Origin of the sequence: Bacteroides sp. AM44-19 (genome assembly GCF_003603395.1) — a bacterium.
GTDB classification, from domain to species: domain Bacteria; phylum Bacteroidota; class Bacteroidia; order Bacteroidales; family Bacteroidaceae; genus Bacteroides; species Bacteroides uniformis.
On the sequence record NZ_QTNB01000005.1, the window covers coordinates 1 to 230,686 of the forward strand.

At 44.9% G+C, this 230,686-nt stretch carries 205 protein-coding genes, 9 tRNA genes, 1 other RNA gene and 4 pseudogenes; 79 read left to right on the top strand and 140 right to left on the bottom strand.

The window, feature by feature from the left end; genetic code table 11:
* Positions 1-481: 481 nt before the first annotated feature.
* Positions 482-760, bottom strand: a pseudogene (locus tag DW947_RS09310) (N-acetylmuramoyl-L-alanine amidase); the annotation flags it as partial.
* Between the two features lie 72 nt (positions 761-832).
* Here DW947_RS09310 and DW947_RS09315 point away from each other — a divergent pair.
* Positions 833-2,491 (top strand): recombinase family protein, encoded by a 1,659-nt coding sequence (locus DW947_RS09315; RefSeq protein WP_117963111.1) that lies wholly within the window; start codon positions 833-835, stop codon positions 2,489-2,491.
* A gap of 489 nt (positions 2,492-2,980) precedes the next feature.
* Here DW947_RS09315 and DW947_RS09320 read toward each other — a convergent pair whose 3' ends face one another.
* The 7 genes from DW947_RS09320 to DW947_RS09360 all read right to left on the bottom strand — a co-directional run bounded on the left by DW947_RS09320 (position 2,981) and on the right by DW947_RS09360 (position 11,189).
* Complete coding sequence (locus DW947_RS09320; protein ID WP_220392992.1) at positions 2,981-4,972, bottom strand: PL29 family lyase N-terminal domain-containing protein; 1,992 nt, start codon at positions 4,970-4,972, stop codon at positions 2,981-2,983.
* 37 nt (positions 4,973-5,009) lie between these two features.
* Positions 5,010-5,954 carry a DUF4595 domain-containing protein gene (locus tag DW947_RS09325; protein WP_117963113.1) on the bottom strand — a complete coding sequence of 315 codons (945 nt, stop codon included), beginning with the start codon at positions 5,952-5,954 and terminating at the stop codon, positions 5,010-5,012.
* A gap of 88 nt (positions 5,955-6,042) precedes the next feature.
* Positions 6,043-6,678, bottom strand: coding sequence for a hypothetical protein (locus DW947_RS09330; protein WP_117963115.1), 636 nt, complete (start codon positions 6,676-6,678; stop codon positions 6,043-6,045).
* Between the two features lie 859 nt (positions 6,679-7,537).
* Positions 7,538-8,125, bottom strand: coding sequence for a tyrosine-type recombinase/integrase (locus tag DW947_RS09340; protein WP_117963117.1), 588 nt, complete (start codon positions 8,123-8,125; stop codon positions 7,538-7,540).
* Positions 8,126-8,440: 315 nt separating this feature from the next.
* A complete protein-coding gene (locus DW947_RS09345) occupies positions 8,441-9,454 on the bottom strand; it encodes a DUF3871 family protein (protein WP_117963119.1) in 1,014 nt (337 codons plus the stop codon).
* A 201-nt stretch (positions 9,455-9,655) separates the two neighbouring features.
* On the bottom strand, positions 9,656-10,465 hold the full coding sequence (locus tag DW947_RS09350) for a helix-turn-helix transcriptional regulator (RefSeq protein ID WP_117963197.1): 810 nt from the start codon (positions 10,463-10,465) through the stop codon (positions 9,656-9,658).
* 541 nt (positions 10,466-11,006) lie between these two features.
* Positions 11,007-11,189, bottom strand: coding sequence for a hypothetical protein (locus DW947_RS09360; RefSeq protein WP_117963121.1), 183 nt, complete (start codon positions 11,187-11,189; stop codon positions 11,007-11,009).
* A 735-nt stretch (positions 11,190-11,924) separates the two neighbouring features.
* Here DW947_RS09360 and DW947_RS09365 point away from each other — a divergent pair.
* Both DW947_RS09365 and DW947_RS09370 read left to right on the top strand, forming a co-directional pair.
* Entirely contained in the window at positions 11,925-12,224 is a 300-nt protein-coding gene (locus tag DW947_RS09365; protein ID WP_117963123.1) for a hypothetical protein, read from the top strand.
* 47 nt (positions 12,225-12,271) lie between these two features.
* Entirely contained in the window at positions 12,272-12,853 is a 582-nt protein-coding gene (locus tag DW947_RS09370) for a hypothetical protein (protein WP_117963125.1), read from the top strand.
* A gap of 101 nt (positions 12,854-12,954) precedes the next feature.
* Here the strand turns inward: DW947_RS09370 and DW947_RS09375 are convergent.
* The 7 genes and pseudogenes from DW947_RS09375 to DW947_RS09405 all read right to left on the bottom strand — a co-directional run.
* A pseudogene (locus DW947_RS09375) lies at positions 12,955-13,149 on the bottom strand (N-acetylmuramoyl-L-alanine amidase); the annotation flags it as partial.
* 46 nt (positions 13,150-13,195) lie between these two features.
* On the bottom strand, positions 13,196-13,297 hold the full coding sequence (locus DW947_RS21575; RefSeq protein WP_005837396.1) for a smalltalk protein: 102 nt from the start codon (positions 13,295-13,297) through the stop codon (positions 13,196-13,198).
* Positions 13,298-13,453: 156 nt separating this feature from the next.
* Positions 13,454-13,957, bottom strand: a complete 504-nt coding sequence (locus DW947_RS09380; protein ID WP_055288612.1) for an HU family DNA-binding protein — start codon at positions 13,955-13,957, stop codon at positions 13,454-13,456.
* A gap of 252 nt (positions 13,958-14,209) precedes the next feature.
* Entirely contained in the window at positions 14,210-15,589 is a 1,380-nt protein-coding gene (dnaB, locus tag DW947_RS09385; RefSeq protein ID WP_057097972.1) for a replicative DNA helicase, read from the bottom strand.
* Entirely contained in the window at positions 15,579-16,235 is a 657-nt protein-coding gene (locus DW947_RS09390; RefSeq protein ID WP_008664714.1) for a hypothetical protein, read from the bottom strand. Before DW947_RS09390 ends, dnaB begins: the two co-directional genes overlap by 11 nt.
* A gap of 187 nt (positions 16,236-16,422) precedes the next feature.
* On the bottom strand, positions 16,423-16,725 hold the full coding sequence (locus DW947_RS09395) for a DUF4248 domain-containing protein (RefSeq protein WP_005831107.1): 303 nt from the start codon (positions 16,723-16,725) through the stop codon (positions 16,423-16,425).
* 320 nt (positions 16,726-17,045) lie between these two features.
* Positions 17,046-17,483, bottom strand: coding sequence for a hypothetical protein (locus DW947_RS09405; protein WP_022400566.1), 438 nt, complete (start codon positions 17,481-17,483; stop codon positions 17,046-17,048).
* 536 nt (positions 17,484-18,019) lie between these two features.
* Here DW947_RS09405 and DW947_RS09410 point away from each other — a divergent pair.
* The 8 genes from DW947_RS09410 (at position 18,020) to DW947_RS09450 (ending at position 27,583) form a co-directional block, all read left to right on the top strand.
* Entirely contained in the window at positions 18,020-20,041 is a 2,022-nt protein-coding gene (locus tag DW947_RS09410; protein WP_117963129.1) for an LruC domain-containing protein, read from the top strand.
* Positions 20,042-20,187: 146 nt separating this feature from the next.
* A complete protein-coding gene (locus DW947_RS09420) occupies positions 20,188-20,667 on the top strand; it encodes a hypothetical protein (protein WP_117963131.1) in 480 nt (159 codons plus the stop codon).
* A complete protein-coding gene (gene bioA / locus DW947_RS09425; protein WP_117963133.1) occupies positions 20,664-22,898 on the top strand; it encodes an adenosylmethionine--8-amino-7-oxononanoate transaminase in 2,235 nt (744 codons plus the stop codon). Before DW947_RS09420 ends, bioA begins: the two co-directional genes overlap by 4 nt.
* A gap of 34 nt (positions 22,899-22,932) precedes the next feature.
* Positions 22,933-24,084: an 8-amino-7-oxononanoate synthase gene (locus tag DW947_RS09430; protein WP_035448731.1), complete on the top strand. Its 1,152-nt coding sequence runs from the start codon at positions 22,933-22,935 to the stop codon at positions 24,082-24,084.
* Positions 24,085-24,112: 28 nt separating this feature from the next.
* Positions 24,113-24,898, top strand: coding sequence for a pimeloyl-ACP methyl esterase BioG family protein (locus DW947_RS09435; protein WP_016274411.1), 786 nt, complete (start codon positions 24,113-24,115; stop codon positions 24,896-24,898).
* Between the two features lie 17 nt (positions 24,899-24,915).
* Positions 24,916-25,734 carry a malonyl-ACP O-methyltransferase BioC gene (gene bioC, locus DW947_RS09440; protein ID WP_016274410.1) on the top strand — a complete coding sequence of 273 codons (819 nt, stop codon included), beginning with the start codon at positions 24,916-24,918 and terminating at the stop codon, positions 25,732-25,734.
* Positions 25,734-26,381, top strand: a complete 648-nt coding sequence (gene bioD / locus DW947_RS09445; protein WP_117963135.1) for a dethiobiotin synthase — start codon at positions 25,734-25,736, stop codon at positions 26,379-26,381. Before bioC ends, bioD begins: the two co-directional genes overlap by 1 nt.
* A gap of 29 nt (positions 26,382-26,410) precedes the next feature.
* Positions 26,411-27,583 (top strand): glycosyltransferase, encoded by a 1,173-nt coding sequence (locus tag DW947_RS09450; protein ID WP_022400571.1) that lies wholly within the window; start codon positions 26,411-26,413, stop codon positions 27,581-27,583.
* Between the two features lie 5 nt (positions 27,584-27,588).
* On the opposite strand, the gene DW947_RS09455 is transcribed toward DW947_RS09450, so the two are convergent.
* Both DW947_RS09455 and DW947_RS09460 read right to left on the bottom strand, forming a co-directional pair.
* Positions 27,589-28,833 carry an ABC transporter permease gene (locus DW947_RS09455; protein WP_016274407.1) on the bottom strand — a complete coding sequence of 415 codons (1,245 nt, stop codon included), beginning with the start codon at positions 28,831-28,833 and terminating at the stop codon, positions 27,589-27,591.
* A gap of 108 nt (positions 28,834-28,941) precedes the next feature.
* The gene (locus tag DW947_RS09460; RefSeq protein WP_008664735.1) at positions 28,942-30,141 is read right to left on the bottom strand and encodes a pyridoxal phosphate-dependent aminotransferase; all 1,200 of its coding nucleotides are present in this window, start codon (positions 30,139-30,141) and stop codon (positions 28,942-28,944) included.
* Between the two features lie 262 nt (positions 30,142-30,403).
* Between DW947_RS09460 and DW947_RS09470 the strand changes: the two genes are divergently transcribed.
* Positions 30,404-31,639 carry a fucose isomerase gene (locus DW947_RS09470; protein WP_005831144.1) on the top strand — a complete coding sequence of 412 codons (1,236 nt, stop codon included), beginning with the start codon at positions 30,404-30,406 and terminating at the stop codon, positions 31,637-31,639.
* Here DW947_RS09470 and DW947_RS09475 read toward each other — a convergent pair whose 3' ends face one another.
* From DW947_RS09475 to DW947_RS09535, 13 genes are all read right to left on the bottom strand, one after another.
* A complete protein-coding gene (locus DW947_RS09475) occupies positions 31,640-34,243 on the bottom strand; it encodes a PAS domain-containing sensor histidine kinase (RefSeq protein WP_117963137.1) in 2,604 nt (867 codons plus the stop codon).
* Positions 34,244-34,336: 93 nt separating this feature from the next.
* Entirely contained in the window at positions 34,337-35,584 is a 1,248-nt protein-coding gene (locus DW947_RS09480; protein WP_117681026.1) for an ABC transporter permease, read from the bottom strand.
* Between the two features lie 36 nt (positions 35,585-35,620).
* Positions 35,621-36,853: an ABC transporter permease gene (locus tag DW947_RS09485; RefSeq protein ID WP_016274404.1), complete on the bottom strand. Its 1,233-nt coding sequence runs from the start codon at positions 36,851-36,853 to the stop codon at positions 35,621-35,623.
* Positions 36,854-36,859: 6 nt separating this feature from the next.
* Positions 36,860-38,098: an ABC transporter permease gene (locus DW947_RS09490; protein WP_005831152.1), complete on the bottom strand. Its 1,239-nt coding sequence runs from the start codon at positions 38,096-38,098 to the stop codon at positions 36,860-36,862.
* Positions 38,099-38,129: 31 nt separating this feature from the next.
* Positions 38,130-39,428 (bottom strand): ABC transporter permease, encoded by a 1,299-nt coding sequence (locus DW947_RS09495; RefSeq protein ID WP_005831154.1) that lies wholly within the window; start codon positions 39,426-39,428, stop codon positions 38,130-38,132.
* 1 nt (position 39,429) lies between these two features.
* Positions 39,430-40,044, bottom strand: coding sequence for a GIN domain-containing protein (locus DW947_RS09500; protein ID WP_016274402.1), 615 nt, complete (start codon positions 40,042-40,044; stop codon positions 39,430-39,432).
* Between the two features lie 147 nt (positions 40,045-40,191).
* Positions 40,192-41,454 carry an ABC transporter permease gene (locus DW947_RS09505; RefSeq protein ID WP_016274401.1) on the bottom strand — a complete coding sequence of 421 codons (1,263 nt, stop codon included), beginning with the start codon at positions 41,452-41,454 and terminating at the stop codon, positions 40,192-40,194.
* 13 nt (positions 41,455-41,467) lie between these two features.
* Positions 41,468-42,742 carry an ABC transporter permease gene (locus DW947_RS09510; RefSeq protein WP_117963139.1) on the bottom strand — a complete coding sequence of 425 codons (1,275 nt, stop codon included), beginning with the start codon at positions 42,740-42,742 and terminating at the stop codon, positions 41,468-41,470.
* Between the two features lie 51 nt (positions 42,743-42,793).
* Positions 42,794-43,459, bottom strand: coding sequence for an ABC transporter ATP-binding protein (locus DW947_RS09515; RefSeq protein WP_022400800.1), 666 nt, complete (start codon positions 43,457-43,459; stop codon positions 42,794-42,796).
* 174 nt (positions 43,460-43,633) lie between these two features.
* A complete protein-coding gene (locus tag DW947_RS09520) occupies positions 43,634-44,977 on the bottom strand; it encodes an ABC transporter permease (RefSeq protein WP_016274398.1) in 1,344 nt (447 codons plus the stop codon).
* 35 nt (positions 44,978-45,012) lie between these two features.
* Positions 45,013-46,332 (bottom strand): ABC transporter permease, encoded by a 1,320-nt coding sequence (locus tag DW947_RS09525; RefSeq protein WP_016274397.1) that lies wholly within the window; start codon positions 46,330-46,332, stop codon positions 45,013-45,015.
* Positions 46,329-47,576 carry an efflux RND transporter periplasmic adaptor subunit gene (locus tag DW947_RS09530; protein ID WP_016274396.1) on the bottom strand — a complete coding sequence of 416 codons (1,248 nt, stop codon included), beginning with the start codon at positions 47,574-47,576 and terminating at the stop codon, positions 46,329-46,331. Before DW947_RS09530 ends, DW947_RS09525 begins: the two co-directional genes overlap by 4 nt.
* A 143-nt stretch (positions 47,577-47,719) precedes the next feature.
* Positions 47,720-48,643 carry a glucosaminidase domain-containing protein gene (locus tag DW947_RS09535; protein WP_016274394.1) on the bottom strand — a complete coding sequence of 308 codons (924 nt, stop codon included), beginning with the start codon at positions 48,641-48,643 and terminating at the stop codon, positions 47,720-47,722.
* Between the two features lie 101 nt (positions 48,644-48,744).
* Between DW947_RS09535 and cdd the strand changes: the two genes are divergently transcribed.
* The 7 genes and pseudogenes from cdd (at position 48,745) to DW947_RS09570 (ending at position 57,319) form a co-directional block, all read left to right on the top strand.
* Positions 48,745-49,227: a cytidine deaminase gene (gene cdd, locus DW947_RS09540; protein WP_005837423.1), complete on the top strand. Its 483-nt coding sequence runs from the start codon at positions 48,745-48,747 to the stop codon at positions 49,225-49,227.
* 358 nt (positions 49,228-49,585) lie between these two features.
* Entirely contained in the window at positions 49,586-51,223 is a 1,638-nt protein-coding gene (locus DW947_RS09545) for an ABC-F family ATP-binding cassette domain-containing protein (RefSeq protein ID WP_117963141.1), read from the top strand.
* A 105-nt stretch (positions 51,224-51,328) separates the two neighbouring features.
* A pseudogene (locus tag DW947_RS09550) lies at positions 51,329-51,789 on the top strand (flavodoxin family protein).
* Positions 51,790-51,821: 32 nt separating this feature from the next.
* Positions 51,822-53,318, top strand: a complete 1,497-nt coding sequence (locus DW947_RS09555; protein ID WP_055288604.1) for a 4Fe-4S binding protein — start codon at positions 51,822-51,824, stop codon at positions 53,316-53,318.
* A 48-nt stretch (positions 53,319-53,366) separates the two neighbouring features.
* The gene (locus tag DW947_RS09560) at positions 53,367-54,770 is read left to right on the top strand and encodes an aldo/keto reductase (protein WP_057089525.1); all 1,404 of its coding nucleotides are present in this window, start codon (positions 53,367-53,369) and stop codon (positions 54,768-54,770) included.
* Positions 54,771-54,923: 153 nt separating this feature from the next.
* A complete protein-coding gene (locus tag DW947_RS09565) occupies positions 54,924-56,795 on the top strand; it encodes a TonB-dependent receptor (protein WP_374938689.1) in 1,872 nt (623 codons plus the stop codon).
* 14 nt (positions 56,796-56,809) lie between these two features.
* The gene (locus DW947_RS09570) at positions 56,810-57,319 is read left to right on the top strand and encodes a membrane protein (protein ID WP_035448758.1); all 510 of its coding nucleotides are present in this window, start codon (positions 56,810-56,812) and stop codon (positions 57,317-57,319) included.
* A 25-nt stretch (positions 57,320-57,344) separates the two neighbouring features.
* Here the strand turns inward: DW947_RS09570 and DW947_RS09575 are convergent, their stop codons facing one another.
* Both DW947_RS09575 and DW947_RS09580 read right to left on the bottom strand, forming a co-directional pair.
* Entirely contained in the window at positions 57,345-58,796 is a 1,452-nt protein-coding gene (locus DW947_RS09575; RefSeq protein ID WP_117963199.1) for a vWA domain-containing protein, read from the bottom strand.
* 22 nt (positions 58,797-58,818) lie between these two features.
* Entirely contained in the window at positions 58,819-60,372 is a 1,554-nt protein-coding gene (locus DW947_RS09580) for an AAA family ATPase (RefSeq protein ID WP_009038268.1), read from the bottom strand.
* 528 nt (positions 60,373-60,900) lie between these two features.
* On the opposite strand from DW947_RS09580, the gene DW947_RS09585 reads away from it, so the two are divergent.
* The gene (locus DW947_RS09585; protein WP_022400812.1) at positions 60,901-61,539 is read left to right on the top strand and encodes an HU family DNA-binding protein; all 639 of its coding nucleotides are present in this window, start codon (positions 60,901-60,903) and stop codon (positions 61,537-61,539) included.
* Between the two features lie 116 nt (positions 61,540-61,655).
* On the top strand, positions 61,656-62,462 hold the full coding sequence (gene nudC, locus DW947_RS09590; RefSeq protein ID WP_057282090.1) for an NAD(+) diphosphatase: 807 nt from the start codon (positions 61,656-61,658) through the stop codon (positions 62,460-62,462).
* Between the two features lie 289 nt (positions 62,463-62,751).
* On the opposite strand, the gene DW947_RS09595 is transcribed toward nudC, so the two are convergent.
* From DW947_RS09595 to DW947_RS09605, 3 genes are all read right to left on the bottom strand, one after another.
* A complete protein-coding gene (locus tag DW947_RS09595; protein ID WP_087333053.1) occupies positions 62,752-64,494 on the bottom strand; it encodes a phospho-sugar mutase in 1,743 nt (580 codons plus the stop codon).
* Between the two features lie 81 nt (positions 64,495-64,575).
* On the bottom strand, positions 64,576-66,219 hold the full coding sequence (locus DW947_RS09600) for a C69 family dipeptidase (RefSeq protein ID WP_057089520.1): 1,644 nt from the start codon (positions 66,217-66,219) through the stop codon (positions 64,576-64,578).
* 167 nt (positions 66,220-66,386) lie between these two features.
* Positions 66,387-68,105 carry a M23 family metallopeptidase gene (locus DW947_RS09605; RefSeq protein WP_117963144.1) on the bottom strand — a complete coding sequence of 573 codons (1,719 nt, stop codon included), beginning with the start codon at positions 68,103-68,105 and terminating at the stop codon, positions 66,387-66,389.
* 78 nt (positions 68,106-68,183) lie between these two features.
* On the opposite strand from DW947_RS09605, the gene DW947_RS09610 reads away from it, so the two are divergent.
* From DW947_RS09610 to ald, 7 genes are all read left to right on the top strand, one after another.
* Entirely contained in the window at positions 68,184-69,980 is a 1,797-nt protein-coding gene (locus DW947_RS09610; protein WP_022400816.1) for an AraC family transcriptional regulator, read from the top strand.
* 119 nt (positions 69,981-70,099) lie between these two features.
* Positions 70,100-71,662: an ATP-binding protein gene (locus DW947_RS09615; protein WP_016274383.1), complete on the top strand. Its 1,563-nt coding sequence runs from the start codon at positions 70,100-70,102 to the stop codon at positions 71,660-71,662.
* Between the two features lie 225 nt (positions 71,663-71,887).
* Positions 71,888-73,948, top strand: coding sequence for a leucine-rich repeat protein (locus DW947_RS09620; protein ID WP_165859465.1), 2,061 nt, complete (start codon positions 71,888-71,890; stop codon positions 73,946-73,948).
* 53 nt (positions 73,949-74,001) lie between these two features.
* Positions 74,002-74,178, top strand: coding sequence for a hypothetical protein (locus tag DW947_RS21580; RefSeq protein WP_016274381.1), 177 nt, complete (start codon positions 74,002-74,004; stop codon positions 74,176-74,178).
* Between the two features lie 87 nt (positions 74,179-74,265).
* Positions 74,266-76,545 carry a leucine-rich repeat domain-containing protein gene (locus DW947_RS21990; RefSeq protein WP_117963148.1) on the top strand — a complete coding sequence of 760 codons (2,280 nt, stop codon included), beginning with the start codon at positions 74,266-74,268 and terminating at the stop codon, positions 76,543-76,545.
* Positions 76,546-76,577: 32 nt separating this feature from the next.
* A complete protein-coding gene (locus DW947_RS09630; RefSeq protein WP_057089516.1) occupies positions 76,578-77,579 on the top strand; it encodes a fimbrillin family protein in 1,002 nt (333 codons plus the stop codon).
* Between the two features lie 132 nt (positions 77,580-77,711).
* The gene (gene ald, locus DW947_RS09635) at positions 77,712-78,818 is read left to right on the top strand and encodes an alanine dehydrogenase (RefSeq protein ID WP_117963150.1); all 1,107 of its coding nucleotides are present in this window, start codon (positions 77,712-77,714) and stop codon (positions 78,816-78,818) included.
* 29 nt (positions 78,819-78,847) lie between these two features.
* Here ald and DW947_RS09640 read toward each other — a convergent pair whose 3' ends face one another.
* Entirely contained in the window at positions 78,848-80,065 is a 1,218-nt protein-coding gene (locus DW947_RS09640) for an MFS transporter (RefSeq protein WP_117963152.1), read from the bottom strand.
* Between the two features lie 202 nt (positions 80,066-80,267).
* Between DW947_RS09640 and DW947_RS09645 the strand changes: the two genes are divergently transcribed.
* The 4 genes from DW947_RS09645 to gadC all read left to right on the top strand — a co-directional run bounded on the left by DW947_RS09645 (position 80,268) and on the right by gadC (position 85,335).
* The gene (locus DW947_RS09645; RefSeq protein WP_005831197.1) at positions 80,268-81,704 is read left to right on the top strand and encodes a glutamate decarboxylase; all 1,437 of its coding nucleotides are present in this window, start codon (positions 80,268-80,270) and stop codon (positions 81,702-81,704) included.
* A gap of 122 nt (positions 81,705-81,826) precedes the next feature.
* Positions 81,827-82,792, top strand: a complete 966-nt coding sequence (glsA, locus tag DW947_RS09650) for a glutaminase A (RefSeq protein WP_009038262.1) — start codon at positions 81,827-81,829, stop codon at positions 82,790-82,792.
* Between the two features lie 109 nt (positions 82,793-82,901).
* Complete coding sequence (locus DW947_RS09655; RefSeq protein ID WP_005832258.1) at positions 82,902-83,645, top strand: potassium channel family protein; 744 nt, start codon at positions 82,902-82,904, stop codon at positions 83,643-83,645.
* A 103-nt stretch (positions 83,646-83,748) separates the two neighbouring features.
* Positions 83,749-85,335, top strand: coding sequence for a putative glutamine/gamma-aminobutyrate antiporter GadC (gadC, locus tag DW947_RS09660; RefSeq protein ID WP_005832260.1), 1,587 nt, complete (start codon positions 83,749-83,751; stop codon positions 85,333-85,335).
* A gap of 92 nt (positions 85,336-85,427) precedes the next feature.
* On the opposite strand, the gene DW947_RS09665 is transcribed toward gadC, so the two are convergent.
* From DW947_RS09665 to DW947_RS09705, 9 genes are all read right to left on the bottom strand, one after another.
* A complete protein-coding gene (locus tag DW947_RS09665) occupies positions 85,428-86,378 on the bottom strand; it encodes an NAD(P)H-dependent flavin oxidoreductase (protein ID WP_117963154.1) in 951 nt (316 codons plus the stop codon).
* An 84-nt stretch (positions 86,379-86,462) separates the two neighbouring features.
* Positions 86,463-87,146, bottom strand: a complete 684-nt coding sequence (locus tag DW947_RS09670) for a DUF4858 domain-containing protein (RefSeq protein WP_117963156.1) — start codon at positions 87,144-87,146, stop codon at positions 86,463-86,465.
* Between the two features lie 49 nt (positions 87,147-87,195).
* A complete protein-coding gene (locus DW947_RS09675; protein WP_009038260.1) occupies positions 87,196-87,753 on the bottom strand; it encodes a DUF4943 family protein in 558 nt (185 codons plus the stop codon).
* A gap of 19 nt (positions 87,754-87,772) precedes the next feature.
* Positions 87,773-88,870, bottom strand: a complete 1,098-nt coding sequence (locus tag DW947_RS09680; RefSeq protein ID WP_117963158.1) for an outer membrane beta-barrel protein — start codon at positions 88,868-88,870, stop codon at positions 87,773-87,775.
* A complete protein-coding gene (locus DW947_RS09685) occupies positions 88,857-89,465 on the bottom strand; it encodes an RNA polymerase sigma factor (RefSeq protein WP_057089514.1) in 609 nt (202 codons plus the stop codon). Before DW947_RS09685 ends, DW947_RS09680 begins: the two co-directional genes overlap by 14 nt.
* 50 nt (positions 89,466-89,515) lie before the next feature.
* Positions 89,516-90,220: a hypothetical protein gene (locus tag DW947_RS09690; RefSeq protein WP_016274373.1), complete on the bottom strand. Its 705-nt coding sequence runs from the start codon at positions 90,218-90,220 to the stop codon at positions 89,516-89,518.
* A gap of 6 nt (positions 90,221-90,226) precedes the next feature.
* Positions 90,227-90,937, bottom strand: coding sequence for a hypothetical protein (locus tag DW947_RS09695; protein ID WP_005832272.1), 711 nt, complete (start codon positions 90,935-90,937; stop codon positions 90,227-90,229).
* Positions 90,938-91,167: 230 nt separating this feature from the next.
* A complete protein-coding gene (gene nadC / locus DW947_RS09700; RefSeq protein WP_005832274.1) occupies positions 91,168-92,016 on the bottom strand; it encodes a carboxylating nicotinate-nucleotide diphosphorylase in 849 nt (282 codons plus the stop codon).
* A complete protein-coding gene (locus DW947_RS09705) occupies positions 92,009-92,401 on the bottom strand; it encodes a DUF4783 domain-containing protein (protein ID WP_005832276.1) in 393 nt (130 codons plus the stop codon). Before DW947_RS09705 ends, nadC begins: the two co-directional genes overlap by 8 nt.
* 94 nt (positions 92,402-92,495) lie before the next feature.
* On the opposite strand from DW947_RS09705, the gene rlmH reads away from it, so the two are divergent.
* On the top strand, positions 92,496-92,969 hold the full coding sequence (gene rlmH, locus DW947_RS09710; RefSeq protein ID WP_005831223.1) for a 23S rRNA (pseudouridine(1915)-N(3))-methyltransferase RlmH: 474 nt from the start codon (positions 92,496-92,498) through the stop codon (positions 92,967-92,969).
* 6 nt (positions 92,970-92,975) lie between these two features.
* Here the strand turns inward: rlmH and DW947_RS09715 are convergent, their stop codons facing one another.
* The 29 genes from DW947_RS09715 to DW947_RS09860 form a co-directional block, all read right to left on the bottom strand.
* The gene (locus tag DW947_RS09715; protein WP_243635081.1) at positions 92,976-95,885 is read right to left on the bottom strand and encodes a bifunctional fucokinase/fucose-1-phosphate guanylyltransferase; all 2,910 of its coding nucleotides are present in this window, start codon (positions 95,883-95,885) and stop codon (positions 92,976-92,978) included.
* Positions 95,886-96,044: 159 nt separating this feature from the next.
* Positions 96,045-96,632, bottom strand: coding sequence for a sugar transferase (locus DW947_RS09720; RefSeq protein WP_005831225.1), 588 nt, complete (start codon positions 96,630-96,632; stop codon positions 96,045-96,047).
* Entirely contained in the window at positions 96,632-97,852 is a 1,221-nt protein-coding gene (locus tag DW947_RS09725) for a DegT/DnrJ/EryC1/StrS family aminotransferase (protein WP_022400826.1), read from the bottom strand. Before DW947_RS09725 ends, DW947_RS09720 begins: the two co-directional genes overlap by 1 nt.
* Before the next feature lie 30 nt (positions 97,853-97,882).
* Positions 97,883-100,783 (bottom strand): FAD-binding and (Fe-S)-binding domain-containing protein, encoded by a 2,901-nt coding sequence (locus DW947_RS09730; RefSeq protein ID WP_061411555.1) that lies wholly within the window; start codon positions 100,781-100,783, stop codon positions 97,883-97,885.
* Positions 100,784-100,808: 25 nt separating this feature from the next.
* Positions 100,809-101,879, bottom strand: coding sequence for a non-hydrolyzing UDP-N-acetylglucosamine 2-epimerase (gene wecB / locus DW947_RS09735; RefSeq protein ID WP_022400828.1), 1,071 nt, complete (start codon positions 101,877-101,879; stop codon positions 100,809-100,811).
* Positions 101,876-103,102, bottom strand: a complete 1,227-nt coding sequence (locus DW947_RS09740; protein ID WP_057252786.1) for a glycosyltransferase family 4 protein — start codon at positions 103,100-103,102, stop codon at positions 101,876-101,878. Before DW947_RS09740 ends, wecB begins: the two co-directional genes overlap by 4 nt.
* 2 nt (positions 103,103-103,104) lie before the next feature.
* Complete coding sequence (locus DW947_RS09745; RefSeq protein ID WP_022400830.1) at positions 103,105-104,214, bottom strand: glycosyltransferase family 4 protein; 1,110 nt, start codon at positions 104,212-104,214, stop codon at positions 103,105-103,107.
* A 2-nt stretch (positions 104,215-104,216) separates the two neighbouring features.
* On the bottom strand, positions 104,217-105,104 hold the full coding sequence (locus DW947_RS09750; protein WP_165859466.1) for an ATP-grasp fold amidoligase family protein: 888 nt from the start codon (positions 105,102-105,104) through the stop codon (positions 104,217-104,219).
* A gap of 86 nt (positions 105,105-105,190) precedes the next feature.
* Entirely contained in the window at positions 105,191-106,459 is a 1,269-nt protein-coding gene (locus DW947_RS09755) for an oligosaccharide flippase family protein (protein ID WP_117963162.1), read from the bottom strand.
* A 2-nt stretch (positions 106,460-106,461) separates the two neighbouring features.
* A complete protein-coding gene (locus tag DW947_RS09760) occupies positions 106,462-107,535 on the bottom strand; it encodes a glycosyltransferase (protein WP_022400833.1) in 1,074 nt (357 codons plus the stop codon).
* 508 nt (positions 107,536-108,043) lie between these two features.
* Positions 108,044-109,129 carry a hypothetical protein gene (locus DW947_RS09770; RefSeq protein ID WP_133303606.1) on the bottom strand — a complete coding sequence of 362 codons (1,086 nt, stop codon included), beginning with the start codon at positions 109,127-109,129 and terminating at the stop codon, positions 108,044-108,046.
* A gap of 241 nt (positions 109,130-109,370) precedes the next feature.
* Positions 109,371-110,498, bottom strand: a complete 1,128-nt coding sequence (locus DW947_RS09775) for a glycosyltransferase (RefSeq protein ID WP_022400836.1) — start codon at positions 110,496-110,498, stop codon at positions 109,371-109,373.
* A gap of 212 nt (positions 110,499-110,710) precedes the next feature.
* Positions 110,711-111,193, bottom strand: coding sequence for a hypothetical protein (locus DW947_RS09780; protein ID WP_022400837.1), 483 nt, complete (start codon positions 111,191-111,193; stop codon positions 110,711-110,713).
* Complete coding sequence (locus tag DW947_RS09785) at positions 111,190-111,759, bottom strand: Panacea domain-containing protein (protein WP_022400838.1); 570 nt, start codon at positions 111,757-111,759, stop codon at positions 111,190-111,192. The genes DW947_RS09780 and DW947_RS09785 overlap by 4 nt, the downstream gene beginning before the upstream one ends.
* Positions 111,760-111,839: 80 nt before the next feature.
* Positions 111,840-113,129 carry a nucleotide sugar dehydrogenase gene (locus DW947_RS09790; RefSeq protein ID WP_022400839.1) on the bottom strand — a complete coding sequence of 430 codons (1,290 nt, stop codon included), beginning with the start codon at positions 113,127-113,129 and terminating at the stop codon, positions 111,840-111,842.
* Between the two features lie 37 nt (positions 113,130-113,166).
* Positions 113,167-113,739 (bottom strand): acyltransferase, encoded by a 573-nt coding sequence (locus DW947_RS09795; RefSeq protein ID WP_005831263.1) that lies wholly within the window; start codon positions 113,737-113,739, stop codon positions 113,167-113,169.
* A gap of 8 nt (positions 113,740-113,747) precedes the next feature.
* A complete protein-coding gene (locus DW947_RS09800) occupies positions 113,748-114,884 on the bottom strand; it encodes a DegT/DnrJ/EryC1/StrS family aminotransferase (RefSeq protein WP_005831265.1) in 1,137 nt (378 codons plus the stop codon).
* Positions 114,885-114,902: 18 nt separating this feature from the next.
* Entirely contained in the window at positions 114,903-115,868 is a 966-nt protein-coding gene (locus DW947_RS09805; RefSeq protein WP_005831267.1) for a Gfo/Idh/MocA family oxidoreductase, read from the bottom strand.
* Positions 115,869-115,912: 44 nt separating this feature from the next.
* Complete coding sequence (locus DW947_RS09810; RefSeq protein WP_005831269.1) at positions 115,913-116,398, bottom strand: UpxZ family transcription anti-terminator antagonist; 486 nt, start codon at positions 116,396-116,398, stop codon at positions 115,913-115,915.
* Positions 116,399-116,472: 74 nt separating this feature from the next.
* The gene (locus tag DW947_RS09815) at positions 116,473-117,009 is read right to left on the bottom strand and encodes a UpxY family transcription antiterminator (protein WP_022400843.1); all 537 of its coding nucleotides are present in this window, start codon (positions 117,007-117,009) and stop codon (positions 116,473-116,475) included.
* Between the two features lie 560 nt (positions 117,010-117,569).
* The gene (locus DW947_RS09820) at positions 117,570-117,926 is read right to left on the bottom strand and encodes a MarR family transcriptional regulator (RefSeq protein WP_005831273.1); all 357 of its coding nucleotides are present in this window, start codon (positions 117,924-117,926) and stop codon (positions 117,570-117,572) included.
* An 11-nt stretch (positions 117,927-117,937) separates the two neighbouring features.
* Entirely contained in the window at positions 117,938-120,409 is a 2,472-nt protein-coding gene (locus DW947_RS09825) for an FAD-dependent oxidoreductase (protein WP_087333046.1), read from the bottom strand.
* Between the two features lie 178 nt (positions 120,410-120,587).
* Entirely contained in the window at positions 120,588-121,802 is a 1,215-nt protein-coding gene (locus tag DW947_RS09830) for a clostripain-related cysteine peptidase (RefSeq protein ID WP_117963164.1), read from the bottom strand.
* Positions 121,803-121,812: 10 nt separating this feature from the next.
* Positions 121,813-122,211 (bottom strand): hypothetical protein, encoded by a 399-nt coding sequence (locus DW947_RS09835; protein WP_117963166.1) that lies wholly within the window; start codon positions 122,209-122,211, stop codon positions 121,813-121,815.
* Between the two features lie 122 nt (positions 122,212-122,333).
* Positions 122,334-123,194 carry an RNA polymerase sigma factor RpoD/SigA gene (locus DW947_RS09840; protein ID WP_002561589.1) on the bottom strand — a complete coding sequence of 287 codons (861 nt, stop codon included), beginning with the start codon at positions 123,192-123,194 and terminating at the stop codon, positions 122,334-122,336.
* Positions 123,195-123,386: 192 nt separating this feature from the next.
* On the bottom strand, positions 123,387-124,916 hold the full coding sequence (locus tag DW947_RS09845) for a Do family serine endopeptidase (RefSeq protein WP_005831283.1): 1,530 nt from the start codon (positions 124,914-124,916) through the stop codon (positions 123,387-123,389).
* 347 nt (positions 124,917-125,263) lie between these two features.
* Positions 125,264-126,598 (bottom strand): transglutaminase-like domain-containing protein, encoded by a 1,335-nt coding sequence (locus DW947_RS09850; protein WP_117963168.1) that lies wholly within the window; start codon positions 126,596-126,598, stop codon positions 125,264-125,266.
* Positions 126,595-127,767, bottom strand: a complete 1,173-nt coding sequence (locus DW947_RS09855) for a dipeptide epimerase (RefSeq protein WP_009038253.1) — start codon at positions 127,765-127,767, stop codon at positions 126,595-126,597. Before DW947_RS09855 ends, DW947_RS09850 begins: the two co-directional genes overlap by 4 nt.
* Positions 127,768-127,881: 114 nt before the next feature.
* Entirely contained in the window at positions 127,882-129,087 is a 1,206-nt protein-coding gene (locus DW947_RS09860; protein ID WP_044468207.1) for an NlpC/P60 family protein, read from the bottom strand.
* Positions 129,088-129,287: 200 nt separating this feature from the next.
* Here DW947_RS09860 and rnpB point away from each other — a divergent pair.
* Together rnpB and DW947_RS09870 are read left to right on the top strand one after the other, a co-directional pair.
* An RNA gene (gene rnpB / locus DW947_RS09865) (RNase P RNA component class A) lies at positions 129,288-129,701 on the top strand.
* A 30-nt stretch (positions 129,702-129,731) separates the two neighbouring features.
* Positions 129,732-131,051 carry a YihY/virulence factor BrkB family protein gene (locus DW947_RS09870; protein WP_005832288.1) on the top strand — a complete coding sequence of 440 codons (1,320 nt, stop codon included), beginning with the start codon at positions 129,732-129,734 and terminating at the stop codon, positions 131,049-131,051.
* A 136-nt stretch (positions 131,052-131,187) separates the two neighbouring features.
* On the opposite strand, the pseudogene DW947_RS09875 reads toward DW947_RS09870, so the two are convergent.
* The 6 genes and pseudogenes from DW947_RS09875 to pstC all read right to left on the bottom strand — a co-directional run.
* Positions 131,188-131,268: pseudogene (locus DW947_RS09875) on the bottom strand (NAD(P)H nitroreductase); the annotation flags it as partial.
* Between the two features lie 12 nt (positions 131,269-131,280).
* Entirely contained in the window at positions 131,281-131,883 is a 603-nt protein-coding gene (locus DW947_RS09880) for a riboflavin synthase (protein ID WP_005832292.1), read from the bottom strand.
* A gap of 353 nt (positions 131,884-132,236) precedes the next feature.
* Positions 132,237-132,932, bottom strand: coding sequence for a phosphate signaling complex protein PhoU (gene phoU / locus DW947_RS09885; protein ID WP_005832294.1), 696 nt, complete (start codon positions 132,930-132,932; stop codon positions 132,237-132,239).
* A 60-nt stretch (positions 132,933-132,992) separates the two neighbouring features.
* Entirely contained in the window at positions 132,993-133,748 is a 756-nt protein-coding gene (gene pstB / locus DW947_RS09890) for a phosphate ABC transporter ATP-binding protein PstB (protein WP_016274364.1), read from the bottom strand.
* A 17-nt stretch (positions 133,749-133,765) separates the two neighbouring features.
* Positions 133,766-134,626 (bottom strand): phosphate ABC transporter permease PstA, encoded by an 861-nt coding sequence (gene pstA, locus DW947_RS09895; protein WP_022401248.1) that lies wholly within the window; start codon positions 134,624-134,626, stop codon positions 133,766-133,768.
* A 12-nt stretch (positions 134,627-134,638) separates the two neighbouring features.
* Positions 134,639-135,823, bottom strand: coding sequence for a phosphate ABC transporter permease subunit PstC (pstC, locus tag DW947_RS09900; RefSeq protein WP_044467405.1), 1,185 nt, complete (start codon positions 135,821-135,823; stop codon positions 134,639-134,641).
* Positions 135,824-136,080: 257 nt separating this feature from the next.
* Between pstC and DW947_RS09905 the strand changes: the two genes are divergently transcribed.
* The 4 genes from DW947_RS09905 to DW947_RS09920 all read left to right on the top strand — a co-directional run bounded on the left by DW947_RS09905 (position 136,081) and on the right by DW947_RS09920 (position 140,797).
* Positions 136,081-136,899: a PstS family phosphate ABC transporter substrate-binding protein gene (locus DW947_RS09905; protein ID WP_117963170.1), complete on the top strand. Its 819-nt coding sequence runs from the start codon at positions 136,081-136,083 to the stop codon at positions 136,897-136,899.
* 74 nt (positions 136,900-136,973) lie between these two features.
* The gene (locus DW947_RS09910; RefSeq protein ID WP_005832304.1) at positions 136,974-138,713 is read left to right on the top strand and encodes a glutamine--tRNA ligase/YqeY domain fusion protein; all 1,740 of its coding nucleotides are present in this window, start codon (positions 136,974-136,976) and stop codon (positions 138,711-138,713) included.
* Positions 138,714-138,717: 4 nt separating this feature from the next.
* Positions 138,718-140,130, top strand: a complete 1,413-nt coding sequence (locus DW947_RS09915) for a tetratricopeptide repeat protein (RefSeq protein ID WP_117689179.1) — start codon at positions 138,718-138,720, stop codon at positions 140,128-140,130.
* Positions 140,131-140,158: 28 nt separating this feature from the next.
* Positions 140,159-140,797 (top strand): DedA family protein, encoded by a 639-nt coding sequence (locus tag DW947_RS09920; protein WP_005831315.1) that lies wholly within the window; start codon positions 140,159-140,161, stop codon positions 140,795-140,797.
* Positions 140,798-140,887: 90 nt separating this feature from the next.
* On the opposite strand, the gene tpx is transcribed toward DW947_RS09920, so the two are convergent.
* Positions 140,888-141,388 (bottom strand): thiol peroxidase, encoded by a 501-nt coding sequence (tpx, locus tag DW947_RS09925; protein ID WP_005831317.1) that lies wholly within the window; start codon positions 141,386-141,388, stop codon positions 140,888-140,890.
* 126 nt (positions 141,389-141,514) lie between these two features.
* Between tpx and DW947_RS09930 the strand changes: the two genes are divergently transcribed.
* On the top strand, positions 141,515-142,084 hold the full coding sequence (locus DW947_RS09930) for an HdeD family acid-resistance protein (RefSeq protein WP_098032750.1): 570 nt from the start codon (positions 141,515-141,517) through the stop codon (positions 142,082-142,084).
* A 99-nt stretch (positions 142,085-142,183) separates the two neighbouring features.
* On the opposite strand, the gene DW947_RS09935 is transcribed toward DW947_RS09930, so the two are convergent.
* From DW947_RS09935 to DW947_RS10050, 21 genes are all read right to left on the bottom strand, one after another.
* A complete protein-coding gene (locus tag DW947_RS09935; RefSeq protein WP_005831322.1) occupies positions 142,184-142,777 on the bottom strand; it encodes a master DNA invertase Mpi family serine-type recombinase in 594 nt (197 codons plus the stop codon).
* Between the two features lie 229 nt (positions 142,778-143,006).
* Entirely contained in the window at positions 143,007-144,248 is a 1,242-nt protein-coding gene (locus tag DW947_RS09940) for a DegT/DnrJ/EryC1/StrS family aminotransferase (RefSeq protein WP_117963172.1), read from the bottom strand.
* 69 nt (positions 144,249-144,317) lie between these two features.
* Positions 144,318-144,908, bottom strand: a complete 591-nt coding sequence (locus DW947_RS09945; RefSeq protein WP_117963174.1) for a sugar transferase — start codon at positions 144,906-144,908, stop codon at positions 144,318-144,320.
* A 453-nt stretch (positions 144,909-145,361) separates the two neighbouring features.
* On the bottom strand, positions 145,362-146,114 hold the full coding sequence (locus tag DW947_RS09955; protein ID WP_117963176.1) for a glycosyltransferase family 2 protein: 753 nt from the start codon (positions 146,112-146,114) through the stop codon (positions 145,362-145,364).
* A 5-nt stretch (positions 146,115-146,119) separates the two neighbouring features.
* Positions 146,120-147,427, bottom strand: coding sequence for a UDP-glucose dehydrogenase family protein (locus DW947_RS09960; RefSeq protein ID WP_117963178.1), 1,308 nt, complete (start codon positions 147,425-147,427; stop codon positions 146,120-146,122).
* A 41-nt stretch (positions 147,428-147,468) separates the two neighbouring features.
* Positions 147,469-148,377, bottom strand: a complete 909-nt coding sequence (locus DW947_RS09965) for a glycosyltransferase family A protein (protein WP_117963180.1) — start codon at positions 148,375-148,377, stop codon at positions 147,469-147,471.
* Positions 148,378-148,390: 13 nt separating this feature from the next.
* Complete coding sequence (locus DW947_RS09970) at positions 148,391-149,455, bottom strand: glycosyltransferase family 4 protein (RefSeq protein WP_117963182.1); 1,065 nt, start codon at positions 149,453-149,455, stop codon at positions 148,391-148,393.
* Positions 149,456-149,516: 61 nt separating this feature from the next.
* A complete protein-coding gene (locus DW947_RS09975) occupies positions 149,517-150,755 on the bottom strand; it encodes a hypothetical protein (RefSeq protein ID WP_117963184.1) in 1,239 nt (412 codons plus the stop codon).
* On the bottom strand, positions 150,752-151,702 hold the full coding sequence (locus DW947_RS09980; RefSeq protein WP_117963186.1) for a glycosyltransferase: 951 nt from the start codon (positions 151,700-151,702) through the stop codon (positions 150,752-150,754). Before DW947_RS09980 ends, DW947_RS09975 begins: the two co-directional genes overlap by 4 nt.
* 146 nt (positions 151,703-151,848) lie before the next feature.
* On the bottom strand, positions 151,849-153,378 hold the full coding sequence (locus tag DW947_RS09985; protein ID WP_117963188.1) for a lipopolysaccharide biosynthesis protein: 1,530 nt from the start codon (positions 153,376-153,378) through the stop codon (positions 151,849-151,851).
* Between the two features lie 15 nt (positions 153,379-153,393).
* Positions 153,394-154,221, bottom strand: coding sequence for an SDR family NAD(P)-dependent oxidoreductase (locus DW947_RS09990; protein WP_117963190.1), 828 nt, complete (start codon positions 154,219-154,221; stop codon positions 153,394-153,396).
* Positions 154,221-155,966: a thiamine pyrophosphate-binding protein gene (locus DW947_RS09995; RefSeq protein ID WP_117963192.1), complete on the bottom strand. Its 1,746-nt coding sequence runs from the start codon at positions 155,964-155,966 to the stop codon at positions 154,221-154,223. The genes DW947_RS09990 and DW947_RS09995 overlap by 1 nt, the downstream gene beginning before the upstream one ends.
* An 84-nt stretch (positions 155,967-156,050) precedes the next feature.
* A complete protein-coding gene (locus tag DW947_RS10000) occupies positions 156,051-157,475 on the bottom strand; it encodes a polysaccharide pyruvyl transferase family protein (RefSeq protein ID WP_117963194.1) in 1,425 nt (474 codons plus the stop codon).
* 18 nt (positions 157,476-157,493) lie between these two features.
* Complete coding sequence (locus tag DW947_RS10005; RefSeq protein ID WP_133303607.1) at positions 157,494-158,525, bottom strand: acyltransferase family protein; 1,032 nt, start codon at positions 158,523-158,525, stop codon at positions 157,494-157,496.
* Positions 158,526-158,536: 11 nt separating this feature from the next.
* Positions 158,537-158,848 carry a hypothetical protein gene (locus tag DW947_RS10010; RefSeq protein WP_117963257.1) on the bottom strand — a complete coding sequence of 104 codons (312 nt, stop codon included), beginning with the start codon at positions 158,846-158,848 and terminating at the stop codon, positions 158,537-158,539.
* Between the two features lie 24 nt (positions 158,849-158,872).
* Positions 158,873-159,652 (bottom strand): glycosyltransferase family 32 protein, encoded by a 780-nt coding sequence (locus DW947_RS10015; protein ID WP_117963259.1) that lies wholly within the window; start codon positions 159,650-159,652, stop codon positions 158,873-158,875.
* Positions 159,642-160,535 carry a phosphorylcholine transferase LicD gene (locus DW947_RS10020; RefSeq protein WP_117963261.1) on the bottom strand — a complete coding sequence of 298 codons (894 nt, stop codon included), beginning with the start codon at positions 160,533-160,535 and terminating at the stop codon, positions 159,642-159,644. Before DW947_RS10020 ends, DW947_RS10015 begins: the two co-directional genes overlap by 11 nt.
* Positions 160,536-160,546: 11 nt before the next feature.
* On the bottom strand, positions 160,547-162,358 hold the full coding sequence (locus tag DW947_RS10025) for an aminotransferase class I/II-fold pyridoxal phosphate-dependent enzyme (protein WP_117963263.1): 1,812 nt from the start codon (positions 162,356-162,358) through the stop codon (positions 160,547-160,549).
* 622 nt (positions 162,359-162,980) lie between these two features.
* Positions 162,981-163,274: a nucleotidyltransferase family protein gene (locus DW947_RS10040; RefSeq protein ID WP_117963267.1), complete on the bottom strand. Its 294-nt coding sequence runs from the start codon at positions 163,272-163,274 to the stop codon at positions 162,981-162,983.
* Between the two features lie 67 nt (positions 163,275-163,341).
* Positions 163,342-163,827, bottom strand: coding sequence for a UpxZ family transcription anti-terminator antagonist (locus DW947_RS10045; RefSeq protein ID WP_117963269.1), 486 nt, complete (start codon positions 163,825-163,827; stop codon positions 163,342-163,344).
* Positions 163,828-163,895: 68 nt separating this feature from the next.
* On the bottom strand, positions 163,896-164,435 hold the full coding sequence (locus DW947_RS10050) for a UpxY family transcription antiterminator (RefSeq protein ID WP_117963271.1): 540 nt from the start codon (positions 164,433-164,435) through the stop codon (positions 163,896-163,898).
* Positions 164,436-165,834: 1,399 nt separating this feature from the next.
* On the opposite strand from DW947_RS10050, the gene DW947_RS10060 reads away from it, so the two are divergent.
* The 3 genes from DW947_RS10060 (at position 165,835) to DW947_RS10070 (ending at position 168,040) form a co-directional block, all read left to right on the top strand.
* Complete coding sequence (locus DW947_RS10060) at positions 165,835-166,299, top strand: DUF4494 domain-containing protein (protein WP_005831367.1); 465 nt, start codon at positions 165,835-165,837, stop codon at positions 166,297-166,299.
* A 79-nt stretch (positions 166,300-166,378) separates the two neighbouring features.
* Positions 166,379-167,044 carry a YggS family pyridoxal phosphate-dependent enzyme gene (locus DW947_RS10065; RefSeq protein ID WP_022402042.1) on the top strand — a complete coding sequence of 222 codons (666 nt, stop codon included), beginning with the start codon at positions 166,379-166,381 and terminating at the stop codon, positions 167,042-167,044.
* Between the two features lie 18 nt (positions 167,045-167,062).
* The gene (locus DW947_RS10070; protein ID WP_117652580.1) at positions 167,063-168,040 is read left to right on the top strand and encodes a dihydroorotate dehydrogenase-like protein; all 978 of its coding nucleotides are present in this window, start codon (positions 167,063-167,065) and stop codon (positions 168,038-168,040) included.
* Between the two features lie 94 nt (positions 168,041-168,134).
* Here the strand turns inward: DW947_RS10070 and DW947_RS10075 are convergent, their stop codons facing one another.
* Both DW947_RS10075 and DW947_RS10080 read right to left on the bottom strand, forming a co-directional pair.
* A complete protein-coding gene (locus DW947_RS10075; protein ID WP_005831372.1) occupies positions 168,135-170,039 on the bottom strand; it encodes a polysaccharide biosynthesis protein in 1,905 nt (634 codons plus the stop codon).
* Between the two features lie 184 nt (positions 170,040-170,223).
* On the bottom strand, positions 170,224-171,549 hold the full coding sequence (locus tag DW947_RS10080) for a PhoH family protein (protein ID WP_005832353.1): 1,326 nt from the start codon (positions 171,547-171,549) through the stop codon (positions 170,224-170,226).
* Between the two features lie 168 nt (positions 171,550-171,717).
* Here DW947_RS10080 and DW947_RS10085 point away from each other — a divergent pair, with 168 nt between their 5' ends.
* A complete protein-coding gene (locus tag DW947_RS10085; protein WP_117963274.1) occupies positions 171,718-172,971 on the top strand; it encodes a bifunctional folylpolyglutamate synthase/dihydrofolate synthase in 1,254 nt (417 codons plus the stop codon).
* Here the strand turns inward: DW947_RS10085 and DW947_RS10090 are convergent.
* The 7 genes from DW947_RS10090 to dnaN all read right to left on the bottom strand — a co-directional run bounded on the left by DW947_RS10090 (position 172,939) and on the right by dnaN (position 180,975).
* Positions 172,939-173,313, bottom strand: a complete 375-nt coding sequence (locus DW947_RS10090) for a RidA family protein (RefSeq protein WP_005831379.1) — start codon at positions 173,311-173,313, stop codon at positions 172,939-172,941. The two genes, DW947_RS10085 and DW947_RS10090, sit on opposite strands and share 33 nt — an antisense overlap.
* Positions 173,314-173,538: 225 nt before the next feature.
* The gene (locus DW947_RS10095) at positions 173,539-175,242 is read right to left on the bottom strand and encodes a tetratricopeptide repeat protein (protein ID WP_117963276.1); all 1,704 of its coding nucleotides are present in this window, start codon (positions 175,240-175,242) and stop codon (positions 173,539-173,541) included.
* Positions 175,243-175,245: 3 nt separating this feature from the next.
* Positions 175,246-175,986 (bottom strand): 23S rRNA (guanosine(2251)-2'-O)-methyltransferase RlmB, encoded by a 741-nt coding sequence (gene rlmB / locus DW947_RS10100; RefSeq protein WP_005831382.1) that lies wholly within the window; start codon positions 175,984-175,986, stop codon positions 175,246-175,248.
* A gap of 28 nt (positions 175,987-176,014) precedes the next feature.
* Complete coding sequence (gene recN / locus DW947_RS10105; RefSeq protein ID WP_044467987.1) at positions 176,015-177,685, bottom strand: DNA repair protein RecN; 1,671 nt, start codon at positions 177,683-177,685, stop codon at positions 176,015-176,017.
* Positions 177,686-177,711: 26 nt separating this feature from the next.
* Entirely contained in the window at positions 177,712-178,941 is a 1,230-nt protein-coding gene (gene coaBC / locus DW947_RS10110; RefSeq protein WP_061412197.1) for a bifunctional phosphopantothenoylcysteine decarboxylase/phosphopantothenate--cysteine ligase CoaBC, read from the bottom strand.
* A complete protein-coding gene (locus DW947_RS10115) occupies positions 178,942-179,712 on the bottom strand; it encodes a 3'-5' exonuclease (protein ID WP_005831385.1) in 771 nt (256 codons plus the stop codon).
* A 138-nt stretch (positions 179,713-179,850) separates the two neighbouring features.
* On the bottom strand, positions 179,851-180,975 hold the full coding sequence (dnaN, locus tag DW947_RS10120) for a DNA polymerase III subunit beta (RefSeq protein WP_016274344.1): 1,125 nt from the start codon (positions 180,973-180,975) through the stop codon (positions 179,851-179,853).
* A 187-nt stretch (positions 180,976-181,162) separates the two neighbouring features.
* Between dnaN and DW947_RS10125 the strand changes: the two genes are divergently transcribed.
* Positions 181,163-181,531, top strand: a complete 369-nt coding sequence (locus DW947_RS10125) for a DUF3127 domain-containing protein (protein ID WP_005831391.1) — start codon at positions 181,163-181,165, stop codon at positions 181,529-181,531.
* Positions 181,532-181,698: 167 nt separating this feature from the next.
* Here the strand turns inward: DW947_RS10125 and DW947_RS10130 are convergent, their stop codons facing one another.
* From DW947_RS10130 to DW947_RS10150, 5 genes are all read right to left on the bottom strand, one after another.
* Positions 181,699-183,333 carry a DUF3352 domain-containing protein gene (locus tag DW947_RS10130; protein WP_005831393.1) on the bottom strand — a complete coding sequence of 545 codons (1,635 nt, stop codon included), beginning with the start codon at positions 183,331-183,333 and terminating at the stop codon, positions 181,699-181,701.
* A gap of 72 nt (positions 183,334-183,405) precedes the next feature.
* Complete coding sequence (locus tag DW947_RS10135; RefSeq protein ID WP_005832365.1) at positions 183,406-184,173, bottom strand: MBL fold metallo-hydrolase; 768 nt, start codon at positions 184,171-184,173, stop codon at positions 183,406-183,408.
* A gap of 70 nt (positions 184,174-184,243) precedes the next feature.
* Complete coding sequence (gene murB / locus DW947_RS10140; RefSeq protein WP_117963278.1) at positions 184,244-185,230, bottom strand: UDP-N-acetylmuramate dehydrogenase; 987 nt, start codon at positions 185,228-185,230, stop codon at positions 184,244-184,246.
* A gap of 17 nt (positions 185,231-185,247) precedes the next feature.
* Entirely contained in the window at positions 185,248-186,096 is an 849-nt protein-coding gene (locus tag DW947_RS10145; RefSeq protein ID WP_044467695.1) for a DUF4348 domain-containing protein, read from the bottom strand.
* 20 nt (positions 186,097-186,116) lie between these two features.
* On the bottom strand, positions 186,117-187,073 hold the full coding sequence (locus DW947_RS10150) for an NAD-dependent epimerase/dehydratase family protein (protein WP_005831407.1): 957 nt from the start codon (positions 187,071-187,073) through the stop codon (positions 186,117-186,119).
* Positions 187,074-187,226: 153 nt separating this feature from the next.
* Between DW947_RS10150 and kbl the strand changes: the two genes are divergently transcribed.
* Positions 187,227-188,414, top strand: a complete 1,188-nt coding sequence (kbl, locus tag DW947_RS10155) for a glycine C-acetyltransferase (RefSeq protein ID WP_005831412.1) — start codon at positions 187,227-187,229, stop codon at positions 188,412-188,414.
* Positions 188,415-188,562: 148 nt separating this feature from the next.
* On the opposite strand, the gene DW947_RS10160 is transcribed toward kbl, so the two are convergent.
* From DW947_RS10160 to purU, 9 genes are all read right to left on the bottom strand, one after another.
* The gene (locus tag DW947_RS10160) at positions 188,563-189,045 is read right to left on the bottom strand and encodes a ferritin (RefSeq protein WP_005831414.1); all 483 of its coding nucleotides are present in this window, start codon (positions 189,043-189,045) and stop codon (positions 188,563-188,565) included.
* 142 nt (positions 189,046-189,187) lie between these two features.
* Positions 189,188-190,348, bottom strand: a complete 1,161-nt coding sequence (lysA, locus tag DW947_RS10165; RefSeq protein WP_057089477.1) for a diaminopimelate decarboxylase — start codon at positions 190,346-190,348, stop codon at positions 189,188-189,190.
* A 153-nt stretch (positions 190,349-190,501) separates the two neighbouring features.
* A complete protein-coding gene (locus DW947_RS10170; protein ID WP_005831418.1) occupies positions 190,502-191,821 on the bottom strand; it encodes an aspartate kinase in 1,320 nt (439 codons plus the stop codon).
* 123 nt (positions 191,822-191,944) lie between these two features.
* On the bottom strand, positions 191,945-192,652 hold the full coding sequence (locus DW947_RS10175; protein WP_005831420.1) for a cell division ATP-binding protein FtsE: 708 nt from the start codon (positions 192,650-192,652) through the stop codon (positions 191,945-191,947).
* A 23-nt stretch (positions 192,653-192,675) separates the two neighbouring features.
* Positions 192,676-193,281, bottom strand: coding sequence for a bifunctional phosphoribosyl-AMP cyclohydrolase/phosphoribosyl-ATP diphosphatase HisIE (hisIE, locus tag DW947_RS10180; protein WP_009038209.1), 606 nt, complete (start codon positions 193,279-193,281; stop codon positions 192,676-192,678).
* 121 nt (positions 193,282-193,402) lie between these two features.
* Positions 193,403-194,158, bottom strand: a complete 756-nt coding sequence (gene hisF, locus DW947_RS10185) for an imidazole glycerol phosphate synthase subunit HisF (RefSeq protein WP_005831425.1) — start codon at positions 194,156-194,158, stop codon at positions 193,403-193,405.
* Positions 194,159-194,207: 49 nt separating this feature from the next.
* Positions 194,208-194,930: a 1-(5-phosphoribosyl)-5-[(5-phosphoribosylamino)methylideneamino]imidazole-4-carboxamide isomerase gene (gene hisA, locus DW947_RS10190; RefSeq protein WP_005831427.1), complete on the bottom strand. Its 723-nt coding sequence runs from the start codon at positions 194,928-194,930 to the stop codon at positions 194,208-194,210.
* A 20-nt stretch (positions 194,931-194,950) separates the two neighbouring features.
* Positions 194,951-195,541, bottom strand: a complete 591-nt coding sequence (hisH, locus tag DW947_RS10195) for an imidazole glycerol phosphate synthase subunit HisH (protein ID WP_008664882.1) — start codon at positions 195,539-195,541, stop codon at positions 194,951-194,953.
* 89 nt (positions 195,542-195,630) lie between these two features.
* Positions 195,631-196,488 carry a formyltetrahydrofolate deformylase gene (gene purU, locus DW947_RS10200; protein ID WP_005831431.1) on the bottom strand — a complete coding sequence of 286 codons (858 nt, stop codon included), beginning with the start codon at positions 196,486-196,488 and terminating at the stop codon, positions 195,631-195,633.
* 359 nt (positions 196,489-196,847) lie between these two features.
* Here purU and DW947_RS10205 point away from each other — a divergent pair.
* Positions 196,848-196,921: transfer RNA gene (locus tag DW947_RS10205), tRNA-Asp, on the top strand.
* A 217-nt stretch (positions 196,922-197,138) separates the two neighbouring features.
* Positions 197,139-198,278: a site-specific integrase gene (locus DW947_RS10210; RefSeq protein WP_005794463.1), complete on the top strand. Its 1,140-nt coding sequence runs from the start codon at positions 197,139-197,141 to the stop codon at positions 198,276-198,278.
* A 51-nt stretch (positions 198,279-198,329) separates the two neighbouring features.
* Here DW947_RS10210 and DW947_RS10215 read toward each other — a convergent pair whose 3' ends face one another.
* The 11 genes from DW947_RS10215 to DW947_RS10270 form a co-directional block, all read right to left on the bottom strand.
* Positions 198,330-199,148 carry a site-specific integrase gene (locus tag DW947_RS10215; RefSeq protein WP_005794462.1) on the bottom strand — a complete coding sequence of 273 codons (819 nt, stop codon included), beginning with the start codon at positions 199,146-199,148 and terminating at the stop codon, positions 198,330-198,332.
* 2 nt (positions 199,149-199,150) lie between these two features.
* Positions 199,151-200,407: a P-loop NTPase gene (locus DW947_RS10220; protein WP_005794459.1), complete on the bottom strand. Its 1,257-nt coding sequence runs from the start codon at positions 200,405-200,407 to the stop codon at positions 199,151-199,153.
* A gap of 5 nt (positions 200,408-200,412) precedes the next feature.
* Positions 200,413-200,682, bottom strand: a complete 270-nt coding sequence (locus DW947_RS10225) for a hypothetical protein (RefSeq protein WP_005794458.1) — start codon at positions 200,680-200,682, stop codon at positions 200,413-200,415.
* Positions 200,666-201,064, bottom strand: a complete 399-nt coding sequence (locus DW947_RS10230; RefSeq protein ID WP_005794456.1) for a YopX family protein — start codon at positions 201,062-201,064, stop codon at positions 200,666-200,668. The genes DW947_RS10225 and DW947_RS10230 overlap by 17 nt, the downstream gene beginning before the upstream one ends.
* Positions 201,065-201,069: 5 nt before the next feature.
* Complete coding sequence (locus tag DW947_RS10235; protein ID WP_004326977.1) at positions 201,070-201,327, bottom strand: hypothetical protein; 258 nt, start codon at positions 201,325-201,327, stop codon at positions 201,070-201,072.
* The gene (locus tag DW947_RS10240; protein ID WP_005794455.1) at positions 201,293-201,502 is read right to left on the bottom strand and encodes a hypothetical protein; all 210 of its coding nucleotides are present in this window, start codon (positions 201,500-201,502) and stop codon (positions 201,293-201,295) included. Before DW947_RS10240 ends, DW947_RS10235 begins: the two co-directional genes overlap by 35 nt.
* 6 nt (positions 201,503-201,508) lie before the next feature.
* Positions 201,509-203,239, bottom strand: coding sequence for a hypothetical protein (locus tag DW947_RS10245; protein WP_009132264.1), 1,731 nt, complete (start codon positions 203,237-203,239; stop codon positions 201,509-201,511).
* 649 nt (positions 203,240-203,888) lie between these two features.
* On the bottom strand, positions 203,889-204,101 hold the full coding sequence (locus DW947_RS10255) for a hypothetical protein (RefSeq protein WP_005794446.1): 213 nt from the start codon (positions 204,099-204,101) through the stop codon (positions 203,889-203,891).
* A gap of 2 nt (positions 204,102-204,103) precedes the next feature.
* Positions 204,104-204,997 (bottom strand): hypothetical protein, encoded by an 894-nt coding sequence (locus DW947_RS10260; RefSeq protein WP_005794444.1) that lies wholly within the window; start codon positions 204,995-204,997, stop codon positions 204,104-204,106.
* 79 nt (positions 204,998-205,076) lie between these two features.
* Positions 205,077-205,358 carry a hypothetical protein gene (locus tag DW947_RS10265; protein ID WP_004327399.1) on the bottom strand — a complete coding sequence of 94 codons (282 nt, stop codon included), beginning with the start codon at positions 205,356-205,358 and terminating at the stop codon, positions 205,077-205,079.
* 139 nt (positions 205,359-205,497) lie between these two features.
* Complete coding sequence (locus DW947_RS10270; protein ID WP_004327398.1) at positions 205,498-205,737, bottom strand: hypothetical protein; 240 nt, start codon at positions 205,735-205,737, stop codon at positions 205,498-205,500.
* Positions 205,738-206,111: 374 nt separating this feature from the next.
* On the opposite strand from DW947_RS10270, the gene DW947_RS10275 reads away from it, so the two are divergent.
* The 9 genes from DW947_RS10275 (at position 206,112) to DW947_RS10315 (ending at position 211,598) form a co-directional block, all read left to right on the top strand.
* Positions 206,112-206,678 carry a hypothetical protein gene (locus tag DW947_RS10275; protein ID WP_004327397.1) on the top strand — a complete coding sequence of 189 codons (567 nt, stop codon included), beginning with the start codon at positions 206,112-206,114 and terminating at the stop codon, positions 206,676-206,678.
* Between the two features lie 759 nt (positions 206,679-207,437).
* Positions 207,438-207,701: a hypothetical protein gene (locus DW947_RS10280; protein ID WP_119958491.1), complete on the top strand. Its 264-nt coding sequence runs from the start codon at positions 207,438-207,440 to the stop codon at positions 207,699-207,701.
* A 7-nt stretch (positions 207,702-207,708) separates the two neighbouring features.
* Positions 207,709-209,346 carry a phage/plasmid primase, P4 family gene (locus DW947_RS10285; RefSeq protein ID WP_182427138.1) on the top strand — a complete coding sequence of 546 codons (1,638 nt, stop codon included), beginning with the start codon at positions 207,709-207,711 and terminating at the stop codon, positions 209,344-209,346.
* Between the two features lie 2 nt (positions 209,347-209,348).
* A complete protein-coding gene (locus DW947_RS10290; RefSeq protein WP_118417656.1) occupies positions 209,349-209,531 on the top strand; it encodes a hypothetical protein in 183 nt (60 codons plus the stop codon).
* Positions 209,519-209,755 (top strand): hypothetical protein, encoded by a 237-nt coding sequence (locus DW947_RS10295; RefSeq protein WP_004327392.1) that lies wholly within the window; start codon positions 209,519-209,521, stop codon positions 209,753-209,755. Before DW947_RS10290 ends, DW947_RS10295 begins: the two co-directional genes overlap by 13 nt.
* A gap of 5 nt (positions 209,756-209,760) precedes the next feature.
* Complete coding sequence (locus DW947_RS10300; RefSeq protein ID WP_118417679.1) at positions 209,761-210,138, top strand: hypothetical protein; 378 nt, start codon at positions 209,761-209,763, stop codon at positions 210,136-210,138.
* Complete coding sequence (locus DW947_RS10305; RefSeq protein ID WP_008775841.1) at positions 210,135-210,542, top strand: hypothetical protein; 408 nt, start codon at positions 210,135-210,137, stop codon at positions 210,540-210,542. Before DW947_RS10300 ends, DW947_RS10305 begins: the two co-directional genes overlap by 4 nt.
* Positions 210,526-211,314, top strand: coding sequence for a hypothetical protein (locus tag DW947_RS10310; RefSeq protein WP_119958492.1), 789 nt, complete (start codon positions 210,526-210,528; stop codon positions 211,312-211,314). Before DW947_RS10305 ends, DW947_RS10310 begins: the two co-directional genes overlap by 17 nt.
* Before the next feature lie 29 nt (positions 211,315-211,343).
* Entirely contained in the window at positions 211,344-211,598 is a 255-nt protein-coding gene (locus DW947_RS10315; RefSeq protein ID WP_005794429.1) for a hypothetical protein, read from the top strand.
* A 198-nt stretch (positions 211,599-211,796) separates the two neighbouring features.
* Here the strand turns inward: DW947_RS10315 and DW947_RS10320 are convergent, their stop codons facing one another.
* Both DW947_RS10320 and DW947_RS10325 read right to left on the bottom strand, forming a co-directional pair.
* A complete protein-coding gene (locus tag DW947_RS10320; RefSeq protein ID WP_119958493.1) occupies positions 211,797-213,293 on the bottom strand; it encodes a phage portal protein in 1,497 nt (498 codons plus the stop codon).
* Positions 213,290-214,924, bottom strand: coding sequence for a terminase large subunit domain-containing protein (locus tag DW947_RS10325; RefSeq protein WP_117928582.1), 1,635 nt, complete (start codon positions 214,922-214,924; stop codon positions 213,290-213,292). The genes DW947_RS10320 and DW947_RS10325 overlap by 4 nt, the downstream gene beginning before the upstream one ends.
* A 348-nt stretch (positions 214,925-215,272) precedes the next feature.
* Between DW947_RS10325 and DW947_RS10335 the strand changes: the two genes are divergently transcribed.
* The 22 genes from DW947_RS10335 (at position 215,273) to DW947_RS10425 (ending at position 229,329) form a co-directional block, all read left to right on the top strand.
* A tRNA-Met gene (locus DW947_RS10335) sits at positions 215,273-215,345 on the top strand.
* Positions 215,346-215,410: 65 nt separating this feature from the next.
* A tRNA-Phe gene (locus DW947_RS21585) sits at positions 215,411-215,483 on the top strand.
* Between the two features lie 79 nt (positions 215,484-215,562).
* Positions 215,563-215,635, top strand: a tRNA-Asn gene (locus DW947_RS10340).
* Between the two features lie 7 nt (positions 215,636-215,642).
* Positions 215,643-215,715, top strand: a tRNA-Trp gene (locus DW947_RS10345).
* Positions 215,716-215,720: 5 nt separating this feature from the next.
* Positions 215,721-215,791: transfer RNA gene (locus DW947_RS10350), tRNA-Gln, on the top strand.
* Between the two features lie 5 nt (positions 215,792-215,796).
* Positions 215,797-215,868 (top strand) — tRNA-Glu (locus DW947_RS10355).
* A gap of 73 nt (positions 215,869-215,941) precedes the next feature.
* Positions 215,942-216,026 (top strand) — tRNA-Ser (locus tag DW947_RS21590).
* A 6-nt stretch (positions 216,027-216,032) separates the two neighbouring features.
* A tRNA-Tyr gene (locus tag DW947_RS10360) sits at positions 216,033-216,114 on the top strand.
* A 93-nt stretch (positions 216,115-216,207) separates the two neighbouring features.
* Entirely contained in the window at positions 216,208-216,831 is a 624-nt protein-coding gene (locus tag DW947_RS10365) for a hypothetical protein (RefSeq protein WP_005794419.1), read from the top strand.
* A gap of 27 nt (positions 216,832-216,858) precedes the next feature.
* Positions 216,859-217,266 (top strand): hypothetical protein, encoded by a 408-nt coding sequence (locus DW947_RS10370; RefSeq protein ID WP_004327383.1) that lies wholly within the window; start codon positions 216,859-216,861, stop codon positions 217,264-217,266.
* A gap of 37 nt (positions 217,267-217,303) precedes the next feature.
* A complete protein-coding gene (locus DW947_RS10375) occupies positions 217,304-218,497 on the top strand; it encodes a hypothetical protein (RefSeq protein WP_005794414.1) in 1,194 nt (397 codons plus the stop codon).
* 19 nt (positions 218,498-218,516) lie between these two features.
* Positions 218,517-218,891 (top strand): hypothetical protein, encoded by a 375-nt coding sequence (locus DW947_RS10380; protein WP_005794411.1) that lies wholly within the window; start codon positions 218,517-218,519, stop codon positions 218,889-218,891.
* Between the two features lie 2 nt (positions 218,892-218,893).
* Positions 218,894-219,217 carry a hypothetical protein gene (locus DW947_RS10385; RefSeq protein ID WP_004326777.1) on the top strand — a complete coding sequence of 108 codons (324 nt, stop codon included), beginning with the start codon at positions 218,894-218,896 and terminating at the stop codon, positions 219,215-219,217.
* Positions 219,218-219,220: 3 nt separating this feature from the next.
* Positions 219,221-219,751 carry a hypothetical protein gene (locus DW947_RS10390; protein ID WP_004326776.1) on the top strand — a complete coding sequence of 177 codons (531 nt, stop codon included), beginning with the start codon at positions 219,221-219,223 and terminating at the stop codon, positions 219,749-219,751.
* A complete protein-coding gene (locus tag DW947_RS10395) occupies positions 219,748-220,143 on the top strand; it encodes a hypothetical protein (RefSeq protein WP_008775834.1) in 396 nt (131 codons plus the stop codon). The genes DW947_RS10390 and DW947_RS10395 overlap by 4 nt, the downstream gene beginning before the upstream one ends.
* A gap of 23 nt (positions 220,144-220,166) precedes the next feature.
* Complete coding sequence (locus tag DW947_RS10400; protein WP_118422667.1) at positions 220,167-220,730, top strand: hypothetical protein; 564 nt, start codon at positions 220,167-220,169, stop codon at positions 220,728-220,730.
* 101 nt (positions 220,731-220,831) lie between these two features.
* Positions 220,832-221,290: a hypothetical protein gene (locus DW947_RS10405; protein WP_004326772.1), complete on the top strand. Its 459-nt coding sequence runs from the start codon at positions 220,832-220,834 to the stop codon at positions 221,288-221,290.
* A gap of 113 nt (positions 221,291-221,403) precedes the next feature.
* Positions 221,404-221,574, top strand: coding sequence for a hypothetical protein (locus DW947_RS21595; RefSeq protein WP_007854272.1), 171 nt, complete (start codon positions 221,404-221,406; stop codon positions 221,572-221,574).
* A gap of 17 nt (positions 221,575-221,591) precedes the next feature.
* Positions 221,592-227,069, top strand: coding sequence for a tape measure protein (locus DW947_RS10410; RefSeq protein ID WP_119958494.1), 5,478 nt, complete (start codon positions 221,592-221,594; stop codon positions 227,067-227,069).
* Positions 227,066-227,578 (top strand): hypothetical protein, encoded by a 513-nt coding sequence (locus tag DW947_RS10415; RefSeq protein WP_057087837.1) that lies wholly within the window; start codon positions 227,066-227,068, stop codon positions 227,576-227,578. The genes DW947_RS10410 and DW947_RS10415 overlap by 4 nt, the downstream gene beginning before the upstream one ends.
* A gap of 596 nt (positions 227,579-228,174) precedes the next feature.
* On the top strand, positions 228,175-228,489 hold the full coding sequence (locus tag DW947_RS10420) for a Rha family transcriptional regulator (protein WP_005794398.1): 315 nt from the start codon (positions 228,175-228,177) through the stop codon (positions 228,487-228,489).
* 9 nt (positions 228,490-228,498) lie between these two features.
* Complete coding sequence (locus DW947_RS10425) at positions 228,499-229,329, top strand: phage antirepressor KilAC domain-containing protein (RefSeq protein WP_057087835.1); 831 nt, start codon at positions 228,499-228,501, stop codon at positions 229,327-229,329.
* A 325-nt stretch (positions 229,330-229,654) separates the two neighbouring features.
* Here DW947_RS10425 and DW947_RS10430 read toward each other — a convergent pair whose 3' ends face one another.
* Positions 229,655-230,122 (bottom strand): hypothetical protein, encoded by a 468-nt coding sequence (locus DW947_RS10430; protein ID WP_057087833.1) that lies wholly within the window; start codon positions 230,120-230,122, stop codon positions 229,655-229,657.
* Positions 230,122-230,343 (bottom strand): hypothetical protein, encoded by a 222-nt coding sequence (locus DW947_RS10435; RefSeq protein ID WP_008673420.1) that lies wholly within the window; start codon positions 230,341-230,343, stop codon positions 230,122-230,124. Before DW947_RS10435 ends, DW947_RS10430 begins: the two co-directional genes overlap by 1 nt.
* Between the last annotated feature and the right edge of the window lie 343 nt (positions 230,344-230,686).

Sequence of the window (230,686 nt, forward strand, 5' to 3'; positions counted from 1 at the left end):
CAAAGGTAAGAACTTTAAAGCATATCTTCCAAATATTTTCGGAAGTTTTTTTTTATTTTTTCTCTTTTCTGTATTTTCAAATCCTTTAAACAAGGATAAGAAAAGCAAAACAAGAAAAGTTCTTTTTCTTTGCGAGTCGGACTGCAAAAATAAGGAGAATTATTAATAAGTTCCAAATGTTTTTCGAAAAATATTTTTATCTCTTTTTATTTCTCTGTGTCACCTTCCACACTTCTGTTTCAGTATTTCAATCTTACCACTTTCCTTCTCTTGGAAAGCGGGTGCAAAGGTATAGGATTTAACAATACAAGCCAAACATATCTATCATTTTTTTTAATAAAAATGAAACTTTTTTGTAACTTACTGATTCATAAATGCATTTCGCATGAACAATTTTGAAGAAAGGAAAAAGAGAGAAAATAACTATACATTATATATATACGTGCGCGCGAAGAGCACGAAGAAAGAGAATAAAAACATTTTATAAGCATGCCGGATTGGGTGGTGGCGGTTCTGTCAGTATAGTCGCCGCATCAAAGCAGGGACATTGTTTCACCCACTCTTCCGGCTCTATCTCCCCGTTATGGTTCAGGTCGGGGCTCAGGTCGCGGTGACCGCAAAGCCGGGAACCGGGATAATCCTTCAGCAGCAGCAACACAAGCACACGCAGGGAGTGCTTTTGAAAAAGGGTGCGTGTATCGGCAGGGCGACCGCACTCGTCAAGACCGCCTTCGTAGCAGACACCGATGCTACCTGCATTCTATTCTTTACCTATATTTAAACATCTTGTTACTTATATTACTATATTTGCATCTGATTAGTAAATGATAGTATGAAAGCAATATTATTAGTAAGAGTATCTACCAAGGTGCAGGACTTTGACGAACAAGAAAAGGAGATTTATCGGATGGCTGTCAAGGACGGTTACAAGCCAGAAGATATTATTTCTATTTGCGAGAAAGAATCTGGTATTAAACTGCCAGAAGAAGAGCGTGCCGGACTTAACAGAATGAAAGAACTGATAGAATCAGACAATACTATAAATTGTGTCTATTGTTGGGAAGTATCACGTATCGCCAGAAAGAAGAAGATAAATTTTAGTGTCTTGGATTATCTGGTAGAAAGAAAGGTACAGCTTATAGTAAAGAACCCATCAATCAGACTGTTAAAAGATGATGGAACTGTAGATGAGGCGGCAGATATGGTGTTTACCTTGTTCAGCCAGATGGCAGAAAGTGAAATGAGAACCAAGCTAGCCAGATGGAAACGTACCAAGGATGCTAACCGTAAACAGTCTATCTATACTGGTGGATGGTTGCTATATGGCTATAAGGTGGATAATGGTAAGATAGTGGAAGACGAGAAAGAAGCCAGTGTGGTACGTAAAATATTTAATATGTATCTTACTGGTAATTACAGCTATAATTCATTGGCTAAAGAATTGACAGAACAAGGTATCATTAGAAAAGGCAGTAGAACCTATGCTTGTAAGTTTGTTAGTTTGACGCTTAGAAATATAGCCTATGCAGGTGAACCCTCCAGTTTTAGCGGTTTGAACAAATTAAAAACAGAAGGTAATGTTTATCCTCCGATAGTTACCATAGAAATGATAAACAAGTGTAAGGAGATTGCCAAGGGCAATATATTGCTTCCCAAAAAGAAATATGATAATTATTACTTTGGTAAAGGTTTGCTTAGATGTCCTTATTGTGGCAGTATTATGGTAGCCAAGAAAAATAACAACACCTATCACTGCCAGAATTGCGATAAAGGGATATGGGTGCAAATAAATATTGTGGATAGTATATTGTGGCGTGTCGCTTCGGGACTTTACCTTAGTAAGCTAATCACTGGTAATACTAAAGATAGAATTACCTACCAGAAGAAACTGAAAGAATACGATAATAAGATTGCCACTTCCGAAAAAAACTTGAAAGATATTGAGAACAGAATAACCAAGGTGGAAGACAGTGCTTATCTGGACGGAACTATGAGTATTGACAGAGCCAAAGGGATTATCAAGCAACTAGGTGGCAAATTGGCTGATGAAAGAAAAATGCTGTCACAGTATTATATGGAAAGGGAACAGATTCAAGGTCTGCTGATTAAAGTGGACGAACCTAAAGAACTGGACGTTTCTAATATTACGGATGATAAATTGAGATTTGAGATTATACACGAAACTATAGAATACGCATTTATTGATAGAATTAATACTATCAAGTGTAATATTTCTATCTATATACCATATAATAATGAACCGCTTAGATTTGAACTGCATACTAAAGCCAACAAAGTGTTTTCACTGATAGACGGATATTCCAAAGGGGAAGAAATAAAATGCTATGAAAGGCGGTTTATAACTCCTAGAAACGTGGAAAAAAGTTCGGAGTATAATAAAAGATATTGTCAGGAACACAAGGAAGAAAATGCCAGAAGACAAAGGGAGTATAGAGCCAGAAAGAAAGCATTGAAAGAAAATGGATTGTAGCCTACTACTATATACGGTACTATACTACCTAGGTGGGTAGTATATTTAAATGGTAGTATATAATAGTTCATATTGTATTCTTGTTATTATCTCATTGCTAGTATTAGTTATAAAAGTACTCCTATTTGTAGTTCATTGAAAGTTTCGTATTTATGACTTGGTAATGTTCTAGAAGCTAAATATGCTTGTATATGTGAAACTCAAAATTTTATAGCTATGAAAAATTAGATAAGAAAAGATGCAGGGGTATATCTTATCCCCGATTATATGGAAACGCACACTATTACCACTTATAGTTTAGCGAATAAAGCATTTCTCCGCACTTATTTTCCAGAGTGCGTGTACGGACTTACCCCATCCATGAAGTTCAAAAGGAGAAAAAGTTAATAATATGTTATTTGTTCAGAACTGAAAAAGCCAACTTATCCATTTGTTTATAATGGGTAGGTTGGCTTTTGGGCTTAATAGTGTTGTTTGGCTATAAACAAATTAGGGTATAAAATAAATCTCTCTACCACCATCAATTGTTACTCCATTGCTGCTCCATGTATAATTGTAATTCTCGGTTTGACTAAAACCATTATAGTCTATAGTACTACCATTCAATGATTTTGTCTGGTTTTTAGGAGCGATACCTAAATAGCCAGCCCAATAAAGACAATCCACCTCGTCAATGTCTATACTATAAATGTCATAGTAGAACAACATGTATTTACTATTGGGAGTAGTATAGTAATCGAAGTCGTGAAGTCTTTCCCATTCCAATTTGTTATCATTGTCAAAGAAACGTTTTGTTTGAACTTTAATAATATTTCCATCTTCCCATGTGATAGTGTATTCTCTATTCTCTCTACTGTCTTTCATAAAGATGAGATGTCCTTCGGAATCATATTTACATGTTTTTGTATTGGAATAAGTATAACCACTGGATTCAGTAATCGTCTGATGGATTTCTTCTGCAAATCCTTGTGAGTTCACCCATACCTCAATCGTATAGTTTGGGGCTTTATTACTACCATCATACTCTACTATAACATCAGGTACGCCAACAGCTTTAGTCTTTGCAGGATAATTGTAGGTAAATGTAGCCGTTCCATAGTCATCCTCCATTTTAGTAAGAAAACCATTTGAATAAGTGAATTTCATATCATCCACTTGTTGTGGAAACTTGTTCTTGAATACCTTTTCCGCTTGGGTCTGGGCTTGTGAACGCTGCTGGATTCTGATTTTAGCCAATGCTTTCGTCCCATTCTTTGGCAAAAGAGAAATGACACAACCGCGGGCATTGGGCGTCATATTAGGCTCTATATCCAATGATATTTTTTCATTGCGTATCACTGCACGACTTTTTATTGTCGCACTCACCCAATCGGCTGCATCTTCGGGAATGAGCACTTCGTAATCGAAGTTTACGTCTAATGGTATGGTTACTTTTCCTCCGTCTGTAGGTATGCTGTAGGTAAGCGGCTGTCCTTCTTCTGAACTGCTGATATTCATTTCCCATTCGTAGAAGTTAATCACGTTCAGAGATGTATATCCGTTTCCGTCAGAAACCAACACATTGACATACCCATCAACATAAGAATCGGGAGCGGTCACTGTTATAATGCCACCGTCTGTAGTCTGATTTTCCAATCTTACTTTATAATTTCCGTCTGACGAGGCTGATACTATAGTCTTATCTGTAGTCCTTTTCAGTGTATATGGAATCTGAACAGTCTGCCCTGCTGAAATGCCTTGTTCTTGCACATTAAAAGTTATACTTACAGCTTTATATCGGGGAAGAGTAAAAGTTGTATTGTCTGCCAATGTAAAGGTTACTGTATTGTCATTGACTGTCACATCTTTAAATGTTTCATCAACAGTTGTAGCGGCAGCCCCTAACTTAGTCCAGTTAGCCCCTTTATCATAAGACACATACCAGAAATTATTTTCTATCTTTAATTGTGGAGTGATACCGTCCTTTCCATCCGTACCACTTTCTCCGTCTTTTCCATCAGTGCCTATAGCCTTTATTTTATTTCCGTCACTATCCAAAAGCCATTTTCCATCGAGTGTCCAATAGTAAATTCCATCAGAATCCTTTGACACCCCAATAATAGGCGTGACTCCATCTTTTCCATCAGTACCATTTACTCCATCCTTTCCGTCTGCACCATCTTTCCCATCCTTTCCATGATAGATAGTTATGGGTTGGCTTTTAGTAAATGTAATAGTATAACCCACTTCCTTACCATCCTTGGTAATAGGAGTTACGCTTGTTACATAATCGTTGTTTTCCAACGCTGCCACAATGTTTTGCAGAGAGGAGATATTTGTGTTTATTTGTTTGCAGATTTCTTCCAGTTGCGTAACCCTATTCTCCAAATTGTCTACTCTGTCTATAATAATAGAATCATCATAATTGTCACCGCAAGACGTAAAGCTTATACTAAAGAGGATGGCAATAATTGCCATTCCATTTAATCTGAATGCTTTCATTGTTGTTTTATTTTTAATATGAATCTATTTAATGTATTTATTCCCACTTAAAAGAATAAATTGTAATATCAGTTTCGGTACGAGTTTCTGTTACATTTCTTTCATCGTCAGTAATAACACCGTCACCATTCTTGTCTGTAAATGAACGCTTGGTAGTTTCTACGCTTGTATATGTTACAGTACAACTTTCCAAATACCCGTCTTTATTTAAAGTATAGTCAAATTTAGTTGTTTCTTCATCAGTATATTCATATTTGCAAGTCTCTTTATAATATTCATCGTAATATTCGCTTTTATCAGTGTACTTATTGAATATCTGTTCGGGCAGTTGGTTAGTACGCATACCTATCAGTTCGGGATGTGCGAAGAAAATATAATCATCATCTAAAGGAGTCCAACTTTCATCTTCTATGTTTGGGAACCATCCCTTACAAGTCTTTCCATTGTAGGTATATTCATAAACATAAGAATTTTCACTATTATTCTCTTTGTAGATATATTTTGTCATTTTCCCATTATCCCAAGTATAAGTATAGCTGCAATCGTCACTACTATGTCTTTCATCCATTTCATCTACCTTAATTAATTGGTTGGATGAATTATAAGTGAATATTTTGCTATATTCTCCATCTCCTTGTTGTTTTCTTACCAAATTGTCAGTAAGCGTGTATGTATTTGCATCATCATCATCAGAAGTTGCTATAATGGTATTATTCCCCCAAGTAAAACGAGTAGTATAATATTCTTTATCGTTCCAACTGTCAGTAACAGATATTAATCGCCCTTTGCTATCGTATGAGAATGTATATATTTCAATACTACCCTCTGCGTTAGTTTCTTTAATCTCCATTAGTCGTTTTTGATTGGTAATAATACCATCATCGTTTTTGATAGGTTCTTCATCATCATCACTGCAAGACGTGAAGTTAATGCTCATAACTACGGCTAATAAAGCCATTCTAATTAATCTAAAAGTTTTCATCTTTGTTTGATATTTAAGTTGTTAATGTTTGCTGATAATATATTATCGCTAGCACTTCTATTGAAGTAGAAATCACATATACGCCACTTTATCCCCAGTGGAAGTTGCATAAATATAAGTGTCGTGCTAAGAGGTCGAACACCAAATTTTTAAATTCTATATGATTTTGGTGTCTATATAATTCTTGGGCTATTTTACATGCTTCGGCAAAACTGCTTATTCCCTTTCGTACTTTGTTTAACGTGACAGATTGCTCTGTTACTATCCATACAATACTATATAGTTCTGATTCTTTTATATCATACTTAATCAGTTTGCTTAATTGGGGATATAGAGAACAATCACAATACATGAAAAATGTGTATGTGTTATTATCTGGAGAAAAATTAACTGGACCAAATTTTACATGGTTTCCCACATCTATAAAATTAAGAAATGGTAACTCCAAAATTGTGTCATGAGTACATAAATAAGACTTTACATAATAAAAGAATGTGATTCGTTCAAATCTTTTATTCATGTCTTTTATATCCTTACCCTCAATTATCAAAGGCTTTTCATCATATCTAATGCCATTTTCTATTTTTATATAGAAAGGTGAACGAGGTGCTAAAAGGTAATCTCTTAGTCCTAATTCTCTTTTATGCAATGAAATTTTGGCTGTTACCTCTATATTATCTCTCTTGTATTTATAGGAAGCAAATTTTAGTCTGTCATCGCTCATATAAAACTTTGTTTATAGTTGCCTCCCAATTCCCCGAAGAAGCGGATAAAAAATAAGGTGTGGGAACTATATTTGCTTTATCCGTAGTATGGCTTCTCGCATTGCCTTGGCATGGATAAAACAATAGCAACCCACACCAATATTGACAATATCTAAAAACCCTTATAAGTTCATATAAGGTAGGTATATATCAAATGGTGTGGTGCTATTGCTATCATCTTCATGCCGTATAAAATTTTGCGAGAATTTTACTACGAAGATAATTTCAATAACACCTTTCGTTAAATATGTCCTTTCAGTGTCTTAACGCATTAAGACCTCTGAAATTGCTGCAAAGTTAGCGAAAGGTTTTGAATAGCTAAAGATAAAACGCTGATAAATGCAGTCCCAAGTGTTCCAAAACATATTTGTAGTAAGTAATTAGCTAGTATCAGTTTCTTTTAGTTGTAACTTCATAGCGGTATAAAAATTAGAAGTGGGCATATAAGACGATAATTTTTAAAACTCATACCTACTATCAGTTATAAACATTATAGCTGTTTTTCTGATATTGCAGATTAGTACGGCTGTTCGATACTTATAAATACTCCCGAAAAATCAACATACTATAGGTTACAAGCTGCATCATGCCTTTTTTAAAAGATAATTTTCTTACGCTTGCACCAATGCGGAACTAATTACATTATCGCTATCTGTTTGGCTTGGAATCATGTCCCATCAGATTTATATATAACCATTATTTACAGTTCTTCTTACATTGCAGTTTTTGAAAGTTACTGTATATTAGAGAACGGGACAAAGTTCTTTATTTCTGAGAATGGCATGATAACAACAGAAATTTCAAACTTTGTCCCACTAATTAGAAACTCAAACAATCATAAGTATTTAACAGTTCTTCTTGTCTTAGTCCCAAGTATCTTTTAGTTATGGTTACAGAACTATGATTAAACAGTTCCATAAGTTTAACTAGGGCAAGTTCTGAATTGTCACTGTTCATATTATAAACTTGTCTGCCAAAAGTCTTTCTAAGTGAATGACAACTAAAGTTTTTCACTTTTAAGTGATATTTCTTCTTTATCTCTTTTAGTATTACATTGATTCTCTGAACAGTGAAAACAGTTCCTTTTTGACTTACTAAGATAGGTGCATTAATTCCTATAGGCTTTATCTGTTCATAGCATTCTTTAATGTGCTGCCCAAGTTGGGCATTTATCCTAATAGTTCTCACCTTATTTGTCTTTTTCTCTATTACTGTAAACTCACTGGTATTTAATATCTGTTTCCATCTCAAAGCTAGAATATCTGATATTCTTAAACCAGTGAAACACCCCAAAGCTATAAGAAGTGAAATTTTGTAATTTCCATCTTTAGCCAATTTCCTTATTAAATTCATTGCATCAGACCAAACTAGATAATCTGCTGTAGTGCTTGAATATTTTAAACTCATAATGTTCTGTTTTATATGTAAATAAATAAAAGTGAATGTTTCACCATTACCAACATACTAGCCAATTAGTTAATATATTGATTTATAGCAAAACATTCACTTTGTATATTAGTGAATATTCTATGATTGTATATAAATAAAGATAGATATAATCAGTATCAATAAAAAAGGATTGATAACACCAATTATTATTAGTAGCAATACTACTAGTATGCTCCATAGTACTAGTTTTTCATTATCATTCATTCTGTAGTATTTTTAAGTTATTAAAAAAGAAAGGACACCTAATAAATAGATGTCCTCTCATTAATTAGTTTAGCCCAAGAACCAAGAATATTTATTATCCAGTCCTTGTAATACATTGTTCAGCCCAACACTTACCTCTGTAGCATTTACCCCACGTTGTAAATAGCTGTCTATGTAGCTGTTCTTGTTTGACTGTGTGAGTAAATTATGAAAATCAAAAAGAGATATAGCATTATCTTTCACTCCAAATACTTCATTTGTGTAATAATCACGACACACACTATTTATTTGGCTGTCAGTGATTAGTAGCCTTGGTATTGCTTTCTGTCTTGTGGGTGAAAGTGCCTGGTACATTCTCATTCTGCCTACCACTTGTGCAAACTGTGTTTCAGATAGATAAGTATCTGATAATGCCTGCATCAAATGTATTTCTTTGGCAGCATTGAAGCTGTTAAGCAATTCCAGTACATTTCTGTAAAGTTCATTGATATTGGTTACTTCCATGTTGAACCTCACACCCTCACCAGTAAGAATCTGATTGGAACAAATTTTCATTCTCCAGCCAATAAAGACGGAAAACTTTTCTAAGCCTTTGGAAGAACGGTACAGATTCAAGTCACTGTAATTTCTTACCCCACCTATGCACAGTTCAAGTTTTTGCCCTCTTATTGTTTCAAAAATGGTGGGAACAGTAAAAGCAAACGCAAGTCTTTGATAGAATTGTGTCTTTTCACATTCTAACAGTTCATTTGCTTTCTTACCAAGCGCGGACGGTATTCTGCCACGTACTATATGCGAAACTCTTATTTCCGGAAAGCTCACCTTTTCACCTGCATAGAATGAACTTGCAGCCTCATGCACACAAGAAATAAAGTCTTGGTGTGAAATGGTTGATTCCAAGTTAGCCCAAGTAGGCACAACACATTTGTTTGCAAGTTCTTCCAGTGTAATAGAATCTGTATTTGCTTCCAAGAAAGTAATGCTTGGCGTTGCAGTTTCTTCCACAATTATAGTAGCTTCTTCTGCATATTCTCCTAAATTCAAAGTTCTTTTCTCTGTTGGCATGATAACTAAATTATTCATATTGATAAAAGTTTAAATGATTAATAATTCTTTTTTATATCAATATACAGAGGGGGACTAAGTGGGTTGTGAACTCGTAAGGCAGACACTCTTATATATTTAAGGTTACTGGCTGAATGGGGAGGGGGATTCTTATATGAAGTACTTTATATATCTGTTTTCTTGACTTTTAGCTAAACTGAATGTAGGTGATTAGCTAGTTTAGTCAAGCATGACGGAATACTGTATATCTTCTTTCTTCTTTTTAGTTTTTATATTCAGCACTTTAGCTATATACTCCAAAGTTATTTCTTCGGAAGTTATTCTATTAGTTAGCAAACTCCTAATTTCTTCATCTTTCATATAGTCTAGCTTTCCAGCTATTTCAATAAGTAAGCTGTTTCTTCTTCTGACACTGCCATCTTCCATTACTGTTATTTCATCGTTTCTGTCTGGTGGAACAACACCGTTATCAATGCACCAGTCATAAATAATATGATAGATTCTTGTATCTGTATCATCTTTCTTAAAATCTGGAATAATGGACTTGTTCAGTATCAGCAAACCATTAGTTATATATTTTATCTGTCCTGCATTGACTGCTATTTTCAGATATTTGTCTAATGTCTTTGTATCAATGCCCAGTTTTTTAGAAAGTTCCGTTTTGTTAAGCCCATCCAGATACGGATTTTCACTTATATACTTGTTCGTTTCCTTTTTACATATTGCCTTTATTTTAAGCAAGAAGTTCTTTACGTTGATTCTCTCACTGGCTTTTGCTATGTTCATATCATCATTAAAGAAACTGTTATAAATGTAAAAGAAGTTTTCATTGCATTTTTCCACATGATATTTATTGTACGTCTTATAGCTTCCCTCTGCTATCACATTGTTACTTATTACTTTATCAATAAGATTCTTATTATTCTTTAGCCTTGAAACGCTTCTTTTAACTGTGCTTAATGATATGCCTAATTTTTCGGCAATCTCCTTTTCTGTAATATTATCCGCAATGGAAGTTTTATAGTTCATCCTTGATTTTATATAGGCATATACTATGGCATCCTTATTATCTATATTATTAATGTCTTTTGTCAGTGTCGTATATTGTTGTTCCATTGTGCGCAAACGGTTGGTTATTTGATTCTTCTTGGTATATGTTATAAATTTCTCCGTTTTTCAGAGCCTTGTTGTATTTACGTGTTCCACCTAGATACCGCTTCAATTCCTTTCTGGTATTGAACAGTCTGTTGTTGTATATCATCATAATGTTACGTTTTTGTTATTAGTTACTTATCTACGAAAGCTCAAAATCTGATAATGAAGTGCGAAGCACTGAATTATCTATGTTGTAATGTTAGTATTGTAGTAATGTATAGAGTATCATTTTTCCCCTATACTTGGTGTCAAATTTCCCATAGACTACGGTTCATTTTTCCTTAGTACCACTTCACTAAGACTATCTTTAAAAAACATCTGTAATTTACTTCCTTGTGTTATCTGGCTGGCTATGTATGCCGGAACAAGTATTATATGCAATTCTTGATACTGCTTTATAGAGAAGCTCCGGTAGTCATAAATTACGAGACTGCCAATTATCCAGTTTAAAGTAGAATGTAATTCTACGCTTGTTTATCTGCTTCTTTTTCTTTAGAAAGCCGTTCATTTTAGCCCATATACCGACAGCCACCTTATTGCCGGTAATGCCATCCTTGAAAGCCATTTCCTTTAATTGTTCAAACGTGTAATACTCCATAATTGAATTGTTTTAGGTTAGTTTCATTATATACTGTAAAATCTATAGTGCTTGAATTACTCTAGGCAGTTCTGGATATACCCCTGCTCGTGGTAACTCTTTATCTTTTTATCTCTATACGATTATACTCATTTCTGGACGGTGTACCTAATCAAAGGAACACTTTCTATAGATAGCTTGTCTATATCGCCATATTGCCGTTATTCCTTTCTCTGAATAAGCTGGCAGACAAGAATAGTGACTTTATGCACTTCTTTTGTCAATAGTTTATATTTATGGCTATTGACGGATAGGCGATATTCGGAATAGATAGTTAAATAACTGTATATTAGCGATTAATTAACGTATCGAAGTAGGTGCTATATAACTTGGTTAGTAGGTAAAAAACGGCAATAAAAAAAGGCAGTCAGTTATCCGGCTGCCTTTGTATCCCCTAGAGTATCAGATTCATTAGCTAGATAAGTAGTTACAGTAGTACTACTAGTGTTTTAATAGTACATTGATTTTAGTACTGGATTGGAATAGATTACTACTACTAGTTAATAAAAATGTCTTATAGTACTTTTTAGTATGTAGTTCATATTATGCCTAACAAGACGTTTTTGTTAATATATGATAATCGAATGGTGCAAAATTACCACACATATAGATATATTACATACCTTTGTAACGCTGATACGGCGGCATTTGCTTTAGCGGTAATTTTGCCGTATAATATTTTAATACATATTTATTATGAATCAAAATTTAAAGGTATCAGCTAAAACATTTGTACAGGTTATCAATGAAGGTCGCCAAAAGCAAGCCGATTTGTGTGGAAAGTGGTTTTCTGCTAAAGAAACTGGTGAACAGCTAATCCGAAAAGCGCAACAGTATCTGGATGCCTATAGAAAGTATGTTGAATTTTTGGAGAAAGTTGTAGAACTGAATCCTAAAGATTTGGATATGGAACTGAATTTTTCCAAATTTGAAAGCATATTGAAGGAGGCTACACCAGAAGCTAGAGAAGCCCTTCTTTCCAAATACCGCGACTAATGTTTTAGGCTACTACTTCGGTGGTAGCCTTTTTTAATTTATAAGGCATGAATATAACAGAATACGCAGAGAATTTATTTAATCTGGCATATAGCCAAGAAATGATAGATTTCATTACTAATCTAGGCGATACTAGTAGTGATGAATGGCGTATGAAAGTTACTGCCATACGAGAATATTACTTCTTTGTATTCTATAAGAATACTAGTCAGTTCTTTATAGTAGGATATATGAGAAGAGGTAATAATACTACTGACTTTGTTTATATCAATTTGAATAATGCCTTTATTCTATCGCAGCATTTGCTATCCAGATTCCGCAAAAGAGTAGTAGCGGATGGTATGAAGTATGATTTAAGAGGTCGGATGTTCGATATACTGGAACATTCCATACAGACACTTATTAATATCAATGAAGAAATGTATCTATGTAACACTGGCATATCAGATAAATATAACGATAATTATTTTGCTTGGACTAAATTCGGACTAATACCAGTAATAAGATATAGCGATATTGTGTTTTGTGGTACTACGTTCATATCTGTAGATATGTTGAATGAGAAGCAAAAGGAGTTATGGGATAGTGTTCACTCCAAGTTGCTAGAACATAACTTATTGAAAGAATAACCAGTTTATCCTGCCATATTTTCCCACGTATTATGTAATGTATAGTAGATAGTACTTTTGTACACTAAGTAACAAGATGGTTAAATAAATACTAATAATATCCAACCCCGGACATGGGCACCAGGCAGGGACAAGGGACGCAGGGACTTGATGTCACCGTTCTTGCGGATATAAAAATGATAACCTGCGCCGGAGAAGCCCCGGCGCAGGTGGTCTGTCGTCAAGTCGTGCTCCGTATAGCAGCGGTCGCAGCGGGTGGCGGAACAATGGACGACGATAAGATTGATGAATCTCATGAGAATTAAAAATTAGAAATTAAAAATTAAAAGTGAAGGAAACCCGCTACACTGTCATGGCATGGGCGCTCAGGGCACCAATAAGCGCGGAGGCTACAGCGATTATCACTTTCAGAATCTTATCCCAAACAGATGATTTTGTACTCATAAAATTAAGGATTAATGGTTAAGAATTAATGGTTAAGGATTAGTGATTAAGGATTAAGGGCTAATGATTAATGGTTAATCATTAGGGATTGATTAGCGATAAGCGATTTGCTTGTGTTCATTAACCATTAATCACTAACCCTTAATCATTCCTTCTTTATCCCAGCGGATTTTCGCCCTGGTCGCCGTCGCCGCCTCCGGAACCACCGCCTTGATTGCCGCCACCGGAGCCGCCCTCCTCGGGCTTGTCGAGCACAAAGCCCACATTCGCCGGGCTGCGGGTCACGGCGGTACTGCCGTTCACCAGCTTCAGCTCCTTGTCGGGGATAAAGCGGATATTCACCTTCGAGATATTGCGCACCGTACATTTGTCCGAGGCCTCCATGCCGGGACAGCGGAACGTCATGTGGAAAGTGCCCAGCTGGTTCAGCTTCACCTTATCGCCATTGGCAAGGTTGCCTTGAATCTCCTCCACCAGGGCTTCGATGACGTGCTTCACGTCGCCCTTCGTCATGGCACAGTTTTTCTGAATGGAGGCGGCAAGGACATCGATGTCCACGGTGCCGCAGGTCTTGGGTTTCTGACGGAGATAGTACAACATGGGCGAAGCCGGGTTGCTCACGATTTTACGGCGCTGGAAGCGCTCTACAATTACATCCATAAATTTGAAAAGTTAAGGTTTAAGTTAAGAAAAATGAGTTATAAGAGAGAAGTGGGTAAGGGAAGGGATAGGGCGCCCGAATCAATGATTATTCCTTTTCTTAAGCACATTACAAAGATACAACATTAAGAAGCGGAAGTCAAGTGTTTTGCCATTTTTTTTACTACAAAAAACACGGAGACACAGAGTTTTTCAAGCAATAAGAAAAATCTCCGTGTCTTTGTGTCCCTGTATTCTATAAATTTCCATCCATCACTTTGCATTCCTCGTCAGCCACTCCAATGGTGGTATGTAGTCCACCAGTTTTGTCATGCTTTGGTTATGATGGAAATAGACTTCACCGGTTTTGCCATTACGGTGCTTGGCTATGATGACGATGCCCAGGCCATCGGTGGGATAAGTACTCTTCTTATCGACGGTCTTGCCGTAGAGGGCAGGGCGGCAAAGCAGCATTACCATATCCGCATCCTGCTCTATGGCGCCGCTCTCGCGCAGGTTGCTCAAGGTGGGGCGATGGTCTATGGTACCGTCGCTCGCCCGGTTCAGCTGGCTCAGCAGCAGTACGGGGATATCCAGCTCCTTGGCCAGCAGCTTTGCCTTGCGGCTTGCCTGCGCCACTTCCTGCTCGCGGTTACGGTTTTTCTGGTCACTCCTCATGTCACATAGTTGCAGATAGTCCACAATCACCATGTCACAGCGATTCTTGCTCTTCAGCAGGCGGGCGGAAGAACGCACGCGGTCCATGCTCGTCATCGGATGGTCGTCTATCAGTATGGGCAACCGCGACAACTCGGCAGACGCCTCATGCACCTGCCTCACCTCGCCGGGGGTGAGCTGGCCGCTGCGCAGGTGTTGCGGGTCTACCTCCTCCGTAGCTGCAAGCAGCCAGCGGTCGCCCAGGCGCTCGCCTTGCATTTCGAGGCTGAAGACCACCACATGACGCCCCGCCATGGCAGCGGCACGGGCCAGGTGGAGGGCAAAGGCGGTCTTCCCCACCGACGGACGGGCAGCAAGGATGTTCAAGTCGCCGCGCTGCCAGCCCGCCGTAACGTGGTCCAGAGCGTCAAAACCCGTAGGGATACCCGTAATACCGTTGCATCCGTGCTCCATACGCTGCTCCACCTCGGCCAGCGTGTCGTCCATCAGCCGGTCTATGGAGCGAAGGTGGTCGGCTACGCCGCTCTCGTCCTCCAGCCCCTCCAGCAGTCGATGGGCTTCCACCAGAATGTCGTCAATATCCATCGACTCGTCGGCACTGAACGCCAGCAGTTGCTGGAATCCCGTACGCATGATACGCCGCGTGTGCAATTGCCTAAGGATGAGCGCATGATACTCCAGATGAGCACTGGAGCTGACCTTCGAGCTGATGCGTAACAGTTCGTAAGGCCCGCCCACGGCATCGAGTTTGCCACGGGCTGCCAGTTCGTTCTTCAGCGTGATGGTATCTATGGACTTCGCGCTGCGATACATCGATTGCAGGGCGGCAAAAATTTCCAGATTCTTCTCCTCGTAGAACATCTCAGGACGAAGTTTGTCCGCCACCAGAGGCATGGCAGCGCGCTCTATCATGCAGGCACCGATGACAGCTTCTTCGAGGTCACTGTCGTGGGAAAAAGTAGTTTCAGTCATCATATTCATTTTCAAAAGATTTGTCCGCCAGATAGGTGGCGGCTTGTTTACAATATTTTTGGTTGTTCAGATGGTCGTAATATTCGTCGATGTTGTCCAGTGCCCGCTGTTTCTCGCCTGCCGTCAATTTTTTCCATTCGCGACGGGCCCGGCCGATGTTTACCTTGGGATGCTCGGTGATGTCATGAAACTTTTCCCAGAAGATGCAGAAGTCCTCTCCCACCCCAGCCACCGGCGCTGCCTTCTTCTTCCGCGGGGCTGCTTTAGGACGGGCATTGCCAGTAAGGAAATCATAATCGGGGATACGGATGTGCATCACGTAGGGGTTGGCCACCCGCTCCACGATGCCGGCGTCGAACATCTTGTTGAAGAAGTAGCGCGTACGGTTGCGGGGCCACCCCAATATCTCCATCCAGCGGGCCAGGGAAAGTACGGACTCGCCACGTACACAGTCGAAAAGGTGTCCCCTGACGTTGCAGGTCACCGTGCTGTAGTTGACGTGTGTCAGCACAAAGACAAAGGCTTCGAAGGCATCGGCGGCTTTCTCTCCGGTTTTCATATTCATTTGTTCCTCAAACAAGGCTTTGGGGAAGAGGAGATAGCCTTTCTTCAGCATCTCCGTTGTCATGGGGCTCATTTCTTTTTCCATTTTTGTCTATTCTTAATTCGATAATGCGACAAAGGTAAGGGACCAGCCAGGGGGATACAAATAAGCAGTTAGAATCGGCTAAAAATTAATGAAATACATAAGGTGGCGAGAGAGGGGTTCACCTCATCCTCCACCACCCTATATAATAATATACTAAAATAATCAGAATGTATTAGAAATACATTCTCTATTTCGCATATTTTTTAGAGACCAGAAGATACGGATTTTTCACGGTCATATCCTTCACGTGGTCGGGCATCCCCCAGTAGCTCAGGAGGATGCCTATCTGTACGGGGGTGAGGTGGGCAGTCCTGGCGGTATAGCCCTGGTCCGTCAGATCCTTCAGCAGGCAAGCGTGTTCCGCAATGGAACGGCGCAGGGCCTTTACGGCCGAGCAGGCATACGCGTAGTTTGGGTAATAGGCCACTGCCACATCTGCAATGCGATGGCATCCCTCGAGCAGCCATTCAAAACTTTGTTCTTTTATCATTTTGCATATATTTATTAATAAAACATGTTGCAAAGTTAGAATGGGAGGGAAAACTGGGAAAGTTCGAGTGGCAATAAGAAAACTTGCTCAAGAAAAATGAATGTGTCAAAACGGTTGATGACACACCCTCACTGTCTTATTGATAAAAGCAACACTTTCATACTATAATAGGGAAGCACACATTTTGTGTATTTCATGCAACTTATCGGTCAGCGATTTTTCTTTAAGAGAGACAGCCATATTATATCTCGCCTGCCTATTAACGAGAAGTTCCGCACTAATCCCTAAGGCTGCTTCTACCATAAGAGCGAAGTCACTGGTTACATCTCCCTCTCCCTCTTGAAGTACCCCAGCACCGTGGCCGGTGTAAGACAGCAGCGTTCCACGCTTTTCAGGCGGCTCTGAAAAGTATATCGGGAGCATAGCACAAGGCAGAACCAAGTATAGTTCAAGCTACGGTGCAAGCGGTGCTGAAGGTGGTCGAAAAAACGGGAAACACGGGCAAAGAAGCTAGCGATATGCTCGCGGGGAACAAAACGGGAAGGCTGTACGGCAGCATTACGGGAGCGCTTGGCGGTACGTTCCATCTGTGCAAGGGTATACTCCAGTTGCTCGATGTCATTGCGGGTGTTCTCCATGGTTTGTTCCAATTTCTCGCGTCGTACCTGCTGCTTGGCATATCGTTCTTTTCTGTCAGCGATTCGATTTTTGAGGTCTTCTGCGGTGAGGTTTATTCCTTTGTTCTGGATTGATTTCATTATAAATGTATGTTTTATAGTTGTTTGTCTGTATATAAGTTCACGAAAACACATCATCCGTCTGCACCGAATGCATAATGCATAAAAGGCAAACGGATGATATATCAGAAGCAAATGTACGATGAATATTGCAGATAAAGTTCTTAATGACCATTAAGTCTTGTTATAAAACATGATATTATCTACTGCAAATTTGGAGATTATCAGAAAACACGTACATTTGCAATGTGTTTTTCATAGTATTAGATTTAAGGTTAACAAAAGATTGGCTGTCTGGGATAGATAGCCTTTTTTTTATGCCCGCACCATTCGATTCATCCAATTAGTATCAATTCACTTTATACAACTTTTTAACCCACCAAAAGTGTTTTTAAACCCCAAAAGTTGTAGATTATAAATACTATGTTTATATTTGCAACATGAAAAAAGCGCTCGAGAAAATGTAGTATCTACAACTCGTCTGTGAAGTAGGTGGCGGTTGTGATATAGACAGCGTTCATAAGACAAACAAGCAAGCAATCTACAACAATAAAAATATGAAAGTTAGACTTATGACGAAAGTTAGTGCTGCAACCCTCATTTCAGCAATTGCCTGCAGCATATTCACGGGATGTACCGAAAAAGACCTATACAATCCCGAACGTGGAAAAACAGAACTAAAGCCGGAGAGCGAATACTTTGACTTTGCAACAACAGCCCAGGTAGCTTTTGACGTGAATTATGGAAAAATCGCAGGAGGCGCATTAATAGAGGTGTTTACAGAAGACCCCATCACCTATCAGACAAACAACCTCTACTCCATCAACGGCGAAGCGGTTTTTAAAATCTTTGCAGATGCAGACGGACGCTTCACCGGCAACGTAGAACTGCCCAAAGCGACAGAAAAGGTATATATCATCTCACAAAGTTGGGGAGCCCCCATGTATGTGGAAGCGGATGTGGAAAACGGCAAAGTGGTGGTAGATATGACCGAGGACAATGCCAACACTCGCTCAGCTGCCATGACACGTGCAAAATCCAACCTGACTATCGACCTAAAGGACAGGAAGGAACGGGTATACTCCATCGTTGGATGGAGACAAGCTCACGGTGAGATTACTGATAATAATGACATTGTAACTAAGGGAAATTTCAACAACGGAACTTTAAAGCAGTTGCAACGCACGCTGTGGAAAGGCCATGACAGCAAACCCAACAATCTGGACAACAGAGATTTGGTGAGAGACACAAAGCACGTGAACACCACCATTGCCCAAGCATATATCAACAACCAGGGACAACACGTAACGATTACCGATGCAGAACTGTATCTGACCTTCCTGACCGAACGTGCCGGTTACCTGACTTCCATCGGCTATTATTACTACAAGACCAATGAAGTTCCCAACAGCCCTGACAAGGTAGACAAATTCATTATCATTCCCAATGCATCCATTGCAGGGGACGACCCATATACCAAACGGTTTGGAGGTGGTAACAAATATTCCCTATATGACGCTCCCATAGAAAAGAATACAAAAATACAACTTCTGTATCGAGACGAAAACGGTAACGTCTCCACCAAATTCCCGGCAGGATATACCATAGGATATTTCATCATCCCCGATGGATATACCCCCTATGAAGGTATCGACTACTCTATAAATTATATATATTCCAATAAAGAATGGAACAAGATATATGCAGACCAACAAGCCCGCTTTATCTCCCTCTCCGCCAGCAACGGCACGGTAGTCTATGGAGTAGAAGATGGCAATGATACCAGCTACGAAGACATACTGTTCTGTATCGATGCTAACCCCAATGAAGCCATTCAAGACCCGGACCGCCCGGTCATAGACCCGGAAGAGCCTACGGTGACGAGCTCTGAAACAACCTACCGCACGTATGCCTACGAAGACATCTGGCCCAATGGCGGTGACTATGACTTGAACGACGTGATTATCGAACACAAACGGGCCATTTCATTCAACAGCAACAATTATGTGCTGAAGGTGGAAGACACCTTTGTACCCGTACAGAAAAGTGGTGCCGCCACATACTTCAACGCATTTGCCGTGCAATATGTGGCCAGCCAGCGAGGCAGCATAGAACTGCCTGCCGGAGCAGTCGATGAAACAGAGACCTCTTCTGTCATCCTATTCCCCGATGCAAAGTCTGTGCAGGGCAACGAATTTACCGTAACCCGTACATTTGCAGACAACACATTGCCTAAGAAGAATCTGGAAACCGACTTGAATCCGTTCATCATTGCCCAGTATACAGCCGGAGCCGACAACCGGACAGAAGTGCATCTGCCCAAGAAGAAAGCGACCGGCAAAGCCAACGCAGAGCAAATCGGAGCCAAAGACGATGCCTACTACATCAACAAGGACGGCAAATATCCATTCGCCATCATGCTGCCAGCCACAACCGGCACGGAAGGCCCCATCCGGTTCACTCCGGCAAAGGAAACCGTACGCATCGACCTGGAGTATCCCGATTTCGCCAAATGGGTAGAGTCCAATGGTGCCACCAATAATGACTGGTATCTCTACTACCAGTCGTCCAAAGAGTGAAATCCTACGACATTGCTTAAAGAAGAGCCGCGCAAATGCAACTATTGCGCGGCTTTTTCATGCATGACCATTACCGTTATGAAATTATTTTTTCTACATTTGCATCCGCTAAAAGGAAACAAAACCGCATCAGGCTGAAAAAAAACATGAGGAATACATCACCCGCCGCACCTACCATCCGCTTCCGCCGCTGGAGCAGAAAAGCCTACGCTGCATTTGCCAGCATAGGACGGTGTGTCACCATCGGTTGCCTGCGCAAAAGCGTGGCAGACAGCTCTCTGTCCAAACAGAAGACTGCGGGAACCGCCGGACATGCCGGATGCGGGGAAGAGAGTACCTGGAAAGGAGAAACGGAAGGAAGGGAAACCGACACCGGCATTCCGCTGGGTAGCAGCAGCGCCCTGACAAGTATCCTCACGGAGCCGGGAACGAACCGGCACATTCTTTTTGAAACACAATTCATCCGCCCCTGCGGGAATACGGGCGGACAAGACACATATAGCCTGAAACAAAAGAGAACAAGAGGTACGGATTACCGGAAGCCATGCAGCAGAATGACGAGCTGCACCGCCCCGGCAATCCGTACCTCTGTCTTTATCCATGAACATAACCCAAGAAAGATATGACCCTACAGAAATTAAAGGAACAAGTGCTGCGCGGCAGCCACATCAGTAAGGAAGAAGCCGAATGGCTGGCTGTGCAACCCGACAAGGAAGCGCTATACGAAGCTGCCCACGAGATAACCCGGGGCCTGGCCTCGGAGGAGTTTGACATGTGCTCCATCATTAATGCCAAGTCCGGACGATGCCCGGAAAACTGCAAGTGGTGTGCACAGTCGTCGCACTACAAAACCCAGGCAGACGTGTACGACCTGGTGGACAAAGAAGAATGCCTGCGGCATGCCCGGCATAATGAAGCCCAGGGCGTGGCACGTTTCTCGCTGGTGACCAGTGGACGGAAGCCCTCCTCCAGAAACATGGAGAAACTGTGCGAAGCCGCCCGGCACATGCGCCGGCACTCGTCCATCCAGTTGTGCGCATCACTGGGACTGCTCAACGAAGACGAAATGCGGGCACTGCACGACGCAGGCATCACCCGCTATCACTGCAACCTGGAGACAGCCCCCTCCTACTTTCCCCAACTGTGCAGCACGCACACGCAGGAAGAGAAGCTGCGCACCCTGCAAGCCGCCCGCAATGTAGGCATGGACATCTGCAGCGGCGGCATCATCGGCATGGGCGAGAGCATGGAGCAACGCATCGAATTCGCCTTCACACTGCGCGAGCTGGAAGTACAGTCCATCCCCATCAACCTCCTGAGCCCCATCCCCGGCACACCGCTGGAACGGCAGGCACCACTCAGCGAGGAGGAAATACTGACCACCATCGCCCTCTTCCGCTTCATCAACCCGACAGCTTTCCTCCGCTTTGCCGGAGGACGCTCGCAACTGAGCAAGGAGGCCGTAAAGCAAGCGCTACACATCGGCATCAACTCCGCCATCGTGGGCGACCTGCTGACAACGCTCGGCTCGAAAGTGTCGGAAGACAAGGTACTGATAGAAGATGCCGGATACCGGTTCTGCGGCTCGCAGTTCGACAGAGAGCACCTATGGCACCCCTATACCTCCACCACCAACCCGCTACCGGTGTATAAGGTGAAGCATGCCGAAGGCGCCACCATCACCCTGGAAAGCGGAGAAACACTCGTAGAGGGAATGTCGTCGTGGTGGTGCGCCGTCCACGGGTACAACCACCCTACGCTGAACCGGGCGGCAGAGAAACAGCTGGGCAAGATGTCGCATGTGATGTTCGGAGGGCTGACACACGACCCTGCCATTGAACTGGGCCAGTTGCTGCTACCGCTTGTCCCGCCGTCCATGCAGAAGATATTCTATGCCGACTCGGGCTCGGTGGCAGTAGAGGTAGCCTTGAAAATGGCCGTGCAGTACTGGTATGGCAAGGGAAAGGCGAAGAAGAACAATTTTGTGACTATCCGTTCGGGCTATCACGGGGATACATGGAATGCCATGTCTGTCTGCGACCCGGTGACGGGCATGCATTCGCTGTTCGGGGCATCATTGCCGGTGCGCTATTTCGTGCCGCAGCCGCGCTCGCGCTTCCACGGCGAATGGGATGAACGGGATACGGTGGAACTGCGGAAACTGGTAGAGGAGCATCACGAGGAACTGGCAGCGCTTATCCTCGAACCTGTGGTGCAGGGCGCTGGCGGCATGTGGTTCTACCACCCCCAGTACCTGCGCGAAGCGGCACAGATATGCAAGGAACATGGCCTGCTGCTGATATTCGATGAGATAGCCACGGGCTTCGGACGGACGGGAAAACTCTTTGCCTGGGAGCACGCGGGTGTAGAACCGGACATCATGTGCATAGGAAAGGCCATAACGGGCGGATACATGACGTTGTCTGCCGTACTGACGACGAATGAAGTGGCGGATACCATCTCCAACCATACACCGGAGGTGTTTATGCACGGACCCACCTTTATGGGGAATCCACTGGCATGCGCCGTGGCATGCGCTTCGGTGAAGCTGCTGACCTCGCCCGAATACGACTGGCAAGGCAAGGTGACTCGCATCAGCCGGCAACTGCAAGAAGAGCTTGAACCGGCACGCCGATTACCGCAAGTGACGGATGTACGTGTGCTGGGAGCCATCGGGGTGATTGAGACAAAAGAACCCGTAGACATGGCGTGGATGCAAAAACGCTTCGTTGAGGAGGGAATCTGGGTACGCCCGTTCGGAAGATTGGTATACCTGATGCCTCCGTTCATTATAGAGCCGGAACAGTTGAGGAAGCTGACGGGAGGGTTGATGAAAATTATACAGGAAATGAATTGAGAGGATAAAGGGAAAATTATTATATCAAGAATTTATGAACGTAACTAACTATATGCAGCAAGAGCTGCAAACATTGAAAGAACACAGCAACCTGCGCCGCCTGCCGCAACTGACACACGAGGGACGCACGGTTGTAGCCGATGGCCGGCATATGCTGAACCTTTCGTCCAACGACTATCTGGGTCTGGCTGCCGACCGCCAGCTAAAGGAAGAATTCCTGCAGACACTGACACCGGACACCTTCCTGCCGACTTCCTCCTCCTCCCGCCTGCTGACGGGGAACTTCGGAATTTACGAAGAGCTGGAGACGGAACTCGCCACACTTTTCGGCACAGAGACAGCACTGGTGCTCAATAGCGGCTATCATGCCAATATGGGGATTCTACCCGCCGTGAGCGATGCACAAACCCTGATACTGGCAGACAAGCTGGTGCATGCCAGCATCATCGACGGCATCCGCCTATCCACCGCACGCTGCATCCGCTTCCGCCACAACGACCTGGTACAACTGGAACGCCTGCTGGAACAACACCATGCAACATTCCGGCAATTGATTATCGTCACAGAAAGCATCTTCAGCATGGACGGTGACCAAGCCGACCTCACGGCATTGGTGCGTTTGAAAAAAAGATACTCCAACGTACTGCTCTATGTGGACGAAGCCCATGCATTCGGCGTAAGGGGACCGCGCGGTCTGGGCTGCGCCGAAGAAACCGGATGCATCCGGGATATAGATTTCCTCGTGGGCACCTTCGGCAAGGCAGCGGCGTCTGCCGGCGCATACATCGCCTGCTGCCGGACGATACGCGAGTATCTCGTCAACCGGATGCGAACCCTCATCTTCACCACGGCATTGCCTCCGACAAGTATTGCCTGGACACTGTTTATCGTACGGAAACTTGCCAGAATGCAGGACCACCGCGAGCATCTGGCAAGAATCAGCCGGACACTGCGCGAAGCATTACAAGCCAAGGGGTACGGATGCCCCAGCGCAAGCCATATCGTCCCACTGATTATCGGCCCCAGTGCCGACACCGTGCTGTGTGCAGAGCTGCTGCAGAGGCATGGGTTCTATGCACTGCCGGTGCGCCCGCCCACGGTGCCCGAAGGGACATCACGTATCCGCTTCTCGCTGACAGCGGACATTACAGAACAAGAGATAGAAGAAATAATTAAATATATATAGTATAAGAAAATTCATCACATATATTATTATGAAACAAGTTTACATCATCAAAAAAAATAATCCCAAGCTGCTACTGTTCTTCGCAGGATGGGCAGCCGACGAAACACCCTTTAAACAATATTGCCCCCAAGGCATGGACTACATGATTTGCTATGACTACCGCACGCTCGATTTCGATACCTCCATCCTGGAGCAATACCGGCAAGTGAACGTAGTGGCATGGTCCATGGGCGTATGGGCAGCTCCCATCGCACTGGCTTCCGTGCCCAAGGAGAAACTGCTGCTTATAGCTTTCAATGGTACCATTACCCCTATCGGTGACACAGATGGAATTCCCGAAAAGACCTTCCGAGACACCTTGAGCGGACTGACTCCCGCCTCGCTCCAGAAGTTCATGCGCCGCATGTGCAAAGACAGCAATGCCTACAAAGCCTTCCTTGCCATCACTCCCCGCCGGGACTTCAACGAAATTAAGGAAGAGCTGGAACTCATTGAGAAAAAATACACCCAAATGAGAGGGATAACCATCGATGAAAACGGCAATTATATCTACTCCAATGATGACGAGATGGATGCCTATGTAAACGATAAATACCAATACATCGATTATGACTACGCTTTCATAGGCGTCAACGACCGCATCTTCCCTTTAGAAAATATGAAACTAAATTTCGATTACATGTTCGATGACGACAAACTGATTGTTGCAGACTGCGCCCACTATGACGAACCAATGTTCCGCTTCTTGCTGCAAGACATGTGGTCGATGCCCATTGACGATTTTCTAAGCCATCTGAGAGAACTGGATACATAACAAAAGGATTGAAAAAAATGACAGATACCCCTACACACCCCATAGACAAAGAACTTGTAGCAAAACGCTTCTCCTACTCGCGAAGCACCTACGACCGCGAAGCCAGCGTGCAACGGCAAGTAGCCGAAAAAATGATGCGCCTACTGACCGATGCCCTGCTTTCCGCAGGCATACCCCGTCCGCAACTTCCTACACACTTCCGCCACATCGTAGAGCTTGGTTGCGGAACGGGCAGCTACTCGCGCATGTTGCTGAACACCTTGCAACCGGAAACGCTGTTGCTGAACGACCTCTGCCGGGATATGGAGGAATGCGTCAGGGAGCTATGCACTACGCGCACTCCCCGCGTCAGCTTCTTGCCGGGTGATGCCGAAGCTCTCGACTTCCCCAGAGAAACCGACCTGATAACCTCGTGCTCCACCCTGCAATGGTTCAACGACCCAGGTGCTTTCCTCACCCGCTGCCACCAAGCACTGGTGGCAGACGGCCTGCTTGCCTTCAGCACCTTCGGCACCACAAACATGCACGAAATACGCCAACTGACGGGGCATGGGCTGGACTATCTCTCCGTTGAGGAGCTGCAAGCCCTGCTGTCTCCCCACTTCGATATTCTCCATGCCGAGGAAGAGGTAGTAACCCTGCCCTTCCCCACCCCTCAGGCAGTGCTGAAGCATCTGAAGCAAACCGGAGTGACGGGAACGGAAAAAAGGATATGGACGCGCAGCCGCCTGCAATCCTTCTGCAAAGAATACACAACCCGGTTCAGTGATGCCGCAGGCAACGTAAACCTGACCTATCACCCCATTTATATCATCGCACGAAAAAAAACAAAATAATGGAAACAAAAAACATCTACTTCATCAGCGGCATTGATACAGATGCCGGAAAAAGCTATTGCACCGCCTGGTACGCCCGTGAGCTTATGCAACGCGGCCTGCGCGTCATCACCCAAAAATTCATCCAGACCGGCAACACCGGTCATTCCGAGGACATCGACCTGCACCGCCGCCTCACCGGAACCGGCTACCTGCCGGAAGACAAAGAGGGGCTGACCATGCCCGAGATATTCTCCTATCCCTGCTCTCCCCACCTCGCCGCCCGCATAGACAAGCGCCCGATAGACTTCGGAAAAATAGAGCGTGCCACCAGGGAACTTTCCCATCGCTATGATACCGTGCTCGTAGAAGGCGCCGGCGGTCTGATGGTTCCCCTTACCGAAGATTTCCTGACGATAGACTACATTGCGGAGAAGCAGTACCCGCTTATCTTTGTCACCTCCGGAAAGCTGGGCAGCATCAACCACACCCTGCTGAGCTTCGAAGCCATCAAGAACCGGGACATCGCGCTCGATACGGTACTCTACAACCTCTATCCCACGGTAGAGGACAAGACTATCCAGGAAGACACGATGAAATACATCAAGCAGTATTTGTTCAAGCACTTTCCCGGAACAAAGTTTGAGGTAGTGCCGGAAATTGTGTAAATTTGCAGCACATAAACGTCCTACTGCACATGGAAGCATTTACATTAGATTCAACTGAAATTATCGTACTCGCTACGGCGGGTGGTCTGTTCCTTATTCAAATTATCTACTACCTCTGTCTCTACAACCGTATTCATGCGCGCAGCCGTGCCGTGAAGCAGGGAGACACGCACTTCACCCAGGAACTGCCCCCCATATCCGTCATCATCTGCGCCCGCGAGGAATCCGAGAATCTGCGCCGCAACCTGGGCGCCGTGCTGGAGCAGGACTATCCCCAATTTGAAGTCATCGTCATTAACGACGGCAACACCGATGAGAGCGAGGATTACCTGACCATCCTCGAGGAGAAATATCCCCATCTCTACCACAGCTTCGTGCCCGATTCCTCCCGCTACATCAGCCGCAAGAAGCTGGCCGTGACGCTTGGAATCAAGGCCAGCAAATATGAATGGCTGGTGTTTACCAATGCCAACTGCATGCCCCAAAGCAACCAATGGCTGCGACTGATGGCACGCAACTTCACATCACGTACCCAAGTGGTGCTGGGATACAGCGGCTACGAACGCGGCAAAGGCTGGCTGCACAAACGGGCGGCATTCGACAATCTGTTCACTTCCATGCGCTATCTGGGATTTGCCCTGGCAGGCAGCCCCTACATGGGTATCGGGCGTAACCTGGCCTACCGGAAGGAACTCTTCTACCAACAGAAAGGATTCTCCGCACACCTCAACCTGCAACGGGGAGACGACGATTTGTTCATCAACCACGTGGCTACCCCGGAGAACACGCGGGTGGAAACGGATGCCAATGCCATTGTGCGCATGCAGCCGCTTCTGCGTGCCAAGGACTGGAAAGAAGAGAAAATAGGCTACGCCTCCACAGCACGGCTGTATCATGGAATGCAACGCTGGCTGGCCGGTTTTGAGACCTTGACCCGCCTGGCATTCCACGCATCCTGGATAGCCGCGATGGTCATCGGCATTCTGCACTTCCACTGGCTGGCAGCAGGCGTCGCTTTCCTTTTGTTCCTGCTCCGTTTCACCATGCAGGCCGTCATCGTGAACAAGACCGCCCGCGACCTGGAAGAACAGCGCAGATATTACTTCACACTACCGGCTTTCGACCTATTGCAGCCGATACAGTCTTTGCGTTGGAAATGGTACTGTCTGTTCCGCAAGAAAAGCGGTTTTCTGAGAAAGTGACTCTCTTATTCGTAACGGATGGAAGTTGCCGGATGGATGCGTGTAATCAAGAATGAAGGGGCCAGCAACATCAGGACCGAAGCCAGCAATGTGCCGGCATTCAGCAGCAGGAACAGCCAGATATTGAAAGATACCGGAACAGTAGCCATGTAATAGGTTTCAGGGTCGAGCTTGAACAAGCCAAACCAGCGCTGCACGAAATAGAATGCAAGGCCGATTATGTTCCCCCAAAGCATGCCTTTCCCGATGAGGAAGACCGAAAACCAAAGGAAGACTTTACGGATGGTAAAGTTATTGGCTCCCAAAGACTTCAGCACACCTATCATGGAGGTACGCTCTATGATGATAATCAGCAGGCCGGATACCATGGTGAACCCCGCCACTCCAATCATCAGAATGAGAATGACCCAGATGTTGACATCCAAGATGCCCAGCCAGGCAAAGATTTGGGGATTGAGCTGCTCTACATTGCGGACGCAATACTCAGCACCATAGCGGTCGGGATTCTCGTCCGTATCGACAGCTATCTCATAGGTGGTTTCTTCCAGCTTGTCATAATCGCGTATTTCCAGCTCCACACCGCTCACCTGGTCCGGCTCCCAGTTGTTCAGGCGATTCACCAGGTAGAGGTCGGTAAGCAGGAATAGGTTGTCGTATTCGGAGAAGTTGGTTTGGTAGATACCTACAATCTTTAGGCGGCGGGCACGCACATCGTCCTGGATGAAGTAGGTGTCTATCTTGTCACCGAGTTTCAATTGCAGCTTGTTGGCAAGAGACTTTGAGATGACTACGCGGTTGGACGAAGCGGAATCGCTGAATTGCGGAAACTCCCCCTCCAGCAGATGGCGGTGGAAGAAGGTGCTATCATACTCCTGCCCCACACCTTTCAGCACCATTCCCTGAAAAGCATCGGCGGTCTTTATCATCCCCGGCTTGGTGGAGTAGCGTTGTACATGCTTCACTTCGGGATAATCGGAAAGCGCAGCCATCATGCTGTCGCCCACCACCACTGGGCGCGTCTCATAAGAGCGTGCAGCATCCAGGTTGCCTATCTGGATATGGGCACCGAAACCTACGATTTTATCCCTTACCTCGCTCTTGAAGCCGACAATGACGGACACGGCAATAATCATCACCGCCAGTCCGAGAGCAATGCCCACCATGGCAATAAGGACAGCCGGACGGGAAACTTGCTTGCCCGGCTCCGAGTTGCGATAAATGCGCAACGCTATAAAGCGAGATAAGTTCATGGGTCATTATTTTTTAGGCGCAGATTACACGGAAGATTTGAAACAAACGTCTTTATCTTAAGTTTTCCGTGTAATCCGCGTAATCCGCGCCTAATGAATTATTTCATTTTATTCGGTTCGTCCTGGATAGGCTTCCAATGCTTTTTGCAGAACAAACAAGGCGCGGTTCAAGTCGTCTTTCTTCAGTACGTATGCGATACGCACTTCGTTGCGACCGGAACCCGGCGTAGTATAGAATCCGGACGCAGGCGCCATGAATACCGTCTGTCCCTCGTATTCGAACTCCGACAGACACCAGGCACAGAACTTGTCCGAATCATCTACCGGAAGCTTTGCCACCGTATAGAATGCTCCCATCGGGATGGGCGAATATACGCCCGGTATACGGTTCAATCCGTCAATCAAGCATTTACGGCGTTCTACATATTCATCGTATGTGTCGCGCAGATAATCCTCATCGGCATCCAGCGATGCTTCTGCGGCAATCTGGCCTATCAACGGAGGACTGAGACGCGCCTGGCAGAACTTCATGACAGCATCCCGGATTTCCTTGTTCTTCGTTATCAGGGCACCGATGCGGATGCCGCACTCCGAATAGCGCTTGGACACGGAATCAATCAGCACCACATTGTTCTCAATGCCCTCCAGATGGCAGGCAGAGATATAGGGAGAACCCGTATAAATAAATTCACGGTACACCTCGTCCGAGAAGAGGAACAAATCGTACTTCTTCACAAGGTCGCGAATCTGGTTCATTTCACGGCGTGTATAGAGGTAACCCGTAGGATTGTTGGGATTGCAAATCAAAATAGCACGCGTGCGCTCGTTAATCAACTCCTCGAACTTCTCTACCTTGGGCAACGAGAAACCCTCTTCGATGGTCGTGGCAATGGTGCGTATCTTGGCTCCGGCAGAGATGGCAAACGCCATATAATTGGCATAGGCCGGCTCGGGAACAATGATTTCATCCCCCGGATTGAGGCAAGCCAGGAAAGAGAACAACACCGCCTCCGAGCCGCCGGAAGTGATGATGATGTCGTCTGCAGTCAGATTGATATTGTACTTTGCATAGTAACCCACCAACTTCTCGCGGTAACTGCGATATCCCGCACTGGGACTGTATTCCAGAACTTTCCGGTCGATGTTCCGTATCGCTTCAATCGCGACTTCCGGAGTAGGCAGGTCGGGTTGACCGATGTTCAGGTGAAATACATGTATACCCCTCTGCTTGGCAGCATCTGCCAGAGGAGCCAGTTTTCTGATAGGAGATGCGGGCATCTCCATTCCGCGAATAGATATTGTTGGCATGAGGTTTATTTACTATTTGACGATTTATGATTTACTATTTAATAGAGTATTTATAGGTGATATTGCTATCACTTTATCATTAAAGTTGCAAATGTAGCGAATTATTTGAAACCAAAAGGAAGGCAAGACCATAAAAACTTTAAAAAACTTATCTATCGTAAAAACTCTATGATATGTAAACAGAAACTTGTATCTTTGAAAAAGCAAACGAGCCAAGTAGAATCAATTGTAAATAGTAAATAGTCAAATAGTAAATAACACCATGGTCATCAACCTTATAACTTTTGCTTCCATACTGCATAAACAAGCATCAGTCCGTAGCTCCCACGAAGTGATATTGACTGAATTGGAAAAATACTTTACCGTCAACTTCATTGATTACAAAGACATAGACAAGTTATCACCCGATGACTTCAGTATTATATTCATTGCCACCGGAGGTGTGGAACGGCTGGTAATCCAGCATTTCGAATCCCTTCCCCGCCCCGCCATCCTCTTGGCAGACGGCATGCAGAACTCACTGGCCGCCGCTCTCGAAATATCTTCCTGGCTGCGCGGCCGGGGAATGAAAAGCGAGATTCTTCACGGAGAGCTCCCCGAGACCATCAAGCGTATTTTTGTCCTGCACAGCAATTTCGTGGCACAACGCAGCCTTTTCGGCATGCGCATCGGCGTAATGGGCACTCCGTCCAGCTGGCTCGTTGCCAGCAATGTGGATTATCTGCTTGCCAAACGCCGCTGGGGTATCGAGTACACAGACGTCTCATTGGACCGCATTTATGAATACTACGGACAGATAACGGACGACGAGGTGGGCGAAGCATGCGCCGGACTGGCAGGAAAAGCGCTTGCCTGCCGAGAGGCAAGCCCCGAAGACATGATAAAAGCCATGCGGCTGTATCGAGCCATCAAGAGGATTGTAGAGGAAGAGCGACTGAGCGCCATTACCCTCAGCTGCTTCCGCCTGATAGACCAAACGGGAACCACCGGCTGCCTTGCCCTTGCCTTGCTGAACGACGAAGGAATCATTGCCGGATGTGAAGGCGATTTGCAATCCGTCTTCACCATGCTGGCCGTAAAAGTGCTGACGGGGAAAAACTCCTTCATGGCCAATCCTTCCATGATAAATGCCCGTACCAATGAAATCATATTGGCACACTGCACCATCGGCATCGCACAAACGGAGCAGTTCATCATACGCAACCATTTTGAGACGGAAAGCGGCATCGGTATTCAGGGAATCCTGCCGACGGGAGATGTAACCATCGTAAAATGCGGAAGCGAAAGCCTGGACGAATATTACCTGAGCACCGGCACGCTTGTTGAGAATACAAACTACATCAATATGTGCCGCACCCAAGTGCGGATAAAAATGAACTCCCCTGCCGACTATTTCCTCAAGACACCGCTGGGCAACCACCACATCATGCTGTATGGCAATTACGAGGATATATTGGAAGAGTTCCTGCAAGCCAATGCCTGCAAACGGATTGAATGATTACTCGTTCGCATCCGGTATCACCACCTCGAAACGCGTTCCTTTTCCCAACTCTGAGGAGACCGAGATAGAACCATGCAGGCGGTTTACGATGGTCTGGCAAATGCTCAGCCCCAAACCGGCGCCCTGCGTAAAGCTGTCTTCTTTGTAAAAGCGTTCGAAGATATGTTTCTGGGCGTCTTCAGAGATACCGCTTCCCGTGTCTTCGACAAAGATGGTGGTATATCCTTCCCGGTTCGTGACATAGCCGAAGGTGATGCTGCCCGTTACCGTGAATTTCTTGGCATTGTTTATCAAGTTGTTCACGACCTGCTTCAAGCGGACGGAATCGGTGATGACCAATTTGTCTTCCCCTTCCGGAATCTCTATACGCAGCTCTACATCCCGAGGCATACTCAGACGCTGGGATTCATGGACCTCCTGCATGATGAACGCCAGGTTGAATGCTCCGAACTTAAAGTCCATCGTGCCCGATTCTATGCGCGAGAGGTCCAGAATATCGTTTATCAACGCCAGCAGCAACGTACAGTTGATGTTGATTGTTTCGACGAACTGCTTTACCTCTTCCGGAGAAAAAGCGTCCAAGTCCTTCAATAAATCCGAGAAACCGACAATGGCATTCAGAGGGGTACGTATCTCATGGCTCATATTGGCAAGGAACGCAGATTTGAGCTTGTCGGCCTGCAAGGCACGGTCACGTGCGGCAATCAAGGCCTCTTCCGTATCCTTGTAACGCTGGATGCTCTGGCATACTCCCAATACCATGTATGGGGTATCGACCGTCAGTCCGTCATAAGCGGTACTGCGGAACTCCCACCATTCATAGCTCCCATCCGCACTCTTCAACCGGAAACTCATCCGTGAATTGATTTCATTGCCCAACAGAATGGCATCAAAATTCCTGCGCGTATGCAGCAAGTCTTCCGGATGTATAAGGGTGTCCATCTCATCACGTGCCAGCAAGTCCGTATCATCGGTATACCCGAAACGGCGCAGCAATCCACCCGGGAAATGGAAACGGTTCATATGCATGTTGTACTGCCACGGATAAATGGAGCTTTCCTCCACCGCCATATTGAAGAAGCGTCTCTGCATCTCTTCTTCGGAGATATTGCGGCATACAATCGCCATTCCCGTCATCTTTTCATTGGCAAAGATAGGTACTACCTCGCCGGAAACGGGGAAATACGTTCCCTGATGGTTTTCCTGCATGAAGGCTTTCTCCGGAATAGAAATAGGTCTCTTTCCGGTACGTACTTTCTTCAACAAGTCCTGCAGGATGTTTTCTCCATTCATGTAAATCCTGAAAATGGAGCCGGCCATCTGCCCTTCATAGAAACGGGACGTATAGGTTTCGGAAGAAAGTCCCAACATCTGTAACAACGGACGGTTGACAAAATGGATGCGCAGGTCGGTATCATACGTAATCAAGCCGTCGCGAATGGAACAGAAGATATTGTCGAACTCGTCGCGCTGCTCCACCAGGCGGTGCTGTATCAACAAGCGGGTCTGGGCATGTATGCGCTTACGCGACTCCCTGCGGTTGGCACGGAAAAGCCAGGCAACCAGCAGCACCAATGCCCCGACAATCAGCGAATAGAACAGAATGAACCAGACACGGTAACGCTCCATCAACGGTATATTCAAAATGATGCCCTTGCTCTCCGCACGGTTCGTGTCCACACGGAAAAACTGCAACTGTTTGTAATCGAACAGCAACTTGCCCCCAAAGTCCTTTACTTCCAATGAGGCGGGTGACTTGCCCTTCAAAATACTTGCAGCCTGCCGGCCGGCAGCAAAAGCATCCTCTCCGGGAACGGCATCATACACACACAGAACACCGTTCGTCATAGCCAGGTTCTGGCTGGTAAACACGGGGGCCTTCAACTTCAAGGAAAGAAAGGGAATCCATTTGGGAGCAATGACAATATGCTTGTAGGCATTGTAGTCATAGCAAATGGAAGTGATGATAGAGTTCAAGGACTTGGCCTGCACATTCAGCACTTTCAACTCATGCTCCGGATAGTTGCTCTTTATGCGTTCCCAGGATTCCTCCACAGCCTTAACCCCTTTAAGGCTCAGGAAACTGCTGTCGGACAGACAGACCAACTCCCTGCGGGAAGGAAACATGCGGACAGCCGCATCCAGCAAGACATCGAAATCCGTTTTCGAAACATAGCCGGAGACGTTGGGCATTCTTTCAAAGACCCTCTCATCCGGGTATTTGATACCCGAAACCACTACCGGTATCTGATAAGGCAGGGAATCACCGCAATGGGTCAATGTGAAGAAAGCCTCATCGCTGGAGGTCACAATCAAGTCCGTTTTCCGTTGCCTGGCACGCTCGCAGATGCGGCGCATGATGAAGCACTCGGAAGCGAAAGACCAGTAATCGGCATTCAGATATTCAGTAGTGATATTGGCTTTAACTCCCCCCTTGTCCAGTCCGTTCTCCAAATTTTCTGTCAGAAGGCTGTGCCAAGGAGTATTTTTTGTATAGGACTGTATGAAAAGTACATTGTACGTACGTTCCGTAGCCGAAAGTGTTCCCGACATCAACCACAACAAGCCTGCAAGCAATGGAAAGAAAAGGCGTTTCATCATAATATAGATTTTGTATACTCAACGCAAAACTCTTATTCGTCACGCAAATATACAAGTTATATTGAGAATGAGCACAGATTATTCAAAAAAAACTCACTCATCGTGCAATGCTTCGGCAGGCTGTACCTTCATGGCCCGTGAAGCCGGATACCAGATTCCTGCAATCACCATCAATGCCATCAATATCCAGACAATAGAAACGCATATGACAAATCTCCCCCAAGTGGCATCCGTGGCTTCCGTAAAAGTGACATCTGCCATAACCATATTGATACATATCATCAAAGCGGGGATGGAAGCAAGTGCCAACAGCAGCAACCCTTCACCCAGCAATTGCCAGCGTATTCTTCCGCGGCTGCTGCCCATGGCCATGCGCAAAGCAATCTCGCTGCGGCGATGGCGGGTACGGAACCAAAAAGTTCCCATCAGCCCGATGAATACATTGAAAACAAAGAATATCACAATGAGCCTTGCGCTGCGGATATACGGGGTGATTCCTTCGGCAGCATCCCGCTCTATCTTCTGGTCCTTATAGCTCTGTATGTCGAAAAGATAGAATGGAGCGACCTGCAGCTGCGACATCATATCCTGATAAAAACGGGCTGCAAAATTATCCGTATCCGCCTCCGGACGTATCCGTAGGGAGATGAACGGGAGGTACTGGTCCTCATAGAACCAACCGGGGAAAGGAGTCAGGACAAAAGGTCCGTAACGGGCATAGTCATCCGTCTTCTGCAAAGCACAGACTGCAGAGACACGGTAACGGAGACCTCCGCTGTAATAATCCAGAAACTCGCGGCCCACCGCCCTGGCACTTGTCTGAAAAAGACTGTCTGCCAAATCACGGGTCACCACGGCAGGCAGAGGACTGGCAGTGGAATTCCAATCCGAGACATTCCCCTGCAACAGCGGAATGCGCATGACGTCGAAATATTCGGGAGACACATAGCGCACTGTAGTCTCGACAACATGCACGCTGTCCGTCGTATACCCCTGGTAAACACGCCCGCGGGTATAAGTATCGGTACCCAGCCACGTGGCAGCACTTTCCACTGCAGGATATTGCCTGATACGCCGGAGCACTTCCTCCATCGGCTTGAACCAGAAGGTCTGCAGGCTGTCTTCCGACGTGCACGGCACTATCTGTGTGGGATTGCAGGAAATCCTTATCTTATAGACATGCTCCAAATCATACCCCTTAGGCTGCCGTTCTGCATGGGCAAAGCCATAGAGTACATCCACACAATACCACATCAATGTAAATACAATCAACAGCTCGGCAAACAGCCAACCGTTACTGCGGCGCTGGTTCCATATCTGGTGTAAAATAGAATGTATCATACTCGTTACTGTTTTAATTGGGATTCGTTTATCCGCTCATTCTCCGCCAAGAACCTCGGCTATAGGGCGACGGGTGGCATGCCAGGCAGGAATAAACACAGAAAGCAGGTTGAACAACAGACACACCACCAATACAGCCACGAAAACCGCAGGACGGAGGAAGAGCCAGACGCTTACATCAAAATTCGTTCCGGGAGCACCATCGCCAAGCATCCAGTCCTTACCCAGCCATAGGAATATGCACGAAAAGAGAAAACCGAGCAATGCGCCGGCAAATGCCAAGGCCAGGTTCTCGCGGAGCAACTGCACCATCAAGGTAGAACGGCTGGCGCCGTATGCTTTCCTTACCGCAAGCTCAGCCATGCGACGGGACATTTGCGAAGATATAAGTCCGCTGACATTGATAGCGGGCACAATAAGCAATATCAAACCCAGGATGATGCAAGTTACGGCAGGACTCATCGTGTCATTACGGAAGAACTGCCGTTCCGTATAGGTGCTGAGGTCGGGAAGCTCCAGTTCATATTCGACCAGTATCTCGTTGAAGCGGGCAAGCGACTGTTCTATCTGCCGCTTGAGTTCCTCTCTGCCAACACCGGGCTTGACAAGGGCCACAGCCTCGAAATCTCCCCGTAGCCCTTCACTGCCCAGACCGGAATCCCGGGTGGAATAAGGCATCCACAACTCTCCATAGGCAAATGTGAACAGAGAGCTCACATCCTTGGTGACCCCGACAATGCGCTTAGGGCGAAAGTTGACAAAATAATTTTTGCCAATGGCTGCTTCGGCAGACCCGAAAGCTTCGCGAGCAAGCTGTTCGCCTATAACCACGACATCCCGGCAAGCATCGAACTCTTCGGTACTGAAAAGACGGCCCGCCACAAGAGGGATATCGTAGACACGCCAATAGTTCAAATCCACCTGACGAACCGTACGGCGCATTCCCCGCACGGGCGAATCCCCACAGTATCTAAGATAGGTAGGTCCCAGATAGGTGACAAGTTCCGCACCCGGAAGTTCTGCAAAAATAGCGTTGACAGCCCGATAAGACATGCCCGTATTGGAATTGCTGTGGTCGGACTTGCGGTAAGAGTATCCATAAGAAGAATATACCATGCTACTGCGGTGCGACTCGGGAGCCAAGTCAGCCGTCTGGATGTCATACACCATGTAAATGACCATGACAAAGGTTATACTCACTGCCGTACCGATGACGGAAACAGCACTGAAAAAGGGATTCTGGCGGATAAGAGCTAAAATTTGTTCCATAGCTTTCTATTCATCGTGCAATGCTTCGGCAGGCTGCACCTTCATCGCCTTGCGGGCGGGAATACCTATACCGATGACAATCATTAGGGTAATCAGCACAAAGCTGATGGCAGCACAGAGCAGCAGGCGGTCCCACTCCAACGTCGTACCGTTCCTCCAGGAATTCAACTCCAGGTGTGCAAGATTATAATCGATGAGCAATGCAACGGGGGTGACAATTGCCAACAACAATATCCCTTCACTAAGCAGCCGGCTGAAGATGGCACGGTCTGTCGCTCCATGCGCTTTGTGCAGTGCTATCTCCGAACGGCGTTGCTGCGTACGGAACCAGAATGTTCCGAGCAAGCCGAGGAAAATGTTCAGCAGCAGGAATCCCATACCCATCACATAGTTACGGATGTCATTGGTCCATGCCTGCTGGTAGTTGCGACGAATATCCTTGAAAGAACGTATCTCCGAAATGAAGATATTGCCTATGCGGAACTGGCTCTCACTGTCTGCCTTCAGCCTCTCAATGAAGTCATTGTCCTGCCCTTCACGGACGCGGACACAAAGTTCGAGACCGATATAGTAGAAACTCTGCTTCACCATCATGGAATATGAGCTTCGCGCCTGGTCATAATCGTGATAGCGTACATTTTGCAGTGCAGCACCCAGCCGGTAGGTCTTCGTAGTATCACCAAAAAGATAGAACCGCTGGCCTACGAGATCTGTCATCCGGCGGTCGTATTTCCGGTAGAGGTTATCCGAAGCCATAAACTCCCCGCGCTCCAACATTTCAGCCAATTGTTCGGGTGTCTCGCCACGCGTGCCCCGATAGCGGAATACACGGGGAAAGTCCGGTGTCACTAACCTGCGGATGGTCCAACCGGGAGAACGCAAAGTGTCATAGCTTACTTCAGCGCCTGAATTGCTTCCGTTGTAAGGATACGAATTCTGCGAAAGGCTGACCGCTTCTATCTCCGGCCGACGACGCAGACGCTCCAACAACTCGGCTATGTCATCGTGGGTCTGCTGAGAGGTATGCCCGGCTATGTAGTCGGGACTTTTGGGTGTCAGTTCCCCCAACTCTATAAGGTAGCAGTGCTCTATATTAAAGCCTCTCGGCTCCAGATAGGTGGCGGCGCGCGTGTAGAGATAGTCTACCACGTACCACATCACTACACTCACTACCAATAACTCCAACACCAACCATAGGTTTGAGAGCCATTCATTCTTTATCTGTGTAAGAAGTTTCTTAGTCATTTTCTTCAATGATTAATGTTTTGTGATGGAGTTATTTATGCAAACGTCCGCCCAATGCATTTACAATCCCTATTCTTGATGCACGCCATGCGGGAATACCGGAACTTAGTAAGTTCAGCACAAAGCAGAACAACAACGCCCAGCCAAAGGTGGAGCCATGCAGCAATATGCTTGCATCCACTGCCGGAGGACTCAGCGTCTGGCTGAATTCCTGCGCAAACAGCAGTGTATTTCCCAAATAAGCGAATGCTACACTCAGCAACAATCCCATCACCCCTGCCAGCAATGTCACCACCAGATTTTCTGCAATGATTTGCCCCATCAGTTCCAGTCTCGTTGAACCGAATGCCCGGCGCACACCAATCTCTGCCACACGCTGGCGCAGACGGCTCTGCGTCATCGAGCTGAGGTTGATGGCAGGAACAATCAGTAGAATGATGAAGATAATGAGACGCTGCCTGCGTGCCTGGTCCACGTCCGGTTCGATGTTGGCAGCCATTCCTGCGGCATTTTTCTCCTGGTCATAAGGACGGTTACGGTAAATCAACGAATAACCATTCTCGCCAATTACAGTGTCGTACTCCTGACGGCGGCGTTCCGTCTCCTCACGAATAGCGGGAAAATCATCACGGCTTTTCGCCAGAATGGTAACGCTCATCATCCCCATATGCTCATCACTCCATGTGCTTTTCGTTATCTCAGTAGAAGTATAGGGCACCCATACCTGCGCATAGGCAGTGTTGGCCAAAGTAGAAACATCCTTCACTACACCGGACACTGTATAAGGAGCATGGTTCAAAAGGAATTCGCGACCAACAGCCTCCGTTGTCTGGAATAACCTGCGCGCTACACTTTCCGTAATTACCGCTACGGGTAGTCCGGCATCGAATGTAGCCTGGTCATAAGGTTTCCCGGCAACAAAAGAGAAATCAAACACACGCCAGAAAGTATCATCTGTCTGCAACAGGTCGATACCCGTTGCAGGTTGTCCCGGCAGATTCACGGGGGTAGAAATGACCATACAGGTATAAATCGTTACTGCTTCGGGGGTCTTCAGCGATTTGAAGCACTCAAGCGCAGTCTTTATCCCCATCGGTCCGTTGGAACTGTTTCCCTCTCCCCAGCTTTTGTTGGTGATGCTCATATAATGCACATGTAGAAAGCGGTCGCGGTTGCTCTCCGGAGCAAACGGAGCTACCTTCACCTGCTGCATCATCACCACCAGCATGATGAGGAAGATGGCAAGTGCCGTACCGGCTATGCTGACGGCACTAATCATCGGTTGCTGCCGCAACTGTGCCCAGGCTTGTGTGAAGTATTGTTTTATCATCTTAACGGCCTATTTTCAAATTACCAGTATTTACCCCGCCTATGCCTCCTTTAGAAATGTCAGCATGCCCGGCAGTTCCGCTCAGAGTAATTTCGCCGACTCCCCCCACCTTGGCAGAGAGATAATCGCAAACTACATGGATGTCGGCACTACCCACACCCCGCAAAGCCACCCGCAGGTCGCGACAAGTCAAATCCTTCACATGCACATCACCCACACCTTTCACTTCAAACTCCAGCTTATCCAGCTTCAAGGGTTCCTCACAGTTAAATTCACCCACACCGATAAATTCCACCATCTCTAAGTCCGGAGCCGAGAGACGGATGGTGACACCGTCATTTTGGTTGCGCATCTTCTTATTCTTGAAGCCGATGGTGAGATGGCCGTCCTTCACTGTGCTCTCCGTATTCTTCACGTACTTCTCCCGTCCTTCAATCTGTAGGGAGTAGCTGTCGCTCTGTGTGAAGTAAACCGTACCCACAGAAGTTATCCTAATGGATGAGAAAGCCTCCACCTTACGCACTTCACTCACTTTGTTATCTTGTCCCCATGCACAAATTACGCCTGCAAATGCCAATGCCAATGCGATGATAACACCTATAATATTTGTCTTCATATTCTTACTTATTTATTACGATGATTACTTACTCAAAAAAAACAGATAATGTGTTTAGTACGAACGGATGATGTATTTGCCCCAAACAAGTGATGTGTTTGATACAAACAGACGATACGTTCTTTTTTTATCGTTGATATTATTTTCTTATTCTTCATGCAGCGCCTCTGCCGGCTCTATCTTCATGGCTTGCCGTGCCGGATACCAAATGCCCATCATCACCATCAGCGCTATCAACAGCCAAGCTGCCAGCGAGCCTATCAGGAAGCGTATCATGCTCCACTCCACCGGCCAGGTGGCAATCAATGCGGTACGTCCAATGGTGAACTCGCCAATGCCTACGTTGTAACATATCAGCATGGCAGGCAGAGTAACCAACGCCAACAGCAGTAACCCCTCACCCATAAGAAGGGAAAAGACCTGCTGCTTGGTACTGCCCATCGCCAACCGCAAGGCTATTTCCGAGCGACGACGGCGCGTACGAACCCAGAAAGTTCCTATCAGTCCCAAGAAGACATTTCCCAAGAGGAACAGTACCACTATTGTCTGACTGTTCACCTTGTCCGTATCTCCATACAGCACTTCGAACTGTGCCTGCATTTGCGTGTAAGGTTCCGCGTCGGCAACAAATATATTGTCCGTGTCCAGCCTCGGCGCTATCTCGCGGAGAAATTGTTCCCGGTAGTCCGGCCCGTCGGCAGCAGGCTTTACACGGAAAACAATCTGCGCCTGCTGATCACCGAATTCCTCACGCATAAGCTGCTCGCCTAGGCGCATAAAAATCCAATGAGCGTCATCGCCATAGCGATAATCGCGGAAGCTGCCGACAATGCCACCTTGAGTAACCGTATTCACCGTATCTCCACGCCATGTCAACGGTGTGTTGAGCGAAAATTCCGGCAGCCGCTTCTTGAAAGCATCGGCAATAGCCTGGCTCAACATCACATTATTGATACCGATAGGCAAAGCGGCAAAAGTCCGCCCTTGTTCCTCCTGCATATGGAAAACCCGGGTATATCCACCGGTAGCATAAATCATACGCCCGCCCACCCCGATGGTATCTTGTACAGCCAGCGAGTTATAACTATTCGCGCCACTCATAGGCAAGCTCCAATAACTCAACGAGGCAGCCTCTACGGTAGGTTCTTGTTCCAACCTTTTCAGGATATTCAGGTATTTGTCGGCATCGAGCAATGTCGTATCACGACTCTCGCCTCCCCGGACCGTAGTAAGACGATAAACATGGTCGATATCATATCCCAACGGACGATAGAAAGTATATTTCATACATCCCAGAGAATCGCAAAGAAACCACATCACGATGAATACCAAAAAGAGTTCGGCCAAAACCCACCCACTATTGCTCAGGCGTGCCCATATCATGCGTAAGTTGTGTACAATGAATTTCATAATACTTCTTGTTTTATTTATCGTTCAGTGAATCTACAATTGTCCGTCTTGCCGCCATCCATGCAGGCAGTCCGGCACTAAGCGTATTGATGACCACGCAGAAAGTAAAAGCCAGCAGGAATACCCAAGGACTGAACAATGCCTCCATACTCAAGCTAAAGTCACCGGCCGTACCGATATTCTGGCTATTGGTAAAGAGCCAGGTACGCATTCCCCATACAGCTATGTAGCTGAACAACAGCCCTACCACACCTCCAAGCAGTGTCAGCACCAGATTCTCATTCAGAATTTGGCGTATCAGTACACCGCACGTTCCTCCGAAGGCCTTACGTACTCCAAGCTCCGAAGTGCGCTGCTGCATCCGGCTGTTACTCAGTCCGCACAAATTGAGCGACGGCACCAACAGAATGATGAACAATGCAATGGCATATTGCAGGTATAGCATCGTCACATCCGGCCCTACATTGGACCATACATGGTTCACATGCGCCACAATGTCGTCCGGTTGCTCCATGATGTCTATCTGCATGTCTCCCAATCCTGCATTGACAGCCTCTACCCGTTTGGCAATACCTTGACGAATGGTCGGGAAATCGTCGGATGTACGTGCCAGCACAGCAATATGAACACCACCGCCGTAGCTCCATACCGAAGTCACTTCCAACTTATCTGCCGAATACATGCTCCATACCTGTGCGTAAGCATCCTTTGCAGTGACAGAAACATCCTTTACCACTCCTACCACACGTGCCGGTTGGCGGTTCAACAACAACTGCTGCCCCACCGCATCCGTCGTACCAAACAGTTTCCGTGCTACAGAAGCACAAACCACAACAGCCTTTGTACCTCCCGCACGGTCCTCTTCGCCGAAACCATGTCCTGCCATGAACTGCAGGCTGAATACCTTCCAGAAACCCTGATCGGTCTGCATGGCGTCCACTTTCACCCGGTTGCTGCCATCTGTAAGAGACACCAAAGCGGCACCGGCCGGAGCAAAAGCAGTACAAGCTTCCACTTCGGACAGCGGCTGTATACATTCTTTCATAAATGCCGGTGAAGGAGTATTATAGTTTTGTACCCCTTCCTCTGTCTTGCTGCTTATATGCATGGCAGAAAAGTAAAGGCACCGGCTACGGTTCACTTCCGGTTCCAAATCGGCATACTTCGTTTGCCAGATAATCACAATAGCCATAATCATGGTGATGGCAAATGCCGTACCCAGTATGGAAATTGTACTCAGCAGCGGATTCTGCTTCAAGATAGTAAAAGCTTGTCTTACGGTTTGCATTTCATTAATTGATAGTTGATAATTAATAGTTGACAGTTGACTAAGCAGTAATTATTCCACCTGACGTCCGTCGAAGAAGCGGACGGTGCGTGAGGTCTGTTTGGCCTGCTCTTCATTGTGGGTCACCATCACGATGGTACGTCCGTCTTCCTTGTTCAGTTGATGCAACAGTTCCATGACTTCGGCACCCATCTTGGAGTCCAGGTTACCGGTGGGCTCATCGGCGAGGATTATCTCCGGGTTGCCGATAATGGCACGGGCAATGGCTACACGCTGGCACTGACCGCCGGAAAGCTGTGTAGGCATGTGGCGCATGCGGTGGCTCAAACCGACCTTCTTCAATACCTCTTCCGCCAGATGACGACGTTCCTTGGCAGACACCTTTCTATAGAGCAAAGGCAACTCCACATTATCCAGCACATTCAGCGAATTAATCAGATGGAAAGACTGGAACACAAAACCCAACTTCCGGTTACGGAAAGCAGCCAGCTCCTTGTCCTTCATGCCGTCTACTTTCGTACCGGCTATTTCGATAGTGCCGCTGGTGGGTGCATCCAGTAAGCCCATAATGTTCAGCAACGTAGATTTTCCGCAACCGGAAGGTCCCATGATACTGAGAAATTCTCCCTTGTTCACTTCGAGGTTTACATTTTCCAATGCCACGGTTTCAATCTCGTTTGTACGATAAATCTTGTTGATGCCAGTTAACTTAATCATAATGGTAAGTATTTAATTGTTATTATTCTGTTTCTATTCTGCACAATTTCTGTTTCAAGAGGTCAAAAGTTGTGCCAAAACCGTTTATTATTGATTATCTGTCGTTTACATATACTGTAAGGTGTCCGATAATGGACACTCTGTCCGTTTCCGGCTATCGGAGCATGTTGTGTCCTACTCTTCCCGTAGCGCTTCGGTCGGCGGTATGCGGCTGATGCTGCGGGCAGGAATATAAATGCCGACAAGCACTACCGCCAACAATATCAACAGAATGACGAGCGACACGATGAAGAAATGCTGGGTAAAATCACTTACCCAATACGTTTCAAGCGGTTCCACTGCGGCTGTCCCGAAATTTGATGACCAAGCCGTTACCGACGAGTTATGCCAATCGAGCCCGTTGTCCAGTCCCTCTTTCATCGCATATTGCAGATAGGCCAGAAAGCCGGTCAATGAAGCAATCACCGTCAGAACCGTCCCCTCACCCAGCAACTGGCAGACAATGCGCCGCGGCGTGGCACCGAAGGAAAGCATCACCCCTACTTCCTCGCGACGGGCACGTGTCTGCAACCAGAAAGTGCCGATAACACCCAAACAAAGGTTGAGGAGAAAGAACACCGCCATCGCCAGGTTGCGGCGATAAATGGGGGCGGAACTGTCTGCCTCTAAATCTGCAATAAGGTCACTATAAGGACTGATACAGCGGGCAAAAAGATTTCCGCGTCGCATCTCCTTCAGCATCCATGGGCGGAAGTCGTGAATGAAGCGTTTCATGCTGACATTTTCTTTTACCCGTATCAGGATTTGTGCATAATCCGGTATGTCACCCGCATCAATGGACAAGGTAGGAATAAACGCTACGGACGTAGGCCGCCAGTCGCTATACGCCTTGATGGTACCCAAAGTACCGATAACCTGCTTATAGAGCGTGTCGCCACGGCTATAGCTTACGGTACGCTTTCCCTGTGCATCCTTGGTGCCAAAAATCTCGTATGCCGCATTTTCGGTCAAGACGATGTCCTGCTGCGTATAGTCATAATCGGACAGTTGTCGGGGTGTACGCCCCGTGCCCGGACGGAATCCGTAAGTCTCGAAGAACTGCGTATGCGGCAGGAACTGCATCCACATGACTTGATGGGGTACGGTATCACCTTCGGCTGTATATGAGGTATTTCCATTTCCCTGCGAATTGGGATAGCAAAAGCCCAGAAGCGGGGTGGCAAGCTCCACACCCTCAAAGCTTCCGGCATGGCGAACCAGGCTCAGATAGCCGTCCACCAGAGAAACGGAATCCTGTGCCTCGGCATTATACCCCGGTGCATTGGGCTGCAAAGCAGCCAGTGACACCAAGCAAAGGCGGTCGGCATCATATCCCAAGGGGATGTTGCGGTCGTGTGTCACCACAATCACCGGATCCAGTATCACCCAGCTGATGATGCTCACCAATATAAGCTCTGCCAAGAGCCATCCGTTGCGGCGACGGCGTGCCCAAAGATTTTTCAATATCAATTTCCACATAGTATTCTTGTATTTCAGTCCTCTTACATTCTTTCTTATCGTTTTTCATTCAGAGAGTTCACAATGGGATGGCGCAAGGAGTGCCAAGCCGGGACAAGTGCCGACAGCATGTTGAGCACCACGCACAACAACAAGGCGGCAGCAAATACCAGCGGAGCAAACAACATCTCGCCCGACACCTTGACATCGACTCCATCGGGAATCACACTGCTCCATCTGTCGAACACGGTAAATACCCATTCGCGCGCCGCATAGAGCGACAGCCATGCCAGCATCAGTCCTAATGCACCGCCAAGCAACGTCAGCAGCAGATTCTCCCACATCACTTGCCTAAGCAGTGCTCCGCGCCCAGCACCGAAGGACTTGCGCACACCCATCTCTGCCAGACGACTTTCCATGCGGCTCCCTATCATGCCGCTCAAGTTGAGCGCAGGTACCAGCAGCAAGACAAGCAACACCAACAGGAAGTAGCGCACCGTGGCCCATACATCGAACTCCTCGCTGGCAAAGGTCTGGAACACGCGGAGCAGATGGGAAGCGGGCTGCTCCCAAAACTCCACTTTCCATTCATCGGGATGCATCAGGTTCTCTTTACGGGCTATTTCTTTCAGTTCCGCCCGCAAGGCATCGCCCTGCTCGCCGTCCTTCACCTGAAAAGTAACGCTGAAAGCTCCCAGATAGTCCATGTCGTATTTGGGCTCCCGATAGCCGGAAACAACACTATAAGGCAAATAGACTTGCGAATAGGAATTCCGCATCAGATAACTTCCGGAACGAATCACGCCGCACACGCGGTAGTCGGTATAGTCCAACCGGAACGAACGTCCCACCACCCCTTCGGTGGTGCCGAACAAGCGACGCGAAAGTTCATCGGTAATGACAGCCGTGCAGAGGCCGCTTGCCAGGTCGGAGGCAGTGAAAGGACTCCCCTCCAAAAAGTGAAATCTGTAAATACGGAAGAAGTCTGGGTCGGTAAGCTTGACTTTCACCGGAAAATCCCCGCTAAGGTCGGCAGACTGTATATAGCTGTTCTGGAATGCCCTATCATCCAGCTGCGCCGAAACACAAAGTGCATTCTTGGTAGGATAGAACCACTCTTGCAAAGCCTTGTAGGATACCGCCCACTGATATTGAGACTTGTTTCCTTCCGTTCCGCTCTCCATCTTGCAACTTGTCAGATAGAGCGTATTCAAGCGGTTCACCTCCGGATAGACGGGAGCAATCTTGACGTAATAGACCATGGCCATCACCATCGTCATGGCAATGGCCAGCCCCGTACCCACAATGTAGAGCATGCTGAACAGTTTATTCTGCTTCAACAGCTCCCAGGCTTGTTTCAAGTAAACCTTTATCATTTTAGCTTCAACTTATTCTTGTTCTTATAGTTACTCATATCGCTCACCACCACTTCATCACCCGGTTGCAAGCCACTGACCACTTCTACAAACTCAAAGTTGGAATCGCCCAGCTGCACCTTGCGCTTTACAATTTCCTTGTCGGAATTGCGTACAAAAAGTTCATACTCCCCACGTCCCACATAATAGCTGGCATTGGCTATGCGCATCACGTCTTCTTTCACCGCATTCATCACATAGACGTCGGTTTTCAGACCGGAACGCAGTCGGCGGTTGTTGTCCTCATTCAACTGCACGGTAAAGGAGATGACGCCATTCTTTGAAAGCGGAGTAACACTGCTTACGGAACCTTCCAGCTTTTCGCTGCCAATCTTCACAATGGCCTTGCCACCGGCAGCCACACGGTCACCGTAAGTATCGGCAATCTCGCCTTCCACCTTGAAGTGACTCAAGTCGGAGATGACGGCAATCTGTGAGCCTTCGGGAACCTGGGCACCAATCTGATTGTTGATATAAGTAAGGATGGCCTTCCGGGGCGAACGCACCTGCGCATCGTCGAGCGTACGTTTGGTTTCGGCCAGTGTCTTCTGGAACATGCTGAAATCCAGTTCCTGTACTTGGTATTCTGCAGCCAGCACTTCCTTCTCGTTGGCATACTGCTGCTGTAATTGCTCATATTCCAGTTGTGCTACGTTGTAGCTCAGTTCGGCTTGGCGCACTTTGTCGGTGGTGCCGGAACCGAGGCTATCGAGGTACTGCTCGTTACGCAGTTCCACCTTCATGCGGTCCAGCTTCATGGCGGAGACTTTGATTTTCATCTGAAGGTCGGTCAGCTTGGTCTGGTTGTCGAGTTTCAGCTGTTTCAGCTTGTAGCTGCGCATCTGCTCTTCATCCAGCATCTTTTTGTAGTCGGTTTCGGCGCTCTGCAAGTCCAGTTTCAGGATGGGGGTACCTACATCCACGCTGTCGCCACCTTTTCTGTACACTTCCAAAATGCGGGTATTGATGGGCGAGTTGATGATTTCCTCGAATGCCGGGACCACCTTGCCGGAGGCGCTGACGCTGACTTCAATCGTACCTTTGCCCACTTGGGAGAAAACAAGGTCTTTCTCCTTCACTCCCGTACGCATCAATGAAATGAGTACACTGACCACTACGATACCTGCCACGCCGATAGCACCGTAGCGGATGATTTTCTTATTGCGTTCTTTATTACGCACTTCTTTCGGAATTTCTCTATCCATATCTTTTAATTTTATTGTTTGCGAACATAACGCTTAATATATACTAAATCCATGCCAAAATCATAACCCCCTGAAAGTAAGCGAAAAGACAAAAAAGAAGGGTGTCCGTTTTCGGACACCCTGTACATTTTCGGATAGCTTCTTTATCTTAATCTCAATCTGTCGCCAATCTCCGGCACGTATTCCGCATCCTTGCGATTCATCTTATAAAGGTTCTTCAGACGAATGCCGTACTTTTGGGAAATGGAGTGCATGGAATCGCCATCCTTCACTATGTAAACGGTATGGGGTTTGGCGGCCTTCTTGCGCTTTTCTTTCAAGTAAATAATATCTCCCGCCTCCAGTGTATATTCTTTATGGAGGTCGTTGTATTTCACCAGCTTCTTCCAGCTGATGTCAAACTCCTTGCCCAACACCTGGAAGGTGTCTCCGTCGCGTGCCACTACATAAGCTATATCGTTGGCAATGTACACCTGATGCGGATTGGCCAGCCAAGGCTTCTTTTTCAGTTCCTTCTCCCAGCTGCGGGCATCGCGCTTGCTCATGCCACGGCTGTCGTACTTATACAGTTCATAATCCTCGATAATGGTTATCAGTCGGTTGGCATACGACGGGTCGGTAGCATAGCCAGCCTTCTTCAAGCCGCGCGCCCAACCCTTATAGTCCGTAATCTTCAGTTTGAAAAGAAAAGCATAACGTGCTCCCCTTTTCAAGAAATCGGAATGGTCTTCATAAGAGTCTTTCGGATTGCGATAAGCGCGGAAACATTCATTGCGGGCATCGTCATCATGCCTCACTGTCCGTCCGCGCCAGTTGCCTCCGCACTTGATGCCGAAGTGGTTGTTGCTCTTGCGCGCCAGCGCGCTGTATCCGGCACCGCTCTCCAACAGCCCTTGAGCCAGCGTGATGCTGGCAGGTATCTTATGACGCTGCATCTGCTCCACGGCAAGGGGAGCATACTGTTTGATATACTCATTGTAGCGGGCATTCCGGCGTTGTGCCTGCACTGTTGTTATGGAAATAAAAAGAAATGCTATGATAGCAGTCAGTCTGAAAATCCGTTTCATGCTTAAAATGTTGAGTTCTGCACAAAAGTCCGTAAAAGAATTGAAATAACCAATCTCTTTTCTATCTTTGTAACATTAATTACAATATAACCCTTTGCCTTATGAAAGAATTAAATATCGAAATCGCCGTCAAGATATACGACTATGAAGAACTGGATGCCGCCGACCGCGAACTGATGGATGCCGCCCGCGAGGCTACCAACCGCAGCTATGCCCCTTACTCCCACTTCTCGGTAGGAGCTGCAGCCAGACTGGCAAACGGTATTGTAGTGACCGGCACCAACCAGGAAAACGCCGCCTATCCTTCCGGGCTGTGTGCAGAACGCACCACCCTATTCTATGCCAACTCCCAACATCCCGACCAGGCAGTAACCACCCTCGCCATTGCTGCACGCAACGAGCACGACGAGTTCCTGGAGTCTCCCATCCCGCCCTGCGGCGCCTGCCGGCAAGTGATGCTCGAAACGGAGAAGCGCTTCAAGCAGCCAATGCGGGTGTTGCTGTATGGCAAAAAGGGAATCTACGAGCTGAAGAATGTGGGAGAATTACTGCCACTCTCGTTCGATGCTTCGGCCATGAAGTAACAGAACCAATAAAGTATTAACATCGTGTCTGCAGGAAGTTAATTTCTTGCAAACACGATATTAACTTCTTGCCGACACGATATTAATATCGCAAAAAGCCTTTGTTATTCAGTGGAAATCATTACCTTTGCGCCCACTAACCAATTAATTCCACCGATGAGAATATCCGACTAAAGACAACACATTTCGGTAAACATCACTATCAACATGCTTTTTCAGACTGAACGCTGAGCATCACCTATATAGATGTTTAGCCAATACTGTGTTTGTCTGTACCCCTCCCCTTCGAGAATTTCAATTTCGGGGAATGCTTGCATCTCCCCTATCATTCTTACTTCTAAAAACACAGTAGAAACTTATGAGCTTTATCATTAAAGACCTTAGCTATATCCATGCAGATAAGGAAATCTTGTTTTCACACCTCCATTTGAGTATCAACTCCGGAGATAAAATAGCCCTGACCGGAAATAACGGTTGCGGCAAGTCTACCCTCATGCGCATTTTGGCAGGAGACTTGTCACCAAGTTCGGGAACGGTGCTACGCCCCGAACATCTGTACTACGTGCCCCAGCACTTCGGACAATACGACCGGCAGACAATAGCACAAGCTTTGGGAATCAGCCACAAGCTATCTGCCCTGCATGCCATCCTAAGCGGTGACGCTACCGAAAAGCACTTCAATACGCTCAATGATGACTGGAACGTGGAAGAACGCGCCCAGGCTTCTCTCGACAGCTGGGGACTGGACGGTATCACACTCTCCCGTCCGATGGAAGGACTTAGCGGCGGCGAAAAGACCCGCATCTTCCTGGCAGGCATGGAGTTGCACAACCCAACAGCCATCCTGCTGGACGAACCGACCAACTATCTGGACGCGGATGGACGGGAACGTCTGTATAACTTGATACGACGGACATCGGCTACCGTGCTCGTCATCAGTCACGACCGCACGCTACTGAATCAGTTGCCTGCCATCTGCGAACTCTCCTCCCAGGGATTGACGTATTACAGCGGAAACTACGACTTCTACAAAAAACAGAAGACCCTGCAACAAAACGCCCTCACCCAACAACTAGAAGAGAAGCAGAAAGCCCTGCGCCTTGCACGCAAAGTGGCACGCGAAGTAGAAGAACGGAAGGCCAAACAGAATGTGCGGGGAGAAAAAAACTCCATTAAAAAGGGGATTCCCCGCATCATGATGGGAGCACTGAAAAACAATGCGGAAAACAGCAGTAGCAGACTCAGCAGCATACATGCGGAGAAAGCGGAAAAGCTGCAGACGGAAATGGCAGGCATCAAAAGTTTACTGTCGCAGACGGACAAGCTGAAAACAGACTTCAACACCTCCCATCTGCATACGGGCAAGATTCTGATTACGGCAAGGAACGTCAACTTCCATTATCCCGACCATACAGCCTCCCCCGTAGAAACACCCCACACGGAGACGGCTGCAAAGAGTCTCTGGGCTTCTCCCCTCACCTTCCAGCTAAGAAGCGGCGACCGCCTCAGCCTGAAAGGAAAAAACGGCAGTGGAAAAACAACCCTGCTGAAACTCATCATGGGCGAATTGCACCCCACCGACGGAGTGATGGAGCGTGCCGGCTTCACCTCCGTCTATCTGGACCAAGAATACTCCCTCGTCCGTAATGAGCGCAGCGTACTCCAACAAGCAGAAGCTTTCAACCACCGCCACCTGCCGGAACATGAAGTGAAAACCATCCTCAACCGTTACCTCTTTCCCCGCGACGTGTGGAACAAGCCGTGCGGCAAACTGAGTGGCGGCGAAAAGATGCGCCTCTCCTTCTGCTGCCTGATGATTGCCGACAATACCCCGGATATGTTCATTCTGGACGAACCCACCAACAATCTGGACATCGAGAGCATAGAAATAATAACGGCAACGATACGCGACTACGCCGGCACCGTAATTGCCATCAGCCACGACCGGGAGTTTCTGAAAGACACCGGCATCGAACGGGAGATACTTTTGGAATGAATCAGTAATTTAGGTAACAACAACCGTAATTTGTATACTGCCGTTCTCATAAAACCGGCCTATTTTTGTAGCACGTAATCATTTACTAACTAACGAACAACGAATATGAGCAAAAAAGTATTAATCCTCTCCTCCAGTCCCCGTAGGAATGGAAACTCCGACCTCTTGTGCAACGAATTCATGCGCGGTGCCGCAGAAGCCGGACATCAAGTAGAAAAAATTTTCCTGAAAGACAAGCACATCAACTACTGCACGGGATGTAGCGTATGCAGCATGTACGGCAAACCCTGCCCACAAAAGGACGATGCCGCCGAAGTGGTGGAAAAGATGATTGCCGCCGACGTCATCGTCATGGCAACTCCCGTATACTTCTACACCATGAGCGCGCAGATGAAGAAAGTGTCCCCATGATGGAGCGTACCATCGATGGTTTCCGTGGCTTCCTCGACTGCCTGGAAGAGCCCAAAGAATGCGGCACCATTTATGGCGTGGGTGCCTGGAAGGTGGGCGAGATAAACGACAAGCCTTCCATGCACGAAGCCTACGAGATGGGAAAAAAGGTATAAAGAACGAATACTAACCGCTATACAATACATTTATGCTACGTACCATCAGACTGACCCTTGCCGTCATCTTCTTCGCACTCATCACGCTGTTGTTCCTCGACTTCACGGGAACACTGCATGCCTGGTTCGGATGGATGGCGAAGATACAATTCCTGCCGGCCGTGCTGGCACTGAACATCGGTGTAGTACTGTTTCTTGCAGTGCTGACCTTGGTATTCGGACGCATCTACTGCTCCGTCATCTGCCCGTTGGGAGTATTCCAGGACATTGTTTCCTGGCTCTCCGCCAAACGGAAGAAAAACCGTTTCCGCTACTCGTCCGCACTGAAATGGCTACGCTACGGTGTGCTGGGAGTATTCGTACTTGCCATTATCGGCGGACTGAACTCTTTTGTCGTGCTGCTGGCCCCTTACAGCTCATACGGGCGCATCGTTTCCAGCCTTTTCTCCCCACTCTACCAGTGGGCAAACAACGGACTGGCCTACCTGGCCGAACGTGCTGACAGCTATGCCTTCTATGAAACGGATGTATGGATGAAGAGTCTCCCTACCCTGCTGATTGCCACGGTCACTCTGGTGGTCCTCATCGTGCTGGCATGGCGGGGCGGACGTACCTATTGCAACACCATCTGTCCGGTAGGTACAGTGCTTGGTTTCCTCTCGAAGTATTCCTTGCTGAAACCGGTGATTGACACAAAGAAGTGCAACAACTGCGGACTTTGTGCCCGCAACTGCAAGGCATCGTGTATCAACATCAAGGCACACGAAATAGATTACAGCCGTTGCGTGGCATGTATGGACTGTATCAACAAGTGCAGGAAAGGTGCCATCACTTACACACGCCGCAAGCCGGCCTCCGCTGCGGTCTCCCAGGAAACCTCCGTGGCACCGGAGCAGGTAAACGACGCCCGCCGCGCATTTCTCTCTACAACTGCCGTGTTTGCTGCTACGGCAGCCCTCAAGGCGCAGGAGAAGAAAGTGGACGGTGGACTGGCTGTCATCGAGGACAAAAAAATCCCCGAGCGCGCCACTCCCATCACTCCTCCGGGCTCACTGAGCGCCCGCCACTTTGCACAACACTGCACAGCCTGCCAGCTCTGCGTATCGGTATGCCCCAACCAAGTGCTCCGTCCTTCTTCGGACTTGACAAAACTGATGCAGCCGGAAATGTCTTACGAACGCGGTTACTGCCGCCCCGAATGCGCCAAGTGTGCGGAGGTGTGTCCTACCGATGCCATCCATCTGACAAGCCTCGCCGAGAAATCGGCCGTCCAAATCGGTCATGCCGTATGGATTAAGGAGAATTGCATCTGCATCACAGACAAGATGGAATGCGGGAACTGTGCCCGCCATTGTCCGGCCGGTGCCATACAGATGGTTCCTTCAGACCCGGAAGACGAAGCCTCCATCAAGATACCGGTAGTCAACGCCGAACGCTGTATCGGATGCGGAGCATGCGAGAACCTTTGTCCGTCGCGTCCGTTCAGTGCCATTTATGTGGAAGGCCATGTGATGCACAGAACTGTCTGAAGCAGCTTTATCATCCAAATATCCATTTATAATTTCAGTCCTATCACAATGAAAGAAGACAATAAGAACAAGATAAACCGCCGCGATTTCTTCAAACTCGCCGGTGCAGGAACGCTTGCCTCGGCAGCAGCCCTGTACGGCTGTTCGGGCAACAAGAACAACGGGGAGAGCGAATCGGCCGCGCTGGGCGAGATACCAACCGGCAAGATGACCTACCGTACCAATCCCAACACGGGCGACCGGGTTTCCCTGCTGGGATACGGATGCATGCGATGGCCCACCCGGAAACGCGCCGACGGGAATGGAGACGAAATAGACCAGGAAGCCGTGAACGACCTGATAGACTATGCCATTGCCCACGGAGTGAACTATTTCGACACCTCCCCCGCCTATGTGCAAGGTCTGTCGGAGCGCGCCACGGGCATTGCCTTGAAACGCCACCCACGGGAGAAATTCTTCCTTGCCACAAAGCTGTCCAACTTCAGTCCCAGCACGCACAGCCGCGAAGAGTCCCTTGCCATGTATCACCGCTCCTTCCGCGACCTGCAAGTGGACTACATCGACTACCTCTTGTTGCACGGCATCGGCATGGGCGGCATGGAAGCCCTCCGCTCCCGCTATCTGGACAACGGCATGCTGGACTTCCTGCTGAAAGAGCGCGAAGCCGGACGCATCCGCAACCTCGGATTCTCCTATCATGGAGACATCGAAGTCTTTGACTACCTGCTCTCCCGCCACGACGAACTGAAATGGGACTTCGTACAAATCCAACTGAACTACGTGGACTGGCGGCATGCCAAAGAAGTGAATACCCGCAACACGGATGCCGAATACCTATATGCCGAGCTGGTGAAGCGCAACATTCCCGCCGTTATCATGGAGCCGTTGCTGGGCGGACGCCTATCCCGCCTGAACGACCACTTGATGGCACGTCTGAAACAACGCCGCCCGCAGGAGAGCGTGGCTTCCTGGGCCTTCCGATTTGCAGGTACTTTCCCCGATGTGCTGACCGTACTGAGCGGAATGACGTACATGGAGCATCTGCAAGACAACCTGCGTACCTTCTCCCCGCTTGTTCCATGTACGGAAGAGGAGTTTACCCTACTGGAAGATACCGCCCAGCGAATGCTGCAATACCCCACCGTGCCGTGCAACGACTGCAAATACTGTATGCCGTGCCCCTATGGGCTGGATATTCCAGCCATCCTGCTGCACTACAACCGCTGCATCAACGAGGGCAACGTGCCGCAGAACAGCCAAGACGAGAATTACCGCGAGGCACGCCGCGCCTTCCTGATAGGCTATGACCGCAGTGTTCCCCGCCTGCGCCAAGCCAACCGCTGCACCGGTTGCGGCCAATGCAACCCGCACTGTCCGCAAGGCATCGACATCCCGGCGAAACTGCAGGAGATAGACCGATTTGTGGAAGCGCTGAAGCAGGAAACCCTTTAACGGACTTATCTTCAACCCCGGTTGTCCATTTTAAGGATTACCAATCATATACAGATTCTTCTTTTTGTATAACTTTGCAAAAAGAACCATAGATAAACGATGAATAAAAAGATTTTAACCGCAATTTTAATAAGTATCGCCCTTCCGGGTAGTATGCTGTCCGCACCTGCCGACAGCCTCCGGCTAAAAAGTTACAAGCTTGATGAAGTCGTGGTGACCGGGACAAGAAATGAAACAGACATCCGCCACCTGCCAATGGCCATCTCCGTAGTGGGTCGTCGGCAACTGGAACAGACCTACCAGCCCTCCATCCTGCCTGCACTGACCGAGCAGGTGCCCGGACTTTTCACCACAAGCCGCGGCATCATGGGCTACGGCGTATCCACGGGAGCCGCAGGAGGCATGAGCCTGCGCGGTATAGGCGCCGGAGTAAACGCAGCCGGAGGACCTACAACCAGCCTGCTGGTGCTGATAGACGGACACCCGCAATACATGGGCCTGATGGGGCATCCCATCGCCGACGCCTACCAGAGCATGATGACCGAACGGGTGGAAGTGCTGCGCGGTCCCGCCTCCGTCCTCTACGGGTCCAATGCAATGGGCGGGGTTATCAACATCGTCACCCGCAAGATGCAGGAGGACGGGGTGAAAACCAATGCGCAGATAGGATACGGTTCCTACAATACCCTGCAGACGGAAGTCTCCAACCGCGTGAGGAAAGGGCGTTTCAGCAGCGTGGTGACCGGCTCGTACAACCGTACCGACGGACACCGTGACGACATGGAGTTTGAGCAGTATGGCGGCTATGCCAAACTGGGATACGACTTCAGCGACACCTGGAAGCTGTGGGGCAACGTGAACATCACCCGCTTCAACGCCTCCAATCCCGGCGAAGTCGACAATCCGTATATAGACAACGACTCGCGCATCACACGCGGCATGACCTCCTTCGCACTGGAAAATCGTTACGACCGCACTTCCGGCGCCGTGAGCTTCTTCTACAACTGGGGCCGGCACAAGATTAATGACGGCTACCACCCCGGAGGAGAGCCCCAGAAGTCGCACTTCAACTCCAAAGACCGGATGCTGGGCATATCGTGGTATCAAAGTGCCACGCTCTTCACCGGCAACCGCCTGACCGTAGGTTTCGATTACCAGCACTTCGGCGGAGAGTCCTGGAACAAGGTTGTCGCCATCGACGAGGCAAAACCCGGACAGCAGATTGGCGACCATATCCCCGGTGTGGACAAGCAGATGGATGAATTTGCAGGCTATGTGGATTTCAGGCAGGACATCAACAGCTGGCTTTCACTGGACGCCGGTGTCCGCATAGACCACCATTCGCACGTAGGCACGGAATGGATTCCCCAAGGGGGACTGGCTTTCCATCTGCCCCGGCAGGCGGAACTGAAAGCAATGGTGAGCAAAGGATTCCGTAACCCCACCATCCGGGAGATGTACATGTTCCCTCCACAGAACCCCGATTTGAAAGCGGAGAGCCTGATGAACTATGAACTCTCCTTTACGGAGCAGCTTTTGGGAGGGGCCATGTCCTATGGGGTGAACCTCTACTACATCAACGGGGACAACATCATCATGACAGACCCTGCCCTGCGCAAGAACGTCAACTCCGGAGAGATAGAGAACTGGGGCGTGGAAACCAACCTTGGCTACCGCATCAACCGACACTGGCAGATGAATGCCAATTATAGCTGGCTGCACATGGAGAATCCGGTACTGGCGGCTCCCGAACACAAACTCTATGCCGGTACGGACTTTACACAAAGACGCTGGAGCTTGTCTACCGGTATACAATACGTGAAGGGTCTCCATACCTCGGTCACCCCGGGTAAGGAGAAGCAGGAAAGCTTCGTACTCTGGAACCTGCGTGCCAACTACCGTCTGTGCAGTTTTGCCGACGTCTTCGTCAAGGGTGAAAACCTGCTGGCACAACGCTATGAAATCAATGCAGGCTTCCCCATGCCGAAAGCTACGGTGATGGGAGGCGTAAATATCAACTTTTAATACATTACAACTACATGGAAACAAAAACAGTTAAACTCTACTCGCTGGATTACAATAATGTGAAGACGTATCTGGCAGCCTCGCTATTCATTCTTGGCAATCTGGCTCTTCCCCAGCTCTTTCATCTCATTCCCCAGGGAGGGATAACCTGGCTTCCAATCTATTTCTTCACGCTGGTGGGCGCTTATAAATTCGGATGGAAAGTGGGGTTGCTGACAGCCGTCCTGTCGCCCGTCCTCAACTCCCTGCTATTCGGAATGCCACTTCCCGCAGCACTTCCCGCCATTCTGTTGAAGTCTGTATTACTGGCTGTGGCGGCGGGCTGGGCAGCACACCGTTTCCAGCGCATTTCCCTGCCTATCCTGCTGGCAGTAGTTCTTTTCTATCAGGTAGCAGGTACTTTGGGAGAATGGGCCATGGTGGGCAGCTTCTTCCGGGCTGTACAAGATTTCCGTATCGGTGTGCCGGGAATGGGATTGCAAGTGGCAGGCGGATATTTACTGCTGAAATATAGCCTTCAATAAGCACGCTTTCAGGGCAAACCTTATTTCAGCAATTCCGCAAAGGGGTGTATTCCACCCGATAAATGCGGTCGAAGAATGGTGCCCACTCATTGTCCGTGATGCCAATCTGCAGACCGTAGAAGTGTGTACCAGCTTCCCGACAACGGCGAATCTCCTCCATAAAGGCAGGTGAAGAGTGAGGAATCTTGAAATCGCTGACCCAAAGCACATCGGCATTCATATACTCCTTGCCTTCTTTGAGCAGGCGGAACGTGGCTTCTAGCATACGGGTGGCATCTGTATCCCCGCAAGCTGTCTTTGAGAAGAATTCGAGCAGCCTTGCCCGCTCTTTCCTTACGTCAATCGGATGAATGGAGACGGAAAAGGCTATCAGAAAGCAGTTCCGCCGTTGACGGTCGACTATCTCCAGGAGCTTTATCAGCAGGGAGTGGGCAATCTTCTCCGGCTTGCCAGCCATGCTTCCCGAGGTGTCTAGACAGACAATCATCGGACCTTTGGGACGGGCAGGCTTGGTTTCGATGCGCCGGGCAGGCTGCATGATTTCCGATTTATAACGGAAGGTCTGGAGCTTGCGAGTAAGGTATTTGTAGACGAACAAATCTTCCAGTTCACTGTCAGCGGAATGGGCAAGCTCAATGGGAAGCAGGGTATTGAGGTCGTTGCCGGTACTGATGCCCAGGATGTCACATTTGGAGGAGTGCTCCATTTTGTAGACGTTTCCCTCGGCAACGCGGATTTGCTCACGTCCTTCGTCGTCTGCCATACGCCCCATCTTGCGGGCCACTTTCACTATCTCGGGGCAAGAGCGCTGGATGCGCACGATTTTCCGTATACGCTCAAAGTCGACAGTATTCCACAAGCCGCTCATCATGCCCCAGGTCTGGAAGAATTCGTCCTTATCCACCCGGTTCTGGCGGATGTACTCGGGGATGTCTTTCAGATTGGAACGGAGCCTGCGCTCGAGGGCATCTTTGCGGAAAACGATTTCTTTCTCCTTTTCCTGATGCATCTTCTGTTGGAAGGCGTCTTCCCAGTCGTCCACCATTTTCTCCCAGACTTCATCGTCCGCATATCCTCCTTCTGTGCCGAAGTGGCTGCGGTAGAAACGGGAGTCGAAGCCGTACTCCCGGTATTTGTCGGAAATCTGCTGGAGCAAGGCTTGCCAGCCGTCTTTCCGTTTTGCCATGGACCATTCCAGCACGAGTTTCATCCCGGTCCGTTCCGACTGGCTTTTCCGGAGGTGGTACCTCTCCTTCTCCAAATTCAAGTGGATAAACTGAATCATGGTGTCGTAAAAGATACGTGCACAGACCTCATTGCCCAGCACCTGCACCTTGACCATGGAGTCGTTCATCACGGAGAGCAGATAGGCATACAAGGGCTCGGTATCCGTCTCAGCACACTCTCCGGTGGCTACAAAACGGTCCAGTGCCTGCACATAGAAGGCGGTGTCATATCGGGTGGCGGTGGTGTTCATCTTCTTCTTGGTTACTGGAGGATTATTCGTCTCCATATCTCAGTTTGCGCATGTCCACACGCGCCCAGGCTATCTCCTTGCGGACGATGGAGACGTATTGAGCTACGCTCTTTTTATCCTCTTCGGAGACGAAAAGGTTGTCGGACAAATCTCTTACCAAACGGTCTATATTTGTGGCAGCAGTGTCCAGTTCCGTCTCATAGTCGCGGTCGGTAATGGAGAGGTTCCCCAGCCAGAGCTGTTGCTCCTCGCCCCGTTGCAGACGCCGCATGGGGAAGCGCACACCGTTGATGTAGAGATGCTTGTCGTCGCGGTAGAGGGTGACGCGTTCGGTGCCTTCCTCTTTCACGACGCCGGTGTCGGCAAAGGCGCGAATGATGGTACGCTTGGGATTGATGGGGTCGACATACATTACGCCCAAGGTGGGGGCATCTTTGGCGCTGTACTCCTTCAGATTTTTGTAGTCCACGATAAAGATGTAGGTGTTGCCCGTACCATGTTTCTCCACCTGGTAGTAGAAGTGGTCCGTTATCTGCAGGTCATCGTCCCTACGGTCGCCGGCAAGGCGGGCTTTGTCGAGGGCTTCGCGCACACGGCTGACTTTCAAATCGGATTTCAGCGAGGAGGCGATACCGGCAATCTGTTTTGTGTGGGACACGAATAAGGCACGGATAACGATGTCACGGATGGCAACGCTCTCATCAGGCTCACTCCATAGGCAGTGGTAGACGGGAAGCAGGTCGGTCATGGAGACTTCCGTGCGGCCGTGGACGAAGGCGGAGGTCTTGAGCAGCTTCACGATGTTCTTCCAGCGGCGGTCGCTGACGTAGACATTGCGGCGCAGGTCGGAGTCTTGCATCTCTACGCTTGTCAGTCCGTGGCGAATGGCTGTGATGCAGGAAAGAACATCGAGAGGCAAGGTTACGCGGCGTATCTCAGCTTGCCATTCGGCATACTCGCGGTCGGAGATTTGCCATTCGCAGGCAGTCGTTTCCGGATGGTCGGCAGAATCGTCCAGCAGCATTTTGTAGAAAGACTCTTCCTGCTTGACGCAGGTGCAGAGAATGCGGATAAGGAAGCGGTCCCATAGGGCTTCCAGTCCCTCGCCTTGAGCGGGCAGTTCGTTACTGGCAGCTACGAGCAGTTTGAGGGGGAGATGCAGTTCCTTGTCGCCATTGCGGAAAAGTTTCTCGTTGATGACGGTCAGCAGAGTGTTCTGTATGGCAGGGCCTGCTTTCCATATTTCGTCCAGAAACACGACATCGGCTGTGGGCAGATAGCCGTCGATGGCACGTTCATACTTGTCGGATTCTTTCAGTCGGCTAATGCTGACAGGACCGAAAATCTCGTCGGGCGTAGAGAAGCGGGACATCAGGTATTCAAAGGCACGGGCATCTGTAAAAGCCGACTTTAGCCGCCTGGCTACCATTGACTTGGCTACTCCCGGAGGTCCCAGGAGCAGAATGCTCTCGCCTGCCAGAGCTGCCAGCAGGGAGAGGTTTATTTCAGTTTCTTTTTCGTATACTCCCCGGTTCATTTCGGAAAGGAGGAGACGAATGCGTTGGGTTATTTCCACAATATGATTTATTTATAGTCAGTACTCATGTATAAAGAAAAGTGTGTAAAGATACAAAATAGTAGGGAAATCAGAGAGAGTCTTATTAAGATTCACTATCTTTGGAAAACAAATACACACAGACACGCACACACGTTGTGATTTGCTTTCATTTCCTATATCTATTACCATTTCTACCTGGAGACAAATTGTCCCCAGGTAAGTGACCAGTCCTTCATCGGGTCAGTCCCTATTATTGGGGATTTAACAATCCCCCCTCTTTTGCCGAAAACTAAAACTTTCCTCCCCAAACACTACTCTTCGTATCACTATATTTTATACCTTTGTTCACTAAGAATTAATCGTCCCATACCCATTTCTGTTTCGTCCGACAGCTGTCGGACGATAATTAAACAACTGTTGGACGATAATGCAACAGTTGTCGGACGATTAGTTTTTAGGAAGAAGAAAATTAATCCGCTTAGCGACAAAAATAATTCCCCGAAGCGACGAGAACTGTTTATCGCTATAAACAAAAATAAATATCTTATGAGCGCGTATTACGACCTTTACGAAACGCCTTCGCCCGACGGGAAAGAAGACAAGAAATCACTCCATGCACGTATCTGCCCGAAAAGGACTTATACCCAAAAGGAGTTTGTGGAACATATCGCAACTTTCCAACATCTGCCCAAGAATGTGATAGGAGCAGCATTGGATGCCTGCATTGACGAGTTGTGCGACCTCCTTGCCAACGGAAACATCGTGGAACTGGGAGAACTCGGATTCTTCAGCACTTCTCTGAAATGCCTGCGCGAGACCGACGACGAGAAAAAGAAAATCCGCTCCGAATCCGTCCAATTCCAAAACGTGCACCTGCGCATCAGCAGCACGTTCCGCAACAACATCAAGAAGAAAATGACGTTGGAACGTGTACACTCCACTACCAAGAAATCGAAAAAAGTAGTAGAGACCACCGAAGCAACAAGAAAAGCCGAACTGGAACTGTTCCTCAAGCAGAATGTATGCATCAACAAGAACGAATACATCCAATTGAGCGGACTAACCAGACATGCCGCCATAGACGAGCTGAACAAATTCATCCGGCAAGGGTTCCTGCGCCGCCGCGGAATGGGAAGGTCAACGGTCTATGTGCGGCAAGAAAAAGACACAGCAAACGAAATTTAGGGGGGGGCGAACACAGAGACACAAAGACATAGAAATTAATGCTTTATCTCTTTGAAAAGAATCTCTGTGCCTTTGTATTTTCGTGTTCATCCCCCCAAATAATAAAACAACAAACAATGGAAAAATCAACAGAACCCCAACCCTGCACGCAGTGGTTCGTCTTCTTCAAAGACCAACTGCTGCTGAAAAAAGGATATACAGACAAAGGAGAAATAAAATACAGCGTACCCGTCAGTATAGAGCCTCCTCTGACACCGGAAGCCGGAAGTAATATACACGAAGTGTTCCCACCCAACGGCAAGCAAGTACGTGCATTTGCTTTGGAACAGCCCGTGGCCGAAACCGATGAATGGGTCATGATAGGCCTGCGCGCATCGTACGACTACATCTCGCCGGACGAGTACCGTTCTGCAGGAAAGGCCTTCCAGATACTCTATTGGGACGAGCACAGCCGCTTCTGCCCCGTGTGTGGCACCGCCATGGAGCACCAGACCCCCATCATGAAGAAGTGTCCCAACTGCGGCAATGAGATGTACCCTCCCGTTTCCACCGCCATCATTGTACTGATACGCAAAGGAGACGAAATCCTGCTGGTGCATGCCCGGAACTTCCGAGGAACCTTCTACGGACTGGTGGCAGGCTTCCTCGAAGCCGGCGAGACACTGGAAGAATGTGTAGAACGGGAAGTTTTTGAAGAAACGGGGCTGAAGGTAAAGAACATCACCTACTTCAGCAACCAGCCCTGGCCCTACCCCAGCGGATTGATGGTGGGTTTCATTGCCGACTACGAAAGCGGGGAGATAAAACTGCAGGAAGATGAGCTGACCGCTGCCGCCTTCTATTCCAAAGACAACCTGCCCGAAATTCCACGAAAGCTGAGTATCGCAAGAAGGCTGATAGACTGGTGGATGGAGAACAATTAAAAATTAAAGAATTAAAAAGAGGGGGGAAGAAATTTAAAAAAGCAAATTGCGGAAAACACACACTCACAAACGAACAACTACGAATGAAACGACTCTCATTCACATCAACCAATCGGTGTGTAACCGCAATCTGCATATACTAAACTTCCCTGCAAACGTTTTGTTCATCAACCATCGGGTTTAAGTCTTTATTTAAGTTTTCTTTCAACACAGAAGCAAAAGGAAGAGGCGCAGCCCTCACGGGTTACGCCTCTCCGAACACTATATACACATTTTTTCCTCTTTCCTATCAAATGCCGAGTGACTTGCGCACTGCCTCCACTTTCTTCTCAGCTTCGGCATCGGCGCTGGCATAGCATTTCGGACAACCCATCTCGCCCTTCACCTCGATATAGAACTTAATCTTCGGTTCCGTACCGGAAGGACGGACAGAAATCTTCGTGCCGTCTACAGTGAAATATTGAAGTACATTGGAAGTCTCGGGCATATCCAACTTGCTTACGTTGCCCTGGGCATCAGTAAGTTCCAGCGTCTTGTAATCCTTAATCAGACTGACAGCCGAACCGCCGATTTCCTTCGGAGGATTGGCACGGAAGTTATCCATCATCGCCTTGATTTCCTCGGCACCGCTCTTACCCGGTTTCACCACATTCACGGTGGTTTCCTTTGAGAATCCATATTCTACATAGATTTCCATCAATACGTCATAGAGCGTCTTACCCTGGTCTTTGGCCCAAGCACAGATTTCGGCCAGCAAGGAGCAGGCAGAAACCGCATCTTTATCACGGACAAAGTCTTCGGCCAGGAAGCCATAGCTTTCTTCACCACCACCGATATACTGCTGCTTGCCTTCGCTCAGACGGATTTCGCGAGCAATCCACTTGAAGCCGGTGTAGCAGTCGCGCATTTCAATCTTGTTCTTGTCTGCCACAGCCTTGATGAGTTCAGTGGTCACGATGGTCTTCACGATGAAGTCGTTTGGCTGCATCTTGCCCATTGCAATACGGTTCTTGATGATGTAGTACAAGAAAATGAGACAAGTCTGGTTACCATTAATAAGCACCCACTCGCCCTTATCGTCCTTGCAGGCCATACCGACACGGTCGGCATCCGGGTCACTTGCCATCACGATGTCAGCGTCAATCTTCTTGGCCAGCGCAATGGCCATGGAAAGGGCTTCGGCATTTTCGGGATTCGGAGAAACCACTGTCGGGAAATTGCCGTCCTTCACCATCTGTTCGGGCACGCAGTTGATATTCTCAAATCCCCACTCCTTCAATGAGTCCGGAATGAGCACGCGGCCTGCGCCATGAAGCGGAGTATACACAATGCTGAGGTCTTTCTGGCGACGGATGACTTCGGGGTCGATGGAGATGGAGTGAACCATGTCCAGATAAACCTTATCCACTTCCTTGCCGATAATCTGAATCAAGTCCTTGTTGCCGTTGAACTTGATGTCGGCCACCGTCACCTTATTTACCTCGTCTATGATGGCTGTATCGTGCGGAGCGAGCACCTGCGCACCGTCATCCCAATAAGCCTTGTAGCCGTTGTATTCTCTGGGGTTGTGGCTGGCTGTGATGTTGATACCGCTCTGACAGCCGAAGTGACGGATGGCGAATGAAACTTCGGGCGTAGGACGAAGGTCATCAAAAAGATATACCTTGATGCCGTTTGCAGAGAAGATGTCAGCAGAAATCTTGGCGAACTTGTCACTATTGTTGCGGCAGTCGTAGCCCACTACAACGGAAATATCCTTCTTTCCGGCAAAACATTTGTTCAGATAATTGGACAAGCCCTGTGTTGCAGCACCTACAGTGTAAATGTTCATGCGGTTTGTACCGGCACCCATGATGCCGCGCAGACCACCCGTTCCAAACTCCAGGTCTTTGTAAAAACTGTCTATCAATTCGGTTTTATCTGGGTTTTCCAACATGCGTTTCACTTCTGCCTGAGTTTCGGCATCATATGCCGGGGTAAGCCATTTTTCGGCTTTCTCAGTCACCTGCTTAATCAGTTCCTGATTTTCCATAAGACTGTTATTATTTTAAGAGTTAATATAAACTTTTTTGTAAGACACAAATGTAGAAGAATAAGTTCAAATATCCTAATTTTATTCAGGCATTTTATATCTGTCTCCCGTCTGCTTAACATACTCTTCAAGGAACTCCTTCGGGTATCCCGGGCGGATTACGCCTGCCGGCTGGCCAATGGAATTACGTTCGAACTGACCGTTTTTCATACGCTTGACAACGCCGTCATTGTACTTTACGACAAGAAACTCGCCAAGACGTTTCCAGGTATCGAAAGTGCTTTGGGCGGTCATGTTCGTATAGTTGGTTAGGAATGCCTTCGCTTTGGCAGGGTCTTTTTCCAAAAGTTTGGCAGCAGCAGCCTCAACGCCCTCCTGCGCTTCATTGAAAGTTGTCTCCAACTCTGTCTGAGTGGCACGCACGTCGTCTATCATCAAGTCATAGCGGGGATATACCATATTGGCCACCCAATTGAAAATCCAGAAAGCGGAGTTCCAGGAGAAAGTGATGTAATCGGCGCCATCCACGCGGGTATAGCATACGGGAACCTTGTCCGTACAGCAATATACGGGCGTAAATACCGTCATGTTGGCATCATCCGTGCCAAACCACAGTACTCCACCGATAGGGTCGGGCAACTCGGAACGCATCTGTGCCACGAATACGAAACCACTTTGCTGGGTGGAGATGGGACGCTCATTGAAATATTCCCGGTCGCCCACTTTGAAAGAGAGTGGAGAAAGGCGGTACGGGGTATGATACGGGCCTGCACCGAAATCTTTGCTGATGTCGAGAGGAGTACCTTCATAATGGTCGCGCATGGCATTTTTCACATCCTGCACGGAAACCTTGCGGTTGGGTTTCACAAACAGAGGCATCGGAGTGTTCGTCTCACCTAATATATAAGGTAAGAACTCGTTACCACGGTCGGTAAACATATTGAAATAGCTCCATACACGGGCCTCGCAATAGCGACGGGCACCAAAATCGAGCGGAGCATAGGCATCGGCAAAACTGAAATCCTTGTTCACACCATCAAAGTAACCCTTCTCACGTGCAAAGGAGATGACGTCGGCAGAGTACATGCAGTTTTCCTTGTCATTCATATTGAACTGATGAATGCGGCTCTGGTTGGCATGTGCGGAGATACAATCATCGGGCACGCGGACAGCTACCCATACGGCACCGCGCACACCGGGTCCCTTGCCAATCATCTCCATAATCCATATCTCGTTGGGGTCGGCAATGGTGAAGGATTCTCCACTACTGTAATAGCCATATTCCTGCACCAATTCCGTCATCACCTTGATAGCCTCGCGAGCAGTGCGTGAACGTTGCAGTCCGAGATAAATCAAGCTACCGTAGTCGATAATACCGGTAGTGTCTACCAGTTCGGGGCGTCCGCCGAATGTCGTTTCACCGATAGTGAGCTGGAATTCGTTCATATTGCCGATGACATTGTACGTCTGACGGGCCTGCGCTATCTGCCCGAGGTATTTGCCGGTATCCCACTCGTGTATGTCAATCAGCGTGCCTTTCTTATGCATGCCGGCAGGATAATGATATAGCTCGCCGAACAAGCCATAGGAATCGGCAGAATAAGAAACGATGGTAGAACCGTCCGCGGAGGCGTTCTTGCCCACGATAAGATTGGTGCAGGCCAGTGCATTCGCCACGGCTGCCACAACAAACAAGACGGAAAGAGTCAGTCTTTTACTTTTCATACTTCTAATAAATTAAGGCCTCACCCCCGTCCCCTCTCCGAAAGAGAGGGGAGAAGAAAATGATAGCTTGTTACACATATTTTTATTACACTTATTTATTACACTATATATAGCAAAAGTAACTTCCGACCTCCCCTCCCTACGGGGGAGGGGTCGGGGGAGAGGCTTTACCATACAAATTCAAACTGTTCGGTGGTACAGTTGCCACAGCCATCCGTCACCGTCATCTCCACCACATGCTTGCCGCCTTTCTCCACATGTTTCGGGTCGAGCTCGCACACCAGGTTACCACTGATGGAGTTGGGCTTTCCAAACAAGGCATATTTTCCGTCAATCGTACCCCGATAGGTGTTGATGCCGGTTTCCTTGTCCTTGGCCTTGAAGATGATTTTTCCCGTACGTCCCCACTGAGCTTGGTTCACGGGAGTTATCACCGGCGGAACCGTATCCACCGCCACGGTATAAGTCCCCAAATCCCGTATACGCACTTTCATGACACCATCCTCATACTTACCGCCGATGCGGTATTTTCCACCGCGCGCCGTTACGCCCGCCACATAATATTTGGTCATATCCTCTACCGGACGCCGGCGCAAGCCGATACGCAAATCGCAGGCATTGTGCATAGGAATACGGGTATCGTTCAGTTGATAGGTGAAAGCTATATCACCGCTATCAGCCCGCACGGAATAGTTCAACAGGACGTTATCGTAGAGCATTCCTTTCGGAATGACCAATTCTAACCCCGGTTCCTGCAGATAGTTCACCTTGTCCCACTTGAGGGCGTATTTCTCACGATGTTCCACCGGAGCAATTGTCGTCTTCTGCCCCTGCACCGTGAAGCAGACCTTGGAGGTATTTCCCAGCGCATCGCTCAGCGTATAGACAAACCGGTAAGGGCGTTCTTCGTTGATGTCCACCAGTCCACGGTTACCGTTGGATGCATGCAGCATGCGTAAGTGGTTTCCCGGCTCGATGAAAGACTTCATATACTGGCCGTGTGTCCACGAATTGATATAGCGGTTTTCCTCGTATGCAAAGCGGTCTACCGTACTGCGGAAGACTTCCTCGCCGTCCACTTCGAGAATCACCGTCTTCACGCCATATTTATTCTGCACTCCGTCCATATAATCATAAGCACGGATGCCTGCACCAATCAATCCCCAGGCGGTAATGGGTTTCGTAGGATGTGCCGGAAAAGCCCGTCGCGTCTGCTTACCTTCCACCACTCCTTTGCCCGGCTGAGGAAACAACATGATACCTTCGGCACGCGGGGCAGTCTTGTCCTTCACTTTGTCCATGAAGAAAGGCAGTGGGTCTATATATTCGTCCGTAGCCGTCTCTATCATATCCAGATGCAGGTGCGGACCGAAAGAGTATCCGGTGTTTCCGCTTAAAGCTATTATCTGACCGGCTTTCACGGGATATTCGCCCAAGATATGCACCCCGAGATTATTACTGCCTCTATCTCTATCGTCTCCCTCATCTGACACGGGAGCAGGCTCGGGAATCATCTCTACTTCCCAGCTTTCCTTTTCGTACTGAAGAGCCTTCACTCGCTTTGCCACTTCACCCACAAAGGCGCTAAGATGACGGTAGATGGCGGTATAGCCGTTATCATACACCACATCGAGCACATAGCCCGAGCCGTGGGTGACACGGATACGCGAAATATATCCGTCCGCCAGCGCACGTACCGGTTTGCCTATGGCGCCACCGGTCTTGAAATCCAGTCCGCCATGAAAATGGTTGGCACGTATCTCGCCAAAGTTACCGGAGAAAATGATGGGAAAATCAAAAGGCGGAGTGAAGGAAGCCTCTTGTGCCCGAGCCCCGACAGATATAAAGAAAAAAGACAAAATGACAGATTTTATGTATATATTCATTGCAGTAACTTCTTATGATAAACGCAGGCAAAGATAAAAATAATCCCTATCTTTGCCATACAAAAGAGAAAATAAACAATGGAGAAAATACATTACTTCCGTCCCCTCTATCTTGCTCTGGCACTCACCATAAGCCTATTTTCCACCGCAAGCACCCCTAACCGATACAAAACCTCCGCTTCCCTGCCCGACAGCCTGCTGACCGAACAGCATATCCGCAGCATCTATTACACCCTGCCCGACAGCGCTCTGTCACTGCTGGACGAAGCCGAAGCCCGCCGTCTTCCCCACCTGCCGCAATTCCGCATCGACATGCTGCGCGGCACAGTCTACGAACGTCAAGGTATGTACCACCTCAAGGAGCGGTACATCCGCCGCGCCCTGCAAAGCGACTCCGTGCAGCACACTCCTCTCCGGAAACTGCAAGTCCTCACGCAGCTCGCCACCGCCCTCGACCGCCTGAACAAATACGAAGAAGGCATCCGCATCTGTACCGAAGCCATCGAGCTGGCACAGGAGCAAGGACAGAAGGCCAAAGAAAGCGAACTGCTGTTCACTTTGGGCCGCATGTATCAAGGCATGAAGCTCGACGACAAAGCGTTCCGGTACATGTACCGTTCCATCGAACTGCTGCAAGGCACGGACAATGTGCGCGAACTGGCCCAACTATCCACCTCCTACGGCGACTTGTCCGCCTATCTGGCCGAAAACGAGCGTTTGGACGAAGCCATTGCCCTCTGCGAGAAGCGTCTCGACGTTATCAGCCGCATGAGCCTGCTGCCCGGACCGCCGCCCGGATACATAGACCAGCAATACGGTTACCTCTACTCCAAACTTGCCTGGTACTACCTGCAAAACGGACAAAGCGAAAAAGCCGCCGAAACCGCCCGGAAATACCAAAGCACCGGCTTTGCACAATCGCAGGCAGGACAAACAGAAATCGTCCCCTACCTGCTGGGTACGCGTCAGTACCATAAAGTGCTGCAACTTCTTGACGCCTCTTCCGCCCTGGCCGAACCGGCCGATACCTTCAACTACGGCCACCTGATTCTGCTGGACCGCTATGCCCGCACCTACCGCGGACTGAAACGTCCGGAACTGGCCGACAGCTACCAACAGCGCATCACCATGCTGACCGACAGCATCTATGCCCGCGAAAAGGCCGGCCAGGCACACGAATTCGCCATCATCTACCAAACCCAGGAAAAGGATGCGCAGATACGCGAAGCCCAACACAAGCTGGCACGGCAACGCGTACTGTTCATCACCACCAGCTTCATCGCCATCCTGCTCGCCATCCTGCTATGGGAAAAGCACCTCCACCTGCGCCGCACCCGCGAACGCAACCAGATAGCCGCCCGCCAGATAGAAGAGCTTCTGGCACAGAAAGAAGAACTGCGCAAGGCATACCGCCGGCAGCCGCTTCACCCGGAAGATGCCCCTAACGAAGAGCCGCCTGCCGCTCAAGCCAACACTTCCCCCTCCGCTGCCGACGATGAAGACAACCGCCGCCGGTTCATGCAGATGGAAGATGCCCTGCTCACCGACCTGCCCTTCCTAAACCCCGACTTCAACCGCGAAGACCTGATGAAGATAACGGCCTTGAGCAAGAACCGCCTCAACCCGTTCCTGCGCGAATATGCCGGTGCCGACGGCTTCAGCGACTACATCAACCGCCTGCGCGTGGAGCACTCCATATCGATGCTGAAAGACAACAGAATGTATTCCATAGATGCCATAGCCACCGCTTCGGGCTTCAAGAGCCGCAACACCTACTATGTGGCGTTCAACAAACTGCTTGGCATGACACCCGTGCAGTACCGGGAGACTTTGCCGGACAAGTCCGCAGAACCATGCACAGAGCCTATAGTTTAACAGATTGCAGGCCGTCAGTTACAAGAACTATTCGTATATTTGTGCGTTGCAAGTAATATATAAGAAAGTTACAGGTAATATATAAGAAAAGTGATATATAAGAAAGGAGAACCGGAAATATGGAACCCATACAGAGCAACAAAATCTACCCCATCGGCATACAGAACTTCGAGAAGATGCGCAAAGGCGGCTATTTCTACGTCGACAAGACCGCCCTTGTCTACCGGCTGGTAAAGACGGGCAGCTACTACTTCCTAAGCCGCCCCCGGCGCTTCGGCAAGAGCCTGCTCATCTCCACCCTCGAAGCCTACTTCCAGGGAAAGAAGGAACTCTTTGAAGGGCTGGCGATGGAGAAGCTGGAGAAAGACTGGATAAAACGCCCCGTGCTGCACATCGACCTGAATATAGGGAAGTATGACACCCCGGACAGCTTGGACAAACAGCTGGAAAAAGCTGTGACAGAATGGGAACAGCTTTATGGCACGGGAATGGCGGAAAGCACGCTTGCCCTTCGCTTCGCCGGAGTGGTCAGGCGTGCCTGCGAGCAGACGGGGCAACGTGTGGCCATCCTCATCGACGAATACGACAAGCCCATGCTGCAAGCCATCGGCAACAAAGCGCTGCAGAACGAGTTCCGCAACACCTTGAAACCCTTCTACGGCGTACTGAAAACCATGGACGGATGCATCCAGTTTGCCCTGCTGACGGGGGTCACCAAGTTCGGCAAGGTCAGCGTGTTCAGCGACCTCAACAACCTGAACGACATCTCCATGGACCGGCGATACCTTGCCCTTTGCGGTGTCACCGACGAAGAGCTGCGCCAAGAATTCGCCCCAAGCATCCGGCTGCTGGCGCAGGCGCAAAACATGACCTACGAGGAAACCTGCCAACGCTTGCAGAAAGATTACGACGGTTACCACTTCACACACAACTCCATCGGAATCTACAACCCTTTCAGCCTGCTCAACACCTTCGACAAGCAGGAGTTCGGCAGCTATTGGTTCGAGACGGGCACCCCCACCTATCTGGTGGAACTGCTGAAACGCAACCACTACAACCTGGAGGAGATGGCCCATGCAGAAACCTACGCCGACGTGCTGAACAGCATCTATGGCGACGAAGACCCACTGCCCGTCATCTTCCAAAGCGGATACCTCACGATTAAGGAGTACGACCCAAGGTTCGGACTCTACCGCCTCGGCTTCCCCAACCGGGAAGTGGAAGAAGGGTTCGTCAAGTTCCTGATGCCGTTCTACACCCGCTTCAACAAGATAGAGGCACCGTTCGAGATACAGAAGTTTGTACGTGAGATAGAATCCGGACAGCCCGATGCCTTCTTCCGCCGCCTGCAAAGTTTCTTTGCCGACACCCCCTACGAACTTGTCGGCGACCGCGAACTGCACTACCAGAACGTGCTTTTCATTGTCTTCAAGCTGGTGGGATTCTATACCCAAGTGGAATATCACACCTCCGAGGGACGTGTGGACCTCGTGCTGAAGACAGACCGCTACATCTACATCATGGAGTTCAAGTTCGAAGGCACTGCCGAAGAAGCGCTGCGGCAGATTGACGAAAAACACTACGCGCAACCCTTCGAAGCCGACGGTCGCCCACTGTTCAGGATAGGCGTGAACTTCAGCGCCCGGACGCGCAACATAGAAAGGTGGCTGATAAAAGCATGACTTCCTCCCCATAAGGACGGATTTTCATCCTCCGCACTTCCCTTCACACCCCCTCCGGAAGCACTTCTGAGAGGGGGTGCGACAATTCAGGACAACAAGGCGACAATGCAGGACAAGCACCGAGGGGTAAAATTAGGCAGTTTATACCATTATTAACAACTTTGCAGACACATTTGCAAAGGAACATTAATAAAACCTATAACAACCCAAATGGAGAACTGCATCATGAAACGACTGACCTCACAGGGATGGGAAACGCTGCGCACACTGACCGCCATCACGGCAGCCATAGGTACCATGATATGCCTGCTGATACTGGCAGGATGCACCAACGAACTGACCGGGCAGGACGAAAACCGGGGAAACGGACAAGCGCTGACGCTGGGAACCGTAAGCATAGAAGGAGGAAACACCCGTGCCGCCGATGCCGTGTCCGGCGTGGCATCCGGCCATAGCTTCAGAGACGACGAAAAGCTGCACGTAGCCCTCACCGCCGGAAGCGCCCAATCTGCCGGCACCTACCTATACGACGGCAACAACAGCAGCTGGAGTTCCACCAAGACCGAGCGCGCCTACTGGCAAGGGAGCGGCAACCACACCCTCACCGCCTGGTGGGGACCCGCTTATTCTTCCTCCTCCCCTGCCGTTTACGACATGCCCTCCGACTACGAAACCAACACCGCCGCAGGGAGCACCCTGAATGCCTGGGACGGCAAGCAATATACCGCTGCCGCCGATAAATGGCACATCACCGACCTGCTGCACTACAGCGGTACACATTCCGCCACATCCTCTTCCATCAATCTGCTGCTGAAGCACAGCATGGCGCAGCTATGCGTCAACCTGCTGCCGGGCGACGGCATCACCGCCGAACAGCTGCAGACGGCCACCGTACACCTCAAGCAAGCGAAAGCCTACTTCACCATGAATACCGACGGAGAGCCCGTCATCCATAATCACGACGGCGAAGCCTCCACCCCTACCGATGTCCGCCTGCTGAAGAACGGCAATACCTCGTCGGCATACTACGCCCTGATGCTGCCGGGACAGACCTTTGCCGCAAACCGACTGATGATAAGCATCCACATCGGAAACGACATCTATAAGTACCTCCCCACCAACGACATCACCACCCAAGCCAATACCTGCCACGAGCTGAAACTGAAAGTAAACAAAGCAGGGGTGAGCGCATTGAGCGTAACGTCCACCGGATGGCAAAGCCCGACACTGGTGGAGGCGACGGAAGCAGAAAGCTTCGTAACAGTGGAGAACGAAACAGCGGGAAGCCTGCTGGCAGATGGGTCTGCACTGAAGACTGCACTGGCAAGCGCCGGCCAAGACAGCCCCATCAAGGTAATGATTACGGGGGAGATTAGCGACCAGGACTTGGCGAATTTGAAAGAGCAGATGATCGGTGGTAGTAATGGTAATAAATACTTCAAGGTCAGCCACCTCTACATCACCGCAAGCGGGGCGACAACCATACCGGAGGGATTTTGCAAAACGGGGGATAACACAAATACCGCACTTCAAGAGGTGATACTCCCCGAAGGGATAACAAGTATAGGAGAGCGCGCATTCCAAAGCTGCACGACACTAAAGAGCATTCAACTGCCAAAGAAAGTGACAAAGATAGGAAAGTACGCATTCATTAATTGCCGCCAGCTAACAAACATCCAACTGCCGGACGGAGTGACAGAAATAGGAGAATACGCATTCGTCGACTGTAGCAGCCTGACAGAAATCAGCATCCCCACGGGAGTAACGAAGATAGGAGAGAGGACATTCCAAAGCTGCGCGAATCTGACGAGCATCCAACTGCCGGAGACAGTGACAGAGATAGGCCAAAGCGCATTCAACTACTGTGGAAGTCTGAAGGAAATCAACATACCGAAAGCAGCGACAAGCATAGGAAGCTACGCATTCCAGTATTGTAGCAGCTTGACAGAAATCAGCATACCCAAAGCAGTGACAAGCATAGGAGTCTGCGCATTCTACGACTGCTCCGCCCTCGAAGAAGTCGTCCTCAGCGGCACCAACGACCAATTTGGCTTCTTCCTGCCCACCGTTGGTGATGGTGCATTCGCAGGCACCTCCGCCACCCTCCTCTTCCTCACCGATGTCACCGAAGAGATGTTCAAGGCAGAAGGAAATGCCGCCACATGCCAATCCTGGGGTAGTGTCACCTGGAAAGCCATCCACTACAACCTGACTGCGGATAATCCTGCCAGCCTGACAGACACCGCCAACTATAGCGGCCACTGGCTCAAGGACTCCCCCCAATAACCCCAACCCCATAACCCATAACTCAAAATTCATAACTCATAATTCAAAACCCCATGGCAACAACCTTTGAAAAGCTCATCAGTCTCGTGGCCTACGACAACGCCCTGACCGAGCGCACGGACGACTTCTACCTCCGTGCCAAGACACAACCCCGCACACTGGGCATCACCGAGATAGCCCGCGAAACAGCCCGGCAACTGGGCAAGTACGGCGAAAACCCGTTGGGATAACACCCCACGGCCCTACCCCCATAAGGGTGCGCACCCCCACCCCGAACGGCCCTACTTATACGAAACCCTAAAAAAGACACCCAACGAATGAAAACAAGGAACCACCTCCGCCGGACGCTACTGCTCCCCACCCTGCTGCTTGCCCTGCTGCCGCCCTGCGCCTGCACAGACGACATCTGCCCCGACACCGCCCCCCTGCCCGGTGCCGACAGTGAAGCCACAGCCTCCCTCATAGGCCACCCCATACAGATAGGCTGCATCGCCACAAGCGTGGAACAGCAGTCGCCCATGGCCGGAGAAGAAGGAGGGCAGACACGCGCCGACGGAACCACCGGCACACCCGCCACGGAAACCGGCTTCCCCAAAGTAGGAACCACCATCACCGTATTCATGACCGTGCCCGTAAGGTCGTCGTCGGCAGCAGACGGCTCGTCCGCCGAAGTCCGCTACAGCCACGCCAACTACACCTGCACCTCCGTCAGCACCGACGGCGGCACGCAAGCCGTCACCTCCGCCACTTGGCAGCCCACCGACCCCGCCAACCTCCTCCGCTGGGAGAAAGACGCCGCCGCCTACTACTTCGCCGCCATCTCCCCCGCCATAGAGATGCAGCCACTGGAGGCATTGACATATACCGGCAGCGACGGCAACAGCGGAGGCAGCTACGCCCTGCAGACGGGCGAAGCCTTCACCTTCCAGCTGCCCCAAGCCTTCACCCCCGAGAACTACGCCTACTGGGAACAGCTGCGCACCTCCGGCCTCGCCGTCCGCATACCCCAGCCCACCGCCGACCCCATCCCCCTACAGATGCAACGCGCCCTGGTGAAAGTGGACATCTTCTCCACCGCATCCGCCGCCGTCCTGCTGAAAGCACCTGCCAAAGCCGTATTCTGCGCCTACACAGGCGGAGTGACGGCGCTGAGAGAGGCACCCATTGTGAGCAATTCTACTGACGGGATACACTCCTATCTGTTTGTTGACAAGCTCACCGACACCCGTTCCGTCACCACCTTGAGCCGGGACGGTGCGGCGGTGCATCGGGCGTTGATGATACCCACTTACCACCAATACAGCCCAGACTACCTCCCCCCTAATGGACCTACTTGCAGCGAAGCCGGAGGAAACGGTGCCCTCTCTTTTCTTACGGACAAGGTATATAGCGCCGGAGGCTCAATCGGCAGCAGCAGCGAGACCGGCAGCGTCACCGGCGGCACCACCGGCAACCGATTCTATCTCCCCGGCAAGTACCTGCAAGTGTCGGACGGAAGTACCGACATAAAAGGCACAGCACCGGAAAACATCCTCCTGCTGGATGGGACGGAAGCGTCCTACAATGCCGTAAAGAGCAGGCTGGAAGCGATAAATGCCGCCGGAAGCTCTTCTCCCCCTACCCTCGTCTCCAAACTCTTCATCAGCGGTTCTGTACCGGAAGGCATGGACCAGAGCGAGCTGTTAGGATTGCTGGGCAGCAGCCATAATTACGTACAAAACCTCTATATGGAGCCGGTGAAGGAAGTGCCTACGAATTGGTATCTCTTCACCAACGGCAATAGTACTCTGCAAAGCATCAACCTGCCACAAGCCACCAAAATAGGATATAATGCTTTCAATAAATGCACCGGCCTGACAAGCATCAACCTGCCACAAGTCACCAAAATAGGATATAATACTCTTCAGGGTTGTACCGGCCTGACAAGCATCGACCTGTCACAAGTCACCAAAATAGGAAATGGTACTTTTGTGAATTGTACCAGCCTGACAAATATTGACCTGTCACAAGCCACCGACATCGGAGAAAATGCTTTCTGGAATTGCACCGCCCTGACAAGTATCGACCTGCCACAAGTCACCGACATCGGAGTCAGTGCTTTTTGGAGTTGCACCGGCCTGACAAGTATCGACCTGCCACAAGCCATCGGAATCGGAGAAAGAGCCTTCCAGGATTGCACCGCCCTGGCAAGCATTGACCTGCCAAAAGTCACCAATATAGGAATCGGAGCTTTCGTCGGATGCGGGAAACTGGCAAGCATCTACCTGCCACAAGTCACCGACATCAGAGAAGATGCTTTCTTTGGTTGCACCGGCCTGAAGAGCATCGTCCTTAGCGGCACCGGTACCGAAAACAGCTTCGCTCTCCCCACCTACGACACCCAAAACGGTCTCGGAAATTATAATTTCTCCCCCGAGAACCTCTTCCTCACCGGAGTTACCGCACTCGAGGACGATCAAATCACCCAGTGCCGCACCTGGGGAAAGATGACTTGGGCGAACATATACTATAACTACAAGGGAAGCCCTTCACTTGCCGAAGCCACCATTACGGAGCTGACAAACCCCGAGAATTACACAAAAGTAACCGATAAGTAACTTATTATTAACAACAAATAAATAGACCAAATATGAAAACAAGAAGTATCCAAACGCTGCTCCTCGCAGCCACCCTCGGCCTGCTGGTCACCGCCTGTAACAACGATTCAGACCAGACAGTGGACATCACCAAGCCCATCAACGTGAAGCTCTCGCTCACCACCACCGGCACCAATATCCCCATCAGCCGCGCCGCCATCGGCGCCACCGAGTTCGATGATGACGACGCACTGGGCCTCTACATCGCCCACAAAACGGGTGCCAACGATGAATCCCCCATCAGCGCCTCCCTCGACCCCAAGAACACCAAATGGGTAAACGGCAGCTTCACCGACGAACCCCTCTACTGGCAGAACGTCACCGACCAGCACACCCTCTACGCCTACTATCCCTATACCAACACCGCCACCGACACCTACACCGTGCCCAACGTCAGCATCAAGCCCGACCAGAACAACAGCAGCACCGCCGCCGCCGACTACGAAGCCTCCGACCTGCTGTGGGGCAAATGCACCACCGTGGCAACGAACAACGCAAGCATCAGCATGAAGCACTGCATGAGCCAAATCACCGTCACCCTCTCCGCAGGAAACGGCTACTCCTCCCTGCCCGCCATCGACAAGGTAGAACTGCTCTGCTCCGCAGGCTTCGCCCTCAGCGGCACGTGGAATCTGGCAGACGGCAAAGTAACAAAGGCTAATGATGCCGCTGCCACCGACGCTGCAGCTGCATCTACCACCTCCATCACCACCTACGCCCACAGCGTTGCAGGTGCCACCACCTACCGCGCCATCGTGCTGCCGGGTCAGGCATTCACCAATAGCTCCCAATTCGTAAAAGTCACCTCCGGCAGCAACACCTACACCTACTATCTGGCTATGAGTTCCAGCGAAAACCTCACTACCGAGGCCAACAAAACCTACAACTTCGACCTCAGCCTGAACAAGGCCGGGCTGACGCTGAAAGGGATTACCATCGCCGCATGGGACACAGATGAAATAGAAGGGGATGCAGGCATGGACATTGGAAACTGATGGACAATGAACGATGAAGAATGAATAACCGAGAACGAAAACTGTTCTTAAACATGGAGGGTACGGAGACACTGTACCCTCCATTTTTGTATCTTGCGCCATGTTTAACCCCTCAATAAAAACTTTAAGGTTATGATTATCGGAGTACCTAAAGAAATCAAGAACAACGAGAACCGTGTAGGAATGACCCCTGCCGGAGTAGCCGAGTTGGTGAAACGCGGTCATACGGTGTATGTACAAGCCTCTGCAGGCGCAAACAGCGGTTTCTCTGACGATGATTACATCGCCGTAGGTGCACAAATGTTGCCAACCATTGAAGACACGTATGCCATAGCCGACATGATTGTCAAGGTAAAGGAGCCCATCGCACCGGAGTACAAACTGATAAAAAAGGGACAAGTGGTATTCACCTATTTCCACTTCGCTGCCGATAAATTGCTGACCGAAGCCATGATAGCAAGCGGCGCCGTCTGCATCGCCTACGAAACGGTAGAGAAAGAAGACCGCTCACTTCCGCTGCTTACCCCCATGAGCGAAGTGGCGGGACGCATGGCCACCCAGGTAGGAGCACGCTTCCTCGAAAAACCCCAAGGCGGCAAAGGGAAACTGATGGGTGGCGTGACGGGTGTACGCCCCGCACGCGTACTTATCCTGGGCGGCGGCATTGTGGGCACCAATGCCGCACAAATAGCTGCCGGAATGGGTGCCGAGGTACTGATTGCCGACATCAACCTTCCCCGCCTGCGCTACCTCAGTGAAGTGATGCCCAAGAATGTAAAAACACTCTATTCTTCCCTTCACAATATCAAAATGGAATTACCTACAATAGACCTCGTAATAGGGTCTGTCCTTATCCCCGGTGACAAAGCGCCTCATCTCATCACCAAAGAAATGCTGAAAATGATGAAGCCCGGCACCGTACTCGTAGACGTTGCCATCGACCAAGGCGGATGTTTCGAAACCTCCCACCCCACCACGCACAGCGACCCTACCTACATTGTGGACGGAATTGTACACTACGCCGTTGCCAATATCCCCGGCGCCGTACCCTTCACCTCCACCATGGCACTGACAAATGCCACCCTGCCCTACACCGTAGCCCTGGCATGCAAAGGCTGGAGACAAGCCTGCAAGGACGATCCGGCTCTGGCGCTAGGATTGAACGTAGTGGAAGGCAAGGTAACATACAAAGCTGTAGCCGACGTCTTCGGGCTGAAATATGAGGCGATTGAGTTATAAGTTATGAGTTATGAGTTAGTGTTTTTAACTCATAACTTCCCCAACAAAGAATCCTTCCTCCTCGCATACTCCCACCACATGGCGAGCAGTGTGATGCAGAGATTGAAAATAAACGGGAATTCCTTGGAACTAGTGTGGAACAAGGTCTGAAAGAAGTCTGTAATGAACGGGGACAATAGAATCGCCAGATAATTCATCACCATTACAAAGGCCAGTGCCAAGGTTGTTTTTTCCGGTATGGCCGTATCTACTGTCTCGTCATAAATCAGCGGTTGAATGACACCATATCCCAAACCAACCAACATACATCCCGGTATTATCAGCCATTCTTTAGGCGAAATCCATATCAAGAGCAAACCCGCTGCAATGGACAAAAGACTGTAAAATTTCGTATTTTTTCCCATCCACTTCACGATATGCCCCAGGAAGAAGCCCGGAGCCATAATGGCCAGGAAGAATAAGGAAATCATCAATCCGGAATTTCCGCTGGAGAAGTGATGTGCCTCCATCAAAAAAGGCAAGTCAAAAGTAACCGCCAGCACTACATACGTAGTGACGCCATAAAACAGCATCAACTGTAGCAGATGGCGGACATGGATGCCGTATTTACCGGAAATCGCACGCTTGGATTCCTCCGGAACAACGGCAGCTGTATCTTCTGCTATCTGCGGCTGACCGGTATCCCCCTTCAAATATCCGACAAGCAGCAGAGAAACCAACGGAAGCAGGTATACCACGAAAGGCAAGTGCCAGTTTACCTCTGCCAGATACCCAGTCACCGCCGTTGCCACAACCAGCGTCACATTGGTAATGGCAGAACTGTAACCAAACTGCTTCACCCGATATTCCCCCGTGAAATAGCGTGAAACCAGACCGGTGGACAACGGAATAATCACCCCCGAACCGATGCCAAGCAAAGCGCTGACCACCATCAACTGCCACATTTTATCCGAAAAAAGATAAAGTACCCCACTGGTGGCAAACATCCAAAGCCCCGCTTTCAGCAGACGCACAAAGTCACGTTTCTCGGCCAGCTTGCCCGCCAACAGCACAAAAGGAATTATCAGCAGCGAAGGCAGGGAGGTAAGCATCTGTATATCCAGTTCTGTGGCATGTGGAAAAATGGTAGTAAGTTGTCCCAAAATAGGTGATACGGCCAATCCCGGCAAGGAAGTCAATGCAGAGACTGACCAAATGCCGACAAGCGTGATAAGGGGGATTGTACCCCTTCCGGTATTGATTTTCATATAGTAGTATATTAATTAAATGAATAATGTGGGAACAACAAACCTACCTTCAGAATGTTCGTTTTTTAAGATTTTACTACGCTGCCCTTTAATAAACGCCAAATAATGCAAAACCCCGGAACTTTCATCCGCAAACCCCGTTGTTGTGGGAAATTCGACGGGGAAAAGCCCCGCCGCCTAAACCTTTAAAAAACTTATTAATATGGAAGATTTGAATTTCAGAAAAGGAGATGCAAAAACTGAAGTATTCGGTTCAAACCGTATGTTACAACCCTCACCCGTAGAAAAGATTCCCGACGGACCTACTACCCCGGAAATCGCCTATCAGATGGTGAAAGACGAGACCTTCGCCCAAACGCAGCCTCGCTTGAATCTGGCTACATTCGTCACTACCTATATGGACGAATATGCAACCAAGCTGATGAACGAAGCCATCAACATCAACTACATTGACGAGACCGAATATCCGCGCATCGCCGTAATGAACGGTAAATGTATCAACATCGTGGCCAACCTCTGGAACTCTCCTGAAAAAGAAACCTGGAAAACCGGCGCACTTGCCATCGGTTCCTCGGAGGCATGTATGCTGGGTGGTGTGGCAGCCTGGTTGCGCTGGCGCAAGAAACGTCAGGCACAAGGCAAACCGTTCGACAAACCCAACTTCGTTATTTCAACCGGTTTCCAGGTGGTATGGGAAAAATTCGCCCAATTGTGGCAGATTGAAATGCGTGAAGTGCCTTTGACACTGGACAAGACCACGCTCGACCCCGAAGAAGCCTTGAAGATGTGTGATGAGAACACCATCTGTATCGTGCCTATCCAAGGCGTTACATGGACAGGACTGAACGATGACGTCGAAGCCCTCGACAAAGCCCTCGATGCCTACAATGCGAAGACCGGCTACGACATTCCTATCCACGTAGATGCCGCCAGCGGTGGTTTCATCCTCCCGTTCCTCTATCCTGAAAAGAAATGGGACTTCCGTCTGAAGTGGGTACTCTCCATCAGCGTCAGCGGACACAAATTCGGTCTGGTTTATCCGGGTCTGGGCTGGGTTTGCTGGAAAGGCAAAGAATATCTGCCCGAAGAAATGTCATTCAGCGTAAACTACCTCGGTGCCAACATTACTCAGGTAGGCCTGAACTTCTCCCGTCCTGCCGCACAGATTCTGGGTCAATATTACCAGTTCATCCGTTTGGGATTCCAGGGTTACAAAGAAGTACAGTACAACTCTCTGACCATCGCCAAGTATATCCATGACGAAATCGGCAAGATGGCTCCGTTCGTAAACTATTCCGACGAAGTTGTGAACCCACTGTTCATCTGGTACTTGAAACCGGAATATGCAAGAGCTGCCAAATGGACTCTGTATGACCTGCAGGACAAGTTGTCACAGCACGGCTGGATGGTACCCGCCTATACACTGCCTTCAAAACTGGAAGACTACGTCGTTATGCGTGTCGTTGTCCGCCAGGGATTCAGCCGCGACATGGCAGACATGCTGTTGGGTGACATCAAGAATGCCATCACGGAGCTGGAGAAACTGGATTACCCGACTCCTACCCGTATGGCACAGGAAAAGAACCTGCCGGTGGAAACCAAAATATTCAACCACGGATGCCGTACTCATAAAAAATAAATTAATTTACGATTAAACGATTTACGATGTACGATTAGAGTTTCTCTTGATACGGACTACGTTTAAAGGAGTAATTTCAATCGTAAATCGTACATCGTCTAATCGTACATCACAACGTGTTTATGGAAAAGAAAATATCAATTTCACAAATAAAGGAGGTTGCCCAAGAAGCCTACAATGAGGTGAAGGGCAGCACAGGAGGCAAGAATGCGGATTATATTCCCTACCTTGCCAACATAGACTCCAAACTATTCGGACTCAGCATCTGCCTGATGAACGGGCAGACCATCAATATAGGTGACACAGACTATCGTTTCGGTATAGAGTCCGTCTCGAAGGTACACACAGCCATCCTTATCCTGCGCCAATACGGTGCGCAGAAAGTGCTGGACATGATAGGTGCCGATGCCACGGGACTACCGTTCAACTCCATCATCGCCATCTTGCTGGAAAACGACCACCCTTCCACTCCATTGGTAAATGCCGGTGCCATTTCCGCCTGTTCCATGGTACAGCCAGTGGGAAACTCCGACAAGAAATGGGATGCCATTGTACAGAATGTCACTGAGCTGTGCGGCTCCGCCCCACAACTCATCGACGAACTGTACAAATCGGAAACGGCTACCAACTTCAACAACCGCTCCATTGCCTGGCTGCTGAAAAACTACAACCGCATCTACGATAATCCGGACATGGCTCTCGACCTCTATACTCGCCAGTGTTCTCTCGGCATCACGGCCCAGCAACTGGGCATTGCCGCAGGAACCATCGCCAATAACGGTGTGAACCCCGTCACCAAACAAACGGTGTTCGAAGCCAGCCTGGCACCGAAAATCACGTCGATGATTTCTACCGTAGGCTTCTACGAGCATTCGGGCGACTGGATGTACACCGCCGGCATACCGGCCAAAAGCGGTGTAGGCGGTGGTGTAATGGCCGTATTGCCCGGTGTCATGGGAGTATCGGCCTTCGCTCCTCCCCTAGACGAAGCGGGAAACTCCGTAAAGGCCCAATCGGCAATCAAGTTCATCATGAACAAGCTCGGCCTGGGTGTATTCAACGGTGATAACGTAACGATTACAGAATAAGTTTCTCTTTTTAGTTATGAGTTATAGGTTATGAGTTATTTGTTGGTAGGCACCGTAATCAGCAAATGACTTATAACTCATAACTTATGACTTTATAATGGACTTCATCATGAAAATGGCTCTATCAGAATTTGTATTGCGGGAAAAAGGTATCTATGGCATACTGCATGTCATTATATTGATACTGTCGCTATTTTTAGTTATCAGCATCTCTGTCGACACGTTCAAGGGGATCCCCTTTTACGAACAGTCGGTCTACATGAAAGTACAGTTGTGGATATGCGCCCTGTTCCTGGCAGATTTTGTATTGGAATGGTTCCTGGCAGAGAAGAAGGGTCACTACGTGGCCACGCATTTCATTTTCCTGCTGGTAGCTATACCCTATCAAAACATCATTGCCTATATGGGATGGACTTTCTCACCCGAGATAACCTATATGCTGCGTTTCATCCCATTGGTGCGGGGTGGTTACGCCATGGCTATCGTGGTGGGTTGGCTGACGTACAACCGCGCATCGGGACTGTTCGTTTCCTACCTTACCATGTTGCTGGCCACTGTCTATTTTTCCAGTCTGGCCTTTTATGTCATGGAGCATGGTCCCAATCCTTTAGTTAAAGGATATGGAGACGCCTTATGGTGGGCATTTATGGATGTGACGACGGTGGGTTCCAATATCATAGCAGTCACTCCCACCGGACGGGTACTGTCCGTACTGCTGGCTGCGCTGGGCATGATGATGTTCCCTATCTTTACAGTGTATGTAACGAGCCTGGTCGAACGGCGCAATAAGGAAAAAGAAGAGTTCTACAAGAAAGTTGCACAGAAGCCCGCGCCCAAAGCCGACGCTTCCTGAATAGTTAAAACCGGAACTTTCACTTATCCGTTGGGAACAACTCTCCCCAAGTGTTGTTATAGACGCTGATTTTGAATATATTTTTCATCTAAAACCTTAACTTATGGCAAATATTAAACAAACAGTGAAGCTGGGTGTATTTACCCTGGCAATCATGAATGTGACGGCAGTAGTATCCCTACGTGGACTTCCTGCCGAGGCCGTGTACGGAATGAGTTCGGCCTTCTACTACTTATTTGCAGCCATTGTTTTTCTGATTCCGACGTCACTTGTCGCCGCGGAACTGGCTGCCATGTTTCAAGACAAGCAAGGCGGTGTGTTCCGCTGGGTGGGCGAAGCCTACGGAAAAAAACTGGGCTTCCTTGCCATCTGGGTACAATGGATTGAAAGTACAATCTGGTATCCTACCGTATTGACATTCGGTGCCGTATCCATTGCTTTCATCGGCATGAACGACGTACACGACATGTCACTGGCCAACAACAAGTATTACTCGCTCGTCGTTGTCCTCATCATCTACTGGCTAGCCACGTTCATCTCCATGAAGGGTATGAGCTGGGTAGGTAAAGTGGCAAAGGTCGGCGGCCTGGTCGGGACCATTATTCCTGCCGCACTGCTGATTATCTTGGGTATCATCTACCTTGCCACCGGCGGACACTCCAACCTGGACTTCCACAGCAGCTTCTTCCCCGACTTGACGAACTTCGACAACGTGGTGCTTGCTGCCAGTATCTTCCTCTTCTATGCCGGTATGGAAATGGGCGGTATCCACGTAAAAGACGTGAACAATCCCTCCAAGAATTATCCGAAGGCAGTGTTCATCGGTGCGGCCATTACGGTTATCATCTTCGTGCTCGGTACTTTCTCACTGGGCATCATCATCCCGGCCAAAGACATCAGTCTGACACAGAGTCTGCTTGTAGGCTTCGATAACTATTTCCATTACATCCGTGCCTCCTGGCTGTCACCCATCATCGCCATTGCTCTGGCATTCGGGGTGCTGGCAGGTGTATTGACATGGGTTGCCGGTCCGTCCAAAGGTATCTTTGCCGTAGGAAAAGCAGGCTACATGCCTCCGTTCTTCCAGAAGACAAACAAACTGGGCGTACAGAAGAATATCCTTTATGTACAAGGCGGTGCAGTAACCGTACTGAGCCTTCTGTTCGTAGTCATGCCTTCCGTACAGAGTTTCTACCAGATTCTATCACAGCTGACTGTAGTCCTCTATCTTATCATGTATATGCTGATGTTCTCCGGAGCCATCGTGCTGCGTTATAAGATGAAGAAGCTGAACCGTCCGTTCCGTATCGGCAAGAATGGCAACGGATTGATGTGGCTCATCGGTGGACTTGGTTTCTGCGGGTCATTGCTGGCATTCGTACTGAGCTTTATCCCACCCAGCCAGATTTCAACAGGCAGCAACACAGTATGGTTCTCCGTGCTCATCATCGGTGCGCTGATTGTAGTCATTGCCCCATTCATTATTTATGCTTCCAAGAAACCGTCCTGGGTTGACCCGAACAGTAGCTTTGAACCGTTCCATTGGGAAGAGCAACCTGCTGTGCAGACAGCCGGTAAAAGTGCAACAAATATGGCTACCGGTAGCGCCACTGCCAGCAGCAATGGCACAAGTAATTCCGCCACAAGTGGAAATACGGCAAAAGACACAACCAATATCCCCAAAGGATAAAAGGTTATAAGTTGAAACTAAAAAAGGAATATCCCCGAAATCACCGGGAATATTCCTTTTTTATTGTTATATGATACCAGAAGAGGGAATATTCAGAAATCCAATTCCTGCATTCTCTCCCACGCCCTTCTGCTCTCCTCCACCAACTCTTGCATGACCGACGCCACAGACTGCACTCCCTTTCCATGCAGCAAGGCAGATACCTGCCCTATTTCCAGTTCCCCTTCTTCCAAGTCACCTTCAAAAATACCACGTTTGGCACGGCCGCGCCCTAAAAGGATACGAAGTTCTTCCTCTGAAGCTCCCACAGCCTCAGCAGCCTCTACGGCACTGCGAAAGTTATTGCGCACCAGACGCACCGGAGCCAATTTCTTCAAAAGCAGACGGGTATCCCCTTCTTCCAAATGCAGGCAATAATCCTTAAATACCTCGCTTGCAGAACTTTCTGCCGTCAAGGCAAAGCGTGTACCAATCTGTACACCTTCCGCACCCAGCACCCGGGCAGCCAGCATGGCCTCACCCGTTGCAATGCCACCGGCAGCAATCAGCGGAAGTGTAGTAACTGTACGTACAGCAGGTATCAGACACAGAGTGGTAGTCTCCTCCCTCCCATTGTGCCCACCGGCTTCGAAGCCTTCGGCAACTATTGCATCGACACCCGCCTCTTCTGCCTTCACGGCAAAACGCGAGGATGAAACAACATGCACCACCGTGATGCCACGCTCGTGCAACCAACCGGTCCATTTCTTCGGGCTGCCGGCAGATGTAAATACAATCTTCACTCCCTCGTCGGCCACAATCTGCATTATCTCTTCTATCTGGGGATACATCAAGGGAATATTCACACCAAAAGCATGATGCGTAGCCTCACGGCATTTCCTGATATGCTCCCGCAACGTTTCGGGATGCATCGAACCTGCGCCGAGCAAGCCCAGCCCTCCCGCATTGCTTACAGCAGCAGCAAGTCTCCAGCCGCTACACCACACCATACCACCTTGAATTATCGGATATCTTATTCCGAATAGAGAAGTCACTCTGTTCATTATTACTTTTTTTAAAGGTTTACTAATGAAAACAAAAGGAGGAAGAAGAAAGTTCAATTTAGCGGACACCCGTCCGCCAAACCCTCATTCACTAATCAGTTTTACCGGTTGTTTTATCAAGACTGTTGTCGAATCTCCATATGCCTTCAATACTTCCAGCGTACGGGCACGGCGCTTGCGGCCTTTGAAATTCCAAAACTCACGGGTAAAAGGCACCATCAGGTCTAAACCGGAAATTCCGCCGCCACTGGCACCCTGCCAACCGCCCACAGCCATATTATTGGCCCGCTCCGTCACCCGGTAACGCAGACCGGTTGCCTCAATCTGCTCCACCGTCTCACGCGGACCGGCATCAAACGGATGTTTAGCCCAGTTCGTAGGAATCATCAGAATCTTAAGCGCATAGAATTCATCTCCTCGCCAAGTATCCTTGTCTACCTTGATTTTTTTCTGATAAATGGGGTCCCAGTTATATTTGGTATTGGCCGTATAGGGACGCAGGGTAAGCACCACTTTTTTCTCGGGCGCTTTCGGCATGACAGGCAATGAATTATCAAAATCCATCCACGACTTGTCCATCACCGCTTTCGGAGTACTCAAGGAATTGTTCATTTCCAATTCCTGCAATACCTCCGGATTCAGTTTTACCTCCCCCTCGCCCTTCAGCAACCGGTTCAGCCTCAACGAGTCCTGAGGAGTCCAGTTTTGGGCATAGCAAGGAAAGGCTACTGCACAGAGCAGCCCCCAAACAAGTATAGATATCTTCACCTGACAGTTTTGATTACTTAATCCTTAATCCCTAATCCCTAAAAACATTTCACCACCACATATATCCGCTGCCACAAAGCGGTTCGTCATAGCAGGGGTCAATCGTCCACATAGTCCGTGGATACTTACGGGTTTCCCACCAACGGCGGTAGCGCGAGGCGGCATCCAGCACCTCTTCGTCCGAAAGGAAGTAGATACCTTCATAATTCTCCGCATCCGTATGCACCATCTTGCATCCCATCGAAGCATTGTTCCCGAGGCGGATAGTCTCTACCGTCCACAGGATGCATTCGCCCAAACGCAGCTTGCCACCTGCCGAATAGGATACCGGAGCCAGGGGGAAAGAGGGAATGACCGTCAAGTCCTCGGCATACTTCAGCAATTCCTCTATATCTTCGGAAGTGAACTTGGGCATGTTACTCAATCCATCCGGACTTTGGGTAGAATATTTGCCAGCCTTCAACTGCTTGACAAACAAGTCTACATCCGGATGGTTGTAGTCCAACGTTTCTTTGCTGCAAGAGCCCAAAGAGAGAACAGAAAGAGTAAAGAATACGAGCAGCATAGTCTGCCCGAATATATGTAATTTATTGTATAGAGTCTTCATATTTGTATGGTATTTAAGATTAATAAGTCATGCGCACGCCGCACAACAGATTCAGATTGGTGGGACGTTCCGTACGCAAGGTTCTCGTCTGCGAGTCCGTATCGAAATGATGGGATACAGACGGCTCTGCAAACAAGGCAAAACGATCGTTCATTTTATAGCGTACCCCTACTCCGGCAGCAACCGACAACTGTACCGGCTCTGCGCCGAAGCCATTGTCCGGAGCACCTGCAATGCATTTCTCGGCTGCTCCGCCTACCATAGCATAAAAATCCACTTTCGACGTACTGGCCAGCATCATGTTCAGCCTTACCGGAACTCCCAGCGTATGCAACGTATGGTCACCATCCAAGCAATTATACTGAAGACCGGCTTCCAAGGAGAAATACTTGTTCAAACGGCGTTCCACGCTTACCCCGGCCGTGAACGGCATATGGAAATTCCCTTTCGGCAGGGAAGTGCCGATGCCTGCTTTCAACGCCCAATTACGGGGCTTGGACGGCGATACAGCCACAGACTTTGCCGGTTCTTCCTCAGAAGATGGCAGCATTCTATCTATATCAGCATCCTTATGGCCAGGATTTGAATGGTAGTTCCCGTTTCCGGCCGGAGTTCCGTTACTGTAATAACCGTTTCCCGGCTGCTGCTGGTTTCCGTACACCCGTTGAGTAATCCGGATGGAAACATGGACAGACACGGATTCATCCTCATCGGCCTGCGCCGTCAATCCTGCCGGAATGCCGTTGGCGGGATGCTGTGTACCGGGCTTTTGTGCCACGGGGTTGGCCTGATGGATAGAGGGAAAACTTTCCTGCACCACATCCCCGTTCAAGTTGCCTTCCGGCGTCATGGCCGCCACTTGTGTAAAGGCCTCCTTGATTTCCTCTTTCGGAGAGAAATACCAGAAAGCGGCAGAAGCAGCTCCCAGTACAAATACAACAGAGGCGGCTGCGGCTACGCGGTGAAACCTCGGAGAAAGAAGAAGCCGCCTGCCTTTTGCGGCAACCGGTGACGGCAAGTCACGTTGCAACCCTTCCCAGAAGTCCTCCCGCACTGTCATCTCTGCGCCGGCAAGACGATTGCGGAACAAACCGGTTATTTCATCATTTTCTCTCATATTCAGTATATTCTTTAATTCTTTTTATCAACAAACACTTGGCACGATGCAACTGCGAGGTAGACGAATGCTCTTTGATGTGGAGGATTTCGGCTATTTCCTTGTGCGATTTCTCCTCAAAGACGTATAAGTTGAATACAGTACGGCATCCATCGGGAAGTTCCGCCACGAACGCCATCAGCATTTCTTCGGAAATACGGCCTCCAGTTTCGACAATGCTCGCTTCATCCGGAATGTCGGGCAACTGTTCCTCATTCACCACCAGTTGGCTGAAACGTTGCTGTTTCCGCAGGTAGTCTATCGCCTGCGTCACCATTACCCTTGTCACCCAGGTACTCAATGCACATTCGCCACGGAAGGTGAAGTGGGTGAAAATTTTGATGAAGCCATCGTGCAATACGTCATGGGCCGCATCGACATCGCCCGTATAGCGGTAACATACCGCCAGCATCTGCTTGGAGTAGAGGGTGTATAATTCCTTTCGGGCGGAATCCTTTCCTGCCCGGCAGCCCTCAATCAGTTCTATCTCATTTTCCAATGTCAGTGCTCGTTTTACGGACGCCTCTTCGCGTCGTTTGTTAGTTAGACGCAGCATTTTTGAAAATGCTGCTGAATTAAATATAAAAAGATGTTAAAGAACGGAGATTACTTATATTTGGCTTTCAATACTTGAATCTGCTTGGCCAGCCTTTCATCCAATTCATCAAATTCATGCCAATACAGAAAACCGGGAACCATGTTGACGTAATTGATAAATTTCTTATACTGCACAAGAAACAAGGCCTGGTCCCGAAGACTGTCGTCACCATCAAAAACATGCGCCAACTCCCTGGACATGGCAGCACTCATAAGAGCATCTGTTTTCGTTGCATAGTAATCACCGACATCCCTCTGTTTCCTGCCCAACTCAAAATAAGTCTGCAATACATCCTGCAACATACGTTTGTCCGGTATATACTGCATCAATGAAGAACCTTTCAGCACATCCAGCGCATCTGTCCTATAAGAGAATTCATCCATATTATTGAAAAGCTTGCCATACTTCCACAGAGTATCTGTCGGTATCTTGGATACATCCATATCATGTTCCTTCAACAGCAGACTCATGTGTATGTCAATATCCAACAAGTGCTTTATATTACGGAGCTCCTGCTTATTATATTCCAACTCTTCCGTTATCAGCTGCATCGTAGCACGCACTTCCTTTTGGCGGGCGTTCTCGGTAATCCGGTCGTTTCCCCAGAAAGTGACAATGATGCCCGCAGCCACAATACTGAACTGACGGAAATAATCACCTATGCGCCAGCTTTTTATCTTATGGTTCAACCTGTTAAAGCTTGTCTTTCCCATATCTTTTCATTCTAAATGATACTTTTTCTCAAGCGCTTGTATTGCCTCGTCTATACGTTTTCCCACACGTTCTACATAGTCCGGCGTAAAATAGTTCCGCGCTACCCTGACAAAGTTCCGTACCGACCTGTCCGACAAGTAAATATCCCACGCCTCATATCCTCCACGATTTATCTGGTCCGTCTGTTCGTCAGTCAATGCCAAATGGAAAGGAACCATAATTTCGTCCTTCATATCGTAATAGCCATTCATAGTCGCCCTAAATCCATCCAATACCTCATAGATTCCGGTCAACTGCAACAGTAGCTCTTTATCTGAAATCTTCTGCATCAACATGGAGTTTTTAAGTATATCCAATGCATTCTGACTATAATAAAAACTGCGGATATGCCCCATAAGAAAGCGGAACTGTATCAATGAATCTTCCGGTATCGTCCGATGCTTTAAGTCATGCTCCACCAATAAGCTGGAAAGACGTTCATCCTCTCTAAACTCTGAAACGATACTCTTATAATTTTCCCGGTTACTTTTCAGTTCATCCCTAATCAGCGACATGGTGGCTTGAATATCCTTTTTCTCGGAGTTTTGAGTAACCAACTCACTACCGACAAAAGTAATCAGTACGCCAATCACCACAATGGAAGTCTGCCGGATGTAGTCTCCCACTTGCCAATCTTTGACAGTTGTTTTTACTTTATTCCATGTTATGTTTTTCATATCTTCCTACGCTATTATCCATTACTCTGAAACACATCATCCGTTATAGCCAAACGCATCATCTATCCGTCCCCAACAGACCATCTGTTTCACCCCAATACACCATCTGTTTTTTCAGGAGTCATTACTCTGCTGGTTATCAAGAGAAAGCCTCTCATAAGTCTGCCGTAATGCAGCATTCTTTATGAGAGGCTTTCCTTATTATTCTGCAATAATGCTTTCCGCCTTTGTCAACATGCTTTAAAGCTCATGTCCAATCCTTTCACAGAGTGCGTCAAAGCTCCTACGGAAATAAAATCCACACCGCATTCGGCATAGTCGCGGAGCGTATCAAACGTGATGCCGCCGGAAGATTCCGTTTCATAGCGGCCGCCTACCATCTCTACGGCCTTCTTTGTCATTGCCGGCGTAAAGTTGTCGAACATGATACGGTCTACACCGCCCAGGTCGAGCACCTGCTGCAATTCGTCGAAGTTGCGCACTTCTATTTCTATCTTGAGGTCCTTGCCTTTTTCCTTGCAATATTCCTTCGCACGGTTGATAGCCTTGTCGATTCCTCCGGCAAAGTCCACATGGTTGTCTTTCAGCAAAATCATATCGAACAAGCCGATACGGTGGTTTACACCGCCACCGATTTTCACTGCCATTTTCTCGAGGATACGCATGCCCGGAGTAGTCTTGCGGGTATCGAGTACACGGGTATTCGTACCTTTCAGTTGCTCGGCATACCTATGTGTCATGGTGGCAATGCCACTCATGCGCTGCATGATGTTCAGCATCAGACGCTCCGTTTGCAACAAAGACTGTATCTTGCCTTCCACAATCATGGCCACATCACCCGGCTTTACGGCTGTACCGTCATTAATGAACACTTCCACCTTCATGGTAGGATCGAAACGGCGGAACACCTCCTTTGCTATCTCGATACCGGCCAGGATGCCCGGTTCTTTTATCAACAGTTTGGATTTGCCCATTGCCGTAGCAGGAATGCACGAAAGGGTTGTATGGTCTCCATCGCCTATATCTTCGGCGAAAGCCAGGTCTATCAACCTGTCAATCAATTCTTCTTCCTTATTCATCTGTTTTATCTATCCTTATTTGATGTATGACATATTTGTTCTGTACTTTTCTGAAGAAACAATTCACCCGAAAGTTTCCATTTGCGGTCATCAAGGTACCGATGACGAAACCGGACTCATCGCGCTTCCCCTGATGGTTCACATTAAAACTGCCGACCTTGTGGTTGGAGAAGAAAGCAGCCATTGTGCCCTCTGCCGTCCGCTTATCGGCGTGGGTCGACTTATTCTGAATGATTAAATCGACCTTGTCACCCAGATACTTGTTGAGCTCCTGAGAGTTTCCTTCCTTGAAGGCTCCAATCACTCCCTCGGGAACATTCTGGGCCAGCAGCACAGACGTCCAAATGAAGAGACCGGTCAACAAAAAGATTACCCGTTTTTTCATTTTCACAAGTATTTATGATAGGCAAAGGTAAGCATTTGTCTCAAAATACAATAAAAAAATGCTAAATTTGTGCGCTAATCAAAACAGAACCAGTATGAAAACTACTCTGCTCGTTGTAGGACGAACTGTAGAACAACACTTTATAACAGCCATCAACGACTATGTGCAACGTACCAAGCGTTATCTCTCATTCGAGATGGAAGTCATCCCCGAACTGAAAAACACCAAGAGTCTCTCCATGGAAGTGCAGAAGGAAAAGGAAGGGGAACTGATATTGAAAGCTCTCCAGCCGGGAGATGTGGTCGTACTGCTGGACGAAGGTGGAAAAGAAATGCGCTCCATAGAGTTTGCAGACTATATGAAGCGCAAGATGAATACCGTGAACAAACGGCTGGTATTTATTATCGGAGGCCCTTACGGATTCTCCCCCAAAGTGTACGAAGCGGCACACGAGAAGATGTCCCTCTCACGCATGACCTTTTCCCATCAGATGGTGCGCCTCATCTTTGTGGAGCAACTCTACCGGGCGATGACCATACTGAACGGGGGGCCGTATCATCATGAATGATGAATTTCAGCTCCGCGACACCTGGAATCCCTTATCCGAGAGTGACATTTCTACGAACCTGGCTCTCGGATTCGGTACATTCAGCGTCAAGGTCTCACGGATGCGCAGGGCTGCCTGCGGATCCTTAGCCACCATATACAGATAACCTCCCCCACCGGCTCCCGGCAGTTTATATCCTAAGGTATAGTCTTTTATCTGACAGATGATGTCCTCTACGGCAGGAGGATTTGTTCCACTGTCCAGTGCCTTCTTCTGCATCCATGTCTTGCCTACCAGTGTTCCGAAACTCTTGAAGTCATTCCGTTGAATGGCTTCGGCCATATCCAAGGCATGTGCTTTCATCTCTTCTAATAACCCCAGGTGCAGGGAAGAGTTGAGGAACATGGAGCGTACTATTTCTGCAAGGATGCCCTTGGCTGTACGCGTAATGCCCGTATAATACAGCAGATGGCAATCGCGGTATTCCGGATGGGTAAACAAATGCTCGGGCAACCAGCGTACCAATGGCTGCTGGGCAAATCCAGCCTCCGTCTGCAACAGTTTGATGCCTTGCAATACCCCACCGTATTGGTCTTGCCAACCGCCACCGGTCGTCAGCAACTGTTCCAGGGCAAGCGTACGGCGGCATATTTCGTTCTTATCCCACATCAGTCCGCAAAAGTCACTCAATGAACCCAAGACAGTAGAAGCCAAAATGGAGCTTGTGCCCAGACCGGAACCTGCAGGTATGGCAGAAAGCAATGTAATCTCTATACCTGTGCCGAAGGCTTCCAGTTGTTTTTCCAGCGAAGGATAAGCCGTTTCTGAAAAAGCCGGAACAAACCCGGCCAGCGCCAATGCTGCTTTGGGAATGGAAAAGGGGGAACCTATCATGCAATAGGATTGCAATTCCTCAAAAGTATTCACCACCTCCATGGCTTCCATATCAATGGAGCGCAACACGATGCGATGCTCCGCGCAAGGTTTGATGTACACTTGTAAAGGCGGCTGCCCGTTCAGTTCAATGGCAATATTCACCACACTCCCACCGGCAAACAAGGAGTAAGGCGGAGTGTCCGTCCATCCTCCCGCCATATCTATGCGTACGGGGCTACGCCCCCATACAATCTGGTCACTATACACATTCAGGCGAGGACTGCTCTTGCGTTCATACAAATCAGTCAGCAATCCTTCGCGCAACAAGCTGAATGCGGCCTGCTCGTCTGCCTTGAAGTCCCTTCCGTCCAGCTTCTCAATCTGTGCACGCAGCATCCGGTTATGGATACGCTGCATCAGCGAGGCATCTGTCGGCAACACTTCCGGCTTGTCAATGCCGAATTTATGGAATTTACCGGCCACATCCATCAAGTCGAGTTGATAGAATACACTCTTTGCATGGTTGCGTGCCAGCACTTCCCAGTTTCCTTTGCAGAAGCTCTCCCGCTGTGCATACAGCAGACGCAAGTCGGCTTGTGCTGAAATTTCGTCGGCGGACAACCGACGACTTTCCAGCCAGACAGCCTTTCCTTCCGTCAAGCCCGGTTCGGAAACCATCCATCGAAGCACTGTCCCCATCTGCTCTTTATCTTCCACAACCGGGAAGATGGCAGCAGCCTGCAGGTCCTCTTTTCTGCCGGTGATGTCTTCCGCCGACAATCCCCGTTCGGCCAGCCATTCCGAAAACGACATTCCGAGGAACAGTGTCTTTTCATTCCGAATATCCCCCTTAAAAGTGTCGTCAAAACCATAAGGGCGTACTGCCCAGCGCTGGTCGGCAAGCGGAACTATATCAATACAGATACCGTCTGGAATGGTCAGCATCCAGTCATTCTTGGGAACACCCGTGATAATCTGCCGTGCGCCCAGCCGCCAAGAAGCTCCAACAAAGCTGTTTTCAATCCAAAGACTGTCGTTCTTCGGAATAAGGGGGACATGCACTTCTGCATTCTGCACAAAGATGGCCGGATTGGGCTTCAACTTCCGGTGCATAATCTGGCGCTGGTCGTAGACCTTATTCTGTAAGGTAACGGTTGAAGACAACAGTTCGCGGCTTGTTCCATAATGGTAGAATTCGCCTCCGGGCAAAGGTAATATGGCGACGGAGAGGCTGTTCAGCTCTTCATCCTCAATACGGGGATGATTTCCTAAAGACAAGCCGAAGTCAGCATACAAGTCGTAGTATTTCAAGTCGGAATATGGTGTATCTGCATCCGAAGCATTTTCTGCCTTCTGCGAACGTTTCATCAGCAGGTCTACGGCGCGGTCACTCAATAGCCAAATGCCGATATCCATTAAAAAGAGATGTGTCTTGGAGAGGTTTTCCAATTCTTCCAGAGAGGGTTTCTGAAGCATAAAGTCCAAGGATTCCGGTTGATTCCGGTCCGAGATAAACACACCATGATGTGTGGCGAGCAACGGGTCTACCCACAGTCCATAGCACACCACATCTGCATCGGGAATCTCTTGAAGCGGCTTTTCCGCACGGATATATACGTCACCACTGGCAATCAGCGTACGCAGTCTTTCGGGAGCCCGCTCCATTATCTTTTCGTAAAGTGGGAGCTGAAGGGATAATAAATTCTGTCCCAGTTTTTGTCCACGCGCCCAGCGAAACACCGGAATCGGGGTCAATATCTTGCCCGACGGTGCATATCCCGGTAAACGACGGCTTTGTCCTCCGGCATGCAGCAGAATACGCTTCTCTGCTGGAAGGCTTTTCTCTGTTGGAATGCACTTTTCTGTTGGAATACGCTCCTCCGCCAAATACTTCCTATCCCGTTCCTTCTGCCATTCTCTCAAGAGCCAGGTAGTTCCCCCACCCGAGCCAAGTTTCATTCCCACCGGGTCGGAAGTACAAAACCATTCCGTACGGTCTACATTTTCCAGTTCATAGAATGCCGACACCAGATTAGGCGGCAAAGACAATAATTTCTGCATATCAATTGCTGTATTGCTTACTATTTGACAGCAAAGTAAAACAATATTGAGCAATTGACATAAGTTCTAACAATTTTTTCCGAAAATAATTCCTTTATTTTGTTTTACGAACATAATGAGGAATAAATAACCAGTTTATAACCATGCACAATCGTCTTTTCAATGTATGATACTCCATATGGTCAAAAAGATAATTTTGAAATATTCTTTCACTGACCGATGATTGATATATTTCATATTATACTGTATCTTATCCGGTAAAATCCGTTCTACATACGCTTTATCCGCATCATCAGCCTGCCCAAGTATAGTATTCTCATCAACATATTCTATGGAAGCATAATCTGTTATTCCAGGACGAACAGAAAGTATTTTACGTTGTTCATCCGTATATAGTTCTACATACTTTCGGACTTCCGGACGTGGGCCTACTAAACTCATATCACCTTTCAGTACATTAAATAACTGAGGTAGCTCATCTAATTTATATTTGCGAATAAAATATCCGACCTGAGTAATCCGAGGATCCCGTCCACCTACAGTTATCAAACCTTGCTTATCAGCTCCTATACGCATTGAACGGAACTTATAGACGTAAAAATCCGTCCCTCCACGTCCCACACGTAGTTGTTTATAAAAACCACCACCTTTACTTTCCAATCGGACGGCGAAATATAACACAAGAAATACGGGGAAAAGTAGAATTATCCCCAAAAGAGAAAAGATAAAATCAAGAAAGCGAATCATCACTCAGTACCTGCAACTGTTATATATGCGGCCTTTACAACATTAATAATGAAGTTCAGCTGTTCCTCATCCAGCTGAGGATAAATAGGCAAAGAAATTTCCCCCTTAAAATTCTCATAAGCTTGAGGATAGTTTTTTATGTCATATCCCAAGGATTTGAAAAATGAAAGCATCGGCATCGGAATGAAATGCACATTGACCGCTACTTCCGCCTTGGCTATTTCATCAATCATACGGTCACGCTGTTCTTCCGTAAAATTCTTGATTCTTAATGCGTAGATATGATAGGAGCTTTCCTTTTCACCATCTACCGAAGGAGGAATTATAGCCCAATCGTAATCTGCAAAAGCTTTGGAATAAGTATTGAATACCCTTCTACGTTCCTTCAGAAGAGCAGGATACTCTCGTATCTGAGCCAGTCCGATAGCCGCATTCACATCAGCCATATTTATTTTCATTCCCAACCCCACAATGTCATAACGCCAACCACCGGCTTTCGACTTTGAAAAAGCATCTTTTGTCTGGCAATTCAGACTCATCATATGGAGCTCCTTATAAAGTTCCGCATTGTCAAAGGGAGCAGGCAAATTAAGGCAAATGGCACCACCTTCCGCAGTTGTAACATTCTTCACCGCATGAAGTGAAAATATAGCAATATCCGTTTCACAACCCGTTCTTTGATTCCTACTGTAATATGCTCCCAAAGAATGTGCAGCATCATTCATAACCAAGATACGCCCCAATCGTTCTTGTACTGACGATGTCGGTTGAAACATGCCACGTATATCCGGTTCATTCACCAACTCCATGATGCACTCATAATCGCAAGGAAATCCGGCAATATCTACCGGAATTATAGCTTTCGTTTTTGAAGTAATGACGTTGCGAATAGCCTCTACCGAAATATTAAAGTCTTTTCCAGAGTCCACCATAACCGGTTTTGCACCAGCGTGGAGTACAGCCAGAGCAGTAGCACTATAGGTATAGGCCGGCACAATCACCTCATCCTCAGGCTGAACACCCAGCCAACGAAGCATCATGATAGCTCCCGATGTCCACGAGTTCACACACAGCACTTCTTTTGCATTGGAGAAAAGTTTTATTTCTTCCTCCAATGCTTTTACTTTCGGACCGGAAGTTATCCAGCCGGAACGTAATGAATCAACCACCTCACTGATGACAGTGTCATCAATGTAAGGAGGCGAAAATGGAATTTTCATGATTAATGTATATTTAAATAGGAAAGAATGCTACAAAAGGGCATCATATAAGATTTCTATAGGATGATAAGCTTGCCTGCCTGTACCATCCTTTATCTGTTGCCTGCAACTCGTACCAGGAGCAGAGATACAAATTTCAGTTTCAGCTTGCCTAACAGCAGGAAATAATGACTGCTCTCCTATCTGCATGGACAATGCATAATGTTCTTTCTCATAACCGAAAGCTCCGGCCATGCCACAGCAACCGGAAGGAATTATATCAACCTGATAATTTTCAGGTAAAGCAAGTATCTCCTTGGAAGGTTCAATGGAAGCCAGTGATTTCTGATGACAATGTCCATGCAATTTTATGTGTAAAGGAAAATCTGTAAATTGTTCTTGTGTTATATTTCCCTTATGGATTTCTTTCACAATGAATTCATCATACAATAAACAATTAGCAGCCAGCCTACGGGCATCTTCCCGGGTATTTTCATTGACTAAATCCGGATATTCATCCCGAAAAGCCAATATACATGAAGGTTCTATACCTATTAAAGGAGTTTCTTCAGAAATAATCTCTTTAAGTAAAACAATATTTTTCTCAGCTATGCCTTTAGCCTTTTTCAAAAAGCCTTTAGACAACTCTGTACGTCCACTCTCCACATGCTTAGGGATAATCACCTCATATCCTAAAGTCCGCAGTAGTTTTATGAACTTTATGCCAATTTCCACATCCATGTAATTGGTAAATTCATCTGCAAACAGATACACTTTACCCTTATCATGGGTTTTATTATCCGGATGCTTTATCATCCAGCTCCGCAAAGTCATTTTATAAAGCTTCGGAATAGAGCGTTGAGGAGCAAACTTCAATATCCGTTTAATGAGTGAAGACGTAAATACATTTGAAATTATTGCATTATAGAGCCATGGCGCTGCCATACCCAGCTTTTGCATACTTGTCAGATTGGCAATTAAACGCGAGCGCAATGGAATATGGGCATTGTCATAATGATGTTGCAGGTATTCCGCTTTAAAACGGGCCATATCCACATTCGAAGGGCATTCTGACTTGCAAGCCTTACAAGAAACACAAGTATCCAAAGCGGTCAGAATTTCTTCCTGATTAAAAATATCCTTCTGGAGCGGATGTATCAAAAGTTCACGTAGTGTATTGGCACGAGCACGCGTAGCATTTCTTTCATCTCTTGTAGCGCGATAAGTAGGACACATCGTACCGCCCAATAAGCTTGATTTACGACAATCCCCGGAGCCATTGCACTGTTCGATGGCACACAGCCATCCTTTCTGCCGAGAATAATCAAAATAAGTATCTATTCCTAAATCCCACTGTTCATAACGTAAATTAGCATCCATCGGAGGAGTATCCACAATTTTGCCCATATTGAAAATATGCGGAGAATCCCATATTTCCTTTACCTCCTTCAAAAGACTATAAACTTTATCTCCCAATAATAAAGGAATGAATTCACCACGTAAACGACCATCCCCATGCTCACCACTCAAAGAACCTCTATGTTTCTTTACCAATTCAGCAGTTTTGGTAGCTACCGTACGGAATAACTTCCTATCTTTTTCTTCCTTTAAATTCAAAACTGGACGGAGGTGTAACTCTCCGGTACTGATATGGGCATGATACACACAACTCAAGCCATAACCGTCAAGCATCTTTTTCATATCTGCAATGTATGCCGGAAGACGCTGTGGGGCCACAGCCGTATCTTCTATAACAGATACAGGTTTAGCACTCCCCGGCATTCCGGAAAGTAAGCCCAACCCGGCTTTTCGCAAGCTCCAAACACGACTGATATCCTTCCCATAGACACGTGGGTAATGAGTTCCATAATTATGTGCTCTTAAATCAGCCTCTATTTCGTCAGCTTTCTTATCTACCTCTTCACGGGTATTTTCTGCTAACTCAATAATAAGTATGGCAGCCGGATCTCCCTGAACAAAGAATCTGTTCTTGTTTTGTGATATGTTCCGTTTACTTAATTCCAAAATTGTGCTATCCATCAACTCAATGGCTACAGAATTATGCTTCAATACCACAAGATTGGCAACAAATGCTTCCTCCAAAGTTGAACAATGCACACATACCACAGCTTTTTCTGTTGGTGGCAGAGGTACTAAACGCAATTTTAGTTCAGTAACAAAAGCCAATGTACCTTCCGAACCTGCCAGCAATTTACACAAATTGAACGGTTCCTGACTATTAGAGTCAAAATAATCCGAATGCAACAATTCGTCGATGGCATATCCGGAGTTCCTTCTGCGTAAAGAGGCATCAGGATAGTTATCTACGATTTCTTTCTGATTTTCCTTATTTGACAGCAACGTTATCAGCCGGTCATAAATAGAACTTTCCAATGAAGCTCCTGCACGTATGCTATCAACTTCCTTAGGGGACATCCCTTTCAAAAGAGCCTTAGAGCCATCACTTAATATGACTTTTGCCTCCAACAGATGATCACGTGTACTGCCATATACCAATGAATGAGAACCACATGAATTATTACCGACCATTCCTCCCAAACAACAACGATTGGATGTGGAGGTTTCAGGACCGAAAAACAGTCCGTATGGTTTACAATAAAGATTTAACTCATCCAATACCACTCCGGGTTGTACCCTAACCCAACGTTCCTCCGGATTTATTTCCAAAATATGATTCATATATCTGGAAATATCCACTACCAGTCCTTTCCCGACTACCTGCCCCGCAAGAGATGTACCTCCTGCACGGGGAATCAAATTAATATGATTTTTGGAAGCGTAACGTACAATCTCCTGTACATCTGTTTCGTCCTTAGGAAATGCTACGGCAAGAGGCATCTCCCTATATGCAGAAGCATCGGTAGAATAAAGGATGCGATGAAGTAAATCTGTCCTTACTTCACCATGAATATGCAAATCTTTAAAATTCATTCAAATAAAGAAGCTAAAAAAGCAATTATAAAAGTTGTAAACTTTCCAAGATTTTATTTCCTGCATCTCCATTTCCATAAAGTCTATTTTCAAACCCCGTTTTAGGAGCATCCACCAACAGAGCATACGTATCTTCTATCATCGCTTGATTGCTTCCTACCAATCTGTTAAATCCATTGTCAACAAGTTCCACCCACTCTGTTTCATCACGCATAGTCACACAATATTTACCAAAGAAATAGGCTTCCTTTTGCAATCCACCACTATCAGTCATTACCAACTCACAATTCTTTAAAAGCCAAACCATCTCCAAATAGCCAACAGGCTGGATAAAGCATATATTAGAACAGGAAAAATCATATCCTATTCCTATCAATTTGGCTTTAGTACGGGGATGCAGCGGCAATACCACCTTACATTTATCAGATATATTTTCTAAAGCCATAAAAATATTCTTCAGACGTCCCGAATCATCTGTATTTTCAGCACGATGTACCGTACATAAAACAAACTTCTCCGGTAAGTTTATGTTTGGCTTTCTGCATTTATCCGCATAAAATAATGCGGCATCTTGCATTACATCTCCGTTCTTTACTATTTGACATCCAATATTACCATATCCTTCATTGACTAGATTTTCTGTAGCTTTATCAGTGGGGCAGAATAGAATATCACTGATACGGTCTGTCAAGATACGATTTATCTCTTCCGGCATATCCATATTGAACGAACGTAGCCCCGCTTCTACATGAGCCACCTTGATATGAAGTTTCTTTGCGGCCAATGCACCGGCAAGCGTAGAGTTTGTATCTCCATATACCAGCACCCAATCCGGTTTCTCTTCTATCAGAACCTCTTCTATCCTCTCCAACATCTGCCCGGTCATAGCACCATGCCCCAATCCGTTTATGTTCAAATTATAATGTGGCTTAGGTATGCACATCTCTTCAAAAAAGATATCACTCATGTTGGAGTCAAAATGCTGACCTGTATGTACTATTATCTCTGTTACGTCTTTAGAAGTTGCAAAAACACGACTCACAACCGCAGCTTTTATAAACTGAGGACGTGCTCCAATAATTGTTACTATTTTCATTTTTCTATAAGATTATTCATTATATCGAGGAAACGCTTCCCCAACACTTGATAAGTATGATTCGAGAGAACAAATTTTTTACCATTTTCTCCCAATTTTCTTCTTTCTTCTTCCGACATGGATTTTAACGCCAAAATAGCCTTACTAATTTCACTGACGTTATCCGGTTCTACATCAATGCCACAATCAGCCTCTCTCACCAAATTGTTTCCGGCATCTATTGCTTGTATAATTGGTTTTGCAGCCATCATATAATCAAACATTTTATTGGGACTTATGCCAAAGCGAAATAAAGACTGCTTTTGCAAGCCTATATAAAGCACATCCATTTCTTTCAGCAAATTAGGTATCGCCAATTTATTTATCGGTAGAAGGAAATAAACATTTGTAACTCCTTTCTTATGTGCATATTTTATCAAGTTTTCTTTTTCCTGTCCCCCACCAACTAATACAAGTACCACATTTTGCTCTGTAAGAGACGAAACCGCATCAATCACAGCATACAATGAATTCGCAATGCCATGAGCACCGGCAAAACCGACTATAAACTTACCTTCTGCCCGAAGCTTACTCAACAACAAGCCATGCTCTTCTGGAATTCCTTTGGGATTATTCCAATCAGATAAAACAATGCCATTAGGTACATAATGAAACTTATCTCTTGTCAATCCGTGCTCTCTCATGTGCTCCTCAGCCTTAGGCAACATAGAAACTACAGCATCCGCATATCTATAGCAATCATCCTCTGCCTTTTGCATAATTCGGATAAAAGGGTGCTTTTTGGAATATCCACCTAACTCCATGGGGGATAACGGCCATAAATCATGTACTTCATAAATAAGTTTTGCATGATAATGCCTTGCTATTCTATAAGCAGGATAAATATCTAAAGGATAAGTGGAAGAAGCTATAACAATATCAGGTTTAAAGTTTCGTAAATAACGTCTATAATTACAATATAGTTTAGTTACAAAAGAAAACATAGATATGATTCGTCCTATTCCATTACCTTTATATGGATTTACTTTTACCCACCGATAGCGCACATCATCAATCATTTCTTCACATGATTGTGGCTGAACCTTCCTTAAATGTGAATAACTACCTCCTACAATTAGGACTTCATGCCCTAATTTCACCCATCCTTTAGTCACATAATAAGGTCTAAATTCCATCCCCAAATTAGGAGAGCCAGCATAATGATTAATTAAAAGAATCTTCATAACTATAATGAAGTATATAGATTGAGTAATTTTTGTTCTTCAATCTCCCAATTATATTTATTCTCAATTAAACGTCTTCCATTACGCCCCAACTCCTCCGCCAAATTAGAGTTCTCTAAAAGATAGTTAATCGCTTTGGCTATTTCATTCACATCACAAGGATTAACACATATTCCGAATTGTTCTGTAGCATTCATTTTAATATTATAATCAGTATTTGACATAATAACAGGTAGCCCCATCGCCATATATTCATATATTTTTGTCGGCAAAGTATCCAATTTCCCGTATTGACCAATTTTAAGTAAAGTTGATACACCTATAGAAGATGAATTTAAAAGAGCATAAACTCTCTCTGAAGAAATACAACCCTTATAATCAACTTTTTTAAAACCCTCTAATGCCCTAATCTGAGTTTTATATTGATTTGATATTTTCCCGGCCAAAATTAAATTTGCGATTGACTTATCAACGGCTTCTATTAAAAAACTAATTCCCCTATTATAGGTTAAACCACCTATATAAACGACTGTTTTTTTTACATCTATATTTTTAGTTTCCTTATAGAAAGACAATATATTCATATGAGGAACATTAGCAATAAAAATATTTTTTTTACTTCTTCCTTCAAAATAATTTTGTCCACAAACTGTACATACTTGAATTACTGCATCTATACGCTTACATACAAAAGTTTCAAACCACATATAAACAGTCCCTACAATGTACCTGAAAAATCTAGGAAGATACTCTTTTTCTTTGATTTGGTATCCATAAAATTCATGACTATCAAAAATCACTTTTTTTCCTTGTGATTTTAATTTCAATGCAAAACGCAACAATTCCGGATCATGAAAGTGATAAACATCCGCATTCAAAGAAAGAGCCTCTTTATAAATTATCTTAGCTCCACACAGCATTCTATATAAACGTCCTCTATTAGAAATAGGAACGCCTACAATATGCACTCCATTCTTTATTTCTGTTTTTGCATTCGGAGCTACAAAATAGACCTCATATCCAGCTTTAGCTAATGAACAGCATTCTTTCTCAAAGATACGTCCATCCGTAGCGGAATGGACACTTGTAAAATGACAAATTCTTTTAACCATAATTACGAAATAAGTATTCTTTTGTATTTTTCAATATACTCTAAATGGATAAGAACACCCAATTCTTTTAAGGAAGTCTTTGTCTGCAAGTGGTAAGGCGTGAAAGTCAACTCACCAAACACAGGATGACCATTCTCTTCATAAAAATCAACACGAACATAAGGGAAGTCGGCAGAAAGTTTTTTAGCACATTCCAACATCTCATCGAAACTACTTGGCAGGACAATCTTATCAATAGGTGATGCTTCGCCTTCCAAATCAGAGCGGTCAACCATGTTCGCGATATCAATAAATGCACTCTCAAAAAAATTACTTTTATTCTCATAGTTACGATCATGAATATACTCCAAGAAACGAGGTACCCCATGGAAACAATGAATTTTATAATCATCAGGTAAGGCTCCAGACTTTTTTGCCTTAATTAATTTCTCACATACATAAACAGGTTTAGTGCCATAGACAAATAAGTCACCAGAAATCCGGAAGGCAAAACTACACCTTCTCTTTGTATTCCTCAATATCTTCTTCGCCTTTTCAATATCAAAAGGAGCATCCTTTCTCTTGAAAACATGCCCATAATAACCATTAGACAGTTTAATCACACACTCCTCGGGAAGTCCTGACCAAGGAATGTCTTCGATCCTTTCTGAAACGAAATACAATTTATTAAGAATATGAGCCAATCCCTTGTTTTCAACATATTCTCTCACCATATATTTATTATAGCACATGGCTACAATATCACTCTTATTATAAAGATGGTATTTCAGCCAAAGCATCTTTTCGTTAAAATAAATAGGATTCCTTATATCGGCTTCGCGAATAAGTTCCGTTTGTTTTTGACGTTTCATTTCTTCTTTGGCATTTACAGCAGGAAAATGTTTTGCCATAAACTGCCAATAATAGCCCCTAAGCATATTATAGCAATATACTCCGAATCTTAAAAAAGACTTTAGCGACGATTCTTCTCTCATTATTATATTGATTTTGAATATTTTAGATAGTAAATCCAATATAAAATACTGGTCAATCCATAGATCAAAGCCGTTCCATACATTACGCCATAAATTCCGAACTTTGTAAGAAAATACCAGTCTAGTAGAAACTGTATAATTACAGAGACAGCGTTCATATACAGATTAAATTGATACTTTCGAATAGCTATTAACATATTGATTGGAACAATCCTAAAAGCTGCATTAATGCCATGAACTAACCATAATAACATAGCTATAGGAACAGCATCCACATACTTCTCGCTGTAGCAAGTTACAATAAGCCAAGGTGTCAAACACATTCCTATTATAATAGCACCAAACACCAACCCTGCATTTAGAAAAGCTATCTTTAACACCATCCTCCTGGAATTTTGATGTTTATTGTCCATTTCTGCAATAATTGGAAAATAATAAATCATAACTGACTGAGCAACTAAGATAACCATTTGAGGAAAAAGGCCCGCAACCCTAAAGTTTGCAGTAGTTGCTTCGTCTGCTATAATATTACCAACAAGCAGATTTTCATTAATTGGCATCATGCCAGACAATGCATTTGCAGCCATGAGTGATACAGACATTGCCATAAATTGTCGCAGGTTATTGTTACTTAATTTGCTCTGTCTTAAATCAACTAACTTTCCTTTAAGTAAATGCCACAAAAAGCCTATCATAAGAACCAAAGCCATGTATCTAGCAACAACCACGCCCATTGCACTAAAAAGCAAAACGAAAGCAATCGTCAGTACGCATGTAACAAAAGAATAGGTCAGACTATACCATGCGTAAGCTTTATTCTGTTGTTTGGATCGGACGAACGAAGTAAGCAAATCATAACCATAATAGATGGTAGGATAAAGTACTGTCGCCACAATATACGTTTTTGACTGTGGAAAGGGAAGCACCAATAAACAGACACTTACACAAAAGAGAGTAGTAATTAAAATCTCAAAAACAACACCATATTTGAGAGCAAAAGCTAAATATGCCTTGTCTTCAGATGTTGTTTCTTTGCCTGAACACACCTTTAATAAAGCTGTTGACATACCTAGTCCAAGGAATAATGTTAGGTAACCATATAGTGTTTCTGAATATGTCAAATAAGCATAGTCCGTTTTGTCAACTATTCTCGCAACAACAACACTCGATATCATGGCGACAGCCTTATTAAAGAACGTACCAACGAATACATGAGCGAAACCGTCCTTTAAAAGATTCTTAATCACTTGGATATATCTTATGCTATCCATATTTACTTCTGCTTTTTTGATGTTAAATCACTGATAATTGTATTCACACGATGCTTCCATAGATTGCGTTCCCACAGTGATTTCTTGACAGCATTTAGATACTGCTGGTATGTCGAATCTGATGACAGTATTTCGTTAACAGCTGAACATACCTCATCTACATCTGGCCCAACTACCAGCCCTATTTGTTCACTCGTAACAATATCACTCAAAGCCTTGCTGTTGATAGCCACAACCGGAAGCCCGTAGCTTATATATTCAAAGACCTTTACAGAAACAGCGAACTCATTATAAGGTATTTCTTTCTTGGGCATCACAAAAGCTACTGAAGCTCTACGGTATAGTGATTCTAGTTCTTTTCCTGAGGCATGATGTACTTCCAGCCATTCGGCATTCTTACAAGGGTGCTCTACTTGTGCCCACTCATCTTCCCTGCATACCAATATCAGCCGGAAAGAATTGTCCTGCCGATGCAAGAGTTGGCACGAATCTAACAGAAGGGGGGAGTCGTAGTGTCCTATAACTCCCCCCACGTAGATTCCTACATGGGCACGCTCTTTTTTTTCAGATAGACAATTCTCACCTGCTGGCGGCAAAACCCTTTTGTCTTTGTAATCGAATAACTTAGTTGCCTCCATGGATGGGAAATAAACTATATCGCAGTTTTTTATAACCCTATCGGTTAAATATTGAAGCACATCTAATCCGTAGTCCTTAAGATGCCCCACAATTCCTGTCTTCCTTGGAAACTGTTCGGGAAATTTCCTGTAAAAGTCGCGATAAAAATATGCCATAGGAATACCAATCTGGTGAATACGCTTTATCAAAGTCCTGTCACTATGCTGGACAATTGGATATGTTGGCGACTCTATATAGCACAAGTCTAGCCTTACATGCTTAAGTTCTTTCAGCATATTTTTCACCTTTCGAACTCTATCTGAGTTAAACTGATTGCCAGAAAGTACTATCACTTCATGACCTGATTCGCTGAAAGCCTTAAGAATTTTTGCTGGTCTAACTGATGAGCCTGAAAGCAGTTTCTTATCATCAACGTAATTAATGTATAATATTCTCATATTTATTTATGACCTTACTTGAAGCGGTTTTATTACAACATTCCTCACAACATTCAAGCCCTCCACCAAGATATTAGTTAATACTCAATTTAGAGCATACCCTTTTTATAAGGCACCAGAATGGATATCTCACAAAAAAAAATGTTATTAAATCCGATTGTTTTTTAACTATTGGCATACAGCCAAGTTCATATTTTGCGGTGCCAAACTCAAAAAATCTCTGCAACCGTTAAAAATTCCGGTAAAAAATTTGCCAAGATAATCCCATGCAAACCTGCCTTGCAACTTCACCGTGCTGATTAAGCTGTGATACACGGCGGCACTTTCCACTCCCTCATCGCTTCCGAAGTGCAGGGAGTTCTTGCGTGCAAGTTTCAATGTAACCTCTATAGCATTCGTCCCAGTAGAACCGCAACAGTTCATTTATAATCCCCATAGAAATCTTTTCTACAATAAGACCGAACCTGAAATTCGAATTTTTCGAATATTTCAAATGTTTCTTCCATATTCACATATCATTTTGAATTTTCTTATTAGCAAATGGAGCGAGTGTCAGATAGAGCATTAAGAAATAATTGGTATTTATCAAATTAGCCAACAACCCATAAGTGTTGATTGACAATGACACGAGTGTAATAGCCAGTGCATATTTTACGCTAGGATTTTGAAATGTAGCAATAGTTCCCTCATAAAGTCTAAATGCCATGATATAACCGAAAGTGGAAATGATGGCCGCTAAATATCCGAAGCAAAACATACAGCCACCGACCAACCCCGTGTTACATCCTGCAGCCCACCCTAAATACACTTCACCAATCATCCGAGAAATAGGTTTCTCGACATAAATAGAATGAAATCCTAAAAGAGTTGAAGTCCTGTCATACATAGACCGCAGGAAGTCAGGGGTGTGAGTTGAAAAATAATCAAAATAGAACCCACTTATTCGATTCGGAACAATGGTGTACCGACGGAATACATCATTGAACAACAACCCCACGTCAATAACATTCACTTCTATCAGAAGGAGTACTGAGATAAGCATCATCGCTATTGGAGTCTTATTGCTATCTATACGAAAGATACCCACTACGAGAGCTCCCAATTCAAGAAATACGAATATTCGATTAGCTTCAATTAAAAACAACGAAAATTCGGCTATCACTAAAATTGCAGACAATACCCACTTGCGGTGATATGAATAGTAAGCAGTCAACAGAACTATCAAATAAGCAGCCCAAAGTTTTATGTTAACAATTATCCAGTGTGTGCCAGCATTCGTTGCCTCCGCTCTTACCTCATACACATCCAACAGCGTTTCCTGAAAACTTGCAATTGAGAAGGACTTATGGTGATAGAGCATTAGCATTGCCGTAACAATGAGAGAAATAATCGTTAGCATTTTTAAATAACTATCTATATTTCTCATCCTAAAATATTTCGAGAATGGACTGCCCTGCTTTGGTTTTATCCTTTTCATCCACCACTCCATCATCAGCCAGAATAGAAAGAAATAAAACATATATGACCATGGTTCATTAGTCACTGCTTGTTGAGCTACACCTGGCAGAAAATAGAGCAAGTTCAACATGACCATAATAGTCTCTGTTAAATATATGTTCTTAAGGTTATTTAGTGTTATCCATATGATAACTATAGACTCCAGCAAAGCCCAAATATATTTTGCCTCATTAAAGTTGTAAACAAATAACAATCCCTCATAACTAAATTCAAAAGTATACTGATAATATCTGAGATAAAGGATATGCATAATGAAAGTATAGCCGATGATAAATATCATCGACCAACGTCTTTGAGATATTCCACAAAGAATAGAATTATACATATATTTCCTTATATAGTCTATTTAAGCGCAAAGCAAGCTGTTCCGGTCCATAATTTTCTTTAGCATAATCACGCAGACGAGTTGGTGAACAATGCTTTGGCGCATTCATGAATGACAGAAAAGCATTTTGTAACTGTTCAGCGTCATCAACATCTATCAATATACCATTATCTTCATTGACGAAATCCTCAGGTCCTCCACAACGGGTAGCAATAACAGGAAGTCCTGCAGCCATTGCTTCCACATAAACCACCCCGAAAGTCTCTCCAGCAGAAGGAAGCACAAAGCAGTCACATTCCTCATAAACCTTTACAATTTCCATAGGAGATAAGATACCATGGAACATCACAATGTCATGCAAATCATGTTTCCAGACATACTCCATTAGTACACTACGAAGATGACCATCGCCTATGACATCCAAATGGACATTGTAACCTAATCTATGAATCGCCTCTATTGCTTTAATGGTATTCAATGTTCTTTTACGTTCAATCAGTAACCCCGTTGTAACAAATCTATACCCTTTATGTGCTCTGTGCTCACACTTACAAAAAACATCCAGCTTTATCATATTAGGAATGACTATGGCATCAATACCGGTATAACGCTTGATATTTTGTGATAAAGGATGACTTACTGCCACTACTCTTGCAGCCATTTTATAACCTTTCAAGGCGCATTTTTGCAAGGATTCATTAACATTTTCACAATTCATGGCACTTGAATGCTCCGTTATTACTAAGGGAACATCAATCTTTTTGACTAAAGAAGCAGCCATTTGTCCAATCTCAGTGAAATGAGCATGGACAATATCCGGTTTTTTCCTATTTTTATAAACCTTAGAATATAAATAAGAAAGAGCCTTTGCACCAATAAAACATAATAGTGAAAGGGGAACAGCTCCAATAGGAATACTTATGACATACCAGCGAACTTTCCCTGCGACACCATAAGAGATGCCATAAGGGCGCTTACGCCGAAAGGAGCGAAGATCAATCCCAAAGAATGTAACATCAGTACCTGAATCAGCTAATGCTACAGCTTGCTCAAATGCAAAATTTCCAATGAACGGATATTTTTTCGTCGGTTTCCCTCCACTGACTATTAATACTCTCATATATGTAATTAATTCAAATTTTGCCAAGTAAAATGGTAAATTAGCGGTATTTGTCATTTACTGCTACCGCCTCAATCATTAACAAAAAACATTCAAAGTATTAAAGAAAAACTTCCGAAGTGTGAAGGGTAAAGTGAACAGATATAGGCAGGACTCCCGGATAAAAGTTGAGCATACTTGAGTAAATTATCACGACCTATAAGAGAAGAATATTAAGGTATTAGCCCGAAACGTTTCAATGCTTTAGGCGAAGCATCTTCATAGCTAATCACAGCACCTTTAATCAACTCAAGGTCATCTTGCATAATGGTACCTTTAGCTTTACCGTTCCCAAACAATTCTTTAAAACGTTTACCGGTAATCGTTTTCAAATCAGAACAATCTACAAAACGATCTTTCTCTTTTAGAAAAGCATATTTCTTTGCAGACAATTGGTAGTGCATCTGTTGCCGTCTTGGAGGCAAATTAGGATTTATTTCTGTGTCTATAATAACAACTCCTATGGCATTTCCATCCAAGTCATGTCCCAAGACAACAAAATATTTATTGCGGCCATCATCTCCCGGATTCTTACCCTTGATGTTCTCTTCTTTCCCCAAGTGCATTCTGAACACCTCACCAACAGATACTCTAGACAGCAACATGCGTTCTACCGTTTCTTGCGGTAAAAGGTCTTCAAAGGTTCCTTTCTTCATCTGCCCTGCAAATAATCGTCAATCTCAGATTGTTCTTTCAGATATTCTACAAATCCGGAAGTTGCGCCTCCTGCCTGAGCCATCAATAGCGGATTCATAGGTGATGCACTCCTTGCATCCCATGCCGTTTGCCAAGCTACATCATGCGAATCTTTGGACAATTGCTTGGCATCCTTCGACAAATTTTCTTTTATGGAAGCATCCAGACACGCAAGGTCAGCCTTACTCAACTCATCCATATCCGGTTCTTCGGCAGCTCCTACAAAATAGTAACATTCTGCATTTCCCGGTTTTAATGAATCCGCTAATTGCCGTAACAAAGACCCTTTTACAGCATGAGCCGAATTTGTTGCAACCTTCACGGCATCATACAAAAAAGAAGGAACAGGACCACGCTCCAACGCACAGAACGTATCCTTCACCAGATGCTTCCCATAAGTAGCATAATGTTGGCGTTCCGCAAAATATAGAATTTTGAACAAATGGATGAAATCCAACTCGCCACATTGCTTTAAAATATAGAGAGTAACAGCTTTTAACTTCAACATGTCATCCGTAGTCATCATTATATCCTCCTATTTTTCACTAAAGAGCAAAGTTCATTCCTCTTTTTGTATTCATACCTGCCGCAAAGATAGTCTTTTCACTACAAACTCCAATACTTCAACGAATGAATCTTGTCTCTATATATTCCTTTAATATCCACAAGCACCGCATGATCGTACGTCATACCCTTAAAATATTTATCATCCAGATTCTTGTATTCATCGTGGGCCACAGCCACAACCACTGCATCATAATTATCCCGTGGTTTTTCCACCAATCGGAAACCGTATTCTTTCTGAACTTCATCACTGTCTGCGTGTGGATCAACCACATCTACATCGCATCCGAAGTCCCTGAGTTCATTAATAATATCAACAACTTTTGAATTACGGATATCCGCTACGTTCTCCTTGAAAGTAACCCCCATCACAAGGACACGGGCACCAAGTACCCCCTTGCCTAACGAAATCAAACGTTTCACAAGTTTCTTGGCAATATATCCGCCCATACTGTCGTTTATATAACGGCCCGCACTGATTATCTGGCAATGATATTTCAACTCGCTGGCTTTCTGAACCAAATAATAAGGGTCAACGCCGATGCAGTGCCCTCCTACCAAACCCGGATAGAATTTCAAAAAGTTCCATTTGGTTCCGGCAGCTTCCAACACATCGTAAGTATTGATACCTATACGGCTGAAAATAATGGAAAGCTCGTTCATTAAAGCAATATTGACATCACGCTGGGTATTTTCAATAATCTTTGCCGCTTCAGCCACTTTTACATTCGGCGCACGATGAACACCCGGTTTTACTACAAGCTCATATACTTTGGCCACAACATCCAAAGCTTCTGAATCGCAACCAGAAACAATCTTAATCGTGTTGGGCAGAGTATGCACCTTTTCTCCCGGATTGATACGCTCCGGAGAATAGCCGTATTTAAAATCTATGCCGGCTTTCAATCCGCTTACCTCTTCCAAAATGGGAAGGCAGTCGTCTTCCGTACAGCCCGGATAGACCGTAGATTCATAAACCACATAATCACCCGGTTTCAAGGCTTTAGCCACTGAACGGGAAGCACCTAACAACGGGGTCAAATCCGGCTTATTGTATTTGTCAATTGGAGTAGGAACGGCTACAATGAAGAAAGAAGCTTCCTTCAGCTTCTCAATAGAGGAAGTAAACTCTATATCTACATTTTCAAAGGCTGAACCATCCAGTTCCCCACAAGGATCAATCCCCTCGCGCATCTTTACCAAACGTGACTCATTGATATCAAAACCAATTACTGAAATCTTCTTTGCAAATTCCAGAGCAATGGGCAAACCTACATAACCTAAACCGACCAATGCCAGTTTAGCCTCTTTATTTACTAACTTATTATACATAACCTTCAAACAAAATTAAAAATTAAAGAACTAAAAATTAAAGTTTAGCAACCTTACCTTCTTTCAACCGATAACGTTCCTTACTCTCCGGACAGACTGCAACCCCATCTTCATCAAAGTCAAGCCTATGACCGTATTCACTCATCCAACCCATCTGACGGGCAGGATTACCAACCAATAAAGCATAAGCAGGAACAGTTTTAGTAACTACCGCACCAGCACCGATAAATGCGTATTCACCAATATCGTGTCCACAAACGATGGTGGCATTGGCACCAATAGTGGCACCTTTGCCAACATGAGTTTTGGCGTACTCGGATTTACGGTTGACAGCACTACGAGGATTGGTAACATTGGTAAAGACACAAGAAGGACCTAAAAAAACATCATCTTCACACGTCACACCAGTATAGACTGATACATTGTTCTGAACCTTTACATTATTCCCTAATACCACATCTGGAGAAATCACCACATTCTGACCGATATTGCATCTTTCTCCAAGCACACATCCGGACATGATATGACTATAATGCCATATCTTTGTACCCGCACCAATCCGGCAACCATCATCGATGGTTGCTGTTTCATGAGCAAAAAAATCTTGCATAGGTGTATTTATTTAAAGAAATCTTTTATGCTATCAATAACCAAATCCTGCTGCTCAGTAGTCAGTTCGGTGTGAACAGGAAGGGAAAGAACGGAATATGCCAATTTTTCAGCATTATCCAAAGACTCTGCAGCACGTGTTATTTTTTGGAATGCCTCTTGTTGCTGTAAGGGCAACGGATAATAAATCATACTAGGAATACCGGCATCTGCCAAATGCTGTTTCAAGGCATCACGTTTACCATCTAATACCTTCAAAGTATATTGATGATAAACATGAGTACTTTGAGGCAACTCTTCCGGCGTAATGATGCCTCGCACATCCTTCAAATGTGAAGTGTAATATTGTGCCGCTTCACGGCGAGCAAGGCAATATTCATCCAAATGTTTCAATTTGGCGTTCAAAACCGCAGCTTGAACAGTATCCAGACGAGAATTGCATCCGATAACCGCATGGTGATACTTTATCCGCTGACCATGATTGGCTATCATACGAAGCTGTTCGGCCAATACATCATCATTGGTAAGGATTGCTCCTCCATCACCATAACAGCCCAAATTTTTTGAAGGGAAAAATGAAGTACATCCTATATGACCAATGGTACCGGTATGTTTCTTAGTGCCATCGGAAAAAGTATATGTAGCACCGATGGCTTGTGCATTGTCCTCCACAACATACAAGTGATGTTTTACAGCAAACTGCATGATAGGCTCCATATCACAAGACTGACCGAAAAGATGTACCGGGATAATAGCCTTTGTCTTCGGGCTTAGCGCCTTTTCCAAATTGGCAGCTGTCACATTAAAAGTGGCATAATCTACATCCACCATCACAGGAATCAAACCTAAAAGGCCAATCACCTCTGCAGAAGCAACATACGTAAATGCAGGCACTATAACCTCATCTCCCGGTTTCAAGCCTAAAGACATCAATGCTATCTGAAGAGCATCTGTCCCGTTACCACAAGTTATTACATGTTTACAACCGGAATAAGTTGCCAGATTGGAAGCGAATTCTTTTACTTGAGGGCCATTAATAAAAGCAGAAGTTTCAATGACTTGCCGAATACCCGTATCCACTTCCTTTTTTATCTTTAAATATTGACCATGAAGGTCAACCATTTGAAGTTTCATATCCATAACCATTTCATTCTCAAGAATTATTTACCACCCAAATGGATGTTTGGCTAAAGGCAGTTTTGCCAAAGGATGGTAGTCACCTTTCAAACCGATGGGTTCTGCATGACGAATATCATACACGATATTGATTGCATTACGTGCATCCTCAATACCAAAACCTTTACCGGCAAGAATATCCTTATAGCTTTCAGTGTGCAATTCCGTAAAACCTTTGCTGAATTCAAATTCTTCACCGTCAATATTGATTGTACGATAAGTAAGCTTCTCCCCTTGTACTGCATTTTCAGGAAGATTGTCTGAGTTTATACTTAAAAAATAACGGACACGCGCTCTTTCCAACTCCAGATATCCTGCTGCACGGTCATGTGTATATACATGAACAATATTCTTCTTTACAGGACCAAACACCCATGAAAGCATATCATAAAAATGCACGCCGATATTGGTCGCAATTCCCCCACTCTTGTGTACATCACCTTTCCAGCTTGTATAATACCAATTGCCACGTGAAGTGATATACGTCAAGTCCACATCATAAATTTTATCTTTAGGACCGTTCTCTATTTTCTTCTTCAAATCAATAATAGACTGGTGCAGACGAAGTTGAAGTATTGTATAAATATGGTGTCCGGTTTCTTTCTCCACTTCTTCCAAGGCATCCACATTCCAAGGATTCAAGACCAAGGGCTTTTCGCAAATCACATCAGTCCCCAAACGCAACCCATAACGCATGTGTGCATCATGAAGATAATTAGGAGTACAAATAGAGACATAATCAACTTGCTTGTCAGTACCTTTCAGTTTCGTACAGTGACGGTCAAACAATTCATGTTCGACAAAAAAGGATGCTTCCGGAAAAAAACTATCCATAATCCCAACACTGTCAAATTTATCATAAGCCGCAACCAAGCGGTTTCCGGTGTCCTTGATGGCACGCAGATGACGGGGAGCAATGTAACCCGCCGCTCCAATTAATGCAAAATTTTTCATTGATTATAATTGTAATATTAAGAACCTGATAGATTTGCGGAAATTTATTCTTGCACTTCTTCCCACGGATATTGATTCTCCTCGAAATTTCTCAATTCTTCTATTATTTCCTTCTGTTCATCCGTTAAGTCTGAAATATTCCACGTTTCAATAAGTTGATGTGCTTCATGAGCCAATTCTTCATCATACGTTTCACTATATCCCCATGTCAGTAAACGCATTTTTAATAAAGATGCCGGAAGTTGACTCATAATATTGTAGATACGATCCAAAATAACCTGTTTTTTCCGCTCCTTATCTCCATTATCATAGATAGTGGCATTATACCCCATCAGCAGAGCAAGACACAGATTTCCCTCTTCTTCAATATCAGAGCTTTGTTCGGAAAATAAAGAATCGGAACGGGTCAGAACTTCTTTATTTAAACGACAGAATTCATCAGAATAAATAGGACTACCATTCGTATCCAAATACATAAGTTCATGAGCCATCCGTTGAAGCTCAAGAGCACGGGAAAGTAAAGAATTCATCTTTATATTGATTTTTTATTATTTATCGGAAAGAAAAAATATCCTTCAAGAAGATTAGGATGACAGAGAGTCGCTTAGTCATTAATTGCCTTCAGATAGGATTTGGGCACTTTAATGCTTGCTACTAAAACACCCGTAATGCGGATAACAACATAAGTTTTGTTGGCTTCTGTGGCGATTTCACCTTCAATGCCGCTAAACTCCCCTTTGACAACTGTAACCTTTTTGCCAACGGTAAGAGGTTCATTGTCAAAACAAACACCTTCGGGATTCAAATCCATGACGAACATGAAATCCTGCATTTGTTTATCGGGAACAACCAGCATGGAATGAGTGGAAAAATCCTTCATATAAAAAACCTGGACACCATAAACATTATGTATGTCACAAGCAGACTGTTTGGTGGCATGAATAAAAATCAATCCACGGGCAACCGGAACCACGTTACGCTTCCGACGGTACTTCAACTGTGAAATTACAGTTCGAGTAGGAAGATAACACTCCACATCAATACCTTCCTCCAGATTAAGATTTTCGATACGCTTCTTAACTGCAAATTCTTGTTTGCTTAGTGTACGGGCTGCGAACCAATATTTCTGTGTTTCAACCACTTGTAGGAGTTTAATAAATAATCGGAAGTTTGTTTTGGGTACGCTTCGCGGTCCGATTGAGTCATTTACTCTTTCGAACCGTATCTGCAGACAAGCGCTTATAAAACGTTGTTACCGAACGAATTAGAAGTAGAAAAGCGTTCAATAGACGTTCGTTTAATGAACGTCTATTTTTAAGAAAATAAGTAGAGGCATAAAAGTTAAAAAGGAACAGAACTTTAAGATGTTAAATATCAGACTTATATTATTGTAAATCAATATATTAATATGAAATAAAAATTACTTTGGAAATATTTTTATTAAACATTTTGTTAGTTCAAAAAATACGGCTTATCTTTGCGTTCATTAAACGAACGTTTAAAAAACGCCTCCAACATCTCCTCCATCTTTCTGTGTTACAGGTTTATTCAAGCAAAACAAAAACAGTATACATGAACAGATACAAACAATTAATAACGTGCAATACACGATACTAACAACGTGTCCTACAAAAAACAAATATCGTGTCCGCAGGATATTAACTTCCTGCAAACACGATATTAATTCGCTTTTACACAAAACTATACGAGGCTAACTACCTGCTGCAACAACCCCGACAATTCGAAAGTAGCATTCTTAATATCCGAAATCCGGTTCTTGCCTTCTGTCGTAAGAGAAAAACGCATCTGACGCTTATCTTCCTTACCTATCAGACGGGTAATGAGCTTCTTTCCCTCGACAGAGCGAATGACCTTTGAAGTGTTGGAGGCAGACAAACCCAGTGCCTCGGCTATCTCACTAGAGGTAAGCTTAGGAGTATTGAGCAGCGTGCACAACAACATTCCTTCATTCAGCGATAAATCATACATCTGCGTAAACTGCACCTCGAACTCGGCAATAGCCCGATAAACATCACGGATTTTACATAAAGTCTCCATATCTTGTCCTCCTATATAAATAAGTTCACATTTGCCTTGTCCGCACGTTCCATATAGGTAGCCACGCCGCCGATGGTTACTTCATCCAGAAGTTCTTCGTGCTGGATGCCCATCATATCCATAGACATCTGGCAAGCAATGAATTCCACTCCCTGCGCCAATGCCTGCGAGCGCAACGACTCCAAAGAATCCACTCCCTTGCGCTTCATCAAGAAGCGCATCATGCGGCTGCCCATGCCAAACATATTCATCTGCGACAACTTCAGTTTCAAAGAGCTGGACGGCAGCATCATGCCGAACATCTTGCCGAAGAAGTCCTTCTGCACACTGGGTTTCTGCACTTTCTTCAAGACGTTCAGTCCCCAGAAGGTGAAGAAAATGGTTACTTTCTGTCCCGTTGCCGCTGCTCCGTTTGCTAGTACGAAGGTTGCCAGCGCTTTGTCCAGGTCGTCACTGAACAGAATCAGCGTCTTTCCCCTACCCCTGGCTGCGGAAACATTGGAAGCAGATGTACAAGCCGGAGCACCTTTCTCGATGACTACCGTATAGCGTCCTTTCTCGTCATGCTTCTCTATCAATTTATTTCCCGTCGTATCACACCAGGCAGAAGCATCGCGTGCAAAACCGGCATCGGTTGCCACAATCTCCACACGCTCGCCCACAGCAATGCTATCCATCGCCTTTTTCACCTGCATGATAGGTCCCGGACATTGCAAACCGCAAGCATTTATCTTCAACGTTTCCTTCTTGGACACTGATGCATCCGCAGGAACATCATCAGTAGCAGCCTCTACCGAAGAAGAAGAGCCGCCGCCTGCCGGAGCAGATGGAAACGGCAGAGGTGCTGTTGCCGTGGAGTAGGTCTTATAACCACCTATCAGATTGCGCACATTGCGATAGCCGCGCCCCATCAGGATGCGCAGGGACAGATAACCGCGCAGCCCCACAGCACAGAAAAGCACTACCGGCTTGTCTGTAGGTATCTCTGCCAAATGTTCGCGCATTTCGTCCAACGGAATATTGACGGCTCCCGGAATGGTGCCGAAAGAGAATTCCTCGGGCGTACGGGTATCTATCAGCATCACTTTATCCTTCTCTTCTACCAGCTCGCGCCAAGAGATGACAGGCATAGCACCGCTGATAATGTTCGATGCTACATAGCCGCCAATAGCGATGGGGTCTTTGGCCGAGGAGAAAGGAGGCGCATACGTGTGCTCCGTCTCCATCAAATCGTAGACTGTGCCACCCCGCTTGATGAGTCCGGCTATCTGGTCGATTCGCTTGTCCACTCCCTCGTAACCGATACATTGCGCACCATAGAGTTTACCGGTTTTGGGATGGAAAGTCAGTTTCAAGGTCAAAGGTAGGGCATCCGGATAGTAACCGGCATGAGATGCCGAGTGAGTCACCGAGCTTTGATATTCCATGCCCCACTGCTTCAAGCGTTTGGCTGCAAGGCCCGTAGAGGCTACCGTCATGTCGAATACTTTGGCAATGGAGGTGCCGATAGCTCCTTCGTAGGAAACAGTATTGCCAAACACCATATTATCAGCAACGATACGTCCCTGGCGGTTGGCAGGATTTGCCAGATAATTGAGCCAGGGCTTTCCGGTCAGCGGATGAGGATATTCGATGGCATCGCCCACAGCATAGATGTCTTTTTCGGAAGTCTCCAAGTGTTCGTCTACCCAGATACCGCCCATCTCGCCCAGTTTCAAGCCGGCTTGTTGCGCCAATGCAGTGGCAGGACGCACACCGATGGAGAGTAACACCATATCGGCAGGAATGGCCTTTCCGCTTTTCAGGAATACGGTGATTCCGTTGTCCGTACGCTTGAAATGGGTTACTCCTTCTTCCAGATAGAGAGAGACGCCTTTCTGCAACAGATGCTGATGAATAGGTGCCGCCATAGAGAAGTCGATAGGTGCCATCACCTGATTACCCATTTCGACTACAGACACATGAACACCGGCATGATGCAGGTTCTCCGCCATTTCCAATCCGATGAAACCGGCACCTACCACCACGGCGCGTTTCACCTGCTTGTCCGAGATATAAGCCTTGATATGGTCGGTATCTTCTACATTGCGCAACGTGAAGATGCCTTCGGAATTAATGCCTTCCAAGGGGGGCTTCACGGGGTTGGCACCGGGAGAAAGCAAAAGTTTGTCATAGCTTTCGTCGTACTCCTTGCCTTCCACATTGCGTATGGTAACGGTCTTGTTTTTGGGATGGATGGCGATTACTTCATTCTGCACACGCACATCAATGCGGAAGCGCTTGCCGAAAGATTCGGGTGTCTGTACCAACAGCTTCTCGCGCTCTGCTATCACTCCACCTATATAATAAGGTAAACCACAATTAGCATACGAGATGTAAGGGCCTTTCTCCAATAAAAGGATTTCAGCCATTTCGTCCACTCTTCTCAGTCGGGCGGCTGCCGTGGCTCCACCTGCTACACCGCCAATGATTACATATTTCATAATTCTTCGTTTTTTAAGTTTGACGATGCAAAGAAAATAATTATTTTCAATAAAACATAATTTCCAAAGGAAAATATTATTAAAAGACTCATTTTTAATAAGAATAGGCATAAAAAAACGGATTATTACAAGTTTTTACACCTATAATAATCCGTTCAGTATGCAAGTTTTTATAAGCTTACCAACCAAGCCGAGCAAGACCGACAGCACTATACCATGAAGTAGAACGATAAGCGGCATTAGCAGCTTGAGCAGCAGCAGAAGTGGCAGTGGAAGGTATATAATGGCTAACCCCATTTGCCCGCTTCATGGAGAACATACCAACAGACATCGAATAAATCATTGGCGTTTTTTTCCAACAGACAGAAGCTGCATCATATGCTTGCTTCCATTCATCCAAGACAACTTCATCCACAACAAGTTTTTCCATCATTTCTACGAAATCATAATAGCCTACATAATAAGACGATCCTACTTTACGCTGATCATAATCAAAGACCGATGATCGAAGAACTTCCCTATCTGCTGTCACTCCCGACAAAGCATTTGCTGTAGCAGCAGCTAAGTTCTCAAGCTCAGAAGATTTCAGCACATCTATAGCAGTACCCATTGTCCAATTGCTATTACTCCCTATTTTTCCAGTATAAATTTCATCATAAGCAGCAAAAGTCCCAATAGCCATTTCTACCGCTGCACCTTTCTGAAATATAAATGGAAACATTCTATCATAGGCAGCACCTGGACCTGGATTCTCAGCAGGGAAACCAATATAGTAATCGCAACAATCACGCAACTCATACGCGACTTCCACCGACTGCATAAAGCAAGCATCAAACATAATAAAGTCAAAATGAGGAGCGTTCTGTAATACTAACTTCAAGTCCTCAATATTCATATAATGCCCTCCTCCAGTCTTATCATTTCCTATCCAGCGAGTAGAAGGCAATGGAGTAGGTATCCATCCTTCCCCATGCGACCAATAAATCAAACCATAACTTTCCGCTTTATATAAAGAATTCCCAAACACATCATTGAATACCTCTTGTGTCTCAGCTACTCCACATGAATTTCTATCTTCGTATTCTTTGACTATTGTTTCAACAACAGTACCACCTTTATTTTCAATTTCAATCAAACGAGGAGATCCCGTATCTATATACACCAATAAATGCATATCAGATGTATTATCAATTGAAGCCATCCCAGCTTTCAATTCCTCCAAATCCCCATCCGTAAAGCTAGCCAATGGATTTATACTATTATCCGCTGCCATATATACCAGCACAGTACGTTTCCCATCAACCGGAGGATCAGGCATCGGATCATCACCACGACACGCCGACATGAACAAGGGGAAAACGAAGAAAAAAATAAGATATAGTTTTGTTTTCATACTTGAAATTTTATTCCTGCGGTTTTGTAAATGTGAAAGCCTCGGGCTTCACCACCTGCAAAACCATATTCTTACTCTTCTTATACTTACCTTTTACCTTTACAGCCTCTTTTTCCAACTTTTTCCTGTTTTCAGAGAAATAAATCATGCAAGTATAGTCCGGCTTCTTCAGATTATACTCCAGATAATTCTTGAGCTGGTAAGTGTATAAATCACGCTTGGGCAAGAATCCATTCTTATCCAGCTTTACGCTGTCCAATACCTGGATGTCTGTATAATATACGATGGAGTCATTGAAAGAAGCCGCCACACCAAAAGCATATACAGCCTTTTCCTTATCTTTCATTGTAAAAGCCGAGCACAACGCAAAAACCAAAGCTACGGCACAAAGTATACGAACGTATTTCATTGAGTTATGAGTTATAAGTTATGAATTATCAATGGGGGCAAAGATATAAAAAAAACCGCACGCCTACTAAAGACGTACGGTTTTTTAATTCCTTCTATTTGTCGGAAACTGATATTTCTTATTTATCCCAAATAAGATTTGAGCAATTTACTACGATTACTTTGTCTTAATCTTCTGATTGCTTTTTCCTTAATCTGACGCACACGCTCACGGGTCAAGCCGAATTTGTCGCCGATTTCCTCTAATGTCATTTCCTGCTGTCCGATACCGAAAAACATCTGTATGATTTCTTTTTCCCTATCGGTTAACGTAGAAAGAGCTCTATCAATTTCCCTCGCAAGAGACTCGTTCACCAAAGAGCGGTCGGCCATAGGGGAGTCGTCGTTGACCAGCACATCGAGCAAGCTGTTGTCCTCTCCTTCTACAAAAGGTGCGTCCACCGAAATGTGACGGCCGGACACCTTCAGCGTATCAGAGATTTTGTCAACAGGGATTTCCAGTTCATCGGCAAGCTCTTCAGGAGACGGACGACGTTCGTTTTCCTGCTCGAACTTGGAGAAGGCCTTGCTGATTTTATTCAGCGAGCCTACCTGGTTCAACGGAAGACGTACAATACGCGACTGCTCTGCCAAAGCCTGCAGAATGGACTGACGTATCCACCATACTGCATAACTGATGAACTTGAAACCACGTGTTTCATCGAACTTTTCGGCAGCCTTGATCAGTCCTAAATTACCCTCGTTAATCAAGTCGGGCAAACTCAAACCTTGGTTTTGGTACTGCTTGGCCACAGATACAACGAAACGCAGATTGGCACGTGTCAATTTCTCCAGTGCAACACGGTCACCCTTGCGGATGCGCTGAGCGAGCTCCACTTCCTCTTCAACAGTAATGAGGTCTTCGCGACCGATTTCCTGCAAATACTTGTCAAGAGAAGCGCTCTCTCTGTTAGTGATACTTTTTGTAATTTTAAGTTGTCTCATTCTTATAATACAGATTTGGGTTGCAAAGGTACGACAAATTATTTTGTTACAATAATTTCATCCCAACTTTTTCACCTTATTTATATCTTATCCTATATAACAAAAAGGATGCCGGTATGTATTGTACCGACACCCCCTTTTTCGCTATTGTTAGCTAATATTACAATCTTCTTACCTAACTATCCCTATTTTTTATTCTTGAGTCAAATCAACGGCATACATTGCACGTTTTCCTGACGGGAACATACCGGTGATGAACAAACCTTGCTCAGGAGACTTTCTTGCCTCTTTCATCGCCTTTTCCAAATCGTCCACCGTCTTCATCGGCACTCCGTTGGCTTTCAGAATGATGAAGCCCTTGCGGATACCTGCATCGGCCATCTTGCCATTGGTAACCCCGGTAACTTCCAGACCGTAACCCAGGTTCAACTGCTTCTTCAGCTCGGAAGATACGGGCTTGAAGGCTGCACCCAAGATTTCCATTCCGGCATCCTTCACTACCTTCGTAGTGCCTTGCTCATTCTTCAGCGTGATTTCGAATTCCTTTTCCTTCTTGTCACGAACCACTGTTACCTTCACTTTGTCGCCCGGACGGTGTTTTGCCAGCATTTCCTGCAAATCCGAGAACTTGTGAATCTTCTTGCCGTTCAATGCTATGATTACATCATTTTCCTTCAAGATGCCGGCAGCGGAACCACCTTCAACAACTTCGGCCACATAGATACCCTCTTTCACACCAAGTTCGTCGGCCTTCTTCTTCAGTTCTTCGGTCCAGCGTTCGTCCATCTGCAGGTCTGTGCTCAAATCACTACCCTTGATGCCAAGGAGCGCGCGCTGCACGGTACCAAACTGTTTCAAGTCGGCTACCACCTTTGTCATAATGCTGGTAGGGATGGCAAAACCATAGCCGGAATAAGCACCCGTGGGTGAGTAAAGCATGGCATTGATACCAACCAGCTCGCCTTTGGCATTCACCAACGCACCACCACTATTACCTTGGTTGATGGCAGCATCCGTCTGAATGAAAGACTGGATGTTTGCAGCTTGTCCATTGGAGGCAGAAGAGCCAATGGAACGGGCTTTTGCACTGACGATACCAGCTGTTACGGTAGAGTTCAGGTTGAACGGATTACCTACTGCCAATACCCATTCTCCCACCTTCAACTGGTCGGAGTCACCAACCGGAATTGTCGGGAAGTCATCCCCTTCAATCTTAATCAATGCCAAGTCCGTGCTGGGGTCAGTACCGATGATGCGTCCTTTCAGCTCACGGTCGTCATTCAGTTTCACGGTGATTTCATCAGCACCTTCCACCACGTGATTGTTCGTCACAATATATCCGTCTTTGGAGATGATGACACCCGAACCGAAACCTACACGCGGCTGGGTCTGTATCTGGCGCTGGCGTCCACGACCGTCTCCAAAGAAGAAGTCAAAAATATCCGGCTGTTCTTGCACCGTCTGAGTCTTACTCAACTGAGTGGCACGTATATGCACTACAGCATGGAGCGAACTCTCCGCTGCTTGTGTCAAATCCACAGGCTGGGCATCCGTTGCATGGAAAGCTGCCGGCAGCAGATTATTCGGGTTCTGTTGGAACAACTCGCTGAATGCGGCAGGCTTTTCCTTATTCAGCATCTTATAAGTGGTCAATCCAGCCACTCCAGAGCTCAGGAGCACGATAGCCGCAACTCCAAGGATGTTTTTTGTTGTCTGTTTCATACTATTCTTCCTATTCTTTAAATTGTTAATATTCAAGTTTCGTTTAACATTACGACGTTAAAATAACGACAAAAAACGTTCAGTTATTCCGCTTGTCACTCTTTTTTGTTCTCTTTTAACAGAGGATATTTAGGACTTAACAGCGGTTAACGGCAAAGACTGACAAATTAGCATTTATGTACGATTGCTGACTGTTAAAGAACTGACAGATAGGGCATAAAAAGACGCATCACCCGTTGCGACCGAAACGGATGATACGTTTTTGGGAAACAGATGATGCGTTTTGCACAAACAGATGATGCATTCGGGCTGAACGCATCATCTGTTTCAGTAGGGCGGATATCGCCTTAATAATTCAAGTAATCAATGTCCATGTGGTAGTCCCACTGCGGGAAGTAGAGGTTACCTCCCTCCCACTCCACCTCGCCACGCTGGAAGTCCACCGTCTCGCTGCGGGGATACTGCTTTTTGGGTTGTAGCGGCATGCCGTAATCAGTGTTCACAATCATGCGCCAAGAGTCTATACCACCCAAGAAGAAATATTCTTCGTCGGCATTGCGGGCAAAGGTAGGAATGCCGAATGACTGGTCGGCAGGCACCCAACCCACACCCTCAAAGTAGACTTCCGCCCAATCGTGCAGATTCCATGCACGGGGATGCATCATGAAGCCGCTCTGGAAATGTGCGGGAATGCCACTGATGCGGCAAAGCGTAATGAACAGCAGGCTGACTTGACCACAGTCTCCGTGACGGTTGTCCAACACATATTCCGGGATATTCTCAATGGTGGAATATTCGCGTGCAGAAGCCCACGGGAAGTTGTCATTCACCCAACGGAAGATACGTTTGGCTTTCAGGTAGGGGTTGGTTTCACCGGCTGTCAATTTGGCAGCAAGTTCGCGCAAGCGCGGGGAAAAGACGATATGCTTCTCACGCTCGGCAGTATATTCCTTATAAAGAGCGGTCGTCGTATCATAGGGCTGCACGTCTTCCGGCTTCAGATTATGCCATTCGCCGTTGGCGGTAAACTCAAAGGTTTCGGAGAATACGGTCGGTTCGCCCTCGACAGCACGTTTCTCCATGTACAATGTACTGTGACGGCACTCGGGCGACGAAAAGGTGTATTGCGGTTCACTGGCCGAAATGAACTCGACATCCTGCTGCCGAGCCTGGTCCTGACGGGGATAGGGCAACCAGCAACGGATGATTTTCCCGGCAGGCACGGCATTGGTATCCACGGTCAACGTGTAGGTGACGCGCATGCGCTTCGGCGCAACAATGGCCTTGCCCTCCTTCTTCACAGCAGAAATGATTTCGGGCAGGTTCTCCATATTCACTTTCTCGCTGCCACTCGGCGAAGAACCTTCCTTGGCTATCTTGATGTCATAGCAAGTGGAGTCCACACGAAACAGATTAGGTCCGGCATTACGGAAATAGCGTTTCTCTCCATCCAGCATCATGCACTCCAAAGCTTTGGAAGCTTCCCACTGGCGCATCTGCTCATCGGTCACGTCGGGAATATACTTGCGGATATAGTCCTTCACCTGGGATTCCGTCATACAGAAATCCGTAAGCAGACGTTGGTGCAGGTCGTCCTCCCAATTATAGGGCTTGCTCTCGGACTTCGTGCTGCATGCAGAAGCTATCACAAACAGAGCGACGGTATACAATAGCTTTCTCATAACTTCACCACTCCAATACCCGGCAAATCGGGCAACGTTATCTTACCTTTCACAACCTCCATACCCTTGAAACGGTCGTTCGCAATCAGCAGACTACCGTCCAAGTCGGCAAAGTCCACTGCCGGAGAGAATTGAGAGGCAGCGGTAATGGCACAAGAGGTCTCGGTCATACAGCCTACCATCACTTTCATGTCCAATGCACGTGCCAAAGTCACCATCTTCCAGGCTTCGCGCATACCGGTACACTTCATCAGCTTGATGTTGATGCCCGTAAAGGCGCCCTTCAAGCCTGCCACATCCTTCAGACGCTGAATGGACTCATCGGCAAATATGGGTAACGGGCTTTGCTGGGCGACCCATGCGATATCGTCCAATTGTTCCTTGGGCATCGGTTGCTCTATCATGACAATTCCTTTTTCGTGCAGCCAATGTATCATATCGAGCGCATGATGTTTGTCTTTCCAGCCCTGGTTGGCATCAATGGCAATCGGAAGGTCTGTCACCGAACGGATGGTCTCTATCATTTCTTTGTCGTTCTCCCGCCCCAGCTTCACTTTAAGGATATTGAACCGGTCGGCACACTCTTTCGTCTTTTCACGCACCACGTCGGCCGTATCAATGCCGATGGTGAAAGTTGTAGAGGGAGTCTTCTCCTTGTCCAAACCCCATATCTTATACCAAGGGGCTTGCAACAGTTTGCCCACAAGGTCGTGCAAGGCGATGTCCACAGCAGTTTTAGCAGCGGAATCCCCTGCCGAGAGGCTGTCTATATAAGCCAGTATATCTTCCAGCTGAAAGGGGTCTGAGAATTGGCCGATGACATCCTGCACCTTCTTCAGAAAAGCCAATACACTGTCCATCGTGCCCAGTTCGTGTTGCAGGTACGGGGGCATGGAGGCTTCACCATAACCGATAATGCCATCATATTCTATCTCGACCTGAACGTCGGGAGTGGTAGTACGCGAGTAGGTGGCCACTGTAAAGACATGGCGCAATTTCAGTTCATAGGGGAAGAAACGCAGTTTCATTTTGGGGGTTACACCTGCCCTACTGTTCACGTTGAACAAGGAAGGAGCGTCATTTCCTCCGGCAAATACATGATTGATTGCCATGCCTGAGCCGAGTGCGGCAAAAGCGGCGGTTTTCAGGAAATCTCTTCTGTTTGACATAATTGTGTGTGTATTAAATGTGCCAATATGCCAATGGGCTGCGCTATATATATACTACGTCATGTTTGCACCGTCACGCCGAGGTCATTGGCATATTGGCACATTAGCACATTATTACATTGAATAAAATGGATTCGTTTTCGTTGTATTGAGCGACGCCTCCTTATTTATATAAGGTAACACGCGCGTAGCGAACAACAGTCTACCGAGGTTGTATTCATCGAACAGCTCGTCGTCGGGGCTGAAGCTATTGACGCGCACATCGCCTTGCGAATGGATGAAACGCTTGTTGCCGATATACATGCCGACATGTACCACACGTTCCTTGCGTTCCGGCGTCGCCTTGCGCCCGAAGAAAATCAAATCGCCCGGCTGGAGGTTACTGAAATCAGGAGCGATATCGATATGCTCGCCCACGTATGCCTGCTGGGAAGCATCCCGCGGAATGATGATGTCGTGCATGAAAAGAACGGTGCGCATGAAGCCGCTACAATCCACCCCTTTGGAGGAAGTGCCAGCCCAAAGATAAGGGATGCCCATCATGCTATGCGCCGTAGCTATAATGCTGGCTGCGTCCTGCTTCAAGGCTGCCCGCCATTTCTTCTCAGGCATAGAGATGGATTTGGAGATATATCCCTGGCGGCCGTCGGGATAAGCCACCTTATAAAAGGCACCTTTTGTCCCCTCCCACTTCAGGCGGTTTCCGGCAGCAACATCAGAGACGGTCTGCGATGCCTGGCTGGGCTGTGAGTAGACAAAGCCATAATGCGAAGTCACCACTATTTTCTCTGCATTGTTCCAAGCGGTCAGCTCTTCCCGCGTGACGGGATGTATGCCTACTCGGTGTACCCATGCAATGTAGTTGTCCGGTGTCTGGATACGGTACCAGCCGTCGCGCTGCAACACCCGCACCGGCATACCCATCAAGCCTTGCGTCATCATTTCTGAAGAGAAATCCGGGGCTACCCGAAGATTGCACACAGACACATTGACAATGCCATACGTCTTGCCTTCAAGTCCGGCCTCATCCGGAAGCACTTGCAGACAATCCATCACCGCATATCCTTTCTTTGCCAAACCATCCAGCAAAGCCGTCTTTGCCTCTGCCGAAGTGGTGACACCACGCAACATCACATTCTTTCCGGAGAAAGAGTAATCCACATCGAACAAAGCCACGCGCTTGTCCGGTGCAAACTTTTGTTTCAAACTGTCAGCGAGTTGCGCCACTTCTGCAGGTATTGTACGGTCACCCACTTCCGAAGCGACAGCAAAAAGCGGGATTAACAGAAATAAAGAAAAAAGAGAGGATAACTTTTTCATTGGCCAAAAGGATTTGGGGGTTATTACTAATAGCAAAGCTACGAATTTATTCCGAAATAGATACATGTTTTTAAGATAATTAAGAGTAAAGAATGAAGAATGAAGGATTCATCCGTACTGCATCCGCACACTGCACAACAAATTCTTCATCCTTCATTCTTCATTCTTCATTAATATTCCGTATCTTTGTACCCTATAAAGCAGTTGGTCGGTCTGTCGCTTGCGCCTCGTGCGTATGAGGAAAGTCCGGGCAACACAGAGCGTCCCACTTCCTAACAGAAAGCTGTCCGTGAGGGTAGAGTAACGTAGAAGAAAATAACCGCCGTCGCCCTTGGGCTACGGTAAGGGTGAGAAGGTGGGGTAAGAGCCTACCAGTCTTGTGGCGACACAAGGGCTGTGCGTCTTGGGAGTTGTAAGGTCATGTAAACCGACGTTATGAGAGTTGCTCGCTCCATGTCGGAGGGTAGACCGCTAAAGCTTGTATGGTGACATGCGGCTCAGATAAATGACAGACACTTCTTTAATGGAGAATGGATAATGAAGAATGGATAATTCCTAATTAGGCTTTTTCAGAAACAGAAGAACAGAACCCGGCTTACAGACTGACTGCTTTTTTATTGACAATGGATAATCGAGATAATAGCATGAACAAGCGTATTGCTGCCCTTTGGAAATTCCTCACCTACGACATCTGGCGTATTACGGAAGATGAAGTCACGCGAACGACCTTTTCCGTATACAATATCATCAAGACGATTTATCTTTGCATCAACCGCTTCACCAAAGACCGGATAGTAAACAAAGCCTCGGCGCTGACTTACAGTACGCTGCTTGCCATCGTGCCTATTCTTGCCATTTTGTTTGCCATAGCCCGCGGTTTCGGATTCGATAATCTGATGGAAAGCCAGATTGTCAACGGTTTCGGCGGTCCTACGGAAACCACGGAAGTCATCCTGCAATTCGTGAATTCGTATTTGTCTCAGACCAAGAGTGGAATATTCATCGGAGTGGGTCTGATTATGTTGCTGTGGACAGTCCTGAATCTAATCAACAATATGGAAATCACCTTCAACCGCATCTGGCAGGTGAAAAAGGCGCGCAGCATGTACCGCAAAATAACGGATTACTTCTCTATGCTTCTGCTGATGCCCATTCTGCTGGTGGTGTCCGGTGGTCTTTCCATCTTCATGAGTACGATGGTGAAGAACCTCGAAGACTTTACCCTGCTGGCTCCCGTCGGCAAGTTTATGGTGCGCCTCATCCCCTTCGTGCTGACCTGGTTCATGTTTACAGCACTGTACGTCTTTATGCCGAATACAAAGGTCAAGCTGAAACACGCACTCATATCCGGTATTCTGGCAGGTACGGCACACCAGGCATTCCAATTCCTTTACATCAGCAGCCAGTTGTGGGTTTCCCGTTACAATGCCATCTATGGTAGTTTTGCCGCCCTTCCGATGTTTCTGCTATGGTTGCAGGTATCCTGGACCATCTGCCTATTCGGTGCCGAACTGACCTACGCCGGACAGAATATCCGGAACTTCAGCTTCGACAAGGATGCGCGCAATATCAGCCGGCGCTACCGCGATTTTATCTCCATCCTGATAATGTCTCTCATAGCCAAGCGCTTTGAACAAGACGCCCAGCCCTATACAGCCGAAGAGATATCCGAAGAGTGCCAGATTCCCATCCGGCTGACACACGAAACCCTTTATGAATTGCAGGAAATCAACCTCCTACATGAAGTGGTGACCGATGAAAAGAGTGAAGACATCGCTTACCAGCCTTCCATGGATATCAACAAAATGAATGTGGCCCTCCTACTGGACAAACTGGACACGCACGGCTCAGAAGATTTCAAAATTGATAAGGAAAATGAATTCAACAACCAATGGGGAGCATTGCTGAAGGCACGGGAGGAATACTACAAGAATGCAAGCAAGGTGCTGCTGAAGGATTTGTAAGCACGCGGAAGTCTTTCCGGAAACTCCGTATCTGCTTTCTTTTTGATTATTTTTTAGACGCGGATGACGCGGATTGGAATATTAAAAAAATCCGCGTCATCTGCGTCATCTGTGTCTAAAAAGTAAATCACCGATATTTCTCAGGCTCCACGGCACGAGTCATATCATAGGCACGGTCACTCTGACGGGATGCCACTAATTGCAGGAAATCGTCCATAGTGCCGTTACCTTATTTATATTGTATCATGCGGCTGATGTACTTACCAATGATATCGAACTCCAGATTCACCACACTGCCCACTTTGAAAGCATGGAAATTGGTATGCTCAAAGGTGTAAGGAATAATGGCCACCTGGAAAGTATCGTCGGTGGGATTGCACACGGTCAGGCTGACACCATTGACCGTTACCGAGCCTTTGTCTACCGTGATGTAGCCGCGCTTTGCCATCTCCTTGTCAAAAGCATACCGGAAAGTAAAGTAATAGCTTCCTTCCGCATCCTTTATATCGATGCAAGTGGCAGTCTGGTCCACATGTCCTTGAACGATATGGCCATCCAGCCGGCCGTTCATCATCATACTACGCTCCACATTCACTTCATCTCCCACCTGCAACAAGCCAAGATTGGAACGGTCCAGCGTTTCCTTCATGGCCGTCACGGTATAGGTATCATCTGTCAGACTGACTACCGTCAGGCAAACACCGTTGTGAGACACACTCTGGTCTATTTTTAATTCACTGACGAATGAACACTTGAAAGTAAAATGTACATTCTCCTGGTCTTTGACCATCGCCACCAATGTGGCACATTCTTCTACTATTCCGGAAAACATGGTTCTATATACTTTTAGGTTATACGCGATTTATTATTAATATGCGCAAAGATACAAAAAGCCCTTCGTATAGGTACAAAAAAAAGGAAGCTTTTCACAAAGCCTCCTTTTTCAGTTTTCAATAGGTATTAGTTTTTTTTTTAAGGTAAAAAGATTGTTTTCAGGATAACGATGCAAATATAGGCGCTTTTCGTGATACTAACCAAATTAAAAAACATGTCTTATAACATCTTTTTGAGAAATCATTTAAGTTTATTATCATTTCAAAGCATTTTTCTACACCTGCAATCGTTTTCAATGGACAAATATAAGGCTATTTTCCATGAAACACTGAAATTATCCTAAAATTTTGTTTATTTCTTATCATTTAAGTAGTGTTCGTCTGTCCGCCCACTATGTTTTAACACTTTTGCGTCGATAAAGAACACTATTTCTTCGGCAATATTCGTGATGTGGTCGCCGGAACGCTCCAACTTGCGGAACACGCTCACCAGGTTCAGACAAGAGAGTGCACTCTCCGGATGCCGGCTGATGTAGTCGGCAAGAATGGCAGTGGCCTCAGCATTGATTTCATCCAGCATATTGTCCTTGGCAAACACGGCGGTAGCCAGTTCCTGGCTCTCCTCCTGAAGCGCCTGTTTTGCCTGTTCGAGCATGGAGAGTACCTGGGCTATCATCTCTTCGAGACGGAGTTGCTTGACCAGCTCAGTATCCAAAGCAGGTTCATGGCAGTTGAGGGCAAAGCGGGCAATGCCCTCTGCAAAGTCGCCCAGACGCTCCAGGTTCGTATTGATTTTGAGCATGGCAAGCACAAAGCGCAGGTCGATGGCAACGGGGTTGTAAAGGGCAATGATGTCTTCCACGTCGCTGTCTATTTTCAGTTCGAAAGCATTGACACGACGTTCGCGCACCAATACCTGCTGGGCCAGTTCCCGGTCCAGCGTAAGCACGGCATCACCTGCACGGTCGAGCTGATTATATACCAGGGTCCACATTTCGTCTATTTCCTTTTTCAGCAAGACGAGTTCAGATTCGATAAACTTCACCATAATGTTTCTATTTTAAGATTACTTTTGTACAACTTATTTTTGCTTGTATGGAACAATCCGCTACCCGAAGCGTCCCGTGATGTAGTTCTGCGTCTCCACCTTATCGGGATTCGTAAATATCTTCCGGGTATCTCCAAACTCCACCATCTGCCCCATATAGAAGAAAGCCGTATTATCACTGACACGCGCTGCCTGCTGCATGTTGTGGGTGACGATGACGATAGTGTACTGCTTCTTCAACTCGTGGATAAGCTCTTCCACCTTGGCGGTGGAGATGGGGTCGAGGGCGGATGCCGGCTCGTCCATCAGCAGGACCGAAGGAGACACCGCCATGGCACGGGCTATGCAGAGGCGTTGCTGCTGACCGCCGGAGAGGGCGTAGGCGGAGACTTTCAGCTTGTCCTTCACCTCGTCCCAAAGGGCGGCGCCTTTCAGGGTTTCTTCCACCCGCTGACGGATGAAGGCGTTATCGGTGATGCCATTCACACGAAGTCCGTAGGCAACGTTCTCGAAGATGCTTTTGGGGAAAGGATTGGGCCGCTGGAACACCATGCCTACGTTCTTGCGGAGTTCGTCCACTTGCACTCCTTTTCCATAGATGTCTTGTCCGTCAATGCGTATCTCGCCGGTCAGACGGGTGTCGGGAATCAAATCGTTCATGCGGTTCAGCAGGCGCAGGAAGGTAGACTTTCCACAGCCCGAGGGGCCGATGAAGGCTATCACAGACTTCTCCTCAATGTCCATGCTGATGCCTTTCAGGGCATGGAAATCGCCATACCAGAAGTTCACGTCACGGGTTTCTATCTTGTTCTTCATACCTATTGTATATGTTTTCAATTCGTCTTAATCTTCTTCTCAAAGTATTTCCGCAGGGCGTTTGCCAACAGGTTCACCAGGAGAATAATGAGTATCAGCACTAGTGCCGTGCCGTAGGCAATGGGAAGCTGCGCTTCCATATCGGTGCCGCTGGTAGAGATGACGTAGAGGTGATAAGGAAGCGCCATGCACTGGTCGAAGATACTTGTAGGCAGCTGTGGCAGGAAGTAGGCGGCACAGGTGAAAAGGATGGGTGCCGTCTCGCCCGAAACACGCCCCAACGCCAGAATCAGTCCGGTGATGATATTGGGCATCCCCATCGGCAGGATGACATGCCAGATGGTCTGAAGCTTGGTAGCTCCCAACGCGCGGCTTCCCTCGCGCATGCTGTCGGGGATGGCTTTCAGCGCTTCTTCCGTGGTGCGGATAACCAAAGGCAGACTTAGCAGACCCAGCGTCAACGAACCTGCCAGGATGCTGTCTCCAAAATCCATATAGTTGACAAACAGCGCCATGCCAAACAGACCGAACACGATGGAAGGGATGCCGCTCAGATTATTCGTCATCATCCGTATGAAGCGTACCACCCAACCTTTCGGCACATACTCATTCATATAAATACCGCTCATCACTCCCACCGGAAAGGCAAATAAAGCACTGCCCGCCATCAAGCAGAACGTACCTACAATGGCAGGAAGGATTCCGCCGGCAGTCATACCGTTGGTAGGAGCCGTAGTGAGGAACTCCCAATCGATAACTCCTATACCTTTATATATAATGAAGCCGAGGATTGCAAAAAGAATCCCCACCACACTTAGGCTCAACAGACGGAACAAGCCGAATGCCACGTTTTGCGAAAGATGCTTTCTATTGACCATATCTACCTTCTTTTATTTTCGTCTTGGCGAAACTGCTTCCACCGTGAAGTTTATCAATAAACTGATGAAGAACAGCACGACACCCAGCAGGAACAATGCTTCGTAGTGAGCTCCGCCGGCAGGCGCTTCGCCTAGTTCGGCGGCAATCGTTGCCGGAATGGTGCGCAGCGGTTCCAGGATGGTATGGGGAATGACGGCGGCGTTGCCCGTCACCATCAGCACAGCCATCGTCTCGCCCACCGCACGGCCGATGCCCAACACCACTCCGGAGGTGATGCCCGAAATGGAGTAAGGAATCACCACCTTATATATAGTTTGCCATTGCGATGCTCCCAGTGCCAAGCTGGCTTCGCGCATGGCGCGGGGACAATTCCTCATCGCGTCTTCTGTCACCGTTATGATGGTGGGCAACGCCATAATGGCAAGCACAATACTGCCCGCCAGCCCGCTCTCGCCTACCGGCAAGTTGAACACCTGCTGCAAAAACGGCACAATGACAATTAAGCCGAAAAAGCCGTAGACCACCGACGGTATGCCACTCAGCAACTCAATGATGGGCTTCAGCAGATTCCTTACCCGGGAATTGGCTACCTCCGACATATAGATTGCCACCGACAGACCAAACGGCAATGCAAAGAGGATGGCAAACAGACTGACCCACAGCGTCCCCGTAATGAGCGGCAAAAAGCCGAACTGCGCAGCAGGTGTTGCCGTGGGAAACCATTCGGCACCGGCAAAGACGTCCTTCACCGAAATGGTGTTGTCTTTCAGCAGATGCACCGAGTCTGGACGGACGATGAACTGCTGCGGTACAAAGGCTATAATGCCAGGCGTACGCTCCACCAGCTCCGTAATGCAGGCACCTGCATTTTCGTAGGAAGCGCCCAACTGCTCTTCCGTATAATACAGTGTGATGTCCTCCAAACGGAAAAGGCGGATAGGAAGGTCCTCCCCTCCCACTTCGTTCCAGTTTGTCAGCTCTTCATCAAAGACATTCTTTATCTGTGCCGGAGTCAGTTCGCCCACCCGATTCTCCTTATTCAAGGCCAATACATACCCTTCTTCTATCACCTTGCTGCTGAACAAGCCCAGCGCTTCGGAAAAGAGGAACACGACGATAAGTACGATGGTAAGACTCGTCACAAAGCCGCTACAAGCCAGTATACCTTCTACAATCTTCTCAAAAATCTTTTTCATGTTGCCTATTGATTTCTGTATGCAAAGGAACGGGCCGGATGTTAAGGCAGTGTGACTAACGTTTGAAAGAAATGTTTCAAAGGTGTTACAAAACTGTTACAACGACTTAAAGTACACCCCATGTAACACATTTGTAATATCCATTGCCTTAATTTGCATCATGCGTTGAGCCAGATTACATGATGCATACCATCGGTTTACATCATGTGTTTGCCCCAATTGCATTATCTGTTTACCCTATTTGCATCATGTGTTTTATGAAGACAAGAGAATTACTTCTACTCCTCGCACTGACAGCCACCACTGGCATGCAGGCGCAACGCATCAAAGGCAGCGATACCGTGCTCCCCATAGCGCAGCAGACCGCCGAACGCTTTATGACCCTGAACCCCTCTGCCCGTGTCACCGTGACCGGCGGCGGAACCGGTGTCGGTATTTCAGCCCTGCTGGACCAGACCACGGACATCGCCATGGCTTCCCGCGCCATCAAGTTCAGCGAAAAGATGAAAGCCAAAGCTGCCGGAGAAGACCTGGCGGAAGTACCCATCGCCTACGATGCCCTTGCCGTAGTGGTCCACCCCTCTAACCCGGTGACACAACTGACCCGCCAACAACTGGAAGATATCTTCCGGGGCAAAATCACCAACTGGCAGCAAGTGGGCGGAGACGACCGCAAAATCGTAGTCTACTCCCGCGAGACTTCCTCCGGTACCTACGAGTTCTTCAAGGAAAGCGTACTGAAAAACAAGAACTACATGAGCAGCAGTCTCTCCATGCCTGCCACGGGAGCCATTATCCAATCCGTCAGCCAAACTCGCGGAGCCATCGGATATGTGGGTCTAGCCTATGTATCGCCGCGTATCAAGACGCTCGCCGTTTCATACGACGGGCAACATTATGCCGCTCCCACGCTGGAGAATGCCATCAATAAGACTTATCCGATAGTACGCCCGCTATACTATTATTATAACCGGAAAAACGCTTCGGTCATAGCCCCTCTGCTCGATTTCATTTTGTCTGCCGCAGGACAGAAAATCATCAAAGAGAGCGGATATATCCCGGTACATAACGAATAAATCTTCATTCTTCATTCTTCATTCTTCATTTTTTTACCCTATCTTTGTCCCCACGATACGAAAATAGTAACATTATGGCAGAAATAAAGAGCGAAGAAACAAGCGAAAAAAAGAGCTTGAACTTCATTGAGCAAATAGTAGAAAACGATTTGAAAGAAGGTAAAAACGGGGGAAAAGTACAAACACGCTTCCCGCCCGAACCGAACGGTTACCTCCACATCGGACACGCCAAGGCCATCTGCCTTGATTTCGGTATTGCCGCCGCACACGGCGGTGTCTGCAACCTGCGTTTCGATGACACCAACCCCACCAAGGAAGATGTGGAATATGTAGAAGCCATCAAGGAAGACATCCAGTGGCTGGGCTACAAATGGGGTAACGAATATTACGCTTCCGACTATTTCCAGCAATTGTGGGACTTCGCTATCCGCCTCATCAAGGAGGGCAAGGCATACATCGACGAACAGACTTCCGAGCAGATTGCCGCCCAGAAAGGAACTCCCACCCAGCCCGGTGTGGAAAGTCCCTACCGCAACCGTCCTATCGAAGAAACACTGGACTTGTTCCAGAAGATGAACAGCGGCGAGATTGAGGAAGGCGCCATGGTGCTCCGTGCCAAGATAGACATGGCAAGCCCCAACATGCACTTCCGCGACCCCATCATCTACCGTGTAGTGAAGCATCCGCACCATCGTACGGGCACCACTTGGAAGGCTTATCCGATGTACGACTTTGCCCACGGACAAAGCGACTTCTTCGAAGGCGTGACACACTCGCTCTGCACACTGGAGTTTGTGCCCCACCGTCCGCTCTACGACCTCTTCGTGGACTGGGTGAAGGAAGGCAAAGACCTCGATGATAACCGCCCCCATCAGTATGAGTTCAACAAACTGAACCTCAGCTATACGCTGATGAGCAAGCGCAACCTGCTGACGCTGGTCAAGGAAGGCTTGGTAAACGGTTGGGACGACCCCCGTATGCCGACTATCTGCGGTTTCCGCCGTCGCGGTTACTCTCCGGAGTCCATCCATAAGTTCATCGACAAAATAGGATATACAACCTACGATGCGCTCAATGAATTTGCCCTGCTGGAAAGCGCCGTGCGCGAAGACCTGAACGACCGCGCCACCCGCGTATCCGCCGTACTGAATCCGGTGAAGCTTATCATCACCAACTATCCCGAAGGGCAAGTGGAAGAGATGGAAGCCGTCAACAACCCCGAACATCCCGAAGAAGGCAACCACGTCATCGAGTTTAGCCGCGAACTCTGGATGGAGCGCGACGACTTCATGGAAGATGCTCCGAAAAAATACTTCCGCATGACACCGGGACAAGAGGTACGTCTGAAGAACGCGTACATCGTGAAATGCACCGGCTGCAAGAAGAACGACGCCGGTGAAATCACCGAAGTATATTGCGAATACGACCCCGATACCAAGAGCGGTCTGCCCGGAGCCAACCGTAAGGTGAAAGGCACCATCCACTGGGTAAGTTGTGCCCACTGCCTCGAAGCAGAAGTACGTCTCTACGACCGTCTGTGGAAAGTGGAGAACCCGCGCGACGAGCTTGCCGCCATCCGCGAAGCGAAGAACTGCGACGCACTGACAGCCATGAAAGAAATGATCAACCCCGACTCCCTGAATGTGCTGCCCTGCTGCTACATCGAGAAGTACGCTGCCGGCATGCAGCCCCTCTCCTACCTGCAGTTCCAACGTATCGGTTATTTTAATGTTGACAAAGATTCTACGCCAGAAAAAATGGTATTCAACCGTACTGTAGGTCTGAAAGACGTTTGGGGTAAAATCAATAAATAAGAATATGAGTAAAAAAAACCTGCTGTCCGGAAGAGACAAAGAACTGCAAGAAATGGCAGAACAATATGAAGCTGCCAAAGCAGAGAACAGAACCATCTATCTGGACGCAGACGACTTAGCCGACCTCGCAGACTGGTATGCCGTGCATCATAAATATGCCATGGCTACCGAGGTCGTAGAGTATGGCTTGGGAATACATCCGGATAATACGGCTCTGTTGGTGGAACAGGCATACTTGTTCCTCGACACCCAGCATAAAGAGCAAGCCAAAGATATATTGGAACGGATTGCCGAAGAATCTTCCGAAGTGAAAGTGCTGAAAGCCAACCTACTGTTGGGCGAAGGCAAAGAAGAAGAAGCGGAAGCGATACTCAACAGCATAGACGATAAGGACGACCTGGCCAATATCGTCGATGTATCCTATATGTACATTGACATGGGATTCCCGGAAAAAGCATTGACATGGCTGACGCGCGGACTCGAAAAATATGCCGAAGAAGAAGCCTACCTTGCCGTCACCGGCGATTGTTACTATGCCCAGGGACTGTTTGAAAAAGCCACCTTCTTCTTCAATAAGCTGATTGACAAGAATCCGTATTCGGCTCCTTACTGGTTTGGACTGGCCCGTTGCTACTTTGACCAGCAGATGTTCGACAAAGCAATCGAAGCATGCGACTATGCCACGGTGGCCGATGACGAGTTTGCCGATGCCTACCTGATGAAAGGACATTCCTTCTTCCAATTGGGAAATGAGGAAAGTGCCATGGAAAACTACCTGCAAGCCGAAAAGTTCCATCTCGTCTCCCACGGTTTCATCAACACCTTCATCGGCCTGAACAAAACCTCCAAAGGAGAGTGGAAAGAAGGATACGACTATCTGGAAAAAGCCATAACGGCCGAAGACAGCCATGACTTCGCCTTGCCTTCTCTTTATGCCAATGCAGCCCTATGCCTGCACAAGATGGGAAAAAAGCGCAAAGCCCACCAATATTGTAAAAAAGCATACGACCTGGCACCCGAAGAGATAGACCCGTACCTGATTGAGGGACGCATCTACATGGAAGAAGGTGAGTATGAGAAAGGTGTGAAGAGATGGGCCAAAGCCTTAGAGTATGCCCCCTATGCGGATACCTGGCACGAAATAGGCATGTGTAGCATGGAAATAGGACAACTGAGCTATGCCAAGCTGGCCTTTGAACATGTCAAAGAGATGGAACCGGACTTTGAAGGTATCAACGAAAGGCTGACCTCTCTGTATATGCTGCTCAAAGACAAAGAGAACTTCATGAAGTACAACCAGCTGTGCGAACATCCGTTCAGGCTGGAAGAGTTGGATAGATTACAGCAGATACTACAAGAAGATAATCAGGAAGAGCTGGCCCTAGTGATGAAGAATATTTTCAATGCATTACAATAACAGTAATTATATACCACTAATCTAGCAAATGGAATCAGTAGCCTTTATCCAATGGTGTCTCGACCACCTCAATTACTGGACCATCACTTTATTGATGGCCATTGAAAGTTCGTTTATTCCCTTCCCCTCGGAAGTTGTAGTCCCTCCTGCCGCTTGGAAAGCCGCCAACAATGACAACATGAATATATATCTGGTGGTATTGTTTGCAACCATAGGGGCAAATATCGGAGCCTTGATAAACTACTATCTGGCAAAATGGCTGGGACGCCCCATCATTTACAAGTTTGCCAACAGCCGTTTCGGGCACATGTGCCTCATCGACGAAGCCAAAGTGCAGCATGCGGAGGAATACTTCGATAAGCATGGAGCCGTATCAACCTTTGTCGGCCGCCTGATACCTGCTGTTCGCCAGTTGATATCCATCCCTGCCGGTCTGGCACGCATGAAGCTGGGAACTTTCTTGCTGTACACCACCTTGGGTGCAGGCCTTTGGAATTCCATCCTGGCTTTTATCGGATATTACTTGTCCACAGTACCCGGCATCGAGAACGAGGAACAGCTGCTTGCCAAAGTAACGGAATACAGCCATGAGATAGGTTATGTATTTATCGGCATCGGTGTACTAATCGTGGCATTCTTCATCTATAAAGGAATGAAGAAGAAATAAAAAAGAAAACGGCATGATAATAAAAAAGCGGTGGACAGCATGATAAATTCTGTCCACCGCTTTTTATTGTTTATCCCAAATCCAAACTTTCTACTTTACAGCTGCAATAGCTTTATCATAATCTGGTTCTTGCGTAATTTCAGGTACCAATTCCGTATAGGCAATCTTACCATCCTTACCGATAACCACTACCGAACGCGCCAATAGACCTGCAAGCGGTCCGTCGGCCATGCGTACCCCGTAGTTTTCATCAAAATCGGAGAAACGGAAATCAGACAAAGGAATCACATTCTCAATACCCTCCGTTGTACAGAAACGTGCATGTGCAAAAGGTAAATCCTTGGAGATTGCCAACACTACCGTATCGGGCAGGCCGGCAGCCAGTTTGTTGAACTTACGTACAGAAGTAGCGCACACACCAGTGTCAAGGCTGGGGAAAATATTCAAAATAACATTCTTCCCGTTCAGTTCCTTCAAAGAGAATGAAGACAAATCTGTTTTTACCAATTCGAAATCGGGGGCAACAGAGCCCACCTTTATAAATTCACCGATAACCTTTACCGGTTGTCCTTTAAATTTTGTTGTAGCCATAGTTTTATCAAATTATATGTATACATAACAAATTACATACAGAAAAAGTTCACCCGAAACTTTTTTCCGGATAAACTGTTATTCTACGGACGAATTAATGATAATCACTTAAAAAATTAAATTCACATGAAAACTATTTTTGACGAACTTCAGCAGGAAGTAAAGAATTGGTGGATTTCACTCATTCTTGGTATTCTTTATGTAATAGTGGCTATAAGCCTGATGTTCTCCCCTCTCAGCGGGTATGCGGTATTGAGCATTCTGTTCAGCGTCTCCATGTTGTTCAGCGGTCTGCTGGAAATATCCTTTGCAGTAAGTAACCGTAGAAGGGTATCCAGTTGGGGATGGTATCTGGCTGGAGGCATCATCGACATGATTCTGGGATTCTACCTGATAGCCTACCCGATGCTCAGCATGGAAGTCATTCCATTCATCATCGCCTTCTGGCTGATGTTCCGCGGCTTCTCATCCGTAGGCTATGCCATGGACCTCAAAAGATACGGGACAAGAGACTGGGGATGGTATGTTGCTTTCGGTATTCTTGCCGTCATCTGCTCGCTCATCATCTTGTGGCAACCGGCAGTAGGCGCCCTTTACGCCGTGTACATGATTTCGTTTGCATTCCTGATTATAGGTTTCTTCCGTATCATGCTGTCATTCGAGCTGAAAAACCTGCACAAGCGTGGGAAAGAGTAGAAGGAAAAGAAAGAGAAAGAAGTATCGGCCGAATAAGTAGCCCACACGAAGCGTGTCAAAAGGAATCCCACCTTTGACACCTTCGTTTAGCCGAATTGCTCAATAACGTCTCAGGAAACGGAACATCGTAGTCCGTGACACTCCCATCTGTCGGGCAAGCTCGGCACACGACTCTCCTCTTTGGTGCTCCCTCACAAGTTTCCTCTTGTTCGCATAGAGTATCTTCATTTTGGGTGTGTCCCCTTTCTTCCTGCCCAGATGTTTTCCCTCCTTCCTCCGTCGTTCCAGTGCTTCTTTGGTGCGCATGGAAATCAGATTACGCTCTATCTCGGCCATCAGTCCAAAAGCAAATCCCAGCACTTTGCTGTTGATGTCATTCTGGAACACATACCCCTCTTTGGTACTGTACAGCACCACTCCCCTTTTGATGCAGGAGTTAAGAATGGTCATTATCTCCAGCAGTGTCCGGCTAAGCCGTGAAATCTCCGTTATAATCAAGGAGTCTCCCGGTTTCATCCGGTCCAACAAGCCCGCCAGTTTACGCTCTTTGCTACTCACTTTTCCGCTGACCGTCTCCATGTACCATCTGTCGATGCTCAACCCATTCTTTTCCGCGAAGCGTATAATTTCCTCGCGCTGATTCTCTAAAAACTGTTTTTCTGTACTTACTCTTAAATAAGCTACTACTGCCATAATTGATAAACGTTTATTGGTTATTATTCACCACCAAAGAACGGTTATTCAAGTAAGAGTGGCAACACACAACTATGACTCTCTATCACAGAGGATCACATTATGGACATCCCCCGAAGCCAGGGAAGACTTCTCGGTAACCATCTTAAATATGCCTATAAACAAAGAAAACAGCCCCACTGAAGCTGTTTTCTGAAATTAGTTCATAAAAAATTGATACTATGTAGTTTCATAGTATACTCTTCTTCATTTCATTCACTATGTATCTCACATCCTCATCCGTCACATAAGGACCACTCGGCAAGCAAAGACCACGTTTGAACAAGCCCTCACTGACACCATTCACATAGGCAGGATTAGCCGCATAAACCGGCTGGAGGTGCATGGGCTTCCATAAGGGACGGCTCTCGATACCGGCTTTATCCAAGCAAACACGCATGGCCTCTACATTACGGTTAGGCTCACAAGAAGTATGGGCATTCACTGACTCATGCGTAACACCGGCGGCACCACCTACGGCGCCTTTTACTGTCTCACGGTAGGCATCCTCCTCACCTCTCACATGCAGATTCCCGTCAAGCAGTACCGTGTTCAGCCAATAATTGCTGTCATAACGTCCGGAAGGATTCTCATGAAGCGTGATTCCCTCCACATCGGCCAACAACTTACGATACAGACCGCACAGATGCTTATGGTGCGCTATATGCTCATCCACCACCGTCATCTGACCGCGGCCGATTCCCGCACAAATGTTACTCATCCTATAATTATAGCCTATACGCTCATGCTGGTAGTAGGGATAGGACTCACGGGCCTGGGTAGCATAGAACATTATCTCACGTTTGGACTCTTCATCAGGGCAAATCAAAGCACCGCCACCGCTGGTGGTTATCATCTTGTTGCCATTGAAAGAAAGCACACCATATTTGCCAAAAGTTCCAAGAACTTGCCCGTCAAACTTGCTTCCAAAGCCTTCGGCGGCATCCTCTATGACCGGAATATCATATTTATCTGCCACCGACATGATTTGGTCTATCTTGTAGGGCATCCCATACAAAGCCACCGGAACAATCGCTTTGGGCTTTCGGCCGGTCTTGTCGATACGGTCCCTAATAGCCTGCTCCAGAAGAACCGGGTCCATGTTCCAGGTATCAGCCTCAGAATCCACGAATACCGGAGTAGCACCGAGGTAGGTCACCGGATGGGAAGAGGCACAAAAGGTAAAGCTCTGTACTATCACTTCGTCGCCCTGACTAACTCCGCAAGCAAGCAGGGCCAGATGTACAGCCGCAGTGCCCGCACTCAAAGCCACCACCTTTTTATTCTGCCCCACGAAGCGTTCCAAATCCTGCTCAAAGGCATTCACATTCGGACCGAGCGGAACCACCCAATTCGTATCGAAGGCTTCCTGTATGAAACCCATCTCCTTGCCGCTCATGTGGGCGAGGCAAAGATATATTCTTTTATCCATAAATATATGTGATTATTCTAATGATTCGATTTCCTCACATAATGAGAAATAAAAAGAAAAGAAAGGATTTTATAAATCCTTTCCAAGTACTGTATAAATAATGATTTTAATGTCATACCAAAAAGACCAATTATCCAAATATTCAATGTTTATCCGTACTTTATCCGGGAACAAGACCTCATCATTATACTTCTGAGGATCGTCTTGTTCCGCCAACAGTTCTTCTTCATTTCGGTATTTTAAACTGGCAGGCCCCGTAATGCCCGGCTTCAATAGAAGCATCCTCCTATCCTCTCCTTCCAGTTTATCAGCATACCCCGGCACATCCGGGCGAGGACCTACAAAGCTCATGTCACCTATCAGCACATTCCACAGTTCGGGCAATTCATCCAGCTTATATTTCCGCAATTTGGCTCCCAAAGGAGTAATGCGGCTTTCCCCTTTCACTGAAACAGAACTGCCGGAATGACTGACCATCATAGAACGAAATTTATACATGGTAAATAATTTACCGTACCGCCCCACTCTTTTCTGTTTGAAGATAACAGGACCACCAGGCATTTTTACACGAATCAAAATGCCAACAATAAGCAATACTAGGGATAAGAAGATTAGGCCGAAAAGGGAGGCTGCTCGGTCAAAAAGGAATTTAAAAAACATTATATCTACAAGAATCTATTCTTTCTTATTTATTTCTTTAGCAGGAATACCAACCACAATAGAGTTGTCCACAACCGATTTATTCACCAAGCTGCAGGCTCCTATCGCCACATTCTCCCCTACCACTACCCCATCTTCACTGCGAGCAATATTAGGAAATTGTCACATTATCCCCAATTTCTATTTTGTCGTAACACATATCATCCAAATAGCAGCACATTCTGATGAAAGTATGTTTAGCTATCTTATAACCACACCATCTATAGTATTGTACCCTTAGATTAGAAAAAGGGATTATTGGTATTAGTACTGCCGAAAGCCATTTCCTTATAGGCTTTGAGACAAGAGTAAGTAAAGAATAACAACAACAATGTGAAAGAATGGTAAATTCTCTTTATAAGTTTTTCTCCATAGCCAAGAGAAAAGCGTTTCTTTACGTATAATATCCATAACTCAAATCCTCTTCCACACCGCATTTATTGCATACCCACAAAAACAATAGGCAGCATACCATACAGACAAGTTTTCTATTTCCTGATATACTCGCCAAACGTCCTTCGCAGCTTTCCATTTCTTCGCAGTATTGGATGTGGAAACCAAACGATAACCAGCCAAAACATCTTTCAGACCATACGCTTTAAATCCACGTTTCATTATCAACAACCACAAAGCCATATCATGGCTGCTCTTTATTAAAGGCATCTTGAAATCACCAGTCTGTTTCCTATCAATTATTACTGTCAGGCAGCCAATAATCGTATTTCGCAGATATTGCTGATAACTTAACGATGAAGGAACTTTTACAATAATCCCCGTCTTTTCTCCATTTTCTTCCATTACATAATAATTAGAAAATGTAAAGGCATAAGAATATCGTTCCATAAAAGCCAGTTGCTTCTCCAGTTTATGTTCGTCCCACACATCATCGCTATCCAAAAAAGCAATATATTGTCCTTGCGCATGTTCCATAGCCACATTACGTGCCGCGGCCGCTCCTACATTTTTGTCCAACGGAAACAGTTTTATTCTTTCATCTATATCGGAATACCTGCGAGCTACCTCCACAGAATTGTCTTTTGAACAATCATCTGCAATCAGCAATTCCCAGTGGGAATATGTCTGTAACAACACAGAATTTATACTTTCACCTATAAAACGTGCAGCATTATATGACGGCATTATTATAGAAACTAAACCTTCTATCATAACCCTTATCCAATCTTCAAATAATCAATCCCTTCCAAATCCGAAGCACCGAACACATTCCTACCGTCTATCAGTACCGGGTTTTCCTTCATTGCCTTCTTTATCACTCCCCAACTGGGCATACGGAATTCTTTCCATTCTGTCACATGGAAAATGGCATCTGCATCAAGTACGGTATCATACATATTCTTACCATAAGAAATCACATCGCCAATACGACGTTTGCACTCCCCCATAGCAACCGGGTCATATGCACAAACTTTGCAACCGGCTTTCAACAATCTATCAATCAAGGTCAAAGACGGAGCTTCACGCATATCGTCCGTTTCTGGTTTGAAAGCAAGTCCCCAAATGGCAACTTTCTTACCTCTGATATTTCCGCCAAAATGCTTTTTAAATTTTTCAAACAAAATGTTCTTTTGATCTTCGTTGACAGTTTCTACAGCATTCAGCACACGCATATCATATCCATTTTTAGCTGCGGTCTTGATTAAAGCTTTCACATCCTTTGGGAAACAAGAGCCTCCATATCCACACCCTGGATAGAGAAACTTACTACCAATGCGACTATCCGTACCAATACCTTTGCGTACCATATTCACATCCGCTCCCACCAGTTCGCACAAATTCGCAATATCATTCATGAAGCTAATACGGGTTGCCAACATTGAATTAGCCGCATACTTAGTCATTTCAGCTGAAGGGATATCCATGAATATCACACGAAAATTGCTCAGTAACATCGGTTTGTAAAGGCGGGTCATCAACTCCTTGGCCTTTTCACTTTCTACACCTACTACTACACGGTCAGGCTTCATAAAATCATCGATAGCATTGCCTTCTTTCAAGAATTCCGGATTAGAAGCCACATCAAAATCAATCTGAACACCGCGCCTATCCAACTCTGTTTGAATTGCAGCCTTTACCTTTTTAGCAGTACCAACCGGTACAGTACTTTTAGTTACGACCACCAGATATTTATTCATGTGCTGACCTACTGTTTTTGCAACTTCCAATACATAACGTAAATCTGCACTACCATCTTCATCAGGAGGGGTACCCACCGCACTGAATACTACTTCTACATCATCCAATACGGATGCCAAATCTGTCGTAAAATGTAAGCGTCCAGCTTTCATATTACGTGACACCATGCTATCAAGATTAGGCTCATAGATAGGAATCTCCCCCCGTTTCAAGTTTTCTATCTTCTGTGTATTCACATCTACACACGTTACATTAGCACCCAATTCTGCAAAACAAGTGCCAGACACTAAGCCCACATAGCCGGTGCCTACAATTGCTATATTCATAAAAAAATTGTATTTATTACTACGCTTTAACCAACAGCAAATCAACAGTTAATCCGTTGTTCATTCCTACTCAAAAGATTACCATCATTATCTAAAATCACACCATAAAAATCAAAAATCGCACGAATTTGCTTGTCATTTTGATGTTCAAACCTATTAGTATGTGTTAAAGCCGAACCTTTATGAAAATACTGGTATAAAGCATCAAAAGAATAATCTGAATGATTTTTATATATAACATGTTTGGGAGTTTGCTTTAACATCCCACAAAACCAAAACCACACATCATCCGCTAACGGGCAAAGTGTCAAGAACTCCTCCTTCTTTATTACAAGAGAATCTAACGAATAAGGCGGATATAAAACAGCACCGACTCCACATGGAAATATCAAATTCTGCCCTAACGTGTCTATTTTATATTGACGCCAAGTTTCGTACCTACAGGCATATCCATCTTTTAAAAAAGGCTTACTACCGTTCAGACAACATATCGCATTAGGAGTTTTACTATTTATTTCAACTAAACGCTTGATTGTATCCCTTGTATAAAGAATATCATCATCTACAGTAATAATACTATCATTAGGATATTTAACTAAACAAGGAATCAACTTTGTATAAGACCTCATATCTTCGCAAAATAAAAACTCAACACCTTTTTTTTTCAAACTTACAAGTTTTTTAGGCAAATTTTCATCATTCCACTTTATCCCATCTAGGCAAAGAATAATACGATCTGGCTTTACAGTTTGCCTCAAAATAGAAACTAATGAATAGTAAACTACCGACTTTTCCACTCTTCTTCCATAAGAGGTCATAGATACAATCAATTTACTATTAATATTGGGATTAGGAGATAAAGATGGGATTACAAACACTTTACAATCTATAAGCCACTTATAAATATAGCCCAAAACTACGTTTTTGAGAACTTTTAAATTACTTAACATTATTAGTAGACATTTAGAGTTGCCGTTTCCACAAATCAAGAATTTTTGCAAATTCAAATTCTTGAGCTTTCAATATCGCATTCTTTCCCATTTTTTTACGAAGTGTTTCCGACTCCATAAGTTTTGACAATTGGAGTTCAAAACTTTCATTATTCAGCTCCTGAATTAAATAGCCATTATAGCCATTCTGCACAATATCACGAGGTCCACTAGGTACGTCATAGGCAATACAAGGAATCCCTGATTCACAAGCTTCTAACAAAACGAGGGAAAATGCTTCAATTCTAGAAGTTGTAACAAAAATAGAAGACTTTATATATTCACTTTGTATATTTTCAACAGGAGCATGAAGTCTTATTCGCCCTTGCATATTATTTTCTTTTATCAAAGCATTTAATCGCTTTTTCTCACCATCATCCTGACCATAAATATCTAACACCCAGTCATCATATTCAGATAAAACTCTTGCACAACTTTTTATCATTAAATCAAACCTTTTCCATTTTTCCAAACGTCCTACAGCTATAAGTCGTTTCATATTACATCGTGATTTAATTTCTGTAGTAAACGGTAAAGGATTGGGAATCTTTATCACATCTGTTGCATATTTCCTATATTGCTCCATATCCATAGAATTAATGCAGACAATTTTAAATTTATAGAGATTTGACAACATTATTTTACGCAAATAAAAAGGAGTTGGATGATAAAAACTTGTATGAATCCAAGCCATTAGTCTTTCATCATCTTTATTCCCAATAATTGATGTCAAAATTATAGCCATAGACGAGCATGCAATAAAACGGCAGATATCGGTTTGATGAAGGAAACACTGTAATTTCCTTAATATGGGAAAGTATTGCAATTTCCTCAAGACACTTAATTTTCTATTTTTAAATCCAAGATTCTCAATGGTAATTCTCTCATCAAACGGATAGAAGCTTTCTGCTTCATAAGGAGTTAAAATTGTTATTGAAAAAGAGTCACATAGTCCATTGGCAATCAAGGAAAGCATTCGCTCCCCTCCTCCAACATTTGACAAATCCCTTGCTGTAAAAAATACTATTTTTTGTTTCATATGACATTTGAAAAACTGACATTTAAAGGAAGAATCTCATTAGCAAAGAAAAAAATAGGACCTATCGAAAAACAGCTAATTTTTCCCTATTCAGATGTAAATAATAAAAAAGAATAATCATCATATGTTCTGGACAATACATAAAAGATAATCCTTTGGCATGAATAACCAATAGATAAGCAAGCACTATGTATTCAAATAAATGTTGTCTAATCTTATATCGCTTACTATAATTAGTCAACATACGCCAAGTAAGTACAACTGAATATATCAAAAAAGCTATACCACCATACAAAATCTGACGCAAATAACCTACATCTATTTTGCCATAATAGGTGCCATCCGGATTCGAAAATCTTCCATCTCCTAACAAATAAGTAAAAAAGCCAATAGAAATCTGCCACATTTCTGCAACTCTATCAGAGCTACTCGTACTGAAAGAACCACTATCTTTATAATTATAAAATATTTGAAATGCATAAGCGAATACAGATTCGTCTATTACTTCTTTTAATGACGATGGCAATGCTAGATACAAAATAGAGATTAATAAAATAGTAAATACGAAAATCTTAAATAATGACTTAAACTTATTTTTTTTAGACGACAAAAACAAATATCCCAATGCTGCAAAAAATCCAATAAAACCTGTTCTTCCCACAAACATATTCGCAGCAAAAAAAACAAAAAAAACACCTATCCATTTAATGTTAGAACTTTCAACATAAAATTTCATTACAAAAATTGAAATTAGTCCAAAACTTGTAGTCAAGCCGTAAAATTGATCTCCAGCAAGAGCTAAACCTCTAAAGGTTCCATAATTTAAATAACGATCTGTTATTTCCGTTACAGACTCAAATTGAAATTGTCTAACAATCTCCAATAAGGAAGGCGACACAAACGCTGCTAATATAACAACTGACTGAATTAAATAAATATAAACTATAAATTCTAATTGATATTCTCTATATTGTCGGGGCAATAATGCCCACAATAAAAAAATATCTACCATGCAAATAAAAAAACGAATTGTTCCGGAAAGCATGGAAAAATCCATTGTCATAAGACAGATTGGTATTAACCAAACAATTATATTATATATAATTGTTGAGTTTAACAGCTTTTGAAATACACTATTTTTCAGCATTGGCAACCTAATCAATGCTGAAGAAACACAAATACAAGAAATCAGCAATAAAATTGTCGCCAAATATCTTGTATTGATACCGTTGATTTGAAAACCAAAATGTAAAAAAAACAACAAGACTATATATAATAATAATAGTATGTGATTTTTCATACCAAATTAGAATTGTAATAGATTGGATTTTTTCCAAATACAAATCTCTTCATATATCGGACAAATGCACCAAATCCCAATTTAAATACATCTGCTGAGAAAACATAATAAAGTAAACTACCTAAACTGTACCTCTCTAAAGATAGATAACATGCTTCAATCACTCTAGGATTGCTGATTTTTTGCTTAATACTCTTAACAGTCCATACTTTTATAGGTGATTCGAACAAATCTTTAATTTCATCTTCAGACAAATACCTTTCAAGATATTTCCGTCTACAAGCCATAACAGATTTTATAGTTTGTAAATTATACGGTTGAGACACTTGTGCATCTGATATACGATACTTAACTAACGCCTCATCCAAGTTGGCAAATTTCCCTAAACTAATCATATTAATCCACATACAATAATCCTCTGCATTTTTATAGTCATAATCATATTGCAACTTATTCTTTACTATTATGTCCTTTCTCATCATCACAGTAGGATGAGCAAAACAAGTTGAAAAAGCGAGCATTTCTTTTAGGATTTTATCTTTAGTAGGAAATGACAATTTAACATATTTATTACTCTTTGTGCCAAAATACTCTATTTGAGCACCACATATAATAACTTCAGGATGTGAATCCAAATATGCCACCTGCTTTTCCAAACGTGTAGACATACATATATCATCCGCATCCATTCGAGCAATATATTTACATTGAGCTATAGAGAGCCCTCTATTTAAAGTATAAATCAGCCCTCTATTTTTATTATTCTTTAAATACTTAATTCTATCATCTTTAAATGATAAAATTATTTCTTCTGTTTTATCTACGGAACCATCATTAATAATATAAAGTTCCCAATCTTTATAGGTTTGATTAATAATACTCTGAATCGTTTCTGAAATTGTCGATTCAGCATTATACACAGGTAGCAAAATTGAAACTATTGCCATTATTCAATTATGTAAATCATTTTTCAGCCCAACAAGTTTATATCTTACATCAAAAATGTAGTAACAAAAAATAATAAGATTACATCAAAAACTGATTTGGGGAATTTTCAACAATCCTATAGCTATCTTAAAACTTTTATTTATAACTATCTCTTAAAACTTTTCAAAATATTTTTTGCAAAATCTACTGAATCTTTGAATTCTGGAAAGAATCTATACATAATCAGAAGTAAGATCGGAGATAAAAATAGTGTAATAATACCTACACTCAATAATCGTATCCACAGAATTTCTAGGGAAAAGCTACAAACAAAATCCGTTACATAGCAAGCAACAGCAATCATAACTAAATATCCAACTTGCTTCATAACAAACGTCATAAAACTTTTGCCTTTAAAATAATAATGAAACACAATCCAACCTCCATAACCATGACCTATTAAAATAATGGTAATAATGGTAGCTAACAGAATACCATTTACTCCCCAAAAGTAACCAAGAACAAAATTCAATATCAAATTAGCAATGGCCTCTATCAAAACTCTATATCTTCCATACCACCAAAGACCCGCAGCATCTTTATATAGTGCTACAACGTCAGCAAGACTCAATAATGTGAAGTATAAACAGACAAGTACAACAGACACTTGAGAAAACATCATATTTGGTCCCATCCATAGCTCCATAAAAGGCTGAAACATACAATAAAGAAAGCATGTTGCCCATCCACAAATAAACATGTTGAGTAAATACATGCAATTGAAATCTCGGAAATTCTTATCTACACTCTCACTAGCAACACTATTGCCGACCGTTGCTCGTATAGAATCTGGAATTTGATAAAGGATATTGTGAATAGATATCATAATATAGTAGTAATTACTATATATGGCTATCATATTCAAACCCAGAAACATCGATATCACTATACTGTCAAGTGAGTTACGCGATGTCGAACAGACTTTTTGAAGTGCAATACCTTTGGTGTGCTGAATAATAACTTTTTTGTCTTCTGCCGAGATTCTACCATCAGCCTCAATATAAGGGAAATGTATTTGTGCTTTTTTTCCGATTATGATGTTTTCGGTAATTGTAGAAAAAATAAATACTGCAACATAAATATAGTAGTCCTTCAAAAGCAGTAAGACCATAATCTGAACCGTATAAACACAGATATTCAGTACAGTATTTACATTGCTAATAACATCACTTCGCTGATAGGCTATAAGAAGAGCCTTTTTGTGAGCAAAAATAAAATAACTGATAGATGCATTACTCAAATACATAATGTACAGAATATACAAATTCATGCTGGCAGGCACATCCCCTTTGATGATGGTATGTATGAAAGGCAAGAAGCAAAGACCAATAGCTAAAATAGCAACACCAATATAGGCATAGATTTTTTTATAGACAGCCAAAAGAGCTTTAATCTTCAGCATATCTTTTTCAGCCACAGGTTTATACATGCTATAAACCAAAGCGCTACCAATACCAAGTTCAGAAAGATTAAGCACCATCAAGATTGATGAGAATAAACTTCCCAATCCAAGGTACTCACTTCCCAACACATATACTATAACAGTACGCGTGACAAATGGAAGAAAAATCAATACAATCTTATTGATAAATCCTGCAAAAATGTTTCTTATTCCATTTTTAATTCTTGAATCCATCTATAGATACATTTTTCAGAACAAACCATTTCCACCTGTCATATAGATAGTATCACCCATTATCATACTGCCGCAGTTACTACACATAAAAACAGCAAGATTTGCTACTTCTTTAGGATCAATATACCGTCCACAAGGTTGGCTTTCACAATTCATATTCGTTTCGTTTTCTACAACCATCATTGAGGTGAAAGTTTTACCAGGTGCGATTGCGTTAACCGTGATTCCGTAAGGAGCAAGTTGCTCAGCTAATCCTACAGTAAATCCTCGGATGGCCCATTTCGATAGCTGATATGCATTAAAAGCCGGTTTAAGTGCCGAAGAAGATGATATATTAAGGATATTCCCTTTTACGCCGTTTTCTATCATATACTTTGATACAGAACGACTTAAAAAATATACGCCCTTTACATTTATCTCCATAATCTTATCGTACTCTTTTTCGGACAAATCATAAAAACTGCACTTTTGAGTTACTCCTGCACTATTAACCAATATGCTAATTTTCATACCGGGGAATAAAGAGGCGGCTTTCTCAATAGACGCATTCATTTCTGCAGGCTTTGCTACGTCCATAATTATTCCTCTTAGATTTTCATGTTGTAAAGAGTCCAACGCTTTGTTAAGTTTAGTTTCCGACGACCCGGAAATTACAACCTTTGCTCCTGTTTTTAAAAATGCCCTAGCTATTTCAAGTCCTATACCGCTGGTTCCTCCGCTTACCAAAGCAAGCCTGCCCTCCAACAGTTTATTGTTGTACACTATTGAAGGTACAGCAAACTTTTCCTTTCTAACTAATAAGCAAAACAGCCTTTTTACGATTCTTCTTATAAAATTATTCATTACAATCTTAAATTACTAATTTTGTTTGTCAAATCATCTCCTAAAATTTTTCTGCCTATTCGTTTAGCATGTTTTACAATTTCCATAGTAACATCAATCTTAAGATTGCAAATTATTCGAAGTGACTCACTCTCGTCATTAGTATCTGTAAACACCTCCAACACAATTGACTCCTCAATTTCCTTTTTAGTAAATTGAGGAATAATTTGTAGCAATTCCTCCTTATTAGAAGCAGAGAAATACCTAAATCCAAGGTCTTGTGCGAAATGCATCAACAAACTTTGCGACTGGTCTCCATTATGACCAGCAGCTGCAATATAAGTATCTGCAAATTCTCCAAAACTTCCACCTGCCGAATATGGATTGCGAAACTGCTGTCCACGTCCGTTGTTCACTACTATCAAGCGAATATTATTTCCGATGTGACGGTTTCCCAAAGCATTCATATCATAGAAAAAAGCCAAGTCTCCAACCACTCCATAGTACACCTTGTTTGGATAAGCCAATGATGCCCCAACCAAACTGGAAACACAACCATCAATACCAAACCCACCAGTATTGCTATAACCTAACAAATATTTTGGACCTTGTGTGAAATTCCATGTTCTCAAACTATTCTGAATACCATAGTGAATAATGGAATTATCAGGAATATGTTTCAAAATCTGCCGACCTACCCAAACATTTGAAAAAGGGAGCTCGGGAATACGGCTTTCCAACTCTTCACGAATTTGTTTCCATTCTTCTATAAAAGTATTCACAGAACAGCCATTACGGTTTGTGTAATGTTCAAAGAACTCATATTCATTCATTTGAAACACATGCGTCATTCCGCCAAACGAGTCACGAATTTCACCATCAATATTTACTCTCCAAACCTCTTTGGGGCTAAGGTTTTCATAATCTGTTCCATGTATGTTTCCAATATATACCATTAAGTCCAAATTACTGCACGCTGGTCTATATTGCTTTTGGCAAGTTATAAGATTATGAAACACTTCATAGTCTCCGTGATAGTTTGATAAATGATCACATAATACCACTGCATTATTAAGTCTGCAAAACTTTTCAACTGCATTAAGAAGCTCCTCCGTCCATACAGAATGAGCACCAACAAAAATACCAATCTTACCTTTAGGTAAAGTAGGGAATGAATCAAACTTTGAAATTCGTTGAATTACTCGAACCTTAGGCAACTCTTTCGTCGTATATTTACCAGTGTAGCCGTTGGTAAGATTAATATGAACAGGACCTCCACCATCTTTTGAAAGTTCAAGGATTGCCTTATTAATCAATGTAGTGTAGCGATCTTCTTCCTGCTTGTTATGGAGAGTAGGAAGATGCAGGCTGTATCTAACGATATCCTTAGGTTGCACACTTCTATCGATCTGCTGAGGCGAATTCTGACCGACCCAAGCAATATCACGGCACGATGTTACTGCCAAAATCGGTAATTTGCGATAGTAAGCTTCAGTGAGTGCTGGCATATAGTTACGAGAGGCAGTAGCACCTGTGCAACTAATCACAACAGGTTCCTTACTTTCTTCTGCTAAACCACAAGCAATATATGCTGCGGAACGTTCATCTACAGACGAGTAAATTTCGAAATAAGAATCCTGTTGAGCACTTGCTACAAATGTAATATTTGCGACTCCAGGGCTGGCTACAATCTTTTTAATGCCATGTGCCTTAAGAAGAGCCAATAAAATCTGTACATTCTTATCGTCTGAATAAAACTTTTGCATAATTATATTTATCTGTTATTGTCAAACTTATACGCACTCCCATTTTGGCTATCACCAACATTTAGAAAATATCATATTTCCAAATCATAAATGCGCTATTTTTTTTAATTTGTGTAATATGTAGAACGGTCTGTAATACTTCGCAAAAACATGTTTATCTTGTATCTGCAAATCTTCTAGGAGCTTGCTGTAGAATAAAGGTTGTCTTCCATTTTGAAGTATTGTATATTGCAGATTTTTGCACCTGTAACATTTAGGAACAAGTGAGAACTGACATGTTATCATAAATTCTCTATACTTTTTGCATCGAACAGTTAAGAGATAATGATTGAATAAATCTGTATGTATTCCTTTACAAGGAGTAGAAATATCACATAATTCCATTCTGTTTTCTGAATATCCTGGCAATCTATCCAACGCAGAAGCTAAGTAAGCTAAAGATTCCCCTCTTTGCTTGTTTAGGATAGTATCTACTTTAGAATAATCAATATGTTGATTAAAGGAATCAACACCTCTGTAAATGCCTCCTGTTATCTGCAACCGCTCAAACAAATCGGTGATTCGCTTATATTGAGTGTTTCCGTTTCCACCTAACTGTTTTTGAAAAGTTATCAACTGTCGATGGAAAATAATCGATAGTACTGCCACATGGAAAGAGTCTGTAAAAACAAACTCTGCATTATGTATGCAAAAAAGCATCTGTTCAGGAGTCAGTTCATCAGTATTTGCAAATGAAGTATCCTCTGTTTGAGTACAATGCAAAACTATAGGCTTCAATCTTTTTGCATTGGCTGCTTCAATAGATATCTTAATGTTTTTCTGATTATTTGCCAGAAAAAAAATCAGAGCATACTTACCTTCTGTGACAAATGGTTCTTCTAACTTCTGCCAATGTTCAGAATCAAGCATTATAACTGGATCAAACACATTGTACACATCTTTTCTTCCTATAAGGTTACGTACAATTTCGCATCCTGTTCTTTCTCGAATAGAAAGACTTGCAAAACGACTAATTTGATACGCCATCTGTCTAGCTACTTCTCGATCTGCAATCTTAGATACACCGAGACTTGGAGCATAAGAAATCAGCTTGCGTGCATTGATTACAAAGTCTAGAAAGAAACGCCCATCATACCAATTTGGTCCCCAAATCTGGTCACTACCACACACAAATCCATCATACAAATTATTAAGTTCTGCAAAATCCTGATTGTAATGGCACTCTTTGGTATAAGCAAATTTATTTGTATAGAAAGAGCCAAAAGTTTCTTTCCTAAATTCAAACACTCGCCTTTTCTTTTGAAAAATATTTCTACATAGAGATATAAATTTTGATGAAATGACAGCAGAAATATCAGGTACATTCATAGGTGCGCTATTCAGCCTATGATAGTCAATCAAATCCACCTTATAGCCTTGTTGTTCTATTAGCGTTTTCAAAGCATAAGCCTGATATGCTGTTCCATAGTTCTCAGCATGGTGCCAAGTCATTAATGCGATTTTTTTCATTTATGATAGTCAGGTAAACTAACGTCCAAATATAATTTTATGAAGGGTGTGACATTCTTTTATTAAATTTCCAAATAACAAGGACAATAATATTATCAGAGCTGTAGGTATCGTTATAATAATAATATCAAGTACAAGACTATTATCGTTAGTAAACGATTGTACAAACCAAAGTGGTGTATTGATTATTAAAAAATAATGGAACACATAAATATATAATGAATTCCTACCTAAATAACCTAATGTGTTTGTTACAACATTGTGAGTATCCTCCAATCGATACATAATTGCTATGCACAAGTATAGATAAGATAGACTTAATAAAAAGCCGTATCCTGCAATGTTCAATCCCGTTCTGACAAGAATCATTTTACAAAATACTACAATTAGTGCTGCCGTAAGAAACAGCTCTGATTCAAACAATTTGTCTGTATAATCACACTTCTTCACAATCGTTGCTACAGCAAAGTATGGATAGTATGTACATAAATGGCCTATGCCAACAATCCCTCCTATTGCTGTATTTCCCCATAGTTCATTAATACTATAAAGACAAAGATATGTGAAAATTGTCAAAAGCACATCGAATGTTAGTTTATTGCCTTTTTTCTCGTGTTGCACTAAAAGTTTTAAGCTATGTAGTATAAACAATTCAAAAAGAGTAAGAAGAAACCAATAACCGCTTTTCATTGAACTGGTCAATAAAGTTTCAATTCCTTTTCCATTTGCAATTGTCAATGCGCCTCCAATTATTAAGAATGGAACAAGTAGCTGCCTAAACTTCTTGTATGAAAATGACATAACTTCTTTAAAATTTTGAGATTGGTTTGAAACCAAAATTCCACTCAAAAAGATAAACAGTGGCATATGAAATGATTGCAAGAGAATGAAGATGGGGTGAGTATATGCCATACTATTGTTTTTACCACAAATACAATGATAAACTACATGTCCTATAACAACAAAAATAATAGCTATACCCTTGCTATTATCTATGAATGCCAAACGGGGGGCTATCTCTCCTAAATTCGTTGTACTCTTAAACTTCATACCTGACTTTATTAACAATCAACTATTTTGTTAAATATTTGACTATATTTGAAGATCTTAGAAATTGCACATGCAAATCCATTAGTTCTTGTTGCACTTATAAAAACTGCTATCAGCTCTCCAGATTTTTTACTGACAATTTTTCTACATAGAGATATAAATTTTGATGAAACGATAGCAGAAATATTAGGCACATTCATAGGCGCGCCATTCAGCCTATGATAGTCAATCAAATCCATCTTGTAGCCTTGTTGTTCTATAAGCGTTTTCAAGGCATAAGCCCGATATGCTGTTCCATAGTTCTCAGCATGGTGCCAAGTCATTAATGCGATTTTTTCATTTACAAATTATCTACGAAGTACTGAAAAAGTTTTCTTCAATGCAGTCAACAAGCCATCTTTAAACAAATAATTGATGAAAGCATCAACGTACAAGCCTAGTTTTTCTCCCAATATCTTCACCAGTCTTCTACGCCTAATTAATTCAGCTTTTACATCATCTGACAACCAAGAGGCATCAGCATAATGAATACAGAAAAGTTCTGGATACTTTGTAATCTTGCCCGTATTGGCATCTGTAGAATAAAAGTATTGTTTAGGATAAATAGCAGTTCCATCTGCCAGCTCTTGATACTGATAATTCTCAATTAAACCATACTTCTCTTTCAAGATCCTTAATGCCGGAACGTCCAAAGGAGTTGTATCGTATGTTCCATCTAGCTTTATGAAAGAACGCTTGTGATAATCATCAAGCATATCCGCAATAAAGTCCGTTTTAGCTTCGGAACCAAAAACAGGCAAAGTCAAACCGTCTGTAGCAAAGCCAAAGAATGCTTTATGCTTTCGCAGAGGTTCAAAAGACCGCACCATTTCCATATCCGTATCAAGATAAATGCCACCCTCATTATATAATACATAAAATCTAACATAATCTGCAACAAAAGCCCATTTTTTCTGCAAATATGCTTCTGCTACATATCTACAAGAATTAATATCAAAATTATGTTCATTCCACTCTTTTATTGCATATTCGGGACAAAATTTTTTCCAAGACTCTATATATTTTTTTGTGCTTTCAGGTAATGGATTTTCCCCAAACCACATATAATGAATAATTTTAGGTATCATTTTTCATAGTTTTTTTAACATAATAATCTTGACGTTCTCTTATCTGATATACTTGAGTATAAAACTCTGTAAATCTATTTTCAATAGGGAGATACGACATATAATCTTCAAATAGAATAGACAAATATTCGTCATAACCTGAAGGTATTGGAAATAATTCGCCATTAATTTCGATATCAATACTCTTCTCAAAAATTCTTGATGGATATACTTCAAATTCTTTATCTCCCCAATTAGCCTCAAAGCAATATGACATAAAATAAGAACTTTTCAAAATATCACAATAATTGAATATTTGCGCTTCCTTATACACAATGTACCTCTCTGGTATTACCTTATATTGCAATCTATATAATTTTAATAAACTCCTTTTTATTTTTGAGCAACTGAAATCACCATTTGTATGTTGATGTGCATATTTTTGAATTCTAAAATTAGACCATTTTCTTGCTAATTTCAATAATGGTACTCGTTTTTCTTTCGTTTCAGGACAGCCTACAAGAAAAAAGACATCCACATGAATTGACATATATGTATATCCTTTCTTACAAATACGTAAACATTCTGCGGGATAATTCGGCATAATATCAGTATATACATAATAATAATTTTCTGATAGATTAGTCTTCAAAATCTGAAGCAAACGATCTCTATCTGATATTTTAATATGTATATCTACATCATAATCCCAAGGTATTGCCCCACGATCGCGAATAGCTCCCAACAATGTCCCATAAGCAAGATAATATGTTAATCCATTTTCACGAAACAATCTATTTATATAAGATAAAATATCCCATGTTTCGCTCTGATATTCAAAGAATTCATTATATATATCACTTATATATTTTTTCACTTCTACCAGAAACTCTTTTTTATCCATTATATAGTAAATTAAAGAGTTTTAAGAATGCTTATCAGTTTTAAATTATCCTCTCTTCCACGAATAGCCAAACGGACTAAATTACGTCCATTCATATTATTTTTCCGTCCGCAATCACTAACAATAACGTCATGCTCAATTAATTTTTGAACTAACTCTGTAGAGGTATATTTATCTATCACTTCACACAAAAAATAATTAGCTTGTGACGGGACAACATATAAGTAAGGAATTTTACATAATTCATAATAAAAGGACTCGCGTTCTACAACAAAATTCCGACAAGCCTTAATATAATCCTTCTCGTATTTACCAAAAATCTGCAAATAAAATTCAGCAAAAGAATTGATATTCCAAATAGGAACCTCTTTCTTCATACGTGCAATCAATTCTGTATTGGAAGTAGCAAATACTCCCAAACGTAGTCCAGGTACCCCATAAGATTTACTAATAGATTTCATCACCATCATATGAGGATTAGCCTCTAGTATTTCATTTGAGAGCAAGCTATTACTCACACCATCTGTAGTAAAATCAACAAAGCTTTCATCTACAATCAAATGAGTTTCTTGTTCTTTACACCATTGAGCTAAACGGAGAATATCAGACTTAGAAATAAAATTACCTGATGGATTATCTGGATTTATCAACAATAATAGTGCAATATGCTTATCTGCATAAAAAGCCATCAAGTCATCCGCTGTATAAGCAAAATCTTTGTTCTGTGGGACATAACCTACAATTTGTTCTGATTTCAATCTATTAGGATATTCATCAAATGTTGGATAAATGATTCCCACTTTATCGCTCACATAATCTTCCATTATAATCTTAATGAGTTCTGCCGCACCATTACCTAATACTATATAATCCTGTTTAATACCAAAATATTTACCTGCTAACAATGAGTTTACATACATTCCTGATGGATATCCAGCTAGTAAAACATCAAAGTTGGCTCGTAATTCATCCTTCATACGTTTAGTTGGGAAAAAAGGATTCACTAAATAACAATAGTCTAATAGTTGTGGAAAACGCCAAAATCCGCCATACCTTTTATGATACTTTTCATATTTCATTTTCTTCTCAGAAAAAATAACAGAAGCAATATCCAAGTCCTGCACATCATCTATCTCATACCACTTTTGTCCATTCAACGTCAAAGCCTTAAAATTACAATTATCTAATAGCGTAACAACACGCAGCACTTGTTCATAATATTCATTATTACCCAGTGACTTAGTGTAAGCTTCCAAAAATGGCACATAAGTATTAATAGAAAAATCTCTACTAAACTTATAAATATTCACAGTTTTATAATAGCTATCTATATGTTCATATTTGAATGCTTCCTTGGGTACAAAATTCACTATATTGTTCTCTTCATCAATATGAACCATTGTTCCATCCATCCAAGCCTCGTACTTATCAACTAAGGCAACATTAGGATTAGAATCATCAAGAATCATTGAAAATAGCGAATCATCAAAAATAAGATCACTTTCAATCAAAAGAGTATCATCTTCCACCAACTTTCGTTTAGCCAAAGCTAATGAATAAATATTATTAGTCTGCTGATAAATTGGATTATTTATATACTCTATTTTCAATTTTGTATCGTATCGTTTACCGATATATTCTTGCAATTTTTCCCCCTCGTATCCTACAACAATTACCACACGAGCCAAATTAACTGAACATAATTGCGTAAGTAAACGATCAATCAATGAAATTCCATTCACTGTCACCATACATTTTGTATTACCTTTGGTAAGTTCCCCCAATCGCTTACCCATACCAGCTGCTAAAATAATTGCTTGCATAGTCAAATTTTCAAATTATATTATAATTCTTTTAGAGAATAGATTAGTAAACAGTCAACACTCACTTTAGAGCATCTACCTTTGAAAGAGCACATAAATGTGCCCTAAGCCGAGTTTTGTAATTAATTAGTTTGAATTTAACATTGGCTTGTAGCCAAAGGATTTTGCCAGGAACCATGTTAACATAGTCCCTGCAACCGTTAAAGATATTTTTGAAAAAAATTTCGATGTAGTTCCAATAACCCCCACTTGGGATTTTTACCCGGTTCCGCATAATGAACTATCTCGTAACGCTCCTCTACAAGAAGGGTACGTAAGCTAACTTCTTGAGATTAATTATGACCGATCGAATCAAGACGAAGCGTATCATCATAATCATCTTTCTCTTTTTGTCAATCAGAATCACTTTTGTCACCCTTAGTTTTTACCTTTTGTCGTCTATCACCAAAACGCTCTTGATTGGCGTAATCAAGCTTCTTGAAGAGACTTTATCACGTTCTGCCGATTTGCGGAGCTTACGTTCTTCAGAAGATAGCTTAAATTCGCAGCGAAGGTAATAATTTCAGTTTTGAACCTTTTTTTGAGTACTTACAAAAGTTCTAGAATCCGATATTTATCCTCCTCACACATATCTCAAATCTTTCTGAACAGATTGCAGCAAATAAGTGCCATCTAACTGTTTACACTTTCGTAACAAATCTACACTGCAACCCAGCATAGTTTCCAGTTCCGATTTCAAACGGCCTAAAGTAAAAAGCCCCATAGGATCCGCTTCAAAATAAACATCAATCTCACTTGTTTCTTTTTGTTCGCTACGAGCAACAGAACCAAATATTCCCAGCCGCATAATATGATACTGCATCAAATAAGCCTTACCGTTACGCAATATATGCAAATATTCCTCCGTTGTCTTCATAATTATAAACTTTTTAATGAGACAAATGTAACTAATTCAACGCAAACAACATATATTCTTCCAATTTTTATTCCTCAACTTCCTCAAACGGATACGGATTCTCCTCAATATTCCTTAACTCCTTCACCGCCTCTACCTGTTCCGTAATCATAGCCTCCTTATCCCAACTATCTACAATAGTATGAGCCTCCTGAAGCAAAGACTCTTCATAAACCTCGCCATACGTATAAGCCAACAAGCGGACTTTGAGCAAAGAAGCCGGAAGCCGACCCAAAACCTCACAAGCACGATTCAAGGCAATCTGTTTCTTTTGCTCCTTATCACCATTATCATAAATAGTAGCATTATACCCCATCAAGAGAGCCAAACATACATTAGCCTCCTCTTCGGTACCAGAACCTTGAACGGGAAAAAGGGAATCGGACAGAACAAGCACTTCCTTGTTCAATCGACAGAACGTATCGGAATAGACGGGAGTACCGTCCATGCCAAAACACATCAGCTCATGAGCAATACGCTGCAGCTCAAGAGCACGGGAAAGTAAAGAATTCATCTTCTTATTTGATTTTATATTTATAGACAGATGGAGGGAACCTCCTACAAGCTCAGGACGACAAAGACCTATTTATCTTTTATGATTTTCAAGTAGGATTTGGGGACTTTGATACTTGCAGTCAAAAGGTCCTTAATACGGATGACGACGTATGTTTTATTGGCTTCGATGGCAACCTCACCTTCAATACCGCTGAGTTCGCCTTTGATAACTTTTACTTTATGCCCAACAGTAAGAATTTCGCTATCAAGGCTGACACCGTCAGGATTCAGATCCATTACGAACATAAAGTCCTCCATTTGCTTATCCGGTACCACTAGCATGGAATGCGTAGAAAAGTCCTTCATATAAAAAAGGGGGACATTATAGATGTTGGATATATCGCAGGCTGTCTGCTTGGTGGAATGAACAAATACCAGATTGCGGATTACCGGAACTTCACTGCGTTTACGACGATACTTCAATTGAGAAATGACAAAACGCGTAGGGAGATAATAGTCAAGATCTAAATCCTCTTCCGATTTAAGTCGGTCCAGAGATTTCCGGACTGTAAATTCCTGCTTGTCACGGGTGCGGGCTGCAAACCAATATTTCTGTTGTTCAGTCACTTAGAAATTTTCTTTCGAATGAATCAGCTCAGTTCCGGGTGCGCTTCGCGGTTTGAACGAGACATTTTCCCACTCAAACCGTATTGTACACTTTTGCAATAATAATAAGCTATTAAAGAAGATATTAGACTCATAGAAGTGTCCAATAAACGTTCGTTTAATAAACGTCTATTTTTAAGAAAATAAGTAGAGGTATAAAAGTTAAAAAGGAACAGAACTTTAAGATGTTAAATATTAGACGTACAATGCTGCAATTCAATATATTAATATAAAACAAAAATCACTTTGGGAATATTTTTATTAAACATTTTGTTAGTTCAAAAAATACGGCTTATCTTTGCGTCCATTAAACGAACGTTTAAAAAACACCTCATCATTTCCAATATATCATTCTACATTCCAATATCTTACCCTCATAAATGCATTATTGAAGTTTCGCAAAGATGCCTGCTGATAAATGGGAATTTATCGCACAAAACGCAAGTGAAATAAAAGCCCACTTCCATAATCTATGGAGAGAGAGTGCAAGCCCGTGAATTTCTATTTAAAACACAAGCATGCCTTTGCTTTTCACCCTTTGTTTGTCCACTGTTGCATAGGGAATTAATAACGCCTAACGGCTATGAACAGCTCTGCTTATGGCCATCAAACGATTGCTTCATGGCCGTTAGCAGGGTTGTTCATGGCCGTTAGGCGTCACTAACTCCAGGGCTTTTACAGATGAAGTACGTAGCCCGCGCCTATTGCGCACAAGGCACAACCGTATTGTACAGCAACTTAAAAGACATTAGACGACTCCATTATTCATAGTCGGGCAAACTCGAAAATGCAGGAAAACTACACCGACCGATTTATGTAACCCACGCGCGGTATTATGGTAGAGGATAATAAGTTACGGCAAAACTCAGACGTTTTTGGCAGGTGGAAGCAAATTTTGCTTCCACCTTTTCAGGTTGCTTCCACCGCAGGGTAAATGCCGATGGATAGGGAGATACAGGAGATGGGTGGAAGTGTGGAAGCAAAGCAGATGCAAATTTATGTTTCAGCAACACGCCTTAAGTTTTAAAAAAGATGTAGTACAAAGGCATAAAATATAATAAGTGTTACAAATACACACTTTATGCCCCGACACTCTTGCAAATGTCGAAAAAGTCCGTACCTTTGCAATGTGTTTTTCATAGTATTAGATTTAAGGTTAACAAAGGTTGGAGTACAGCGGTACTCCTTTTTTTATGCCCATACGTACCGTCCCGGTTCTCCAATAAAATTTTCACGTAAAATGCAAGGCAACTTTTTATATCCATTTAGTTTTTGGCTATCTTTGCACTGCTTTTGGTGGGCATAGGCACGCATAAAGCAGCTTAACTAACAATAAATCAATAATTAAAAACAGAAAATTATGGCAATGCATACATGGTTTGAATGTAAGATCCGTTACGAGAAAACAATGGAAAATGGAATGAACAAGAAGGTGACCGAACCGTATTTGGTGGATGCCCTCAGTTTTACGGAAGCGGAAGCACGCATCATCGAAGAGATGACGCCGTTCATTTCGGGAGAGTTCACCGTATCGGACATCAAACGTGCCAACTATAGCGAATTGTTCCCCAGCGAAGAGGAAGCTGCCGACCGCTGGTTTAAATGTAAACTGGTTTTCATCACACTGGACGAGAAAAGCGGTGCGGAAAAGAAAACCTCTACCCAGGTATTGGTGCAGGCTGCCGACCTGCGTGATGCAGTGAAGAAACTGGATGAGGGCATGAAAGGCACAATGGCCGACTATCAGATAGCATCTGTAGCGGAAACCGCCATTATGGATGTATATCCGTACAGTGCAGAGCCCGACGACAAACCGGAAGTTTAATTTAAGTTATGAGTTATAAGTTATGAATTATTATTGTGACCCATAACTTATAACTCATAACTCATAACTCAAAAAAACGATGATTGCAGAGAATTTAAAACAAGTACTGAGCGAACTGCCTGAAAAGGTACGGCTGGTGGCTGTTTCCAAATTTCACCCCAACGAGGCGATAGAAGAAGCATATCGTGCCGGTCAGCGTGTGTTCGGAGAAAGTAAGGTGCAGGAAATGACCGCCAAATACGAAAGTCTGCCCAAAGACATAGAATGGCATTTCATCGGGCATCTGCAAACAAACAAAATAAAATATATCGTTCCTTACGTAGCGCTGATTCATGGCATAGACTCCTACAAGCTGTTGGCCGAAGTGAACAAGCAGGCTGCCAAAGCCGGAAAAACCGTCAACTGCCTGCTGCAGCTGCACATTGCCCGGGAAGAGACCAAGTTTGGATTCAGCTTTGACGAATGCCGGGAAATGCTGGCAGCTGGTGAATGGAGAGAGCTCAAGCATATCCGGATATGCGGATTGATGGGCATGGCCACGAATACGGACAATGACGAACAAATCAAAACTGAGTTTTGTTCTTTAAGTAGCTTCTTCAATGAAGTGAAAGCCAAGTGGTTTGCCGATGCAGAGTCATTCCGGGAACTGTCCATGGGGATGTCTCACGATTACCACGAGGCCATTGCAGCCGGGAGCACCTTAATACGTGTAGGAAGCAAGATTTTTGGAGAAAGAAACTATTAACCATAAAAAATCATTATCATGGCAACATTAGAAACTACTTTTGCAGGGCTGAAACTCAGAAACCCCATTATCGTCAGCAGCTCCGGACTGACAGACAGTGCCGCCAAGAACCAGAAACTATCTGAGGCCGGCGCAGGTGCCATTGTGCTAAAATCACTTTTTGAAGAGCAAATCATGATGGAGGCTGACTGGATGGGAGACCCGAACATGTACCCCGAAGGCAGTGACTACCTTGTAGGATATATCCGCGAACATAAGCTGGGTGAATATCTGAACCTGATTAAGGAAAGCAAAAAGGTTTGCAATATCCCCATCATAGCCAGCATCAACTGCTATCAGAATGCCGACTGGGTGGAATTTGCCGCCAAAATAGAAGAAGCCGGTGCAGACGCACTGGAAATCAATATCCTTGCACTGCAGACGGATGTACAATATGCTTACGGCAGTTTCGAGCAACGCCACATCGACATTCTGAGCCACATCAAGAAGACGGTCAAGATACCCGTCATCATGAAGCTGGGTGACAACCTGACCAACCCGATAGCTCTGATAGACCAACTGTACGCCAACGGCGCCGCCGCAGTAGTGCTGTTCAACCGCTTCTACCAGCCGGACATCAACATTGAGAAAATGATACAAGTATCCGGCAACGTATTCAGCAACGAAGCCGATTTGTCTAAAGCCCTGCGCTGGATAGGCATCGCTTCGGCAGCCGTAAACAAGCTGGACTATGCCGCTTCCGGTGGTATCCACTCGCCCGAAGGCGTTGTCAAGGCAATATTAGCAGGTGCTTCGGCCGTAGAGATATGCAGTGTGCTTTATCAGAATTCAGCTACCATCATTGAAGAATACATCCGCTTCCTCAACTTGTGGATGGACCGCAAAGGTATGGAAACCATCAGCCAGTTCAAAGGTATTCTGAACGTAAACGACCCGAAGGGAGTCAATACTTTCGAACGTACACAGTTCTTGAAATACTTCTCTTCACATGAATGAGACAAAAGGCTGACAAGAAGACAATAAAATTGAAAGGGTGATAACACTACAACGACGTTATCACCCTTTCATTTTATACTATACCGCTATCTTTTTATTTCTTCTTATCCAGCGCCTCAAAGCAGGAATTCTTGCTCACGAACTCCGGAACAATATCCTTCATGGCAGCAACAATTTTCATCTGGTCATAGGTGTAACTTACATCAATCAGTTTCTGAATACGCTCCTTCACCTCGTCATAGTCATACTCACGCACCGTGGCAATCATAATCTTCTCATGATAGGTGGGCTTTGTAAGCTCCTTCACATTCAAGAGTTCCTCGTAGAGCTTCTCGCCATGACGGAGACCGGTAAATTCAATCTTCACATCCGTACGTCCGGAAAGGCTGATCATACGCTTGGCAAGGTCCACAATCTTCACCGGCTTACCCATGTCGAAGATGTAGATTTCACCGCCGTTGCCCATACTGCCGGCCTCAAGAACAAGGCGGCAAGCTTCGGGAATGGTCATGAAGTAACGGATTATCTCAGGATGGGTCACTGTCACCGGACCGCCACGCTGAATCTGGTCGCGGAAACGGGGAATGACAGAACCGTTGGAACCCAGCACATTGCCGAAACGCGTAGTGATGAACTGAGTGGCATGGCCTCCCTCCTTCTGCAACTTCTTCGCAAGAGACTGCACATAAATCTCGCAGATACGCTTGGAACAGCCCATCACGTTTGTAGGGTTAACAGCCTTGTCCGTAGAAATCATCACAAACTTCTCGGCACCGTATTTCACGGCAAGATCGGCAACGGTGCGCGTGCCGAATACGTTCACCTGGATGGACTCGGAAACGTTGTCCTCCATCATCGGCACATGCTTGTAGGCGGCCGCATGGAAAATATACTGGGGCTTGAACTCCCTGAAGATGTCCTCCATACGCGTGGCATTGGAGATGTCGGCTATGATGGTCTCGGCATCAATGTCACGCCAACGGTCCTGAAGTTCCAGACGGATGTCGTGCAGAGGGGTCTCGGCCTGGTCCACTAAAATAAGTTTATAGGGATTGAACGAAGCCACCTGGCGCATGATTTCACTGCCGATGGAGCCGGCGGCGCCCGTAATCATCACACGCTTGCCCTCCAGATGAGAGGCAACCTTATGGATATCTATCTCGATAGGATTGCGCTGAAGCAGGTCCTCAATCTGAATTTCCTTCAACTGTGTGCGGCTCAGCGCCTGACCGTTCCACTCGCTCAAGGGAGGCGCGGTCATCAGTTTGATGTTGTGCACCAGCAGGCGGTCAGCCATGTCGGACTTCTTCAGTTCCTCCATCTTGGCAGGAGAAATGATGATGGTCTGCACATCGCGGTCGTTCAGCACATCAATCAGCGTATCATCGTTGGGGAACACCCTGACACCCATCATCACCTTGTTGATAAGCTCAGGTTCGTCCGCAATGAATCCGCGCAGACGGTAGTGGTTGCGCAGATTGACACGCAATGCCTTGGCAATGTTGACCCCGGCTTCCTTGGCACCGTAAATGAACACATTGGCACTATGGGTGCCGTCGAAGTTCAGCGCCTCGAAGAAAGTCTTGACAATCACACGGGAGCATGCCATCATGGCAAAGCTGATGATATAAGACATGAACAGCACGCTGACCGGAGCTAGGTTAAACTCCAAATAGCTTTCCGTCAGGACGCTCGTTATCATCAGCAGTGCATACGACACCGTCAATGACACAAAAATGCGCATGATATCCACAAAGGAGGAAAAGCGCAACACATTGGAATACGTACGGAAAACACGGAAAAAAATCAGATTGACAACAACCGTCCATAAAATGGTCTTGTCAATGGTAGAGGATTCCAAAAAAATGCTTCTGAAATCATATCGGAGAGCATAGGCCAACAGACTGGATATGACGATGATAAATACATCAATTAATAGAATAGTCCATATCGGAAGCACTTTCGCGGAAAGATACCGATGAAAAAAATTTCGCTTCATTTCGCTTGACAGTTTTGTTTTAGGCGAGGCAAAGATACACTATTTTAGGCAAAACAGACAATAAATCGATAAAAAAATGTTATAACAACTATTTATCGTCTATAAAGAAACCATCCCGCCTCCCCCGTTTTAACAGTCGGAAAGCGGGATAGAAATAGTTTTACCCCGGAAAATGCGGTATCCGCTACATCAGATTACTTGCCAACTCGCTCAACTGGCTACGTTCTCCTTTCACCAGATTGACATGGGCAAACAAGTTCTGGTCCCTCATACGGTCTATCATATAGACAAGTCCATTGGACTGACTGTCCAGATAGGGTTGGTCTATCTGCTGAATATCACCGGTAAACACCATTTTTGTGCCTTCGCCGGCACGGGTGATGATGGTCTTAATCTCATGTGGGGTCAAGTTCTGGGCTTCATCGATAATACAGTAGGTCTCACTCAAGCTGCGCCCGCGGATAAAGGCCAATGCCTCGATGACCAATTGTTCACTTTTTTGCATATCCTCCAAGCGTTTCACTTCAGAGGAATTGGCAGCGAACTGATGTTTGATTACATTCAAATTATCGAACAAAGGCTGCATGTAAGGAGCCACTTTCTCATTGGCATCACCGGGAAGGAATCCAAGGTCTTTATTAGACAGAGCCACGATGGGACGTGCCAGAAGAATCTGCTTGTAGTCGGTAAGTTTTCCCAATGCGGCAGCCAGCGCCAACAAAGTCTTGCCGGTTCCCGCCTTACCGGTCAGGGCAACCAGCTTGATGTTCGGGTCGTTCAGCACCTCAAAAGCAAAGCTCTGCTCGGCATTACGCGGTTCAATGCCATAATTCTTTGTCTTGTTGACCCGACAAATCGAATGGGTAAAGGGATTATAACGTGCAAGCACACTGCTGCGGTCACTCTTCAGCACAAAGCATTCGTTGGGGCGAATGATGTCCTTAAAATCGAACTCGTTGATGTCCAGTCCTTCTTTGGAAGAATAAATGCGGTCTATCAGCGCAGGGTCAATACCCTCGAACACTTCATTCGACTTTTCGAATATATCCACATTGATTACCTTATCATTGATATAGTCTTCGCACAGCAGACCGATGGAACGCGCCTTCATGCGCAGATTCACGTCTTTCGTGACAAGGATGGTTTTCATTTTAGGCTTTTTGGTAGAAAGCCAGTCCACTACCGACAGAATCTGATGGTCGGGGATGCGTTCGGGAAAGGAATCACGTACCCGGGGAGAGTCCACCATGCCTGCCACCACAAACAGACGGCCCAAGCCCTCTCCCAATGGCGCCCCTTTGGTGAACAGATTGTCATCGGTAATCAAATCTAGCTCACGGACAAACTCACGCGCATTGAAATTAATCTGCTCATTGCCTTTCTTGAATTTGTCCAGTTCTTCAAGGACTACGATGGGAAGATAAATGTCATTCTCTTGAAAATTCTTCAAACAGTTATAATCGTGAAGAATCACATTCGTATCAATCACAAAATTTTTCTTAGCTCCCATACACGTTAGATTTAAATTGTTAATACCTTTGCATAAGCTTAAGATAAGTTACACTGCAAGCAATTTCAAGCAAGCTTGATTGCGTCCGGTCTGCATTATCTTTGTCGCTTTTAAAGATAACAAATTAATAGGGAGAAAGGATTGCTTCTCCGTTAAATATTATAAAAGATGGATTATCAGAACACTTTAACTTACTTATATAACAGTGTGCCCATGTTTCAGCAGGTGGGCGGCTCAGCATACAAGGAGGGGTTGGAAAATACTCTGACCCTGGACGAACATTTCGGACATCCCCACCGCAGTTTCCGCAGCATTCATGTGGCCGGTACCAACGGAAAGGGTTCCTGCTCGCATACGCTTGCCGCCATACTGCAAGAAGCGGGATATAGGGTCGGACTCTACACCTCGCCCCACCTGGTGGATTTCCGGGAGCGCATCCGGATTAACGGACAGCCTATACCCGAGGAATACGTCATCCGTTTTGTAGCGCAGGAACGTGGATTCTTCGAACCCCTCCACCCCTCCTTCTTTGAGCTGACCACTGCCATGGCCTTCCGCTACTTTGCGGATGAAAAGGTGGATGTAGCCGTAATCGAGGTGGGACTCGGCGGACGCCTGGACTGCACCAATATCATCTGTCCGGATGTATGCATCATCACCAACATCAGTTTTGACCATACCCAATTCCTGGGGGACACCTTGGCAAAAATCGCAGGAGAGAAGGCAGGAATCATTAAAAGCGGTATCCCCGTTGTAATCGGCGAGACCACTCCCGAAACGAAATCGGTGTTTCTGGAAAAAGCGCAGGCGACGGGTGCTCCTATCTACTTTGCCGAAGAGAACGACCGTGAGGACTATCCCGGAATAGAATACGAACTGAAAGGGCTCTACCAGCAGAAAAATGCCCGGACCGTACTCACCGCCCTCCCGCTACTGAAAGAAGCCGGCTACCGGCTGGACGGACAAGCAGTGCGCAGTGGCTTTGCCCGTGTGGCGGAACTGACGGGCTTGATGGGACGCTGGCAAAAACTGCAGGACTCGCCCACCCTGATTTGTGACACCGGCCACAATGTGGGAGGCATCACCTACATTACAGAACAACTGAAGCAACAGACTTACCGACAGCTACACATCGTCATAGGCATGGTGAATGACAAGGATATACGGGGGGTACTGGCCTTGCTACCCCGGGAAGCGACCTACTACTTCACCAAAGCCAGCGTGAAGCGGGCATTGCCCGAAAGCGAACTGCAGGAGCTGGCCGCAGCAGCTGGCCTGAAAGGGCATTGCTATCCTGACGTACCCGCCGCCGTGCGGGCCGCACAAGAAAAAAGCCTCCCGGAAGATTTCATCTTCGTGGGAGGCAGCAGTTTCATTGTGGCCGACTTGTTAGCGAACCGCGATGCACTCAATCTCTACTAAGGCGTCTTTAGGCAGCGCCTTCACTGCCACAGCCGAACGTGCCGGGAAAGCACCGTCAAAATAAGTGGCATATACCTTGTTCATATCAGCGAACAAGGACATGTCTGCCAGGAAAACGGTTGTCTTCACAATATTTGCCATGCCCAGGCCTGCCTCTTCCAGAATATGCTTTATATTCTCCAAGGACTGGCGGGCTTGCGCTTCAGCACCTTCAGCCATCACTCCGGTAGCTGCGTCAATAGGCAACTGACCTGATACAAATACCATTCCGCCGGCTTCGATAGCCTGGCTATAAGGGCCTATGGCGCCCGGTGCCTTCTGGCTGCAAATCACTTTCTTCATGATTGTCAAAGTTTGTTTTTATTAATAATCGGGTCTATTTTCTTTTTTCTCATAAAAAAATCCGAAGTATATGCAGTATTCCGGAAATCCACGCATTTTATAAATAAAACAACGTAATTTCACTCATAACCTGTTATACCTAGACTTAACTCATTTAACACGGGGGAGTTCCCCAAAACAGAGGCTCTGCTTGCGAAAGTAGAGCCTTTATTCTATCCCATCCCTTTACTTGCAATGCTTCTCTATCAAAGCACCCACATTGGGGTCACCCAATTCCTTTGCCTTGGCAAAGCTGGCACAAGCTTCCTTGTCCTTCTTCATCTGCAGCTGGGCGATACCCATCAGACGGTAGGCTTCGGCATATTTAGGGTCTTTCTCCAGAGCAGCCTTCAGCACATTCAACGCCTCCTCGTAACGTCCCACGCGAAGATTCACCACTGCCAGTTCGGCACGGTAGGTCAAATCTTCCGGATTCAGTTCGATGGCCTTCGCCATATCGTCCAGCGCACGCTGGTACTGCTTGGCCTTCAAAGCAGCCTGCTCACGGTAATAGTAGAACATGTCGTTCACTTTACCGTTCACGGCATTGTAATAGGCGTCATAATCCAGCATGGCATTACGCGCCTGGTCTGCATTCATACGGGCTTGGGCACGCTCCAGCAAGTAAGGGGCGGCTTCCTCCGTATAGGGCTGGGTAAAGCGGGCCACACAACTGTCCATCAGAGCCAGTACCTCTTCGGCAGGCGCCTGCATCAGTTCCTTGGTCTTGGCAGCACTGAAGAAGGTAGCCGGAGAGGCCAGAATGGTCTTATTCACTTTATCATAGCTGGTAAATGCCGACGGATAGTCCTGCTTGGCAAACAGGATGTCACCCTCCAACTGGACATAAACCGGAAGCTCGTCAATGGCTATCGCTTTCCGTACCTCGTCCAGAGCCTTGTCGAGCGACCAGTCCTTATAAACTTTCTCGGGCTTGCCCAATGCATAATTATAGATTATCTTGGCCCGGTTGTAATACACATCATCTTTCTTTGCGGCAACCTCCAAAGCCTTATCCATATCTGCGGCGACCTTATCCATGGAAGCATCTTCACGGGACATGAACAGATGCTGGGAAGCACGGCGCAGATAACCGTCGGCACTGGCAGGATATTGTGCAATGAAATCGTTCAGAGTCTCCATATACTTCTCCGGAGACAGTTGGGAAGAAGCCATGTAGAGGAACACCAAAGCCTGCTCTTCGGTATCGGGCAATGCCTTCTTAATACCGATGCCCTTCAATGACATATCTCCATAAGACAATGCGGAGATATTCTGCGACATGGCGAAATTGGCATCAATGGCATAGCAGATGGTAGCCGTGTCTTGTCCGGAGGACTTCTGCGCAAGGCCGAAGACCTGCCCGTCCACAGTCATCAGCGGACAACTCACCATCTTGTCCTTCAAACGCATATCAAGTGTATAATAGGAATAGTTACCGGAAATCTTATCAGCTTCCTTTACTTTCCCGGCAGTGAAGGAACGGTCCTTCTGGGTGGAATAAGGCAGCAGATATACATCCGCACCGGCAGCCGGAGCCACAGCAGCCAAAGTGAGTGCCGTGACTTTCTTTCCGGGGATGCCGACACGGAACTTGACAACATCGTACATGTCATCAGCTCCCATAATGGCCTCCACCGGCATCTGTGCCCCGTCCGAGCTCATCACAACGGCGCGCCGGGCACCTTTGAACAAGGTGTAGTCAGAAAGCGCAACGCCATCTTCAGTGACAAAAAAGCCGTTTCCAGTATTCAGTATCTTATCGTCCTGGTCGTAGGTCACCACCGAAAAAACGGCACGTTTGGCTTTGTCTACCCACTTTGGGGCTTGTGCCACACTCCACTGAGCCAATAAACAGAGAGTGAGCATCAACAGCAATTTCTTTTTCATATCTTAGTTGGTTCTTTGTTTTACCGCTTCATAAATCAAAATGCCGGCTGCAACGGAAACATTGAGGGACTCGATGGTTCCCAACATGGGAATCTTCACCCACTCGTCACACAACGCCAGGTTGTCATAGGACACCCCCTTGTCTTCGGCACCCATAATGATGCACATCGGACCGGTATAGTCGGCTTTGGTATAGTCGTAATCGCCTTTCTCCGTGGCTGCCACGATATGGAAACCACTATTCTTGAGGAATTGCAGGGTCTCTTTCAAGCTGTGTTCGCGGCAAACGGGCAAAGTGTGCAAGGCTCCTGCCGAGGTTTTCATGGCGTCTGCGTTGACTGATACACTGTTCCGTGCAGGGATAATCACGGCATCTACCGCCGCACACTCGCAAGTACGGGCAATGGCGCCGAAATTGCGGACATCCGTGATGCCGTCAAGCATCACAAACAGAGGATTCTTGCCCTGCTCGAAAAGGAAAGGTACCAAGTCCTCCGTCTTCTGGTAAGTGACTGAAGAGATGAAGGCAATCACTCCCTGGTGATTCTTCCGCGTCACGCGGTTGATGCGTTCCACCGGAACGCGCTGTACCGGTATCAAAGTCCCTTTCAAGACAGCGAACAGCTCTTTTGACAAATCACTCTGAATGTCCTTCTTTACCAATATCTTGTCTATCTCTTTTCCTGCCTGAATGGCTTCTATCACGGCACGGACGCCGAAAATCATTTCACTGTTATCAACCATATATGGGTATTTACTATTTGACGATTTACTATTTACTATTTGATACTTCCAGCAATGCTCTGGCATTGTTCAGTGCGGCTTCGGTCAGCTTAGCACCACTCAGCATATGGGCTATTTCTTCCACGCGTTCATCGTCGGTCAGACGACGGATGTGACTGTTTGTTTCCGTCTCGTTGTCCTGCTTGTACACCTTGTAATGGGCGCGTCCACGGGCAGCAATCTGGGGTAGATGGGTAATGCTGATTACCTGGCGGTCCTGCTCGCCCATCTCCTGCATGATATCCGCCATGCGGTCGGCTATCTCGCCGGAGACTCCGGTATCTATTTCGTCGAATACAATGGTAGGAAGCTTGACGGCACCGGCTATCATTGCTTTGATGGAGAGCATGACGCGGGCTATTTCACCACCCGAAGCTACGGAGGAGACGCTTTGCAATGCCCCGTTCTTATTCGCGGAAAACAAGAAGTTCACAGTATCCGCCCCGTGTATGCCCGGCTCTTTGCGGGCACCTATCTCTACCTGGAAACGGACATTGGGCATGCCCAACGGAACCAGCCGCGCAGCCATCTGCTTCTCCACTTCACGGGCAGCGGCAGTACGCGCCTTGGTGAGGACGGCAGCCTGCTTTTTCACCTTATTATATAAAGCGTCGCAACGCGCTTTCAGTTCCTCGATGTGCTCGTCGGACGAAGTGATGGCTGAGAGTTTGGCGGCGTATTCATCCGTCAGCGCCAGAAGTTCGCCGACAGTGGAAACGCGGTGCTTCTGTTGGAGCGTATAAATCAGGTTCAGACGTTCGTTCACTTCATCCAGACGTTCGGGGTTGAACTCTATTTCATCCTCCTTACCCGACACTTCCTGCGAAATATCCTTCAACTCGATATAAGTGCTTTCCATGCGTTCGGCAAGTTCCCCGGCAACCGGATAAACCCTCTGCAGGCCGAGCATCGTGTTCAGGCATTCCTTCAGCCCAGACAACAAGCCTCCTTCGTCCGAGTAGAGCGTCTGCCCTACCCGATAGAGTCCGGCCTTTATCTCTTCCGCATGGCTCAGCGTATCTGCCTCTTGCTCCAGCTCCTCCTGCTCACCGGCAGACAAGTGTGCCTCTTCCAACTGTTCCAGTTGGAAACGGATATAGTCTTCGTCCGACTTGTCCTGATTGGCACGGGCAACAAGGGCCTCCAAATCCTGCTGTGCCTGCTTCCATGCTCCGAAGATATGCTGGTAAGCAGACAAGGCCTCTTCGTTATGCGACAAGATGTCCAGTACATTCAACTGAAATCCTTCCTTGTTCAGCAATAGGTTCTGATGCTGGGAATGCACGTCAATCAGCTGTTCTCCCAACTCCTTCATCTGAGCCAATGAAGCAGGCGTGTCATTGATGAATGCCCGGCTCTTGCCCGAAGCGGACACCTCGCGGCGCAGGATGCATTCTTCCTCGTACTCCAACTCATTCTCCTCAAAGAAAGGCTGCATACCGTAAGCGGAAATATCAAAACGGGCCTCGATAATGCACTTCGAAGCTCCTACACGAATGGCTTTCACATCGGCACGCTGTCCCAGCAGCAGACCGATGGCACCCAGAATAATGGATTTTCCAGCACCGGTCTCACCCGTTATCACCGAGAAACCGCTGCTGAAGCTGATATCGAGCTTTTCAATAAGCGCATAATTCTGTATGTAAAGCGAACGCAACATAAGGATATTGACGATTTGACTATTTACTATTTACTATTTAAATCTTTCACCAGACGGTCTACGATGTCGGCAGCCACTTCGGCTTTGGACTTCAAGGGGTAGTCCGTCTTTCCCTGGTGGTCTATGATACTGATTTTATTGGTATCGCAACGAAAACCGGCTCCCTTGTCGTTCAGGGAGTTCAGCACGATGAAGTCCAGATTCTTGCGGTTGAGCTTGTCTTCCGCATTCATCTGCTCGTTATGAGTCTCAAGGGCAAAGCCTACGAGGAGGCGCCGTTGGTGCTCTGTATCGTTCTTCAGATTGCCTAAGAAAGCGGCTATGTCGCGGGTAGGTTTCAAGTTCAAACTCATCTCCCCGGTCTTTTCGCGCTTGATTTTCTCATCCGCCACTTGTTCGGGGGTGTAGTCTGCCACGGCAGCCGTCAAGATGGCGGCATCGGCATGGACAAAGGCGGCGGATGCAGCCTCGAACATCTCCTGCGCCGACTCTACCGCATGGTACTGGTGCATCGGGAAGTAAGTGCCTTGCTGCACCGGACCGGCAATCAGTATCACCTTGGCCCCTCTGGCGGTACATTCATCTGCCAGGGCAAGTCCCATCTTGCCGGAAGAATAGTTGCCGATGAAGCGTACCGGGTCTATCTTCTCATAAGTAGGTCCTGCGGTTATCATCACTGTCTTGCCCACCAGGTCGCCCTCTTTGGCAGCAAAGTACATTTCCAGGTGGCGGATGATATTCTCCGGCTCCTCCATACGGCCTTTCCCCACCAGATGGCTGGCGAGTTCTCCCGTAGCAGGTTCTATGATGTGGTTTCCATAAGAGCGGAGTGTATCCAGATTCTTTTGGGTGGAAGGATGGGCATACATGTCCAGGTCCATGGCAGGCGCCACAAACACCGGAGCTTTGGCGGAGAGATAGGTGGTAATCAGCATATTGTCTGCCACGCCATTCGCCATCTTGCCGATGGTGGAAGCCGTAGCCGGGGCTATCAGCATGGCATCTGCCCACAGACCGAGGTCCACATGGCTGTTCCAGGTGCCATCGCGTTGGGCAAAGAACTCACTGATAACCGGTTTGCTGGTCAGGGCAGAGAGCGTGATAGGGGTAATAAATTCTTTTCCGGCAGGCGTAATGACCACCTGCACCTCTGCACCACGCTTAATCAGTCCGCGAATAATATAGCATGCTTTATAGGCGGCAATGCTGCCCGTAATGCCCAATACTATTTTCTTCCCTTTCAGTATATTTGCCATTTATTTCTGAGTCATTTCACGCAGACGTATCTTGGTCAGCGTGGCTTTGGTATTCAGGGTAAAATCACTGTTCAGAATCCAGCTGTAATAGCCGGGATCGCGCTTCAGGACATCGGATACCGACATGCCCTTGTACTTGCCGAAGTTGAATACTTCCACACCTTTGTCATCGTAGACCATACGACCGGCAAAGTCCACATTCTTGTTGAAGCTGGAATAGTCGGCAAGGAAAGCCACGTCATTCTGCAACTCCGGATAGCGGTCCAACTGCGACATCAGCACCTCGTAGGTGGCACGTGTATCAGCCTCTGCCGTATGGGCGTCTTCCAAATTCTTGCCGCAATAGAATTTATAGGCAGCAGACAGCGTGCGTTGCTCCATCTTGTGGAAAATGACCTGCACGTCCACAAACTTGCGGCGGCTCATGTCAATGTCCACACCGGCACGAAGGAACTCTTCCGCCAGGACGGGGATATCAAAACGGTTGGAGTTGAAGCCCGCCAAGTCGCATCCTTCAATGTCATTGGCAATGTTGCGCGCCACTTCCTTGAATGTGGGGCAGTCGGCTATATCGGCATCGTAGATGCCATGAACGGCAGATGCTTCGGCAGGAATGGGCATTTCGGGGTTGATACGCATGGTTTTGGACTCCTCATTCCCGTTGGGATATACCTTGAGGTAACAGATTTCGACAATTCGGTCTGAGTTGATATTGGTACCCGTAGTCTCCAAATCAAAAAAGACTATCGGATTTTTCAGATTCAATTTCATTGTTTTTTCGTTTTATAAGCTCTGGCTATGAGCTATAAATTATAAGTTTAACTTACAAGCCACGAGCTACAAGTACCGTGCGGCATAATTGCGCAGCCACTTGTAGCTCGTAGCTCATAATCCGATTGCTAATATTCATCAGTCATTCAGCATCATCGGCATCAGCAGCATCAGCAAGTCTTCGTTCTCTTCCTGCTCTACCGGAATGATGACACCTGCACGTGAAGGATCTGCCAGTTCGATAACGATTTCATCGGCAGAAATGTTATTCAGAATGTCAATCAGGAAAGTGGACTTGAAACCGATGCTCATCGGATTGCCCGCATATTGGCAAACCAGTGTTTCTTCGGCCGATGTAGAGAAGTCGATGTCCTGTGCGGAGATGACAATCAGATTCTCCTGCATACGGAGCTTGATAAGGCTGCTTGCCTGCGAAGAGAAGATGGACACGCGGCGCAAAGCACCGAGCAGTTGCAGGCGGTCTACCGTCACTTTATAAGGGTTGTTCTGCGGAATCACAGAGTTGTAGTTGGGATAGCGTCCTTCGATGAGACGGCACACCATGCGGTAGCTTTCCAGTGTGAACACAGCGTTGCGTTCGTCGAACTCGATAGTCACCATGCCTTGTTCTTTCGGCAGCAGGTTCTTCATCAACGAAGCCGGCTTCTTGGGCAGGATAAAGGCGGCACGTTCGTTACCTTTGGCAGCCAGTGTCTTGCAGCGCACCAGCTTATGACCGTCTGATGCCACCATCGTGATGTCCTCCGTTGTGATATCGAAATAGATACCGTTCATCACGGGACGAAGCTCGTCATCAGCCGTGGCAAACACAGCACGGTTGATGCCACCCAGCAACACTTGCGCATCCATTTCCACACGTACGGCATTGTCGCCCAGCATGGCGGACTGCGGAAACTCGTCCGCATTCTGCCCCATCAGGCTGTATTTACCGTTCTGATACTGTACCGTGATTTCAAGGGAATCCGTATTGATTTCAAAAGTCAACGGTTGTTCGGGAATTTCCTTCAAAGCGTCCAAAAGGGTTTTGGCTGTGACGGCAAAATGGCCGTCCATATCACTTTCATTCACTTCGACCGTAGTGACCATCGTCGTTTCACTGTCGGAAACAGTTGCAGACAAGGTTCCGTCTTGCAGTTCAAAGAGGAAACAATCCAAAATAGGCAACGCATTCTTCGAATTAATCACACGGCTGATAGCCTGCAAATGACTGGAGAGCGCAGTACTCGAAACGATAAATTTCATATCTTCTGTATATTTAAGTTTTTTATTTTGCTAACGTCTTAGAAACCGTTTTTATCTTTTTCAAACTGACGGACAAAGTTAAAAAAAGAATTCCCTACGACAAAGAAATAGCAAGAAAAAACAGCCGAATATTCGTCTCATATTCCTAAAAAATTGTAACTTCGCCGCATCATTTAAAAAGAAAACAATGGAATTTACAGGAAAAATCATCGCTATACTCCAGCCCAGAGGCGGAGTTTCCAAGTCAGGTAACGAATGGAAATCACAAGAATATGTGATTGAAGACCATGGCCAATATCCGCGCAAAATGTGTTTTGACGTATTTGGAGCGGACAAAATCGAACAGTTCAATATTCAGATGGGCGAAGAGCTGACAGTATCTTTTGATGTAGATGCACGCCAATGGCAAGACCGTTGGTTCAACAGTATTCGCGCATGGAAGGTAGAACGCGTAAGCACTGCCGCACCCGCTCCGGGCGCTCCCGTTCCGCCGCCGGCTCCCACTGCCGCACCGGAATTCCTCGCAGGGGATGCAAAGGATGACCTGCCGTTCTAAGAATATGTTATAACTCACCACAGATTGCACAGATTAACACAGTTTATTCTAGAATTTTGATAATCAAGAATTTTTAGCTGTTTTAATCTGTGCAATCTGTGGTGAGTGTGTATTTTGACTTTCCTCGTGCTTATTTTCCCTCAGCACTCTACAGAATGACCGATTAATCACCCTTTATAAAGCAATACGATATTCGGATAAACCACCCCTTCTGTACAAGTGAATTGTACTGCAAGCATGAAATGACGGAAGAAGTTGGATTGACGGAAGAAGAAGTTCGGTATCAGACGCACATACGTTTCAGGCTGGCTCAGCATCATCTCCATATCCACCATCATCACAAAATTATATATGGGTGAAAGACTGCCTATACCCTCTTCGTACACCGGTGTTCCGTCTAACACATCTCCACTCTCCACCGCCTCAATATAGGCCGAAAGGCTCAGTGCATCGGGAGCCAGCAACAGACTACCCCGATAGAAACAGGCAAAGGTATAAAGGGCAGACTCCGTGATGCCCGTCAGCTGGGTGAGCAGCGTGTTACGGGGCAACACATATTTAGGGAACTTCCTTGCTTTGGGATACAACGAATTATTTGAAACCACCTTCGGCATAAGCGGAGCATCCTCTTCCTTGGGGGTACTGTAAAGCAGAGACTGCAAGCGGCGTTCCGCTGCCAGTTCATCCTTGAGAGGGATACACATCACGGCGCAAGGCAGCTTGTCCAACGTGTCTTTAGACTGGAACAAGCAAGACATCACGCTCTCGCCCGCATGCTCATTCAAGTAAGCAATCCACTCCTCGTCGCGCTGCTTGATATAGTCTGAATAGGTGGCCTTGGCATACTCCTGACTGGCAGTAAAGCCAAACCAGGAATTTCTGTCAGACATTGCCCAGCGATCGTAAAAAAAAGTGGAAGACGGAAGCAGAGCCCCGGAAAATCCGTCCTCTACCGGCTGCTGCACCCGCAAGGCATTGATAAACGTCTGTGTGGAATCCGACCCATGGCTGATGCCGGAGCAATAAATGGCATCTTCATTGAACTTCATGTCAAACTCCGCCCAACTGCCCAGCTGCGTCTGCGAACGGATACCGTCCGTAGGCTTCCCCATATCCACTCCTTTCATACGCACATAGACCGTGGCAGCCACGTTACTCTGCTTGCCCGCGTACATAGTGCGGAAAGAAGGGAGGTTCATCAGGGACTTTTTGCTGCGCCGCGCATCAATCACATGTTCTATCAAACGCTTCTGGAAACTTACAACCAGAAAATCGGGAGTGAAGTAGGCAGCCAGGAAACGACCGTCTGCCATGGGATAGATACGTATCTCCTCTCCCTTGTAATCGAAATACTTAGAAGGAAACGAACTGGAGCAGTACTTCTCCACAAAAGACTCCACCAACTCATAATCACCCGAACCCAAACTACAATACAATACTTGGTTCATCGGTGTATCCGGCTCGTGAAAGCTAATCAGCATCTTGTTCATCTGTTTACTCAGTCCATGCGGAGTATCCTCCACCAAAGTATACAAATATTTCTTCAAGTAAACAAAAAGCTCCGATACGTATAGAAAATGATTGTCTTTGCTGCAATTCAGTTCATTGATATCTTCCACGAGGTCTGCCATACGGTCAGTTTCGAGTATGGCTGTGGCATCTTGAGGCACCAAAGTATAAAGATTGAAATCCTGCCGGTTCTCCACCGAATTCAACCGCAGGAAGGAATACACGCCAAAACCGGTACATAGCAGCACTATGGACACAACGACAGCTATCTGTATGAGGAGTCGGAGTTTCATGGCATTTATTCATCAACTTTTGGCAAAAATAGCATTTTCTACTAATAAAACAAAACAAATGTTTCAAAAAGTTTAGAAATCTATTTCAAGTCCATCGTAGGCAAAGTGTACATGGGGTGGCAGCTGCTTTTCGATGTCGGCATGAAGCCCTGCATGATGGCTCATATGGATGAAATAGGTCTCTTTGGCACCAATACGTCCGGCAGCCTCCAACGCCTCCGAAATACTCTGGTGCGTAGGATGCGGCTTTGGCCGTAAAGCATTCATTACCAAAACGTCCAAGCCCTTCAATTGTTCATAAGATTCCTCAGGCATCATGTGCATATCCGTGATATATCCCAGCCGGCCGCCAATGCGGTAGCCCAGGATGGGAAGCCTGCCGTGCATCACCCGTAAAGGCAGCACTTCCGTCCGGTTGATGTGGAACACCTGCCCCGCCTCCACTTCCTGCAGATAGATACGCGGAACTCCCGGATATACCTTATCGACAAAGCAGTAAGGCATCCTTGCCCGCAGATGGGCAGCAGTGTAGGCATCGGAATAGATAGGGATATCGGCAAAACGGCCGAACGGGCGCAAATCATCCAGACCGCCCACATGGTCATAGTGTTCGTGTGTCACCAGTACGCCGTCTATCTTCTCAAAAGAAGAGGCGCGCAGCATCTGTTCCCTGAAGTCAGGACCACAATCTATCAATATCACCGCATCATCCGTATGCAGCAGGGATGACGCACGCAAGCGGTTGTCCCGCGGGTCAGTGGAAGTGCAGACCGGACAAGTACAGCCTATCTCAGGCACACCGGTCGAAGTTCCGCTTCCTAATATTCTGAGTTTTCCCATTGACTAAATCAAATAAATTTCTAAAATCAGGTTATATACAACGATGTTTGGGTGTGTCAAAACTCTCTTACTATTTTATCAAACAAACTTCCGGGTGAATATCAATGCCGAATTTCTCGCGGACAGAAGCCCGCACGGCATCCGAAAGAGCAACAATATCCGCTCCCGTGGCACCACCCGAGTTCACCAGTACCAACGCCTGCCGGCCGTGCACCGCAGCAGGCCCCAGCGCCTTCCCTTTCCAGCCACACCGGTCTATCATCCAGGCAGCCGGTATCTTTACCCGGCCGGCATCCACATCATAGTGGGGCATATCCGGATATTCCCGTTGCAAAGACTCGAACTGCCGACGCGGCACGATGGGGTTCATAAAAAAACTACCCGCATTGCCCAGCACCCTCGGGTCGGGCAACTTGCTTTGACGGATGTCTATAATCACGCGGCGCAAAGTTTCCAGATTCAGCACCGGATATTTCTCCAGCTCCTGCCGGATAGTACCGTAATCCAATGTATAATGTTCCCGTTTACTCAAGCAGAAGTTCACGTAAGTCACAAACACGGCCTTCATCTCCGGTTGCTTAAACAAGCTCTTTCTGTAGGAGTAGCCGCATTCATCCACCCCGTAGATACGCTTCTCCCTTGCCATATTTATGGTTTCCACGGATGTTATCAGGTCCTTTACTTCCACACCATAAGCACCGATATTCTGTACTGCACTTGCCCCGACCTCACCCGGTATCAGCGAAAGGTTCTCGGCACCATACCAATGTCGTTTCACACACCAAGCCACAAAATCGTCCCATACCACACCAGCACCCACACGCACCCACACGTGCTCCTCATCCTCTGACGTCACCTCCAGGCCACCGATACGTGAATGCAGCACCGTGCCTTCATAATCCTTGATAAAGAGCAGGTTGCTCCCTCCACCGATATGCAGCCAGGGCGCAACGACCTGTCCTGCCGCAATCAGCTCCCGCAGTTCATCCTCCGAACCGTATTCCAGAAATCTTGCAGCAGTAACGTCAATTCCAAATGTATTGGGTATCTTCCTCAAACCTTTCCTCCTTTATTTTAAATGCTCGTGTCTTCATATTTGTACAGCTCCCATCCCTTACTGCGTTTGCGGAAATAGAAGATATTGGAGTATCCGTTGCCTATGCCATTTACCTTCAGTATTTTGGTGTCCGACAAGTCCTCATTCTTCTGTCCGTAATTGATATTAGACAGTCTGTCGGCAGGCATTACCGGACGAAAGGCATACCACTGGTCCACATCCAAAGTAGTTTCCAGAATAGAAAACTCGTCATCAGGGTCTATGGTGATGAATTGTAGCGGATGGCTGATATGCTTGCTCTGATAGACACTGTCCGTCACAAAACGGGTATAGAATTCCACGAAGTCCTCATTTTCGCCTTTCTCCATCTCGCGCAGGTTGATGGCTTCGAGCATCCACATTCCCCGCTTCTTCTCAAAATAATAACGCTTCATCATACGCGTTTTCAAGAAAATCCACTCCACTTGTACCGATGTCAGCGTAGTATCGCCCACCATGTCCATATCCTCTTCCTTATCAAAAAGCAAGGTGTAATAGTTCTGCTTGGTAAACAGATAATCGTGCTTCCAGAAGTCCGCCTCTATCTTCAGCGGAGTGTCACGGTCATAATAGGGCAAAGGAAATACCGTCCTCTGCCTTTGCAGAGCATCATCCGAAGCATAATTGAAGATAAAATCATCAAACAGCTCGTCTGCCTCCATCGGCTTCGGTTCTTCCTTCACTTCTGCTTCCAGCAGCGTATCGGCCTTGTGACCGGCCGAATCCACCATTTCCGTAATGGTAGCAAAGGGATCCATTTTCGCCTTTTTGTTTCCACACGAAATCAAAAAGGCGAGTAACAAAAATCCCAATAAAAGTTTTTTCATTCTTTACGGACCGCTTACGGTCACTTGTTTAATTTAGCCCTTAATTTCTCAAGCATGTCTACGGTCATGGACTCCAGGTCGTACTGCGGCATCCAGTCCCATTCCTCGCGTGCACAAGAGTCATCCAGAGAGTCGGGCCAGCTGTCGGCAATGGCCTGCTTCAGCGGATCAATCTCGTATGCCATCTCAAAATCAGGCATATGCTTCTTAATTTCCTGATAAATCTGTTCTGGGTCAAAACTCATGGAGGCGATGTTGAAGGCGTTGCGGTGCTTCAGCCTTGCCGGTGCCGCTTCCATCAGCGAGATGGCCGCGTTCAGTGCGTCGGGCATATACATCATATCCATATACGTGCCGGCCTTCACCGGACATACGAATTTTTCTCCCTTCACGGCAGAGTAGAAGATATCCACCGCATAGTCCGTAGTGCCGCCACCCGGAGGGGTCACGTTCGAAATGATTCCCGGAAAACGTACCGAGCGTGTATCCACACCATATTTTGTATAGTAATAGTCACTCAACAATTCAGTCGTCACTTTTGTCACGCCATACATGGTACGCGGACGCTGGATAGTGTCCTGCGGTGTCTTTACATGAGGCGTGGCTTCGCCGAACGAGCCGATGGAACTCGGGGTAAACACGGCACAATTGTACTCGCGCGCCACTTCCAGCACATTCCACAACCCGTCGATACCGATTTTCCAAGCCATGGCCGGACGGCTTTCGGCAACTACCGAGAGCAAGGCGGCCAGATTGTAGATAGTATCAATCTTGAACTGACGCGCCACCACCTCGATGGACTGACGGTCTGTCACGTCGGCAATGGCCGAAGGGCCGGATGCTTTCAATTCTCCCTTGGGCATAGCACTCGGAATGTATCCTGCCACAACATGGTCATCGCCATAACGTTTGCGCAACTCCAGCGTGAGTTCCGACCCAATCTGTCCGGTAGCTCCAATTACCAAAATATTCTTCATACGAGTTATTTATAAGGTTTCGTTATTATATATGGTGCAAATATACATACTTTTTTTTCATATTTCTGCCATATTGATATTGTTTATTCCAAGAAAAATGATGTTCTTTGTGGGAAATGTAATGACAACGTATTACCTAAAAAATAAAATGCTATGTACGGTAAAATGAAAGACCATCTCAGCAAGACACTTGCTGAAATAAAAGAAGCCGGACTCTACAAGGAAGAGCGACTGATTGAGAGTGCACAACAAGCTGCCATCAGCGTAAAAGGCAAAGAGGTGCTGAACTTCTGTGCCAACAATTACCTGGGACTGTCCAACCACCCGCGGCTGATTGCCGCCGCCCAGCAGATTATGGAACGCCGCGGATACGGCATGTCGTCCGTACGCTTCATCTGCGGAACGCAGGACATCCACAAGGAGCTGGAAGCAGCCATCTCCGACTACTTCAAGACTGAAGACACCATTCTCTACGCCGCTTGTTTCGACGCCAATGGCGGTGTGTTCGAGCCCCTCTTCACCGAGGAAGACGCCATCATCTCGGACTCCCTAAACCATGCTTCCATCATTGACGGCGTACGCCTCTGCAAAGCCAAACGCTATCGCTACGCCAATGCCGACATGGCCGACCTGGAAAGATGCCTGCAGGAAGCCCAGGCACAGCGTTTCCGTATCGTGGTTACAGACGGGGTATTTTCCATGGACGGCAACGTTGCCCCGATGGACCGGATTTGCGACCTTGCCGAGAAATACGACGCGCTGGTCATGGTGGACGAATCACACTCCGCCGGCGTGGTAGGCCCTACGGGACACGGCGTAAGCGAACAATACGGCACCTACGGACGCGTGGACATCTATACCGGAACCTTGGGCAAAGCCTTTGGCGGCGCTTTGGGAGGATTCACTACCGGACGCAAGGAAATCATCGACCTGCTGCGCCAACGCAGCCGTCCGTACCTCTTCTCCAACTCATTGGCTCCGGGCATCATCGGCGCCAGCCTCGAGGTATTCAAGATGCTCAAAGAGAGCAATGCCCTGCATGACAAACTGCTGGAAAACGTGAACTACTTCCGCGACAAGATGACCGCCGCCGGTTTCGACATCAAGCCGACACAAAGCGCCATCTGCGCCGTCATGCTGTATGATGCCAAACTCTCCCAGATTTATGCCACCCGCATGCAGGAAGAAGGCATCTACGTCACCGGCTTCTACTACCCCGTAGTGCCCAAAGACCAGGCACGCATCCGCGTACAAATCTCTGCCGGACACGAAAAGGAGCATCTGGACAAATGTATCGCTGCATTTATTAAAGTGGGGAAAGAGCTGGGAGTGCTGAAATGAGTGATGAGTTATGAGTTATAAGTTATTTGCTTGTGCTTTCCCTTGCGGATATAAGCCCTTCATCAACAAATAACTCACAACTTATAACTCATAACTAAAAAAAAATCCCGCGACTAAAATTAGCCGCGGGATTTTTTTAGTTTCTCTCTTATCTGCGTTCTCCCAGTTTTGAGTCAACGAAGAAGATTCCGGCATCACCGGCTTTCTTTATCATATCTACAATGCCGTCGGCAGTAGCTTCTTCTTCTACCTGCTCGCGCACGAATCCCCAAAGGAAGTCTTGTGTAGCCTTATCTTTTTCGGCAGAGGCAACATCTACCAATTCATCAATCATTTTGGAAACACGGCGTTCGTGCTGGGCTACCTGCTCGAACACTTCCAGTGGAGTACCGAAGTCATTGGGAACAACATCAATCTTGTCCAGTTTGGCCTTACCGCCACGCTTGATGATATAAGAAGCCATTTCGCAAGCATGAGCTTTTTCTTCAGAAGCCTGCTTCTTCAACCAGGAAGCCATGCCGTTATAACCTTCTTTCTCCATATAGAAAGACATTGCCAGATAAAGGTTGGAAGACCACATCTCAGCCGTAATCTGCTCATTAATTGCATTCTGTAATTTTTCTGTAATCATAATCGTATTTATTTAAATTGAAATCATTACAAAAGTAACAAGAAACCTTAAAAGTTGTTCACGCAATAACATTTTTTATATAAAAACAGAAGCCTTGGTATAATAAATGCTTCGCCATTCATGCAACGCATCTCCAGCCTCTCTATACCAGCTCGTCCGACGTATATCCTTGAGGCAGCTCACGGCAGTTATAGCCCGAAGCCATAATTTCGCCATAAGCCCCTGCCGAACGGAGGGCGATAAGGTCGCCACGCTTCACCCCATTCAAATCAATAGCCTTACCGAATACATCAGAAGACTCGCAGATGGGCCCTACGACATCATAAACCTGAACCGGCGCATCCGAAGTGATATTCTCTATCTTATGGAACGCTTGGTAGAGTGCCGGACGAATCAAATCCGTCATGCCGGCATCCAGAATGGCAAACTGCTTGTTGGTGCCCTGCTTCACATAAAGCACCTGCGAAATCAATGAACCGCATTGTCCCACTACCGCACGTCCCAGCTCGAAGTGGAGCGTCTGGTGGGGACGGAGTTTCAGATGGCTGTTGTAAGTCTCGAAGTAGCTTTTGAAGTCGGGTATCGGCTGACGGTTGGGGTGACCGTAGTCAATGCCGAGTCCGCCCCCCACATTGACGTGCTCGATGCGGATATGGCGAGCTTCCAGCTTATCCTGCAATTCGTTGACGCGGTTACACAAAGCCACGAAATCGCCCATATCCAATATTTGGGAACCGATGTGGAAATGCAGTCCGATGAATCTCAGGTTCTTCATATTCTGCGCAATGTCTATCACATGGTCCATATCCTGCATGCTGATACCAAACTTGTTTTCGGCCAGCCCAGTGGTAATATTGGCATGGGTATGGGCACCTACATTGGGATTGATACGGAAAGCCACATTGGCCACCTTACCTTTAGCGGCAGCCAGCTCGTTGATAATCTCCAGCTCGGGGACAGACTCCACATTAAAGCAGAAAATGTCATAATCCAGCCCCAGATTGATTTCCCAATCAGCCTTGCCCACCCCTGCAAAAACAATCTTGCCAGTGGGAAAACCTGCCTTGATGGCTGCACGGATTTCACCGCCACTTACACAGTCGGCACCCAAGCCGTTCTCGCGGATAATGGCAAGCACCTTGGGATTGGCATTGGCCTTCACAGCATAATGCACCGAATAGTTGCCATATCGGGCAGCTTCCGTACGGATGCACGAAAGTGTGTCGCGCAAGACCTTTGTGTCGTAGTAATAGAAGGGAGTACGCAATTCGCGGAATTTATGGATAGGGAATGTTCCTTTCATATAATAATCGTAATCTTTGTTTAGTTTAAAAAAAGGAAGATGAAAGAGGTGTCTACAAATAATTTTTCAGACGCAGATGACGCAGATTACACAAATAGGAAGCAAAAAGAATCTGCGTCATCTGTGTAATCTGCGTCTGAAAAATATCAAGAGTTATTCCTCATTGAACAGCGCATCACTGAGTGACTGCAACGCTGCCTTCTTGTCGCACTCGCGGATGAGGAAAGAGATATTATAGTTGCTACCACCGAAAGAAATCATACGTACCGGTATGTCGCGCATGGCATCCAATGCCTTGGCTTCGAAACCGACGTTTTCCCATTCGAGGTCGCCCACCACGCAGATGATGCACATGTCCTTGTCCACCGTCACTGTGCCATACTTCTTCAAGTCATCCAGAATTTCATTGAGATGCTTCACATTATCGATAGATACGGACACACCCACTTCTGAAGTACAAATCATATCGATGGAAGTCTGGTAGCTCTCGAATATCTCGAAAACCTTACGCAAGAATCCGTGAGCAAGCAACATGCGGCTGGATTTTATCTTGATGGCCGTAATGTTGTCCTTGGCAGCCACCGCCTTAATCTTACCCTTCTCCGTATCATTGGAAATCAGCGTACCCGGAGCAGTGGGGTCCATCGTATTGAGCAGACGGACGGGGATATTGGCATACTTGGCAGGCTGGATGCAGGTAGGGTGCAGAATCTTGGCACCGAAGTATGCCAGCTCGGCGGCCTCTTCGAAATGCAGATGACGCACCGGCGCAGTCTTGTCCACAATACGGGGGTCGTTGTTGTGCATGCCGTCGATATCCGTCCAAATCTGGATTTCGGAAGCGTTGATGGCAGCACCAATCAGCGAAGCCGTATAGTCGCTTCCGCCACGCTGCAGATTGTCTATCTCGCCGTAGGCGTTGCGGCAGATGTACCCCTGAGTGATATAAATCTCAGCATCCGGATGCAGTTCCAGCTGAACCTGGAGCTTGTCCTTGATATAGACCGGATCGGGCTCGGCATTCTTGTCCGTACGCATGTATTCTAAAGCCGGAAGCAACACAGACTTCACGCCGCATTCCTGCAGATAGTAGTTCATCATGGCGGTGGAAATCAACTCGCCCTGAGCCAACACCACTTTCTCCTCAAACAGAGTGAAGAGGTCTTTGGTATAAGAACGGATATAGTCAAAATGTGATTTGATGAGTTCCAGGCCTTTCTGTTTATACTCCGGAGTAGCAAAGAGTTCATCAATGTGCTGGCGATATTTACTTTCCAGCTTGTTGATAATCTCGTTGGCACCTTCCGGATTCTTCTTGTACAGATAGTCCGAAATCTCAACCAATGTGTTTGTGGTACCCGACATGGCAGAGAGAACCACAATCTTACGTTCACCATCGGTAATCAATTTGGCCACTTCCTTCATTCGCTGAGCCGAACCTACTGAAGTACCTCCAAACTTTAAAACTTTCATTTTCGTTCCTGTATTAATTAGTTTATAGTTACAAGCTACGAGCTACAAGTAGGCAGCTGCGGAGCTTTATCGTTAATTTCTGTTCTTTATAAGAATCAGTAGTTAGAGATAACTACTTAACTACTAATCATTGGTTATTGCAGGGGCGTATTCTGCTGTAACATCAGTCATCAGATGGTCTGCGCACCGGTACACCTTGCCGGGAAACTCTCGCAGCAGCTGCAGGTTGTGCGTGGTCATCACCACCAGTGCGCCGGCTTCACTGATGCCGTGCAGAAGTTCTGCAATGGCATGTCCGGTTTCCGAATCCAGGTTTCCGGTAGGCTCATCCGCAAGGATTATCTCCGGAGAGTTGAGCACTGCACGCGCAATCACAATGCGCTGTTGCTCACCACCCGACAGTTCATTAGGCAGCTTATATCCTTTGTTGCTCATCCCCACCAGGTTCAACACCTCTTCTATTTTGTCCTTAATCTCCCCTTTGCTCTTCCAACCGGTAGCACGGAGAACAAATTCAAGGTTGTCGTACACCGTACGGTCTGTCAGCAACTGGAAGTCCTGGAATACGATTCCCAGCTTGCGGCGCAACTGCGGGATGTGCTTACGCTTAATATGGAGCATGTCATACCCCAATACTTCAGCCTCGCCCGATGCAATATCCAGTTCGCCATAGAAAGTCTTGAGCAGGCTCGTCTTGCCGGAGCCCACTTTACCTACCAGGTACACGAACTCCCCTTTGTGAAGTTCCAAATTCACATCGTTCAGTACGCACAACTCCTGCTGGTGTATCTCTACGTCCGTATATCTTATCAGCGCCTCGCCCACCCCCATTTTAATTATTAATTTTTAATTACTTAATGTTTCTTCCACGTCGCACTGTGACGTTCCTCCAATTCACGCGCAAGGTCTTCAATGCGGTATCCTTTGGATGTGAGCAGCACGATGAGGTGATACAACAAATCAGCTCCTTCATAAATCAGGCGTTCGTCCGTACCGTTGCAAGCCTCAATGACGGTTTCCACAGCCTCTTCGCCTACCTTCTGTGCCATTTTGTTGATACCGGACTGGAAAAGACTGGTCGTATAGGAACCTTCGGGCATTTCATCATAACGCTTACAGATGAAATCCTGAAGAAGCTTTAGAAACATAACCGGCTGTTCGTTCTTCTCACCCCAGCAAGTATCTGTACCGGTATGGCAAACCGGGCCTACGGGATGTACCTGCACCAGTAACGTATCCCGGTCACAGTCTTCCTTCATGGAAACCACATTCAGGAAGTTGCCACTCTCCTCGCCTTTCGTCCAAAGGCGGTTCTTGGTACGGCTGAAGAAAGTCACCTTTCCAGTTTCCACCGTCTTGTCATAAGCCTCCTTGTTCATGAAGCCAAGCATCAGCACCTTAGCGGTATCTGCATCTTGTATAATCGCCGGAACGAGTCCGTTCATCTTGTCAAAATCCATTCTATTTACGATTTAGCTATTTACTATTTACGATTGATATTACTTTAAGTGACTGGAGACTTATGATTTGCTTGAGTAATCCCAATCGTAAATCGTAAATCGTCCAATCGTAAACTCACCTTCATCTTCTCATCGCAATTCCTTGGGCACAAAGATACGATTTTAATTCGGGAATTTTGATTTCTCCGAAATGAAAAACACTGGCTGCCAGGGCAGCATCTGCTTTTCCCTGCAAAAAGACGTCACGAAAATGTTCTTTGGCACCTGCCCCTCCCGATGCAATGATGGGGATGGACAATCCGTCGGCAAGGCTGGAAAGCGCTTCATTGGCATAACCGGTCTTGACACCGTCGTGATTCATGCTGGTGAACAATATCTCGCCCGCACCACGTTCCTGGGCTTCTTTTGTCCACGCAAACAGTTCCTTATCCGTTTCCACACGACCACCGTTCAAGTAGCATCGCCATCCCTTCTCTGTCTGTTTGGCATCAACTGCCAGTACACAAACCTGAGAACCGAAGTTCTTCGCAATCTCGTCTATCAATCCGGGACGGCGGATAGCTGAGGAATTGATGGAGATTTTATCGGCACCTGCATTCAGTAGCCTATCCACGTCACCCAGTTCATGAATGCCTCCACCTACAGTAAAAGGAATGCTGATATTCGCAGCTATGCGTTTCACCAATTCAGTGAAAGTCTTACGGCCTTCAAAACTGGCTGTGATGTCGAGAAAAACCAGTTCGTCGGCACCCTGCTCACTATAAGCACGCGCCAGTTCTACCGGGTCGCCGGCCTGGCGGAGGTTCACGAAATTGGTACCTTTCACTGTCTGCCCATCTTTAATGTCGAGGCAAGAAATGATTCTTTTTGCTAACACGGCGGTTTGAGTTATAAGTTATGAGTTATAAGTGATTAATTTTCACCTTTCAACTAACAAAATTTTCCAGTTCTTTGAAGGTGATGCGGCCTTCGTACAGAGCCTTACCGAAAATAACGGCAGGTATGCCGACAACTTCCAAATGGCGTATATCATCGGCACAGCTTACGCCTCCACTTGCTATCAGATAGAGTTCAGGATGGTGCTCCAGTATCTCCTTATACAACGCTATCGATGGTCCTTGCAGCATTCCGTCACAACTGATATCAGTACAGATAACCTTACGGACCCCCTTCTCTACATAGTCTTTCAAGAACGGAAACAGTTCGCAGCCACTCTCATCCTTCCAACCATTGACGGCTATTTTATGCTCTTTCACATCAGCGCCAAGAATAATTTTCTCGGAACCATACATTTGAAGCCATTTGCAGAACAATTCGGGATTCTTCACAGCAATGCTGCCACCGGTCACCATCTGCGCACCGTTCTCAAAAGCTATCACCAAATCTTCATCACTCTTCACCCCACCTCCAAAATCAATAATAAGAGACGTACGCACAGCTATCTGTTCCAACGTACGGTAGTTTACCACATGATGGGAAGCCGCACCGTCCAAATCGACCACATGAAGTCTGCGGATACCATGAGCCTCCAGCTCCAGGGCCACTTCCACGGGATTTTCGTTGTACACCTTCTTGCTGTCATAATCGCCTTGGGAAAGGCGTACACATTTTCCGTCAATAATGTCAATAGCGGGAATCAGTTCTATCATTTTATTTACGATTTGACGATTTACAGTTCCAGGAAATTCCGCAAAATACGCTCTCCCACACTTCCACTCTTTTCCGGATGGAACTGTGTGGCGTAGTAATTGCCTTTATGCAAAGCGGCACTGAACGGATGAATGTAATCCGTCACGGCTGCCGTACAATCATTGACTGGCACATAGAAACTATGTACGAAATAAACAAACTCTTCTTTAGTAAAGCCTTTAAAAAGTCCGCTATTCGTCCGGGCAATGGTATTCCATCCCATATGAGGTACTTTATCCTCGTGCCTCTGCGAAATGAAACGTTTCACATCAGTATCAAAAATACCCAGGCAATCCACATCCCCCTCTTCAGAGTGGCGGCACATCAACTGCATGCCCAGGCAAATGCCCAATACCGGCTGGCGTAACTCCTTTATCAGCCTATCCATACCACCGGCACGCAAAAAGTCCATAGTGGTTTCCGCCTCTCCCACACCGGGAAAGATAACCTTATCGGCAGCACGTAGCACAGCCTCATCCGCCGTAATCACTGCCTCTACTCCCAGACGCTTCAAAGCATAATCCACCGAACGGATATTGCCTGCATTATATTTGACAACTGCAACTTTCATTTTTTTAATTGAGAATTGACCATTGAAAGGTAATAATTGAAAGGTAATGACAAGTTCCCCACCATCAACTATCAATTATCAACTATCAACTAATTAAATATTACCGTTTTGTTCTTATATGCCAACACCTTGCGTTCAATATGCTTCTGAACAGCACGAGAAAGCACAATCTTTTCCAAGTCCTTACCCTTGTTCACCAAATCCTGCACAGTGTCCTTGTGTGTAATACGCACCACATCCTGCTCTATGATGGGACCGGCATCCAATTCTGTGGTAACATAGTGGCTGGTAGCTCCAATAATCTTCACTCCACGTTCAAACGCAGCATGATAGGGCTTCGCTCCCACAAATGCCGGAAGGAAAGAGTGATGGATATTGATTATCCTATTGGGATAAGCGTTTATCATTTGCTCGGAAATGACCTGCATGTAGCGCGCCAGCACTATGAAAGTTATCTTATGCTTTGCCAGTAACTCCATTTCCTTCTTCTCTTGTTCCTCCTTTGTCTCTTTGGTAATGGGGAAAAGATGGAAAGGAATACCGAAACGCTCGGCCACGTGCTGCAAATCGGGATGATTGCTTATAATAAGAGGTATCTCCACATTCCACTCACCAGCGGTGTAACGCGCCAACAAGTCGAACAAGCAATGGGACATCTTTGAAACAAAGATAGCCATACGCGGTTTTGTATCGGAGAAATAGAGACGGAAATTCATCTCATATTTCTGTGCATACAAAGTGGCAAAATAATCCTCAATCTTTTCCTGAGGCACCAGAAAATCTTTCAATTCCCATTCAATACGCATAAAAAAGATATTCTCTACATGGTCTACATACTGATCCAGATAGATAATATTACCTTTATTCACCGTTATAAAGTCTGTTACTTCTGCCAATATGCCTGGTTTGTCAGGGCAGTGCAGCAACAGTTTGGCTGTTTTCATCATCCTAAAATGTTTTTTATCATTTTTCAAATTACAACATTCTCGTTTTGAGTCCGCAAAAATAACGATTTATTGCAAAACAACGAACTTTTCGAGCAAGAAGTTTAAAACAAGCTCCGAAATGTTTCGTTTTCTCCAGGAAAGGTTTTCATATCAAGAATAAAACAGTGCATAAACGTATTTCTAAACAGTTGTTAAATTTACTTTTCTCTTATTTTTCCAATCTTCTCAATATGAGGATATAAAGCAAATACAGCACAAAACGCTTGGAAAAAAGTTCGCCATAGCTATTGCAGATATCAAAGAAATGCCTACCTTTGCAACCGCAATCAAGAGAGATAGCAACGAAAGAATGAAATAATGGTGCGTTAGTTCAGTTGGTTAGAATACATGCCTGTCACGCATGGGGTCACGGGTTCGAGTCCCGTACGCACCGCGAAAGGGAGTAACATTAGTTACTCCCTTTTTTGTTGTGTATCAAACAATTAAGGCATTGGAAGTAGATGGAGAACATGTAAAAATTGGGTGTATATTTACCGGAAACTTACCAGTATTTCCCGATTTTTACCGATATTTTCACCTATAATGATACCGCCTTTGATACCATTTTTTTATTGTAGCGATAATCAGTAGATACCAAAACTCAAAAGAATATGAAATATCCGACAATGAGATTCGTCTTTGATCGTAAAAAGGTTGCGACAAAGACACACAAGGGACTCGTTCAAATTGAAGTTTTGAGCGAAGGTAAGAGAAAATGGATCGGAACCGGCGTTAAAGTCTATTCCGACCAATGGAATGATCGAAAGAAGATAATCAATTCAGTTGAAATGATTCAATTGAACCAGTGTCTTGATGAACAACTCCGGATTATCCAAAATTGGATTAATGAGCTTATCAGCAAAAAGGAAGTTTTTGATTTTGATAAGCTGGATAGATTTTTGAGATATACCAATAAATCAGAAAGTTTTGTTGACTTTGTAGAAAGAAGAATTGAAGAGCGTGGAGATATAACGGAAAGTACCAAAGCTTCCCATCGGACATTTGCGGCCTCATTACGTGAATTTGACAGAATAATATATTTTTCTGATCTGACAAAAGCCAATATCACATTGTATGATGATTGGTTACATGCTAAGGGCTATTCACAGCCGACAATATATAACTATCATAAACGTAACAAACGTTATATTCACGAGGCCATAAAGTTTGATTTGCTAAAAAATGATCCGTATAAGGGTGAGCGTTTTTCCCGTGGCAAACATGCCATCAGGAAATATTTGACTGCCGAAGAATTGAAGAAAGTGAAAGATGCTCAAATAGACTCGGAAACGATCTGTAGAGTCCGTGACCTTTTTATTTTTCAGGCATATACTGGAATATCCTATGCTGATCTTGCTAAATTCAATTTCAAACGTGACGTACAAAAACGCGGCAATAAGTATGTTATATTGGATATTCGTTTAAAGACAGAAGAAAACTATTTTATCGTATTACTGTCTCCTGCAATGGAAATATTGAAAAAATATGATTATGTGCTTCCGATTATCAGTAATCAACAATACAATTTGCGGCTTAAAATAGTTGCTGATTATGCAGGGCTTGATAGAAATTTGACCGTTCACATGAGCAGGCACACATTTGCGACAATGTGCCTGAACAATGGGGTTAAAATGGAAAATGTGAGTAAAATGCTCGGTCATACAAATGTACGCACCACACAACAATATGCTAAAGTTCTGAATGCCGAAGTGGAAAAAGACTTTGAGATGCTGGAACGGATTTTGTCATAGCATAAGAGAGCCACGCTAAAATAGTTCTACTGATATTTAGCGTGGCTTGTTTCATTTGAAATACTCCATAACTTGTGCCGATTGTTCACGGAGACCACAGCAAAGATAATTTTGAGTCATTTCCACACTTGCATGTCCCATCATTTGGCTTATAGAGTATAAATCGGCACCCCGTAAATACAAATTGGTTGCAAAACTCCGGCGTGCCGTATGGCTTGAAACAAATTCCCATTTTTCACCTTCCACTTCCTTTCCGGCCTTGAATATTTTAACCGCTTCTGTGATTCCGGTTTTCCGGCAAATATTACGGATATTATTGTTGAATGTCGGATCGCTAACTTCTTCTTTAGGCAAGTTTGTTAGTAGCTCTTTCACAATTGGCTTCAATGGCACTGTGGCATGAGTCTTAGTCTTTAAGCTGACATAAGAGATCATTCCACCCACTATATTACGGTTGTTCAACCGTGTATAGTCACTATGACGGCAACCAGTAAAGGCTCCTATTAAAAATTGTGTGCGTACCAATTGTTCGTTGGCATTCTTGGGAACATAGGTGATAATTCGTTCAAGTTCTTCATCAGTAAGCCAAACATTAGTGCTTCTCACATTTTTTACTGAAAGGATTTTATTATAGTCTTTAGGTAGCTCAACCTCTTCATTATACAAGTTCAATACAGCTTTTAATTTGGCGGCATATTGGCGAACAGAGTTTGGTGCCAGCCGTTCTTCCATATAATCAACAAAAGCCTGCAATCGGACTTTTGAAAGATTCTCCCATGTTGCCGGGCAATCGTTCGCCTTACTATACATGTTGAGTATAATTTCATATTTGGGGTATTTTACCAAAAATGCTGTACGTAAATCTTTCATTTTTATTTCATTTCTTTATTCCAACTATCATAAATATCTTCCCAATTATCACCTAAGCCAACCCTTATACCGAAAGCGTTGTAACATTGTTGTACCGTTTCTTTCGGTGGTAAATATCTCCCGTCACTTAACATTATATAGCCTTCGTTTATTTCTTGTTGTAGCAAGTTTATATCTACTGGCATAATTTCATCAGGGAACAGCACCACGTTTCCTTTACTCGTTTGATAACTGACTCTTGGTAGTTCAAAATGCCCTCTCTGCCCAGTCAATAAAGAACAGATTCCGATTTCTCCGGTAATGAGATGAACTTCCGTGTTTGGCGCATTTATAACCATAAAATAGGCGTTATCGTCATTTTGGAAATGATTTACTACTCTGCCCACCCTTTCTGTATCACATCTTCTCATTCTCTCGTCCCAAAGATGTCCCAAATCATCATGGAACCGGATATAATCTCTTACCTTATCCCATGTTCTTACAGACAGAAATTTCATAGCAGGTAGAGTAAGAGTTTTTTCTACACCATTATCATATTTAAGTTCATGGGTAAAGTAATGTTTTCGTGAGCCGGTAATGTGTATATCCGTAACATCAAAGTTTTCATCATATCCGTTTTCGGTGGAATATTCTTCAAGAACAACAATATCACTCTGTACGATTTCATCAACTATCTTTTGAAACTCATTATAGGCGTTGGTTAGCAGGTTTTCGGTATTCATGTTGTCCTGCATGGGTATTTGTGCAACAAGTCTTATCGGGTATTCATTATGTTCTGTACCATAGCACATATTCTCCACAATACCACAATTAACCTTCCCACATCTTTCATGAAAGAAGTCCATTGTACGCAATACATCTTGGTTGCTTAATTTCGTGGGTTGGGTGACAAACAGCACATAACTTACTTTTACCCTACTAAGAAGTTCTATATGCACGTTTGTAACACTTGGAGGCGTGTCAATAAGAACATAATCCGGGTTGATAGAGTGTATTTTCTTTTTAGCCAGTTCAAGATATTGCCTTACCATTGATTTTTCCAAGTAAATAAACTTGGAAAACATATTTCCAGAAGAGTGTACCCAAATCATTTCATGCGGATGATCGCCTTCAAATTCGGTGTTCATTGACGGGGTATTTATATCTGCATCAATGATAAACACCTTATTCCCTTGTTTTGCAAGTAATCTTGCTATATTTGCGGTTGTTGTGGTTTTGCCTACGCCGCCTTTGCCTGAATATATTATAATAGCTTTCATATCAATTAAATATTTGGTTCAATAAATTCTATATTAGCCATCCGCATTTCATCTTCAAACGCCCATTTGTAATTGTGATTTTCCCAAAATGAAGCATATTCACAACCACGGCAAGTAACGGAGTATCGGCCTTCTCCTATTTTTCTTGCTTTACAAACATCGCGGAAAATCCGGTTATCTATCGGAAAGTCTGTAAAACATACGATCTCTTTTCCTTCATCCAGTAGCTTTTTAAGAAGCTGATAGTCACGACTGGTTCTATATGGCATATTCATGGTTGACCCCTTCTTTCATCAATTCAGGATTATCAAAAGCATTTCCTATGACTCGAATTTCCCGTTTGAAATCATTCCACCAATCAGGTGAAATTTGTTGCCATGGGTTCATCCATTCTTTATTTAAGTCGCTGATATTGGCAAGGCAAAAGCAGGCATATTCATCTATGTATTTAACCAATTTGGGATATTTACCATTAACACTAATAATGTCATGTTCGTAAATTTCTGTACCTTCTTTATCTGTTTTGCCTATAAATTGGCCGATTGTTTTGCAATCAACCTCATACTCTATGAATGTTCTTTTACCTCTATGGTTCAGATCACCATATACCCACATCTTTGTATTAAGGCTTTTGCCTCTGAATTTTATTATTCTCATAAATATTAAGAGTCAAGTTTTTTAATAAATTCATTTAATCTACTGGCTGAATAATCGGTACCGCCAATTATAAAATAACCATCAACGGCAAATTTGAATGCTTCAATGGCTTTTTGTCTCATTCCTTCTTCGGCTATCGCTATTGCTGCATAGGCTTTTGCTTCTGATATGGCATATTGCACATAGCCGGTAGAATCCATCCGGTTGTCACTTTCCAAATCCAAAGTGTTACGTCTGATATAATCTTTTGCTTTTTGATTCATACTTTTGGGTATTTTCCTTCTCCTTTCGGATCAGTTCATTAATAAATTTACTCATGTTCGGTTGCTCTCTGACAAAATCAACCAAATCAATATCCAGTCTAATAGCATAGACCTTACTTTTCGTAACCGGTTTGTTTCGGCGATAACTTCTTTTGGCTTGTTTATTCTCTTCCATAATAATTCATTGATATATGTAATAATTCGTTTGAAATGGCTGTAATTTAGGCTTGTTTGCCTCTTTTGTTCCGTCTCTGATTCGATGATTACCTTTGGTGTGAAAACGTCTGAAATCGCCCCAAAATAGTTCATCTGCATTTGCCTTTGGTCGGATTGTTCCCCAAACATATCGCCGTAATAGTTTGGGTAACATCATGGAAACAAACAGTAACGCTATACATTGGTGATTCAATAGTTTGGGCACAACGATTCGGCTGATAGTTCGTTCATGTTTATGTATGAAGATAGGCACCGGGAAAACCAAAGGCCGATCAATATACAATAGTTCGGGTGTGTATGCGCGTACTGGTTCATCCTCTGTTATTGGTTCGGGTACATTTGCGTTTGTTTCTTCGCTTACTGATTCGGTTAATAGTTCAGGCAAAGAAATGCCGGATAGTTCGGTTAACATTGTTAGCCTCTGTAATGCTTTGTTTATTTGATCCTGATAAAACCAACGGGAAATAAAATCTATCAGAGCTACCAAAGCAAAGACAAACGCCGGTGTTTTCGTTTGTGCATCCACATATAAGGCCGGTAAATGTTTTTCCGGTTCTCTTACCGGTTCTTTTTCCGGGATGATCGGAGCTTTGGCGCGATCTAAAGCCTTTATATTACATTTTAAGTTCGGGCAAATAGAATCATTTATAAATGCAGGCATAACCACACCTATACGCGCCGTCTTATCATCAAAGACCGCCGCCCGATCAGGTGCAACCAGCCACACGCCACCAGTCCAGCCGGAAAGCAAGGGGATAACGTTTGATGCAAAGAAACCTAGCTTTATATCAATTAAAGCGGCTTTTTCCAATGTTGCACAAAGTTCTTTGTGTCCGTTACTGTCTGCATCATTATAAGATAAATAAACTTTATTATCTCCGGCAATAGTACGAAGTGAAAAACCGCTTTTTTTGTTTCGTTTGGCTATTTCTTTTACAAAACCGGCGACCGCTTTTAATTCGCTTTTCTGAATCTTTATAAATCCGTCTTTTGAAAGATTGGGGTACACAAGCCGGTAATTAGGGAAATATCCGGCAAAATCACAAACAAAGGTTTGTTTCTTATCGTTGGTTATTTCTGTAATATTGCCGCCTTCCTGATTACAAACACAAACAGAACACCTGCCAACCATTTCTTTTAAATGTTTGGGATTGATAAATAATTTTAGGCCGTCAGGCAAAAGCCCGGATGTTTCAATAATTACGGGGTATTCTTTTAATGTACGCCCGTCAGAAGCAACTAAAGCCGATTTGTAAGGATCAAGATAAATATAATTAAATACCGGTCTTAGAGGATCTTTTGTTACTAATTTAGTGATATTTAGATGTTCCTTTGTAATCCACATATCAAAGGAGCAAACAATATTTTCGCGCTCTTCTATTTTGGTAAACCTTGTTTTATTGGCTTGTTTGGTGCCTATCAGCTTTTCAAATTGCCAAACAAGATTAAAAACCTGATCCACTGGAAAGGAACATTTAAAGCTGTTTATTTGTACAGTCCTAAAATCCGTTATATTTAGTTTGGCATCAACGCAAAGATATTTTATATTTATCTCGTTACCGTTGGCATCTTTCAGTTTTGCAAGCTCCGCGGCGGTATAGGTGCCGGGAGCTATTTCTATTTCATTTGTAAAAACGTCGTTTGCTATTTTAACCAATTCGGCCAAAATGAGGCCATTAAATTCTTTTTCATTCATAACATTAAATAGTTAGATATTTTACACCAAAGTAAAAGCCTAAAGCAAGGCAAAAAAGCAAGTAAATAGGAAGCAGCCAAAGACCGCCAAACGCGCTAAAGCAGATTAACAAAACTACTATTAGCCAAATAATTACGCCCACCATGTTAGAAAGTAGGGTTTTCAAGCTCTTGCAAAAAATCGTCCTCCGTTATACTCTCACATATATTTGAGCCATCAACATAAACACTAAATCCGGTTGCGGTGCGGAATACTTCTAATTTGTGCGTTTCTCCGTTTGGGGATTCTATTATATAAGCAGTCATAATATCAAAGTTTAAAGGAATGCCGGGAAACCGCCCGGCGCGGTGGAATGTTTGTATTATTCGTTTATGTTATGCAAATTACAGTTCCAAACGTGTTAGGGAATGAACCGTCTTTGTTAAGGCTAACAATAGATATATTATCCCCGTTATCCTTTATTACATAAACTATAAGTTTTCTAAATCCATATAACCCAATATGATATAATATCTTTTTCTCCATAAATTTAAAATTTGTCTGATTGATCGTTTTTATTTATGAAGTCTTTTAATTTTTTGGGATCGGTGCCAGAGATAAACACCACGGCACCGAATAAAAGCAGCATTAAACAAAACATAGCTTATTATTAATAAAGTGTTGCACGTTCGTATAAACTTTGCGATATAATGCCATCTTTACAAAGTCCGTCTTTATATTCTCCGAAAGCTATATTAAAATCCAGTTTAAAAGAATGTTTCTTTTTGTTGGCTTCTCTTTCAAATTCGCCTCCGAACTCTTTGCAGAACACCCAAAAAGATCGGCGTAACTCTTTTTGATTGGTTATCGTATATTTTGCCATGGCTATTTCATTTTAAAAGTTATGCCAGCAGGCAACAAAGAACGGTTAACACTGGAAACGAATTTATTAAAATCGTTCTCCGTTACTTTTGTTTCGTAGTCTTTCCAATTAAAAACAAGCTCGTTACTATGATCGTAATATATCACATTACAAACTGATAACCCGGCATCAAGAACGGCCAGCATAACTCGCTTTTCATTTTCGGCCTTTTGTTGTTTCTTTTTGCAATCGTTAATTATTTCAGCGCGTTTTTTCTCGTATGCTTTGCGCTTTTCTTCGTCTTTTCGCGCTTGTACAGCTTCAAGACGATAATAACCCTCGTTTATTCTGTTAGTTATAGTTGTACGTTCTTCATCCGTTAATTTCAAAGTAAAACGTTCATTTTCCGGCTTATATGGGTTTTCCCATATTTGCCCGGTTAACTCTTCCAGCTTTTTTATAGCCTCGTTAGATTCTCTTTTCCAGCGTTCAACGATACCAAGCGTATAAAGAAGGTATTTAAAGTATTGTTTATCTTCTGCCTGATAAAGTAAATTATACTCCGTTTCTGTAATACGCAAATAGTTAATTGCAGTTTCTTTGCTGCTGTTTGTAATATGATAAAACCCGTTTTCAACTGGGTACATTGGCGCGCCGTAATGATTAGACAAATGAAGATCAACGAACATTTTAAACTGTGGGAAACGCTTTAGTATTTCTTCATGGCAGCAACCACCAGCACACCAAACGAAACGCCCGTTTTTGCGTTGTTCGTAAATATCCGCCGTTATACTCCAATCGCATATATTATTTTTGCAATCATCAGCCAGTAATATTTTAACATTGATTTCAAAGGTTGTCCCGGCTTGAATATATCTTTTTGATACTGTGTAACAAAGTCTATTTGTAGTAGTCATAATACAAAGTTTTAAAGGGTGAATAATGAAAAGTAAGAAGTAACCCGGAGCCATGACAACCCCGGAAAAATAGTTATTATTAGAATTTAGAAAGATATTCCACGCATCCGATAATATAGGCCGCGTGTTCTCTTGCCGCTTGTTCTTTTTCTTGCTTGGTTGCGGTCTTATGATCCTGATCGGAAAGCATTTTAGCCGCCATCCGGACGATCTTTTTCATAGTAGAACAGTTTGCAAGATATTCAACGGAAGGAGTTAAACCGCGGTTTACTTTTTTCAAGAGTGCATTTTGCAGCCATTCAGTAAGCGCGTAAATATCGCGAGAATTGCGAATATAGATAATTAATAAATCTGTGTTCATAACGCAAAATTTAAAGGGTGAAACTTGGTTTGTCTTTGTTTTTCCCTTAACTTTGCGTTATCACTGTGGAAGGTGATCCGATAAACGCAAAGTTTAAAGGGAGGCCGGGAAGAGTCGCCAAACTCGACCCGGTTTTTTATTAATATGAAATCTTTTGAATGCGATCAAAAGGAATTAATAACGCTATATGTTTATCTTGATAGTGAATCAGTTCAAAACTATTTGCCGTTGATAGTCTTATAATAGCGGCTTTTTTCGCCGTTTCTTGAAACACATCAAAATGAACCTTCAAACGGTTGCAACAGTTTGTGCCCTCTGGGGCTACATGTACGGCGTTTAGCGTTACATTTTTGTTTTGTAAGTTTAGTAATACTTCCATGATCTTATATTTTAAATTAAACACTCAACCAAGAAGAAGTAAAAGCGGAATTTGTGGAAGGTGATCCGGTCTTTTATCTCCTTTTCTGTATTACAAAGATACGAATAATATTTGTAATACAAAACAAAATGTACTTTTATTTTTAAGAAAATGCTCCGTTTTTACATTTATTAATATTGATATAATATATTGATTATCAATAAATTAATAAATAATATGATGATAAATATAAAGTATTTAAGAAGTAAGGAAATATTTATAGAAAATAGGTGTTTAAATACGCTTATTTGCTTTATTTATAGCCTTTGTTTAACTTTGTAGCAAGTTACAGAGCGCGAGACGCCAATATAATAAACCCTTTTATATCGTTTTATATGGTGTATAGTAAGCGCGTAACAGATTTACAGCAAATTTATCAATTAACCCCGGATGATGTTTTCTTTTGTATGCTTGTAGCATCCGGCGCCAGTCGTGGCGAAGCATACGCAACTATATTTAGACCACGATCTACAAAGATAGAAACAGCGCAACGCGGAGCCGCCCAACTTGCAAAGGATAAACCCGGCATTAATAAACTAATACGGTCTTTTGAAGATAACCGCGCCGCCTTCCTTCCTGACAATGATAGCCCCAAAAGCAAGAAGAAAAAGAAAAACACAGAAACAGAAGAGGAAGAAAAAGCCGGGAATGTTGTACAATACCGAGATAAAGACGCTGTTTTATCAGGCCTCGAACAAACCCTACCTTATTTAAGGGGCAAAGATCGCGCGGATGTATTAATGAAAATAGCCGATCTTCAGCAAATGAAGAAGGACGAAAACACGGAAGAAGAGGAAACAGTACATTATTATCTACCTTTGCAATGTTATAGATGCAGCCTTTTTATAGCTGATCGAGCAAAGCGGAAAGCAGAAGGAGCGGAAAAGCCGGATAATATTTAATATTATAGGTATAATATAAAGGGAATCAAGGCAAAGCGCGGCTTTTCTCCTTCTTTGCCGGTCAACTGGGTAATGAAAGCAGGGAGGGCACCCCCCCCCGGCTACCCAAGACACCAAGCATGTTTCAATCCCGGTCAAGATTTTTATTTTTTTTCTTTTTTGGAGCCAATAATGGATGTTTTTAAGGCTTTTCCAATGATAAATTACAAAAGTGAATGTCCGATGTATAGTTTTACTTCTGAAAATGTATAGTATATGTATAGTTTACTTCATAACTATACATGCGTAAATCATTCATTATTAAGTCAATGGAAATTTAATGTATAGTATGTATAGTTTATATGTAAATTGCGTATGGAAAAAAATATATATAATATGGTTTGCATAAAAAACTATACATACTATGCACTATTTTTCCATTGATTTGTATTTCAATATGTTATATATGTATAGTTGCCTTTAAAACCCTACATAAACTATACATATCAGAGAGAATGTTCCATCTGTATTTCCTATTGAAATAGAGTCGTTATCCTTTGTTTATCAATATTTTGCGATTATTGGTCTTCAATGATGCAACGAATAAAAACATGGCAAAAAGACTTCAAAAAAAACGTGTCTATTCTATATTTTAAGTAGAAAATAATAGTATTTATATGGTAATTATGTAGAAAATAAGCTATATTTGTGGCATAAAACACTTGAAAAATAGTATAAAAACAGTAGAAATGCTTTGTTTTCGGGTATAAAAACGGTGGTATGAATAAGTTTGAGTCTATATTGTTTGATTATGGGCGATACGTTTTTGTTTCTGTGTTCAGAAAAGCGCAGGAAGAGGAAAGATATGAAGATTGTGCGGTGATGCGAGATATTATGCAAAAATATCATATACCTTGTGACACATCTTTAGAGGACTGGCGTACTGATTTGTGGCGATGTGGATATTCAGGAGATATTGCTATAAATAATCTGTCAGTATATATGGTTGAGGCCTTAACCCGTGCTGGGTATTCAAATTCATAGATTGTACATGGAGAAGGGAAAGTATAGGAAGTTGTTAAATGAGGTCTTCGGGCTTATGAAAGGCGAGAAACTGGATGCCGCCTTACAAGAGTCCAAAAGTGCAGCGCGTGTTGACGCTGTGCAGGACTTGATGCGTGCAGCCATTATACGATCTTCGATTTGTAAGTTCAATGGTACGCCTTACTATTTCAGTGGCCGGATATATGAAGAGATGGCATGGGATGATTTTGGCAATCTGATATATGACTTGATGCGTAAATGCAAAATGCCCAATGGTGATTATTCCCGTGTGGAGGGTGTACTGAAAGTCTGTAAGCGTGTGGTGGCAGGAAAAGCCTTGAAGCCTGATAATGCCATTGTGGTATTTAACAATTGCGTGTTTGATATGAGTGCTCGCCGTGCGCATCCTTTCAACAGCCGTTGGGTACAGACTACATGCGTTCCCTATGACTACAAGCCGGAAGAGCATGTCTTTCTTTGGAGAATGTTTCTGGATGAAGTTTTGCCGGACAAAAACATGCAAAAAGTTTTGCAGGAGTTTCTTGGAAGTATTTTTGTTGACCGGCGTGTGGCGAAAATGGAAACTATGCTTGTTCTTCGTGGCTCCGGCTCCAATGGCAAAAGCGTGGTCTTTGAAACGATCATGGGCATACTTGGCCGGGAGAATGTCAGCAATTTCGGCATAGGTGCATTGATTACTGGAAATGAGAGAAAAAAGAATATCGCTTTCATCAATGGCAAGCGGTTGAACTACTGTTCTGAAATACAAGCGTTGGAGTTTGGTAAGGATAGTGACACGTTGAAGAGCCTTATCAGTGGTGAGCCTACCGAAGCCCGGCCTATCTATGGCGATAACTTCACTGCTTACAATATTCCCCTGCTTATGGCAAATGCCAACCAAATGCCGTATTTGAAAGACTGGAGCTATGGAATGAGGCGGCGTATTTGCATTATTCCCTTTGAGGTGGAGATACCCAAAGCCCGGCAGAAAAAAGAACTGTCACGGGATTTGGAGGCCGAATACCCAGCTATATTCAATTGGATATTGGAAGGCCGTGACCGTTTTATCGCCAATGGTTATAAGCTGACGGACAGCAAGGAGCTTGAAAATGTCATGGATGAATACCAGTCGGAAAGTAGCACTGTGATGAAGTTCATGTACCAAATGAACTATCTGTGTCGCTATGAGGAAATTGCCGATATTGAACCCAAATGGATGTCTTCGGCCATTCTGTACCGGAAATATTGCAAATGGTGTAAGGACAATAATGCCAAAGAAGAGAATGTGACAGTATTCGGACGTATTCTTTCGGAAGCCGGTTATCGTAAAAAAAGAACTCCGAACGGTCAGGTATATGGTTTGTATGGAACAGCCTTGACGGAAAAACTCTATTATGAGAAACGGGAAGACCTACGGGGCAACTATAAGCAAAGGATCGCCAAACCGGTTTATAAAGATGGCAAACGATACGCCTATACCCATGAAGGGCTTGCGGCCTGCTTGTCATTGAGCATTTATCAAGTCCAGCGTTTGTTCCGGGAGAAGAAACTGGAGGGGACGTACTACATGGAGAAGAGAACAACAGTTTTTGACTTGGACGCTGTGGAGAAGATTATCAAACAATTAAAAATAAGAACCAAATAAGTATGATCGCACCGGATGAATTTGCAGAGGTTATTGAAAGGATAGATAACCTACGGGGAGCATTGGAAATCCCTATGCCAGTTGAATTTCATGTAAATCAAATGAAGCGTGAGCTTGAAGAAGTATCAGACAAATTAAAACGGATTTACGTTGAGGAAGAAGACGAAAATCCATGGGAGGAATAAGCATGGCAGTAAAATTTAGACACAAGGAAACGGGATTGTTCTTTTGCAGGGCAAAGGGATTATCCCCTTCAAGAAGAGATTATGACAAACTTGGAGAAGAAGGTATTTTTAGGAAAAGGCATTTGTCTAAGCGAGGAAGAATCTACGAAACCGCAACTGAAAATCAGAAACGGGATTGGATTGGCAAGGAACATGCGGATGAATTTGAAATAGTAAAAGTATGAAAAATATGAATCACATAGAGTTGAGTGTTGAGCTGATGTCTATCCTTCGAGCCTTGAACTATTCATGTGAATTGAAGACAATAGAAGGTAAGAGCATTGCAATGGATATAGCAGTGCAAGGAGAATTGTCTGTCAGACACAAAAAAATGATTGAAATGCTTCTTGGTGGATTTCTCTCTGAATTTTATTGGGTAAATGGGAAGCATCATATTTATATCAGAGAAGAATGCAAAGGGCTTCTCCCTGATGATGATAGGTATAGTTGTTTGATTTATGAAATGAATAAAGTATCATCGGATGAAGAACGTATAAACTCTTATGGTAAGGAATACTTTTTTAATCTTGGAGATAGATTTGAACGTAAATTAAAAATAGGATTATGAGCAAAAAAACAAATGGTATTCAGGTAGGTAACTTTATTGTTACGAGGGATAATGGTAGTGAACATGACTGGATCAGCATTAAGGCAGTGTCAGGTTTTTGGAGTATGCGTTTTCGGGATGACAACGGAATGTTCTCCCGGATTCGGGAGTTAGCCAACAATAAGGAACTTCGCGAATATTTGGAAACATGGATCAAAGTCTGTTTCCTTATTAGTAACGCAACCCCCGATGTTAAGTTTATGGAAGAGTTTTTTAAAAGCTACTCTGATCTTACTGAACGGCTACGAGGCTTACAGAAACCAGTATCACCGGAAGATGATGCCAAAATACTGGAAGAAGAAAGAAACATGAATAGCATAAAGGAAAGTATTAAGGAGGAACATAAAAATGAGGGTACCGACTGATAAGGAAATTGAAGAGGCCAAAGAATACCTCCGTCAACGTCTGGATGCGGAGCTATCCATGCGTACCAATCTTCAAATTGTAATGAACGAGGCGGCAAAGCAAATTATAGATATTTCATACCGGTACAAAATCAGCCCTGAACTGTTCCGTTTTTCAGCAAACAGACAGTTGCAGGAGGAGGTGGATGCCATTATTTTATCCCTTCTTGAAATAATTGAAGACTATACTTATACTTTGGCAGTAGCGACACATGAGGATAATAAGGATGCAATCATAACATGTATAACGCGAGAATCATACGGCAAAACCTTCACGCAACGCGCAAGAGAATATGTTGACCGGTTTTCAAAGGAGGTTGAAACGGCCATTGCCGCTGGATTACTACTGAACCTTTCCAAAGACAAACTACTTTCATCTATCAGGCAGTCGGTAAAAACGCCATTGCTTAATGAGCATGTACAGAGAGCTATTTCAAAGGGTTATCCGATTATTTCAAGACTCGGTGTTCAGGAGTCTTTTGGAGTAGGACGTACTGTAAGCTCTTGGACTGCACTGTCAGATTTGACGGAGTATGCTGTGGCAGAGGGTTGGATGAAGCATTGGGAATTGCAGGCTAAAGCCTGTGGAGCCGTAGGGTTCTTTGTCATGCGTGGCAGCTCCTATCCTTGTAACATTTGTGACGATGAAGTCGGATTTCATGTGGAATGGGACAAATTACCACCGTATCACGGTCATTGTAAATGCTTTGCCGTTCCCGTATCAGCAATATAATTATTTAACATACTAAATATCAGAATATTATGTTTGGATTATCATTAATCAGCACAAAGAAACTCAATCATCTTGCATCAGAATGCAGCAAACTGGCTATTGCCAATGTTGAACTTTCAAAACAAAATGCGACACAATCCAAAACTATTATGGAACTTACTGGAGAAGTCCGGGTGCTAAACTCTAAAATCCTTCTGAATGAAAGTATCAATGATGATCTGCAAAAGAAGCTTAACCGGAAATATCCTCGAAAGCCTTATAATAAAAAATTGTATCGAAAGTAGTGTCATATTCAATTCATTCATTACATTTGCAATGTAGAAGTTGACTTGTTATAACACAAGCTTATCAACCAAGTTGTTGAAAAAGTAAAGCCTCTGTCTATTTTATGTAGGCAGAGGCGGCTTTTTCCGATGTATAGTTACATTGGATTCGGAGCGCGGAGTACGAGATTGCTTTCGCGCTCCGCGTTTTGGTACAGATCATTTTGCATTACCCTCTTTACTTTCATTTTTCTTGATTTTCAGTTGATATAGCAAGTCAGCTTGTTGCTGTTCCTTATATTCACGCATGATACGATCCCATTCATTGTTTTTCCCATAACCGGATTCTTCCGAGCCGGTTTCTTTTGATAAAATACCGGCACCGACTAATTGTACCAAGTTCGATACCAATTCGGCTGCATTTTGGTGGACGTATGGAACTGCCCACGAAAAGATTTTCAAATTGAGGAATTTGGTAAGTTGGCCTTTTTCTGTTCCATATCCGTGCAGGAACAGCCGTTTCATTTTGTCTATTGATTCGTCAAATTCCTTGCAGTCAATCATGGCTTTTTCCAAAGATGGTGAATAGATCAGCTTGATAGCAACACCCGGCAAATCTCCTGACTTTACTTCGGGAGGCATGACAACAAAACTCCCCATAAAAATCATTTTAAGTAATGTATTAATTTGAAGTTCAAATGATTGCGATGCTTCGGGACGATTCATAAAGCCTGCATCATCATCCTTCCCCATAGTGATAGCTTTTACCGCACCATACATATCTCCCTGAATCTCAACATCTTCACCTTTAAGTAACATGATCGGAAATGCGTATGCCATATTGTTTTGACACAAATGGGAAATAGCCAGTTCGTACTTGTCGATATTATCTTGTGAAAAGCTCCAGCAGGCACCGTGTTTGTCCCGATAATATACAACCGGACATTCGGCAAATCCATGATCGTGTTCTTCCACTAATGTATATCCTTCAATACCGAAATACTGTTTCACTTTGTTTATTGCTCCGACTATTCCCCTTTTATCCTGACGGTAACGGTACATTTTTTTATTGTCCCACACTTCCACCCAAGAAATGAGTTCCTTTCCCTCTTCGTCATAGTCGCTGTATCGCCGGGCAAACAGTGTCATTTGACCGGTTATGGAGTCGTAGTGAGGATAAAGAGTGTCACCATCAAAATAGGAGAGATTCTTGGTGAACACCTTGCCTTCATTCATATAAAATACGATTGCTGCATCTCCCGTTATTTTTACACTTTTGGCATATTCGTAAAATGCAATCTCCATATTCTTATCCAGCCACCCTTTTTGAAATTCGAGAAATATTTCCCGTGAACTTTCATCGACTTTGGTATCGGTCAGCTCATGATGAATGTCATTGCCACATAGATGTACAAGCTGTTGAATGGTGATTATCATCTGAAAGGGAAAAGAGGCACGGAACACTTTTTCTCGGAAGAACCGTTTCTTTTCTTCGTCATATTTCAGTCTATCCGGGTAAAACAATTCCGAATTGATCTTGTGCCCTGAAGGATAAAACTCACGGATAAAATCAGCCTGCGAAATGAGCTGCCATGTCAGCCTATCACTATTGTTTGTGAACGATGCGTTTCTTAAATCGCTCGTAATCCTGCCTTGCAAGTAACCTTCGGGAGTAACCCTTGCAAAAGGCTTTTTTGTAAGAATCTCTGCTATCATATTAATCCTAAACCTTTTATGTGTTTGCGTTTATGTTTAATTTCAAAAATCATTCGCATAAGCAATGCTTCTATGAAGTCGGGAGAATGGCCCACTAATTTTTTCATTATGATCTTCTTGATAATAGTCCAGCCTTTCTCTTCACTGTCTTCATCCTTTCGTATCGCTTTCCTTTCCTTGTCGAGAATCTGTCTAAGAGGAACTTTTTCAAACCCTTTGCCGGAGAACTTGCGTTCAAGAAGAGTCGGTTCAATAGAAACCTCCCGGTTGATAATTTTTTGTGCGAACAGATATGCCGCTTGTGATTTTAAATTCGCATAGATGTATTTGAATTTCTCTTCCACGGCTTCTTTGTTGTTGAATGGGATTGCATTCGGGAAAAAGCCTTTGAATATTTGTCCGAGTCCGTTAAGGTCATAGGTGAAGCATTCTTCTCTTACATGCCATTCTTCCAGCATCGCTTTTACGGTATCGACTGTTTTCTTGCTGTCAAGTTTGCAAACAAATATGTCTCTTATATGCCATCCTTCCCACAGCCACATGACAAGACTGTCGCCACCCTCAAATGCCGCATCACATGATACCCGGCGTATTCCATCACCTATCTGCATGGAATTGCGGTATAAGGCTTCCATGTGAGTCAGCTTTATTATATCATCTCCGGCAGCTTTGTATTTCCAGTTACCGTCAAGATCGCGTGCGCGTTGTTCGTCTGACTGGTTGACAAGGTTAGCCAAATAGGTCGGATCAGAAGACATCAGTTTTACATTATCGGAAAGTTTTGCTTCAATAAAAGTAACCGACTTGATAAACAGTTCTTGTGGTGTGCCATATTGCTCATACTCCGGCTTCCAGTAGGCGTGTATAATATCCTTGCATTGCTCATATACTTCCTCACGGGTATCTCCCCAATATATACCTGAAACATTGTCCCCGTCCATAAAACAATACCGGACTCTGCCATCACGTTCCGGGATTGGAAGACCATCTTCTCCGATCCACCAGTCAATGAATTTTGCAACCCAGCTGTCAGGATCAGGGTTACATGTTCCGATAAAGCGGTTACGGATATGAAAGGCGTTACGGTTACAAGTGATAAGGTATTTGAATTTGAGATATTCCATGTGGGTTATTTCATCCACACCTATATATGCGAACTGTTTACCTTGAAAACGCTTTTTGAAATCGTCAAGTGTGTCAGCATGATAGCTGAATTTTAAAAATCCACCTTTATAGAAATTCCAGCGCATGTCGTTTTTGGACTTGTTGTATTCCCCAAAATCATCATATAAGGTGGATGATGTTTCTACCATATCAGAGAGATCGTCTATCTCATGCCGGAGAAGCACAGAACGGAAGTTTTTATTTTTTATATCTTTCAATGTTTCCATAAGAAGAGTAAAAGTTTTACTTCCTCCACGGCATCCCCCACAGATGGTAATATCAGCCGGGGTGGAGAGCATGTTTTCCTGCCCTCCACCTTGTGCGATTATCTTATTCGGATTAGGAATTTTCCTATCCGCGTCCCTTAACATTTGGATATATTCATAATCAAGCACCAAACTGGCATTAACCGTTTTTATTCCACTATATTTCTCCATAAAAAGAAAACCGATCCTCACATTACACATGTGGAGACCGGCCTATAAGCTCTGATTCTAATATTGCAGTACAAAAATACGCATAAAGAGTATTATTTTCTACATTTTAATAGAAAATAATATCAAAAATGTTTTGAGAAAAGAAATCCAGTACATATATTTGCAACGAAAACATGGAGTATGATAAAAATTAGTGCGGATAAAGATGCAGATCAAAGGGAAATATACAACAAGATAGTTTTATGTCCGATATGCGGTCAGAAACTAACTGATATAAGCTATGTCAATGGTGTTGTTATATTGAGAGTGAAGTGTCGTAGATGCAAGAACTACATAAATGTGGATATTGTGGGTACAAAGTAGTTTTCAGGATAATATCGCGGAGTGGAGCAGCTGGTAGCTCGTTGGGATCATAGCCCAAAGGTCATTCGTTCGAGTCGAATCTCCGCAACAATAGTTGGAGTTGCCGCATTGTTTCTCCCTTCGATGTGGCGTATAGGGATAAAGGGAGAATATGGAAAGATGGCAGACGTGGTGTATGCGCCGGACTGAAAATCCGGTTAAGGTGATTCGATTTCATCTCTTTCCACAAAACCTATACGGTGTGGTTCAATTCCCACAGGTACGCTGAAATGGGGTATCGCAGGTTAGGTGAGTATAGGTATATTGTCCGGTTAGCTCAATTGGTAGAGCAATACACTGTTAATGTAAAGGTCGGTAGTTCGATTCTATCACCGGGCGCAATGAAGCGGAGATAGTTCAGTTGGAAGAACGTCAGATTCCAAACCTGATTGTCGGGGGTTCGAGTCCTTCTCTTCGCGCATATTGAGATATGGTGTAATGGCAACACAGCAGATTTTGGTTCTGCTATTCAAGGTTCAAATCCTTGTATCTCAACAAATGGCGTATTCGACTAACGGTTAGGTCGTCACCTTTTCACGGTGGAAACCAGAGTTCGATTCTCTGATACGCTACACAGAATGAATAACGTCCGAAATACAAGGGAAATGCGGTGGTTTCACCGAGACATCTTGTAGGTCGCATATTGGAAGTATGGGTGAGTGAACGATACCACCTCTTTGCTAAAGAGGCAAGCTGAAAGGCTTCGGAGGTTTGAATCCTTCTGCTTCCGCAAAACGGGTAGTTACCGAAGTGGCAAACGGGATAGACTGTAAATCTATTGGCTTTCGTCTTCATTGGTTCGAGTCCAATACTGCCCACTATTAAATGGAAAATAAGACCAAAGAGTCAGATTGATGCAAAAAGCATTGTCTGACTCTTTTTTTATTCAACATAAACACAAAATAAACACGATGGAACAAGAAAAAATCTTATCCACATTAAGTGAGAAACTTGGAGAAACCAGTTTTTCACCGCAGACATTACAGACGTATGTAGAACTTAATCCCATAGCCGAAGGTTCGGAGCCTGACGAGGCTTATTGGAACAAGGCTGTGAATTTTCTGAAAGGGATGCAAGGACAGTACAACCATGATGTCGCAACCAGAGTTGAGGACTTTAAGAAAAACTATAAGCCCCAACCGACTCCCCCGACACCTCCAACTCCACCGGTACCACCGAAAAACGATGATGAACTGGAGAAGAAACTGAAAGAACTGGAAGCACGTTTAGACGCGGAAGACAGCAAAAAGGTTCAAGCTGATTTGTTGAAGAAGGTTACGGCTGCAATGAAGGCCAAACAAGCGAATGATGATTATGTGTTGAGCAAGACCTTACAAGGGGTAACTTTCGATACCAAGAAAACTGTGGATGAACTGGTTACTGAATTTCTGCCGAAATATGATGCAGAATATAAGGCGTGCAGGGGTTATGGCACCGCCCCAAGAACTTCTGACGGTTCAGGTGGAACACAACACAATGCAGCCAGCAGATACTTTGAACGTAAAGGCAAGAAGGAAGGCTGGAAGAAGAATTGAAATTATTAACTCTAAAACAATAAATGTATGGGAACAATGGGTAACACGTTTGATGTGAACACCGTGAAATACGGACATGCCCGTAAAGTGTGGCGTGAAATCCGTCACCGTTATCCGGGCGGTGGTATGGTGAGCAACATTTCCGATTGGGTTGCGGTTGGCAAGATTCCTGCCGGTACAGCTGTGAAGTTTGATCTTTCAGGTAAGACATTCACCGCTTATACGGATGCACAGATCAAGGCGGCTGAATCAGATATTACCACTCTTGGCATTAATGGTTATTTGCAAGAAGATATTCTTGTAGCCAGTGGCAACACAAAGGCCAGTGGGACAGTAGTCTATGCCGGAGAGATTTATCAGTACATGTTTGACGAAGAAGTGGTCGCTATCCTGCAAAAGATTACTACACTTCCTCAAATTGTATGGGTGCAGTAAAAGAATTTGAAAACAACATTTAAAATACGACAATTGTATGAATACACTTCCTATTGATTTGTACAAGGTTATCGAGTATGGGCTTGGTGGGGACACTTGGCAAGAATTTATTGACCGTTACAAGGAGAAGTATGACCTACTTCAAATTGATGGTTTTGAATTTGAAGCAACCAAGTTGGATTATACTTTCTCCCAGCTTATTACGAGCCTCGGCGTGAAAACGCTGCCAGCTTACGTTGATCCGGAAAGTCCGGGTTATGAAGCTGCATTGGGAGAACTCGAAGGAAGGACGGGTAATATCCCGACTCAAAAGAAGTTCTACCGTTTGAACCGTGTGACTGTGAGACAACAATTGCAGCTGTTGCAACGGGTAGGCATGTCCGCATTGACGGAAGAGATGCAGAATGTGTTCTTGGGCTTGCTTGATGAAAGTGCTGACGGTCTTATCGGATCGTACTACAATGCGCTTACTCACCAGCGAATGAGAATTGTTTCCACGGGTAAGTTCACTATTGATACTGATAACAACCCACGTGGTTTGAAGGGTATCACTATTGACTTTAATATCCCTGAAAACCATTATCAAGTATTGGCCGGCACAAGCCGCTGGTGGACTAAGGATGAACATATTCCGGCAAATCAAGGCTCTGCCTCTGATCCGATTATGGATGTAAAGAACAGAGTGAAAGAGATTCGCCGCAAATATCATTATTTGGGCAAGATCAGGATGGAGCTGGCGCAGGACTTATGGGATGATTTAATGACTCATACCACGGTTCTTAAACGTATCGGCCATTCCCTCTATCCGACTGTGACGGATGATAGTACGGTTATTGCCAATGCACAGAATGAAGATGAAGACCGCCTGAAAGCCATTTTCAAGAAACTGGTTAAGGTGGATGAAATCGTGCCACGTGACAGCTATGCTTTTGTTGACAAGCCCGGTAAGGATGCGGACGGACAACCTGATCTTATCACTGAACAAGTGGAGAACTTCAAGGCCACCAATATTGCCTTTATACCAGTAGGTCAGATCGGTACTATTCAAGGTGTGGAGCCTTTGACTTTGGGATATGAGGCAAACAAGGTTGCTTCTTATGACGGTGGACGCTTGAAACTGACACAGAGAGCCAATCCTGAAACACATTCAATCTATATTGAAAGTGAAGCCGCCCAAATGTGTGTGCCGAGAATGCCACAGTATATGTTCATCTCTACTGTAACTGTGTAATTCTTAAATTCATGCAAGAATGAATGAGGAACTTTCTCATACGGAAGATATGACCATTGAGGACTTTTTGAGTGGCGCAACTGCTTATGAAATAGCGGACAACGCCCTCAAAAGGGTTCTTGTCAAGCGGAAAATCGCTTTTGGAACAATGGTAAGTGAACTGACCGAAAGGCAGCTTGATCTTGCCACTGCCGATATTTACATGTGGTGTGCAAGCACTCCAAGCAGTAAGAATGATACCGAAGACAGTGACGGGGGATGGAAGCATAAGGAAGGTGGTTGGCAGACCAGTGCATACGACAAGCGGCAACTCCGTGAAATGGCGAAAGAACTGTATGAGAAATGGGATGAAGAAGTTGTAAAGGGCACTAAAATCAGAATAGTCAATTTTTGAGTATGAAAGTAAATAATCCACGGCATCCGCACAAATGTACTGTTTACCGAATTATAGGTGAGGATTCTTTCAGTGATGGTGAGAAGGTGATCTTGTATGAAGGTATATGCCGAAAGGAAGGTAGTACAAATTTGCGGACATTCAAAACCGATAATGTGATAAAGAGCGATTATCTGTTGAGCCTTCCCGGAATTGTTGAAGGAATATTGGCCGGTGATCTGATAGATGTCACGGACAGACAAGGCACTTTCACTCAATGTATGGTTACTGATAGCTATGCCGGAAATTTGGGAACAACTGTGTATTTCAATCTTGCAAAAAATTAACGCATGGATAACCGGAGCAATGAAGTATTGTTTGATGAAGGAATAAGGAAGGCAAAGGAGCTTGTTTCAGGATATATCTTTGATGTCTTGACTAAATGCTGTGAAGAACTTATCCAAGATGCACTTGATAACAAGTCAGGCTTTCGGAATCTTACGGGTAATACAATAACCAGTTATGCGTGCGGATTATTCATGGACGGTAGATTTTCCTATTTCGTTTGTAGTGGAGATTCAATGAAACAACCGGTGAGAGTAAAGCTGACTAAAGGTGAAACATTTGTAGGTGTCAGTTATGATAATCAGAACAGACGTTTTACTGGAACAATAGAAACTGATAAAGGTTATGGCGAAGCATTCTCCTTTGATTTCTTGAAAAGATATAAGTCGGAATCACGTAAAGGATTTGAGATAGTAATGTGCACGGGTACTGAATATTCAACCTATTTGGAGAATGTGTTGAATGCAGATGTTCTGACCGGAACATTTCAAAGGGCACAAAATACATTATTCAAGAACTTTAAACCAATGAAATGATGGGACGGACAGTTTATAGACGTATGGATATATTAAAACAAATCGCTGATGCAGTAACCGGCATTGGTGAAAAGGTTTTCATAACAGATCGTCCGGCTGCTGAACAAAAGGCGATGAAGGACTTTGTTGTTATCCGGTTGCCACAAACTATCCAAGATAAAGGAAGTACCTACCAAGACACTTACTGTCAGATAAACGTTTTTGCGCATGATCGCTCAAACGGTATTGAGAATACAGTCCGTTTGGATGAAATGCAAATGGAAGTGGTTTCAAAATTTCCAATAGTGACGGAATTGTTTTCAGCTGTAAGTCCACGATTGCTTCCCGGAGGAAATGACGGACTCGGTTTTCATTCCTTAATAATACAAGCGAAGCTAATAATAAACAAATGACACAAACTTAAAAAGATACGATTATGGCAGAGATTTCTATTACTACCAAACTGGAAGAGTTAAAGGTGCTCTTTAATCAGATGAAGGAGGTTTATTATGTGTCCAAAGTCAATAGTGACCTCGCAACTTTAGCGGCTTTTGATATGGAGCTGCCGGTACTCTCTGACGGAGTTACATTTGATACCGGAGCTGCCGATGTTTCCAAGATCAAGTTGACAACCGGAGCAACTTGGACTTCTATTGCTAATGCTGGAGATTCCGATATTCAGTTTCAAGTACCTTCCGTGGCAGGAAAGATCAATGACTTGTTACTGAACAAGAAAGCGGAAAAGGTGACTATGACTGCTACCATTGATGGTGAGACTTATGAAGGTGAAGGTTACAATATCGAACCGAAGAAAGTAATCGGAGGACTCTTCATGCGTAGTGAAGACCGTCAAACAGCCTTGTTCTTACCGAATGTTGAGGGGTATAGCAACTTCGTCAGCGAGCAGGATAAGCCGGGGTACTTTAATGTATCTGTTTCTCCGTTGAATGATGCTAAGGGTGCCTCTATTTACATTTTACGTAAAAAAGTGTCCGAATAAAAAACTTAGGATATAACACTTTGCAAAATTCATATCAGCGAAAAGGTGGTGAGCTACTTGATACCGGCCACCACCTTTTTTCGTATAAAACACGATAAAATATGACAAAGAAGAATGACATAACACTTCCTACACCGGAGGATGAAAGGCTATTGAATGATGTGTTGGAAGACAGTGTGGACTATGTGGAAGTCCGAGGAAAGAAATATGGTATTTCATGGCTGAAAAGAGGGACTATACGCAAATTCACCAGTACCATGCAGAAATCGGGGAATGATGATAAGATCAGTTGCCAATGTGCAGCCGCTATCATTTTGAACGGATATTGGAAGATCAAGTTCTTCTATCCTTTCTTGTGGCGATGGTTCTTTTATATCAAACAATATGGAGATCATGAGCTGATGAAGGTTATAGCCGTCGGCAAAAAAAAAATTCCAGTGGAAGACTACTTGACTGCTACCATATATCTGACCGCGATGAAGGACACGATGATGACAATGACAAAAGAGGAAGCAGAGCATATCCTTCACGAACCAGCTACGGACAAACGTGGGAAATAGGCAAGTCCTATCCGTGGCTGACAGAGCCTTTGAGAGTATTTGGGATTCCAATAAGCAAGCCCTTGTTTGGTATTTATTGGGTACTTACAAATGCACAAATTGAACTATTGGCAATGGATGTGTCTATTGTGGTTACAGATTGTGACAAGGACAACAAGGAAAAGAAGCACGATACGAAGAACTTCAAATCCCCTTCCGTAAGCGAAATAGAGGATGCTGCCAAACGCTGGAAAAATAAGTATGGCAATGGAGAAACAGCAATTAACATTAATGATTATAAGTAGCACAAACACAATAATATATGGCTGATCTCGGTAATTTATATTTTGATATACTGTTCCGTGATAAGACAGCGGAACAACGTAAAAAATTGAAAGCGGAAATCACCAAAGACTTGCAGGCAAAACTTGATGTGGGTTTTGACAAGAAGAAGTTGGTTGGTGATATGAAGACTTTGCTTCAAAGTGAGAAGTTTAAGATCAATGTGGTAGTGGATAAGGCCAGTACCACACAAGCTGTCCGTGCCGCCTTGCAAGCCGCCGGGTTGAATACAAACTTTACAGCAAGTGATTTACGCGCCGCCAAAGCCGCAGCCATTCAAACCAAAGCGGAGGCTTCTGCCGCAGCCGCACGTGAGCTTGCGCGACAAAGAGCCGCCCGTGCCGCCAAAGCGGAACTGGATTTGGCTAATGCCCGTGAGAGATCAGCCAATGCAGCAAGGCGGCACATGACAGCCACTCTCAATATGAATGGAGCAATGAACAGCCAGTTGAGTATTGTCGGACAATTAAGAAATGAATTTTTGGGGCTATACTCCATTTATGCGGCACAAAATTTCTTACGTGCAGTGGTTGATATTGGTGGTGAGTTGGAGAATCAGAAAATTGCAATGGCCTCTATCCTGCAAGATGAAGGCAAAGCTACAACCATATTCAATCAGATTAAGAAACTGGCTGTTGCTTCTCCGTTCGGGGTTATGGATTTGAATCAGTATGCCAAGCAACTTTCTGCATATTCTATACCATACAATGAATTGTATGATACCATGAAAAGGCTGGCTGATATATCAGCCGGTGTAGGTGTTGATATGGGGCGTATCATATTGGCCTTCGGTCAGATAAAGGCTGCTAAATTCTTGAAAGGAACAGAATTGCGGCAATTGACGGAAGCGAACATTCCTATGGTGGATAAACTGGCCGAGCGATTCAGTAAGTTGGAAGGCCGCATTGTCAGTGCCGGTGAAGTGCTTGATATGATCTCGAAAAAGAAGGTTACGTTTGAGGACGTAAAAGATGTTCTTTGGGAACTTACGGATGATGGTGGCATGTTTCATAACATGCAGGAAGTTCTTTCAGAATCAGTCAAATCCAAATGGAAGAACTTGGCTGATGCGATTGACATTATGCTTGGTGATATTGCGGAGTCAATGGGTAGTACATTGAAATGGACTGCCGAAAGCCTTACCACCCTTGCTCAAAATTGGAAAGAAGTTGTACCTTTTATAACAGCGGCCACAGCTGCGTTTGGAACATATCGGGTTGCGGTTTATGCAGGATCACGTGCCATGGGAGTGGCAAATGCTACATTAATAAAAGGAACACTCGCAGCTAAACAGAAAACAGCAGCGGATTTAGTGATGGCTTCCAATTACCGCACTTTAACTGCCGCTGAAAAAGGATTGATTGCTTCAAGAAATGCTATGACTACCGCAGAATGGAGGACATTGGCTGTTAGTGGCGCATTGAACAAAGAACAAGCGTTGAGGTTGATAACACTTGGGAAAATTAAATCAGGTCAGGCAGGACATATTACCCAATTACTTAATATATCAAAAGCTGAACTTCAAGTGGCTATGTCAGCTGGAAAAGCTCGTGTGGCAATGACAATGCTTAGTTATGGAGCCAAACAAGTTTGGACTGCTTTTAAGGGTTTGTTCAATCCATACATGTATTTGTTCGCTGGACTTTTTGCCATTACTGAATTATGGTATAAGTCCGGGCAAAAGGCTGACGAAATGAACGAGCGTATTTCCGAGCTGACAACAAGAGCACAAGACGGTTTCAAGAATTTAACGAAAGAAGCTCAAAAATTTGCTGATGTTGATCCTTTTAAGGCGAATGATGCCTCACTGATTTCTTCTATTGAAGAAATGAAAACAGCATTAAAGGATTATTCTCCAGTTTGGGCAGACACTTTTAATGAAACGTTTAAGACTGATGATGAAGGAAATACGGTTAAAAGCCTTGCAGAACAATATATATTGCTTCGGAATGCTTTGAATGATACAAAAGAGGCTTATAAATTGTTGAATGCCATAAGAGGTACATCTGAATATGCGAATGATGCTACTGATGGTTATTTTGACGAAAGCTTTAGTGAAAATATTGAAGACTACATCAAGGCAGAGAAGCATATAGACAAGATTATAGACCGTATGGCTGGTAGCTATATAGAGTATTATACTGCCATGCAGAAAGTTATAGCCAAGTATGATGATTTTGCTAAAGTCGCTTCGGGCAAATCATTGAAAGAGCAGTTGGATATAATCAAAGAATATCCCAAGGCATTAGCCAGTTTGAATAATGAGTTACCCTTCACGGGAGGATATAGGGATGATATTTTTCAGCTACGGAAGGCATGGAAAAACTCTAAACGTGTTTTTGAGGAAGAAGTATCACCGGATATGCAGAGTTTCATATCTGAATATAAGTCACGATTACAAGCTGCCGGTTGGAATTTAGACAATTTGAGTGACGCTCAAAGAATAGCTATCGGTTTGGATATAAGTTCTTTCTTGGATCAATTTAAAGAAATGCCGGTAGATATACGAAAATTTCTTAATGGTGAGATTCTTGAAAAGCAATTCAATATCAAGATTAATGCTGAATATACGGAAACTATTCAGAGCTTGTCAGACTTGCAGAAAAAGTTCAATGAAGCCACAGATGGGCAATTTGAAGCCCAAATAAAGGTTTCTACGGATTCAGAGAAAATTATTGAAGGAGTACAAAAAGCGTATAAGGAAGCTAAAGAGACAACAAATCAATTGAAGCCGGTATTGATTAAAGCCGGAATAGATTTGTCAGGTATTGGAGCTATTGACTTGTCAAAACTTCCCGACTGGCAGAAGCAAATTGTATCAGATTATAAAAAGGCTTTCGATACAATGCAAGCCGGTGAGAAAGGAGCTAAAGAAATCGGTTTTTCCCTCACTGATCCAAATAAGGATAAGAGCAAAAAGGATGCCTTTGCCGAAAGATTGAAAGAACGGGTAAACTTACTAAAGGAGGCATATTCTGAATATAAGAAGTGGACTGACATTGTTGGAAAGGGAGAAGCTGCCAGCAAGGTTAAAGAATCGGGTATTTTTGATTCCTTATTTAAAGGTAAAGAACCGGTGGATATTGGAAATTATCGAGATGAATTGAATAAGATTCTTAACCAGCTTGACGATAAGACTAAAGAACGTAGGGAATTGAAAGTTTCTATACGGAAAGTTCTTTTGGATATTGATGCCAATGCTATGAAAGAAGCTTCGGATAAGGCCGCAAAGGAACTTGAAAGGTACGTGTCTGATGTTTCAAAGAAATGGGATATATACAAGCAGCTTGTCAATGCCGGTGCAAGTAAGAAGGATGCTTCTTTATACGCTTTCGGAGTATTGTCTGAATATGAGAAGAAATCCGAGGAATTAGCTGAAAAGGTAACTAAGAAAATGAAGGATAAAGGGGTATATATACCTTTGACTTTCACCGAACAAGAGGCCACAGAATCACTTGGAGGTAAAGACAGTGTTTTGTATAAACAGTTTTTCAGTGCATGGAAGGAAGCTAAAGAAGCTATTGAAAAAGATAGTTTGGAAGTAAAGCTGAAAGAAGTTACTGCCCTCAACAAATACAAATCTATCGCTGAAAAGATACGGGACTTAAGCGAGAAATATGCTCCCTTAACCGGCACCTTCATTGGTGAAAATAATGAACTTGTTGGGAATGTTGAAGGCATGACTCCCGGACAGAAAGCTCTTTTTACCGAATATAAGGAGGAACTGGCAAAACTAAGGGGACAACTGCTTGAACTTCTTCCGGTATGGGAACAGATATTTGGAGATCAGACCTATAAATCATACGGACAGATACAGCAAGCATCCGATTATGCGCAACAGATTATTGATAATGCTTCTGTAACTAAAAACAAGAATGGAAAGCCAACAGCTTTTACTTCTTGGTATTTGGATGAGAATGGTAAACGGATTGATGTTTCAGGAGAATATTCTCAAATTGAGAAGTTAAAGAAAGCCATACAAGACTTATATAAGGCCGGATTACAGAAGAATCCGTTTGCCACTCTCATAAAAAATATTCGTTCTTTATTCTCCAGTGGAGATAAAGATGAAAAGGGTACCATAGAAAAAATTGCAGCCATAGGAGAAAGTGCCGCTGAAAGTGCTGATCTTGTCGGCAATTTTGCAGGACAGATGTCTTCCATGTTCGATGCTTTGGGCAATGAGGGTATGGCCGACACGATGGGTAATGTGCAGGATGCCATGTCTTCTATAAGCAATATCGGGCAGGGATTCGCCAAAGGTGGAATAGTTGGTGGTATTGCTGCCGCTGCCGGTGAAGCTGTAAACTGGATTGGGAAGATAGCACAAGCACATGACAAAAAGCTTGATAAGGCTATTGAAAAAAGTAAACTTCGTGCTCAACAGTTGCAGTATATATACGAACAGATTGACGGTATTCTTGAACGTTTCTTGGGCAGTGGCACGGAACTAAAACTTGTAGATGCAGAAAATGACCGTACCCGGTTGAATCAATTAAATAATCAGATTGAGGCAATACGCAATAAGGGGAAGATCAACATCTTCGATTTGATGTCTTTGCAGAAATATAAGCAGGAAGCGGAAAAACTTCAAAAACGTGTTTCGGCATACGATGAAGGCGGTGCATACGGGTATCAACGTGCCTTGATGCAAGAACAACTTTCAGAATTGGAGAAACAGCGGCAAGCCGAAATTGACAAGAAGAAGACGGATGATAGCAAAGTGGCTGATTATGAGAATCAGATTGCGGAGATGAAACAGCAAATAAAGGATTTTGCCGAAGAAACGGCTGAATCTCTTTATGGCATTAATTTGAAAGACTGGGCTTCGCAGTTGGGAGATGCCTTGTATGAGGCATGGCAGAAAGGCGAGGATGGTGCCGAAGCTTTCAAAAATAAGGTTGCCGACATTATGGGTGATGTTATGAACTCCATTCTCAAAATAAGTATTTTGGAACCGGCCATGCAACAGCTTCAAAAGATGCTTTTTGGTGAGGATGGAATGAGTGGTTATTTCGGCAAGGATTTCTCTCTTGACGAAAAGGAGTTGGAAAGTATTGCGGACTATCTAATGGGGGTAAGTGAGAAAACCGATGATTACTATTCCATGCTTGACAAACTGAATAACTATATGGAAAAGAAATATGGTATCAGTATGAAGGAAGAGGAAGAAGACAGTGGAAGTGGTTTATCTAAAGGCATACAGAATGTTACTGAAAATACCGCTAACCTTTTGGCTTCTTATATAAATGCAATCCGGGCTGACGTGAGTGTTAAACGGGAGTATGTGCGCAGATTGGTTGAAGAATTGTTCCCGGCCTATAATGTAATAGCACAAGCACAATTACAACAACTGACAATGATACAGATAAATACAGCAAAGAATGTGGAATTTGTGGAAGAAATCAGGGATATACTACATAGGAATATAAACGGTGTAAACAAGTTTAATATATGATTATGAACAGATTGAATAGTGAATTGAGAGGTCATGCCGTATCGTATGGCCTCTGCACACAATGGCAAGGTGACTGGCAAAACAATAAAAGCCAGCAAGAATTGATCGGAATGTATATACGGGGCATTGATTTTTGTATTGAACACGATTATCCGACGGTGGAATATATAAAAGGCAATTTTGACCGGAGTCTGCTTCATCAAAACCATATTTTTGTTGATGAACCAGTGATCGGAGGCGACAATGGTGTATATGTACTGAACGGTAAATGTTCAGGTAAACTTTCTTTCGGTAAATTTACAGTTGTTACTCTCCATTTGCGGCATGATAGTGAATTGACTCTTGAAGTGGAGGATTGTGCCAAAGTTTTTGTAAGTGTATATGATCGGGCTAAACTACATGTAAGGCAAAGCGATGTGGCTAAAGTTTATGTATATGTTCATGGTGGAAACTGTAAAATAGAATCCGAAGGCAATGTTATGGTAAGATATAAAAAGAATGGGGACTAACACGTTTTCTGCAATATATTTATTTACAGTATTTTATATTTCCAAATTATTTGAACGGTATCATAAATTGCAACCAACATCTCGTCACAATACGGTAGATACGTGCATTATTTATATTGTGTCTAAATTTTAGAGTAAATATAACTATTTTTAGTTACCGATTCTTACCGTTTGTTACTGATGTTTACCGAATTTATTTTATTGATTTTTAGGTTGTTGTATGGTGAAAATATCGTTTCTATATTTGTGTCGGAAACAATGCTATTAGGTTCATTACGTGGTTGTCATGAACTGGAGTAAAATATTATAGGGCATTCTCTTTGAGGCAGACAACCACATTAGGCTTCATCGGGATTTGCCCTTTCTCTTTACTATTATGTCAAGCGTGACTATTATATTAAGGAGGGTTCAGTAGGTACGAGTAATGGCGTATTGGGGTTCGATTCCCTACCTACTACAAGATCGGACAAAATAATTCCCCAAAAGCGGAGATGTCCGAGCCGCTGATGGGGAAAACATTAACTTTATAGTGCAAAGATATGGAAAATTTTAATCAGTTAATACCTATTGATGAGGGAAAAGGTAAAAAAAGAACAATGACCTCCTTGCAGATTGCAGAAATTACGGGCAAAACTCATTCAAATGTAATGCGAGATATTCGCAATATCCTTGAACAACTGGAAGATAGACGACAATTCAGTTTTGAATTATCATCAAGACCTCAACCTATGCCAAACGGTGGAAGCAAAGAAGTGTCTTGTTACATTCTCACCAAAAAGGATTGCCTTCTTCTCGCAAGTGGTTATGATGCAAACTTACGAGCCAAAATTATTAATCGTTGGGAAGAACTTGAAGAAAACAAGCGTGAGCTTTCCCGTAAAAGGGAGAAATCTTTGTTAAGTAAAATCTAAATTTATAATATGAAAACAAATCAAATTTTTCAATATAATGGAAGCCCTATCACTTTTTATAAAGATGATAATGTAATGGTAAATGCAACAGAAATGGCAAAGCCGTTTGGTAAATTAGTAGGGGATTGGCTTAGATTGAAAGCTACTACCGAGTTCACAGAAGCACTTTCAGCCGATATGCATATTCCCATATCGGCACTAATTCAAGTAGTTAAAGGTGGTAATAGCGAACAAGGCACATGGCTTCACGAAGATGTAGCATTGGAATTTGCCCGTTGGTTATCTCCATCATTTGCTATATGGTGTAATAAGCGTATCAAAGAGTTACTTCAATATGGCATGACCGCCATGCAGCCAACTTTGGAGCAAATGATAAACAATCCCGACCTTGTTATCAGTCTTGCAACACAATTAAAGAACGAGCGAGAAGAGAAGCAACGTCTTGAACAACAGAACGCATTGCAAGAAGAGCAGTTGCTTCAAGCCGCTCCGAAGGTCAGCTATTATGATAACCACTTGCAGAGTGTAAACACCCAGACGAGCACACAAGTCGCCAAGCAGATAGGAATGGATGCCGAAAAGCTGCATAAGAAGCTGAAAGAAATCGGAGTCATCTACCGACAAAGCGGACAATGGTTATTGCATACTCCTTATTCTACTTGGGGACTACACTCTACACGTACACAGACGTACACACGTTCGGATGGCTCGATAGGAACAAATGTTTATACTGTATGGACTACGAAAGGTGTACGTTTTATCATCGCATTATGCGAAAGCGGTTGGGACGTAAAGAAAGCCATAAAGCTGATTAAGGGTGAATTAATACCAGTAGCATAGCGTTCACTATTTATTTCTCTGAAAATTCAGAAGAATCGAGTTTTTGACAATATACTGTAATAAGCAAATTTTAAATCGTCATTTTTCGGTAAAGTTAATGGAATAAACATAGTGGGCAGCAGAAACAGATGGTGCGCTATACAGAAACGATTCTACTAAACAATTCGTAAAAAACTTAATTACAGAGGAAAAACTAAAAGAACGTAATTCCGTTCTTATACAATCAAGAGGTAATTTGCGATTCTTTTCAATACATAACAAATAAATTGGGCTGACTTTGGAGCCAGCCCTACTCATTCATGATTTTATTACTAACTATGTTCACCTAATTTAGTTTGTATTTTTTTTTAAGCTGTTTAGCGTAAGCCTTGGTAGCAGCATAAACTCTACATAGATGGTATAACTTTTCATCAAATGATTTATTATTCCATTTGGAGTCTTCACTTTCAATATCAGCTACTTTCATCAATGAAGAATCATTTTTTTGTATTTCTCTAAGAAATCCCATAGTCGAACTATCATCTTCTTTTAAATATATATATTCAAACACATTTGAAGTTTTTCCTCCAAGTTCATTTTTCCCTTTGACAGATAGTTTTATTACACATAATGAATCTGTATAATACTCTGTACTGGTATTTAATATATCAACATCGTTTCCTACGCTGGAAAACGTATCACTAATTTCAGTTTTAAGCATTTTATATGCTTCTTCTTCAAATGGCGTTTTTGTATTACTACTGCAACTAATAATAAAATATGATATGAACAGTAAAAGTAAAATGTTTTTCATTATTCCATTTCTTTTAAAATTTCACGAACTTCAATAGCTTTCATTCTTTCTATTTTTTCTTTTTCTCTCCGAATAAGGTCATTTATAAATAGACTTACGTTTGGTTGTAGATTTATAAACTCTACCAAGTCTAAATCAAATCTGATAGCCCGAACCTTACTTTTACTCGCAGGTTTTGTTCGATGATACACTCTTTTAGCTTTTTGTTCCTTTTCTATCATATATCTAAATATTTTACACCAAAATAAAAACCTACCACCACCACAAAAAGTACGTATAGTGGTAATAGACATGGCCCTCCGAAAACACTAAAGCAGATCAGAAGAATCACTACTATCCAAACTAAAACTCCTAACATATAATAACCTCTTTTATAATTAAATGCAAAAGTATTAATAAATAAAATTATGACAAATGATATTTTTTATGTTTTTCAACATACACGTGGAAGCAAGTTAGGGGTTGAGTATAATAATCTACTAAAAAATGCTTTTATGGCATTATTTTCTATGATTATATAGAAAATACAATTATATTTGCGTTGAAATAAGATTAAAGTATAAG

Excerpts from the sequence above, each read along its gene's own strand:
- DW947_RS09630 (WP_057089516.1), top strand. The coding sequence starts at position 76,578 with ATGAAAACAAGAAGTATCCAAACGCTGCTCCTCGCAGCCACCCTCGGC.
- DW947_RS09845 (WP_005831283.1), bottom strand. The coding sequence starts at position 124,916 with ATGAAACAGACAACAAAAAACATCCTTGGAGTTGCGGCTATCGTGCTC.
- DW947_RS09955 (WP_117963176.1), bottom strand. The coding sequence starts at position 146,114 with ATGATAGAAGGTTTAGTTTCTATAATAATGCCGTCATATAATGCTGCA.
- DW947_RS09685 (WP_057089514.1), bottom strand. The coding sequence starts at position 89,465 with ATGCTGCGTCTAACTAACAAACGACGCGAAGAGGCGTCCGTAAAACGA.
- DW947_RS09350 (WP_117963197.1), bottom strand. The coding sequence starts at position 10,465 with ATGAACTATAAAACTTCCATTGCGGATAATATTACAGAAAAGGAGATT.
- DW947_RS09565 (WP_374938689.1), top strand. The coding sequence starts at position 54,924 with ATGCTGTCCGCACCTGCCGACAGCCTCCGGCTAAAAAGTTACAAGCTT.
- DW947_RS10245 (WP_009132264.1), bottom strand. The coding sequence starts at position 203,239 with ATGAATGAAAAAGAATTTAATGGCCTCATTTTGGCCGAATTGGTTAAA.
- DW947_RS09920 (WP_005831315.1), top strand. The coding sequence starts at position 140,159 with ATGGAATCAGTAGCCTTTATCCAATGGTGTCTCGACCACCTCAATTAC.
- recN (WP_044467987.1), bottom strand. The coding sequence starts at position 177,685 with ATGTTGCGTTCGCTTTACATACAGAATTATGCGCTTATTGAAAAGCTC.
- DW947_RS09455 (WP_016274407.1), bottom strand. The coding sequence starts at position 28,833 with ATGAACTTATCTCGCTTTATAGCGTTGCGCATTTATCGCAACTCGGAG.
- DW947_RS09850 (WP_117963168.1), bottom strand. The coding sequence starts at position 126,598 with ATGAGAAAGCTATTGTATACCGTCGCTCTGTTTGTGATAGCTTCTGCA.
- DW947_RS10325 (WP_117928582.1), bottom strand. The coding sequence starts at position 214,924 with ATGTGTAATGTGAGGATCGGTTTTCTTTTTATGGAGAAATATAGTGGA.
- DW947_RS09675 (WP_009038260.1), bottom strand. The coding sequence starts at position 87,753 with ATGAAGACTCTATACAATAAATTACATATATTCGGGCAGACTATGCTG.
- DW947_RS09930 (WP_098032750.1), top strand. The coding sequence starts at position 141,515 with ATGAAAACTATTTTTGACGAACTTCAGCAGGAAGTAAAGAATTGGTGG.
- DW947_RS09365 (WP_117963123.1), top strand. The coding sequence starts at position 11,925 with ATGAATCAAAATTTAAAGGTATCAGCTAAAACATTTGTACAGGTTATC.
- dnaN (WP_016274344.1), bottom strand. The coding sequence starts at position 180,975 with ATGAAATTTATCGTTTCGAGTACTGCGCTCTCCAGTCATTTGCAGGCT.
- DW947_RS09490 (WP_005831152.1), bottom strand. The coding sequence starts at position 38,098 with ATGACTAAGAAACTTCTTACACAGATAAAGAATGAATGGCTCTCAAAC.
- DW947_RS09790 (WP_022400839.1), bottom strand. The coding sequence starts at position 113,129 with ATGTATAATAAGTTAGTAAATAAAGAGGCTAAACTGGCATTGGTCGGT.
- DW947_RS10170 (WP_005831418.1), bottom strand. The coding sequence starts at position 191,821 with ATGAAAGTTTTAAAGTTTGGAGGTACTTCAGTAGGTTCGGCTCAGCGA.
- bioC (WP_016274410.1), top strand. The coding sequence starts at position 24,916 with ATGACAGATACCCCTACACACCCCATAGACAAAGAACTTGTAGCAAAA.
- DW947_RS09880 (WP_005832292.1), bottom strand. The coding sequence starts at position 131,883 with ATGTTTTCCGGAATAGTAGAAGAATGTGCCACATTGGTGGCGATGGTC.
- DW947_RS09485 (WP_016274404.1), bottom strand. The coding sequence starts at position 36,853 with ATGGAACAAATTTTAGCTCTTATCCGCCAGAATCCCTTTTTCAGTGCT.
- lysA (WP_057089477.1), bottom strand. The coding sequence starts at position 190,348 with ATGAAAGGAACATTCCCTATCCATAAATTCCGCGAATTGCGTACTCCC.
- DW947_RS10125 (WP_005831391.1), top strand. The coding sequence starts at position 181,163 with ATGGAATTTACAGGAAAAATCATCGCTATACTCCAGCCCAGAGGCGGA.
- DW947_RS09720 (WP_005831225.1), bottom strand. The coding sequence starts at position 96,632 with ATGATTCGCTTTCTTGATTTTATCTTTTCTCTTTTGGGGATAATTCTA.
- DW947_RS10240 (WP_005794455.1), bottom strand. The coding sequence starts at position 201,502 with ATGGAAGAGAATAAACAAGCCAAAAGAAGTTATCGCCGAAACAAACCG.
- ald (WP_117963150.1), top strand. The coding sequence starts at position 77,712 with ATGATTATCGGAGTACCTAAAGAAATCAAGAACAACGAGAACCGTGTA.
- DW947_RS09905 (WP_117963170.1), top strand. The coding sequence starts at position 136,081 with ATGAAGACAAGAGAATTACTTCTACTCCTCGCACTGACAGCCACCACT.
- DW947_RS09595 (WP_087333053.1), bottom strand. The coding sequence starts at position 64,494 with ATGGAAAATCAGGAACTGATTAAGCAGGTGACTGAGAAAGCCGAAAAA.
- DW947_RS09655 (WP_005832258.1), top strand. The coding sequence starts at position 82,902 with ATGAAAATGGCTCTATCAGAATTTGTATTGCGGGAAAAAGGTATCTAT.
- DW947_RS09750 (WP_165859466.1), bottom strand. The coding sequence starts at position 105,104 with ATGGCAAAACATTTTCCTGCTGTAAATGCCAAAGAAGAAATGAAACGT.
- DW947_RS10015 (WP_117963259.1), bottom strand. The coding sequence starts at position 159,652 with ATGATACCTAAAATTATTCATTATATGTGGTTTGGGGAAAATCCATTA.
- DW947_RS10315 (WP_005794429.1), top strand. The coding sequence starts at position 211,344 with ATGTTTGGATTATCATTAATCAGCACAAAGAAACTCAATCATCTTGCA.
- DW947_RS09840 (WP_002561589.1), bottom strand. The coding sequence starts at position 123,194 with ATGAGACAACTTAAAATTACAAAAAGTATCACTAACAGAGAGAGCGCT.
- DW947_RS21575 (WP_005837396.1), bottom strand. The coding sequence starts at position 13,297 with ATGAGTACAAAATCATCTGTTTGGGATAAGATTCTGAAAGTGATAATC.
- DW947_RS10085 (WP_117963274.1), top strand. The coding sequence starts at position 171,718 with ATGGATTATCAGAACACTTTAACTTACTTATATAACAGTGTGCCCATG.
- DW947_RS09545 (WP_117963141.1), top strand. The coding sequence starts at position 49,586 with ATGAGCTTTATCATTAAAGACCTTAGCTATATCCATGCAGATAAGGAA.
- DW947_RS09645 (WP_005831197.1), top strand. The coding sequence starts at position 80,268 with ATGGAAGATTTGAATTTCAGAAAAGGAGATGCAAAAACTGAAGTATTC.
- DW947_RS10130 (WP_005831393.1), bottom strand. The coding sequence starts at position 183,333 with ATGAAACTCCGACTCCTCATACAGATAGCTGTCGTTGTGTCCATAGTG.
- DW947_RS09340 (WP_117963117.1), bottom strand. The coding sequence starts at position 8,125 with ATGAGTTTAAAATATTCAAGCACTACAGCAGATTATCTAGTTTGGTCT.
- DW947_RS09520 (WP_016274398.1), bottom strand. The coding sequence starts at position 44,977 with ATGTGGAAATTGATATTGAAAAATCTTTGGGCACGCCGTCGCCGCAAC.
- nadC (WP_005832274.1), bottom strand. The coding sequence starts at position 92,016 with ATGAATAAGGAAGAAGAATTGATTGACAGGTTGATAGACCTGGCTTTC.
- DW947_RS10095 (WP_117963276.1), bottom strand. The coding sequence starts at position 175,242 with ATGAAAAAGAAATTGCTGTTGATGCTCACTCTCTGTTTATTGGCTCAG.
- DW947_RS10070 (WP_117652580.1), top strand. The coding sequence starts at position 167,063 with ATGGCAACATTAGAAACTACTTTTGCAGGGCTGAAACTCAGAAACCCC.
- DW947_RS10025 (WP_117963263.1), bottom strand. The coding sequence starts at position 162,358 with ATGCAAGCAATTATTTTAGCAGCTGGTATGGGTAAGCGATTGGGGGAA.
- DW947_RS09980 (WP_117963186.1), bottom strand. The coding sequence starts at position 151,702 with ATGGCAATAGTTTCAATTTTGCTACCTGTGTATAATGCTGAATCGACA.
- DW947_RS10000 (WP_117963194.1), bottom strand. The coding sequence starts at position 157,475 with ATGAAAAAAATCGCATTAATGACTTGGCACCATGCTGAGAACTATGGA.
- DW947_RS10220 (WP_005794459.1), bottom strand. The coding sequence starts at position 200,407 with ATGAAAGCTATTATAATATATTCAGGCAAAGGCGGCGTAGGCAAAACC.
- DW947_RS10390 (WP_004326776.1), top strand. The coding sequence starts at position 219,221 with ATGGATAACCGGAGCAATGAAGTATTGTTTGATGAAGGAATAAGGAAG.
- DW947_RS09505 (WP_016274401.1), bottom strand. The coding sequence starts at position 41,454 with ATGAAATTCATTGTACACAACTTACGCATGATATGGGCACGCCTGAGC.
- tpx (WP_005831317.1), bottom strand. The coding sequence starts at position 141,388 with ATGGCTACAACAAAATTTAAAGGACAACCGGTAAAGGTTATCGGTGAA.
- DW947_RS09960 (WP_117963178.1), bottom strand. The coding sequence starts at position 147,427 with ATGAATATAGCAATTGTAGGCACCGGCTATGTGGGCTTAGTGTCTGGC.
- DW947_RS10090 (WP_005831379.1), bottom strand. The coding sequence starts at position 173,313 with ATGAAGAAAGTGATTTGCAGCCAGAAGGCACCGGGCGCCATAGGCCCT.
- DW947_RS10230 (WP_005794456.1), bottom strand. The coding sequence starts at position 201,064 with ATGAGAATAATAAAATTCAGAGGCAAAAGCCTTAATACAAAGATGTGG.
- DW947_RS21990 (WP_117963148.1), top strand. The coding sequence starts at position 74,266 with ATGAAAACAAGGAACCACCTCCGCCGGACGCTACTGCTCCCCACCCTG.
- DW947_RS09510 (WP_117963139.1), bottom strand. The coding sequence starts at position 42,742 with ATGCAAACCGTAAGACAAGCTTTTACTATCTTGAAGCAGAATCCGCTG.
- DW947_RS09435 (WP_016274411.1), top strand. The coding sequence starts at position 24,113 with ATGAAACAAGTTTACATCATCAAAAAAAATAATCCCAAGCTGCTACTG.
- DW947_RS10435 (WP_008673420.1), bottom strand. The coding sequence starts at position 230,343 with ATGATAGAAAAGGAACAAAAAGCTAAAAGAGTGTATCATCGAACAAAA.
- DW947_RS09325 (WP_117963113.1), bottom strand. The coding sequence starts at position 5,954 with ATGAAAACTTTTAGATTAATTAGAATGGCTTTATTAGCCGTAGTTATG.
- DW947_RS09800 (WP_005831265.1), bottom strand. The coding sequence starts at position 114,884 with ATGGTTATGGATATGAAACTTCAAATGGTTGACCTTCATGGTCAATAT.
- DW947_RS10285 (WP_182427138.1), top strand. The coding sequence starts at position 207,709 with ATGGAGAAGGGAAAGTATAGGAAGTTGTTAAATGAGGTCTTCGGGCTT.
- DW947_RS09345 (WP_117963119.1), bottom strand. The coding sequence starts at position 9,454 with ATGAATAATTTAGTTATCATGCCAACAGAGAAAAGAACTTTGAATTTA.
- bioA (WP_117963133.1), top strand. The coding sequence starts at position 20,664 with ATGACCCTACAGAAATTAAAGGAACAAGTGCTGCGCGGCAGCCACATC.
- DW947_RS10415 (WP_057087837.1), top strand. The coding sequence starts at position 227,066 with ATGATTATGAACAGATTGAATAGTGAATTGAGAGGTCATGCCGTATCG.
- DW947_RS10175 (WP_005831420.1), bottom strand. The coding sequence starts at position 192,652 with ATGGGGGTGGGCGAGGCGCTGATAAGATATACGGACGTAGAGATACAC.
- DW947_RS09785 (WP_022400838.1), bottom strand. The coding sequence starts at position 111,759 with ATGATGACTACGGATGACATGTTGAAGTTAAAAGCTGTTACTCTCTAT.
- DW947_RS09405 (WP_022400566.1), bottom strand. The coding sequence starts at position 17,483 with ATGAAATCAATCCAGAACAAAGGAATAAACCTCACCGCAGAAGACCTC.
- DW947_RS09825 (WP_087333046.1), bottom strand. The coding sequence starts at position 120,409 with ATGAAATATGTAATCATTGGCGGTGTAGCAGGTGGAGCCACGGCAGCC.
- DW947_RS09600 (WP_057089520.1), bottom strand. The coding sequence starts at position 66,219 with ATGAAAAGTAAAAGACTGACTCTTTCCGTCTTGTTTGTTGTGGCAGCC.
- DW947_RS10405 (WP_004326772.1), top strand. The coding sequence starts at position 220,832 with ATGACAAAGAAGAATGACATAACACTTCCTACACCGGAGGATGAAAGG.
- DW947_RS10305 (WP_008775841.1), top strand. The coding sequence starts at position 210,135 with ATGAGCAAAAAAACAAATGGTATTCAGGTAGGTAACTTTATTGTTACG.
- pstB (WP_016274364.1), bottom strand. The coding sequence starts at position 133,748 with ATGAAGAACAAGATAGAAACCCGTGACGTGAACTTCTGGTATGGCGAT.
- DW947_RS10045 (WP_117963269.1), bottom strand. The coding sequence starts at position 163,827 with ATGAATTCTTTACTTTCCCGTGCTCTTGAGCTGCAGCGTATTGCTCAT.
- DW947_RS10270 (WP_004327398.1), bottom strand. The coding sequence starts at position 205,737 with ATGGAAGTATTACTAAACTTACAAAACAAAAATGTAACGCTAAACGCC.
- DW947_RS10385 (WP_004326777.1), top strand. The coding sequence starts at position 218,894 with ATGAAAGTAAATAATCCACGGCATCCGCACAAATGTACTGTTTACCGA.
- DW947_RS09940 (WP_117963172.1), bottom strand. The coding sequence starts at position 144,248 with ATGGATAAAAGAATATATCTTTGCCTCGCCCACATGAGCGGCAAGGAG.
- DW947_RS09560 (WP_057089525.1), top strand. The coding sequence starts at position 53,367 with ATGAAAGAAGACAATAAGAACAAGATAAACCGCCGCGATTTCTTCAAA.
- DW947_RS09395 (WP_005831107.1), bottom strand. The coding sequence starts at position 16,725 with ATGATAAAAGAACAAAGTTTTGAATGGCTGCTCGAGGGATGCCATCGC.
- DW947_RS10380 (WP_005794411.1), top strand. The coding sequence starts at position 218,517 with ATGAATGAGGAACTTTCTCATACGGAAGATATGACCATTGAGGACTTT.
- DW947_RS09420 (WP_117963131.1), top strand. The coding sequence starts at position 20,188 with ATGAGGAATACATCACCCGCCGCACCTACCATCCGCTTCCGCCGCTGG.
- DW947_RS09915 (WP_117689179.1), top strand. The coding sequence starts at position 138,718 with ATGAGTAAAAAAAACCTGCTGTCCGGAAGAGACAAAGAACTGCAAGAA.
- DW947_RS21595 (WP_007854272.1), top strand. The coding sequence starts at position 221,404 with ATGGATGTGTCTATTGTGGTTACAGATTGTGACAAGGACAACAAGGAA.
- DW947_RS09985 (WP_117963188.1), bottom strand. The coding sequence starts at position 153,378 with ATGGATTCAAGAATTAAAAATGGAATAAGAAACATTTTTGCAGGATTT.
- DW947_RS10060 (WP_005831367.1), top strand. The coding sequence starts at position 165,835 with ATGGCAATGCATACATGGTTTGAATGTAAGATCCGTTACGAGAAAACA.
- DW947_RS09870 (WP_005832288.1), top strand. The coding sequence starts at position 129,732 with ATGAACAAGCGTATTGCTGCCCTTTGGAAATTCCTCACCTACGACATC.
- DW947_RS09770 (WP_133303606.1), bottom strand. The coding sequence starts at position 109,129 with ATGGTCATGTTGAACTTGCTCTATTTTCTGCCAGGTGTAGCTCAACAA.
- pstC (WP_044467405.1), bottom strand. The coding sequence starts at position 135,823 with ATGAAAAAGATTTTTGAGAAGATTGTAGAAGGTATACTGGCTTGTAGC.
- DW947_RS10375 (WP_005794414.1), top strand. The coding sequence starts at position 217,304 with ATGAATACACTTCCTATTGATTTGTACAAGGTTATCGAGTATGGGCTT.
- DW947_RS10365 (WP_005794419.1), top strand. The coding sequence starts at position 216,208 with ATGGAACAAGAAAAAATCTTATCCACATTAAGTGAGAAACTTGGAGAA.
- DW947_RS09740 (WP_057252786.1), bottom strand. The coding sequence starts at position 103,102 with ATGAAGATTCTTTTAATTAATCATTATGCTGGCTCTCCTAATTTGGGG.
- DW947_RS10080 (WP_005832353.1), bottom strand. The coding sequence starts at position 171,549 with ATGGGAGCTAAGAAAAATTTTGTGATTGATACGAATGTGATTCTTCAC.
- DW947_RS09575 (WP_117963199.1), bottom strand. The coding sequence starts at position 58,796 with ATGAACACCACCGCCACCCGATATGACACCGCCTTCTATGTGCAGGCA.
- DW947_RS10065 (WP_022402042.1), top strand. The coding sequence starts at position 166,379 with ATGATTGCAGAGAATTTAAAACAAGTACTGAGCGAACTGCCTGAAAAG.
- DW947_RS10225 (WP_005794458.1), bottom strand. The coding sequence starts at position 200,682 with ATGAATATGCCATATAGAACCAGTCGTGACTATCAGCTTCTTAAAAAG.
- DW947_RS09745 (WP_022400830.1), bottom strand. The coding sequence starts at position 104,214 with ATGGTTAAAAGAATTTGTCATTTTACAAGTGTCCATTCCGCTACGGAT.
- pstA (WP_022401248.1), bottom strand. The coding sequence starts at position 134,626 with ATGGTCAATAGAAAGCATCTTTCGCAAAACGTGGCATTCGGCTTGTTC.
- DW947_RS09715 (WP_243635081.1), bottom strand. The coding sequence starts at position 95,885 with ATGCAGAAATTATTGTCTTTGCCGCCTAATCTGGTGTCGGCATTCTAT.
- DW947_RS09690 (WP_016274373.1), bottom strand. The coding sequence starts at position 90,220 with ATGGGAAAGACAAGCTTTAACAGGTTGAACCATAAGATAAAAAGCTGG.
- phoU (WP_005832294.1), bottom strand. The coding sequence starts at position 132,932 with ATGGTGAAGTTTATCGAATCTGAACTCGTCTTGCTGAAAAAGGAAATA.
- DW947_RS09680 (WP_117963158.1), bottom strand. The coding sequence starts at position 88,870 with ATGAGAGAAAATGATGAAATAACCGGTTTGTTCCGCAATCGTCTTGCC.
- DW947_RS09515 (WP_022400800.1), bottom strand. The coding sequence starts at position 43,459 with ATGATTAAGTTAACTGGCATCAACAAGATTTATCGTACAAACGAGATT.
- DW947_RS10320 (WP_119958493.1), bottom strand. The coding sequence starts at position 213,293 with ATGATAGCAGAGATTCTTACAAAAAAGCCTTTTGCAAGGGTTACTCCC.
- DW947_RS09525 (WP_016274397.1), bottom strand. The coding sequence starts at position 46,332 with ATGATAAAGGTTTACTTGAAACAAGCCTGGGAGCTGTTGAAGCAGAAT.
- DW947_RS09500 (WP_016274402.1), bottom strand. The coding sequence starts at position 40,044 with ATGAAGACAAATATTATAGGTGTTATCATCGCATTGGCATTGGCATTT.
- DW947_RS09555 (WP_055288604.1), top strand. The coding sequence starts at position 51,822 with ATGCTACGTACCATCAGACTGACCCTTGCCGTCATCTTCTTCGCACTC.
- DW947_RS09965 (WP_117963180.1), bottom strand. The coding sequence starts at position 148,377 with ATGTTAAGTAATTTAAAAGTTCTCAAAAACGTAGTTTTGGGCTATATT.
- DW947_RS09780 (WP_022400837.1), bottom strand. The coding sequence starts at position 111,193 with ATGAAGAAAGGAACCTTTGAAGACCTTTTACCGCAAGAAACGGTAGAA.
- DW947_RS09810 (WP_005831269.1), bottom strand. The coding sequence starts at position 116,398 with ATGAATTCTTTACTTTCCCGTGCTCTTGAGCTTCAACGGATGGCTCAT.
- DW947_RS09530 (WP_016274396.1), bottom strand. The coding sequence starts at position 47,576 with ATGGATAGAGAAATTCCGAAAGAAGTGCGTAATAAAGAACGCAATAAG.
- DW947_RS09585 (WP_022400812.1), top strand. The coding sequence starts at position 60,901 with ATGAGCGCGTATTACGACCTTTACGAAACGCCTTCGCCCGACGGGAAA.
- DW947_RS10310 (WP_119958492.1), top strand. The coding sequence starts at position 210,526 with ATGAGGGTACCGACTGATAAGGAAATTGAAGAGGCCAAAGAATACCTC.
- DW947_RS09935 (WP_005831322.1), bottom strand. The coding sequence starts at position 142,777 with ATGGCAGTAGTAGCTTATTTAAGAGTAAGTACAGAAAAACAGTTTTTA.
- DW947_RS10275 (WP_004327397.1), top strand. The coding sequence starts at position 206,112 with ATGGTGTATAGTAAGCGCGTAACAGATTTACAGCAAATTTATCAATTA.
- DW947_RS10135 (WP_005832365.1), bottom strand. The coding sequence starts at position 184,173 with ATGGGAAAACTCAGAATATTAGGAAGCGGAACTTCGACCGGTGTGCCT.
- coaBC (WP_061412197.1), bottom strand. The coding sequence starts at position 178,941 with ATGGCAAATATACTGAAAGGGAAGAAAATAGTATTGGGCATTACGGGC.
- DW947_RS09755 (WP_117963162.1), bottom strand. The coding sequence starts at position 106,459 with ATGGATAGCATAAGATATATCCAAGTGATTAAGAATCTTTTAAAGGAC.
- DW947_RS09975 (WP_117963184.1), bottom strand. The coding sequence starts at position 150,755 with ATGAAAAATCACATACTATTATTATTATATATAGTCTTGTTGTTTTTT.
- bioD (WP_117963135.1), top strand. The coding sequence starts at position 25,734 with ATGGAAACAAAAAACATCTACTTCATCAGCGGCATTGATACAGATGCC.
- DW947_RS10005 (WP_133303607.1), bottom strand. The coding sequence starts at position 158,525 with ATGAAGTTTAAGAGTACAACGAATTTAGGAGAGATAGCCCCCCGTTTG.
- dnaB (WP_057097972.1), bottom strand. The coding sequence starts at position 15,589 with ATGATGACTGAAACTACTTTTTCCCACGACAGTGACCTCGAAGAAGCT.
- DW947_RS09910 (WP_005832304.1), top strand. The coding sequence starts at position 136,974 with ATGGCAGAAATAAAGAGCGAAGAAACAAGCGAAAAAAAGAGCTTGAAC.
- DW947_RS09640 (WP_117963152.1), bottom strand. The coding sequence starts at position 80,065 with ATGAAAATCAATACCGGAAGGGGTACAATCCCCCTTATCACGCTTGTC.
- DW947_RS10010 (WP_117963257.1), bottom strand. The coding sequence starts at position 158,848 with ATGACTTGGCACCATGCTGAGAACTATGGAACAGCATATCGGGCTTAT.
- DW947_RS09725 (WP_022400826.1), bottom strand. The coding sequence starts at position 97,852 with ATGAAAATTCCATTTTCGCCTCCTTACATTGATGACACTGTCATCAGT.
- rlmB (WP_005831382.1), bottom strand. The coding sequence starts at position 175,986 with ATGGTTGATAACAGTGAAATGATTTTCGGCGTCCGTGCCGTGATAGAA.
- DW947_RS10115 (WP_005831385.1), bottom strand. The coding sequence starts at position 179,712 with ATGAAATTGAATCTGAAAAATCCGATAGTCTTTTTTGATTTGGAGACT.
- DW947_RS10430 (WP_057087833.1), bottom strand. The coding sequence starts at position 230,122 with ATGAAAAACATTTTACTTTTACTGTTCATATCATATTTTATTATTAGT.
- kbl (WP_005831412.1), top strand. The coding sequence starts at position 187,227 with ATGTACGGTAAAATGAAAGACCATCTCAGCAAGACACTTGCTGAAATA.
- DW947_RS09570 (WP_035448758.1), top strand. The coding sequence starts at position 56,810 with ATGGAAACAAAAACAGTTAAACTCTACTCGCTGGATTACAATAATGTG.
- DW947_RS10215 (WP_005794462.1), bottom strand. The coding sequence starts at position 199,148 with ATGAAAGATTTACGTACAGCATTTTTGGTAAAATACCCCAAATATGAA.
- DW947_RS09835 (WP_117963166.1), bottom strand. The coding sequence starts at position 122,211 with ATGAAATACGTTCGTATACTTTGTGCCGTAGCTTTGGTTTTTGCGTTG.
- DW947_RS09360 (WP_117963121.1), bottom strand. The coding sequence starts at position 11,189 with ATGGAGTATTACACGTTTGAACAATTAAAGGAAATGGCTTTCAAGGAT.
- purU (WP_005831431.1), bottom strand. The coding sequence starts at position 196,488 with ATGATGAAAACAGCCAAACTGTTGCTGCACTGCCCTGACAAACCAGGC.
- DW947_RS09805 (WP_005831267.1), bottom strand. The coding sequence starts at position 115,868 with ATGAAAAATTTTGCATTAATTGGAGCGGCGGGTTACATTGCTCCCCGT.
- DW947_RS09775 (WP_022400836.1), bottom strand. The coding sequence starts at position 110,498 with ATGAGAGTATTAATAGTCAGTGGAGGGAAACCGACGAAAAAATATCCG.
- DW947_RS09380 (WP_055288612.1), bottom strand. The coding sequence starts at position 13,957 with ATGGATGTAATTGTAGAGCGCTTCCAGCGCCGTAAAATCGTGAGCAAC.
- DW947_RS09330 (WP_117963115.1), bottom strand. The coding sequence starts at position 6,678 with ATGAGCGATGACAGACTAAAATTTGCTTCCTATAAATACAAGAGAGAT.
- DW947_RS09945 (WP_117963174.1), bottom strand. The coding sequence starts at position 144,908 with ATGTTTTTTAAATTCCTTTTTGACCGAGCAGCCTCCCTTTTCGGCCTA.
- DW947_RS09860 (WP_044468207.1), bottom strand. The coding sequence starts at position 129,087 with ATGAAAAAGTTATCCTCTCTTTTTTCTTTATTTCTGTTAATCCCGCTT.
- DW947_RS10160 (WP_005831414.1), bottom strand. The coding sequence starts at position 189,045 with ATGATTACAGAAAAATTACAGAATGCAATTAATGAGCAGATTACGGCT.
- DW947_RS09535 (WP_016274394.1), bottom strand. The coding sequence starts at position 48,643 with ATGAAACGGATTTTCAGACTGACTGCTATCATAGCATTTCTTTTTATT.
- DW947_RS09610 (WP_022400816.1), top strand. The coding sequence starts at position 68,184 with ATGGAGAAAATACATTACTTCCGTCCCCTCTATCTTGCTCTGGCACTC.
- DW947_RS10295 (WP_004327392.1), top strand. The coding sequence starts at position 209,519 with ATGGGAGGAATAAGCATGGCAGTAAAATTTAGACACAAGGAAACGGGA.
- DW947_RS09410 (WP_117963129.1), top strand. The coding sequence starts at position 18,020 with ATGAAAGTTAGACTTATGACGAAAGTTAGTGCTGCAACCCTCATTTCA.
- DW947_RS09460 (WP_008664735.1), bottom strand. The coding sequence starts at position 30,141 with ATGCCAACAATATCTATTCGCGGAATGGAGATGCCCGCATCTCCTATC.
- DW947_RS09370 (WP_117963125.1), top strand. The coding sequence starts at position 12,272 with ATGAATATAACAGAATACGCAGAGAATTTATTTAATCTGGCATATAGC.
- DW947_RS10280 (WP_119958491.1), top strand. The coding sequence starts at position 207,438 with ATGAATAAGTTTGAGTCTATATTGTTTGATTATGGGCGATACGTTTTT.
- hisH (WP_008664882.1), bottom strand. The coding sequence starts at position 195,541 with ATGAAAGTTGCAGTTGTCAAATATAATGCAGGCAATATCCGTTCGGTG.
- DW947_RS09320 (WP_220392992.1), bottom strand. The coding sequence starts at position 4,972 with ATGAAAGCATTCAGATTAAATGGAATGGCAATTATTGCCATCCTCTTT.
- DW947_RS09665 (WP_117963154.1), bottom strand. The coding sequence starts at position 86,378 with ATGAACAGAGTGACTTCTCTATTCGGAATAAGATATCCGATAATTCAA.
- DW947_RS09830 (WP_117963164.1), bottom strand. The coding sequence starts at position 121,802 with ATGAAAACAAAACTATATCTTATTTTTTTCTTCGTTTTCCCCTTGTTC.
- DW947_RS21580 (WP_016274381.1), top strand. The coding sequence starts at position 74,002 with ATGGCAACAACCTTTGAAAAGCTCATCAGTCTCGTGGCCTACGACAAC.
- DW947_RS10400 (WP_118422667.1), top strand. The coding sequence starts at position 220,167 with ATGGCAGAGATTTCTATTACTACCAAACTGGAAGAGTTAAAGGTGCTC.
- DW947_RS10395 (WP_008775834.1), top strand. The coding sequence starts at position 219,748 with ATGATGGGACGGACAGTTTATAGACGTATGGATATATTAAAACAAATC.
- DW947_RS10210 (WP_005794463.1), top strand. The coding sequence starts at position 197,139 with ATGAAATATCCGACAATGAGATTCGTCTTTGATCGTAAAAAGGTTGCG.
- DW947_RS09450 (WP_022400571.1), top strand. The coding sequence starts at position 26,411 with ATGGAAGCATTTACATTAGATTCAACTGAAATTATCGTACTCGCTACG.
- DW947_RS09855 (WP_009038253.1), bottom strand. The coding sequence starts at position 127,767 with ATGTCAAACAGAAGAGATTTCCTGAAAACCGCCGCTTTTGCCGCACTC.
- DW947_RS09605 (WP_117963144.1), bottom strand. The coding sequence starts at position 68,105 with ATGAATATATACATAAAATCTGTCATTTTGTCTTTTTTCTTTATATCT.
- glsA (WP_009038262.1), top strand. The coding sequence starts at position 81,827 with ATGGAAAAGAAAATATCAATTTCACAAATAAAGGAGGTTGCCCAAGAA.
- DW947_RS09705 (WP_005832276.1), bottom strand. The coding sequence starts at position 92,401 with ATGAAAAAACGGGTAATCTTTTTGTTGACCGGTCTCTTCATTTGGACG.
- nudC (WP_057282090.1), top strand. The coding sequence starts at position 61,656 with ATGGAAAAATCAACAGAACCCCAACCCTGCACGCAGTGGTTCGTCTTC.
- DW947_RS09695 (WP_005832272.1), bottom strand. The coding sequence starts at position 90,937 with ATGAAAAACATAACATGGAATAAAGTAAAAACAACTGTCAAAGATTGG.
- DW947_RS09480 (WP_117681026.1), bottom strand. The coding sequence starts at position 35,584 with ATGATACATTCTATTTTACACCAGATATGGAACCAGCGCCGCAGTAAC.
- DW947_RS10425 (WP_057087835.1), top strand. The coding sequence starts at position 228,499 with ATGAAAACAAATCAAATTTTTCAATATAATGGAAGCCCTATCACTTTT.
- DW947_RS10075 (WP_005831372.1), bottom strand. The coding sequence starts at position 170,039 with ATGAAGCGAAATTTTTTTCATCGGTATCTTTCCGCGAAAGTGCTTCCG.
- DW947_RS10260 (WP_005794444.1), bottom strand. The coding sequence starts at position 204,997 with ATGACTACTACAAATAGACTTTGTTACACAGTATCAAAAAGATATATT.
- DW947_RS10420 (WP_005794398.1), top strand. The coding sequence starts at position 228,175 with ATGACCTCCTTGCAGATTGCAGAAATTACGGGCAAAACTCATTCAAAT.
- DW947_RS09315 (WP_117963111.1), top strand. The coding sequence starts at position 833 with ATGAAAGCAATATTATTAGTAAGAGTATCTACCAAGGTGCAGGACTTT.
- hisA (WP_005831427.1), bottom strand. The coding sequence starts at position 194,930 with ATGATAGAACTGATTCCCGCTATTGACATTATTGACGGAAAATGTGTA.
- hisIE (WP_009038209.1), bottom strand. The coding sequence starts at position 193,281 with ATGGATTTTGACAAGATGAACGGACTCGTTCCGGCGATTATACAAGAT.
- DW947_RS10040 (WP_117963267.1), bottom strand. The coding sequence starts at position 163,274 with ATGAAGACAACGGAGGAATATTTGCATATATTGCGTAACGGTAAGGCT.
- DW947_RS10020 (WP_117963261.1), bottom strand. The coding sequence starts at position 160,535 with ATGGATAAAAAAGAGTTTCTGGTAGAAGTGAAAAAATATATAAGTGAT.
- DW947_RS09390 (WP_008664714.1), bottom strand. The coding sequence starts at position 16,235 with ATGGAAAAAGAAATGAGCCCCATGACAACGGAGATGCTGAAGAAAGGC.
- DW947_RS09430 (WP_035448731.1), top strand. The coding sequence starts at position 22,933 with ATGAACGTAACTAACTATATGCAGCAAGAGCTGCAAACATTGAAAGAA.
- DW947_RS09470 (WP_005831144.1), top strand. The coding sequence starts at position 30,404 with ATGGTCATCAACCTTATAACTTTTGCTTCCATACTGCATAAACAAGCA.
- DW947_RS09990 (WP_117963190.1), bottom strand. The coding sequence starts at position 154,221 with ATGAATAATTTTATAAGAAGAATCGTAAAAAGGCTGTTTTGCTTATTA.
- cdd (WP_005837423.1), top strand. The coding sequence starts at position 48,745 with ATGAAAGAATTAAATATCGAAATCGCCGTCAAGATATACGACTATGAA.
- rlmH (WP_005831223.1), top strand. The coding sequence starts at position 92,496 with ATGAAAACTACTCTGCTCGTTGTAGGACGAACTGTAGAACAACACTTT.
- DW947_RS09620 (WP_165859465.1), top strand. The coding sequence starts at position 71,888 with ATGAAACGACTGACCTCACAGGGATGGGAAACGCTGCGCACACTGACC.
- DW947_RS10300 (WP_118417679.1), top strand. The coding sequence starts at position 209,761 with ATGAATCACATAGAGTTGAGTGTTGAGCTGATGTCTATCCTTCGAGCC.
- DW947_RS09820 (WP_005831273.1), bottom strand. The coding sequence starts at position 117,926 with ATGGAGACTTTATGTAAAATCCGTGATGTTTATCGGGCTATTGCCGAG.
- DW947_RS09795 (WP_005831263.1), bottom strand. The coding sequence starts at position 113,739 with ATGCAAGATTTTTTTGCTCATGAAACAGCAACCATCGATGATGGTTGC.
- DW947_RS09970 (WP_117963182.1), bottom strand. The coding sequence starts at position 149,455 with ATGAAACAAAAAATAGTATTTTTTACAGCAAGGGATTTGTCAAATGTT.
- DW947_RS10370 (WP_004327383.1), top strand. The coding sequence starts at position 216,859 with ATGGGAACAATGGGTAACACGTTTGATGTGAACACCGTGAAATACGGA.
- DW947_RS09760 (WP_022400833.1), bottom strand. The coding sequence starts at position 107,535 with ATGAGAATATTATACATTAATTACGTTGATGATAAGAAACTGCTTTCA.
- DW947_RS10235 (WP_004326977.1), bottom strand. The coding sequence starts at position 201,327 with ATGAATCAAAAAGCAAAAGATTATATCAGACGTAACACTTTGGATTTG.
- DW947_RS09730 (WP_061411555.1), bottom strand. The coding sequence starts at position 100,783 with ATGAATTTTAAAGATTTGCATATTCATGGTGAAGTAAGGACAGATTTA.
- DW947_RS10410 (WP_119958494.1), top strand. The coding sequence starts at position 221,592 with ATGGCTGATCTCGGTAATTTATATTTTGATATACTGTTCCGTGATAAG.
- DW947_RS10145 (WP_044467695.1), bottom strand. The coding sequence starts at position 186,096 with ATGAAAAAACTTTTATTGGGATTTTTGTTACTCGCCTTTTTGATTTCG.
- DW947_RS09995 (WP_117963192.1), bottom strand. The coding sequence starts at position 155,966 with ATGCAAAAGTTTTATTCAGACGATAAGAATGTACAGATTTTATTGGCT.
- gadC (WP_005832260.1), top strand. The coding sequence starts at position 83,749 with ATGGCAAATATTAAACAAACAGTGAAGCTGGGTGTATTTACCCTGGCA.
- DW947_RS10150 (WP_005831407.1), bottom strand. The coding sequence starts at position 187,073 with ATGAAGAATATTTTGGTAATTGGAGCTACCGGACAGATTGGGTCGGAA.
- DW947_RS09615 (WP_016274383.1), top strand. The coding sequence starts at position 70,100 with ATGGAACCCATACAGAGCAACAAAATCTACCCCATCGGCATACAGAAC.
- DW947_RS10255 (WP_005794446.1), bottom strand. The coding sequence starts at position 204,101 with ATGGCAAAATATACGATAACCAATCAAAAAGAGTTACGCCGATCTTTT.
- DW947_RS09475 (WP_117963137.1), bottom strand. The coding sequence starts at position 34,243 with ATGATGAAACGCCTTTTCTTTCCATTGCTTGCAGGCTTGTTGTGGTTG.
- DW947_RS10265 (WP_004327399.1), bottom strand. The coding sequence starts at position 205,358 with ATGAACACAGATTTATTAATTATCTATATTCGCAATTCTCGCGATATT.
- DW947_RS10290 (WP_118417656.1), top strand. The coding sequence starts at position 209,349 with ATGATCGCACCGGATGAATTTGCAGAGGTTATTGAAAGGATAGATAAC.
- wecB (WP_022400828.1), bottom strand. The coding sequence starts at position 101,879 with ATGAAAATAGTAACAATTATTGGAGCACGTCCTCAGTTTATAAAAGCT.
- DW947_RS09495 (WP_005831154.1), bottom strand. The coding sequence starts at position 39,428 with ATGATAAAACAATACTTCACACAAGCCTGGGCACAGTTGCGGCAGCAA.